Genomic DNA, 230686 nt, shown 5'->3' with positions numbered 1-230686 from the left:
AAGATCCAGCCAGGCCGTCCGCTGTTGCATATAATAAGCATAAAGCTGGCGAATGTCTTCTGGCGTGCGGGGAGGAATAGGACGCGCTTCGCTAACGGCGAACAACCCCGGCCGGATGCCCCAGGCTGGAGGTAAAAGGGGCTCTTCGGCCGGTTGACATCCAACCAGCGCGCGGCGTCCACGCAGCACTTCGGGCAGGAATTTCAGGCGCTGAGCCAGGCGCGTTAATCCTGGTTGGCCCGTCAGGCAGGCCAGTCCTTTCAGGACGGGCCACAGCGCCAGCCCCAGCAACGCCAGACTGAACTCCAACGCACGGCGTCCGGGCAGGCTCCGAAGCGTCGGAAGCGCAGCTTCGGCATCAACAAGCGCGGGAGGCTCCAGCGTTTCAATGTGCGCTTTGCCAATTACGTGCGGCCGCCCTTCCGGCAGGATCTTGAACTGCACTGGCAGGTCGCGTAGCTGCTGGATAAGTTGCAGGACCATCGTGTGCGACAGGCCGGCGGTTGCAAAGATCACCGTGTCTATTTGCTGGAGACGTACCAGGTCGCGCAGATGATGCAGCGCACCCAGACGGGGAGGGACTGCCTGCGCATTTTCATCCAGTTCGGTTGAGACATAGCCGATTAGCTGGAAGGAAGGCCAGGGCGCTGCTTCCAGTAAACGATGCAGGCGCCGGGCTTCGGCAGCAGGTCCTACAAGCAGCGTGCGCTGCAACCGAGCCGCGCGACGGCGCCGTCCTACAAGGCGCCAGCTTGCTAGAGCAATCAGCATGAAAGGAGCGCTGAGCAGCACAACCATGCGCGAAAAGGCTATGTCGGGCACCATGAACGACAGCGTCCCCATGAACAGCAGGCTGATCAGGGTGCCGTAAAAGACCGGACGCAGATGCCAGGTGCGGCCGCGGCGGTATCCCCCCATGAGGGCGATGCCTGCCACTGTACTCAGGGCATAGGCTGGAACGACGGAAAGTAAGAACAGCGGTGCCAGCGCGCGTCCGGCTGCCAGAGACCGCAGCCATCCCCCCAGCATCACGATCAGGGCAGCCAGGGTCCCGTCCATGAGCACTGGCAGCAGTTGACGGGTGCTGCGATGCAGCGCCGACAGACCGGCGCGCAGGGCAATGCCCGCCCGGAGCAGCGTCAGAAACACTGGAGGATAGCGATGGCGGAAGTGTTTTTCGACAAACCGGAGCATGGCGCCGTAGAACAGACGCACGTAGCGCAGCTCTCCTTTTTTCGTGCTTTCTCCCTTATAGTGAATGATTTGCGTACGGGGGGTGTAGACAATTTTCCAGCCAGCTTGCTGGATGCGATAGCACCAGTCTAGGTCTTCGCCGTACATAAAGAACGTCTCGTCGAGCAGACCGGCGCCGCCGTCTGGTTGCAGACCCTCAGGGAGCAGGTGGGCGACCGTGCCCATCCCTTTGCGGCACAGGCGCGCGTAGGCCGTGCGGGAAAAGTAAAGCGCAGCGTGTCGAACAAACATGCAGGAGCCGCTAAGGGCATCGACTTCGGTTTCGATATCCGGCGGCAGGTAGGTCAGGTTATAGCGGCCGAATCGACGGCTGCGTGGAAACAGGTGACTCAACCCCACCATCCGATAGAAGGCAACAGCGGGAGTAGGAAATGAGCGACGGCTTTCGGGAGCGAAAGATCCGTCAGGGTTCAGAATCTTGCAGCCCGCCGCGCCTACGTCGGGGTGGGCATCCAGGAAATCCACCATGGTGCGCAGCGTGTCTTCCTGCACAATGGTGTCGGGGTTGAGCAGCAGCAGATAGCGGCCACGCGCGCGCCGAATAGCCTGATTGTTGGCCCGGCTGAAGCCCACGTTTTCCGTGTTGGTAATGAGCTGCACCTGTGGAAATCGGCTACGGACCATTTCGGCCGAGCCGTCTACCGAGTTGTTGTCCACGACAAAAACTTCTAGCGAAAGCCCTTCGGCTGCTCGAAAGATAGAATGCAGCGCCTGTTCCAGCAGGTCGCGCACGTTATAGTTAACAATAATGACCGATAGGTCACAGGGGACCAGTGCGGCCGGATGATTCGGAATAGAAAGGGATGGATCGACGCGGGGCATAGACCCTCAGGTCGCTGCTGCCGGTATGGCCAGTTCAAAGATAAAACGAAAGGGTGGCGTTGCTGGCGCGAAGGTTTGCAAAAAACAGAGGGTCGGCATACTTTGTGCCTCGCCGGAGACAACGGGCATTAGGGCCTCGAATACGGAAGCTCTGTCAACGATTCCCGAAAATCCTGCAAGGAAATTTTGGGGGCGTTGACTTTTCGAGCTAAGTCCTGTAGTGTTAAAGCTGTTTTTTGCTAAAGAAAGGCTTTTTATCCGAATTTCGCATGAAGGGGCGCCCGCATTTTGCGGGAAGCTTTAGATTTCTGCCTTATAAAACAGGGTAGCTTCAGGTTTGGAACGTTATGCCGCAGATTTTTTCCAGAAAGACTAATCGGTTGCCGGCGCTTTCGCTGGCAGGCTCCGTGTTTGGGGGGGTGCTGGCTGTTTTTCTGGTCTGGTATTACTTTTCGCCGGAATTTTATGAAGTGGGCTATGCGCCAGAGCAGCCGGTGCCCTACAGCCATCGCATTCACGTGGGCAAGTTAGGGCTGGACTGTCGCTACTGTCATGGAGGGGTGGAGATCGCAGATAAGGCGAGCATTCCTTCTACGCAGACCTGCATCAACTGTCATAGTCAGATTTTGACAGATTCGCCCCGGCTGCAGGCGGTGCGGGATAGTTGGGCGACGGACCGGTCTATTGAATGGGTGAAGGTGCACCACCTGCCTGACTACGCGCATTTCAGTCATGCATCGCATGTAAACAACGGGGTGGGCTGTGAGACGTGCCACGGTCGCATTGATCAGATGGACGTGGTGCGTGTGGTCAAGCCGCTTTCGATGGGGTGGTGCCTGGAGTGTCATCGGCAGCCGGAGCTGTATTTGCGACCGCAGCATGAGATTACCACGATGGGGTATCAGCCGCCGGCTGATTACATTGAGCGTAACCTGGAGCGTATTCGGAAAGAGGGGATTCGTCCGCCTACAAACTGCTCGGCTTGCCATTACTGAGTCGGGCGTGGCTATTTGAGGTGAGAAAACTCTGCGTTTGTTGGTTAAGAGCGTCCTATGATTGAACTGCCTGTGGTCAATCCTGACGGTGTTGAAGCGTCTGCGCCGGGCAAGCGGCTCTGGCGCAGCATGGCTGACCTGCAGCGGGATCCGGAATGGACGAAGCTGGCGCAGGATGAATTCATGCCAGGCGTCGCGGAGCCTCCGAGTGGCACGTCGCGGCGCCAGTTTTTGCAGATCATGGGGGCGTCGATGGCGCTGGCCGGACTGACAGCCTGCCGGCGCCCGGTAGAGAAGATCCTGCCCTATGTGCGTCAGCCGGAAGAGATCATTCCGGGCATTCCCCTTTACTATGCCACGGCTATGCCGTTTCGGGGTAGCGTGCGGCCGCTCCTGGTGGAGAGTCATGAGGGGCGTCCGACCAAGATTGAGGGGAACCCGGATCATCCGCTCAGCCGCGGCGCAACCGGTGTCTTTGAGCAGGCTTCGCTGCTGAATCTGTATGATCCGGATCGCTCGCAGCAGGTGCTTCGAAAGGGAGAGCCTGTTGCGTGGGAGAACTTTGTGCAGTTTGCGCAGGCGCTGGCCGCTGAGGCGGCCACGAAGCGGTTGGCGGTGCTCTGTGAACCGAGTAGTTCGCCTACCTTAGCTGCGCTGCGGCGGGAGCTGGGCCGGCGCTATGCGCAGGTTCGATGGGTTACCTATGCGCCGGAAGGCAATGACAACGAAGCGCTGGGGTTGCAGCAGGCTTTCGGCCGCCCGGTTCGGGCGCGCTATCGTTTTGCGGAAGCGCGCGTGATCGTCAGTTTGGACGCGGATTTTCTGGGGCCAACAGATCGCAATTTTGTAGAAAATACCCGTGAATTTGCCGCCAGCCGGCGCTTGGAGCGGCCGGAGGATGAGCTGAGCCGTCTGTACGTGATTGAGAGCACCTATACCGTGACGGGCGGCATGGCCGACCATCGCCTGCGCCTTCGCGCCAGCGATATTCCAGCGTTTGCGGCGGCACTGGCAGCTGAACTGGGGTTGGATGAGCTGCGTGAGGCAGGGGCTCGGTTTGCAGGTCATCCCTATGTTGTGGAGATTGCCCGTGATCTTCGGGAGGCCGGTCAGCGGGGGGTGGTGCTGGCCGGAGAGACGCAGCCGCCAGCCGTGCATGCCCTCTGCGCTGTAATCAATGATCTGCTGGGCAGCCTGGGACGCACGGTTATCCTGCATGCCCTGGAGGAAGAGGTGGTGCCGCAGCACGAGGCGCTGGCTGATCTGGTGCGAGCTATGCAGGCCGGGGAGGTGGATGTGCTGTTGCTCCTGAATGTCAATCCGGTCTACGACGCTCCTGCTGCCCTGGGCTTTGCGGAGGCGCTGGCGCAGGTGCCCGAGGTCATTCATCTGGGGCTACATGTAGACGAGACCGCCCGTCGCAGCACCTGGCATCTGCCTGCTACGCACTATCTGGAGGCGTGGGGAGATGGGCGGGCCTATGATGGCACGCTTTCGGTAATTCAGCCTTTGATTGCACCGCTTTATGAGGCCGCTCATTCGCCGCTGGAGGTGCTTGCTTTGCTGGCTACCGGTCAGGAGCAGAGCGGCTATGACCTGGTCCGGGCGACGTGGCGGCAGTTGCTGGCGGGGCGGGGAGCCTTCGAGCAGGCCTGGCAGCGCGTGCTGCATGATGGTTTTCTGCCGGATTCGGCCTATCCTACGGTTACGTTGCGGCCTCGCCGTCAGGTGCTGCGTGACTGGCCAAAGGCTCCGGAAGGTGGTCTGGAAGTAGTCTTCCGATTGGATCCCACGGTGCTGGATGGTAGCTTTGCCAACAATGCCTGGGCGCAGGAGCTGCCGGATCCCATCACCAAGATTGTCTGGGATAATGTTGCCCTTCTGAGTCCGAAGACGGCGGAGGCGCTGGGCGTCAGGGCCGAATATCGCAAGGGTGTCTATATCGTCGATGTGATTGAACTGTCGCTGGATGGCCAGGCCGTAACCTTGCCGGTATGGGTGCTGCCGGGCCATCCGGACGATTCAATTACGGTTTATCTGGGCTATGGGCGTGAGATCAGTTCGACGCGTCCGGAGCGCAAGACGCCGTTTTTTGATTTAGATGATTACACGGACATTTACGGACAGGGGGCCATTGCTACGGGCGTCGGCGTCAACGTGGCGCCGCTCCGGCGCGCAGAGATGCCCTGGGTAGCTCAGGGGGCTCAGGTTCGCAAAACGGGGCGCACCTATAAAATTGTGACCACCCAGGATCACGGGGCTATGGTCGGGCGGCCCCTGGTGCGGATGGCTACGCTGGAAGAGTTTCGGAAGAAACCGAATTTTGCCCAAGAGGCGGAGCCCCCGCTTAAAGGATTGGAGCCATGGGAGCAGTATCCCACACTGTGGGAGGAGGCCCACCCGAGCAAGCAGCCCGCTTTTCAGGACAGCGATTACTATCGCAACCAGTGGGCCATGGTGATTGATCTGAATGCCTGTACTGGTTGCAATGCCTGTATTGTGGCGTGCGATAGTGAAAATAACGTCCCGATGGTGGGCAAAAACGAGGTGGGTCGTGGGCGGGAAATGCACTGGCTGCGCATTGATCGCTATTTCGTGAGCGATGAGGCCCATGCGGACGATCCGCAACTGGTCGTGCAGCCGGTGCCCTGCATGCAATGCGAAAATGCACCCTGCGAGTCGGTTTGCCCGGTAGCAGCTACGGTGCATTCGCCCGATGGGCTCAATGAAATGGTTTACAACCGCTGCATCGGGACGCGCTATTGCTCGAATAACTGTCCCTATAAAGTGCGGCGGTTTAACTGGTTCAACTGGGTGAAGACGCTGCCTATCCAGGTGCAGATGGCCCAGAATCCGGACGTGACCGTGCGCTTCCGCGGGGTGATGGAGAAGTGCACCTACTGCGTGCAGCGCATTCGGGAAGCGCAGCGGCAGGCTAACATTGAGCGGCGATCGTTGCGAGACGGGGAAGTCAAAACGGCCTGCCAGCAGGCCTGTCCGGCCGAAGCGATCACGTTCGGAGACCTGAACGATCCGAACAGTGCTGTTGTCCGACAGCGGCAAAATGTGCGGCGGTACGAGATGCTGGCAGCGCTTGGCGTCAAGCCGCGCACCTCGTACCTGGCCCGCATTACGAATCCGAATCCCCGGCTACTGGCGCAGGAATCGGTAGCCTGAGCGATCTGCAAGCAGGACGGAAAACGCGATGGCGCACGCAACGAAAGATCTGTCAGCGCTGGCCCGCACCGATCATGAGGTGGAACCACCGCTGGTGCAAGGTGGGCTAAGCTTCCATGACATTACCGAGCTGGTTGCGCAGCACACCGAGAAGAAAACGCCAAAGGCCTGGTGGGCTGCTTTTTCAGTGGCATTTCTAGGCATGCTTACGCTGGTGGCCATGCTGGCCTACCAGGTCTGGAACGGTGTGGGAGTCTGGGGCAACAATATTCCGGTAGGATGGGGCTGGCCCATTGTGAACTTCGTCTTCTGGGTTGGTATTGGTCATGCCGGGACGTTGATCTCCGCTATTCTGTTTCTTTTCCGCCAGCGGTGGCGCACCTCAATCAACCGGGCGGCGGAGGCGATGACCATCTTCGCGGTGATCTGCGCTCTCATCTTTCCAACATTCCACGTGGGACGTGTCTGGGCTATCTACTGGACGCTGCCCATCCCGAATCAAATGGAGATGTGGCCCCAGTTTAAGAGCCCGCTGCTCTGGGACGTGTTCGCAGTGTCCAGCTACTTCATCGTCTCATTGGTATTCTGGTACGTTGGGCTCATTCCGGATCTGGCCACGTTGCGGGATCGGGCAGCGCTGATGGGGCGTCGCCTGCGCGCCAAGATTCTGGGCTTTTTTGCGCTGGGCTGGTGCGGGGCTAATCGTCATTGGCGGAATTACGAAAAGGTCTACATGTTGCTGGCCGGACTGGCCACGCCGCTGGTGCTTTCAGTGCACTCGGTCGTGTCGTTTGACTTTGCTGTCTCGATCATTCCAGGCTGGCACACGACCATCTTCCCTCCCTACTTCGTGGCCGGCGCAATCTTCTCTGGGTTTGCCATGGTGGTGACGCTCATGGTGATTGCCCGTAAGGCCTATGGCCTGGAGAACGTAATCACCGTGGATCACCTGGAGAAGATGAATATCATCATGCTCGTAACCGGCACGATGGTGGGCTTTGCCTACATTACGGAGTTCTTCATTGCCTGGTACTCCGGCGTGCCTTACGAGCAATATGCTTTTATTAACCGGGCGACGGGGCCGTACGCCTGGGCCTACTGGATCATGATGTCCTGCAACCTGATCTTCCCGCAGTTCTTCTGGATTAAAAAGCTGCGGCGGAATATTCCCTTCATGTTTGTAGCGTCGATTGTGGTCAACATTGGCATGTGGTTCGAGCGCTTTGTGATCACCATTACTTCGCTGCACCGGGATTATCTGCCGTCGAGCTGGGACTATTTTGTACCAACCTGGGTGGACGTGCTTACGCTGATCGGTTCGTTCGGGCTGTTTTTCACGCTATTTCTGCTGTTCCTGCGGTTCGTGCCCATGGTGGCCATGGCCGAAGTAAAAGGGGTGCTGCCCGAAGCCGATCCGCACTATTATGAAACGCACGGCGACGGCCACAGCCGTTCGGCCGAAGTCCAGGTAAACCGGGGACGCTCGTCCTGAGCAACGGAGAGACGCCATGTTGAAGGAATTGCTTCGCTCGCTGAAGGCTTCGATGGGCATTTATGAGGCCCGCGACGGGTCGGTCTACGGCCTGCTGGCGGAGTTTTCGGATCCAGCAGCGCTATTGCATGCCGCCCGGCAGGTGCGCAAAGCCGGCTATCGGCATTTTGACGCGCACAGCCCTTTTCCCATCCACGGGATGGATGAAGCAATGGGGCTGGGCAATTCGAAGGTGGGGGTGATTACCTTCTTTACAGGCACTATTGCCGGCTTTGCCCTGGCCTGGTGGATGCAGTGGTGGATGGGGGCTGTTGATTATCCCCTGAACATCAGCGGCAAGCCGTTTTTTGCACTGCCGCCATCGGTGCCTATCATTTTTGAATTGACGATTCTGTTTTCAGCGCTGGCCGGGGTGGCTGCCATGCTGGCGCTCAATGGGTTGCCGCGTCCGTATAACCCTTTGTTTTACTCGAAGAACTTCGCGCGTGCAACCGACGATGGTTTTTTCCTGTTCGTGGCGGCCAGTGATCCCAAGTTTGACCAAGCGGCCACGCGTCAGTTGCTGGAGCAACTGGGTGGCTACAATATTGAGGTGATTGAGGATCGGGGGGAAGAGGAGGGTACGCCCACGCCTGCGCCGGCCGCCGAAGCTGCCGTAACTGCAAGCTAAGCCATAATGCAAGCTAAAACAGCTATGCCGCGCACGATCTGGACGGGACTGCTACTTGGCCTGTTGCTGGCGGGCTGCCGGGGCATGATTTCCAGCAAGCCGCCAGTTCATCCCAACCTGAACATGGATTTCCAGGAAAAATTTGAAGCGCAGGAGCTAAACCCCTTCTTTGCGGATCGTCGGGCAATGCGACCGCCTGTGCCGGGAACAGTGCCTCGCGGACTGCTCAAGGAGGACACCCCCTTCTATTTCGGAAAGACGGCGGATGGCGCTTATGTGGAACGTATTCCGGTAGCCGTCACGCCTGAGCTGGTAGCGCGTGGCCAGGAACGTTACAACATCTACTGCGCCGTCTGCCATGGTAAGGCGGGTGATGGACAGGGAATCATTATGCGCGGCAACTATGGGTACACCCCCGCTCCAACTTTCCACGATGACCGGCTGCGTAACGTGGAGGATGGCTACCTCTTTGAAGTGATCAGCAATGGCGTGCGCAATATGCCGGCGTATGGCCATCAGATTCCGGTAGCCGACCGCTGGGCTATTGTAGCCTATGTGCGGGCATTGCAGCGCAGCCAGTATGCCACGGCAACCGATGTGCCTGAAGAAGTGCGGGCACAGCTTCAAGGTGAATAAGTGACCTTAACCATTGGGTTTGAGATACATTATGGCGGAAGTGAAAGCAAACGGTTTCCTGGGCTGGTTGCTGGACCCATTGCAGTCCACGCGGGAGCAGGCAGAACCCCGTTATCGTCTCCCGGAAGACGTACGCATATGGGCGGTGCCGCTGGCTATCGGGGTAGGACTGCTGATTGTGAGTCTGGTAGGGTGGGTTATCGATGCACATCAGTTCTATTTCTCTTACCTGGTGGGGTGGACGTTCTGTCTGACGCTGGCGCTGGGCGCGCTGTTTTTTGTGATGATTCAACACCTGACGCGGGCGCAATGGGTGGTAGCCGTGCGTCGTCTGCCGGAAGCCCTGTTGTGGACGTTCCCGGCACTAATTGTGCTGTTTATTCCTGTTCTTTTTGGCCTGCACGACCTGTATCACTGGACCCATCCCGAGGTCTATGACCCGGCCAGCCCGGAATATGACCCCATCCTGGCAGGTAAACGGGCTTATTTGAACGTACCCTTCTTCCTGGGACGAATTGCCTTCTACTTCTTCATCTGGACGCTGCTGGCTTACAAGCTATATACCCTGTCGGTGCGTCAGGACGTTGATCCTGATCCGTCGATTCCAGCGCAGCAACGCAAGGTGAGCGCCTGGGGCATGCCGCTCTATGGGGTGACCGTGGCGTTCGCCAGCTATGATTTCCTGATGTCTCTTGATCCGCACTGGTACTCAACGATTTTCGGGGTTTACTTCTTCGCCGGAGCGTTCTTTGTGGCGCTCGGCTTTATCACAACCTGCTACGCTATTCTGGCGCGCCGGGGGCCGCTTACAGGCATCGTGCGAGCACCGCACTTCCAGGACCTGGGCAAGCTCATGTTTGGCTTTACGGCGTTCTGGGCCTATATCGCTTTTAGCCAGTACATGCTGATCTGGTATGGAAATCTGCCAGAAGAGACGCTCTGGTACCGGCATCGGCTGGAGCATGGATGGGAGGTGCTAAGCCAGGTGTTGATCTGGGGGCACTTTGCGCTGCCTTTCCTGATTCTGTTGCCCTGGGCCGCCAAGCGAACTCCACTACTTGTGGGGACTATGGGCGTCTGGTTCGCGATCATTCACTGGGTTGACCTGTTCTGGGTCGCCATGCCCGTGTTGCACGCTGAGCATCTGACGTTCCACTGGTTGGATGTCACCTGCTGGCTGGGACTTTTCGGGATCGTTGTCGGATTGCTCTTTTACCGCCTCAGCCGGCATAGTCTGGTGCCCCAGAACGATCCTTACCTGGCGCGTTCGCTGGCTCTGCACTGAGTGAATTTTTGATAGAAGCAGACAACCCGATACATTATCGTGCGTTCGAATCTCTCGTAATCTGCGGAAGCTATGGCCGAACAGGAAAAACAGACGCAGGTTGCCGCCGCGGAGGCAGCGTCTGGAGAGGCGACGCTGCCAGAGGTGCAGCCGGACGAGGCTAACCTGCAGGCGTCGTACCTCTTCCGGCTCGTGTGGGGGACGGTGGCGCTTATTGTGATTATTGTGTGGATGTTAGTGGTAGCGGCGCAATGGCAGATGCAGAAGCGTGCGGAAGCCGCAGCCGCTTCGCTTCGATATCCTTTGCGGGAGGAAACGGAGGCGCATGCGCGCCAGTTACTGGAAGGCTATGGGGTTGTAGATGCCGAAGAGGGCATCTATCGCATTCCCATTGATCGGGCCATGGAAGAAGTGGTGAAGGCCTATGGTGGAGATTCGGCCTGGACGCTTCCCAGGCCTTCCGGTGTCTCAACCCGTATGTAGTAGCAGACAGAGCAGCAAAATATGCGGTGGTGGGGTAAAGCGTGGTGGTTGGTGTGGAGTCTGAGTGCGTTGGGGGCGCTTTCGGCGTGGGCCCAGCGAAGTGGCCAGCAGTTGGCTGTTTTTGAGGGGGTCGGCATTGAAGAGCAATTGGGCGCGCGCATTCCGCTGGACCTGACGTTTTTTGACGAAGAAGGGCAACCGGTAGCGCTCCGGGAGTTCTTTGATGGTCGGCGTCCGGTGTTGCTGGCGCTGGTGTACCACGACTGCCCGATGCTCTGTAATCTGGTGCTGGACGGGCTGACCAGAACGCTCCAGCAGATGTCGTGGACGCCCGGTGATCAGTTTGAAGTGCTGGCCGTCAGCTTTAACCACCGGGAGACGCCCGAGCAGGCCCGCCGGCAAAAGATCCATTACCTGGAAATGCTCGGTAAGCCAGCCGCAGGTGCGGGATGGCACTTTCTGACAGGCGACTCGACAACGATCCGGGCGCTGACCGACGCAGTGGGGTTTTACTTTCGATGGGTGCCCGAAAAACAGCAGTTTGCGCACCCTGCCGCGTTGATTTTTCTAAGTGGTGAGGGAAAGATTTCGCGCTATCTGTACGGCCTGGAGCATGATCCGGGCGACGTGCGGAAGGCGTTGGTAGAAGCGTCGGAAGGCAGGGTGGGAACAGTCATCGATCAGGTGTTGCTTTACTGCTTCCAGTATGATCCTAACGAGAATTCTTACGTGGCAAATGCCTTTAACATCATGCGGCTGGGAGGAGTTGTAACGATGGTGGTGCTGGGCATCACCCTGTTTTTGTTCTGGCGACGAGAACGTCGGCGCCAGCAGGAGACGCTCCATCCAGCCGGCTAACCAGAAGCGAACCTCGGAAAGATGCAAGCAATGATTCTGTTGCAGAGTACAGCCTGGTTACCGGAAGCCGCTTCTTCCGTAGCGCCGGAAGTCGACAGTCTGTTTCAGTTCTGGGCGCTGGTGAGTACGGTGATTTTTATTGGCGTCGTTGGCGCTATGACGTTTTTTGTCGTGCGTTACCGGCGACGCCGGCGCGATGAAGTGCCAGAGCCCGTTAAGGAAAAGAAGGTGGTTGAACTGGCCTGGATTGTGGTGCCCACGATTCTGGTGCTGATCGTTTTTACGTGGGGATTCCGGGTGTTCATCAAAATGTACACAGCTCCGCCGGATGCCTATGAGATTGTGGTGTACGGTTACCAGTGGTACTGGGAATTTGAATATCCAAACGGGGTTAAAACAACCAACGAGTTGCACGTGCCGGCGGGGCAGCCAGTAAAGCTCCGCATGACCAGTGTGGACGTGATTCACAGCTTCTACGTGCCGGCCTTCCGCGTTAAGCAGGATGTACTGCCTGATCGTTACTCGTCCCTCTGGTTTGAGGCGACCAAGCCCGGGGAGTATACCGTTTTCTGCGCGGAGTACTGCGGCACGCAGCATTCGGGTATGCTGGCTAAAGTGATTGTGCACCCGCGCGAGGAGTTTGAGCAGTGGCTCGAAAGCGCAGGCATTCCGGAAGATATGCCGCTGGCCGAGTTAGGGGCACGGCTTTATCGGGAAAAGGCCTGTTTTAGCTGCCACAGCATTGATGGGTCGCGTCTCGTGGGGCCCACTTTTAAAGGGCTTTTCGGGTCCACGCGGACGTTTGAGGATGGTTCGACAGCAGTTGCTGATGAGAATTATCTTCGAGAAGCGATCCTGCAGCCCGGAGCTCGGGTAGTGCAGGGGTATCCCAATGTTATGCCGGCCAGCTACGCTTCCCTGAGCGAGCGTGAGGTGGCCGCCCTAATCGAATTTATCAAGCAGCAGCAGTAATGCTAAGGAGGGTGCCATGGCTACGCAGACGGTTGCCACCGCGCAAACGGCCCAGCCCGAAATCCACTACCTGAATCATGTTCGTGGCTTAAAGTCCTGGCTGCTCACGCTGGACCATAAGCGGATTGGGCTGCTCTACCTGATCTCTGTCATCTTTTTCTTCATTGTAGGAGGCATCCTGGCCGTCCTGATTCGACTGGAGCTGTTTGAGCCGGGGCAGACGATCATGAGCGCCGAAACCTATAACCACGTTTTTACACTGCACGGCGCTATCATGATCTTCTTGTTCCTGATCCCGGTTGTGCCGGCTGTGCTGGGCAACTTTGCCCTGCCGATCATGATAGGAGCCAAGGACGTGGCATTTCCTCGGCTCAACCTGGCGAGCTGGTACATCTACTGGCTGGGGGCCCTCACGATGCTGGTAGGTATTGTTACCAGCGGCCTGGATACAGGATGGACATTTTATACGCCCTACTCGACGATGACCGGCTCGGGAGTAACCTGGGTAGTGCTGGGAGCCTTCATTTTGGGCTTCTCTTCGATTCTGACAGGTCTGAACTTCATTGTCACGGTGCATAAGATGCGGGCACCCGGCATGACCTGGAGCCGGCTTCCGCTCTTTGTGTGGGGGCTCTATGCAACGAGTATCGTGCAGATCCTGGCTACGCCTGTTCTGGGGATTACGCTGCTGCTGCTGGCGCTGGAGCGTATTCTGCAAATCGGCATCTTTGATCCGGCTCTGGGGGGCGATCCCGTGCTGTTCCAGCACTTCTTCTGGTTCTACTCGCATCCGGCGGTTTACATCATGATTCTGCCGGCCTTTGGCGTTATCTCGGAGTTAATCGGTACGTTTTCGCGCAAAGGCATTTTTGGCTACAAGTTTGTGGCGCTTTCATCAGTGGCGATTGCCTTTCTGGGCTTTCTGGTGTGGGGGCATCACATGTATGTGGCAGGGCAGTCGGCCACGGCTTCGACCGTTTTCTCTCTGCTGACTTTTCTGATCGGCGTGCCCACGGGGGTGAAAGTGCTCAACTGGATCGCCTCGCTTTATCGCGGGTCCATCTGGTTGCGCACCCCGTTGCTCTATGCGCTGGCGTTCCTGTTTGTCTTTCCGATTGGTGGATTTACTGGCATTGCGCTGGGGACGCTGGGGCTGGACGTGCCCCTGCATGACACGTACTTTGTAGTGGCACACTTCCACTATGTGATGGTGAGTGGAGGCCTGCTGGCATTTCTGGGAGGCCTGCACTATTGGTGGCCCAAGATGTTCGGGCGGCTATACAATGAAAAGCTGGCGCAGATTGCTGCGCTGCTGATCTTTCTGGGCTTCAACATGACGTTCTTCCCGCAGTTCATTCTGGGGACGCAGGGCATGCCGCGTCGCTACTTCGACTACTTGCCCGAGTTTACTACGTTGCACCAACTCTCGACGATAGGGTCCTGGGTCCTGACCATCGGGCTATTGCTGGTTGCGGCTTACCTGGTGCACTCCCTCTTCAAAGGTCGGCCGGCGCCAGCTAATCCGTGGGGAGCCGGTACGCTGGAATGGACGCATACAGGACGGATTCCTTCGCCGCATAACTTCGAGCGGACGCCGGTGGTTACCCGCGGACCCTACGACTACCATCTGGCTGAGGAGATTTTTGGCAATGGACACCAGGGCGAGGAGGCAACGGTAGCGCCGGCTCCGGGACAAACGCAACAGCCCGAATCGGCTCGCTGAACTGAGTGTACGACCAACGCAGGAGGTTACGATGGCAGGAGCTTCGGAAGCCGTAACTGGCCAGGCGGAGGCGCACGTGCACCATCCGCCGTATCTGCAACATCACTTTGTTTCGGCCGAGCAGCAGTTCGATGCGGCCAAGCTCGGCATGTGGATCTTTCTGGCCACTGAAATCCTGCTCTTCAGCGGGATGTTTGTGGCCTATGCGATCTACCGAGTCTGGCATCCCGAAGTATTTCAGGCAGCCAGCAAGTTGCTCGACTGGCGATTGGGTGGATTGAACACGCTTGTGCTGCTGGCCTCGTCCTACACCGTCGCGCTGGCTGTGCATTATGCGCAGTTGGGCGATAAAAAACGGCTGGTGAAGAACCTCTGGCTGACGGTTGCCCTGGCAGGGGTGTTCATGGTGGTGAAGTACTTCGAGTACTCCGAAAAATTCCACCACCACATTTTCCCCGGAGGCAACTATGCTTACGAAGGACTGCAAATTCCGTATATCGGACAGTTCTTCAGCATTTACTTCGTGATGACGGGCATTCACGGATTGCACGTGCTGGTAGGAATGGGCGTGTTGGCCTGGATTGCGCTCCGGGCGCAGCGCGGAGATTTTAGCAGCGAATACTACACGCCCGTCGAAATATCGGCGCTGTACTGGCACCTGGTGGATATCATCTGGATTTTCCTGTTTCCGCTACTGTACCTGATTCACTGACGCGGATAGAGACGACATCATGGCGCACGCAACACACCACATTATTCCCCGACCGCTGCTGCTCAAAGTGTTTCTCGCGCTGGTAGCGCTGACCGTCATTACGGCGCTGACCGGCCAGGCAGACCTCGGGGTCTTCAATTTTCTGCACGTACCGCTGGCCATCGGCATAGCCGTGATCAAGGCCTCGCTTGTCGTGCTGTTTTTCATGGGGCTTAAGTATGACCGTCCGGTTAATGCGCTGGCCTTTATTATCGGCCTGCTGATGGTGGGCGTCTTTCTGGCGTTTACGCTCCTTGATATGCTGTATCGGGGCGATATCGGCAACCTGGACCGAGAACCCATTCGAGGGCCGCAGATGGAGCAGGTAGAAACGTCTGCGGTTGGGTCCTGAACAGAACATGCCTGTGGATTACGCAGGGCGTCGACAATCGGACGACGCCCTTTTTTGTGGATCCTGAGGGGATCTCCAGGCGTGTTTACAGAAAACAGGCAGAGCCATGTACTTGCTGCCGGCGCTGGTTTTTGTGCCCATACTGTTTTTCATGCTGGTCTGGGCTGTGGTAACGGCCGGGCGCATTCTCTTTCCGGAGCGTCCCCTCCCCTTTGATCGAGACTTTTCGCTTCGAGGCTGGACGGTGCGTCCTCGCTATCGGGCACCCGTTCATGTAGCAGCCCCTCGGGCAACAGTCCTTCAACAGGTCGCGCAAGCAGCGTATCATTTTGAAGAAGGGCACTCTGATGGCTTGCCCGAAGCCTGGGTGGAAGATCTCTGGCTTCGACGCAATTGAAAGATAAGGCTGCCATGCAGGTTGGGGGTGAACCTGACCGATCGAACGCGGTAGAAGGCGGCGTTTGTAAGGTCCAGTCGCTCTGCCATGAAAGTCATTGAGATTCTGGATCAAGCTACGGGTCCCCTGATTTCTTATGAAATCATTCCACCGCGGCGTGGCGGTTCGCTGGATGAAGTGCTGGCGGTGGTCGAAGAGTTGATGCCGTTTGACCCGCCCTTTATCGATGTTACCAGCCATGCCGCTGAACTGGAGTACGAGCAGTTGCCAGACGGCACCCTGAAACCCCGGGTCAAGCGCAAACGTCCGGGAACAATCGGGATCTGCGCTGCCATCAAAAGCCGTTTTGGCATTGAGACCGTGCCGCACCTGCTCTGCCGGGGCTTTACGCGCGAAGAGACCGAAGATGCGCTCATCGAACTGCACTATCTCGGCATTCAGAACGTCATGGCCCTGCGGGGGGATGCGCCCAACTATCGGAAGCCTATCCCGCCCGACCGAACGGTTAACGAGTACGCCGTGGATCTGGTGCGGCAGATCACCAATATGAATCGGGGTATTTATCTGGAGCCCCTGGAGGATGCTGTCCCCACTGACTTTTGCATTGGCGTAGCCGGTTATCCGGAAAAGCACTGTGAGGCGCCCAATCTGACGTGGGATATTATGCACCTGAAACGTAAGGTCGAAGCGGGCGCTCACTATATCACAACCCAGATGTTCTTCGACAACCGGCATTACTTTCGGTTTGTAGAGCGATGCCGGGAGGTAGGTATTGAGGTGCCCATTATTCCCGGGCTGAAGATCCTGACCAGCAAACGGCATTTGCAGCTTTTACCCAGCCGCTTTCACGTCGAAATTCCAGAAGCATTGGCATCCGAAGTGGAGGCAGCGCGGCCAGAGCATGTCCCCGAGATTGGTATTGCCTGGGCACGACGGCAGGCCGAAGAGTTGCTGGAAGCAGGTGTCCCCTGCATTCACTTCTACATCATGCTACGGGCCGACTATGTGCGCCAGGTGGTGGCCTACCTGCGCAAAATGGCGTAGCGAAGCTAACGCCAAAAGGTCGGCATTCCCTGCGCTTTTCGCGCAATTTTATATGATCGGTTGATTAGAATGGCGCGTCTGTGTAGAATAAGCAAAGATTGACAAGGGTAAAATCGGCGGCTATCTTACTGGTAGCCAGCGACTTGTGCCTGTAGTCCCCGGGCATCTCGGCCATCGAGAGACGGGGAGGCCAAGCTTTTGATGGGAAATATGTTCAGCGTAGACTGAGGGAGGCCTCCCATGGCACCACGTCGTGGCGTTGTCAAGTGGTTTGACGCAAAGAAAGGATATGGCTTCATTGTACACCCGGACGGAGGCGCCGACATTTTTGTCCACTACTCGCAGATCATTAGCGAGCGGCGGTTTAAGACACTGCGCACCGGCCAGGTGGTCGAGTTCGAGCTGCACGAAGGTCCCAAAGGGCTCCATGCGCGCAATGTTGTCCCGCTTGATGAAGTGCAGCGCAAAGCAGCTTCAAGCGCGCATGCATCTGAAACGTCGTCCTCCCGTTCTCATTCCGTCAGTCGTTCCTGAAAATTAAGCAGGCATTGTTTTTCGCCTGGCGTGCGGCTATCTTGCAGCAGTCAGGGGCTGCAAGATAGGGATAAGGTCATGGCGTTCACATTTTCGGACGAAGATATTCAGCGGATTGCTGCTGCGCTGGCAGCAACACCGCAAATTGAGGGCTCCAGTGTTCGGTTTTCGCTGGCTGATCCAGAAAGTGGACGGCGGTTAACGCTTGAGATTCAGCGCGCCTTAGCGCTCCCTTCCGCCTTGCAAAATGTAATGCCTCCCAATCTGATTTCTGTCTACACGCCCAGTTCATTTCTGCAACTTCAAGGATGTACTGGCTATCTGGCCAGTCAGGAATTGGGTGAGGTGATCTTTTTTGGGCGACAGCAGGGCTTTGTCAGCGGTCTGGTCGTCGAACGCGAAGTAGGCTGCTCGCTTTATGCAAACGTGCACGAACGGTTGCTCTCGGCCGACTTCATGCAGCTCCCTCCTGAAATGATCATGAGTAGTGTGGCGCTCTCAATGAGCGAGACCCTTTTCAATGACCTGGATGAGTCGTGAGGAAGGCGCTGGCCGGAAATGGAAGAACTGGAAATTGTTTACGCCCATCCTTCCCGGCGACTGCCCCGCAGGCTAATCCGACGCCTGGTGCAGGCTGTGCTGGAGGGCGAACGGGTGCGTTTGCGCTATTTGAGCCTGGTGCTGGCCGATCATGCGGTCGTGCGTGAACTTAACCGCACGTACCTGGGGCATGACTATAACACGGACGTGCTCTCTTTTCCGCTTACCGAGACCCCGGGCGTCGTAGAAGGCGAAATCTACGTGGATCTGGATACGGCAGCGGAGCGCCACGCTGAATTTGGCGCTACCTTTACGCAGGAGGCGTGTCGCTACGTGGTGCATGGGCTGCTGCATCTTGTGGGCTACAACGATGCCGCCCCTGAAGACCGAAAGCGCATGCACCAGTTGGAAGATCGCTACTTGCAGGCTGTGGGGTTGCTGTAGGTATGCTACGAATCGTTGCGGGAGGGGGCTGACAGCGACTCTTCCATTTCCCGGCGTAGCTCTTCAGGCGTTTTGCGGAAGCTGTCGTCCCCCAGCACTTCCGCTAAGCGATTGCTGAAGGCGGCAGCGGCTTCATAGTCGCCGGCCATCATATAGGTAAAGCGGATAATCTGCACAAACTGAGCCGCCAGATCAGCCTCACGTTGCGAGCGCGCCGTGCGCAGCGTGAACAGCACCAGGGGTTCTGCTTTTTTCCAGATAGCTACAGCTTTTTCTGTAGCACCGACCTGCTGATATGCCTGCGTTAAGAAGTAGTATGAGCGCAAATCAGCCGGAATGGTCTCCAGTGGTACGCGTACCATGAGGGTGTCGAGCAGCGCCTCTCCTTTGGCAGCCAGTCCCTGTTCGGCCAGTTGCACGGCAATGTGGGCAAAGATGCTTCGGTAATTATCCACCATGCGGCGGATGTTTTCATCAAAGTACACGTTCGGATTGTCCAGATTGGTGAACCGGAAGCGTTGGAGCCGCTCCAGGGTAATTGAGGGGACAACGCGACCAAGCGTCACGTTATGCCGGATAGGCACGACGCGGTACGCCTGCCCTTCAAGCTGGAAGAAGTTTTGCAGGTTAAGCTGGCCGTCCGGACTGACCGTAACGGCAAAGTAAATAGGGCGCTCCCAGTTGTTTTCTGCGTTGGAGCGGAGCATGTCGAGCACGGCAATGTCCGCCGCATAAAGCAGACGCAGGTCACGCGCGTAGGGCCGTCCTTCCAGACGCCAGCGCATGGGCCGCATGACGCGACTGCTGTCTTCGGGCGCAATGCCCAGGCGTTCATACTCGGTGGCAGGATTCAGGCGGACGGGGAGTTCGATTTCGCGTGGATTCCAGGGCACCACGCTGAGACGGTCGATCTGCGCATCGCTCAGTGAAATGGGCAGGGGGGCTGACTTGCGGGCCCATTGATGTTTGAGCTGTTTGATGTACCACGAGGTATTCAGCAGTGACAGGTTGGCCACGCGCACGTCCTGGCGCACGCCTTCCACTTCCTGCAGATACCAGAGCGGATAGGTGTCGTTGTCTCCGTTGGTAAAGACAATCGCATTTTCATCGAGGCTCATGAGCAGATTCCACGCGTAGTCGCGGGCTACGTAGCGGCCGGAGCGGTCGTGGTCGTCGTAGTTTTGCAGCAACATGTGCAGAGGGACGGCTGCAAAGATTACGGTAGCCGTGCCCCCGAGCAGAAAGCGTTGAAGCGCAGACGATTGATTTTTTAGCCGGTCACGGACAAGCTCCAACAGACCAGCTGCTCCGATGCCTACCCACAGGCTGAAGGCGAAGAAGCTGCCAACGTAGGAGTAATCCCGCTCGCGGGGTTGCAGGGGCGTCTGGTTCAAGTAAAGAATGATGCCTACGCCCGTTACGAGAAACAGAATGAGTACGCTGAAAGCGCGCCGCCAGTCACGGTTGAAGTGAAATGCCATGCCCAGCAGACCCAGCAGCAAGGGTAGGGCGTAGTAGACGTTACGTGCAGCACGCTCGCTGGGTGTCTGGAAGAAGTACAGATCCTTTTCGCCTGGCAGAAATCCGGTGATGGCCGGAGCATCCTGCACGTCGCTAGCCTTGCCGACAAAATTCCACAAGAAGTAGCGCACGTACATGTGGCCGAGCTGGTAGCGCAGGAAAAAGTCGAGGTCGGAGCTGTACTGAGCGTAAACGCGCAGGTGATTGGGATCTGGTGACCATCGGCGAGGGAAGAGTACCGTGCGGGAGGGATCAATCTGTCCCGTCTGATTATTGTAGGTGGCGCCGCGCAGCAGTGGGGTTTCGCCGTACTGCTCACGTTTCAGGTAAGAGACGAAAGCCTGGGGCGTTTCCGGGTCATTTAGGTCAATGGGCGGATCGACGCTGCTTCGAATGATGATAAGCGCATAGCTTGAGTACCCCAGCAAGATCATGGCCAGGCAGAGCATGGCCAGATTAGCAGCGGGCTTACGTTGCCGGTGGGTGTAGTATACGCCCGCTACTACCAGGGCCAGCACGGTCAGCCCAAACAGCAGTGGGTCGCCGCTCTTGCCCGCCCAGTTCGGTAGTTCCTGAATGATGCCCGGATAAATGGCCAGAAAGATGAGGGCAGAAACTACCAGGGCGCCCAGGATGCGAAGCCCTCGTTGCGTGGGGGTCCATTCCGGTCGCTCAAATTCTGTAAAGAAGACCAGCAGGGCTACGAAAAACAGGGCCAGGAGACTGAGCAGATGTACGCCAATGGCCAGCCCAAACAGATAAGCGATCAGGACCAGATAGCGATTGGCTGCCAGCCCGGAAAGGGTGCCGCCCCGCCGCAACGTAGCGACTTCTAGCGTTGCCTGTTCGCTCCACCGCAGGCCCAGCCATACGACCAGGGCCGTAAAGAGCATGGACAGCGCGTATACTTCGGCTTCAACGGCGTTGAACCAGAACGAGTCGGTTACCGCGAACGTGCAGGCGCCCACCACCCCGCCTGCCAGTGCGATAAAGTCGTCTGTCCACGACCGTTTGTCGGCGGGCGGTTGCCAGTGACGGATCAGGCGCACAATGATCAGGTGCGTCAACAGAACCGTAACGGCACTCGAAAGCGCGGAAACCCAGTTGACGGTCAGGGCCACCAGCTCGCGCGACGGGGCCAGCATTGAAAAGAGCCGCGCTACCAACATGTAGAAGGGGGCGCCTGGTGGATGCATGACCTCCAGGCCAAAGACGCTGGCGATAAACTCGCCCGAGTCCCAGAATGAGACCGTAGGCGCGATGGTCAGGCCGTAGAGAACCAGCGCATATAGAAAAACAGCGGTGGCAACCAGCCGCTCAATCAGGGTGCGTCGCATCGGGGCAGGGGTTAGGATTTCCCGAAAAAACGCCTTTCTAACGCCGGGCCAACGGGCGGGTTGCCCCGAAAGCAGTGCGGTAGAGGTCAAACAGAGGCCAAAAGTGCGTGCAGGACTTGCGCTCAGCGTGTCGCAGGCGGAGCGGCCGCCGGTTGCTGCGCAATCCCTGCGACGGAGAGCTTTTGTCCCTGTCGCTGCACCGAGACGCCCAGCAATTGTTCTACCAGCCAGCAGCTTGAGATCACGTGATCAGTAACCATTGGCAGGTAGTATGTGGAGGTTCCTTGGGCCAGGGCCACGTAGGGAAGAAGCTGGTCGGCCAGGTGGCGGTCGACAGTGGCACCACACCGCAGATCTTCCACGAGCATATGGGCCACGTTGTCGGCGATGACTTCAGAAGGGCGGCCCGGGGCACCAGCCTGATCTGCGCCCAGCAGAGCCCCCGTGTCGGTTTCAACAAAGAGGGCCAGGGCAGCGCCTGGCTGGTAAGCTCTCGTGTCGTTCATGATTTCGATATGAGGGTCGGGCAGTCCGGCTTCCACCAGCCGTTGGCGACAACGGAGCGCCATGCGTTCGGCTACTCGTCGTTGCTTCAGGTGGGAAGCCAGCGCGATGCCGAAGACGCGGATGGGGTGCCCCTGCTGTTCCAGTCGAAGCGGCTGGAGGGGTGCGCGTAAAGGAGTGACTTCCAGAAGCAGCTCGCCGCCACCGCGGGGCACGTACCCTGGCCGTTGCATGGTCAGGCGAGCTTCCAGCCCCATGCGGCTGAGAAGCGGAAGTAACGCATGGTGCAGGTGGAAAAACGTCGGGGCAAAATCCTGGAACAATCCGCCTCGAATGATAGCCCGGGTAGGACTGTCTGCAAAGGCCAGTACGGGTAGAACAGTCTGCACCAGGAGCGTTGCGGAGCCTGCTGTCCCAATGTCCCATCGGTAGACGCCCCCACGCGGTCGGCTGCGAGGAGCAAACGTCAGGCGTTGGCTGCCGACTCTGGCACCTTCCAACCGGGCATTAACTAACTCTGCCACGGCTTCAACGGCCTTCAGGTGCTGGGGGCGCAGCCCCGGTGGTTGGCGTCGTGCTCGTATGTTGTAGAGGTGCAGGGGACGGCCCAGCAGGGCTGCCAGGGCTACTGCCTGGCGCACCAGCGTCCCGCTCCCAGAATGCTGGCTACCATCCAGGGATAGAGGGGCAGGCGTGCTCATGAGCGTGTTTCTGAAACGTATGATGACATAATGAGAGCCTGTTCACGTGGCCAGTCAGGATCGGGACGGTAGGTGGTACCAGCCACAATGAGTACGATCTCACCGCGCACGCGCGGCTGGGCTGCATAGTATGCATGGAGCGTGCGCAGTGTGCCCCGGGCAAACGCTTCAAATGTTTTGGTCAGCTCTCGGGCGACGACAGCCGGTCGTTCGTCGCCCAGCGCCTGCGCCAGATCGCCAAGCGTACGGACCAGCCGATGCGGCGCTTCGTACAGCACCATCGTGCGGGGTTCGGTTGCCAGTTCGGCCAGGCGTTTTTGGCGACCTTTTTTGGTGGGGAGGAAGCCTTCGAATACAAATCGATCGGTGGGAAGGCCACTGGCAGCCAGCGCCGGCACGAACGCAGTGGGACCTGGAAGGGCTATCACGGGAATACGTCGCTGCAGGCAAGCGCGTACTAAACGGAAGCCAGGATCACTGATGCCAGGTGTGCCGGCATCGGTAATCAGAGCGACGCGTGCGCCCGCTTCCATGCGGGCCACCAGTTGTGCGGCTTTGCGGGCTTCATTGTGGGCATGATAGCTGGTGGTGGGGGTGGTGATACCGTAGTGGCGGAGCAGCTTAGCCGAGGTGCGCGTGTCCTCACAGGCTATCAGATCTACTTCACGCAGGATCCGCAAGGCGCGCAGCGTAAGGTCTTCCAGGTTACCGATAGGCGTAGGGACGAGATACAGCATCACGCAATGCGTGCAGTTTTTGGGTTAGCCACACCAGCGGGCGCGTCACGCGCAGGTCAAACGAAACATAGGTGACCAGCACCAACCCGATCAGCCCCATGACCAGATTAGGAAGCCACATGCCAAGCCAGGGAGCCAGGTAGCCGCGATCAGCCAGTTTTTCGCCCTGTACCAGCGTGATCCAGTAAAACAAAAAGATGCCCAGGGCCAGCCCGCCAGCCAGCCCCAGTCCTCCGCGGCGCACGCTCAGACCGAGCGGCATGCCGATAAGTACGAAGATCAGGCAGGCAACTGCGATGGAGAATTTCTTGTGGATCTCGACGCGGTAGCGATCCGCCCGTCGCTTTGTCCACTGAACTGTTCGTTGTAGTTCTTCAATCTGCGTCTGGAGTCGGCGGCTCTGCTGGAGCGCCAGTTCGTAGAGCATACTGCGCCGGGTGTCGGGAAGCCCTTGCAGGACTGGGCGGGAAAGCAGCATGTCATCTGCGGCTGCCTGGAAAGCGGGCGTCTTTGCCGCAGTGCGCTGCGCTGTGGGATGCAGCACGCCCAGTAGAAGCTGGCGAATGCGCTGCCGGTTGCGTTGCACTTCCGCTTCCATGGAGTCGACCAGCGCTAGCATTTGTGGTGTGGGCGTGGTGCGGTCGGTGCGATATCCTTCTTCCTGGCTTCGCGTAAACACAAAGTCCGACAGATCCAGGCGCAGCCGGTAGCGCGCAAACGCCAGACGCTCGTAGCGCTCCTGTCCTTCAAGACGGCGCAACCGGTGAAACTCCCCATCTTCCAGAATGAGATCGATAAAACGGCCGCCAGCGATAGGTTGCAGCAGGCCGCGCCGGGCTTTCAGGACAGCGTGTTCCCCGCTGTAGCGATAGTCATAAATGGTGATATCACGGAGCGAGTCGGTCTCAGGATCGCGGTGCTGGACAAGGATGCTGTAGCCCTCGATTCCGTCATAGAATACGCCGGGTTGTAACTGAAAGCCCGGTTTTTTGCGCTGGATGTCGATCCACAGGTTGCGAGCGCGGTGGTTGGCTTCGGGTAGAATCAGATTGTTGAAGTACATCATGGCGCCGGTCAGCAACGCACCCACGATTAGCAAAGGCCAGGTCAGTTGCAGCAGCGAGATCCCTGCGCTTTTGATAACCTGATAGGCATTCGATTCGGCCAGCCGTCCAAACGTCATGATCATGGCAATCAGCGTGGCCATGGGGACGGCAAGCACGACCATGTAGGCCAGGTTGTAGCTGATGAGCTCCAGAATAATACCCAGCGGCAGTCCTTTGCCCACCAGGTCGGGCAGGTACTTGATGAGGAACTGCATGACGAGCAAAAACATCAGCGTGCCAAACCAGCCCAGGAAGGGGCCGGGCAGCATGCTGAGCGTCATGCGGTGCAGGTGTTTCATGATCGGCGCTCAGGCGCGGTGCAGCGTAAGGAGCGTGATTTCTGGACGAATGCCCAGTCGAAGCGGAGGGCCGACGGTTCCCACACCGCGGTTGACGTACAGGTATTGACGACCTCGAGGGGTAGGAGCCGGTTCCACGTAGAGGCCGGCCCAGCGTTCATAGACCAGGCGCGCCAGTCCCCAGCGTAGCGGACCCAGTTCAATGCCGATCTGGCCTCCGTGCGTGTGGCCACAGAGCATCAGGTCGATGTCAGGATACCCCGGACGCACTTCAAGGTCCCAGAAGGAAGGGTCATGTGCCAGGAGCAACCGGAATTCTTCGCCGTTGGGGTCGGCTTCAAGGCCGGCCAGCGCTCGAGGCAGGTCGGCAAAGCGCTGGCGAAAGCCGGTGTTGTCGGTACCGATCAGATGAAGACGGGCGCCGTCGATGCGGAACGTGTGGTGCGCATTGATTAATAGCCGCAGGGGCGTTTGTTCATGAAGCCGGCGTACTACGTCAGGCGTGTGGGCGTAATGATCGTGGTTGCCCAGACATCCCCAGACCCCTAGTTCGGCCTTCAGCTTCTGAAGCGCCGGCAGGATCAGGGGAAGCTCGTCCGCCTCGTGGTTGACATAGTCGCCTGTAATGACAATCAGGTCGGGTTTGAGCGCCAGCAGCAGGTCGACTGCCTCATGAGCAGGGCGGTCGTCAAAAAAAGAACCGGCGTGCAGGTCCGAGATCTGGCCAATGGTCAGGCCTTCAAGGGCCCGGGGCAGGTCGGGGACCGGTAGGGACACGCGATGTACGGTGAAGTCATAGCGCGTGCGCAGCACGCCGTTTCCGACCGCCAGAAACGGTAAGGCAGCGGCTGACCATCCCAGTTTTTGCAGAAATTCGGCGCGACTCATGCGGCGGGCTGTATTGGTCTGGGTTGTAGAAGACTCCAGGGGGGCTGGACGTGAACGCAGCCGCATCGCCAACCGCACGAGCTGCTGCATGCCGTCTTTGACCAGCAACACCAGCGCGATGGGCACCTTGGGCACGTAGTAGAAAGCCCAGCTCCCGAAAAATAGCGCGCGGGCCAGCTTAGGTTCGACTTCCCACCAGCGGAACAGGAGAAAATAGCCCGGTAGCGCCAGCGGCATGATCCATAGCAGCAGCCGGTAGAGGGTAAGCGTCCAGCGCAATGCCGGTCGGGACTGAGCAAAGCGACGCCAGTGCAGATAGACGTAGCCGTCGATGGCCAGCGTCACCAGTACAAGCCCGACCGAAAATAGCACAAACCGCCCCATACGTACTGCTACAGCTTCTCAGCTTTCCGTTCGGCCGATGGCCTAAGCAGCACGGAAACGTTCTGGAGATGTTCCGCTCAGGTTAGGACAGCCCGTGAAAAACCGGTCAGGTGCTTTTCAAAGCGCGTCGGGCATGATAAGTTTGTGCGAAACGTGAGGGAGCTGTTAGCCATGAAGATTCATCGGTTCACCTTCAATTCCTTTCAGACGAACTGCTATATCTGCCACGATGGAGACGAGGCCGTGCTGGTTGACCCTGCCTGCCACACGCCAGCCGAGCAGCAGGCCGTAGTTGATTACCTGGAGCGTCATGGGTTGCGCTTGCGTCATTTGCTCCTGACGCACGCCCATCTCGACCACATCTTCGGGTGTCGGTTTTTTAGCGAGTATGCCGGTAAGGGGTTCTGGATGCATCGGGCAGATGTCCCCCTGCTTGAGCAGGCCGATGTGCAGGGGCAGTTCTTTGGCGTACCGATCGACCCGCCTCCCGCTCCGGAGGGCTTCTTAGATGAGGGGGATACGATTACGTTTGGCCAGACTACGTGGAAAGTACTGCATACGCCGGGGCATTCGCCGGGGTCTATTAGCTTTTATGATGAGCAGCATCGGCTGGTTATTGTAGGCGACGTACTCTTTCAGGGATCAATTGGCCGGACCGATCTGCCCGGGGGCAGCCTTCCTGTGCTTATGCAGTCGATCTTTCAAAAGTTACTTCCCCTGGGCGACGAGACGCGCGTTTATCCAGGACATGGCCCCGAAACCACCATCGGTCAGGAGCGGCAGCACAATCCATTCCTGACCGGTGCCTTTCCGTGGTAGCTCAGGGTAAGCCCGTAACAGCGCGTAAGTAGAAGGCAACGGAGGCCGGACGGCTGCGCTCAAGGACAATCTGCGTTGAATACCACACCAGCTCGCCCATGGTCAGGCAACGCTCAAAGCGAGCGTCCCCATAGTGTTCGGCCAGTTGCGCACCCAGGCGCCGGACGTTTTCTTCGGGCGCAATCAGATCTTCCTGCATGACTTCCATGAGCGCCTGGAAACGGCCGCGCGAAACGCGCATGCGGTTGGCAATAAGGGCGCGTTCTTCTTTCTGGTACTGAATGATGGTCTCTTCAGGCAGGTATTCGGCAACCAGTTCGACGAAGGGCATATTCTGGTGGAAGCACTCAGGGAGGTAGACTTCTTTGCGCCAGTGATGGCTTTGCTGGTCAAAGTCGATCGGGCGGATGCGGTAGTGCCACTTTTCCAGATCCGGCGTTCCGTCGATCACGAAGTTGCCTGCGTGCATGTCGCCCAGCAGGCGGACGAAGCAGCGTTCATTGAACTTGACAAACTCCTTAGCCAGCCGGACCTGGTCGAAGCGGTTTGTTGGCATGTGATCCTTGATAAAGTCATCGCCTGGGATTCCAATGATGTGCTCTTCGATAATCGTGTCACCCCAGATAAAATAGTTGATGCGGTTGGGAGACAGGATGTGTTCCAGTTCAAGGCCGTAGATACGGTTGGCATCGACGCGTTTGACGTAGAAGTAGTCAAAGTTGTCATTGAGCGCATTGACGATGCGCACGCGGAACGGCGAAGTGTTGCCATAAAGGCACAGGTCAATCCGGTCGATGTAGAGGTGATCGGCGATGGAGAAGTCGCCGTCTGCTTTCAGAAGCGCATAGGTAAGCCGCAGGCGGTCATGAATTTCTTTCTGTTCAAGTTCTGGGTAGAAGACCGTTGACCAGAGCGTATCGCGCCCTTGCTCATCGTAAAACGGAATGGCGTTGTTGTAGCGTAGCAGGTCGTCGTAGCGGATGCCGCCATCGTAGATGCGTCCATAGCGCTCCAGGTAGGAGCGCAGATAATCACTGATAGGGTAGGCTGGTTTTTTGCGGCTGATTAGATGGGCCATTGCCGTCAGACCATCCGGGGTGCGGTCTGTGCTAATACCTGCTCGTAGTAGGCTTCGTAGCGGGGAACGATGCGTTCCGTGTCGAAATGTTCCACGGCCCGCTGGCGGGCTGCCTTACTCATGCGTTCCCAGAGCCCATTGTCGGTTAGAATGCGGCGGGTTCGGTCGGTGAAGGCGTCCAGGTCGCCGAGTGGGCACAGAAAGCCTGTTTCACCGTCCACGATCAGTTCCGGTAGGCCGCCGATATGGCTGGCTACAACGGGCACGCCACATGCCATTGCCTCAAGTGCGGCCAGCCCAAATGTTTCAGAGCCACTGGGCATAAGGAAAACATCCGCAATCGAGAGAATCTCTTCGACCGGGTCCTGTTTGCCCAGGAAACGCACGTCCTCATAGACGCCCAGCTCGCGAGCCAGGTGTTCGGTGGGCACCCGGTCGGGGCCGTCGCCCACCAGCAGCAGCTTGACCGCGACGCCTTCCTGGCGGAGCCGATGAAATACGCGTACGACTTCAGGCACGCGCTTGACAGGACGGAAGTTCGACACATGCACGATCACCTTTTCGCCCTGGGGGCACAGCGCCTGCTTGAAGTGCAGCTTATTCAGCCGACGAAAACGCTGCGTGTTTACGAAGTTGGGGATCACTTCAATAGGACGGGTAACTTCAAAGTGCGTGAGCGTTTCGCAACGCAGGTAGTCGGAGACGGCCGTAACTCCGTCCGATTCATTGATCGAATACGTGACCACCGGACTGAACGATGGGTCCTGACCTACGATCGTAATGTCGGTGCCGTGTAGCGTTGTGATTACCGGCACGTAGATGCCCTGTTTTTCCAGAATCTGGCGGGCCAGCACCGCGCTGGTGGCATGCGGAATGGCGTAATGCACATGCAGCAGATCCAGTTTTTCATACTTGACCACGTCCACCATTTTGCTGGTCAGGGCCAGATCATAGGGAGGATACTCGAAGAGGGGATAGGCGTTGACGTTCACTTCATGAAAGTAGATTCGTTCAGTAATGTGGGAGAGTCGAAACGGCATAGAGTATGCAATAAAGTGGATTTGATGGCCGCGAGCTGCCAGGGCCTTGCCCAGCTCGGTGGCTACCACGCCACTGCCGCCATATACCGGATAGCAAGAGATTCCAATACGCATGGCGATAGCCGGTGAATTTTTACAGGGGCGGCGTGCAGCAGTGAACCCGGCACCGGAGTTCAGGTTGCACAGGCCTCATTGAATGATTGAACAACCAAACCCGGAAAACGATGACCAGGCAGAAAGTTGCGCTGCACATGCTGTATGTAGTTCTTGCGCTGCTCGTGTTACCCTCGGGTGCAGCTCGGGCGCAATTGGGCATGTCGGTAGGACTCAACTTTAACCGGCTCAGCGATATTAAAGTGGGGGACGCGCAGGCTACGTTCGACAATAGCCAGGGATGGCATGTGGCGATCTGGTTTGATTTGCCGCTGGGACCGGTGGCCATTCGGCCGGGGCTGCGTTACATGGATGCAGGGGCGCTGTACCAGGGTTTTCAGGACGACCTGTCGGATCAGCCGGTGCCTGAAGGGTTCGACGTATCGCTTCTGGAGATTCCCATTGACGTGCGCTATCGGATGACGTTGCCATTTCTGACGCCTTATGTGATGGCTGGACCGGTGTTGCGTTTTCCGTCGCAGGCAGACAGAGAAATTGAAGACAATTTGAAGGCGTTCAGTCTGGCAGGAAGCCTGGGAGTAGGGGTGGAGGTCAACTTGCTTGGGCTGCGGCTCTACCCGGAGTTGCAGTACACATTTGGTATTACGGCATTTGCCGACGAGTTCAGTGTGGGGGATGTGGCCTTTGTTCCGGATGCGCGTCAGCATCTGAATGCGGTGATGCTGCGGGTAGGAATTGCGTTGTAAGCTCGGCTGTGGGCGTTGCAGAAGGCCATCCGGAGTTTCGGGTGGCCTTAATTTAGTTAACGGGGAGCCAGTGTAATGACGACGGGAAAGTGGTCGGTAATGGTGCGGGGGTCGTAGGCCTGCACGTAGTGCACTTCGCGCAGGCGGGCGCGGAGTCGAGGAGAGAGTAAGATGTGGTCGATGGCTGATAGTTCGGGCCATTCTACCTGTCCGTCTTCGTCGGCGTCGTAGAAGACGGTAAAACGGTCGTGCTGGGGCACTTCGGCCATTACGTTGTAAAGATCGTCGTCAGGGGAAGGGCCGGCTGCCTTGACAAGAGCCAGGACGCGCGTAATGGGGCGGTTGCCATTCAAGTCGGGCACAGTTTCATCGTAGTCGTTGAAGTCGCCAATTACGGCTACGGCGCGGCCGGCAGCCAGCTCGCGTTCAACCAGTCGGCGGATGACTTCTGCTTGCGCTTCGCGGCGGGGTTTGCGGTGGGGATCGTTGGGACGCGACAGGAAGTGCACGCCAATGATAGTAGCCGGCAGATCGCCCAGGTAGAGGCGTACCCAGATGTTTTTGCTGACGCCGTAGGTGTCGTCGGTGCCTGCCACCGGCACGCGCTCTTCGGTGCGGCCGATTTTTTCAACAGGGAGTCGAGAGAGTACCGCGACGTCCTGACCGGTAAACGTGTCGTGTCCCTGGACAAAGTAGACCTTGTAGTTCAGATCGGGCAAGTCTTCGGCGACCATGCGCTGAAGCACGGCTGCGTTTTCTACCTCTTGAAGAACTACTAGATCTGCGTTGATCATGCGCAGCACCTGTGCAATGCGTGCGCGGTGACGACGGGCAGCTTCGGGGTTTCCTTTGTGGGGAAAGTCTGCCTGGCCTTCGTCGCCATACCCGTCGAAGAGAAAGAATGTGTTGAGGGTGGCGATTCGGATGCCTTCGCTCTGGTATTGAGGGGGAGGTTCGGGGACAAACAGCCCGGTGCGAGGATACTCAACAACTTCAGGTTCCGGCTCGGTCTGTCGGCAGGCAGGCAGGAGTAGGAAAACAATCAGCAGGAGAGACTCCAGGCGGCGTGTCATCATGGCAGGAAGGTTTGATGAAAAAAGGCCTGTACCTTCAGGGTACAGGCCTTTAAGTTACAACAATTGCCTGTTGTGCGTCAGGAGATATCTTCATAAAACCGGAAACGCCGCTCGTCTACCTGATAGCGCATAGGTCGGATAGGATGGACGCCTTCGGCCCAGACAGGCAGCAGGCGGCCTGTCATGGATTGCTCACTATAGAAATGGCGCGTGCGGATAGAAAACGGCCGGTGCGTGGTGTCGGCAAATCGTACGTAATACGCGATGCTGAGCGCCTGCTGCCAGCCAGGCGCTCTAGAGTGCGGCGTCAGACGCAGGTAGTAATGCCGACGCGGATTGTACGGAATAAAGGCGCTGAACTGAAACGGATCGAGCACGACGTCGCGGTAGGTCGCTTTGCCGCGGTACTGCGTCTCGACGCGGTTGCGGACGACCCACGCGACCAGCTCCATCTCTTCAGGCCGCTTGGTTTCTGAATAAATCACGCGGGCCAGCCAGAGCGTTTCTGTATCAATGGCTTCAGGGGGAACCGGGGGCAGCCGACGCGCCCCCAGTCGAATCAGGTGGGCCCGCACGTCCTTCAGGGAATCAAGCTCTATGTACACCTGCGTTGTATCCACTGCCGTCTGGGGAGCTGTGTCCCCCAGCAACCGGTCTGTATGAAAGACCAGGAGTCCGCCCAGAAGGAGCAGCGCCAGCAGGATACCTGCTGTTCGCTTGCTTCTCATGGTTGTACCGGGTTGGTTCATAAAACAAGCCGAGTCGTCAACAGCCAGACAGCCTGCGGTTGCGATTAACCTGCCTGTTGACGACCCGGCAACCTTTGTTTGAACTAATGACACGAGGCGCCGGTAGTTTCACGGCATGCCAAGTGTCTGTGAGCATATAGAGAAAATCCAGTGAATGCTCTGCCGTACCATCGCTCAAAACCCGTGCCTTAATTGGTCAGAAGGGCTTCCTTTTTGAATAAAGTATGATAAAGTTGGTTATAAAATATTGTAAGACAGTTACTTATGTATAAAATGATTAAGTGCGTCGGACAAAATGACGCTATGAGCATCTGGCAGAAAAAAATCGGTATTTCGTGCTGGCTTTAGGCCTATTCCCTTTGTACTTTTAGGGCAATTAAGCGGTGGCCGGACCCATGTGGCTGCATCCCGGGTTGCAGCGTCCCCTGCGCATCGTTGCAGACGAAAATATTCCGCTTGCCCGCGAAGCTTTCCGGGGATTCGGGGTAGTGCGGTCGTTTCCTGCGGATCAGATTACGCCGGCCACGGTGCGTAATTGCGACGTGCTTCTGGTGCGCAGCGTTACCCGAGTCGATGCGACGTTGCTGGACGGCAGCCGCGTTCAGTTTGTGGGGTCTGCCACGAGCGGCGTTGATCATGTTGATCTGGCCTATTTGCAGGCGCGAGGGATTGCTTTTGCCTATGCCCCGGGCGCCAATGCGGATGCGGTCGTTGAGTATGTGCTGGCAGCTTTGCTAGAGCTGGCGGTGCGGCAGCATATTTCGCTGCGAGGACGAGTGGTTGGCATTGTTGGTTGTGGCCATATTGGGGGACGACTGGCCCGGCGACTGCCTGCGCTGGGGGTAGAGGTGCTTTGCTGCGATCCGCCGTTGGCGGAGCAGACGGGACGCACCGACTTCGTGTCGCTCGCTACAATCCTGGAAGAAGCTGACATCGTGTCGTTGCACGTGCCGCTGACGCGCACCGGGCCTCATGCTACCTATCATCTGATCGATGCAAAAGCGCTGGCGCGCATGCGTCCGTCGGCCTGGTTATTGAACACGTCGCGTGGTGCTGTGGTGGACAGCCGGGCTCTCTTAGCGGCCCGGCATCGAGGGTATCCGGGAGGCGTGGTGCTGGACGTCTGGGAAGATGAGCCCACGCCCGACCCCGAACTGGTGGCGCGCGTGGACATTGCCACACCGCACATTGCGGGGCATTCGTATGATGGTAAGGTTCGGGCCACGCTTATGCTGGCCAGCGCGCTGGCGCAGCACCTTGAGCTACCGCTTCAGTCGGACGATAGCGAGCTGTTGCAGCCTCAACCCGGTGATCGGTTAGATTTGATTCCGCCGGATAGCCGATTGCCTGAAACGTTGTGGTTGGCCGAGCTGGTGCGCCAGATGTACGACATTGCTGCTGATGATGCCCGTTTTCGGATTGTGATGCAGGGGGGTACGCCCGCCCAGCGGGCCGAACGCTTCTTAGAGCTGCGCCGCACCTATCCGCGTCGCCGTAGCTTTTCCCTGCATCGGATGGAGCGCGCGTTTGTCCCAGCAGCGCTGCAAGAAGCGGTTACGGTTGGACTGGGCGTACAGCTTATCGAAGCGGAAACCGTGGCTCAGTAGCCATAGGAACGCAAGAGTCGATCACGGTTGCGCCAGTCTTCGCGCACCTTGACGTGCAGTTGCAGATAGATCGGCCGTCCTAGAAACGCTTCGATCTCCTGGCGCGCTGCGGTTCCCAGACGTTTGAGGGCCTGGCCCCCTTTTCCGATCAAAATTGCCTTTTGCGTGGGGCGTTCGACCACGATTTCTGCGTCGATGAAGTCCTTTCCTTCTGGGCGCTCTTTATAGTCCACAATGTTGACCTGGGCTGCATAAGGGATTTCCTCGCGGAATTGCTCAAAGATTTTTTCCCGGATGATTTCGGCCACGAAGAAACGCTCGGGATGCTCGCTGAGCTGATCTTTAGGATAGAAGGGAGGGCCTGGTGGTAGTCGATGGATAATTTCTTTGAGTAAGACGTCTAGGTTGTAGCCAGTCAGGGCCGAGATCGGCACGACGGCTTCAAAAGGATACAGTTTCATGTAGGCATCTACGAGCGGAAGCACCTGCTCCTGGCGCACCAGGTCCATTTTGTTCAGGGCTAAAATTGCCGGTCGATTTCCGAGGTGGTTCAGGCTGATTGTGTCCGGCGCGCGTTGCGTAGCCTCGGCCATAAACAGTACGAGATCGGCGTCAGCGACTGCCCGATCTACGGTGCGCAGCATGTGTTCGTGGAGTTTATAGCGGGTTTTCTTGAGCACGCCTGGCGTGTCCAGAAAGATAATCTGGAAGGTATCGCCGGAAAGGATACCCAGGATGCGATGGCGGGTTGTTTGAGGTTTAGGGGTAACGATCGACAGCTTGTGGCCCAGCAGCGCGTTCATCAGGGTGCTTTTGCCCACGTTGGGTTTTCCCACGATGGCCACGTAACCGCTTCGATGATCGGGCGGCAGTTGGGCTGGATCAATCAGCAGGGAAGGAGTGGATTGCGTTTTTTCTGGTTCCATCATGTCTGCGTTCAGTAACCCTTCACGAGCCGACGCATTTCGCGCACGGCCGTTTCCAGTCCCACCAACACGGCGCGTGCAATGATGGCAAAGCCAATAGACACTTCGTGAATGTGGGGGACGGTTTCTCGGAAGAGGGGATAGTTGTGGTAGTTAAGCCCGTGCCCGGCATGGACCTGCAACCCCAGCGCATGCGCTTTGCGGGCGGCTGCTGCCAGTTTTTCGGCTTCTGCGCGGCGCGCCGCTTCGGTGCGGGCGTTGGCAAAGTTGCCGGTGTGCAGTTCGATCGCGTTGGCGCCTACTTCGCGGGCTGCTTCGATCTGACGTAAATCCGGATCGACAAACAGGGCTACTTCCTCGATGCCGGCCTCGAACAGTCGCGGAATGACCTCCTGGAGGCGCGTTCGGTTAGCGATTACGTCCAGTCCGCCTTCAGTGGTGATCTCTTCGCGCCGTTCCGGCACCAGCGTAGCCAGGTGGGGGCGCACCTGACAGCAGATGGCTACAATTTCTTCGTTGGTCGATAGCTCGAAGTCCAGCTTGCCTTGCACAACCTCCTTTAGGCGGAAAACGTCTCGGTCCGTAATGTGCCGGCGATCTTCCCGAAGGTGAAAGACGATGCCATCGGCGCCAGCCAGCTCGCACAGCACGGCTGCCTGCACCGGATCCGGAAACGCCTCCTGTCGGGCGTTGCGCAGGGTGGCTACGTGGTCGATGTTGACAAGCAGGCGGGTCACCGCAAACGTTCGCTTCGGTTAGATGAACCGGCTCCTTTAACCGGAGCGAGCGCCGGGAGTTGCAAAGCCGTCTAAACAACGTTTCCGGGTGAAAAGAAAGTGGTTGCATTTGGCGGGCGTGTCCTGTATTTTCCGAGCCGACATGGAGATCCATGTCGCTTTTTTCTTTACCGTACTGTTGAACGATTTAGCCATCAGAGGAGCACGCGACGCATGGCTACCCGTGGTCATATTACGCGCCTTATTTTGCAGATCGTGCTGGGTGTGGTGATCGTGGTCCTGGCCTACTATCTGTACCTTTCGATCACCGAGCCCTACGAGGCAGTACGCCGCGAGCAGGAGCTGACGCGCCTGACGCGTGACCGCATGAGTGATATTCGCACGGCGCTTATTCGCTACGAACTGTTGTACGATCATTATCCGCCAACCCTTGACTCCCTGGTGGCGTGGATCCGCCAGGATTCGTTTATGATGGCCAAGGCGGACAGCATCTTTGGGCCAGGCTTTAATCTGGACTCGCTGATCTATTCGCCACGTAACGGGAAGTTTGAGTACGTGGTTAACGACACAGGACGCGTAGAGATTTACTATCTGAAAGATCCGGCGTCGGACGACTATATCGGCTCTCTGGAACCGGATATTACCAAGCTGAACGCGGCCAGTTGGGAATAGGGTCGTCAACAGGCGGCCAGGAGCGCTGGTTATGGAGCCTAGGGCACGGGCGGGGATTGAATTGCACGACGTGGTCCTGCGCTATGCCGAGCTGGAACGTCGTGGCGATCGCTATCAGCTTCTGCGGCTGGGAAGCTGCGACTTTGATTTTAACGTGCTGAGCGAGTTGCAGGCTGCGTCGCCGCGCTACCTGGACGTGGTCGGCGAGGCGTTGCGCGATGTGCTATCCGGACTGGTTGCGGATGAGCTGAACGTGGCGCTGCATCCGTCTCATGGAATGGCAGCATTTGCCAGCCTGCAACCTGAACCCATTGAGGCGGATGAACTGCGCCAGCGCCTGCTGGCCGAAGCTGTCTGGATTACCGGACAGCCTGCGGAAGCGCTGCATCTGCATGCTGAACCCGGCTGGGCCCAGGCGTTAGAGGAGGAGCGCGCTCGCTGGTATCAGGTGCTTGTACTGCCACGTCATGTGCAACAGCATCTGGAGCGCGTGCTGCGGCAGGCGCCCTGCACGCGCTATCGCATTCGACTCAGCACGGCTGGAGCGGCTGCTGCACTGCAGCGCCTGCCTGGCCCGGAACCTGGCATACCTCCTGAAGTCGGGCTGGCCATAGGATGTTACGAGACCCACACGGAGTTTACCCTCTGCCGACGCGGACACTGGTACCTGAGCTACTATACGCGCAGTGCTGAAGACGCAGCCTATTTCTGCATGGTGCTGCTCCACCGGCTTGGACTGAGTGCGGCTATGGTGGAGCAGGTAACGCTCTACGGCACGCAGGTGCCTGCCACGCTTTCGGAGCAGCTCCAACCGCTGTTTGCTGTAGAACCCGCTTTGCTCAATCCTGTGGTGCTCACCACGCTAGATCCAGAAGCGCTGAACCCTTCGGAGGCCGTGGCGTACGTGCCCTGCATTGGAGTTGCGTTAACCTGAGCAGAGCGGAGGCTGCGCTATGCGAATCATTGCCGGACGATTTCGTCGCAAAACGCTGCGCGCGCCTCAAGGACATCTAACCCGTCCAACAACGGACCGCACGCGAGAGTCCCTGTTTCATCTCGTTGAAAGCCGCATGGACCTGGAAGGCGCCGATGTGCTGGATCTGTTTGCAGGCACCGGCGCGCTGGGGCTGGAGGCCATCAGTCGGGGTGCTGCGGCGGTTACGTTTGTTGAGCTCCAGGGGCCTGTCCTGGCCTATGCCCGCGAAAACGCACGCGCGCTGGGGGTAGAAGAGGCCTGTGTGTTTATTCGGGGCGATGCCGTTGCGTATCTGCGCCGCTACAGCGGCCCGCCGTTCGATTTAATCCTGGCTGATCCTCCCTACGATCTCCCTGAGCTGCCGCAGCTTCCCGAGATGGCATTTCCCCATCTGAAGCCACATGGCCTGTTTGTGCTTGAACACGATAAGCGTCACAAGTTTGAGGGACATCCCCATCTGGATACCAGTCGGCGTTATGGCCGCACAATCGTCTCGGTGTTTCGCCCGCAACCTGTCAAGCGCTAATGCCTATGCGAGAACGGCTGGCCCTTTATCCTGGCTCGTTTGATCCGTTTACCTATGGTCATCTCGATATTGTGGAGCGAGCGCTGCGCATCTTTGATCGGGTGGAGGTGACCGTAGCTGTCAACATTGGCAAGGAGCCACTTTTTTCTATTGAGGAACGGTGCGAATTGATTCGACAGTGCACTGCGCACCTGGACCGCGTTGAAGTAGTGGCCTTTGAGGGATTACTTGTCGACCATGCCCGGGCCCGTGGTGCTACCGCGTTGGTCCGAGGACTGCGGCAGGTGAGCGATTTTGAGTATGAGTTTCGCATGGCCTTTGCGAATCGGCGCCTCTACCCCGAGTTGGAGACAGTTTTTCTGATGACTTCGGAGGCATACGCGATGATTAGCTCGTCGATTGTGCGGGAGATTCATCGGTGGGGAGGCGACGTGAGTCTGTTCGTGCCCCCTCCTGTTGTTGAAGCGCTGCGGAAGAAACGTGCTGGCCGTTGAAGCGCGGCCATTTTGCCATTAACTTTCCGCGCAAATCTTTTGACGCAAAGGGATTTGTTCGTCAACTTCAGAGTCGCCCATGTCGGTACAGCTTGATGCGCTGAATCCCCGGGTTATGGCCGTGCAGCCGTCGGCTACGCTGGCCATGACGGCTCGGGCCAGGCAATTGCGCCGCGAAGGCAAGCCGGTTATCGGGCTGAGCGCAGGGGAGCCAGATTTTGATACGCCGGCCCCCATTACGGAAGCTGCTATTCAGGCTATTCGTGAAGGATTTACGCACTACACGGAAAACGCCGGCATGCTTGAGCTCCGGGAGGCCATCTGTCGCAAGTTGGCTGAAGAAAATGGCCTCGAATACACGCCCGATCAGATTCTCTGCACGAACGGAGCCAAGCAGGCCGTAGCGATGGCCATCGAAGTACTCTGCCGTCCTGAAGACGAAGTGCTGATTCCGGCGCCCTACTGGGTTAGCTATCCGGAGATGGTTCGGTTGGCCGGAGCTACACCGGTCATTCTGCCCACTTCGGTCGAAACCGGCTATCGCCTGACGCCCGCGCAACTGGAAGCGGCCATTACGGAGCGCACGCGTCTGCTTATTCTCTGTTCTCCTTCGAATCCGACGGGAACGGTTTATACGCCCGAAGAACTGGAGGCCCTGGCTGAGGTGCTGCGGCGGCATGAGCATGTCTACGTGCTTTCGGATGAAATCTATGAGTACATTCTATTTGATGCCGAGCATCTCTCGTTTGCGCGCCTGCCCGGCATGAAAGCGCGGACCATTACGGTGAACGGCTTCTCAAAAGGCTTTGCTATGACCGGGTGGCGACTGGGGTATCTGGCAGCGGAGCAACCTATTGTCCGGGCAGCGGCCAAGGTGCAAAGCCAGTTTACTTCAGCGCCCTGCAGCATCTCCCAGAAAGCCGGGCTGGCTGCGCTCCAGATGGATAAGGCCCCTATCCAGGAGATGGTCGCAGCTTTCCGGCAACGCCGCGATTTCGTGCTGGAGCGGCTGCAGGCTATAGAAGGCATCACCTGTCCAAAGCCTGAGGGGGCCTTCTATCTGTTTCCTCAGGTGTCTGCCTTCTACGGACGTCGCACCCCTGATGGGCAAACCATTACCGACAGTGAATCGCTTTGCTTGTATCTGTTGGAGCAGTGCCATGTAGCCCTCGTGCCCGGGCAGGCTTTTGGAGACCCGAATGGTCTGCGCATTTCGTACGCAGCCTCGATGGAAGACCTTCGGGAAGCCATGGAACGTATTGAAGCCGGGCTGGCCGCTCTGCAATGAATCGGCGGAAGCTTTTGGGCGGCCAGATCGTATGAGTGGGCCGATGTAGAACAAAGCCGGAGGTACCTTTGGAGCCAATCCCGGGCTTTCGCTTGCGGGAAGCGGTCAACGTTACGCCTCGGCGGCCGCAGCGGGTATGGCTGCATTTGCTGCTGTTCGCCCTGACGCTGGTTTCAACAACTCTGACCTGGCCTGACTGGGCCGGTCGATGGCTACTGTACGAACGCGTCGGGTACAGCGCCCTGTTGGCCGATGGATTACGTTTTAGCCTGCCCTTGCTACTCATTCTGACGGTGCATGAATTCGGGCACTACCTGGCCGCTCGCGCTCATCGCATCGACACCAGCCTGCCCTATTACATTCCCTTTCCGTTCAATGGGATTGGAACTTTTGGAGCCGTCATTCGCATTCGGGAGCCCATTCCCGACACGCGCGCGCTGTTCGATATCGGAGTAGCCGGCCCACTGGCCGGCTTTGTCGTGGCGCTGATTGTGCTGCTTTATGCCCTGCTGACGCTACCACCGCCTACGTATCTGCTGGACGTGCCCGGCCACGAAGCCCTCAAGGCGTACATTCTGGCGCACGGCCGTTTCCCATCGGCTCCCCTTCCAGCCGCCGATCCGAACAGTGTGACGCTCGTGTTAGGCCCCACCCTGCTGTTTGATACCCTGGCTCGCTTTTTTCCGAATGTGCCCCCTATGTACGAGCTGTACCACTATCCTACCCTGTTTGCGGCCTGGCTGGGGTTGTTCTTTACGGCGTTGAACCTGCTGCCAGTAGGGCAGCTTGATGGTGGGCACGTACTATATGCTCTTTTTGGACGCAAATGGCACCGACGGCTAGCCCGCGTCTTTGTGCTCACCCTGCTTGTGTCAGCTACCATTGGCTTTGCCCTGGAAACGTTGCCGCCGCTGTTGCAGGAAGGCATCTGGTGGCTGGAGCCGGCTGCCTGGTTTGGCTTGGCGCTGGTGCTATACCTGTATTTGCATCGACTTTTTGAAGGAGACCATCGCGTCGTGGCGCCGGCGCTGCTGGGGCTTATGGTGCTGGCCGCGTTAGCTCCTCGCCTGGCGGACTGGGTCGGCTGGCTCGGGCATAGCGGCTGGTTTCTCTGGAGTCTGATAATTCTTTACCTTATTCGCGTGGATCACCCTCCCGTAGGATACCGGTTGACGCTTACGCGCAGGCAACGGGTGCTGGGGTGGACCGCTATTGTTATCTTTGTGCTGTGCTTCAGCATGCGCCCGTTGTACCTGATTTGATCCGTACGGCAAGGCGATCGTAATGTATCTTTCGGAAAACGCGCAACGTTTCTCCCGCCCGCGCCTATGAAACATCGGTACGACGTGAGCCGCTGAGCGGATAGCATTTAGCTTACCCATGCGTCATCTTTTTTTCTGGCTGCTGGGATTGGCGGGCGGATTGCTGTGGGGGTGCGACGCCCTGCCAGGCGCACCATCGCTGGAGGGACGTCCTCCAGTGGTATCGGAGCTGTCCTTTACGCCGGATTCGGTCGACTTTAATACCCTGCCGCCTGCTCAGATCCAGGGAGATACAGCGTTTATTCCTCTCTCCATAGCCGTACGCGCGCATGATCCAGACGGTCAGGTCGTCCAGGTGGCTTTTGTGGTGCAGGCTCCGCTAAGTACCCCGGAACCGGTGGCAACCGGTACGCTGGAGGCAATCGGGGGAGATCGGTACGCAGGCCAGACCATCCTGCGGCTTCATCGAGCCCAGGTGGGGCCCTACACGGTTCTGGTCTATGCCGTGGATAATGAACAACGGCTTAGCAATCAGGTGCGCGGTACGCTCTGGTTCTGGGCTACTGGAGGACCTCCCGTTATCGAAGCGGTCCAGGTGCCCGATACGCTCCGACGACCTGCGCCTGGCGAGCCACCCGTCGTCTTTCAGGTCGTGGCCCGCGTGTCAGATCCCGACGGACTGGAGAACATTCTGCGGGTAGAGCTGCGGGTCAACGAAGGAGCGCCCATTCTGCTGTGTGATGACGGAAGCAAAGGCATCTGCGGAGGGATTCCGAACAGCGGTGATGCTGTAGCAGGCGACAGTCTGTTTACCATGACGCTCTCGTTGGCTCATGACAACGTGCCCGGTACCTATACGTTTGCCTTTCAGGCTATTGATCGCACAGGACTCACCAGTGAAGAGGTGCGCCGACATGTGGTTGTGGAGTAAACGGTTGGTCTGGATCGGTCTGCTGCTGGGGCTGTCGCTCGGAGAGGGGCGCAGCCAGTCCAAAGTGGACTGGAGCCGACGCGTGGCCGAGCTGATGCCAGTGGCAGGCATCGCTGAAAACTTTGTGAGTAATCTGGCAGCGCGGGGAGATTCGCTCTGGGTAGGACCGCGGCTGGACCTGACCTTTGACGGGGGACGGACCTGGTATCGAGCCCGCGTCGATTCGATCACTCAGGGACGCGGGCGCGTCTACGCGCTGCTGGTGGTGGGCGACACAATCTGGGCCAGCCTGGGCACGCGCTACCAGGCGGATCTGAACGGCGACGGTGTGGCGGACGATGTGTTTGAAGCGGTTGGCCTGGTTGTCTCTACGGATGGCGGGCAAAGCTGGCGCTTTCGCTTCCCTCCCCTCGACGCTCCTGCAGATACGGTGATTGTCTATGGCATCTCACGGCTTCCCGCAGAGCCCGTTGTCGCTCCTCAGTTGGCCACAACGTTTGATCTGGCCTACGACCGTCGACGGGGACGTCTCTGGGCAGCGAGCTGGTACGGCGGATTGCGCTACTCCGACGACTTTGGGCGCACCTGGCACCGGGCCGTTCTGCCTCCCGACACGCTCGACGGCTTACGGCCCGATCAGCCGTATTCCTTTCGGGTGGCACCACCTACCAGTGTCCTTGATCGCTACAATAATTATTTCGCCTTTGCCGTGCATGTAGATGAGGAAGGAACGGTCTGGGCTGGCACGGCCGGTGGAATTAACCGTTCGCCAGATGGCGGGTTAAGCTGGGATCGTTTCTTCAATGACGGCCGTCCCAACGCGCCTACCGGCAACTGGATTGTAGCGATCGGAGAGCAACGGCGGCCCAACGGGCAACGGGTGCTCTGGTTCGCCACACGACCGGCCGGAGAGATTCCTGGAGAGACCTCCGGGATTACCCGCACCGCTGATGGAGGACGCACGTTTCAACAGGTACTGCGGGGGGAGCGTATCAACGACTTCGCGTTTCGGGGCGACACGGTCTATGCTGCAGGGGACAATGGCCTGTTCATTTCGACAGATCAAGGTCAAACCTGGCAAACGATCCGTGATTTTTACGATGCAGCCTCGGGACGCATGCTCCGTCCTAACGTGCGGGTGCTGGCCGTAGCCGTAACCCGGTCGCATCTGTGGATCGGTACCTCGGATGGACTGCTGCGCAGCGACGACGGGGGCCGCACCTGGCGGCTGTTTCGGGCAGAAGTCCCTCTGCGCCCTGAGCAGCCGTCGCCGGCAATTCCGCGCGTTGATACGTATGCCTATCCGAACCCGTTTTCTCCGGCCCTGGATGCGTTTGTGCGCATTCGCTACGAACTGGATCGAACGGCTTCTGTACGGGTGCATGTGTTTGACTTCAGCCTGCAACGCATGCGTACGCTTTTTGACGGAACGCAGGCCGCTGGGCCGCATGAAGTGATCTGGGATGGACTGGATGCTCGAGGCGTGCGTGTGGCCAATGGCGTCTATTTCTATGCGGTAGAAATAGGAACGGCCACCTACTGGGGCAAAATTCTAGTAATCGAATGAAGCGGATTGTCTTACTGGTTGTGTTGAGCTGGGCTGGGCTGGCTCAGGCGCAGGAAGCCGGTATTTTCGCTCGGATGGGGCTGGATGCTCGGGCGCTGGCGCTCGGGCAGGCCCTGGTGGCCGATGTGGAAGGAGCGGCTGCCTACTACAATCCGGCTCTGGCCGTCTTTACCACGCAACCTGTCCTGGCGCTCAGCAGTGCGTTGATGGCACTGGACCGGGAGTTGCAGAGTGTCCAATTGGCAACGCGCATGCCGCCGCGAGCTGGTATTGCCGTGGTGCTCCGCCATGCCGGCGTGCGTAATATCGACGGACGTGACGCCAGTGGCTACCACACGCAGACCTACCGCACCGATGAATACGCGTTGCTGGTGGCTTTTGGCACCCAGGTAAGCCATCGCCTTACCCTGGGGCTGGGATTGCAATTCTTTCGCGCCGATCTGTTTGAGGGGCTGCGCCCGGTGCAGAGCATAGGACTTGATCTGGGGCTGCTTTACCAGGCGTCTGAATCGTTACATCTGGGGCTGGCAATTGATGACGTGCTGGCCCGCTATACCTGGAACACTGCCGATCTCTACGGACCGCAGCAGGGCAGTACTACCTCGGATCGTTTCCCTATCCGCGTGCGCGTGGGGGCATCGTGGCAGGTGCTGGCCGGACGCCTGCGGTTACTGGGCGAGTACCAGGTGGCGTTCACTTCTGTCGAGGTGCGCAGGCGCCGCGTGCAGCTTGTGGGCGATGCGCCTCGCGAAGGACTGGTTTCGGAGCGACGCTGGGCGCGGAAGGGACAACTCCGGTTAGGCGCTACCTATCGGTTAAGCAAGGCGTTTGCCGTGCTGGGCGGACTGGACCGTATCGGACGTCTTCCCGAAGCGGGCGGCTGGCAGCCGGCCGCAGGCTTTATGCTGGCAACCCATCTGGGCAATTTGCCGCTCACCGCAGGCTACACTGTACAGCTTGAACGTCTGGGATTGCCTCCCCTGCACATGCTTACGCTTGCACTTGTATTCGCCACTTCTCCCCCGTAGGGGATATCTCCAGCGGTTGTAGCTCTGCGCAGGGCATGGGCGAGGCCAGAGCGGCCAGAAAGCTGCGTGTGGTGCCTCCAGCGCAACAGGGAGGGGTTACCAGCCATGGGCGAGGATCTGCCACAGCGTTTGCAGGCCGAGACCATTCAGCCCGGTGCGCAGGCGGAGCGTGCACCAGAAGTCGAGGGCCAGCATCTGCACGAAATGAATCGGGACGGCAATCCAGAAAGTGCGGCAGCGCCACACCAGAGCTCCTAGCAGGAGTCCACCTGGAATGGAAAGGAGTGCTTCAGCAGGTGGCTTGTTAACGTGCAGGGCGGCAAAGGGCAACATCTGCACAAAGATGGCATAGAGGCCCAGGGTGGGTGCTGTCCCGAACAGGACGAACCCACGCCAGAGGTACTCCCAGCCGATCCAGTACATCAGAAAGAGCAATTCGTACAGGACAAAGAGGAGCCAGTCATGGATGGCAGGACGCAGACGCGGGTTGATGGCCTGAAAGGCCGGGTCGGCCGAAAGTACCCAGGTGCCCAGCAGGACGATTGGTACGTAGACCGCCAGCACAGTCAGGCCGAAGCGCAGGTCGCCCGGACCCAGACCGATCTCGGTGAGGCGACGACGAAAGCCGAAACGAAGGAGCAACACCGGAATTACGAAGCCCAGCAGCGCCTGCAAGCCTGTCCACCAGGCCCAGGCGGCCAGAGGCGTTTCTGGAAGCGTCAGTATAGGCACCAGCGTGTCCAGGTAGAACCGGCGCCGTCCAATCAGCAGGTGCAGGTAGGCCAGCAGGGGCGCAGCCAGCAGGACAAGAACTGTCTGGCGGTCAAGACGCTGCAGGGCCTGACGCCAGCGCTGAAGTTCAGCGGCCAGACGGTTGCTCATTCCGAAGCGGAAGGCGTTTCGGCAGGCAGGTAACGCATGAAGAATTCGTAGATGCGGAGAATACGGTCCATGCGCCGCTTTGGATCGCCTGAACGAGACAATTCGTGCCCTTCTTTCGGGTAGCGGACGTACTCGACGGGGCGTCCCAGAATTTTCAGGCTTTTGTAGAGCATTTCACTTTGAATAACACCAGTCCGCAGATCCTGATCGCTGTGCAGGATGAGCAGGGGCGTACGGATCTGGTGTACCCAGGTGATGGGTGAGTTGTACAACAGGACGTCGCGCACCGAGACTGTGTCGCCGTGCAGCAAGGCGGGCGTTTCCTGATCCCAGGGATAGCCGCCGAAGTGCCAGGGGACCAGGCGCCAGGCGTTCCCTTCGCCTAGAAACGTTTGCAGGTCGTAAACGCCCCGCTGAGCCACAGCGGCCCGAAAGCGATGGTCGTGCGCGACGATCCAGGCGGTCAGGTAGCCCGCATAGGAACCTCCGGTTACCACCTGGCGGGTTGGATCAATCCATGGTAGCCGGGCGGCTGCGCTGGCGACAGCCAGCACATCGCCGGCCGGGCCATCGCCCCAGTCCTGGTAGTTGGCGCGTCGGAAGGCTTGCCCGTAGCCTCCGGATCCCCGCGGGTTCGAGAACACGACGGCAAAGCCTTTGCTTGCAAAGAACTGAAACTCGTGCCACATCGTGGCTTCGCCGGGTCCCCACATGGCGGCCGGCCCTCCATGAATTTCCAGGAGCATCGGATAGCGCCGGCCTTCTTCAAAGAAGGCGGGCTTCATCACCCAGTACTGAATTTCCAGCGTGTCGCGGCGGAGCGTAAAGGGTTCGGGTCGGCTCAGGCGTCGGCTGCGCAGCCAGGAAGCGTTGTGTTCGGTAAGGCGACGGGGGCGTTTGAAGGCCAGATCCGCTGCATAGAGCTCGTAAGGATTGGTCGATTCGGTAAGTACGTAGTACACCGTTGCTTCACTCAACGTATAGGCGCGCACCCCTTTTTCGTAATCAAGCAGGCGTTCAATTTCTGGCGTTCGTCGCACAACTTCATCGGCCGTAAAGCGCGCGCGGGAGACCTGCGTTGTGTCGGTTGGGGCGGTTCGGGAGGGACGTGGAGGATGCAGGTCGAAGAACGCAATGCGGTAGAGAGGAAAGCCGCCGTTTGAAGGCGCCACAAAGTAGAGGTAACGCATGTCGGGCGACCATTGCAGGTTGCGCACGGATCGGTCGAAGTGGAGCGTGAGCAGTTCAGGCGGATGGCGCCCATCAAGGCGAAACAGGCCAATTTCGGTCTGGGCGTAGCCTGAGTCGGCCAGGGGAGAGGCCAGAAAGGCAATCCATTGGCCATCGGGCGACGGCACGGGGGAAAAGAGGGCGTAGCCGTCGATATGCAGTAGTAGATGGATACGACTAGTATCCACGTCAATCAGATAGAGATCACTGCCTCGGATGCGGTCGGGGTGGCGCGTGGAGTCGATCCGGGCAGCCGCTACGACCTGCTGGCCATGAGGCAGCCATTCGGCTCCGGTGAACGAAAAGAAACCACGTGTCAGGGCACGGGGTGTGGCGCCCGGGTGAGGTTCCACGACATAGAGGTGCTGGAAGCGCAGTTGCGGCTGAAGCGTCAGTTCTCCCTGAAAGTCCAGCCGGTAAAAAACCCGTGGGTTTTGGCGGGCTTCGTTGCGGGCCAGCCAGGCACGGATTTCCGCGAGCGAGCCGTCTGGGTCGGGGCGGACGCCGGCGGTGTCGGCTGCTGTGCGGGCCGGTCGCTCGTCGGGCCAGGGGGGAGTGCCTGCTGTGCGGCGTACGTCTTCCTCCGAGAGCGTGGCCGTAAAAAGCAGCAGCGAGCCGTCCGGGCTCCAGCGCGGCCGGCTGGCGCCGTACCGGAAGTCGGTGAGCTGGACCGCTTCCCCGCCAAAGAGGGGCATCACAAAGAGCTGAGGTTTGCCTTCGACCGGACGGACAAAGGCGAGCTGATCGCTTTCGGGATGCCATGCGGGCTGACGGGCCGTTCGGTCACCGTGCGTGTAGGCTCTGGGCGGCGCGCTTCCATCGGTGGGGAGCAGGTACAGATGGGTGCGGTAGGCATACTGCACCTCGGGTCTGGTTTCGACCGTATCGATCTGGCGCACGATGTAAGCCAGCCAGCGGCCGTCGGGAGAGACGGTCGGACTTTCAAGCTGGCGGATGCGCAGCAGATCCGTAACCGTGATCGGTTTGTCCCCGTTCTGCGCAGCAGCGGAATGCGTTAGCAGGCCAAAGCTGAGGCTGCCGATCAGCAACAGTCGGATGCCAACACCCGGCATAACACAGTGAGGGTCCGCGGTGGAAGACGTACGGTGCCCCAAAGATACGAAGCGGCTATAAGGCTGGGAAGCCCTTACAGGGCAGCCTGGCCCCGCTCTCCGGTGGAGATGCGCACTGCGTCTTCTACCGGCAGCACGAAAATTTTACCATCTCCACGGAGGCCGGTGTGAGCGGCCTGCTGGATGGTCTGCACCACCTGTTCGGCCAGATCGTCTCGGCAAAAGACCTCCAGCCGCACATGTCGGATAAAGTCAACCACTTCGGCCGGAGAGGCGGGCGGCGTGTCCTGCCGAAACCATCCCCGGCCAAATCCTTCCACGTTGCTAATGCTCAGGCCGGTAAGGCCCCGTACGCGGTGCAGGGCCAGCACAACGGATTGCAACTTATGGGGTTTGATGTAGGCGTAAACCAGCTTCATGATCCCGTGGGCGGTTGGTCGTAGGGCAGACGAATGGCAAACCATTTATACAGCGCCGGCAGAACCAGCAGCGTAAGCACCGTAGAGGTAAACAGACCGCCGACCACGACGGTAGCCAGAGGCCGCTGGACCTCAGCGCCGGTTCCCTGCGAGAATAGCAGGGGAAACAGCCCCAGCGACGTGGTCAGGGCTGTCATGAGTACCGGTCGGAGTCGCAGGAGCGCACCCTGAATGGCGGCTCGGTCGATTGGAAGGCCATCCCGGATGAGCTGGTTGATGTAAGACACCAGGACCAGGCCATTTTCCAGGGCAATTCCGAACAGCGCAATAAAGCCTACCGAAGCAGGCACCGAGAGGTGCTGGCCGGTCAGCCACAGCGCCAGGATGCCCCCGACCAGGGCCAGCGGAATGTTGAGGATGATCAGCGCTGCATTGCGCACCGAGTTAAACGTGCTGTAAAGCAGTACCAGTACAATCAGCAGCGTGATGGGGATCACGAGCATCAGGCGTCGATTGGCCTGCTGCTGCAGCTCGAACTGGCCTCCCCAGGTAATAAAGTAGCCCGGCGGGAGTTCAATGCGCTCCCGAATGGCCCGCTGGGCTTCGGCCACAAAGGAGCCAATGTCGCGTCCTTCTACGTTCAGCTGGATCGTAATGAAGCGTTGCAGGTCCTCGCGCGTGATCTGACGTGGACCAACGACTTCCTCAACCTGGGCCAGTTCAGCCAGCGGCACGTGAATGCCGCCGGGGGCCGGGATCAGTAACTGCCGAATCTGCTCGGGGGTGGCGCGGTAGGGTTCCTGGTAGCGCACGTAGATAGGAAAGCGACGCACCCCCTCGAAAACCAGCCCGGCCTCTACGCCTCCAATAGCTGCCTCGATAGTGCGCTGCACGTCGGCTACATTAATGCCGTAGCGCGCAATGGCTGCGCGGTCCACAACAATTCGGATCTGCGGGGTACCTGTGATCTGATCAGCCTGCACGTCGCGCGCGCCCTCGATGGTCTGCAGCACGGCCACGATCTCATCGGCCTTACGTTTGAGCGTTTCCAGATCATCTCCGAAGAGCTTGACCGCCAGTTCGGCCCGCACGCCCTCGAGCAGTTCATCGACGGTCATCTGGATGGGCTGCGTAAAATTGGTCAGCACGCCAGGCAGCGTGCCCAGCTCCTCGCGGATAAGCCTCAGGAGCTCTTCCTGATTATCTACGCGCCATTCGTCCCGGTCCTTCAGCAGGATATACATCTCTGCCGAGTTGATCGGGTCGCTGTGGGCGCCCACCTCGCCGCGTCCGATTCGGGTAACGACGCCGATGACCTCAGGAATTTGCATCAGGCGACGCTCGACGCGTTGCGTGGTTGCTTTGGCCTCGGTAAGGGAAATGGATGGGGCCATGGTCAGCCGAAGTACGATGGTGCCTTCCTGCAGCGTGGGGGTAAACTCACTTCCCAGGAAGGGGAAAGCGGTGGCGCCCAGCAGCAGCAGACCGCCAGCCAGCCCCAGCGCCCAGCGGCGATGCTGCACAAAGAAGGTGACCAGAGGGCGGTAATACTGCAGCAGGCGCTGGATAATGCGCTCGCCAATGGGCGTCCGGTTGGTCGTGCTCCGGCGCATAAACAGGCTGGAAAGGACGGGAGCTACCACCAGTGCAAAGACCAGCGAGCCAAACATAGCCAGTGCTGTGGTGTAGGCCAGCGGCCGGAACGTTTTGCCTTCGACGCCCTGCAGCGTGAACAGTGGCAGAAAGACGATCACAATGATAGCGATCGCAAACGCGACCGGACGTGCCACCTCCAGGCAGGCACGGGCGACGACATGAAGGCGGGGTTCGTCGGGGGCGGCCTGGCGGAGATGACGGTCCACATTTTCTACCATCACGATGGCGCCATCGACCATCATACCGATTGCGATGGCCAGTCCCCCCAGTGACATCAGGTTGGCGGAGATGTCCAGTTGGCCCATGAACAACGTGGCCAGGAGTACCGAAAACGGAATGGAGAGGGCCACGACCACGCTAGGACGCCAGGAGCCCAGAAACGCTACCAGTACCAGAATGACCAGCAGAATGCCCTGCCAGAGCGCATTGGTTACCGTCGAAACAGCCGCCTCAACGAGCGTTTTCTGTTCGTAATACGGGACGATCCGAATGCCCGGGGGTAGGACGTCCTCAATCTGGGCCAGTTTTTCTTCGACGCGGGCGATCACCGTCGATGCATTGGTTCCGTAAAGCTTGATGACCATGCCCGCCACGACTTCTTCTTCGCCGTTGCGCGTCTGCAGGCCCCGGCGGATGGCCCCCCCGATTTCGACGCGCGCCAGGTCGCGCACGTAAATGGGCGTGCCATCAACGGTTTTCACCACAATGTTTTCAATGTCCGAGATGCCGGTGGCCAGTCCTTCGGAACGAATGACAAACTGCTCGCCGTGCTGCTCAATGAACTGGGCGCCTACGTTCAGGTTGTTGGCTTCAATCGCTTCGACCAGCTCCGTCATCGTCACCCCGTAGCGCAGCAGCGCATTGGGATCGACGTTGACCTGGAACTGGCGTTCAAAACCGCCAATGCCGAGCACTTCAGTGACGCCCGGCACCGATTCGAGCATGGGTTTGACAACCCAGTCCTGAATGGTTCGTAGCTCTTCCAGAGAGTAGCGGCCCGTGGTGTCCTCCAGGTAGTAAAACAGGACCAGGCCCATGCCGGTGGAAATAGGACCCATCTGGGGTTCGCCAAAACCGGGAGGGATCTGTTCCCGGACTTCCTGGAGGCGCTCTCCGACTACCTGTCGGGCGAAATAGATGTCGGTGCCGTCTTCAAAGTAAATGTTGACAACCGACAGCCCGAAGTTGGAGACCGAGCGGATCTGCTTCAGGTTTGGCAGTCCGCTCATGGCCCGTTCAATTGGATAGGTTACGTACTGCTCGACCTCCTGCGGAGCCAGTCCTCGGGTTACGGTGAATACCTGCACCAGCGAGGGCGAAACGTCCGGAAAAGCATCAACGGGCAGGCGCGTGTAAGCGTACCAGCCTGCGCCCATAACCAGCAGGCCCAGCGAAAGCACCAGCAGGCGATTTCGCAGTGCAAAATCTATCAGCTTACGCATGGCTTGTCGGGATCAAAGCTTGGAGAAGAACAACGATCAGTGTGCGTGGCCTTCGCCGATTTCTTCTTTTTCCAGTTCGGCTTTCAGCGTAAAGGCCCCCTGCACTACAAAGGGCTCGCCAGGAGCCAGGCCGTCGGCCAACGCAACCAGACTGTCGGTTTCCGCCGCAAGCTGGACGCGCCGCGGCATAAAACCTTCTGGAGTGGGGACAAAGACAACAGGATGATCGTCCATCGTCTGGATGGCGGCGCGTGGCACAACGACCGCATAGGTCTGCTGTCCGATCATGATCTGGCCGGTCACGAACAGGCCAGGTTTCCAGCGGCCGTGGGGGTTGGGAAGCACTACCCGAGCCAGTCCAGTGCGTCGGTCTTCTTCAACCAGCGGCTGGACATAGGAGATAATCCCTTCTTCCTGATGATCCAGCCCGACAATGGTCACCCGCTGGCCCTCATGGATGCGGGCGAGATCCTGCTGATAGATCGACAGATCCACCCAGACCGTAGACAGGTCCGCTACCGTAAAGACGGTGGTAAAGGCTTCGACCGCTTCTCCCTGGACAATGTGTTTGGCCACGACGGTGCCCCGAATCGGAGCGCGCAACTGATAGACGCGAAGCAGACTGTCGGGCTGGTCGGGCAGGGATTCGATGTAGCGTTGTGAGAAGCCCAGCGCCATTAGTTTCTGCATGGCAGAGCGCAACGCAATCTCAGCTTCGGCCAGGGCCTGACGGGCTTCTAGGTACTCCTGCTCGGAGGACACCTTTTCCCGGTAGAGGCGGGCTTCGCGTTCATACGTGGCCCGGGCCAGCTCCAGCCGGGCCAGGGCATCCAGGTAGTTGGCTTTTAATTCCGCCAGCTCGCGACTTTCGAGGACAGCCATGAGCTGGCCAGCCTCCACATGGTCGCCCAGCGTCACATAGACCGTGCGCACAATGCCCGGCAGGCGAGGCACGACGTGGGCAAATCGATCCTCGTTGACCCGCACCTCACCTGGAAAGGTTTTGGTAAAGGTCAGCGTGCCCGGACCTGCCGTGTCGATGACAATGGCAAAATCTTCAAGATCGACTTGCTCCAGGCGAACGACTTCTACATGGTCGGCTTCAACTTCAGTCGCTGGTGGAGGGTCTGCGTCGCCCGACTGACAGCCAATAGCGGTCAGCAGCAGACCAACGCTCAGGAGCGAAAGTGCATGGGTTCTATAGGACATCCACATGGCGTTTCTCTTCGGCTCGGTTCAGGGGGACTGTGCATTCAGGGGTTGCGCGATCAATGCTTCGACTTCGGCGCGCGCCTGGTGATAATTCTGCAGCGCGTCGAGGTACTGGTTGGTCGTTTCCAGCAGGGTGCGCTGTGCGTCCAGCACTGTTAGCAGGTCGAATTTGCCTTCGCGATACCCTTGTTCGATGACGGAAAAGATTTCTCGGGCGGCGGGCAGGACTTCTTGTTGTAGCTGCTGGACTGCCTGGTAAGAAGTGAGCAGGCGTGCATGGGCAGCAGCCAGGCGTCGAATCAAGGCCTGGCGAACTGCTTCTGCTTCGGTTTCGGTTTGCAGCAAGCGGTACTGTGCTTCCTGGATGCTCCCCTGCTGCCGGTCGAACAGCGGCAGCGGAAGCCGCAACCCCAGGCGAAAAGCCTGGGTGCCTGTGTTGCCATAGCGCACCAGGCCGGCTACCAGGTTGAGGTTAGGAATCCGGCGAGCCCGGGCCAGTTGCAGTTCGGACTGCCGCAGGGCACGTCGGGCTGCAAACTGGGCCAGGGCTGGATGCTGAGCTAGCAGAGGCGTCAGGGAGGCGAACGGAGGCACCGGCTCCACCTCCTGCAGCGTACCGACAACCCGCTTAAAGCGAGGGCCGGTGGGTCCCCAGAGACTCCGCAGTTGGCGCCGGGCGGCCTCCAGCAGTTGAGCTGCTTCGCGCGCTGCCAGTTCGGCGTTGGCCCGGACCACCATTGCTCGCTGGGCTTCAAACGGAGGGGCTTTGCCGGCCGACACGCGTGCCTGCACGGCCTGCTCAAAGCGACGCGCCAGCTGCAGGAGGCTATCGGCCAGGCGCAGCCGCTCCTGGGCCGTCAGTACCTCAACAAAAGCTTGCCGGGTGCGGGCAACCAGCTCCAGCCGCATGGCCTCGTAATTCCAGCCCGCCAGCAGAGCTTCCTGTAGCGCCAGGCGACGTGCAGCTCCGGGGTCGCCGCCCAACGGTAGCTCCTGGCTCAGGATCAGGCTCATTTCTCGGTCCTGGGGATCAAGGCCTGGTGCCGTGGCGCCCGCGCCGTCGATTTCTGATTCGAGTTCCGGGTTGGGCCAGAGGCCGGCTTGCAGGGTGCGGGCTTCTCGGGCCCGCACTTCCCAGGCGGCTGCCTGCAGTTCAGGATTGAGCTGGAGGGTATAGCGAAGCGCCGCTTCGAGCGTGAGCGGTTCTGCGGTGCGGCCGGTGTCGGCTACTGCGTGCAGCACCGGGCGCTTCGGAGGACGATAGGCTGGCCGATCGGCGGCCAGAGGGCGCGGCGGCTGCCAGGCCAGATCACGCGGCGCCGAACAGCCCAGTCCGAGCAGCAACAGGGCGCTACTCCACAGATACAGACGAATCGAAAAAGCCATGGGTATACTCCAGGAACCTTGGTGGAAAAAGCCCGAACCGATTCTCAGGTAGCGGACCGGTTAAGCAGAGCGCACAGCGAGAAGGTCAGGTGCGCCTGGTCCTGGAGCGTATCAGAGGCGCAGGATGACCGTGCGCAGAGGTGCAGTAAAGCGAGGAAAGCGGGAGGATAGATCCGACAGATGGAATAGAGGCGTCTGGTTGGACGCCAGATGCCATGGAATCCACAGCATTCCTGCCGCTACGGCCAGTACGACGGCCTGCCCACGTGCCAGTTGGCCATAGCCGTCTGTGGGGCTGAGCAGGAGCGGCACGTCGATGCAGGGCGCCGTCTCATCTACCCGCTGCCATTGCGTGGCCGAGGTGGCTGCTGCAAGTGGATGAACCGGATGCGCTTCCCACTGGGCCAGCAGGTCTGTTGCCGCGCAGTCGCTATCGGCAACTCCTTCGACATGAACGCGGCCTCCAGCTTCAATGCACAGCAGCAGGCCGGTCAGCGTGTGCGGCCCCAGGGGAAACAGGGCCAGTAGCCCCATCATAATCCGGCCAATTGCCGGGACGATATGTGCACGAACACGTGCCATTGTCGCCTGAGCTTCTCCTCTTTACCGGGAGGAAGAAGCGAAGTTTTGCAAAAAATCGGCTAAGGGTTGCCTTGATTAAGATAGTAGTTCGGATTCAATCCAGTCCCAGCCAGCGACCGCCCTGGTAGACCACCAGCGAAAACAGGTAGGCCAGCGCAAACATGTAGGTCCACATGACGGCTGGCCATTTCCAGCTCCCCAGCTCGCGGCGCGCGATGGCCAGCGTGCTCATGCATTGCAAGGCGAACACGTAAAAGACCATCAGGCTGACGGCCACCAGAGGCGAGAAAGCGGGGTCTGCCTGGAGCGCCTGGCGCAGGATCACTTCATCTTCGCCCGCGTGCGCCACGCCGTAAATCGTAGCCATGGTCCCTACGATCACCTCACGGGCAGGAAAGGAAGAGATAATGCCGGCCGTGATTTTCCAGTCGAAGCCCAGCGGACGCATGAGCGGTTCCAGTGCATGGCCCAGGCGGCCGATGAAGCTCTGGCTGATCTGGCGGGCTGCCTCGGCATCCATGAGGGGAGCCAGGCGGGCGTTGTAGGTCGCTTCCAGCTCGGCGAAAGCTGCGTCCGATGCGCCCAGGGCTTCCAGACTATCTCGGGCCTGACTATACCAGACTTCCAGGGCGGCCCGTTGCGCAGCCAGCTCCGGATCCTGTTCGGCCCGTGGAAAGCTGGCCAGAAACCAGATGACAATGCTCAGCCCAAAAATGATCTTGCCGGCCCGCGTAACAAACGCCTTGGCACGGTCGATCATGCGATAGAGGATCTGCTTGAACTGGGGCGCCCGGTAAGGGGGAAGTTCCATGACGAAGTATGCACTTTCGCCCTTAAAGACGAAAGTCTTCAGCACCCAGGCGGCTGCGAAGGCCATGGTAGTGCCCAGCAGGTACAGGCTGAACATCGCCAGCCCCTGCGCATTGAGCGGGCCAAGTACGGGGAGGTTGGGAATAAAGGCCGCGATAAAAAGCGTGTAGACGGGCAGGCGAGCTGAACAGCTCATGAGTGGCGTGACCATAATGGTAATGATCCGATCGCGCTCATTGTCGAGCGTGCGGGCGGCCATGATTGCCGGTACGGCACAGGCGTATCCGCTGAGCAAAGGGACGACCGAGGCGCCACTCAGGCCTAATCTGCGCATCAAGCGATCCATGATAAAGGCCGTGCGCGCCATGTATCCTGTGTCTTCCATCAGCCCCAGAAAGAAAAACAGAAGCAGAATCTGGGGTAGGAAGACCAGCACATTGCCTACGCCCGTAATGGCGCCATCTACGATCAGGTCTTCCAGAAAGCCATCGGGCAGAACGGTGCGCACCTGCTCGCCGGTCCAGGCAACGGCCGTTTCGATGGCATCCATGAACGGCACAGCCCAGGAAAAAATGGCCTGAAAGATAAGCAGCAAAATGCCCAGAAAGATCAGGGGACCGGCCACGCGATGGGTGAGAACGGCATCGATCCGGTCCGAAAGCGTACGTTCCTGCGCTTCAGGATGACGATGCAGCACCGAGGCGACAAGCGGGCTCAGCCAGCCATAGCGACCGATCATTTCGGCCTGGCGATAGGGTACGTTGCGGGCTTCTAATTCCTGGCGAGCCGCTCGCACCGCTTCGTAGAAGCGCGGAGCGCGATGCTTCCAGGCTTCCAGCAGCGTATCGCTGGTCAAAGCGTTGAGGGCTTCAAAGAAGCGCTGACGGGCAGGTAAGGCAGGGACTTCTTCGCCTAATTGCCGGGCCAGCTCCTCAACAACCGTGGCCACGGCGGGCATAAGCGTCCAGCGCCGTTCGGTTGGAGGAGGCGGAACGCCACGCAAGAGAATTTCTTTCAGGCGGTCGATACCCTCTCCTTTGCGAGCGACAATAGGTACGACCGGAATGCCCAGCCGGCGCGCCAGCCCATCTACGTCCAGTTCCAGTCCGTTCTCGGCCAGCGCATCCATCATGTTGAGCGCTACCACGACCGGTAGTCCCAGATCCATGATCTGGGAGACCAGATAGAGGTTGCGCTCTAGGTTCGTCGCATCGACCACGCACACCACGACGTCGGGGGCCGGCTCTCCGGGCATGCGCCCGACAAGTACATCGTACGCTACCCGTTCATCGATGGAGCGCGGGTTGAGGCTGTAGGTGCCGGGCAGGTCAACGACCTCAATGCTTTCATGCCCTACCAGCCGGCCGCTTTTGCGCTCAACCGTCACGCCCGGATAGTTGGCTACTTTCTGGCGCAGGCCCGTCAGCAGATTGAAGAGCGTGGTTTTGCCTACGTTCGGGTTGCCGGCCAGCGCGACGCGGTGCGCAATGACCGTCGTTTGAGGCGTCTTAACCGCAACCGCCGGTTCGTGGCAGCTTCCGCTCATAGCCGCTCAATGAGGATCAACTCCGCCTCGTGTTTGCGAATGGAGAGATGAAACCCGCGGACCTTCAAATCTAGTGGATCGCCCAGAGGAGCGATGCGGATCAGTTCCACTTCGGTGCCGGGCAACAGACCCATCTCGAAGATGCGAGGAGGAAGCCGGTCGCTGGCATAGCCGGTCACGCGGCCCCGTTCTCCCGGCCGGAGATCACGTAGCGTCGTCATTGCTCAGGCAGGTACGGCGAACAGCCGCATGGCCACTTCGCGTTGCAGGGCTAATCGGCAGGCACCCAGCCCGAGGATGCACTTGTCTGCGTTGAGCATCACGCACGCCCGGCAGCCTTCGCGCACGCCCAGCTCACGCAGCCGCTGCGCCTCCGCCTCGTCGAGAGCCAGCCACTCGATCTGTACGTATTGTCCTTTCTGGAAACAGGTCAGCGGGGCCGCATCACTCCGCATGGCTTCCTACCTCCGGCCGAGATTCTTGCTTAGACATAGTCTAAATGTCTGAACGCAGAAATGCAACGCCTGGGGGGGAGAGGGTTTCCTTTTCAAGAAATTTTATTGACGGATGCTTCTACGCGTTGCAGTTTCAGGTCGCGGAGTCGAAGTTGCAGGCGGGTCTGGCCCTGCCAGGAGTTTTCCTGGAGGGTAAAGGCCAGTGCCAGCGGCTGTCCTGTCCGACGGCTGTGCTGCACCAGGGGAAGCAGGCGTCCCATGCCGAAGCCGATAACTTCGCAGGGTGGATCTTCGGGGTAGGCGCGCTGGCGCACATAGAACTTCAGGTGCTTGCCTTCGCCGCCCACCAGGTGAGGGTCGCCTACGACTTCCAGATCGCGGGCCATAAACAGGGGCTCTTCGTTTTCGGGCCCGTAGGGGCCAAAGCGCTGAAGAAGTCGCCAGAAGCGTTCGTCCAGCGTGTGCAGATCGAGTAACGCGTCAATTTCGAGGCGGGGGATGAGCAGTTCAGGTGTCAGGCGGGCACCTACGGCTTCGTTGAAGCGCTCGCGGAAGGCTTCGAGGTGGGTTTCTTCCAGAGCAAGGCCGGCTGCATACGTATGCCCTCCAAATTGCAGCAGCAGATCTTCGCAATCGTGCAGCGCTTCATAGATGTTGAGACCTGCAATGGAGCGAGCGGATCCTTTGAGAATGGAATCAACAGCACAGAGCAAAATAGTGGGACGGTAGAAGCGTTCGACAATGCGGCTGGCCACGATTCCGATGACCCCGAGGTGCCAGTCAGGGTGATACAGCACCAGGGCATAATGATCGTCCCGGGCAGTGATCTGGCGTTCGGCCTGCGCCATAGCTTCTTCAAGCGTCTGGCGGTCGAGCTGTTGGCGTTCGCGATTGGCCGCATCCAGCTCGGCGGCCAGTGCTTCAGCGCTGGCCATATCGTCGGCTAATAGCAGCCGGACGGCGCGGTTGGCATCGCCCAGCCGGCCAGCCGCATTAATGCGAGGAGCAAGCCCGAACACAATGCCGTGCATCGTCAGTGTCTCCAGCGGCCAGCGGGCTTTAGCGGCCAGTTGCTGCAGGCCTGGACGCGGCGTGCGGCGCAGGTAACGCAGGCCTTCGGCCATAAGGATGCGGTTTTCGCCGGTCAATGGTACGATATCGGCTGCGGTTGAGAGCGCAACCAGGTCAAGGTAGGCGTAGGAAGTCTCGAGGGGCTCGCCCAGCACCTGCAGCGTTGCCTGCACCAGCTTGAAGGCGACGGCGCAGCCTGAGAGTTCGGGAAACGGATAGGGACAGTCGGGACGTTTCGGATCGAGCACGGCCACGGCCTCCGGGAGCGTGGCGCCAGCGGTGTGGTGATCGCAGATGATCAGATCAACGCCCCGGGCGCGGGCATAGGCCGCCTCTTCGGCCGCCGTGATGCCACAGTCCAGAGCGATGAGCAGCCGGGTGCCGGCCTCCAGCGCTTCTTCAAGGGCTTTTTGCGTTAAGCCATAGCCATGCCGAAAACGGTTCGGCACGAAGTATCGAACAGGCACGCCATGCGTTTGCAGGAAGGAAGTCATGAGCGCGGTGGCCGTTGTGCCGTCTACGTCGTAGTCGCCATAGACCAGCACGTGCTCTTGCTGTTCAATCGCCCGGGCCAGGCGGCGGGCCGCCGCTTCCATGTCAGCCATCAGGAAAGGGTCGTGTAATTGAGCAAGGGTTGGCCGAAAAAAAGCGCGAGCAGCTTCCACCGTTGTAATGCCTCGGGCTACCAGCACGCGTGCCAGGGGCTCCGGTAGATAACGGGCGGCTGCCATCAGCGTGGCCACCGCATCTGGATCGGCAAGGGGACGGCGGACCCACCGGTATTTGCGCATGGCAGGCAGTATACTCAAACAGGAGGATACCGTTACGCAACGCCCAAAAATACCGGGAAGCTCCAGCTTGTGCAACTGGCTACGCTGGCCCGGAGTCATCAGGCCTGAAGGAGGCATTTGCTGCGCACAGACTGCTTTTGGCGGTAGTCTGGCCGCTTAAGCTGTCAGTAGAAGCGGAATCTTTTCACCAGAAATAAAAGGGGAGGTAGTTCTTTCTTCCTCCCCTTTTGTGCATTCGCTCTGGGCGTGGTCAGGGCAGGCGCGTTAGCGTTCGCACCTGCACGCCCGAGGGGGTTTCAAGACGGACCAGATAGGTGCCGGCCGCCAGGTGGCTCCCATCAAAGGGAATATGGTAGGTGCCGGCCGGGCGAACGCCTTCAACGAGGCGGGCTACTTCGCGTCCGAGCAGGTCATAAATGGCCAGCCGAACGTGCTGCCGCTGATTCAGCGAAAATGCTACCGTGGCCGTGGAGCGAAAGGGGTTGGGAGAACCAGCATAGAGCATCACCGGGAAGGATGTTTCGGTGGCGTTGCGCTTCAGGCCGGTCAAGATGCCGAGCTGGGCGACTTTGGTCCATCCCTTGATCCAGAGGTCATCGGGGCCGAAGGCACCCAGGTACTCCACGGGTGTGAAGAAGGGGTCCTGGGCGGGATAGGCGGCCCGTGGCCGCGTCAGAGCCGGTGAGTTGGGCGCTGGACGTGGATCCAACCCGCCATTCGATTCCCGGCTGATGCCCCGCAGCATCGGATCTTCAACAAAATTATTGTTAGCCAGCAGGTGTTGCTGCACAAACGCTTGCGGGGCGATATCGGCCAGGTTGTTGCCTGCACCAAAGCTCCACCAGAGGTTGTGGGCCAGCACCAGGTCCCCCTGCTCAAGACGCTGGCGGCTGTCGACTGCAATGCCTTCCAGGTCTTCAACGACGATGCCCAGGTTGCCAAAGTCTGTGAAAATAGAATTGTAGTATTTGCCGCCTGCGTTGTCGCGGAAGACAAAGACATTGTTGTCGGCATTGCCCGAGCTGGCGCCCGATCCGATATAGGTGGCATTGTAAATAAGCGGAATGGCAAAGGGCTGGCCGTCTTCAGGATCGCGCCCGCCGTCGTGTTCGCCTGCTCGGTTGCCTCCGTCGGGAGGCATAATAGCAAACCAGAACTGACCTTTACCGCGGAATCCTTCGTCATAGTCAAAGGCATCGTCGCCGCAGAAGGCGGCTACAAGATACCGGGTGTTAACGGTGCCACCGAAGAATTCAAAGCCATCGTCTTCGTTGGCAAAGACTTCGACGTATTCGATGGTTGTGCCTCGTCCAACGGCGCCCAGCGTCAGTCCGTTGATTTCGTTGTCTGCCCCGATGTTGGAGCCGCCGTGTCGGATGGAGACGTAGCGGAGGACGCCAGAGTTGTCGTTGTCATCGCAGTCGTCGATTGGGGTGGGGGTGTTGTTGCCTGGGACGCAGCCGTAGCGGGCGCGGGTTTCTGTGGAGGGAATGCCTTCGATATTGGCTTCACCGGTGGCGAGGTTCGTAGAGGCGCGACCAAGTATGATCAGTCCGCCCCACTGGCCGCGAATGGACGCATCGAAGCTTCCATCGAGGGGATCTGCTTCGGCCGTGAAGATGATGGGGCGCTCAGGAGTCCCTTCGGCATAGATGCGGGCGCCGCGCGTGATGATGAGGGCAGAGGCGTTTTCACCGGTGCCGGGTTTGCCTTTGATGATGGTGCCGGGTTCGATGGTGAGGGTTGCCCCCTCTTCCACAAAGACAAAGCCGTCGAGCAGGTAGATATTGTCGCTGGTCCAGGTAACCTGATCGCCCGGACCAATGTCGGCATCGGTAATGGTTACCACGTTTTGCGCATGGCTTACCAGGGGCCAGCATAGTAGGAGCAGCATGCTCAGGCGCGTGTTCATGGCAGGATTACGTTGGGTTTATGGTTTGTTAATGAGCGGTCTTTATGCGAAGCGGCGGCCCACAGGCCGCCGCTTCGTTTTGCGTTGGGAGGCATCGGGATCAGTACTGATAGCGGAGTCCGATGGAGAAGGCGCGTCCGCTTCCATAAGCGCGCGTTACGTACTCTCGTCCTTTGTAGGTGTGGGAAACGCGATAGCGAGCGTTCAGAAGGTTCTTGGCCGAAATTTTAAGTGATAAGGTAGCCAGCAGCCGCTGGCTAACGTTCAGGTCCAGCAGGTGGCGAGGCCGCTCATAGGTGTCGGGGGTGCCACCCAACCCTACTTCCTTCAGCCGCGGTCTGAATACGTGATAGTGCAGGCTGACCGTGGTTCCTCGCTGCTCATGCACATAGCTCAGATTCACGTTGAAGAGGTAGGGCGATTGTCCCTGGAGCGGACGCGTAGCCGGCGCGTCGGGGCGCAATGCACGAATCGACCGAAGCTCTTCTGCGGGCACCTGTACGGTTGCATGAACAAGCGTTGCATTGCCGCTGATTTCAAAGTGGCGAAGCGCACCATGCAGAAAGTCCAGTCGCTTTCGCAGCTCTAGCTCGAGTCCATAGAGCACGGCGTCGTCAACGTTGCGGTACTGCACCTCCGGGCTATCGTTAGGAGCGAAGGGCTGATATACCGCCTCGATGGGATTATGGAAGTGTTTCAAGAACACGCTGGTAGCCAGCAGTTCGCCTGGGCGCACGAACCATTCCCACCGCAGGTCAACGTTGTCTATGAGCGTGCGGCGCAGTCCGGGATTGCCGGTAAGCAGGTAGCCTCCCACGTATTCGAAAGTCGAGTAAGGAGCCAGCTCTCGAAAGATCGGTCGGGCCAGCGTGCGGCCATAGGCCAGGCGCAGGTTCATGTTGCCCGCCAACTGGTAAATCAGGGCTACTGCTGGTAGCCAGTCGCCATTTTGTAGTCGTCCGGCCTCTTTGGTGGAGTCGTGGCTGACGACCTCCATATTGGTGGTTTCATACCGGAGACCGGTGATCACGCGTAGTCGGTGCGCGAGAGTCCCGTCGATCATGGCAAAACCAGCCCATACGTCCTGGAGGCCATCGTAGTTGGAGGAGGGTTGGGTATCTTCCTGGAGGTATAATCCAAAAGTGAACAGGTCGGGTATGCCGTCGCCGTTGATGTCGTGCTCTTGAATAAGCCCCAGGTTTTCAGAGGTGAAGAACGTTTCCGGGTTACCGTTGTAGCGGGCACCGCGTTGCTGGCGCAGGACAAACTTGCGCTCTCGGTGAAGGCGTCTCTTGCGTTGCAGGTAGCCGCCCAGTTTCAAGCGAAGCCGGGTTGTGATCGGTATGTCCAGGGCCAGCTTGCCTACCTGATTGGAGGCTTTAAGAGAGCGAAAGTAGCGTTGCGGTGGGGTGGTAGCGCGGATTGTGTAGAGCGTGTCAGCCGAGCCGTCGCTGCTGGTACGGATGCGATAGTGGTTGGTGAAGAAGCGACGGTCGGGTTCGGCCTGCCGGGTGTTTGTGATGGAGAGGTCCCAGCTCAGCGTAGCCGGTTTTTCTTTGTCGGTCAGCGCATGTTTGCCGTGAATCTGATAGGTGCGCAGGTTCCGCTCAATGTAAATCAGCGATCGGGTTTCATAGATGTCGTCCGGCTCCAGGGTGTACAGAAAGCGACCGCGCTGGTAGCGCGCGGTGCTTTCAGCGCTGTGGCTCTGCATGAACCGGACGCTCAGTTCGTGGTGGCGGTGGAGACGCAGGGTCGCATTGATCAGGCTACCCCAGAGGACTTCGTCGGTACCTGAGATGGTGTGCAGGTAATTGTCCTCAGAAAGGACCGTTGCGTTGCGGCTCGTTAGTCGGTAGCGGGCCCATATGCCGTCATCGTAGGCAGTAGCCTGTCGGCGGTAGCTAAAACTGGCCACCACGCCCAGTAGCCGTCCATTGCCCAGATTCAGGCGATTGCCTACCGAGAGGGTGTAGCTTCGGTTGAACGGTGCGCGCCGATAGATGGGCGTTAATGCTGGCGTGAGGGCTTTGGAAAGCTGATCCAGTAGTCGGGCGTTTTGGGCATCTACAATTGCTTCGCTAAGAGACGGAATGTTTTCAAGGCGATAGCGTTGCAGCAGAGCGGGCACGTCGAGCTGGCTGGCCTGGAGGCCCCAGGTGCCCGGATTTGCGTTGGGCACCGCCAGCATCAGGTTGCCAAACCCTACTACCTGCGGGCGATAGGTAATTGAGGTGGTAAAGCTAATCGATAAGGCATCAGGAAAGGCGCGCGTGTTCAGGTTGACGCTGCCCCCGGTAAAATTCCCAGGTTTGTCGGGCGTGAACGTTTTGACAGTAACGATATTATCCAGCAGGGCCGTCGGGAAAAGGTCGAAGGGGACAGCTTTTCGGTCAGGATCAGCGCTGGGTAGGTCGAGTCCATTAAGCTGGGCGTTCATGTAGCGCTCGCCCAGCCCTCGGATGTAGACATATTTGCCATCAAGCACCGATACGCCTGTTACTTTTTCCATGGCGTCGGCTGCGTTGTTGCTGCCAGTGCGCGCCATCATTTCGGCGCTGATTGCCTCACTGAGGGCGGCTGCCTTCTGGCGGACAGCTAACATGGCGGCTTCGGTATTGCGCAGCAGACGTGCTTCGACAACTACAGCCTCCAGTCCTACTTCTTGCGAAGCCAGCTTGATGTTGAGGTGCGTAACGTTGCCTGCCTGTACGGTTACGCCTGCTACAGTCTGGCTGTGGTAGCCCACGTAGGAGAAACGAAGCGTGTAAGTGCCTGGAGCTAAGTTGCCTATTTCGTAGCGTCCTTCCAGATCTGTGGCCGTACCTGTGCTATTCTCTTCGACAAACACATTGACGCCAATAAGCGGTTCGCCGGTATCGGCGTCAACCACAGTGCCGGCAATGCGTCCCGTCTGGGCTTGAGCCGGACAGACCAGCCACATCGCCAGAAACAGCAGAAGCAAACGCTTCATAGGCCCTTGTGCTCGCTTCTAGAACCGTCCCTAAAGTAGGGGGTGGTTGTTATTCAGAGATTATCCGCCTGTTAGCGAGTCGTTAACGATGGGGCTATTTGATGCCTGAGCAGATGGGCAGGGAGTAGGGGTAATCCAGAGAGATGTTTCTGTCGAAACAAAGCGTTAGCGCCGGCGGTTGGGCGCGGAAAACACCGCTGGTCAGGGCATGGCTGCCCAATCTGAACGGCATATCCTCCTGGCGCTCTGGCTGATGGTCTTTTCAGCCAGTAGTCAGGTGATCATCATGGTCCCCATTCTTCCACGCATTGGCGCGACGCTGGGCATTTCTGCTGTAGAACAGGGCAGCTTGATTTCGGTCTATGCGGTTATGCTTAGCCTTATGGCCCTGGTAGCGGGGCCGGTCTCAGATCGGCTGGGGCGTCGTCCTATTCTTCTGGTTGGCAGTGCCGCAATGACGGGGGCGTTGCTGCTCCATGGTATCGCGTACAGCTATGCTGCGCTGCTTGCTGTACGGGCCCTGGCCGGTGCGGCCGGAGGATTGCTCAGTGGGGCGGCCGTCAGCTACGTGGGTGATTACTTTCCCTATGAGCGGCGCGGCTGGGCCAACGGGTGGGTGATGAGCGGCATCGCTTTTGGCCAGATCGTGGGCATTCCGGCGGGGACGTTGCTGGCGGGGTGGGTCGACTTCCGTTGGCCGTTCCTGATGTTCGGACTGACCATGGCGCTGGCCACGCTGCTGATCTGGCGCTACGTGCCGCAGCCCACGGGCGTGCTGGCCGAAGAACCGCTGTCGCTTCAGGGCATGCTGCAGCGGTATGGGGAGCTCCTGCGGCAGCCCGCAACGGCCCCCTCGCCACTGGTCTATTTCCTGATGTTTTTCAGCATCGGCCTGTTTCTGATTTATCTGCCCGCCTGGCTGGAGCGTACGCTCGGGTTTCGCACCGAAGCGATGGCGCTGCTCTTTCTGCTCGGCGGACTGGCCAATGTCGTGGCCGGCCCGTTAGCCGGGCGTCTCTCGGATCGCATGGGCCGCAAGCCCCTCATTGTAAGTGCCACGCTTGGACTGGCTGTGCTGATGGCCGGTGCGCCCTTTCTCATGCGGAGTAGGATTGCGGCGTATGGACTGTTTGCCCTGGCCATGGCCCTGGTGGGCATGCGCATGAGCCCGCTCCAGTCGTTGCTGACGGCGCTGGTGCCGGGAGCGCGGCGCGGTTCGCTCATGAGCCTGTCGATTGCGCTGGGACAGCTCGGCATTGGCATCAGCGGGGTCGTTGCGGGCTGGCTCTTCACGCAATACGGCTACGCAAGCAATGCTTTGCTGGGCGCGCTGGCCCTCCTGGTCATGGCCCTGGTGGTGGGCTACGGCCTTCCTGAACCCACGCTGCAGTCTTCGGTGAAGGAAGGATAGGCTACAGCCAGCCCTGCTGCCGGTACCAGGCGATGGTTTCCTGGATGCCGGTTTCGAGGTCAATCTGCTGGCGGTAGCCAAAGTCGTGGCGGGCTTTGTCGACCGCGCACATTTTGCAGGCGTGGCGGATTTCACGGGCCTTTTCGCGGTTAAGCGGGGGATAGGTGCCGGTCAGCCGTCCGGCCAGCTCAACCAGCGTCCCGATGGGCTCAACCAGGAAGGGGGGGATGTGCAGGGTCAGCGCACGGCGGCCCAGCGCACGCAGGGTTGCGTCGCGAATCTCGCGCCAGGAATAGAACTGCTCGCTGCCGATGAAATAGGTCTGGCCCGTGGTGGCGTCCGATTCGGCGGCGTCTACCATGCCGCGCACCAGGTCGCGCACGTGCACCAGGCTCAGCTCGGGGTGGCGGCCACTTCCCACGATCGGGCACAGCCCCCGGCTGACCGTCCGAAAGAACGTATAGATGTCGGCGTCGCGAGGACCGTAGACGGCAGGCGGACGCACCACTACCAGGGGAAGCACTTCGATGAAGGGCGGACCTTCGGCGCGAGGTGCCTGGAGCGCCTGTTCCATGAGCGCCTTGCTGCGTCCGTAGGCGCTGATCGGACGCAGGGGCGACGTTTCGGTAGCCACGCCGCCCGGGCAGTACCCCACGGCCGCCAGACTGCTGGTGATGAGCACTTTGCGGACGTTGGGGTTGGCTTCCAGTACGGCACCCAGCAGGTTCAGCGTGGCCGTGATGTTGCCCTGCGCAAAGGTCGCCCAGTCACGGGCGCGCGTAACGCCGGCCACGTGAAAGACGACGTCGGCGTCACGCACGGCTTCCCAGAGCACCTCAATTCGGGAAAAGTCGCCGCGTACGGGGACGATGTCGAGCCCTTCTAGCCAGCGCAGCCGATTTCGTACCAGGCAGCGCACTTCGCGGTAGCCCCGGCGCAGCAGCTCTTCTACCAGGTGGCTGCCGATGAAGCCGGTTCCGCCCGTTACGAACGCAATGCCTCGATGCATAGCACTTCAGGATTAACGAGCTCGCAGGGCAATGACGCATTCCACATGATCGGTATGCGGAAACAGATCGACAGGCTGCACCGCCTCGATCTGATAGTGCGCGCGGAGCAGCTTCAGATCACGCGCCTGGGTCTGCGGGTTGCAGCTTACGTAGACCAGCCGTTGTGGACGCAACTGCGCGATGCGACGCACCACCTTTGGATGCATGCCGGCGCGGGGCGGATCAACGATGACCACGTCCGGCTGACCATGCGTGCGCACAAAAGCGGGAGTGAGCACCTGGAGCAGATCCCCTGCTACAAACGTGCAGTTGGTGATGCCGTTAGCGGCTGCGTTGGCCCGGGCGTTTTCGACGGCCGATGCGACCAGTTCCACCCCGACCACATGGCGCACGTGGGGAGCCACAAAGATAGAAATGGTGCCGGTGCCACAGTACAGGTCGTAGACCAGATCGTCCGGGCGCAGGGCAGCCAGCTCGCAAGCGACTTCGTAGAGTCGCTCGGCCTGTTCCGTGTTGGTCTGGAAGAAAGCATCGGGAGCAATTTCAAACCGAAACGGGCCAATGCAGTCGTGGATGACGCCGGGGCCGAAGATCGTGTAGGTGGCTTCGCCGTAGGAGATCTGTGCCGGACGCGAGTTGATGGTGTTGACCAGCGTCGTAACTTCGGGAACGTGCTGCTGCAGAAAAGCGCTCAGCTCGGCCATGCGGGCCTCGTCGTAGCGACTGGTTACGAGGTTGACCATAACTTCACCAGTGCGCGTGCCGGTGCGGATGACCAGGTGGCGCAGGTAGCCTTCATGCCGTCGAATGTCCCAGGGCTCCCAGCCTCTGGCTTTGAAGAACGAGCGGAGCGCATTGAGCAGGTGCACTGTAATAGGGGCAGGCAGGTGACATTCCTCCAGGTCGATCACTTTGTAAAAGTTGCCTGGTACGTGTAGTCCTACGGCAAAGTGGCGATCGAGCGGTTGGCCACTGGCGATTTCTTCAGGGGTCAGCCAGCGGTCGGCGCTGAAGGAAAATTCCATTTTGTTGCGATAGCCGTAAAGGCGAGGAGAAGGCAGGGTAGGGCGCACTTCAACGTCTTCGAAGCCGCCGTGATGGACAAGCGCTTCATAAACGCTCTGGCGCTTGGCTTCGAGCTGGGCTTCATAGCGCACGTGCTGCCATTTGCAGCCCCCGCAGGTGCCAAAATACCGGCAGCGGGGCTTGGTGCGCAGAGGGCTTGGCTCGAGTAGTTCGATGATGCGACTTTCGGCGTAGTTTTTCTTGCGTCTGGTGATGCGCACGCGCACGCGGTCGCCGGGTACGCCCCCTTCAATGAAGAGCACATACCCATCGACGCGGGTAAGGGACTTCCCGCGGTCTGCGAATTTTTCGACGATCAGTTCCAGCTCAGCGCCTTTTTTCAGCACGGTGCTCCGTGTGGGTCAGTGGTCGGGCTCAACAAACCCCGGAGCAGGCGAAAGGGTTCGGCCGTTACCGTTCAGAGAGCAGCGAAGGCAGGCGGTGTTCGGCGCGGCGGCCTGCTTCCTGGAGCCAGATAAGTGCCTGGCGGCGATTGGCGCACTGCTCCAGCAGGCCAACCAGTTCTACCTGGCGAGCGGCCACGTAGCGGGCTACAGCCTGCAGAATGGCAGCACCGGCGGTCGGGTGGCGTCGGAGTAGCAACTTGAGGTCCGGGCGGAAGAAGCCCAGCACCTGCACTTCGGTAGCCGCCTGGGCTGTTTCCAGTCGGCGAAATTCCCCCAGCAATGCCAGATGGCCGCAGGTGTCGTATTCGCTCAGGCGCGTGAGCTCTTCGAGTTGGCCGTGTTCGTTTTCGGTGAGCAGACGTACGGTGCCCCGGGTGATAATGTATAGCCCCAGTCCGGGGTCACCTTCAAAGTAGAGTACTTCGTGGCGGCGATAGGTGCGGGCATGCAGGTAGGGTAGCAGGGTGCGCAAGGTGCGTCGCGGCAGATGTTGAAAGATGGGAACGTGGCGCAGGATGTGCAGCAGCTCGCGGGTGTGAGCGTCCTCCTGCGCCTGAAACAGGCGCTGGTAGGCGTGTTGCAGGGTGTGCCAGAGCGTGTGCATGATTTTCGGATAGTTTAGAAAGCGTGGCCAATGCCAAAGTGGAGTGTTGGGCGGTGCAGGCCGTCAGGCAGAAGACCGGCTGCCGGACGGGCCGGGTCGTGCAGCCGATAGGCCACATCTAATCGAAGAATGAGATATTCCCAGGCCAATCGCAAGCCTATTCCTCCGCCCCACCCCAGCTCTTGAAGAAAGCGGTTAAGGCGAAAATGCCCGGCTTTGGCGCCTGGATTGCGGGGGCCAAACCATACATTTCCTACGTCGGTGAAAAGCGTCCCGATCCAGTCGGCGGCCAGTACGCGTCGCAGCAGTCGGTGGCGCAGTTCCAGGCTGGCTTCCAGTTTGATTTCGCCGCCCAGCAGATTGGCGCCGTCCACGTTTTCCATCAATTGCAGACGGCCCGGTCCCAGTCCTCGTAGGGGCCATCCGCGGACGCTGGTAGCACCGCCGCTGTAGAAGCGTCGGTCGAAAGGAATGACGTCGGGTATACCGACCGGATGAGCGAGGCCAACCTGCAGCTTGCCGGCTACTACGGTGCCTGGACGGAGAGGGCGGTACCGGCGCATATCTACGCTGAGGCGCAGGTACGGGCGGTAGAGCAGTCGGTTGCCTGTTGGACCGCTTCGGAATAGAGGAAGGCCGGGCAGGGTGCCTTCGTGTTGGCCCGGGCTGAATACAAAACGGTCCAGCAGGTCAGACAGCAGGCCGCCTGCTTCGATCGACAGTTCATGGGCGTAGCCGCGTTCGCGGCGCAACGGGTTGAAGCGGGCAGCTTGCAGCGTGTAGCGCACGACGTCGTTGATCTGGGGCACGGTGTAGTCGTCAAGGATCTGGGCGCGCTGCACAGGATCTTCAATGGGGCGCAGCACTTCGTCGAGGAAGGCGGCGCGGAAGCCGGTCAGGGTGTCTGGATTGCTCAAGCTCAGGTCAAGCAGGTCTACGAACGAGGTAAGCGTGGGGGTATGTTGCAATTCGAGACGAAAGCGGGCGGTGCCGCGTCCTCGGATGACCAGGCGAAGTATGTCGCGGCGGGCCGTGAGCAAGCTGAGCGATAGGCGTGTGCGGGCGTCGTAAAGTTGGAGCCAGCGCTCGAGCACGCCGAAAGGACGGATGGCATAAGGATAGACCAGGGAGGCGGTGATTTCGAGCTGGGCTGAAGTCAGCAGGCCTTCTTCAAAGTTGCCAGAGATGGAGCCAGAGGTGCGCAGGCTGAACGTTTCGGCGCGGCCCAGCAGGTTAGCGTTTTCATAGGTGAGGGCTATGCCGGTTCCCAGTTCGTTTTCGCTACCGGTGAGCAGGCCATTACGCTGCAGCATAAAGGTTTCCAGTCGCATGCGGTGGCGGGGCCGAGTGCTTAGCACGAGTCGATGGGGGAGGCGCGGGGCTGTCTCGCCTGTTACGCGGATGGTGTCGCGCCAGCCTGGTTCGATGCGCACGTAGGAAAACAGGCCGGTAGCTTCCAGGCGACGTCGGAAGTTTAGCAGGCGCGAGCGGTTGTACCAGTCGCCTGGTCGAAAGCGCAGCATGCGGGCTAGGAAGGAGGGGCTGAGGTGGCGTTCCTGGCGGCGGGTGACTACGAGCTGGCCGGGCTGCAACGTGTCGGCGGCCGCTTCCAGCCAGAGCGTATCGCGTTGGAAAAAAGCGTCAGGTTCCGGGCCATCGACCTCAGCATGCACGTCGCCAAAGCGAAAGCGGGGGCCGGGATGAATCTGAAAGATCAGGTCAAAGGAGTCGGGGCGTGCGGGAATGACAATGGCCCGGATTGAGTCGCGCGTAACGGCGGCATAGCCTGCGTTCCACAGGAATTCCATGAGCCGCTGGCGCTCTTCGAGCAGGGTGAGTTCCGAGTAGCGCTGATTGCGGGCCTGCAACAGCAGGGCCGAGTCTGCCGGCGGAGTGTGGCGCAGCAGAGCGCCGCGGATCAGGGCTTGTTGCAAGGCGGGAGGGAGTGGCTCGAGTCCTTCATACCGAATGAGTCGCAGGTAGGTCGGGGGGCCTTCGTTGATATGAAAGGTTACGCGCAGGTAGCCGGGGCGCAGGGTGTCCAGCCGGGCTTCTATTCGGGCTTTGGGAAACCCTTCCTGGCGGTAGAACAGCGTAAGCCGTTCTACGTCGGCCTGTACCACTGCCGGCTCGTAATAGGCAGGCGGTTCGCCGCTGGCCATCAGCGCCCGGCTCAGCAGGCCACCCAGCTTGCCGGAAGCGCCCAGTTGATAGAGCCACAGCCACCAGGTAAAGCCAGGAATTCCCAGAAAGCGCCGGTTGGCCGTGGTGTGGAGATAAGGACGAAGGGTTTCGTCAGAGAAAGAACGGTTGCCTTCCAGGCGCACTTCGCGTACCAGCCACGGCGCAGAAAAAAATTGCTGCTGGGTCTGCCCCCGCACCGGAAGCCCACCCAGCAGCCCCCAGCCGATCAACCAGAGTAGCCATCCCTTTAAGAGACGGGGAGTGGCCGGACGGCCGACCAGATCAGATGCTCGGCTTATTCTTCTTCGTAGTAGAAGTCGTCGTCGGCCGTAGGATAGTCCGGCCATATTTCCTCAATGCTCTCGTAGGGCTCCCCGTCGTCCTCCAGTTCCTTGAGGTTTTCGATCACCTCGATCGGCGCACCCGTGCGCTCTGCATAGTCGATCAACTCGTCACGGGTGGCTGGCCAGGGGGCATCCTCCAGGTAGGAGGCCAGCTCGAGTGTCCAGTACCCCATCGTCGGCACACAGGTTTGGTTGACACAATGGCTTTTCGTTCCCCATCATGGGCCGGCACGATAGCACACCGGCCTGAAAAAAGCAAGAGGTTGCTTTCTTTATATCGGCTTTTTTCCCTATCGGCGAAAGGGGATAAGAGTTCCCGTTCGATGGCGAGAGAAAAGAATTTTTAGTCCAGTGAAATCTTGGAGTTTTCGGCGGCTTCCAACAGTTGCTGGTACTGCTGGGGAGTCATGCTGGGGGCGACGAATTGCAGAGGATTGAGCGCACGTCCCCGCGCATCCCGTACTTCGTAGTGAAGATGGGGGCCTGTTGAGCGTCCGGAGTTGCCACTATGAGCGATAAGATCGCCGCGTTTGACTTTCTGCCCGCGCCGCACCAGGATTTTGGACAGGTGGCCGTAGAGTGTGCGGTAACCTGTGGCGGGATGCTCCAGAATGATGTAAAGGCCATAGCCTGCGCTGCGGCCGGTTTTATACACAATGCCATCGCCGGGCGCGTAGACCGGCGATCCATAGGGAAGCAGGATATCAATGCCTTCATGCATTTTGCGCACGCGCAGGATGGGATGCAGGCGCATGCCGAAGCCCGATACGATGACTCCGTCGGCTGGTAGCAAAGCCGGCATCTGGCGGCGCCAGCTCTCTCGGGCTTCTACGAGCTTCACAAGCTCCCGGTAGCTAGCATTCTGCAACGCAATTTTGCGTTCCAGGGCATCAAGTTTCTGCGAGGTCTCTCGCAGAAGGGTAGCGGTTGGTTTGCTGAAGCGGTCAAATTCAGCGTAGGTGTCGGTGCCTCCTACGCCTACCTGCCATATATCCTCTGAGATAGGTTCCGCTTCCAGCAGGGTTCGGTAAAGCGATTGGTCGTGGGCGGCCAGCTCGTTCAGGCGGACGGCAAACTGGTCTAACTTCTGACTCAGGCGACTCAACTGCGCCCGTAGCGCCTCGTTTTCAGCTTCCAGCGCCAGTTCCCGTGGGGTGGCAAGGCGACCCGTAGCGTACCAGAAAAGCAGCGCCCCTGCTCCAAGCAAAAAGACGGCAACGCTCGCAAACAGCAACAAACGCCGCAGTGGATGCGGGCGTACCTCTACAAAGGAGCATGTGGTGTGATCGAAATAGTAGTACCGGTTCTTCGGCATGATACCACCCCTTCCATGCACTCAAATTTCACACGTAGCTTCCTTCTTTAAAAAATCGTGCCTTGCAGCAAAATCTTCAATGCATGCACAAATAAAAATGGTGGGGCCCCTCATCTTGATTAAAAACGCATCAGAAAATACATGGAGACTCAGACTGTGTCAACAGAAAGAAATTGGACTACATGGTAATTCTGGTTTCTTTTTTACGCGCCAACGGCTTATTCGTAATCCTGCTCAAAATATTCGGTGCCTCTTAAGGGAACGGAAGAAGCTTTCTGGCGGATACGCTCGCTCAGGCGCTGCGCAAACACTTCGGCCGGATCGTACCCGTAGTGGCGCAGCAGGTGGTTCATGGCAATGACTTCGCAGAGCACCGTGATGTTTTTGCCGGGCGTGATGGGGACTTTTACCATGGGAAGTTCTACGTCGAGCAGCCGATAGGTCTCTTCAACCATGCCCAGGCGCGTGTACTCTTCCTCCGGGTCCCACAGTTCCATTTTGACCACGACTTCGATGCGTTTCTGGAAGCGAATAGCGCGCACGCCAAACATAGCGCGCACGTCAATCAGCCCTAAGCCGCGCACCTCCATGAAGTGCTGCACCAGGTCGGTCCCGGTGCCCATCAGGACGGTTTCTTCCTTACGCGTGACAATCACCACATCGTCGGCTACCAGGCGATGGCCGCGCTCGACCAGGTCGAGGGCGACTTCGCTTTTGCCAATGCCCGGTTTGCCGATCAAAAGCAGCCCGATCCCGTAGACGTCCACCAGCGAGCCGTGGACGGTCATCTGAGGGGCAAACTGATCGTTTAGAAAGTCGCGCAGCAGGGCCATGAATCGTGTCGAAGGCACCGGCGTGCGGTAGACGGGCACGCCCGCTTCGGTAGCCATCTGGACCAGCTCGGGCTCCAGTTCATTATTGTCGGTCAGAAAGATGCACGGAATGGGAAACTGCAGCAGGTTCTGAAAAGCCTGCCGGCGTTGCGCTGGCGGCAGGTGGCGCAGGTAGCGATTTTCCGTGTTGCCCAGAATCTGGACGCGCTGGTACGTAAATAGCTCGGTGTAGCCGGCCAGAACAAGGCCTGGACGGTTCAGTTCACTTTCAACAACCAGGCGCAGGGTGTCGTCGACCTGGTTAACGCGCTCCACAGGAAGGCCAACCGTCCTCTGGAGCTGCTCGACCATAAAGGCAACTGTGATCGACTCTTTGCGATAAATCCGGTTCGGTTGATAGGGCATGGCTGGGCGTGGCGGTTGCGTTCAGGGTACGGGAATATGGGCGAGCAGCCGCTCTACCAGCATGTCGCTGGTAACCGCTTCGGCTTCGGCTTCATAGCTGAGCACCAGGCGGTGGCGGAGCACGTCGGGGGCTACCGCGCGCACATCGTCGGGCGTTACATAGGGCCGGTGTTCCAGAAACGCGTGGGCCCGTGCGGCGAGGTTCAGGTAAATGGTAGCTCGAGGCGAGGCGCCAAACTCCAGATACGGACGCATGTCATCCAGACCATACGTCTCGGGCATGCGGGTAGCTACAACCAGGTCCACGATGTACTGCTCGATGCGCTCGTCCACATACAGTTCGTTAAGCGCCTGGCGCGCTCGCAGTATATCGGCACCGGTAGCGACGGTGCGCACGGCCGGAAGATTATCCGTGCGGGCCATGCGCCGCATGATGGCTAATTCTTCGTCGCGGGAAGGATAGCCCACGTGGAGCTTAAGCATGAAGCGGTCAAGTTGGGCTTCAGGCAGCGGGTACGTGCCCTCTTGCTCTATGGGATTCTGCGTGGCCAGCACCAGGAACGGTTCAGGTAGCCGAAACGTGGTGTCGCCCAGGGTTACCTGTCGCTCCTGCATGCATTCGAGCAGGGCGCTTTGCACCTTGGCCGGTGCTCGGTTAATTTCATCGGCCAGAATCAAATTCGCGAAAATCGGGCCCTTCCGGATGGAGAAAGTGCCTTCTTTCTGATTGAAGTAAAGCGTGCCCAGCAGATCGGCCGGCAGTAGATCGGGAGTAAACTGGATGCGCTGGAACTGAACGCCCAAAGCGCGGGCCAGGGTGCTAACAGTCAGCGTTTTTGCCAGTCCCGGCACCCCCTCCAACAGGACATGTCCACCACAGAGCAAGCCGATCAGCAGGCGATCGATGAGATAGCGCTGGCCCACAATGACGCGGCCTACCTCCGTGCGCAGCGCATCTAGGAAAGCACTGTCTGCTTCAATGCGGGCATTTACACGCGCCAGATCGAACGAAGGCATGCGTTGAAAGGGTTTTCCTGAGCTTCAGCCCTATCGAAGTCGTGGCAAACGTGCGGGTTCCCGTCAGAGCAGCAGTGCTTCTGGAGCGCGACCGAACTGGGCCTCAAAGGTTTTCTTGAGACGTTCCAGGTAGACAGGTAGCTGAAACGGGCGGCCCGCTACCAGTACAGCGTTCCCGTAGCCGTTCATGCTGGCCCCGAAGATACCCTCCAGACTCATGGTTTCGGCCACTTCAACGATCAGGTCGGCTTCGGCGCAGGAGGCCAGCCAGTCGTGTCGCAGCGCCGCATGTGACATAAGCAGCAGCGAACCGAGTTTTTGCCAGTCTTGCTGCCGGATCGCTACCACCAGGTGGTGCACGCGGTGGTTTTCGGAGACCAGGTAGCGCAGCACTGGATGTAGCCGGCGAGGCAACAGGGCCTGAGCGCGCGGCAGATCATTGTAGGCAAGCTCGCGCAGAGACGTCAGTTCGCGAAATCCACGGCGTTGTAGAATTTCAACAATTTGCTGGGCCAGGGCGCGTTGCCGGCGGTGATGCTCGGGAGGAGGCAGCAGGGTGCATCCCGCATTGATTAACAGCCAGCGTAGTACTTCGGGGGCCGGCCCTTCCAGTTCAAGATGTTCGAGCGTGGCGGTGTCAATGAGCACAAACGTTCGAGGCCGGGCCACCGAAGCCGCCAACAGGTAGGCAACGCTGAACGGGAAGCCGGTGCAGCGTTCGATAACTTCTGCCAGCGCTCGGAGTTTGGCGGACGTTATCTCCGAGGAAGCATTCGGCGATTCCAGTGCCTGCGCCAGCGCGACGGCCAGCGTGGTTAGCTGCACTTCCCGCGCAAACGCAGGCACAGAGCTAAACACAGCTACCTCTACAGCCTGCTCGGGACGAAAATGGCGCAGTACGGAAAACGTTAGCGACACCTCTAAAGGCCAGTCCGGGGGCACCGGCGCTCCGGACGGCAACGTCCAGGGCGTTTCGTCGGAAGGCAGCAGCAGGCGACTGGTGGCATCCGGAGAGGGACGGACGGCCACGGCGGTGCCGTGCGCAATCGCCAGTAGCAGCGCAAAGCCATCGAAATAATGCGTGTGAGCGGCCAGTAAGCCGGGCGTTCCATGAACGAATTGGACCCGCACTGTTTCGGAATCCTCCGGGCCCAGCCGCTGCAGCAGGGACTGGCATTGCGCGCGATGCACCTCGGGGGAAGGGGGCGCTTCTGCTTCTAAACGCGTAAGCACTTCCCGATAGGTGCGAAGCAGCGGGCTGTTAGTGCCATGTGAAGGTGGAAAATCCATAGGTGCGTAGCAGGGTGTCGTTGTCGGGCGGTTTAAGCGCGCCTCTGGCCTTTCTATTCGGATACGTTTGGGGCTGTCTGACGGTTCAGGCGTGTCGCTACCTTCAGCTCAGGCGATCTCCGGGACGGAGCGGATAGCCGCGCAGAAACGCATCGGCTGGCAGCACGCGACGTCCCTCCTGTTGCAGCTCTAAAATTTCTACAGCGCCTTCACCGCAGGCCACTACAAGCCGATTGTCCGCCTCAAGCACAGTGCCCGGAGCGCCTTCGCCCGTTGCCAGGCGCGTGCGGTAGAGTTTGAGCAGGCGATTGCCGTGCATGGTCCAGGCTCCCGGATGGGGAGATAGACCTCGAATGTGGTTGTGCACTGCAAAGGCCGGGCGATGCCAGGGAACGCGGGCTTCCTCGCGCGTCAGCTTGGGCGCAAGGGTTGCCTGGCGGTCATCCTGCGGCCGGGGATGGGCTTCGCCTCGTTCGATAAGACGAACGGTCTCCACTACGGCGTCAGCACCCAGGTGCATGAGCCGGTCATGCAGCTCACCGGCCGTTTCTTCGGGACCAATCGGCGTGCGTTTTTGCAGGATAATTTCACCGGTATCGACTTCAGGACGCAAGAAAAAAGTGGTGACACCTGTTTCCGTTTCGCCGGCCATGATCGCCCGATGGATCGGCGCGGCTCCACGGTAGCGGGGCAGCAGCGAAGCATGCAAATTGAAAGCGCCCAGGCGAGCTTGGGTGTACACTTCAGGTGGTAGGATCTTAAAGGCCACCACTACAATGATGTCGGGGTGCAGCGCTGCAATAGCTTCTGCAAAGGCCGGATCCCGAACGGACGCTGGTTGCAGGATAGGCGCCAGCCCCAGCCGCTCCGCAGCTTTTTTGACCGGAGTCGGTTGCACGCGCTGGCCGCGTCCACGAGGACGGTCGGGGCCGGTTACCACCGCCACCGGGCGATAACCGGCCGCGACCAGCCGTTCCAGGGACGGGACGGCAAATTCGGGAGTGCCCATAAACACAATGCGCAGCGGCGTGGAGACCGCCTGCTTTTGCGCGTCATTCTTCATAGCGTCGGAAGACTACCGTTGCATTATGACCACCAAAGCCGAAACCATTGGAGAGCGCGACGCGCACTTCCCGCTGGCGCGGTTTATGTAACGTGTAGTCCAGATCGCAGGCGGGATCAAGTTCTTCGACATTGATGGTAGGGGGGATGGTCTGGTGCCAGATGGCCAGTACGGTTGCGATTGCTTCAACGGCTCCGGCGGCTCCCAGCAGGTGACCGGTCATGCTCTTGGTTGCCGAGCAACTTAGCCGGTAGGCGTGCTCTCCAAAAAGGCTCTTAATGGCCTCTGATTCAATGGGATCGCCTACGGGTGTGGAAGTAGCGTGCATGTTGATATAATCCACTTCTTCTGGCGCAATGCCAGCATCCTGCAACGCATGCAACATCGACTGCCGGGCCCCCCGGCCGGTTGGCTCTGGTGCGGCAAAATGGTAGGCATCGTCTGACATGCCAAACCCGATTAGCTCGGCATAAATGCGAGCGCCTCGCGCCTGAGCATGTTCGAGCGTCTCCAGCACCAGGGCGCCGGCCCCTTCGCCTACCACAAAACCATCTCGGTTTTTGTCAAAGGGACGACTGGCCGTTTGGGGATCCTCGTTGCGAGTCGATAGCGCCCGCATCGCGTTGAATCCACCGATGCCCAGCGGTGTGATGGGAGCTTCGCTGCCGCCGCAGAGCACCACGTCTGCATGGCCGTGTCGCAAGAGCATGGTAGCATCAATCAGGGCATGATTACCGGTAGCGCAGGCCGATACCACCGAATAGTTTGGGCCGCGCAGGTCGTGCTCAATGGCAATCAGCCCGGCGGCCATGTTTGAAATCATCATCGGAACGAAAAATGGAGACAGGCGCTGCGGACCTTCGTGCAGGTAGCGGGCAGTCTGGTCTTCAAAAAGGCGCAGGCCACCAATGCCGGAGCCAAAGACCACGCCAAAGCGCTCGCGGGCTTCGTCTGACAGCGTACTGGTGTCGATGCCTGCGTCATGGAGGGCCTGCCGGGCGGCCGCCAGCGCATACTGCGCGTAAGGGTCGAGGCGGCGGGCCAGCTTGCGGTCCATGTAATTGAGCGGATCAAATCCTTTCAGCTCGCAGGCAAAGCGCGTGTCGAAGCGCGAAGCGTCGAAGCGAGTAATCGGAGCCGCACCGCTTTCGCCACGCATCATGCCTTCCCAGAATTCCTGCGGCGACAGTCCGATGGGCGTAACAGCGCCCAGGCCGGTAACAACTACCCGTCGGGGAGCAACCATATGGGTCGGCTTCATAGCAATAACCAGGGTTTTCGGTTGGAAAAAGATGGACAGTTGTACGCCAGAAACAGGACAAAAGCCCTGCATTGCTGCCTAAAAAACAAAAAAGTCGCATAAAAGTCAGCGGTTGCGTGAGGCTGCACTTTGGGCGCGCGCGTGTTATCTTTTGCAAAAAACCATCGGCCCCAACCGGAGCGGCTATGCGCGTCGAAAAAGGCAACGTTACCCTTGAGATTGTTCAGGGCGACATTACGAAGCAGCCGGATATGGAGGCCATCGTCAATGCGGCCAACGCCGAGCTTATGCCAGGCGGTGGCGTAGCCGGTGCTATTCATCGGGCGGCCGGACCAGAATTAGCTGAAGCGTGCCGTCCGCTGGCTCCTATTCGTCCCGGCCAGGCGGTCATCACACCAGGGTTTCGATTGCCCAATCGCTATGTGATCCATGTGCTGGGGCCGGTCTATGGACGCGACGTGCCCTCGGATCGCCTGCTGGCCGACGCATATCGGAATGCGCTGAAGGTAGCAGACGCGCATAAAGTGCGATCGGTGGCCTTTCCCGCCATTTCCACCGGTGTATTCGGCTATCCTATGGAGGAGGCAGCGCAGGTTGCGCTAAAGACGGTGCTGGAAGAGGCCTCCCGGCTTCAGCATGTGCGGCACGTGCGCTTTGTACTTTTTGATGAACGTGCCCGCGACATCCACGAAAAGGTGCTGGCTCACCTTGAACCAACGACGTAAATCATGCGACGCATTCCGGCTAAGCTCTATGGATTGATCTGGGGAGTTCTCATGTGGATTCCGCTTTCGCACGCGCCGGCTCAGGTGTTCGGACACGGCGGAGGGGATCGGCTGGTCGGGGCATCCTTTGCTACGCGAAGTCCTGTGCTGGCGCGCCGCGGCATGGCGGCCACCAGTCAGCCGTTGGCCACGCAGGTAGCGTTGGACATCTTGAAGCGGGGCGGTTCGGCGGTCGATGCTGCGATTGCTGCCAATGCCGTGCTGGGACTGATGGAGCCAACTGGATGCGGCATTGGCGGTGATCTATTTGCGATTGTATGGGATCCCGAAACCCGGAAGCTCTATGGCCTGAACGCCAGCGGGCGTTCTCCGCAAGGGCTTTCGTTCGAGACCATGGTAGCCGAAGCCCAGCGTCTGCAACCGCCAGCATCTGGCGAACCGCCCACCATTCCGCTCTGGGGCGTGCTGCCTGTTACGGTACCGGGGGCGGTAGATGGTTGGTTTGCGTTGCACGCCCGTTTTGGGCGCCTGCCTATGCGCGAGGTGCTGGCGCCGGCTATTCGCTACGCGCGCGAGGGGTTTCCGGTCTCGCAGGTGATTGCTTACTACTGGGCGCGCAATCTGGAACGATTCCAGGAAAACCGGCACCTGATCCCTGAATTCGACAACGCCTTGCAGACCTTTTTCCCTGATGGCCGAGCGCCTCGGGAGGGGGAAATCTTTCGCAATCCAGATCTGGCGCGCACCTATGAACTGCTGGCCGAGCAGGGTCGAGATGCGTTCTATCAGGGCCCCATTGCCGAGACCATTGATGCCTATATGCGCCGCATTGGCGGCTACCTGCGCAAAGCGGATCTGGCCGCCCACCGCAGCGAGTGGGTCGAACCCGTTTCGGTAACCTACCGTGGCTATGAGGTTTACGAACTGCCACCGAACGGCCAGGGAATTGCCGTGCTGCAGATGCTCAACATCTTAGAGGGATTTGACCTCAAAGCAATGGGATGGGGCAGTGCCGATTACCTGCATGTCATGGCAGAAGCCAAACGACTCGTCTTCGAAGACCGGGCTCGTTTTTACGCTGATCCGGATTTTTATGATATTCCATTAGAGCGACTCCTTTCTAAGGCATATGCCGCAGAGCGCCGCCGCTTGATCCGCATGGACACGGTGATGGCCACGGTAGGACCGGGGCTGGACGAGCCATTGCCAGACGGCGACACCATTTATCTCACCGTGGCCGATTCCTCGGGCATGATGGTATCGCTCATTCAGAGCAATTATACCGGTATGGGCAGCGGACTGGTGCCTGATGGATCAGGCTTTATGCTACAAAATCGTGGTGCGCTGTTCGCTCTTCTCCCTGACCATCCCAATGCCTATGCGCCTGGTAAGCGGCCTTTTCATACGATCATTCCGGGTTTTGTGATGAAGGACGGTGAGCCTTGGCTGAGTTTTGGGGTGATGGGAGGGGACATGCAGCCGCAAGGGCATGTGCAGGTGCTTACGAATCTGATTGATTTTGGCATGAACGTGCAGGAGGCGGGCGATGCAGCCCGGTGGCGACACATCGGAGGACGCACGCCGCTGGGTACGCGGGAAGGGAGTGGCGTATTGCTGCTGGAAAGTGGTTTTGATCCGGCTGTCGTGCGCGAACTGGAGCGGCGTGGGCATCGCGTTCGCTTTACCCGAGGGGCTTTTGGTGGCTACCAGGCCATTCTGCGCGACTCGTCAGGCGTTTATCACGGAGCTTCGGAGATGCGCAAGGATGGACAGGCCGCAGGCTACTGAGCCCGCGCCGGCCTTTCGGATCGGCCTGATCGGCAGTGGCCGGGCGGTCCACAGCCTACAGACTGCGCTGCGCGCGTTGAAGCCCATGCATGCCGTTGCGCGGCTGTCTGAAAATACCCTGGAGCTACCCGACGAGCGGCTGGCCGCCTGGATGCGAACCCTGGATGTGGTCTTTATCGCGACCCCGCCGGCCGAACGCTTTCGGGTTACCGAAATTGCGCTCCGCGAAGGGGTGCACTGCTTTGTGGCCTGGCCGCCTGCACCAGCCTTGCGCGACCTGGAGCGGTTAAATCGGCTGGCTGAAGAAGCCCGTGTAGAGGTTGGCGTTAGCCGGCCGCTGCGCTTTCATCCCGCCCTGGAGTCTGTCTGGGAGCAAACACCCCCTACGCTCCTGGTCTATCGCCAGCAGGTAGGGGGACAGGGCGTGGTTCCCTGGCATGCTCGGTTGGCCGAGGTGGTCGATCTATGCTGCGCGCTGGCTCACTCCAGCAGCGTGTTGCGCATTGAGGGCGAAGCTGTTCGCGGTGGCCCTACCTGGCTTGAGGCGATAGCTTTTGGTTTACGTTTCCATAGCGGTACGTATGCCCAGGTGCTGATGTGGCGTAATGGGGAAACCTCTACGCCCGAACTGTACCTGGCCCGCACAGGCTGGCACCGTCGGCTTCAGCTTGAAGCTGCCGGTGACGACCTGATTCAGGCAGAAGTCCGGGCTTTTCTGAAAGCCCTTGCTGCTCGGCAACCGGCACCCGTTTCGCTGCTGGAAACCCTTCAGGTGCTTCGGATTGTCGAACGTTTAATGAGCCGCCTGCGTTAAGTATCTCCAACCCGAAATCAGCGTGCGATGACGGTGACGGTTCGGCCCTTACCACTGCATATACAGGAACGGCTGGAGAAACGCCCTTTTGCTTCACTCCTTCGGCGCATTGGCGAGCTAGGACAGCAATGCGACATTCCGGTGTACGCGGTCGGAGGCGTCGTGCGGGATCTGTTCCTGGATCGACCGACCACCGACATTGATTTCGTAACGGTGGGAGCGCGAACGGGTATCCGGTTGGCTCGCCTGGTAGCGCGGGCGCTGGGCGGCCGCACCGTGCACATCTACGAAAACTTCGGTACGGCGGCCATTCGCGTACCTGCGCCAGATCAGAGCGGCGTGATGGTGCTCGAATTCGTGGCAGCTCGTCGCGAAAGCTACCGTAAGGATTCCCGCAAACCCATCGTCGAAGATGGCACGCTGGATGACGATTTGCGCCGCCGCGACTTCACCGTTAACGCAATGGCGATCGACCTGTGGCCTGCGCGCTGGGGCACCCTGATTGATCCCTTTCACGGACGGCGCGATCTGCGACAGCGACTGCTGCGCACGCCTCTCGACCCGCGCCAGACCTTTGAGGACGATCCGCTGCGAATGATTCGGGCTGCGCGATTTGCGGCCCAGCTAGGCTTCCGCGTCGAGCCCGATACGTTTGCTGCCATGCGCGAAAAAGCCCACCGCGTTGAAATCCTCAGCCAGGAACGGATCACCGATGAGCTGCAAAAGATCCTGTGCGCACCGCAGCCGTCCGTCGGCTTCAAAATTCTGGAATCCACCGGCATTCTAGCGCGCATCTTCCCAGAGCTGGTAGCGCTCAAAGGGGTCGAGACCATCGAAGGGTATCGCCACAAGGACAACTTTTACCATACGCTGCAGGTCGTGGACAACGTAGCGCGCATGACGGCCGATCGCCCCTGCGAGGATGACGCCGTCTGGCTACGCTGGGCCGCGCTGCTGCACGACATCGCGAAGCCGGCTACCAAGCGCTTTGTACCGGGAACAGGCTGGACCTTTCACGGCCACGAAGACCTGGGGGCGCGTATGATTCCACGCATCTTTCGCCGGCTCAAGCTGCCCATGGATGAGCGCATGGCCTATGTGCAGAAGCTGGTCCGCCTGCACCATCGCCCCGTTGCGCTGGTGGACGAGCAAGTAACCGACTCGGCTATCCGGCGGTTGCTCTTTGAGGCGGGCAACGAGCTGGAGGATCTAATGCTCCTGGTGCGGGCCGACGTTACGTCCAAAAATCCGAGACGCGTGCGTCGCTACCTGGAGGCTTTCGACCGGCTGGAAGTCCGTATGGCGGAGGTGGAGGAGAAAGACCGCATCCGCAATTTCCAGCCACCTGTTGATGGGGAAGAGATTATGCGGACGTTGGGCATTGGCGAAGGAGTGGCGGTGGGCATCATCAAGGAAGCCATCAAAGAAGCCATTCTGGAAGGACGTATTCCGAACGAGCACGACGCGGCCTTTCAGTATATGATGGCCATTAAAGACGAGGCGATGCGGCGCGCCGCTCTGTTCGACGAAATGGTCGCTGCGCTCAAGGGACCGGAGCGGCGTGCGTTAGGCGCGATTAAGGAAGTTATCTTCAAAGGAGAGTTGCCGGCTGATCGCGAGGAGGCGCTTGCCTACCTGCATCGCGTCAAAGAAGAAGCGCTGGCGCCAGCCAATGAGCCTGCCTGATTTTCGCTCAATTAGGTAAAAAGGCCTGCAGCCGTTCATTGAAGCCTATCAGGTTGAAAGCGCGGAAGTAGTCCATCAGGCGGGCCTTGATGCGCGCGCGCACAAAAGCATCGGCATCGAGCCAGGGAGCGAGCACCTGATACAATTGATGGCGCGCCTGCCGGACAGCCGGGTGCGTCCACACGTAGCGGCTGCCTGTAGCGACCAGCCACCGCTGGCGTTCTGGAGGTAATGCTTCAAAGGGACGTCCTTTCTCTTCAGGGCGCAGCCATTTTTGCCAGCGTCCACTTTCAATGACAGCCTGGCGGATGGTCCGGTCAAAGGTAACGGGCAGCTTGCGGCGGTGCGCTTCGGCCACCAGGGCCTCCAGCGCTTCAAACTCGATAGCAGCCAGGCCAGGCCCCACGTTTGCTCCACCGATACCCGCCTGTGGATATAGATCCAGGCGGTCTACTCCATCGGTGTAGTGCCCCTTGATCAGGGCACCGTAGCGGCGCACCAGGGCATCCAGGCGACGGGCGCGTTCAAAGTCGAAGGTGTGCGTGTCAAGCCGGGTGCCAATGTCACCCACCACAAACACCGGACGGGGTAGCCCTTCCCGATCCAGGACGGTCCAGAGTCGATCCAGAAATTCTGCCATTCGCGCCTCAGCCTGCAGGCCGCCGCCAACCTCCTCCGTGCCTACCTCGTAGGCGACCGGGGGCAGGCGACGCTGTTGGCGATACGTTTCAGCATGTTGTAAAAGCGCTACCGTTCGTTCGACAATACGTGGGATGGGGACGGGTGTGCCGGGCGGCAATTCCAGATCTACCGTCGGGTCCAGATGAAGCAGCCCATAACCTGCGTCGAGGCAGGCCTCAATCGCGCGAAGCACCGCCTGGAGCGTTGCCTCGTACGGAAGACGGTTGCGGACATGCCAATCCTTTTTCCAGGGGCCACCGTGATCCAGACCAAGTACGACAGGGGCGCGAAGGCCCAGGCGGATGCGCTCGTCGGCAACAAAACGAGCCAGCGTGGCCGGGGTCCAGCCGGTATATCCGCCATCCAGGTCGACCTGGTTCAGGGTAGCCGCAAAAAATAGCGGGGCGTTGGCTTCGCGCGCAGCTTCCAGGGCGGCGCGCGTTACGGCTTCGGAATTGGGACATACGGCCAGCAGCGTGTGCCGGTAAGCCAGCGGTCCGCGCAGCAAATCGACCAACCAGCCAACAAATCCGTGCCTGTGGTCTGCTAGCTGCTCGAACGAAGGGGCAAGCAGGACGTGCGCCTGCATCGTAGTCCTTTTCGGAAGGATTCAAGGGAATATACGTGAAAATTAACAAAAAGATCGTTACTCAGGATCGGTACCATAAAAAAGGCGCTCCCTGGAGGAGCGCCTGAGAAAGAAGCGCTTCAGGACGTTTCTTCTGCCTTTGAAGTGGTGGCCGGTCGGATGTCCCACATGAGCATTTGCTCGATAGTGGCGTAGTCCTCCTCGCCGTCGGGTCCGACGAAGGCATAGTCCCCGAGCTCTCGTTGGGAGGCAGGCAGCCGGCGCCAGCGCGTACCTTCCTGGTCGACAAACTCGTCGGGGTAGGGATTTTCCACCCGGTAGGAGGGGTGGTAGGAGCGATAGGTCAGCGCTGCTCGATAGAGCGCGACGCGCCGGGCGCCTGCCTTGGTGCGACTTTCGCCCACCACTTTAAAGGGAGCGATTTCTATGATTGCCCGATAGTAACCGTCCTCCAGTTGCGTGTATTCTGGACGCTTTACCTTAAACTCATCCGGGTGCGGATACGCACTGCGGTCGGTGTCGTACATGGTTAGTCCTGGTTGTTCGTGCCCTATTTAGACAGTGGTGTACTCGTTCAAAGGGTATTCGGTTCAAAGGGGACGGCCGGGGAAATTTTCATATTTCAGAAAGGCCTGGAGCGTCTTGCATTGAGGGGTTTGTTGCGTATTTTTGAAGAGTGGCCGGGCGTTCTGGCCGAATCCCTGTTCACCAAACCGGTAACTTTTCCGACCATGCGTACGGCAGCGTTTGCGCCAGATCGGCTGCCCCTGCAGCCCATCTGGGCCTATGAAGAAGACTTTGAGGATTTTGAGGAAGAAGATTTTGAGTTCGACGAGGAGGACTTTGAGGATTTTGAGGAAGAAGACTTTGAAGATTTTGAAGATGACTTCGAGGAGGAGGATTTTGAAGATTTTGACGAAGAGGATTTTGAATTTGATGACTTTGATGATCTGGATGAGGAAGAGACGTTTTGAAGCGCAGTTGGTCAGCGAGTGGGCATAAAAAGGCGGATGTGTCGCTGTGGGCTCCCGGTCTGAATGACCGGGTTTTTTGTTTGATTTCCGTTATATCTCAGAGAAGTAGTGGAGATGTGAAAAGTGGGGCTGAAAAAAAGGAAAAGATTCTTTTTGATGTATAACGGAAATAAAGATATGCGCTTGCATGAAAGTCTGTTATTCTTGCAAGGATGCCGTTCTTGTGGATAAAATGTGATTAACTCGTCCTTGCATAAACGGGTCTTCAGGTTCTTTATTAGAAAACCGCATCTGTGCCGGTGAACGGCGGGAAAGGTCCTCTTATTGCCGTTATGCAGTCGCCGGTGCTGAGCAGGCTGGTTTAACCATCAAAACGCAATTGGTTTTTTGGAGGCAGCCATGGCAAAGTCCCCCCGCAAGTCGTCCGCAAATGCCCAGGAGCTTCGTCGCGGCCTACGCATTGCGCGCGTGTTTTCTCAGGAAGGCGTCCATCCATTTGATACGGTCCGTTGGGAGCGCCGAACCGCTGCCATCTATAACAGCAAAGGCGAAGCGGTTTTTGAACAAAAAGAGGTAGAATTTCCTACGACGTGGAGTCAGCTTGCCACAAACGTCGTTGCCTCCAAATACTTCTACGGTGACCTGGCAGCCGGCAACGGCGATCCCCGCGAGGGCAAACGGGAGTACAGTCTGAAGCAACTCATTCATCGGGTTACCCGCACGATTGCTGACTGGGGCAAAGCGCAGGGATACTTTGCGACCCCGGAAGACGCTGAGCGCTTCTACGATGAGCTAACCTGGCTCTGCCTGCACCAGTATGGGGCCTTCAACTCGCCGGTCTGGTTTAACGTCGGCCTCTACCATCAGTACGGAGTGCGGGATACAGGAGGCAAAACGATCTTTGGCTGGGACTTTGAAAAGCAGCGGGTCGTGCCCGTTGATCCATACGAGCGGCCCCAGGCCTCGGCCTGCTTCATCATCTCGGTAGAGGACTCGATTGACGATATCTGGCAGCTCATGGCTGAGAGCGCTCGCCTGTTCAAGTTTGGCTCTGGCGTGGGCGCCGACTGGTCCAGGCTGCGCTCAACCAAAGAGAAGCTTTCCGGAGGAGGACGGCCTTCCGGCCCGGTGTCGTTCATGCGCGTGCAGGATGCCACGGGCGCTACAATCAAGTCGGGGGGCAAGACCCGCCGGGCGGCCATCATGCAGACGCTGAAGGTCTGGCACCCCGACATCATGGAGTTTGTGACGGCCAAGGCCAAAGAGGAAAAGAAGGCCTGGGCGCTGATCGAACAGGGCTACGACGGCTCGTTCAATGGCGAGGCGTACAGCTCGGTCGCCTTTCAGAATGTGAACCAGTCCGTGCGCGTCACGGATGAATTCATGGAGGCCGTGCTGGCCCGCAAAAAATACCCCCTCCGGGCTGTAACAACAGGCGAAGTTATTGAGGAGATTGATGCCTATGAGTTGCTCTATAAGGTAGCGGAAGGCACGTGGATCTGCGGCGACCCGGGGTTGCAGTACGAGGACACGATCCAGAAGTGGCACACCTGCAAGCGTAGCGGGCCGATCAACTCGAGCAACCCGTGTGTGACAGGCGATACGCTGGTGGCCACCGAGGACGGGCTACGCCGCATCGACAGTCTGGTGGGGGAAACGCCACGCGTAGTGGGACTGGACGGCCGCCTGCACCGCACAACCCGGGTGATCGAAACGGGGATCAAGCCGGTCTACCGGCTGCGTACCCGGTGCGGCTACGAGGTGAAGCTGACGGCCGATCACCGGGTGTGGACAGAAAACCGGGGCGACGTGCCGGCCGCTGAGTTGACCCGTGACGACGTCGTGCGCCTGGTGCCACCGCGGTTTGGCCGGAAGCATCTGGATCCGGAGGTGGCCGAATACATCGGGCTGATGGTGGGGGACGGATGCCTTTCGCATGAAGTGGCCATTCTGACGCTGGATCGACGGGAAAGGGCTGTGGCCGAAAAAATGGCCCAGGTGGTCAATCAGTTTGACCGGCAGACGCATCGTAAAGGCGTGCAGGTCGCCGAGCGGCCTGCCAGTGTCGCCGTTGCTACCGGTGCCCGGACGGTGCAGGAGGTGTTGAAGCAGTTTGCCGTACTGGACCAGGGGGCCGCAGCCAAACGGTTCACCGAAGAGGTTTTCCAGCTGGATCGACAGAGCGTTGCTGCGCTGCTGCGCGGCCTGTTCACCGCTGATGGTACGGTCGCCAACTACGGCAGTAAGAGCCAGTACATCAGTCTGGATTCGAGTTCTCAGGAATTACTGAAGCAGGTTCAGCTGTTGCTGCTGGGGTTTGGCATCAAGAGCAAATTGTATGAAAATCGGCGGCTGACCGATCGCGCGCTGCTGCCGGACGGCAAAGGGGGAGTGCAGGAGTATCGCGTGCAGCCCATGTATAGTCTGCGTATCAGTCGGTCGAGTCGGGTGCGCTTTGAGCGCGAGATCGGGTTCCTTCCAGAGAGTCCAAAGGCGGCAGCATTGCGCGCGCTGAACGCTACGGTCTCGGCCTACGAAGATCCGCTGGTTGATCAGGTTGTCTCGCTTGAGCTTCTGGGCGAAGAGCCTGTCTACGATTTGACGGAGCCGGTTACGGACCACTTCGTGGCGAACGGGATCGCCGTCCACAACTGCTCCGAGTACATGTTTCTCGACAACTCGGCGTGCAACCTGGCCTCGCTGAACCTGCGCAAGTTTCAGCGAGCGGACGGATCGTTCGACGTCGAGCGCTTCCGGGCAGCCGTGCGGATCTTTATCACGGCCATGGAAATCCTGGTCGATAATGCCGGCTATCCCTCGGAAAAGATCGCGCAGAACAGCCACGACTACCGGCCACTCGGGCTGGGCTTCGCCAACCTGGGCGCGCTGCTGATGGCGATGGGCCTGCCGTACGACAGCGACGAAGGACGGGCCGTGGCCGGCGCCATTACGGCCATCATGCATGCAGAGGCCTATGCCCGGAGCGCGGAAATTGCAGCCATTGAGGGCATCGGGCCCTTCCCGGGCTTTGAGAAGAACCGGGAGTCTATGCTGGAGGTGATGCGCCTGCACCAGGCCGCCGTCGAGGATATCCATCCGAGCTGTCCGGCTTACCTGAAGGAGGCGGCCCGCGAAAGCATGGCGCGCATGGTTGCGCTGGGAGAACGCTACGGCTACCGCAATGCCCAGGCCACGGTACTGGCCCCGACCGGGACCATTTCGTTCCTGATGGACTGCGATACGACGGGCATTGAGCCGGACATTGCCCTCGTGAAGTACAAGCTGCTGGCGGGCAAGGGCGATGGCATGTTCAAGATTGTCAACAACACGGTCCCTATCGCCCTGCGTCGCCTGGGCTATTCGGAAGCGCAGATTAAAGATATCCTGGCCTATATTGAGGAGAACGACACGATTGAGGGGGCGCCGCACCTGAAGGAGGAACACCTGCCGGTCTTCGACTGCGCGTTCAAACCCTACAAAGGCCAGCGCTTCATTCATTACATGGGGCATATCAAAATGATGGCGGCCTGCCAGCCGTTCATCAGTGGCGCGATTTCCAAGACCGTCAACATGCCGGAGCATGTGACGGTCGAGGAGATCATGGACGCCTACATTCAGGGCTGGAAGCTGGGGCTCAAGGCGCTGGCCATCTACCGGGAAAACTCGAAGCGGAGCCAGCCGCTTTCGACGCGCAAAGAGGACAAGAAGGCCGAGGCGGCAGGCGATGGGGTGGCCGCCGGCGAGCCGCAGGTGGTCGAAAAGATTGTGGAAAAGGTCGTCTATAAGCCGGTGCGCAAGCGACTGCCCGACGAGCGGCCTTCGATTACGCACAAGTTTTCCGTGGCCGGGCACGAAGGCTATCTGCACATTGGCCTCTACCCGGATACCGGCATGCCGGGCGAGATCTTTATCACGATGGCCAAGCAGGGATCGACAATCTCGGGCCTGATGGACGCCTTTGCCACGGCCATCTCGATTGCGCTCCAGTATGGCGTGCCGCTCGAAGATCTATGCAACAAGTTCAGCCACATGCGCTTTGAGCCGGCGGGCTTTACGAACAACCCGCAGATTCCGATTGCCAAGTCCATCATGGACTACATTTTCCGCTACCTGTCGCTCAAATTCCTGGGACGGCCGCAGGAGGAAAAGAGTGAAGACCCGCAGGAGGGAGTGGCCGCCGAGGTGAAGCGGAGCGGTCCAGCCCGTGATGAGCGGCAATTGGAGTTGAGCTTTGAGACGCAACCGACCGGTAGCGTGACACCGCTGGTAGGACAGACGATCGAAACCTTCCTACAAACGCAGCAGAGAAGCGCGGTGGCTGCTGCAGCCGAAGCAGCTACCGTGGCCTCAGCCGCCTTCCAGAATCAGGAAGACGCGCCGGCTTGCTCAAATTGCGGCTCGATCACTGTGCGCTCAGGAGCCTGCTACGTCTGTCCGAACTGCGGTAGCTCGAGCGGCTGCGGCTGATCACTGGTTTGCTGCGCGGGACAGAGCGCCCGGCTCCACCGTTCGGACCGGGCGCTTTTTTTATGACGCCGACGCGAAAGCTCCGAGCCATACAGGCCGGCGGCGGGGACCCCACCCGCCAGGCCGGGCTTCAAAGACGCCGGCGCAGGGCGTCTGGCAGCGCGGGCAGCGTCCCTGTGCGTCCAGATGCCAGGCCGTAAGCTGATAGCCCACGCGCCCGATGAGCAACTCGCCACAGGCGTGGCAATAGGTGCTCTGGCCTTCTGGATCCAGCATGTTGCCCGTGTATACGTAGCGCAGGCCGTTTTTCAAGGCAATCGTGCGGGCGCGGCGCAGCGTTTCGGGGGGCGTAGGCGGGTGATCCTGCATCTTCCAGTCGGGATGGAATGCCGTAAAGTGCAGCGGCACGTCCGGCCCCAGCTGGGTGACGATCCATTCGGTGAGCGCATGCAGCTCGGCATCGCTGTCGTTTTCGCCAGGGATGAGCAGGGTCGTGATTTCAAGCCACGTGCTGGTTTCGTGGTAGATGTAGCGTAGCGTGTCGAGCACGGGCCCTAACTCGCCTGCGCAGATTTTGCGGTAAAAGCGTTCCGAAAAGGCTTTCAGATCCACGTTGGCTGCATCCATGTGGGCATAGAATTCGGCGCGGGGTTCCGCGCAGACGTAGCCGGCCGTGACGGCCACCGTCCGGATGCCACGCGCATGGCAGGCGCGGGCGACCTCGATGGCGTATTCGTGGAAGATGACCGGATCGTTATAGGTGAAGGCGACGCTCCGGCAGCCCAGTGCTTCGGCAGCCCGGGCAATCGTTTCGGGCGTGGCCTCGTCGGCCAGCGTGTCCATTTCGTGCGATTTGCTGATGTCCCAGTTCTGGCAGAACCGGCATCCCAGGTTGCAGCCGGCCGTCCCGAACGAGAGCACAGCCGTGCCCGGCAGGAAGTGGTTCAGGGGCTTCTTCTCAATCGGGTCGATGCAGAACCCACTGGAACGGCCATAGGTGGTCAGCACGATCTGGCCGTCCCGGTTCATCCGGACAAAACAGAAGCCGCGCTGGCCTTCCTGGCGCCGGCAATGCCGCGGGCACAGATCGCACTGCACCCGTCCGTCTGCCAGCCGGTGCCAGTATTTTGTGGGATAGTACATTGCCATACATACCTACCGAACGTCCCACCGACGCTTTTTAAATTTACCACGGATTTTAAGTGCCGATCGGTGAAAACGTTCACGCCATGGTAAAGGGACGCGCGTTTACCGTCGCGCTGGGTCTGCTGCTGGCCGGAAGCGTCTGCACGGGGTACGGTCAGCCGGCTGCCTGGTGGGGCATGCAGGCCAAAGCCGTGGGTGGGGTGGGTGTGATGGCGGAAGGGCCGCTGGGCGGTGGTCTGCACGGGACGCTCGGCGCGGGATGGCTGCTGCTGATTGCGGACGGATTTGCTGGCGTGACCGTGCGCATGGACGGTCGGGTTGACCTGCTGGGGCGCCTGCATCTGATGTACATGGCGGGCTTCTGGGATGGAGCGGCAACGGTCGTATTCGGACTGGAGCTTGGCGTGCGGGTGTGGCTCCCCGGCCGGCGATGGGCTATAGAGGGGGGTATGATCGGCGTGCCCCGGTGGAAGGAGCGGCTGTCCGGAGGGCCCGGACGCGACGAATTCACCCGTCGGCGCGTGCTGCAATGGGACCTGCTCCCGAACATGGGACTGGTGGTGCGACTGGGAGGGCGCTGAGGCTTCTGCTATCCGACGCATCCGCTAACGCCGATGCTGGGAGCGAAAGTTTTTCGAGGAACGGGAGGTGGGCAGGCCGGCGGATTGCCTGTGAAGGTGGGTAAGATGCATCGACATTTCGTTGCCAGACGCTGGGTCCGATCCTCGACCGGGCTGTCTCGCAGATTGTCATCTTTAACGGAAATTTCAAAATTGAATACTTGACGAAGGAGAGAGAGAGAGAAATTTCAAAAAAGTTTCATATCCATTGTTCAACCAATCAAAACAGGAGGCGCCATGAAGAAGGCATTGATCCTGCTGGTCTGCTCGGTAGCGTTTTTAGGTGGAGCTGTTCTATGGCCTGAGACGCCAAGTGTAGCATTGTACTGTGAAGATGATGAGTGTGAAGGAGGGCAATGTGTTGAGAACCCAGACGGTTATACACTCTGCGATGTTGTCGGTAGCGGATGTAAAACATTGGGGTGTGGGATTCAGAGGCAGTAGAGAAGGAATGAGCTGGATGGGGGTGGGCTATTGCCTACCCCCATCCAGTTATCAGTAAAAAATTCTTACTGCAATGTATGCATCGTTTCGAAAATGGTGTATTGTTAGTGCAGTGCTTGTAGCGATAGCTGCCTGTCGCTCGAAAGAGCAGGCTGGAACAGTTCGTCAACATCCGGACAGAGCACGCTTTACGTTTTCTGAAATTTCTACGTGGCAGCAAGTTCAGGAAAACGAGAAAATCAATCGATTGATTGGGCGTCTTAAAACGGCAAAACGTCGATGGCATGTCGGTGGGTGGGGGGAATCAGATCCGTGGACCCTGTTTGGTGAGATAGGAGATGTAGCGCAGGATCGAAAAGGACGTATTTTTGTTCTGGATAAAGAAAATACTGTGGTACGTGTATTCAGTTCAGATGGAAGCTATCTTTTTTCTATAGGAGGAAAAGGAGAGGGTCCTGGAGAGTTTCTGTATCCAGAGTGGTTAGAACTTGATGATTATGACACCCTGTATGTAACGGATAGGCGTCGAAAAATTGAAGTTTTTGTGCCCGCAGAGACGGGATATGCTTACTATCGAACAATCTTACTCCCTATTACTCCGAGTGGAGGGTTATGCGTCAATGATTCATCGCTTTTTATCTCACAACATACTTCTTGGAGAGATTCCCTGATTTACCACCTGAACAAGCAGGGAGATTTAATAGGTAAATTTGGAAATATTGATTACATGACAGAGAATAGACTTGTGCGTATGTTTATTACCAGGAACTATATAGTCTGCGATTTTAAGAAGCAACGAATCTTTCTTGTGTATAGAAATGCTCCGCTGATTCAGATATATAAAACAGATGGTAATCTGATAGACCAGATATGGATTGAAAACTTACCTTTGACGGGATTTGAGGAGCAAAGTGATGGTGGAATATTTGTTGCCTCAGATGGAATTAGGTTGGCTAATATTCATTTTTTAAATGATAAACTGATCAGTACATATATGACTTTAAAATCATGGAAAATACAGAAGCTTTTTGGCTATATTTTTGATTTGGATACAAAACAATACCATCTTATTGATTCTATAGGTGTGTCAAGAATAAGGTATATTGATGACCATATCATGATAGCTGAGGATTATGATGAAGTCCCCAACATCTCATATTACACGTATTAGCCTCTATCTCCCCAGCTTTGTGCTGTTTGCGTGGGGTGGGTATCTATGGTACCAGAAGCTGTTTGCTGCTCCGGGGGCGCCTGTCGATACCTCTGCGTCGTTCAATACCCGGCTGGTGGCCGTCTACATTGGCTCGCCCACCTGTGGGCCTTCCAACCACCCGGACCTTCCGGCGCTGTTGCGGACGATTCGGACGCACCTGAGGGCGTATGCTGAAACGCATCGGCAGGGCGTGCACTTCGTCGGGGTGGCCATCAGTCGCTCGCCTGCAGATGGCCTGAAACACCTGGAGCGGATGGGACCCTTTCACGAGGTGGCGGCCGGGGGACGCTGGAACAGCCTGGCCTTTCGTGGGCTGCGGGCAATGCATGGAGGCGCAGCCGCCACGCCGCAACTGGTGCTCTACCTGGACGCGGAAAGTCATCCCCGGCTGTTGCTTCGGCTGGTCGGGGTCGACCGGATCCGCCAGTGGGTGCAGGCCGGGATGCCGCTGGCCGAGCCGGACATGGTCCTTTCGCCATAGGGTACCGGTCGGTGTCGTCAGGATCGCAGGATGCAGGCGTGTGGCGCTGGCCCGAGATTGCGTTGCCGGAGCCGGGTAGTGCCGTCGATCGGTGCGATGCCGGCCGGTAAGATCGGCCCGAAGGTCGGACATGCAGAAGGCTTGCGCTTCAGAAATATACCCGTCCGCGCAGAAAAAGCACGTCGGGCAACAGGCCGTATTCGCTGAGCCGATCCCCTTCGCCCAGCCAGCCGCCCAGCACGAGATCGACGGCCTGGGTGGCCAGCCAGGTGAGCTGGAAGCCGGTATAGAAGCTCTGGTCGTTGAGGTTGCGCAGGTGCAGCGCCTGGAGCCGGACCAGGGGGTGTAGCTCGTACTGCAACATCAGCGCCAGCTCGTCGCGGCCTACCTGCACGGCTTCGCCACGGGCCAGGGCCAGCCAGTCATAGGCTTCGGGACGGGCCGCGCCCCGACCGTTCCGGTAATACTCGACCAGTCCGTACCAGCGGGGTGCGAACTGATGGTCGAGGCCCAGCACCAGACTGATCGCTCGGCCCTGCTCCCAGAGCAGTTCGGCGCGGGCACCGGCCATGCCCAGGTTGCCGGCCGCCGTCAGCCCCACCGTAGCCCGGCGGCGCAGGATCGCGCCCACAAACGCCAGGTCGTAGGTTCCTGCATGGGTGCGCCACCGGAAGGCCACATTGTGCCAGCGGCCGTGGTGCTCCGGATTGTACACCAGTTCTAGGTCGCTGAGCAGGCCCAGATAGTAGCGGAGCGAGAAGGCGTCGGCGCCGTTTTTTTCGACGCGGGCAAATTCGAAAGGAGCCAGCGGGTTGAAAAAGTCCACGGGGTTCCAGAGGCGGCCAACGCCCCAGGCGATGCGCTGGCGTCCCAGTTCAAGGCGGCCCCACGTAAAAGAGCGCCGCAGCGAAAGCCGGTCGAGGTAGTGCGTGACGCGGACATGGCGGTCGTGGTAAAGGCGGGCGCTTAGCTTGATCATCTGGCGCGGACGCATGGGATCGGCCGGGGCAGACAGCAGATTCGGGGTCGAGGCATAGAGCAGGTTTACCTCATAGGCGAGCTGAAGCCGCAGGCTGCCCGGCAGGCGCACGGTGGGCATCAGCCGCGTGCGAAGCAGTTCCAGGCGCAGCGTCCGCGGGCCTCCAAAAAGGAGCGTACCGGCCGGCGCGAAGCGTTCCCAGGCGTGTAGGGCCAGGACGTATCCGCGCAGGCGCACAGGTTGTGCCTGCATCGAGCCGGCAATTGCCAGCACCAAGAGGATCAGCAGACGGTTCACCGCGTTTCGTCGCGCTTAATCTGTCCGTCGTGGAGCCAGATCAGGCGCCGGCCGCGCTCAATGACCTGAGGGTCATGCGAGGAGAAGACGAACGTCACGCCCTGCTCGCGGTTGAGCTGCTCCATCAGGTCGAGCAGGCGGGCGCCGGTGGCCGAGTCGAGGTTGGCAGTGGGTTCGTCGGCCAGCACCAGGCGTGGCTGGCTGACCACAGCGCGGGCCACCGCGACCCGTTGCTGCTGGCCACCGCTCATTTCGTGAGGGCGTTTGTGGGCCAGATCGGCGATGCCGAGTTGCTCCAGCACCTCCAGAGCCCGTTGGCGCCGCTCTCGCTCCGGCACGCCCTGAAGCAACAGCACGAACGCCACGTTTTCCAGGGCTGTCAGTACCGGAATCAGGTTGTAGGCCTGAAACACAAAGCCGATCTTGTAGAGTCGGAGCCGGGCCCGCTCGCGTCGAGAGAGTTTGCTCAGGTCCTGTCCTTCAAAAAACACCCGTCCGGTGGTGGGCACGTCGAGCGCGCCCAGCAAGTTGAGCAGGGTCGTCTTGCCAGAGCCGGAGGGACCGGCAATGACTGTGAATGCGCCTGGCTCGATGGTGAGGGTGACGCCGCGTAGTGCCTGGACAGGCACGGCGCCTTCGTCGTAGACCTTGGTTACCTGTTCGACCCGAACTATAGCGTTCGACTTCATACAGCCCGCATGGCTTCTACGGGTTCAACATGTATGGCCCGCCAGGCCGGGTAGAGGGCCCCCAGCCAGGCTACCAGCGGAATGATTACCCAGGCATTCCAGACTACCCGAAACGTCAGGCGGGGATAGATCACCGAACCGATCCCAAAGGCGGCCAGCGCTTCCGAAAAAATGGCCAGGTCCAGGCCATGCCGGGCCAGATAGGCATACACCGGCAGGCTGAGCATCCAGCCCAGGGCCGTTCCCAGCAGTCCGATCAGCAGCGATTCAAGCGACACGAGCAGGAACAGCCGGCCCTCACTCATGCCCAGAGCGCGCAGCACGCCAAACTCCGGCAGTCGCTCTAACACGGCCATGAGCATGGCATTGATGATCCCGAAAATGAGGGCAAACCCGATGATCAGGTAAACCAGATACATCATCTCGGTATACAGCTCGCGCTGCATGACCAGTAGCGGTACCACTTCCCGGTAGGTCAGCACCTCGAACGTTTCCGGCAGCAGGGCCTGCAGGCGCGCTTTGAGCGCGTCGGCCTGTTGGGCTTTCTGCAGGAGCAAGGTTAATTCATGGGCAGCGTCGGCTGGCAGACCCAGCATCGCACGTGCCTGCGTGATGGGAATGAAGGCCATGGTCCGATCAAAGTCGGCGCTGACGGTGCGAAACAGACCGACCACGCGGAACACTTCGGAGCCGATCTGGCCGTCCGGGCGGGCAGCCATCGCGACGACCCGGTCGCCAGGACGCACCTCAAGCTTGCGGGCCAGCCGCTCACCGAGGAGAATTTCGCGGCCTTCCCCCCGCAGGTAGCGACCGACGATGACCTGACGGGCAATGTAGGTTAGCAGGGATTCTGCTCGGGGCTCGATGCCCACGAGTTGCACGCCACCGTTGTTGTAGGCGCTTGAAAGCAGCCCGTGGGCCAGCACGCGCGGCGCAACCGCCCGCACCGATGGGAAAGTACGCACCTGCTGCTGCACGGCCCGGGCGTTCGGAAAGAAATGCGCCACGGCCGGGTTGGCGTGGTAGCCCTGGCGGTGGATCTGGACATGTCCGATGTGCAGGCGAAGATGGTTGTCGAGTATCTGCTCCACCATGCCCAGGTTGAGCGTGTCAAAGAGGACCAGCACAAACACGCCCACCACCACACTGCTGAGCACAATCAGCGTGCGGCGTCGGTTGCGCCAGAGGTTGCGCCAGGCCACGCGGGCCAATCCGGTGATGTCCTGGAAAACCATCAGGTGTAGCGGATGCCTTTCAGGGGTTCCAGCCGGAGCACATGCCAGAGCGGGTACAGAATGGCGAGCCCTGCAATCGTCAACACCCGAAGGGCTGTGCGCGCAAAAATTTCCGGAGCCACGGAGGACGTCAGCACTGGCAGAAAACCATAGTACTCATACAGTTGGGCCAGTTCTCCGCCCAGCGTGATCGGATGGCGAATCAGGTAGGCGTTGACGGCAAAACCGGCCGCGCTTCCCAGGATCAACCCCAGCAGGACGACCAGCACGGCTTCAAGGAACACCACGCGCAGCAGCCGTTCGTTGGGCATGCCCAGGGCCAGCAACATGCCAAATTCGCGCGAGCGTTCCAGCACGCTCATCAGCACGGTGTTGAGCACGCCAAAGGCCACAACGATCAGCAGCATGAAGAGAAAGAGCAGGCCACTGATGTTATCCAGTTCGATTGCCTGGCGCAGCTCGGGCATCAGTTCTTCCCAGGTGCGCACGACGAGTGGGCGGCTCAGCCAGGCCTGCAGGCGGTCGCGCACGACAGGTACGTCGGCGTTGCGCCGGACGGCCATGGCGACGGCCGTTACGCGGTTGCCGGTTTCGAGCAGGTCTTGCAGGGCCTGCAGTGGCATCAGCACGAGCGAACGATCGTGCACTTCGTAACCGATGCGTAGCGCGCCCACTACCACGGCAAAGCGACTGGTGAGAAAGCCCTGATAGGTTTCGGCCAGCAACACCAGCGTATCGCCGACCGAAGCGTTCAGGTTTTCGAGCAGGCGGTAGCCTGCGACGATCTCCAGGTGGTCGTTGGGCGCCGGCATCCGTCCCGCGATGAGCCGGGCGGGAAAATCGGTGACTTCTGGCTCATAGGTGGGATCAATCCCCAGGAGGCGCACGCCATAAGAAGTTGCGCGATTGCTGATCAGGCCGCCACTTTCCAGGCGGGGGGCTGCCCCTGTAATGCCCGGCGTGGTGCGAATGCGGACAAAGAGCGTGTCAGGAAGCCGGAAGCTTTGGCGCAGCGATTGTCGGTCCAGATAGTCTGCGTGCTGGATCTGGAGGTAGCCGGTCGAAAGCCGGGTGCTCTGACGGATGAAGAAATCGTAGGTGCCGAGCTGCAGCCCGCGCAGGAGCACCATCAGAAACGTGGCAAAAAAGACAGCCGCTACGGTGAGTAACGTGCGTCGGCGATTGCGCCCCAGATTGCGCCAGGCGAGCCGTCCGGTCATGGCTATTGCTCCAGCGCTCGAAAACTAAAGATCGCTTCCGGTATAGGCATATCGAAGGCTACCTCCAGGAGGCGGATTTCCGTGTAGCGCCCCGGTTCACGGTCGTTGTGCATTATCCATCGGGTAGGGAGGCGGCGTCCCCCCATCCGCTGCACGTTATGGAACGAAAGTGTCCGTACTCGCTCGCCCTGCTCGCTGTAGTATTCGATGCGGGCGGGCAGCCGGTCGGTCTGGCGAATCCAGTAATGCAGCTTGCCCCAGACGACGGGTGCTTCCGGTTTAGGCAACAACTCCAGCACGTAGCAGGGCACCCCTTCCAGCGTGTCGGTCCCGACCTGCCGGATATGATAGTCGCGCACCAGGTTCGATTCGCGCACCAGATCGTCGTAGGTGAAGTCGGATCCCATCCATGACTGAAGCATCATGGAGGGGGGAATCTTAATGGTGGTTTCGGTTTCCTGCAGGTACATCCACAGCTCGCTGCCGCGTTTGAGCGTGCGGTTGCCTGCTTCACGAGGAGGCGCAAGCGTGACGATCAGCGCTTTTTCGTTCCCTTTCCACCAGGCTTCCAGCTTTCGGGTGCGGCGATAGTCGGGTGTAACGACGGTCATTTCCAGCACGGCATGGCTGGTTTTGCCTTTGATCGCCTCCTCGGCTGCCCGTACCAGGGCGACGGGATCGACCGTCTGGGCGGCTGGGCCACGTACGCCGATCCCAAGCAGGAGCCACAAAAAAAGCCACGGGCGACTGGCGCCGTGGCGTTGAGAGATGGCTGCGCGTTGCAGTTGTTTACTGTTCATGGTTCGCTTCAACGAAGTATATCGTTAAGGTTACGCAGCCTGCCTGCTTGGCGCAAGCGCTTAGAAGCGTAGCAGCGCGCCCATAGGGGCATGCTGCGCCATGAACGTGCGGGCAGCGTCGCTGCGCACCAGCTCAATGGTCGCGTCCTGAGCCAGGGCCATTTCAAGGGCCCGGTCAACGAGGTCGGCTTCGGCTTCCACAGTCTGGCCGCAGACCGGGCACGGCTTCGAGGCGTCCAGCACCAGCAGGTCGCAGTGCGGGCAGTAGCCGCCGGCTATCTGGAGGGCGTCGTCAACCGCTACCGTCATAACCCGCCGCTGGTTGATCGCGTCGATGACCGCTTCGATACCCCAGACGCCTCGTTCTGGCAGGCTTTCCTGAATGCGCTCCAGCGTACGCATTTCTTCGCGGGCTTCAACGGCCCGTTGGACCGGCTCAATGGCGGTCGCCACCTGCGCTACCGGTGCATGCACCTCCACTGAGAACACGCCTCCTACCTGCGCTCGGATGGCCTTGGGGAGATGCTCCAGGAAGCTCGCCTTAAGTTTTTCAGGAGCCGAGAACAGCAGATAGCGGGCCTCAAATTGCTGGAAGATGAGGGCCGCAATGGTGGCCAGGGCTTTGCCTTCCTGATGGGTAAGCTGCCGCTCCAGGTCGTCACGCTGGTTCCAGTCGATCCAGTCGGTGACCATGCCCCGGAGCCTGGGACCGGTCAGGGTGAGCACTTCTTCGACGTAGCCGATCTGACTGATGAAGAAGCGACTGTGCTCTCGGGAAAGCAGGGCTACCACGAAGCGGTCGTGCTCGTCGCGCGTGCGCACCAGGGGACGCGTGTAGGGCGTCGAAGCCAGTTCCAGCCGGTCGGGCAGCGGGATCGGGAGGGCAATCTGTCGCCACAGTCCCAGCGATTCGCACACGAAAAAGGCTACGCCGCGGCCCAGCGCAGGAAGCCCTTCCTGCAGGGCCAGCTCAATACGTTCCAGTTCGCCGGCGATCTGCTCCCGCAGCCGTCGATCTTCCAGGCGTTCCAGTTTGGCCCGTACCAGGTCTTTGAAAGCCACGTGCCAGGCGTCTTTCAGCCGGCGTTCTGGCGTCAGCTCCAGGTACAGACTGACGATAGGATCACGCGTCGACTGGATTGTGCCCAGTTGCCGAAGGGTCGAAGGCGTCAGCAGGCGATAAGCAGGCTCGGTGCGCTCCTGTTCGAGCCGGGCCAGGATGCGATCGCGCAGCTCGGGCGAGAGCGTCTGCGTCAGGTGCATCGTCTGTTTTTCCATAGGAGTCTTCTCGCTGGTTTGGATTTGGGGTACAACCCGGGTGGGTTCAGGTGCGTGCGGCCGTTACGCGCTGACGCGCGCGCTGCAGGATTTCAGCCGTTTCACGCACCGACCGCTGCACGACGATAGCAACTTCCTGAATGGGTAAAGCGTGCGTGTCGTGCAGCAGCAACACCTGGCGCTCGATTGGCTCCAGCGGTTCCAGTGCTTCTGGCGGCACTTCTTCTACAATGAGCCGTTCTTCGGAAAGCGAGCTGGGATCTGGAAGGACGTCTTCCCAGCGTTCGATGTCGTCGGGTTGATACCATTCCCAGAACGATTCTTCATCGTCATAAATGGGCTCGGAAGGCACCGGTGCCTCCAGCGAGAGCTCCCAGAGCTGGCGAAAGAGCCGTTCGCGCTGCACGTAACGCTGGAGCACGCGGTGCAACAGACCCAGTAGCCAGGCCCGGAGGCTCAGCCGGCGCGGCTTGCGATGGCGCTGGCGCCAGGCAGTGATCAGCGTCTCGCCCACCAGTTCTTCGGCGGTCAGGTCTTCCGGACGCAGTTCTTTGAGCCGCCGATAATGCTCCAGTTCGCGGTGGGCGGCGCGGAGCAGTTCGTCCACATACGGCTCGACCAGTCGCCGGAAGGCGCGCCGGTCGCCTTTTAAGACAGTTTTCCACGAAGGGGTGAGGGTTTCGGTAGCCAAGGTTCCTTCCTGTTTTTATGGCTAAATCCACGCACCAGAGAAAGCGCAGAAAAACAGAGCAGAGTTCCAGCAAAAACGTACCGTTTCTGCAACAAAAAGCTCTACACCTTTAGAGATAGCAGAAGCAGGGGAGGTATAAAAAAATCCAAAGGGTCTAGGAAGGTGCGATGATCGGGGCAATGGCGACTTTGTTTTCGTCTAGGGGGACGGATGCGGTGGTTTTTTGTCGATGGACCGTACGAAGATGCTACCGGCGCCGACCTTGCCGGCGCGCGCTGCTTGCGCGGAGTAGGTCAGGTGACGTAATCGAGGGCTCCTGCGCTGTGCATGATGCGTGCGTCCATTTATTCTGCCGACAGGGCCGCCTTCAGACAAAGCGCCAGCGTCCGCGTTGCTTATCCCGCTCGGGTCATGGCGTGTCCGGCCGGTTGTCGGCCAGCGTGGTGAGCACGTTGGGATAACGCTTCAGGTAGACATCATCGCCTTCGCGCTCCAGCGTGTAGATGCCATCAGCATCCACCGCCAGTGCCAGAGGCATCCGCGCCAGATCGTAGGTGGCCACGTAACGCCCGTCTCCGGTAGCGTAGATGTCGAGGTAGGAGAGCGGCTTCCGGTTCTCATCGTGAATCGGCACTGCCAGCAGGTATGCATCATAGACCTCGATCGTGGCGGTAGAGAAAAGAACCCAGGGCGAGTAGCCCATCGCCATGCTTTCGCCACCGGCCTCGAACTGCACGTAGTTGCCCTCGCTGGGCAGGTTATCAATCGTGGCCACGGAGAAAAGTTGCCGGCCCTCGAGCGTATATTTCTTGAGAAACGACTCAGATTCGCCCGCATAGTACAAGTATTTCCCATCAAAAGCCAGATCGCCGCTGTAGCGAAGGGGCGTTACCTTTCCCAGGTTAGTGCGGACGAAACCGCGAATGATCTTTCCCTCCAGGTCCAGGATGTTGAAGAGATAGTCGGAGCTGGTAGGGGACAAAATCAGTATCCTGTGCTCATCGAGGGCCTCGCCACGGTACGCCTCCACTGCCATCTGTTTATCCAGAACGAGCGTGTCTGCGATCGACCACACCACAAGGCGCGTTCCCGAAAAGAGATAGATCCGGTCGTGGTGCACATCCATATCCGTAATTCCTGTAAGCTCCCCCGGTCCCTCGCCTTTTCCTTTTCCGATAAAGAAAGGCCGCGCCTGCAAATCCCTGTCAAATACCGCTACCTTGCCTATATTTCTTTCGAAAGTAAAAAAGATACGGACCTGACTTACAAAGTTGAGCAGGTTCATATAGCTCAAACGCAGAAAGATTCAGGCTATCGACCGCATGGAGGCGGGCCTGGATGCGTCGCTGAGGCAGGGGTTGTTCCGTTTGGGCAAAGAAATCCGGTGGGGAAGCCGGTTCGGTTCTGCAGCCGGCCAGTCCGGCCCACAGAAAGATCAGAATCGTTGCCCCGCGCATGCGTAAGCCCTTGATAGATTAATCAGGCCCCGGTCTGAAGGGCACCAGATCAAACTTAAGGTAAAAACCAACAAATCGCTTACTCTAGACAGAAGAAACAGGGGCGATAGCAGCGTACGTAGCCGGACTGCTCACTGTAGATCATCCCACAATAATACCGGTCTATCTCTTTGCAACACGTTTCTCCGAAGCAGGTGCTGCACCCTGTACAGGCGGCAAGCGCCTCCTGCACGGAAAAGCCAATCTCCCGTTCTTCCCAGGAGATCTCGACGCTCAGTACCAGCAGCAAAGCCGCAACCAGAGAGGCAACGATGGTTTTCATGGCGACCGCTCCACGTGATTGGGTTTATTGATTCTGTGGTTAAATAGATGTGGGTCAACCCATATGTTGCCGTTCGCCCAAGCGGCGGGTGCATGGTTCAGAGGCCATCGCAGCAGGCCATCGACGAAAAGCGAGCGGATAGATCGACAGAAAAAAAGCGTTGCTGCTCCGAGCAGCAACGCTTTTGTATTCGGGTGGGCGCACCGGAGGATGTCCGGCGGCGCCGTTGTTACTTTTTCTTTTTCAGAAAGATCTGAGGACCGACAATCCACATGCCTGCCATGACCACAAAGGAAAGAGCGCCAAGCACAACGTCCATAAGACTACCTCCGTTTTTAGGTTTGCGGATTCAGGATTTACAAGGGCATTTGGGCGTCCTCAAGCCCCGACCGTTTTGCCTGTTTTTTCGGTCTGCGTGTTGTCGAAAGTGTAGGCCGGCATACCGTGCTCGGTCAGGTCGAGGCCAGCCAGTTCATGTTCGCGGCTGATGCGCAGGCCCATTGTCTTGTCCAGCAGGGTAAAGAGCAACCAGCCGGTGATGCTTGTCCACAGGACCAGGGCCACGATGCTGATGAGCTGGACCACGAGCTGGTGCGTGTCGCCCACGATCAGACCGCTGACGCCGTAGGTGCCGTCGGCGAAGATACCAACCGCAAGCACGCCGAACAGACCGGCGGCGCCGTGCACAGCGAAAGCGCCGATAGGATCATCGATTTTCAGCGTGTGCTCCACAAAGTGGGCGGCCCAGAGCATGATCAGTCCACCCAGGGCTCCGATAACGACCGCTGCCCAGGGGGCAACGTAGGCGCAGGGTGCCGTGATGGCCACCAGGCCAGCGAGGATGCCGTTGCCTGTGGCCAGCAGATCCACGCGGCCTGTGCGGATCATGGTCAGGTACATGGCGGCCACCCCGCCGGCCACGGCCGCCAGCGCTGTATTGGTGGCGATCACCGAAATGCGCAGTTCGGTGGCCGCTACCGTGCTACCTGCGTTGAACCCGAACCAGCCGAAAAAGAGAATGAACACACCCAGGGTGGCCAGGGCCAGGTTATGGCCCGGAATGGGGCGTGGACGTCCCTGCTCGTCGTACTTGCCGATGCGCGGCCCCAGCTTCCAGGCGCCGATCAGGCCGAGAATGCCCCCCACGGCATGCACCACGCCCGAGCCCGCAAAGTCGACCGCACCCATTTCGCCGAGCCAGCCACCGCCCCAGACCCAGTGACCGTAGATCGGGTAAATGGTAGCACTTACCAGAAAAGAGTAGGCCAGGTAGGCCGTTACCTTGGTCCGCTCGGCCATGGCCCCGGAGACGATCGTAGCGGCCGTAGCGGCAAAAACCATCTGGAACAGCCAGTACAGGATGGTGCTAACGTCGTAGGCCTCTCCGCTCAAGAAGAAGCCAGAGTAGCCAATGTACGGGTTGCCCTTGTCCAGTCCGGGGGCCATGCCCGAGCCGCCAAACATCAGCGCATAGCCAAAGGCCCAGAAGGCCAGCGCTGCCATGCAGAAGTCCAGCACGTTCTTTGTGAGAATGTTTACCGTGTTTTTGGCGCGGGTCAGGCCGGCCTCCAGCAGGGCAAAGCCTGGCTGCATGAAGAAGACCAGGAAGGCTGCTAGCAGTACCCAGACAAAATTGGCCGGCGCAGCCGGATCGGCCTCCAGCGTTGCCTGGCCAGAAGGATCGGACGCCAGCACTGGCGAGGCCAGCAGAAGGCTCAGGGTGGTCAGCAAAAGCCCGTACGCGTAGCGTCGCGAGGTCTTCATGCTTCGTCTCCTTACTTTTTTAAGAGTATCTCGACTGGTTCGGCAAAATATTTAGAAAAATAATTTTTGTATGTCAATAATCAAAGGTTAAGGATTTTGAGAAGTTAATTTTTAGAAAGCGATTCCAGGGTGGCGACTAAAAAACCCTGATGGTTGGTCGAGCGGTAAACTTGTTGCATAAAGCCCGCCTAGACCTGTCCCTTTGATGCTATGAAAGAAGGGGTGCAGGTACCCTTTTGCGTGAGGAAAGAACGTCTATAACCGTTTGGAGCAGACAAGAGGAGGGTTCGGGGGAGCGCACGTCGGGCGATCATCGACCGGCCCGAAAAAGTACCGGTGGAGCGCTGAGCCCGTTACGAGAGGATTATGTGCCGGTCTGGCGTCCAGTGAGGAATTGGACGGTGTCTCTACGGATTATGTTACGGAGCAGGGCCAGTTGCTTAAAACGGCTCACTTCTCGGAGTCGCCGGTTCAGAAGCGCAGTCCATTTCCGCGCGCTGCGTCGTTCGTTTTGAGGCCTCTCATAGACCTACATCGCCGGAGGCGTAACGGGCTGGATGCCGTCGGGGCCGATTTCCCATCCTACGCGAAACACGTCGTCCGGAGGCGCATTGCGCCAGATCAGGCTTACGTGTGTTACGTCGAAGGTAAGGGGCTGCCACTGAGCTTGCAGCGTGCGTTGCAGTGCGACGCAGGTGGCGGCATTCGGTGCCTGCCCGATGCTCAGGTGCGGGGTAAAACCGCCTCGGAAGCGCCGCACGTCGTCACAATCAGGAACAACTGCCAGGAGCGCCTGCTGGAGGACGTCAAGGGTTTCGCGAGGTTCAGGCGCCAGCCATAGCGTGCACCGGCCGCTTCGATGGCGAAAGTACCGGATTTCGGACAGACGCACCGTAAAGGGTAGCAGGGGCCGAATACGTTCGGCAATGGGCTCCAGCAGCGCCGGCCAGGCTTCCGGGGGGCGAAACGGATACAACAGATTAATATGAGGCATCCAGCGCCGCACCTGGCGATCGTAGCGTTTACGAATGGCCTGAATCGGAGGCCAGGTGGACGGTGGAGGAATAAGAACAACGGCCGTATGGTGCGTTTTGCGGGGAGACATCCAGGGTTGCCGTATCTTTCCGGTGAAAAAAGTTATAGCTTCTCGTAGATTCACCCGGAAAGGTCTGGCGAGATCCAGGCATGACGCAAACGCGACCCTGACCGTCATGGCTGATCCTTTACGCTACCCGATTGGACCGTTTCGGTGGCCAGAAGCGCCGCTGACCACAGAGCAACGCGAGGGGTTGATTGCGCAACTGGCAGAGTTGCCGGTGCAGGTGCGTCAGGCGGTGGCGCAGCTCACCGAGGAACAACTGGACCAGTCGTACCGGCCCGGGGGATGGACAGCCCGGCAGGTGGTGCATCATCTGGCCGACAGTCACGTGAACGGCTACGTGCGTTTTCGACTGGCCCTGACCGAAGAGCAACCCCAGATCAGAACATATGATCAGCAGCGATGGGCTGAACTCCCTGATGCGCGTCTGGCGCCCGTTTCAGCTTCTATAGCGTTACTGGAAGGGTTGCATGCCCGCTGGGTCGCGTTGCTTCGTAGCCTCCAACCGGAAGACTTCCAGCGGACGTTTCGCCATCCAGAGCACGGATTGCTAACGCTGGATCAGGCCCTGGCACTTTACGCCTGGCATGGCCGCCACCACGTGGCCCATCTGTCGCTGGTGCGTCTGCAGGCAGAAGGGCGCGGCGCTGAAGCCCAACTACCGGGTTCATGAAGGGACCAACGGTTGTCATCATTGGAGGAGGGATTGTCGGGCTGGCCACGGCCTATCGGCTCATGGAAAGCCTGCCCGAAGTGCAGATTACCGTACTGGAAAAAGAGGACCGGGTGGCAGCCCATCAGACGGGACGCAATTCCGGAGTGATTCATTCGGGCTTGTATTACCGTCCTGGTTCCCTGAAGGCCATCTGTTGCCGACAGGGCAGGGCAGCCCTGATACGTTTCTGTGAGGCGGAAGCCATCCCCTATGAACCGTGTGGGAAAGTGATCGTGGCCGTTGAGGAAGCAGAGCGTTCGCGCCTGCAGGCACTTTACGAACGCGGCCAGCAAAACGGGGTGGCATGTACGCTGATCCCCCCGGAACGACTCCGCGAACTGGAACCACATGCGCAGGGCGTGGCCGCCCTGCACGTGCCGGAAGCAGGTATTGTCAGCTATCGCGCAGTAGCTGAACGGTTGCAGGAAAAACTGGTAGCAGCCGGTCATCGCGTGGTGTTTCAGGCTCCTGTGCAGCGCATCGTGCCGGACGGCCGGGGCGTGGTGCTCGAAACGCCGGTTGGCACCTTTCGGGCCGACGTGGCCGTCAACTGTGCAGGCCTCTACGCCGATCGAATCGCTCAGATGGACGGCCTGGAGCCTGGCGTGCGCATTGTGCCCTTTCGCGGGGAATACTATGAGCTGCGGCCCGAGCGGCGATACCTGTGTCGCCATCTGATTTATCCAGTCCCAGATCCTGCCTATCCGTTTCTGGGCGTGCATTTTACGCGCCTGATCGATGGCCGCGTTGTCTGCGGCCCCAGTGCGGTGCTGGCTTTTGCCCGCGAAGGGTATCGGCTAACGGACGTAAGCCTGTCCGAACTGCTCGAAATGCTGGCCTATCCGGGGTGTCGTCGGCTGGTCCGTCGGCACTGGCGCAAAGGCTTTCAAGAGCTCCTCCAATCGCTCAGCAAGCGGTATTACCTGCGCCAGGCCCGACGGCTTATCCCAGAAGTGGCGTCCGAAGACTTTCTGCCGGCACCCTCCGGCGTGCGGGCGCAGGCGGTTGATCGCGAGGGGCGGCTGGTAGACGATTTCCTGGTGCTGGAGTCGCCGCGCATGGTACATGTGGTCAATGCACCTTCGCCGGCTGCTACGTCGGCCTTCAGCATTGGGGTGCTGGTGGCCCGGCAGGTGCAGGCCCGCTTCGACTAGTGCGCGTTGCGGCGATTCCGATTTACCTTCAGCAGCGTTTGCTTGAGGGAGCCTGTCAGGACGTTTCTCGTTGGCGGAGCGCCTGACGCTTGCGTTCGTGAGGATCGAGATAACGTTTACGCAGCCGAATCGCTCGGGGCGTAACTTCGATCAATTCGTCCTCCCGAATAAATTCGATAGCCTCTTCGAGCGAGAGTTTGCGAGGGGGAACGAGCTTTTCAAATCCTTCGGCCGTGGCAGCCCGCATGTTGGTGAGCCTCTTTTCCCGGGTGATGTTCACTTCCAGATCGCCTTCCCGGCAGTGTTCCCCGACGATCATGCCCGCGTACACTTCGTCACCAGGCTCTACAAACAGCTCGCCGCGTTCTTGCAGATGCAGCATGGCGTAGGCTGTTACGCGTCCGGGACGGTCGGCTACCAGCGCGCCTGTAGCCCGATGCGTGATGGGACCGGCCCATGGTCGGTAGCCGTCAAAGAGATGATGCAGCAAACCGGTCCCCTTCGTGTCGGTCAGAAATTCGCTGCGGTAGCCGATCAGTCCACGAGCGGGCATCTCAAACTCAAGGCGGACGCGTCCTGTGCCATGGTTGATCATTTTTGTGAGCACCCCGCGACGCATGCCCAGCTTCTGGACCACGACCCCCATATATGCCTCAGGCACGTCGATGAGCACGCGCTCAAAGGGTTCGTGAAGCTGGCCGTCGATCTGACGCGTAAGTACACGCGGCTGGCCCACCGTGAATTCGTAGCCTTCCCGGCGCAACTGCTCAATGAGAATGGCAAGCTGCAGTTCGCCTCGACCATAGACAAGAAACACATCGGGAGAGTCGGTCGCTTCAACGCGCAGGGCGAGGTTATTGGCCGCTTCTTTGAAGAGGCGCTCGCGCAGGTGACGTGAGGTTACGTACTGCCCTTCGCGTCCGGCAAAGGGGCCGTCGTTGACGCGGAACTCCATGGAGAGCGTCGGCTCGTCGATATGGAGAGGCGGTAGCGGCTGGGGATGGTCGGCGTCGGTAATGGACTCCCCCAGGCCAATGCCCTGCATGCCGGCTACTGCCACAATGGCGCCCGGACCGGCCTGTTCGGTTTCGACGCGCTGCAATCCTTCAAATTCAAACAGAGCTGTTACTGAGGCGGCTGTGCGGCGGCCGTCTCGGTGGCAGCACAGCACCTGCTGACGGTTGCGAAGCGTGCCCTGCACGATGCGGCCAATAGCGAGCGGGCCGCGATAGGGATCTGGTTGCACGTGTGTGACCAGCATCTGGAGGGGAGCGTTCGGGTCACCCTGCGGCGGCGGAATGTGGGCCAGAATAGCTTCGAAGAGGGGGCGCAGGTCGGTCAGGGGGGCATCGGGGTCGTGCGTGCAGCGGCCTTCCTTGGCCACGGTATAGAGCACCGGGAAGTCGAGCTGGTCTTCGGTAGCATCCAGATCGATAAACAGGTCATAGATTTCGTCGAGTACCTGACGGGGACGGGCATCCTTGCGGTCGATTTTATTGATCACAACAATAGCGGGCAGCTTCAGGGCCAGGGCCTTTGAAAGCACAAAGCGCGTCTGGGGTAGCGGACCTTCGGCCGCGTCAACCAGGAGCATGATGCCGTCCACCATGCGCAGCGTACGCTCCACTTCGCCGCCAAAGTCGGCGTGGCCCGGCGTGTCTACGATGTTGATTTTGACATCTCGGTACCATATGGCCGTGTTTTTCGCCATGATCGTGATGCCCTTTTCCCGCTCCAGGTCGAGCGAGTCGAGCACCCGCTCCTGCACGTCCTGATTGGCCCGAAAGATGCCGCTCTGCCAGAGCATCGCATCGACCAGGGTCGTCTTGCCGTGGTCGACGTGGGCTACAATGGCAATATTGCGGAGAGGATAGCTCATAGTGCTTCTGCGTCTGGCGGTAGATGCCTGCTTGTTGCAAGGCGGCTGTCTTTCGCGCAGCGCGGGGAAAGGTTCCGGCTTGTCGCGTTGCGAGACAGGTGCCTGATCTATGGCGCAGCGCTGTGCGCGTCGCCGGGGCGATGCATTTAACTCTACGTCCCCTTCTGTGTAAGGGAGGGGTCGCCCGTAAGGGTGTTGGCAGAATATGTAAGGTTAGGTTTTCCCGTCCTCCCAGGTTCTGGTCCCCCGATACAGAAAGAAAGTGTTGGGGAACCCTCTCTCAAAGACTCAAAGAGATTGTTGAGGGAGTGGTTAGCCACTTCAAAATAATTGTGCAAGAAGCTGATAAAGCCCACACATTAGAAGACAAGTCTTTACACGTTCTAACGTAAATTCTATCGAGCATAATAACTTATTAGAAGCGCGTTTTCGGAAGGGGGAGCTTTAGGGTAGTAAGTTATGGTCGCATGTTATTGCGTGGGTATACATTTACAACAGGAGCTTCCGCACCTTCCGGCGGACAGGGTTGGAGCGATCCGAACTTACGTATGTGGAGAGGGCTCTGGCAGGGGCTTCTCGCAGGAAGGGGACCGCTCATCCCTTGTTGAGGCAGGAATCTATCAGGCCTGTCCGGTTCAGTTGGCGCTGTTTTTGCCGATACCGGCGGGGGAGTTCAGGCGAAGACCATGACAGACGCAACGCTCGGTCTGTTACTTTTGCTGGCCCGGCAGGGAACCGTCGGGGTGCTCGACGACGCCGAACTGGCCCGCCGCATCCGTGCAGGGGATCAGCAGGCTTTTCGGCTTTTTTTTGAACGATACTACGCCTTTTTGCTGCACTACCTGGAACGAATGGGCGTTCCGTCGGCCGTCGCGGAGGATCTGGTGCAGCAGGCCTTTTTGGCTGTCTGGGAGCGGCGAGCGCAGATTGACCCGAACCGCTCTCTGCGGGCGTTTCTGTTTCGCATCGGGCATAACCGCGCGCTGAATCACTTTCGCGACACGCGCCGGCTGAGCCAGCAGGCTGAGCTTCCGGAGCTTTCAGATCCTGCTCCTGGAGCAGATCGCCAGACCGATGCCGGGTTTTTGCAGGCGCGATTGCAGGAAGCTATTGCACGACTTCCGGAGCGTCGCCGGGCTGTTTTCGAGCTCTGCTTTCTTCAGGAGCTGACCTATCGCGAAGCGGCGGAAGTGCTGGGGATCAGTCCAAAAACCGTAGAGAACCAGATGGCACAGGCGCTCCGGCAGCTTCGGGCCGCGCTGTCCGATTTTCGGTAGCAGAAATTGGGGCGATTCGGATGGGGGAAGGAGCCGCTTGCCGTGTATAGGAAGTAGCCAGCCAACGAGCGGCTGGCCTGTTGTACCATCCGAATCAACCAAACGACAGGAGGTGTGCGATGAAGCGGCTTTATCAAAGTGGACTGGCGCTGTTGCTGATGGCATCGCTGGCAGCCTGTGATGCATTGCAAAATGCACAGGAAGAACAGGAGCTTAACGAGGAGGTCGCCCGTGAAGTAGCTGAAGTGGTGGCGCAGTCACTGGCCGACCAGAGCGACGGCATGATGACCGATCTCTACGATGCGACGGCCACATTTGACCAGCGCGGTATGTATTACCTGACCGGTAGCGTCGTCTCGAAAAACGGCGACGAGGTGCAGAACCCGCGTTACTGGCGGGGCATGCGCCGGGGCTTCCGAGTAGATTACGACTCAACAACCGGGACGTTTACCATTCATTTCGTTCATGAGGTTACGCGTCCCAATTTCCGCAAGTCTATTGAGGCGCTGTTAAAGTACATTTTCAAGGACAAAAATGGCCAGTTTATTGCACGTCCCCGCGCAGAGCGTAATCGGATTGCTTCCATTGATTTTGAAGGGTATCGCAAAGGATCTGTGGCGCATCGGACGCCTTCGGGCAACGAACGGAGCGCTTCGTTCGAGCGTCGGGCTACCTGGCATGTAGAAGGCCTGGAGGCAGAAAGCGATACGATTACCTTTGAAGGAGAGCAGGAAATGGAGGGAGCCCGGCATTTTGTGAACCGAGAAGGGCAGGAGGTGGAGCAGGAATTCCGGGCCCGGTTGGTTACCGATGGACCGATTGTCATTCTGAAGCCTTCAGCTACCGATTCGCTGGAGCATCTGACCTACGGTACGCTGGCCTATGAAGTACGGATGGTCAAGCGCACAGGGGACAAGGAGGTGGTGCATGAGGTAGAAGGGACCATTGAAATGAATGGGGATGGTTCGGCGCTTGTGCGCTTCTATGGCGTGCCGCAGACGTACCGTATTTTCCTGAGCACCGGTGAGGTTAAGCGAGAGTCGTAAGCCACGGGGTAAGCGGGGCGCCCCACGGGCGCCCCGCCCTTACGTTTCTTGAGGTATGATGCAGCAACCATCCCATAGCGACCGTGACGAAACGCTCGCCCGGCGGATCGGGCAGCTTCGGGAGGCGGGACAACCGCTACATACGGATCCGGAGCTGAGGAATGATCCGCTGGGGCGGGCGTTGCTGGCGCTGGCCGATGAAGTGGCTCCAGTCGATCAACCAGCGCGGCGCGAGCGCATCTGGCAGCAGATTGCTATGCGGATGCATCGGCAGGCAGCCGATCGTATGCCGCAGCGCCCCGCTCTGAAGCGCCGTCCGCGCTGGCGTCGCGCGCTGGCTGTGGCTATCGTGTTACTGGCTGCTGGCCTGGGATGGTGGCTGCATCTACTTCGAGAAGCAGCTCCCGTGCTGGTGGCCTCGGCCACTACAACCCGTCAGGTATACACGGCGCCGGACGGATCGCACATTACTCTTCGTCCCCATTCGCGCCTTTATCTATTGACACACGCCGACAAAGTCTTACGGTATCGGCTAGAAGGAGAAGCTTTCTTCGAGGTAGTGCATCGGCCCACGCGACAGTTTCAAGTAGAGGCTGGACCGGTGCGCGTTACCGTGCTGGGCACGCGATTCGACGTGCGCACCTGGAGCGGTGTAGAAGTATTTCTGGAGGAAGGACGAGTGCAGTTAGAAGGACCGGCAGGGCAGCGCCAGGTGCTCACAGCGGGTCAGCGTAGCCGCCTCACCGCTGACGGACATCTGACGTCCCCGGAGCCTGCCTCGGCCGAAGACTACCTGGATTGGATGCAGGGACGGCTGGCTTTTACGCAGGAGCCAGCCAGCCAGGTGGCTGCCGAACTGGCGCATCACTTTGGCGTGCAGATTACGCTGCCCGAACCCTATGCCTCGCAGACGCTCAGTGGTACGCTTCTGCTGGATAGCCTGGAGCAGACGCTGGAAGATCTGAGCCGGGCCTTAGGCGGTCGTTTTATCAGAATCGCTCCCGGGCACTACCGATTTGAGGCCCATGCGGTGCGATAGGATCGTGCGTTGGCTGATGGGGGTGGGACTTGGCCTGCTGGGCCTGACGGCAACGGTTCAGGCCCAGTCGGTGGTCTATCACGACACGCCGCTTCGCCAGGTGCTGGACGATGTTGCCCGGCGCACAGGCTATCAGGTCCTCTATCGCGATGCGCTGGTTAGCGGCCGCACCGTTACGCTGGCAACTTCTACCTCCGAGCTGCTCAAGGCACTTACCCGCGAACTGAGCCGTCAGGGGCTGGTGCTGGAAGCCGACACCGTGCGACGGCAACTTATTCTACGGGAAGCCCCTTCGCGAAGCGTCTCAATAGAAGGCCAGGTGCGTGACAGAACAACAGGGATGCCGCTGCCGTACGCGACGGTTTCCTGGTGGGCAGGCGACCAGCTTTTAGGCACCATGGCCGATGCAGACGGGCATTTTTCTCTCACGCTGCAACGGGCGGCTGCGCAGGATACGCTCGCTCTGACTGCTTCCTACGTGGGGTACCGGCCACAAACCGTGCGGCTAGCGGTCCGCGACAAACAGGAGTCCCTGACGATTTTCCTGCAACACCAGGACAAAAAACTGCCCACCGTCCTGATTGTCGGAAGCGCTGCGTGGCTGGATGGAATCGATACAACCTGGCAGCGCCTGGTGCAGCCTGAACGCTTTGCGCCGTTTGGAGAACGGGGCGTGCTGCGGGCGCTTCAGGCTCTGCCAGCCGTTGGATTGGCTGTTGGACTGGAAGGGTTGACCGTGCGAGGAAGCCAGACGGACGGATTTCAGGTATTGCTCGATGGCGTGCCCGTCTACCATCCCTCTCATTTGTTTGGGTTGTTCGATGCCTTTAACCCGGATGCATTGCAGGCGGTGGGCTTTTTCTATGATGTAGCACCGGCTACCTATGCTGCCCCACCGGGCGGCACCCTTGCCTTCGTGACCCGCAGCGGGGCTTATCAGCGGCTGGGGGGCGTTGCCGGTCTGAGTAACGTGGCGGGTCGTCTCTTACTGGAAGGCCCTCTGGGGCGCTCGGGAAGCTGGTTGCTGGCAGGCCGCCGGTCATTGCTGGACGTGCTTGCCTGGCCGGGTAATGATCGGCTGGTCGCCTTCGGCCTGGATGTGGCCCGCCCAACCGGACCGCTGCCGCCCAATGTGGCCGACCTGGAGGCGCGTCTGTTAGAACTGGGCCCTTCCACAGCAACGTTTTATGACGTGCATGGCAAGCTGCGCCTGGAAAGCAGACGTGTCCGCCTAACCGTAAGCGGCTATCTGGGCAGCGACGACGCACGTCAACAGGCCCAGCGCCTGATGCCGCGCTGGAACGCCCGTGGTAGGATTATCGGCTTTGAATGGCAACCGGTGACCACCTGGCAGCGCTGGACCAACCGTACAGCAAGCATTCAACTGACCTATCAGATGGCGGCGGGCTTTCATCTTCGGACGTTGCTGGCCACCACTGCCTATGCAAGTCGCTACGCCAAAGATGATTTTCTGTATGCTTTTGCCGGCGGCGGGCTGCAAAAACTGTTTCGACGATTGGCCCCTTTTGCCTACGCGAATGCGTTGCGTGAATGGCGCTGGGAGCAAACGTTACAAATCGTTCAGGGCACCGGTTACTGGACGCTAGGCTATGCGCTGCAGCAGCTAACCCTTACGTACGAAGAGCATTCGGCCGTCCGAGCGCGTCCGTTTCAGGAAAAGCAACAGGCCGTGCAGACCGACGCCTTCTTGCAGTATGAAGGACGGCCTGACCCGCTGCTGAACGTACTGGCAGGGCTGCGACTCCATGCATTTTCAACGGGACCCTATTTCCGACTTTCGCCGCGACTGCAGCTTACGGTGCATCCTGACGGACGCTGGTCGGCAGGGGTGGGCTTCAGCCGAAACTATCAGTTCCGGCACCACCTGGCCTTCGAGAATATGAACAGCACAGGGGTGTGGTTGCTCACAGGGCGCGACCAGCCTCCGACCGTCGTTGATAACGTGAGCGTAGGGGTACAATTGCGGCCAGGACATACGCGGATCCAGCTTGACGCCTACGTCCGGCGTTTTGCGAACGTGTGGCAACATGAAGTGGTAGCCCCTTTCTTTCTGATTGCCCGCGATCCGGAAACAACCACGCCCTGGCTTACCGGCGCGCGAAGCCGAGCCTATGGGCTGGAAATGTTGCTGGACCAGCCGCTTGGCCCATTTCGGGCCACGCTGGCCTATGCACTGGCCCGCGTTGAGCTGGCCCATGATGCCCTGAATGGCGGCGCGTGGTATCCAGCTCCCTGGGATCGTCGGCATCAATTCCGGGCTTATCTGGACGTGCCCCTCTGGTCGGCCGCAGCGCTCACGCTCGCCTGGTTTTCAGCTTCTGGACCACCCAACACGGAACGTTATACGGAGCAGACGCAGCCTGAACGGTTAGGACCCTACCACCGCATGGACCTGACGCTGACGAGTCGCTATCGCCTGGCTTTCGCAACAGCAGAAATGCGGCTGGGGGTGTTCAATCTGTTTAACCGGGCTAACCCCTGGTACCGCGAGCCCGTGCTGGTACTGGTAGGCGAGCGGCTGCCGCGCCGTTTTGCTTTTGCACCCGTTGATGTGTATGATCTGGGCCGGCAGGCCTCTTTCGAGTTAGTGCTGCACTTCTGAACATCTAGCCTCTACGCTATACAAAAGATTATACAGAACTTGTAAGAAATTTAACCAGGCGCACTTCCTGTCGATACCCAGAAAGAAAGCGCATTCTGGGAACGTCTAGCCTCACCTGAACATGCGTATGAGGCATGGCAGGCGCCTACCAAGCGCGCTGCCTGCACCGGCAACGGGACCTGTCGAAGTCTGGGACCGGTCGGACAATCCCGTGCAACGGCACTGGCGATTGTTCAGGGAGGGAGCGCCCGATCCTGATGCAGGGGATCGGAGGAAAGACCGACCGGATCCCGGGGAGGCCGGGAAAACGCACCGGGGAAGTTTCGAGATGATCTGGACGCTGCCCCGGGACGCCTGCGTGTGGGAGGTAAACCGGGAGACAGAAGCACCAACCTCTCGGGAGACGGGGCACGATTTCCAGATAGCAGTTGACCTGGACGCCTACGTGCAATTCCTGTGCTCAGAAAGGGACCTGGGCGGGACGGCTAATTGACTGCCAGGGGAAGTGCATGAAATCGCTGCGGCAGAAACGCATGGATAACGAACGCAGGGACGGCAATGAAGACCATGAAATACAGATTGCTCTGGTGTTTTCTGCTGCTTCTGCCGGGAAATGCAACGGGTGCAGAAAGCGGGTTGATTCAGACGATACCTGTAGAGCGGACGCGCATTTACCGCACTAAGGCGACGTTCCTATACCATTTTGCGCAGTTCAGCCTCTGGCCTGATAAGGCTTTTGAAGGTGCCGAAACGCCCCTTCGACTGTGCCTCCTGGGAAAGAATCCTTTTGGAGAGGCGCTGGAACAGCTCAAAGGGAAGACTGTGCACAACCGACCGCTGGAGATTCGCCATTTACCTGCTGGTGCGTCGGCCCAAGGTTGCCATATCGTGTTCATAGGGGCGATGCCGACCCAGATGCTGCAGGCAGCGCTGGCGCAGTTGCGACATCAGCCCGTGCTGACGATTGGCGAAGGCGAGGATTTTCTGAGACAAGGGGGGATTGTACGCCTGGTGGAAGAGGGGAATCGCGTGCATTTTGAAATTAATGTCACGGCGGCTCGCCGGGCAGGGCTTCAGTTGAGTGCGCGTCTGCTCCGGCTGGCCCGAATCTACGAGGAAAAAAGATGAGGCTCGTAGATCGCTGCTCGCTTAAAACGCAGATGATTCTGATCGTGCTGTGGACCAGCACGGTCATTCTGCTACTGACGGGCGTACTGTTTGCCCTGTACGATCTGGCGCAGTTTCGGCGCGAGAAGGCGCGCGAGCTGGAAGTGCTGGGCCGATTACTGGCTGAGCATAGCGTGGCCCCCCTGGTTTTTCAGGATGCTCCGGCAGCCACGGAGGTGCTGGAAGGCGTGCGCAGCATTCCATCGGTGCAGATCGCAGCGCTGTATACCCCGGATGGAAGGCCGTTTGCCTGGTACCTCAATGGCGTGGAAGCCACCGAATTGCCGGAGCGTCTGCCGGCTGTCGAGAAGGGACGCACCTTTCTGCATCACGTAGAAACCGTGCGGTGGGAGGGGCAAACGCAGGGCTATGTTTATCTGCGAGCAAGTCTGCTGGGCTGGCGAGAGCGCATGATACACTATGCGTCCGTAGGCGGTAATGTCATTTTGCTGGCCCTGGGCATCAGCATGATACTGGTAGCGTTGCTGCAGCGGGGCCTTGTGCGCCCGCTGGAACGTTTGCGTCAGGTAGTGCGCTCAGTCGCCGAAACCCATGACTACTCGATTCGGGTGCCGGTCGAAGGTCCCGTTGAACTGCGCGAGCTGGCTGCCACGTTCAATGAAATGCTGACCCGCGTCCAGGAACACCAGGCCGTGCTGGTGGCTGCCAAAGAAGCCGCTGAAGAAATGGCACGTCTGAAAAGCACGTTCCTGGCCAACATGAACCATGAAATCCGCACGCCGCTGGCCGGTATTCTGGGCTACGCGCAGATTCTGGAAGAAGAGCTGCAAGATCCGATGCAACGCGAAATGGCACAGGTTATCAAACAGAGTGGGCAACGGCTGCTCGATACGCTGGATTCCCTGCTCTACATGTCTTGCCTGGAGGCCGGTACGGTGTGCGTGCATCATCGAGAGCTGGATGTGGTAGCTGCCACGCGGGCCGTGATCAACGAATTAGAGCCGCTAGCCCGCAGCAAAAAACTGGAGCTCACGCTGCAAAGCAGCGAAGCTGCCCTGACCGCCTGCATCGATGAAGGGCTCTGGGAGCGATTGGTCAAAAATCTGGTGCATAATGCAATTAAATTTACCGAAAAAGGTGGCGTGACCGTGCTCCTGGAGGGAGACGCCGAAACCATCCAGTTGCAGGTCGCTGACACGGGCATTGGTATTCCGGAAGAGCTACAGTCGGTCATCTTTGAGGAATTTAAGCAAGCATCCAGTGGGCTTTCCCGCGATTATGAGGGCAGTGGGCTTGGCCTGACCATCGTGCAGCGCATTGTACGGCTACTGGATGGACAGATTTATGTAGAAAGTCAACCAGGGATTGGCAGCATCTTCACGGTGATTATTCCTCGCCGCCGCGAACAGTCAGCAGACAGCCGCGTGGCGACAAACGGAACGTCCTGCGCGCAGGCTTAGCTACCATGCTCACGGAGGGCCAGCCGGATGAGCTCTTCTGCCGACTGAAGTCCTGGATGTTGCCGAAGCACTTTGCGCAGACTGCGTTCGGCCGCCGCACGGGGCAGGCCCAGCGCTTCCAGCGCTGCCAGAGCATCGGCTCGCGCCTGCGCGCGCACGTCGTCCACACCTGCCGGCGCAAGTTCGGCCAGATCCAGCAGTGCCAGACGATCCCGCAGCTCTACAATTAATCGTTCGGCCAGGCGCTGGCCTACTCCAGGTATGCGCTTCAGCGCCTGTGCATTTCCGGTCGTTACAGCGTCCCGGAGCTGACCCGGAGAGAGGGTAGAGAGGGCAGCCAGCGCCAGACGAGGCCCTACACCGGCTACCCCGATGAGCAGCTCAAACAGCGCGCGCTCGGCCTCCGTTGCAAATCCGAACAGCAGCACTGCGTCTTCCCGCACATAGTAATGGGTAAATAGATGGACGGGCGCACCGACCTCGGGCAACACTTCATAAGTGGACGTGGGGATCAGCAGCCGGTAGCCCAGGCCGTGCACGTCCACAATCACTTCGGTCAGCTTTTTAGCCGCAAGTTTTCCGGAGACGTAGGCGATCATGCAGAGCGTTCTGACTGGGTTTGCAGGGCTGCGGTGTGGTTCCGGCGCACCTCTTCAAGCACCGTCCGGTTCCAGCGCATGACAATGGGCAGGCGACGTCCAATGCCAAACGCCTTGCCCGTTACCCGCAGGCCCGGAGGCGTCTGCCGGCGTTTGTACTCGTTGCGGTCCACGCGCCCCAGGATGTCCGCCACCAGGGCGCGATCGAACCCCGTGGCCGCAACAATTTCGTCCACTTCTTCCCGGTGTTCAATGTAGTGTTGCAGGATTACATCCAATACTTCATAGGGGGGTAAGGTGTCGGTGTCTTTTTGCCCGGGGCGCAGCTCGGCTGAGGGAGGTTTGGTCAGGATGCGTTCGGGGATGACGTAACGGCCGGCTCGGGCATTGATGTAGCGGGCCAGGCGATAGACCTGCGTCTTGTAGACGTCGGCCAGCACGGCCAATCCTCCGTTCGTGTCGCCGTAGAGCGTTACGTACCCGACGGCCATTTCGCTCTTGTTGCCCGTTGAAAGCAACAGGTAGCGAAACTTGTTCGACAGCGCCATGAGCGTGACCCCCCGCGCACGCGCCTGGATGTTTTCTTCCGTGACATCTTCCGGCAGGTCGTCAAAGACCGGTGCCAGCATCTCACGAAAGGCCTCAACGGCTGGCATAATGGGAATCACATGGAACGTAATGCCCAGGTTTTCGGCTAGCTGGCGGGCATCTTCCACCGACTCCGGCGAAGAGTACTTCGAAGGCATGGCTACGCCAACGACGCGCTCCGGCCCCAGTGCCGCTACAGCCAGCGCGCAGGTGACGGCCGAGTCGATGCCTCCGGAGAGCCCAAGCACAACCTTTTCAAATGCACCCGTTTTGTAGAAATAGTCTCGAATGCCCAGCACCAGCGCATCATGCAGATCCTCAATGTCAGTGCGCTGGTGCACATACGGGGCATAGGATGCGTCGGTATCCCAGAGGAGCAGGGCTTCCTGAAAGGAGGGAGCGCACAGCAGAATCGAGCCGTCCGGGGCATGAACCCGGCTGTCGCCATCGAAGATCAGCTCGGTATTAGCGCCTACCTGGTTGACGTAAACGAAGGGGACGCTGTGCTCGCGGCAGATCCCTTCGATAATTCGGCTCCGTTCGTCGTGTTTGCCCAGCGAGAAGGGAGAAGCGCTGATGTTGACAAACAGATCGAGCCCCTGCGTGGCCAGCTCGTCGATGGGGTTTTCGTCGTAGAGGTGGTAGGGGGCCCAGTCCTCGTTGTTCCACATGTCCTCGCAGATATGCAGGCCTATCCGGAGGCCGCGCCAGTGTACGACCGGCTGGGGAGGGCCAGGCTCGAAGTAGCGGTATTCGTCAAACACGTCGTAGGTGGGCAGCAGGCGCTTTGTGACCCGGGCGACGACACGTCCGCCTTCCAGTAAGAGGGCTGCGTTGAAAAGCCGCTTGCCGACCGGATTTTCGTTGCGAATGGGAGCGCCCAGAATCACGCCGAGGTCCGGAGGAACTTCTAATGCAATGGTTTCAACCGTGTGCGCAATCGCTTCGATGAAAGCCGGCATGTCGAGCAGGTCCTGGGGCGGATAGCCTGCCACGCACATTTCCGGAAAGATGACCAGTTCGGCCCCCTGACGATAGGCCTGGTGTGCATAGTCGACAATCTTGCGGCGATTACCCTGCAGGTCGCCAACGATCGGGTTGAGCTGCACCAGCGCGATTTTCATAGGCACCTGGCACATTAGACAGCGAATGCGACGCCGCAGAACACGCCGCAGGGGACCAGTGCGTTCCCTTCAGCCGGCTCGGAGCCAGCCCAGATAGGCGGCTTCCAGAGTATCGGCCTCGGGTAGATGATTGCAAAAGTCAGCAATCGGACCAGCAAAACGCACGCGTCCCCGGTGCAGCACCACCAGGTAGTCGCACAGGCGCTCAAGCTTGTCCAGCCGGTGGGAACTGATCAGCAGCGTGGCGCCCTCACGATTATGCGCATGTAGCAGGTCGATGGCGGCCTCGATCGCCTGTGCGTCCATGGCTTCGAAGGGTTCGTCCAGCACGATCAGGCGTGGCCGGTGCAGCAGCGCCAGCAGGAAAGCCAATTGGCGTCGCATGCCGTTTGAATAGGTTTCGATCCAGCGATCGAGCGCTGTGGCTACTTCAAAGGGACGGGTCAGCGATTCGATCCGGGCAGCGGCCTGGTCAGGGGGAAGACCGTAAAGCTGCGCCGCCAGTTCGAGCTGCTCGCGGCCCGTAAGGCGTTCCATCAGCGCCAGGTCTTCCAGCATGAAGCCCACCTGGCGTTTGTAGGCATGACGACCCCAGCGTAGGGGGTGCCCCAGCACCGTAATCTGGCCAGCGTCGGGCCTGAGCAGGTTGGCCAGGATGCGAATCAGCGTGCTTTTCCCGGCTCCGTTGGGGCCGAGCAGGCCGCAGCGCGCACCTTCAGGCACCTGAAAGGTCACGTCCTGCAGGGCCTGCGCGGTGCCTTTTCGACTGCGAAAGCGCTTGGAGCAACGGTAAACGTCCAGCGCTGTTGCGTTCATGCGCGTCTTACCGACAGTTCCAGGGAGTCCAACTGGCGCGCTGTCCGGGAAAACAGCGGGCGGCTGAAGCGCCACAGAACAAAAAGTAGCAGGGGCACCAGAAGCGGCAGCAGGTAACCCAGCAGGACGATACCCAGCGTGAGCAATTGTGTCCCGCCCCCGATAAACCCGGCTACAACAGGGGCTTCGGGCCACCAGCGGCGCACGGCCGGATAAACGGCCAGTCCGGCGACAGAGCCGCCGCTCAGGGCGGTGAGGCTCAGAGCCGTCAGCGGCAGCAGATCCTGGCGCCAGGTGGCCGGATGCAGGGCGATCCAGCATGCCAGCATGGCCAGCGCCACCAACCCCTGCTGATGCAGCAATACCTGACGTTTACGGCGGAGCAATTCGGCCAGATCAACGCCCCAGAGGCGGTAGCAGCACCATTCGTGGTCGTTGACGAACCATTCGAAAAACGGCGCAATCAATGCCATGCTGCTACCGATAGCATACAAGAGCCGGAGCGTATCGTGCGCTTCCGGGGCATACTGCCCCAGCTTCCAGAGCAGCAGCGCCATCAGTCCCACGACCAGGAAGGCGGCCCCCCTGGATCGAGAGCGACCGTGCAGGCGCAACAGCAGGCAGTGCACCGAACGCATGGCTCATCCCCGGCTGGCCCACCCGGCAATCAGCAGCGCCGCGGCCGTATGCCCCAGCAGCCATAATATCGGCGTCAGCACGGGCGCACCGCTCAGCATGGCCGCCATGGCTTCCCCATAAGACCCTGCCAGCGGCACGTAGCGCGACAGCGAAAGCAACCAGGCGACGAACGCCCGAACAGCCGGGAGCCAGTTGGCCGCTATATTCGGCAGAATAAGAAGCCACCCGCCTATCAGTACGAGCTGGAGCAATTCGTGACGCCCCTGAAGCCGACCGCCCCAGCGACACCACGCAGCAAACAGCAGCGCAAACAGACCGACCAGGACAAGCAGCGTCAGCCCGATGGCCGCCAGGGCCTGCCCCACCGGGAAGAAGGCGGCGAACCCGACAGCTAGCCCCAGCAAGTAAAAACCAGCGAGCATCAGCAGGCCGGGCTCTAGCACAAAAAATGCCAGCGCATACCTCGGCATGTGGGAGAAGCGAACAAGCACCCCCCGGTGCCAGTCGGTCCGTCGGACAAGTCGAAAAACCAGGTAGCATAATACCAGGTAGCTATACAGCAGAAGGGTAACGGTATAGGTGGCCGCATTGCCGGCGTTCCGGGGATACATGCTCTGAAACAGGGGTAGAATAAAGCCCAGCGTAAAAATGCCGATCCCACTCAGGGCGACCAATGCCCAGAATTCCAGCAACGACCACCCCCGGCCGATCAGGCGGTAGTTAAGCCGAAGCCAGGGGCGAAATGGACTTACTGCAAACATTCCGTTACGAGCCCTGTGCCCACTGCGGTTGGGCCAAGAATGGCATTGCTTAAATATAGCGTCCATCCTACTGCTCCTGCAGGGGGCACGGCAAAAAGCCCGATAAAGAACACGATTGTACCTGCAATGGCAAGGCCACACTGCAACGCATCCAGAAAACCACGTTCCGGTTCGTGCTGAGCCCGGGCCACGAGCGAACCGGCAACGGGATGCAGCATGACGTAGCCCAGCGTGATGCGGAGAAGCCTGCGTATCCAGTGGATCATAGCGAACCAGTAGCTTGGATGGGTGATGAGTTGGCGTTAAAAGGTAACACACACAAAAAGGTAACACACACAAGTCAAGTGTAACCGTGCGATAACCTGAACTCGGACCACTTCTAAATTTTGCAATTTCAGCATCCTGAGGCGCGTTGGGGCGTTGGTGAAACCGTTACACCAGAGCCAACCTGTATGTTTGCATGGAATCTCAAATAAAAGCCTGTGCGGAACTGGTCGAACAATCGGCTGCCGGGGCGGATGGACTGGTGCAGGTGGAGGTAGATCCGGCCTCGGGACGCCTGACGCTTACCTATGATCGCCAGCGGCTTTCGGCAGCGGAGGCCGAGCGGCTGGCCCGGGAGCTGGCGGCTGCTCTGGAAGAGCGGCCGGCCCATTGCACCCTGCATGTGCAGGAGCAGGGCGGCCGCAGTTGCGAGACCTGTGCGCTGGCGCTGGAGCGACGGTTGCAGACGCTGCCGGGTGTGCGGCAGGCGCACGTGTCGTTTCGGGGCGGTGTGCTGCATGTTGCCTACGATGCGGCGCAGACCTCGCCGGAGGAGCTGGCCCGCGTGGTCGAGCGCTTCGGCGTGCGAACGTTGCCGTCTGAGCCAGCGCAATCCTGGCGTCTCTGGCTTCAGGGAACGCGCCGAGAGGCGCTCTTCGTGGCCCTGACGCTGGGTGGACTGGTTGTGGGGTGGCTGGCCGGACGGCTGGGAGCGCCGTCGCTTGTGAGCGCTCTGGCCTATGGGATTGCCTATGTCTTCGGGGGGTGGGACGGGCTGCGTAATGGCATTGAAGCGCTGCGGCATCGCACGGTCGATATCGACCTACTGATGGTGCTGGCGGCGTTAGGTGCGCTGGTCGTCGGGGCGCCGGCTGAGGGGGCCATGCTGCTGTTTCTGTTTTCGCTGTCCAATCTGCTGCAGCATTATGCCATCGGACGCTCGCGGCGAGCTATTCAGGCCCTTATGGAGCTTCGACCTGACCGGGCACGGGTGATCCGGGAGGGGCGAGAAGTGGAGCTGCCCGTGGAAGCGGTGCAGGTTGGAGAGGTGTTCGTGCTGCGTCCGGGAGACCGCGTGCCGCTTGATGGCGTGATTGTTCGGGGCGAAAGTGCGCTAGACGAATCGTCCATCACGGGTGAGTCGATGCCGGTGGATAAGGGGCCCGGGCAGGAGGTGTTTGCCGGCACGATCAACACGACGGGAAGCCTGGAGGTGCGCGTGACCCGACCAGCCTCGGCTTCGACGCTGGCTCGCATGATTGAGCTGGTTGAACAGGCGCAGAGCGAAAAGGCCGTAACCCAGCGGTTGATTGATCGTCTGGAGCAACCCTATGCGCTGGGAGTGCTGGGGCTGACAGCGCTGGCGATTGTGGTGCCGGTCGTTTTCTGGGGAGAACCTTTTGGAGAGGCTTTTTACCGGGCCATGACGCTTATGGTAGCCGCCTCGCCCTGTGCCGTCGTAATTTCGACGCCGGCTGCTGTGCTGTCGGCCATTGCGGCCGGGGCGCGGCGGGGCGTGCTGTTCAAGGGGGGCGTCTATGTCGAGGCGCTGGCGCGCGTGCGGGCCGTTGCGTTTGACAAGACCGGTACGCTTACCGAAGGTCGGACCCGCCTGGTGCAGATCGGGGTGCGTGCAGAGGCAGGACTCTCCGAAGCGGAACTGCTGCGGCTGGCTGCTGCGGTGCAGCAGCGCTCAGAGCATCATCTGGCGCGGGCTACTGTTGAGGCGGCTCGTGCGCGGGGCGTGCAGGTGCCGGCGGTCGAAGGTTTTCAGGCAGTAGTGGGCAAGGGCGTGCGGGCTAAGGTAGGCGAGGCCACGGTGCACGTGGGTAATCTGCGCTACTTCGAGGCAGCGTGGCAGGAGGCCGAAGGGTTTACCGAAGGAAAGGAAGCCGTTGAGGCGCTGGCCCGTCAGGGCAAGACGGCCGTACTGGTAGCGTGGGAGCGTGCCGGCCGCAAGGAGGTGCTGGGCTGGCTGGCCTTTGCGGATCGATTGCGACCCGGCGCCGCCGCAGTGATGCAGCGGCTCCGAAAGCTGGGGATTGCCCGAATCATGTTGCTGACAGGCGACAACCGCTACGTGGCCGAGGCTATTGGCCGGGAGGCAGGTGTCGATGTCGTGGCTGCCGAATTACTGCCTGCTCAGAAAGTTGCCCAGGTGAAAGCCCTGGTCGATCGCTACGAAGCGGCCGCGATGGTGGGAGACGGGGTGAACGATGCGCCGGCACTGGCAGCGGCCACGGTGGGGATCGCCATGGGAGGTGCCGGCACAGACGTGGCACTGGAGACCGCCGACGTGGTGCTCATGCGCGACGACCTGCACCAACTACCCTATGCATTGGCGCTCAGCCGCGCAACACGCCGCACGTTGCTGGTAAACTTCGCGATTGCGTTTGGCGTGATGGGGCTGATGATCGGTGCGATTCTGCTGCAGGGGATGTCGCTGCCTCTGGCAGTGGTGGGGCATGAAGGGTCCACGGTTCTGGTTTCGCTGAATGGCTTGCGATTATTAGGCTTTCGGGAATCGTAGCATACTACTGGTAGCCAATCTCCGAGCTCAGCAAGATCTTGCTGGGCATGAACGTGCCACTGCCGCGTCCGATCAGCCGGTTGCGCTCGTCGTAGAGTTCTCCTTCGGCGACGAGCAGACGAGGCGCATGATGCACCAGTCGGCCTCTGGCTTTCAGAACACCTGACGTAACCGGGCGCAAAAAGTAAAGGGTAAAGCTTACGGTTACGATAAAGAAGCGGGTTTCGACAGACTGCGCGGCAAAGAAGGTTACGTCATCCAGCGCCTTAAAGTAGACCGCGCCGTGCACGGCACTGGCCGCATGGAAGAATTCTGGACGGATCGGGATTGTCAACGTAGCCTGTCGTTCCGACACGTGCAGTTGCGGCTGAAAGTAGGCGTTAATCGGCGCCTGCTGGTACATACGCTCCAGTTTTCGGAAATGGGCTTCCGGATCCATCGCTGGATATCAGACTGCTCCATGAGATAGAGGACGGCAGTAAAGAAAGTGCGCTTGCCTGTCATTTGCAATGGCGTGAGGGGGGTATGCAGCCAGCTCAGGGAGAAACGGAATGAGGCAGGGCGATGGCATACAGGTACCAGGCTGCGTGGGGCAACCATTGTTCGGTCCAGCGCCAGTCGGTGTCCTGTCCGGTGACGGCATAGCCCAGGTTGTAGGCAATGCCGCCTGGTCCTTTCAGCCCGCCAGTGATGCCGTTACTGATGCCGCCCGGAGCGTTCGTGTACGCATAGCTATTGAAGAACAGATACTCCGGGTTGTTACGTCCTACTCCTTTCAGCATGCACACGTCGTACGGATTGCGGCCGAGGATCCAGTGGAGCTGGTCCCAGGCAAACTGGTGCAACTCCCGATAGAAGGTCGTGTCGGTGGCAAAGAAAGGAGCGGCCATGCGAGCAGCCGCTGCAAGGGAAGCCAGCCGGGCATTTTCGCCTTGCCACCAGGGAGCTGCTTCGGTGTTGTGGGGAAAGAAGAAGGCGCTGTAGCGACGGCCAGTGGTATCCTGAACAAGCTGCCGGGCATACCCGAAAGGATTGGGGACCTCGCGCGTGATCGTCAGTTCAAAGCGCAGGGCTCGCCGCACGACGTCCAGCACCGCCGCGCGACGCGCCGAATCGGCTATGGACAGGTAGTTCAGGAGACTGACCACGGGCAGTCCCGCATCGGAGGGATGGAAGAACGGCCGGTCGGTATCGTCGGCCCGCCAGTAATCTCGATAGGGACCCCACGTGGCAAGACGCGCCATCAGGCGACGGGCCCGCCGATAGGCGGCTTCACGGTAGGCCGTCTTGCCGGTTGCGCGATACAGTTCGGTGGCTGCCATTAAGGCGCTGTAGTCGTCCAGGATGTTTTCGCGGCCATCGTTGGTAAGCTGACGGTTGTACCGTTCCAGAAAGGCAAAAGCGGCCTCAGCAGTCCGCAGGTAGGTGGTCTGATCGAAATCGCCATGCACGGGCAGCGTGCTGGCTCGGGCCAGGGCCGCAATGGCCAGTCCTCCGCCTGCCCGGTAGCTGACGTCGTACAATGCGATGGAGTCGTTAACGGCCAGCACTTGCTCCTGCTTGGTCCGCGTGGCTGGATCGGCCAGGGCATAAGCAGCCCGCGTGGCTGCGATTACACGGTCTTCCGGGCGCTTTGCCGGACCGGGGGCAGCCACCGACCGAAAAAACGAGCCGTAGGGGTCGCGCATGCGCACAAGAAAGTCGGCTCCGTAGAGGGCTTCGTCGAGCGCTCGAATCCGATACTGGTGAACGTCGGGGTCGTCTCGCTCGGAAAGCAATCGGTACGCTTCCAGCAGTACCCAGACGACCAGGGGCGTTTGCTGGGGATTGAAATACGTAGAAAAGGATAAATGCGACAGGTGTTTGCCATAGTCGCCGGTAGCATCGTACCAGCCGCCGCGCACGTCCACGCATCCTGTGCGGAAGCCTCCCTCGAAGGGGCGGCAGCGGTCGGCACGGTCGTAGCGTCCTGAACTTCGCTGGCTCTTGAAATAGAACAGCACGTCCGAAAGCGTTCGGCGCACCAGCAGATTGTTCTGCAGTTCAAAAGGAAAAGAAGTCACCGGGCCCTGATTTGTCTCGCAGCGCAGCCAGTAGAAACCCGCTTCGGTCACGGAGGAAAAATCCAGGCGCCAGAAGTGCCAGGCTGGCCAGTCTTTGACGCGTCCGAGGGGTTCCGGGAAGATGCGCAAGATCATGTTTCGGGTGTCTGCTTTATAGAGGAAGCAGCCGGTCGGCTGCAGGGTAGCGGATCCCTGAAGGAGCGCTTGCTTCGGACCTCGGGCTTCATAGCCTATATGATTGGTCAGAATGCGTGGCGTGAACGTGGTGTCGAAGAGGACGCCAACGAGCAAAAACAGGAAACGCAGCATAGTCTGCGGTAAGTAGCTTTTGAATCCCCCAGAGAATAAGGGGAGCTCGAGGCTCGTGCAACCGGCACAACGGCTGGGAGCGGTCTCAATTTGCAGGTTCCGGAAGCACCGAGCTATAGCGGTGGGTCAGTGCCATGAAGTGCCGGCATTGCTCCTGCACCCAGGTCGCATCGCGGCCTAGCTCGGCAGCAATGCGTTGCGCTACAGCCGGGGCGGCCTGGCATGCAGCCTCTGCATCGAGAAACAGCGCGCGCGTGCGCCGCGCCAGCACGTCTTCAAGGGTGCGTGCCATTTCGTAGCGGACCGCCCAGACCACTTCGACCATGCGGTACGGAAGGCGAGGATGCAGCGGGGTGGCCAGTTCGGGATCGGTTTTCATAAGCTGGCGGATCCGGCCCGCATCGCTTCCATAGACATGCCAGGGATCTGATAGGTCGATCTGCCAGGTACTGCCGTGCAGGCGTAGCGTGGCCGTAGGCGAAGGGCGATGGGGAAGACCGGCAACCTGGAGCGCCCGATCGACCGTCTCCGCGGCCATGAGGCGGTAGGTGGTCCACTTGCCTCCTGTGATGGTGACCAGTCCCCGACGAGAGACGACAATCACATGTTCGCGAGACAGGTGGGCGGTGTCTTCTTTAAGCGGGCTGCGTTGCACCAGCGGTCGAAGCCCGGCAAAGACAGCGCGGATGTCGGCATTTGTGGGTGCAGGCTGCAGGTACCGAGCGGCATGAGCCAGCAGGTAGGCGATTTCCTCTGAGGTAGGAAGCGGCTCAAGGGCAGGGGTAGGTACGGGCGCGTCGGTGGTCCCCAGAAGCACATGGCCGTGCCAGGGAATGACAAATAGCACGCGGCCGTCGTCGGTGCGCGGAACGAGCAATGCTGCTTCGCCTGGCAAAAAGCGCCGGGGCAGTACAAGGTGCACGCCCTGGCTTGGTATGATTAACGGAGCTGCTTCAGGGTTGTCCATGCGGCGCACCGCATCTGCAAAAACACCGGTGGCGTTAACCACCACGCGGCCCCGCACTTCGAATTGTTCACCCGATTCCAGGTCACGTGCAATGACGCCCTCCAGGCGCGTTCGCGTGCGGAGCAATGCCTCGACAGGCATGTAATTCAACACCACCGCGCCATGCTCTGCGGCCGTCCAGGCCAGATGTACCAGGAACCGCGCGTCGTCAAACTGGCCGTCGGTGTAGGCCAGACCGCCTCGCAGGTGATCAGTCTGAAGCGTGGGCAGGAGAGCGCGCGTCTCAGTAGCATCAAGCCAACACATGGGACCCATCCGGGCAGGGCCAGCCAGGCGGTCATAGATCCAGAGGCCCAGCCCATAGAAAGGCCGTTCCCACCATCGATAGCATGGCACCACAAACAGGCGGGGCCAGACGAGGTGGGGCGCGTTGTGTCGCAGCAGGCCGCGTTCGCGAAGCGCTTCGCGCACCAGGCTGATGTCTCCTTCTCGCAGGTAGCGCACGCCTCCATGAATGAGCTTAGTGCTCCGGCTTGAAGTCCCCTTGCCAAAGTCATGCTGCTCGAAGAGCACCGTGCGAAAACCTCGGGCGGCTGCATCCAGGGCAATGCCCAGTCCGGTAGCCCCGCCACCAATCACGATTACATCCCAGATCTCCTCTTGCCGCAGGCGTTCCAGAAAAGCATCGCGGTGTAGATGAGCCTGCATGCACCTGGTTGATTCTACCCGGTTGGCGATAATCGAAGGATTTCCACCGAGGGGAATCGGGTACGGTTCCGAAAGGATTCCAGAGAGCAGGGCTGGTTGCCAGAATCACTGGCCCTGCAGTATCCCCACCTGATTGACCAATCCGGGCGATAGAAAATAAGGTCGCACTGCCCTGAGAGCTCGCACTCTCCTATGCTGCGGCCGGCGCCTGCCGTTGCAGCAGAGGTTGTTACAAACCTGTAACGCCCCAAAAAGCAGAGCCGATCTCTTGACCAGGAGCCGAGAAATTTTTAATTAAGCTGTGGTGAAGAGGCGATGAAGAGATGAAGGAAATAATCTGGACAAAGCGCTTCTCTTTAAACCAAGGGGGCATTATGCGGCACACGATTCAGGTTACGGTCAACGGACAGACGCACCGGGTGGAGGTCGAGCCCCGCCTGTTACTGGTTGAGCTCATTCGCGATGTGTTGGGGCTCACGGGCACGCATGTGGGCTGCGATACGAGCCAGTGCGGTGCCTGCACGGTGCATGTGAATGGCGAGGCCGTTAAGTCGTGCACCATGTTCGCGGTGCAGGCTGACGGTTGCGAGATTACAACCATTGAAGGGTTGGCTCAGGACGGCCAGTTGCATCCCCTCCAGGAAGGGTTCTGGCAGGAGCATGGGCTGCAGTGCGGCTTCTGCACTCCGGGGGTTATCATGGCCGCCGCCGACCTGCTGAAGCGCAATCCGGATCCGTCGGAAGAAGAAATTCGGCGGGCATTAGAGGGGAATTTCTGTCGGTGCACAGGCTATCACAACATCGTGCGGGCGATTCAGCACGCGGCTGCTCGCATGCGGGGCGAGGAGGTGGTGCCGCGAGGAGAGCCCGCACCTACGGGCGCTTCTTGATCGGAGCGCATCACGGAACAGGCAAAAAACCTGTCTGAAGCCATGGAAGCCAGAACCTACATTGGAGCCCCTGTTCGCCGGGTTGAAGACCGGCGCTTTGTGACAGGACGGGGACGTTACACCGATGATATAGTGTTGCCGGGCATGCTTTATGCCTGGATTGTACGCAGTCCCCATGCGCATGCCCGCATTCGGGCCATCCATACGGAAAAGGCGCGCCAGCATCCGGGGGTTGTCGCCGTCTTCACGGGCAAAGACATGCTGGACGACGGCGTGGGTTCACTGCCGACAGGCTGGCAGATTGGCGCCGACATGAAGGAGCCCCCCCATTATGCCCTGGCCGTTGACAAGGTGCGCTATGTGGGCGATGGGGTGGCCGTGGTTATCGCCGAAACGAAAGCCGCTGCCCGCGATGCTGCCGAACTGGTGGAGGTGGACTACGAGGAACTCCCGGCGGTTGTGGATGCTGCCGAAGCCCTTAAAGAAGGCGCTCCCCTGGTGCATGACGAGGCGCCGGGCAACCTGTGCTACGTCTGGGAGCTGGGCGACCGCGAGGCAACCGACCGGGCCCTGGCTACCGCGCATCACGTCACCAGACTCGAATTTGTCAACCAACGGCTTATCCCGAATGCCATAGAACCCCGTGCCGCTATTGGACACTACGACCCGGGACGGGATGAACTGACGCTCTACACGTCCTCCCAGAACCCCCATCTGATTCGGCTTTTGCTGTGCGCCTTTGTGCTCAACCTGCCTGAGCATAAAGTGCGCGTGATCTCGCCGGACGTGGGCGGAGGCTTTGGGTCGAAGATCTTCCATTATCCGGAAGAGGTTATCTGTGCCTGGAGCAGCCGCAAGCTGGGACGGCCCGTGAAGTGGACGGCAGTGCGGAGCGAAAGCTTTGTGAGCGATGCCCATGGCCGCGATCACATCACAACAGCCGAAATGGGCTTTGACCGCGACGGTCGCATTGTGGGGCTCCGCGTGCGAACCATTGCAAACCTGGGCGCTTACCTTTCCACGTTTGCGCCGGGCGTACCCACCTGGCTGTACGGCACGTTGCTGGCCGGTCAGTACAAAACGCCACACATTCACGTCGAAGTAAAGGGCGTTTTCACCAATACAACGCCCGTAGATGCCTACCGAGGCGCCGGGCGTCCTGAAGCGACCTACGTGGTCGAGCGCCTGGTGGACCTGGCCGCCCATGAAATGGGAATAGATCCGGCTGAACTCCGGCGCCGGAATTTTATTCAGCCAGACGAATTCCCCTATCAGACGCCCGTTGTGCTCCAGTACGACAGCGGCAACTACGAGGGAGCCCTCAACAAGGTGCTGGAAATGGCGGACTATGAACAACTTCGTGAAGAGCAGAAGCGAGCGAGGGAGCAAGGGCGGCTCCTTGGCATCGGGCTTTCCTGTTACATCGAAGCATGTGGGCTGGCTCCCTCCAAGGTTGCAGGAGCCATAGGTGTACGAGCCGGTCTGTATGAAAGTGCTGCCATCCGAGTATTGCCGACCGGTAAGGTGCAGGTTTTTACCGGTACGCACTCGCATGGCCAGGGCCACGAGACCACCTTTGCGCAGATTGTGGCGCATGAGTTGGGCATTCCGCTGGAAGACGTGGAAGTTATCCACGGGGACACAGCGGAAATTCCTTTTGGGATGGGTACCTATGGCTCGCGCAGCCTGGCCACAGGCGGTAGTGCTATCTACCGGGCGCTTGAAAAAATCAAGGCCAAAGCGCGAAAAATCGCCGCGCATAAGCTTGAGGTAGCAGAAGAAGATCTGGAGTTCCGCAACGGCCAGTTCATTGTGAAAGGCACCGACCGGGCTATTGGATTTGGTGACGTTGCGTTGACAGCATACGTGCCCCACGATTATCCAGAGGACCTGGAGCCTGGCCTGGAGGAGAATGCCTTTTATGATCCGGCTAACTTTACCTTCCCCTTTGGCGCGCACCTGTCGGTTGTCGAAGTCGATCCCGAGACAGGCAAGGTGAAGCTGCTGCGCTACCTGGCGGTCGATGATGTGGGGCGCATTATCAATCCGATGATTGTGGAAGGACAGATTCACGGAGGCGTCGCCCAGGGGGTGGGGCAGGCATTGCTCGAAGGAGCGGCTTATGATCGCGAAAACGGGCAGTTGCTAACAGGATCGCTGTTAGATTACGCACTGCCGCGCGCTGACGATCTGCCCTCGTTTGAGATCGGGCATCAGGAGACGCCCTGTCCGCACAATCCCCTGGGAGCTAAGGGAGCCGGAGAGGCGGGGACGATTGCTGCCACGGCCTGCGTGGTCAACGCCGTGATTGATGCGCTCTATCACCTGGGCGTGCGGGATATCCCCATGCCCCTGACCCCTGAACGCGTCTGGCGGGCTATGAAGGGGCTGCCCACCGACGGACACGCTTCCTGAACCATCTAACCGAGCAAGACGGCCATGATTCCGCAGACGTTCGAATACAAGAAGGCGCATTCCATTGACGAAGCGCTCGCCCTGCTTCGGGAACATGGCGACGAAGCAAAGCTGCTGGCAGGCGGGCACAGTCTGATACCGCTCATGAAACTCCGGCTGAGCACGCCGGAGATGCTTATTGACATTGGCGGCATCCGGGAACTCACAGAAATACGCGAACTAGACGGCCGCATTGAGCTAGGGGCACTTGTTACCCACCGGATGATTGAGTTTTCTCCCCTGTTGCAGCAGAAGTGTCCTGTGTTGCCGGAAGCGGCTGCCCTGATTGGCGATCCGCAGGTGCGAAACAAAGGAACCATTGGGGGCAGCCTGGCACATGCCGACCCAGCAGCCGACTATCCTGCGGTCATGCTGGCGCTGGATGCGGAGATTGAAGCAGCCGGGCCAGACGGTAGCCGCACGATTCCCGCGCGCGCATTTTTCCAGGGACTGTTCACCACCGCGCTTCAGGCCGGTGAAATGCTCACGCGGGTGCGCGTGCCCGTGATGCCACCGCGCAGCGGGGCCGCCTACCTCAAGTTCCCGAACCCTGCCTCCCGCTACGCCGTGGTGGGCGTGGCCGCCTTCGTTAAACTGGCACCCGATGACACATGCGCCGAAGTACGTATCGGCATTACCGGGGCGGCCGCGGCGCCCTTCCGCGCGACCAGTGCAGAAGAGCGGCTTGTGGGGAAACCCATTGATGATCGGACCCTGGTGGCCGCGCTTGAAGACCTGGTCGATGCCGACGATCTGCTGAGCGATCTGGCCGCAACGGCCGAATACCGAGCGCACCTGTGCCACGTGCTTACGCGCCGCGCACTTCAACAGGCCTTCGAACGCGCCCAGCGCTGAAGCTGCTGCTACATTGCAACGCGCTCTGGTCGAAGGTGCACACGGATGCCGGCCGGATCCTGCAGCACTGAGGGTAGCGTGTGGGCTACGCCCGCAGGAACCGCCAACGTGTAGGCCAGCAGGCCGGTAGCATGGACTGGTGCGCGGCGCCCTCGGGCCCAGATATTGGTGCCAATATGATGATGATAGCCATCGTAGGCAAAAAAGCGGGCCCCCGGATAGGTGCGCTGGGTGACGGTCATGCGGAGCTGACCCGCAAAAAACTGCTCGGCTTCGTCCAGGTCGGGCACATGCAAATGCAGGTGGCCCAGGCGCACCTCAGGCGGAAGCGGAGCAGGTCGGCTGGTCCGCAAGAGTGCTGCCAGGTCTAACGGTCTGGTTACCATGAGCGCCCCCTGACGTGGCCAGGTATCGGGGGGACGATCCGCACACAACTCCAGTCCATTTCCTTCTGGATCCCGAAAGTACAGAGCTTCAGAAACAGCGTGATCAGCCGCGCCTTCGAAAAAGACATTGTGCTCCAGCAACCGACGGGCCGTTGCAGCCAGGTGCGACCGATCCGGTAACAACAGGGCAAAGTGATACAGCCCGATTGAAGGCCAGGGACGCAGGGGAGCCGATGGATCAGCCACCAGCTCTAAGGTGAAGGCAGCGCTTTCCGGGCCCAGCACCAGTCGGTCGGAGGTGGCCTCAAGCACCGACAGCCCCAGCACGTTGTGATAGAAGGCATGCTGCACATGCAGCGCGCGCACGCGCAACCTCAGCGCGCGGATGCGTAGCGGAAACGTTGCAGACATACTGGCTCTTCTCGTATGTTCCTAACCTCCAGGACAATCCACTAAACCCGCCTTGCATACCTGCCGATACTTTTCTCCGAGACACCTCGGTTTGCGGGTGGCTCGGAGGCGGTGGTGTCGTGAACCGTAAATGGAAGATTGTTATGAGACGTCCGACCTTGATCTGGCTGGCTACTCTGTGCTTTGCATGGGGGATAGGAATGAGGGGCCAGGCCCAGTCGTTCACGTGGGTAGATCTGCAGGAGCTTACCGTACATCGGTTGACGGGAGTTTCGGCCAATGGAGGCGTGGTGGTTGGTGTGGTTCGGGACGAGCAAGGTCGGAGTCGCGCGTTTCGCTGGACCGTGTGGGAAGGACAGCAGGAGCTGGGGACGCTGGGAGGACTTCGAAGCCAGGCGCTGGCGGTGTCGGCCGATGGACGCGTGGTAGTGGGCATGGCGGAAAATGGCTATGGCCACACGCGTGCGTTTCGGTGGACAGCCGAAACAGGCATGGAAGACCTCGGCACCCTGGGAGGGCTGGAGAGCGAAGCCCTGGCCGTAGCCGCCAACGGTCAGGTTGTTGTCGGTACGGCTGAAGATGCCTACGGACGATTCCGTGCGTTTCGGTGGACGGTCAACCAGGGGATGACAGACCTGGGGACGCTGGGTGGGTCGGAAAGTGAAGCGCTGGCGGTGTCGGCTGATGGACGTGTGGTAGTGGGGATGGCCGAGGATGCCCGCGGTCGCCGCCGCGCGTTTCGGTGGACGGCCGAGACAGGCATGGAAGACCTCGGCACCTTGGGAGGCGACTGGAGCCAGGCGCTGGCGGTGTCGGCTGATGGACGTGTGGTAGTGGGGATGGCCGAGGATGCCCGCGGTCGCCGCCGCGCGTTTCGGTGGACGGCCGAGACAGGCATGGAAGACCTCGGCACCCTGGGAGGCTGGGACAGCAAAGCCGTCTGGGTCTCCGAAGATGGATCGGTGATTGTCGGGGTTGCCCAGGACAAAGAGGGCGTCTGGCGTACGTTCCACTGGCAGACCGGCAAAATGCGCGTGTTGCGCAAGGTCTATAACGGATTGTTGTCGCGCGGATCGATGTTCTGGGGGGCGCCTGTTGTCTCGTATAACGGGCGCTATATGGCCGGAACGGGATACAACGCTGCACACGACCGCGTTGAAGTCTTTTTGCTGGACGCTGCCGGTTTGCTTATGGCAATGAACTAGACCAGTCTGCCGGCTTTTGCATTTGAAGCGGCAGGCTCGGTGGCTACAGCGCTACTCCGGTGCTGTTGCCGGGGTTAGAAACACGCCCTGCTGCCAGATCAGCGCGGAGCCCGGGCAGAGCCAGACCGACCGGAAGCCGTCCGCTCCAGCCAGTAGCTCACAGCTCGCATGCCACACGTCTCGCTCAGGTCGATCATCGAAGTTTAGCCGCTCACGTAAGTCCCTTCGGAGCGGAACAGGCGTGCAAAAAGCTGCTCAGCCAACCCTCCTTGTTTGCTCTCATCCTTGGCGCGTGCCCTGCCGACGGGCTCACCTGACGCATCGCAGGCCGACAACTGAACCTTCGTCCTCCGCCCCTAGGGTTGATTCCCGCAAAAGCATTGGATGGAAAGCCTTTAACTCCAGAAGTAGAGCAGGAGCAGGACTGCTCCCAGAAGACCTATGTTCTTGAGGAAGTTCACTTGCTCCCCCATGCGCTGCATAGGATCCTGCACCGTCCAGAAGTTGTGCATCCAGGGAGTTACCAACACCAGGAAAAGGACCAGCAGCCAGAGACCGATGCGTACATACAGGCCAGTGAGTACGGCCAGTCCCCCGGCAAGCAATAGCAAACCAGTGGCGATAACTGCTACCCGGGGGGCCGGTACCTTCTTGGAAGCCGCATACGGTGCCAGTTGGTTCACTTTAAGCAGGTGATTGAGGCCATTTATAGCAAAGAATCCTCCGAACAGAATGCGGCCCAGCCAGAATACGATCTCCATAGGGCATCGCTAGGTTGGTTTTACTTGTTTAAACAAATAATAGTTGTTGCTTGGGAAAATCAAGTGCTTTAGCTTGTAAAGTGTAACGAAGTGTTAACGAAGGAGCGAGGATGAACAGAGAGGAGTCATTTTGCCCGGTTTATGCAGCGATTGAGTTGTTGCAGGAGAAGTGGACGTTGCACATTATTCGGGCGTTGTTAGAAGCTCCACGGGGGTTTAATGAGCTGGCGCGAGCCATTGGGGGATGCAATTCGGCCACGCTGGCGCAGCGGCTGGATCGGTTGACGAAGCTGGGGGTGATTGAAAAAGAGATTGCATCCCACATGCCACCTCGTACGCGCTACAGTTTGACTGAAGCCGGGCGGGCGCTGGAAACCGTGGTGCAGGCCATTGAAGCGTGGGGGCGGCGCTATCTTCGGGAGCGCAGCTAGCGGGAAACGTTCACGCAGCACCTGCGTGCCACCTCTTCGTTAAGTAACGTAGAAAGCGAGATATCGGCCATGGCGTTTCCACAGTCTATTGAAGCAGTGCAGCAGGCACTGGCCGCGCACGACTACGTAGCCGAGCGGAGCCTGGCCACGACCATTTATCTGGCGTTGCGGATGCGACGGCCTCTTTTTCTGGAGGGAGAGCCGGGAGTTGGCAAGACGGAAGTAGCCAAGGTGCTGGCCCGGATGCTCCAGGTCCCTCTTATTCGACTGCAGTGTTACGAGGGGCTTGATGTGCATACGGCCGTTTATGAGTGGAACTATGCGCGGCAGATGTTGCAGATTCGGCTGGCTGAGGCAAGCGGACGGGTTGATCGCGACAGGCTGGTGGCTGAAATTTTTAGTGCAGACTTTCTGATTGCGCGGCCGTTGTTGCAGGCGGTGCAGCAAAGCCGTGATGGACAGGCACCGGTGCTCCTGATTGACGAACTGGACCGTAGTGATGAAGAGTTTGAGGCCTTTCTGCTAGAGCTGCTGTCGGATTTTCAGATTTCTATCCCTGAGCTGGGCACCATCCGGGCAGAAGTGCCGCCGATTGTGGTGATCACGTCGAACCGTACGCGGGAGATCCATGATGCCCTCAAACGTCGGTGCCTTTACTACTGGGTTGCGTATCCTTCCTTTGAGAAAGAGCTGGCGATTGTGCAGCGCCGCGTGCCCGGGCTGGTTGAGCAATTGGCTCGCCAGGTGGTAGCCTTTGTGCAGGCGTTGCGTCAGGAAGATCTGTATAAGCCGCCAGGTGTGGCCGAAACGCTTGACTGGGCAGAAGCGCTTGTGGCGCTGAATCGCTCGGAATTGGACGAAGCCGCAGTCGCGGAAACGCTGGGCGCGTTGCTCAAATATCGAGATGACGTAGAACTGGTGCAGCGGCCGGAAGTGCAGGCGCGGTTGCTGGAAGCAGCGCGTGCTCAGGGAAGCTGAGGCATGGATGCTCCGGGAAATATTCCAGCGCGCATTGTAGCCTTTGCGCAGGCGCTACGTCGAGCCGGTCTGGTCATTGGTACCGATCAGGTGCTGGATGCGCTGCGTGCTGTCGAGCTGGTTGGCATAAGGCGGCGGGAGGATGTGCGGCAGGCCCTTTTCAGCGTATTCGTACGGCATCAGAGCGAGGCGGTGCTGTTCGACCAGGTCTTTCAGCTATTCTGGCGGGAACATTCCGTACTGCCTGAGGAGCTGGCCGCATTGCTACCCAAAGCGCCTGCGTCGTCAGCATGGCCGCCCGGGATGGCGCGGGCCCTGGAAGCACTGCAACCCAGACGCGTCCATTCCAGGGAGGCAGACGCTGAGGAGCAAGACGTAAGGTGGATGCTGACCTACAGCGCCGACGAGGTGCTGCGCCACAAGGACTTCGCCCAGATGACCCTTGAGGAAGAAGCGGCGGTGCGGGCGTTTTTACGCACGCTGCGCTGGCCATTGCCGCCGCGCCGCACGCGCCGCTGGCAGCCAGGCGGACGGCAGGGGCGTCCCGATTGGCGCCGAACGCTCCGCCTGGCGCTGCGTCGCCAGGGCGAGGTGTTGCATCTGGCCATGCGTCTGCCTCGCTACAAACCACGTCCCCTGGTGGTGCTCTGTGATATCAGCGGCTCCATGGAGCGGTATAGTCGGCTCTTGTTGCATTTTTTGCATGCGATCACGGGTGGTCTGCGCCGCGTGGAGAGCTTTGTGTTTGGCACGCGTCTGACGCGCATCACGCGCCAGCTTCGCCTGCGGGATGTCGATGTTGCCCTGGCGGAAGTGGGGCGGGCCGTGCAGGACTGGTCGGGCGGCACGCGCATTGGAGAAGCCTTGCGGACGTTTAACTATCGATGGCTTCGACGCGTACTGCCCGCCAGCGGCGTCGTGCTGATCATCAGTGACGGCCTGGACCGCGGGGATCCTGCGTTGCTAACCCGTGAAATGGCGCGGCTATCGCGCAGTTGCTATCGGCTTATCTGGCTGAATCCACTGCTGCGCTACGAGCACTACCAACCGCTCACGCAGGGAATGCGTGCAGCGCTCCCATATGTTGATCATTTTCTACCAGTGCACAACCTGGCTTCGCTGGAGCAACTGGGCAACTTGCTGGCTTCACTGGATCGGCGAACATCCGGCACCGTTGTTGCCCCATAAAACATAAAATGCATAGCGCTCCCAGATGCATGATTGGTGCAACGCAAAGCATGCTAACTGTCTATGAGTCCGATCATCTCTGTGCTGCTCTGGCGACGCATGCGGCCACTGGGTCTGGTTCTATTGATGGCAACAGGGCCGGTCCAGGCGCAGGTGCAGCAAGGCACACTACAGATCTTGCACTGGCCGGCTTCGGAAGAGGAGCTGAGGCAGGTAATGGGAGAAGAAGGGGGGCCCTGGTTGCGCGTTGAGGTGCTGCCGTTTCTGGATTCGCTGGTGCTGGGCTACCGCTATGAGGTGGTGGGCGATACGGTGCATGCTACCTTTACACTGGCCTGGTATCCGGCCACCTGGGGGCTTTATCGAGGGCGCCGCGTGCTCTGGGATCAGATGCCTGGCGAGGTGCAGCTGCAGGCCATGCATGTGCGGATTCGTTTTGCAGTTCAGGGACGTCCCGTGGCAGCATGGCCACTGCGTTTCGATAGTCTGGCGCTGGGTCCGTGGCCGGAGGTATTTGCATCGGACACCTATTCTTTTCCGGCGCAAGAAGTTTTTGGATGGGTGCCTTCCGATTCGCTTGCGGCCTGGCTGGCGGCGGGCATGGCACCAGATAGCCTCATGCTTGAGTGGATAGCCTTTACGGGCCAGGAGGCGGGAGGGGTACAGGCACAGTCGATGGTGCGGGTCTATCCGGAGCCCCCTTTCATTGAGGTGATCTTGGATTCAGAGATGGTCATGAGACAGGGGGCAAGCAAACGAGCGACTGTCGAAGGCCGGCCCCGGCAGACTGGACGTTCGGCTGAGCGTTCGCGGGTGAGGCGGGAAGGAGGCGGCCGGAGTAGCGGGCGAGGATGGTTTCGAGGGAAAGCCGATGACGCGGAAGAAGAGGAAGAAGAACACGAAACGCTGCTGCCAGCCGCGCTGGTCGGGGTAGCTGTGGTAGCAATGGTAGCGGTAGCTGGGGGCGGGTTGGGCTATGCAGGAAATCTGAAGCGCACGCCTATTGGAGTAACCGGTGGCGTGCTGCGTACGGGCTGGGGGATGTTGTGGCAGGTAAGCATGAATAAAGCGGTATTGGACCGTTCGCGCACCAGACCCGAAGAACTGGCAGTGCGCTTGCTGGGTTTTGCCGGATGGCTGGCACCGCGCGTGCAACCCGCGCTGGCTGTAGGGATGCGCTGGCAGGAGCACCGAGGCAACCGCAGAGCCTTTCCGGTAGTCGTTGCAGGACTGGTATGGCGCGCTGATCCTGTTGTACTGATGGGAGGAACTGATCTGGTAGGAGGGGGACTGGAGGTAAGCGTTGTGCTTAATCTGCGCCAGCTATTGAGATACTGAAACGGCAACAAAGGTCTCTGGCAGCGCAGGCGTTGCGGCGTCTCCGGCCCGCTGCGCGTTGCCGGGTTTTGTATCTTGTCTTGGAAGCAGCCGATCCCCAAACCAGTCGGAGGAAGTCCGAACCATGTCCTGGACGCTCTGCGTTTTTGAAGATCAGGAAGCGGCTCATCTGGCGCCGCTGGTGCACACGCGACCCGTTTACGATTTGCGCTTAGGACTCCCTACCCTGCTGGAGCGTGTGCTAGGGGCGTTGCAGCCGCCGGCTGTCTGCTTGCATGCCCGCGCTATGGTAGCGCCCATGGCTGCGCGGCTCTACCAGCTCCCGGTAAATCCAGCGCAGGTTGCAGGAGGCGTGTTGCTGTGGAACGGTCGAGCGCTTGGTGATCCCGGCGAAGTGCTGGCGCGCATTCGGCGAGCAGCTACGGATGGGGAGTCTGCCCGCCGATTTGTGCAGGGAGAAACGGTGGTTGCTGCCTGGTTTCCGAAGGGGCTTTCCCGGCCGCTTCCTGCAACGCTCCTTTCAGGAGACTTCTTTGCCGATCTGCCCGAGGAGCGGGTAGAGGGCGTACGTCTGGTGGGGCGACTCTGGCACCTGATCGACTGGATGGAGCAGGCTTTTGCGACCGATGGAGCCACCTGGGATCGGCCAACGGCTGCCGACAGCCAGGCGCTGGTGCAGCCAGGCGCCGTGCTGGTAGGCCGCGAACAGATTCGGTTGGCTCCTGGCGCGACCGTTCGGGCCGGCGCTATTCTGAATGCTACCGACGGACCGATTTATGTCGGACCCGGAGCCGTGGTTTCGGAGGGAGCGGTGCTGGTAGGACCTGTGGCGGTGGGCGAGCGGGCGGAAGTGCGCGTGGGAGCACAACTGCGCAACTGCGTGGTAGGCCCCGGGGTCAAACTGGGTGGGGAGGTGCATACCACGATCGTGCATAGCTACTCCAACAAGGCGCATGATGGTTTTCTAGGCCACGCGTACATCGGACGCTGGTGCAACCTGGGAGCCGGCACAACCTGTTCAAACCTGCGCAATGATTATGGGCCGGTAACGCTGTACAACGAAACGCTGGGCACCTTTGAAGCCACCGGCCGCCAGTTTCTGGGGCTCTTCATGGGGGACCATACGAAGACCAGCATCGGCACAACCTTTAATACAGGCACCGTGGTAGGGGTAAGCTGTAACCTGTATGGGCCGGGTTTCCATGCGCGCTACGTGCCTTCATTCTCCTGGGGATCGCCTGCGGAAGGCTACGTGCCCTTCCGATTGGAGAAAGCATTGCGGGTAGCGGAAGCAGTTATGGCGCGCCGCCAGCATACGCTAGACGAAGCCGAACGGGCGGTGCTTACGGCGCTGTTTGAGCAGGTGCACGCGACGTCGTCCGAGTAACCTGCCTGCTGGCATCGAACCGCTTCAGGTTGCCGGCAGCCTGGCCGCAGACGGCAGCAAACCGGGGACCACAGGAACATGGTGCAGCTTAAAGCACTGGCATTCGATGCATTCGGGACGCTTTTCGATGTGCACGCGATAGATGAGCTCTGCGCCTCGTTTTTTCCAGACGTAGGCGTAGCGCTCAGCCGGCGCTGGCGACAGAAGCAGCTAGAATACACTTGGCTGCGAAGCTTGATGGGACAGTACGTCAGCTTCGAACAGGTAACCGACGAAGCGTTGCGCTACGCCGCTGCCTCGTTCGGATTGGTGCTGACGCCAACGGTTCACAACCACCTGCTGCAGGCGTACCAGACGCTGCGTTCGTTTCCGGAAGTGCCCAGCGTGCTTCAAAAACTGGCTCGGCGCTATGCGCTCGTGGTGCTTTCCAACGGCACGGCGGCTCAATTGCAAACGTTGCTTCAGCGGAGCAACCTGGAAAGTTACTTTGCCGCTGTGTTAAGTGCCGAGCAGGTGCAGGTTTTTAAGCCGCATCCCCGCGTATACGCCCTGGCAGAAGCGGCCTTACAGTTGCCGCGAGGAGAGATAGGGTTTGTTTCGGCCAATGGATGGGATGTTGCAGGCGCTGCCGCTTACGGATACTGGACCTTCTGGGTCAATCGTTACGGAAGGCCTGACGAAACGCTAGGCTTCTCTGCGGCGGCGGTCGGACAGTCGCTGGTTGACTTAGAGCAGGCGCTTCAAACCTAAGCCGTCTTCAGGCGTATGCTCCCGGCGCTATCCTCCTGACAGACGTCGGAAAAGCTTAATGCCGGAGCAGGACACCACACGGCCGGATGGGCGGTTGTTGCCGCTGGGGCGATTCTGGACCATTCCTAATGGATTGAGCCTGCTGCGGCTGGTGCTGGCCTTTCCGCTGGCCTACTTGGTGCTCACGCACGGACCGTTGCGGTGGGTGCTGGCGCTGGCCCTGCTGGCCATCGTAACGGATTGGTTCGATGGGCGGGTAGCCCGATGGTCGCATACAGTTTCAGACTGGGGCAAGGTGCTTGATCCGTTGGCCGACAAGGTGACAGCCGGGCTGGTATCCATGGCGCTGGTAGTGCGGGGAGATCTTCCGCTCTGGTTCTTTGTGTTTGTGGTGTTGCGCGATGCCCTGATCGTGCTGGGAGGGGCACTGCTGGCCCATCGCACGCGCCGCGTGTACATGAGTTTATGGTCGGGGAAGGTGGCAGTGACCGTGCTGGCCCTGACGATTCTGGCGGCGCTGTTAGAGGCCGACCCTCCAGTCCTCCAAGGGTTGCTCTGGGTCTCCGTCGTGCTGCTAAGCTATTCGTTTCTGCGTTACGTAATACGCTTTGTGCGGGCCTGGCGCGTGCAGCCTGAACCTCCGCTCTTTTCCGGACAGACGGTTACGTCTTCAACCTGACAGGAAAACGAAGTCGTAAGCAATGGGATTCTGGGATCGCTTTCGGAAAAAAGATCAAGAGCGTCTGGAAGAAGGGCTCGAAAAAACACGCACGAGCCTGCTGAGCAAACTCGACCGTCTGATCCGTGGCAAGGATCGGGTAGACGATGAGGTGCTGGATCAGCTTGAGGAGTTGCTGATTACCAGTGATGTGGGGGTAAAGACCACACTGGAAATCATCCGGCGCGTTGAGGAGCGGGTGGCCCGTGACAAGTATGTTTCGACAAGGGAACTCAATGCGATTATCCGCGACGAAATCGCGCAGCTCCTGTTGGATCATGCGCCGGAGCGGCCTGCCAGTTTTGATGCCCCTCTTCCTCATAAGCCCTATGTAATTATGGTGGTAGGCGTTAATGGCGTGGGAAAGACAACCACCATTGGCAAGCTGGCCTATCGCTACCGAGAAGCCGGTAAAAGTGTGCTGCTGGGAGCCGCCGACACGTTTCGAGCGGCGGCCATTGAGCAGCTTGAAATCTGGGCCGAACGGGCAGGTGTGCCACTCATTAAACAACATCCGGGCGCCGATCCTGCTGCTGTGGCTTTTGACACGCTGGCGGCGGCTAAAAGCCGGGGCATTGAAGTGGTGATCATCGATACGGCGGGTCGCTTGCATACCAAGGGAGGGCTCATGGAAGAACTGGCCAAGATTCGGCGGGTCATGGGGCGGCAGGTAGCAGGAGCTCCCCATGAAGTGCTGCTTGTGCTGGATGCCTCTACCGGGCAGAATGCAATTCGTCAGGCGGAAGAGTTTACAAAAAGCGTCGAAGTTACGGGACTGGTACTGACGAAGCTCGACGGCACGGCGAAAGGCGGAATAGTAATCGGCATTTCCAATGAGTTCCAGATTCCTGTCAAATACATCGGCGTAGGCGAAAAAATTGATGACCTGCAAATTTTTGACCGGCGGGCTTTTGTCAGAGCCCTGTTTGGGGAGGCTCTGGTTTAAAGAAAATACTGCGTTATTTTTCCGTTCAGGGGCGCTTTTTTGCGGTTGACCCTCCCTTCCTGCCCGTTGAGACAACTTTCTTTAGAGGAAAGCGCTTAGGTGACGATAATTGAAACAATAGAAGACATTATTGCATCGTTTACTACACCACAGGCTAACGCGTTGTAAGAAGTATCTTCCTCGGGAATGGTTTGTAGGGCGCTGCAGTGGATTCGATGGAAATTATTGATTGGAGCTATTTTGCTGGTAGGTCCGGTTTATGCCCAACCCGAGGTGCCCTTTCATCTCCAGGTAATTAATGTGCCGGCTGCTGCTCCACCAGGACAGACGCGGATAGACCTGTACGTAGCAGTGCCTTTCCGAATGTTGCAATTCTTGCAAGTCAGCCAGGGATTTGAGGCAACCTACAGTTTATTGGTGGAAGTCTATCGGTTAGAAGGGGCAGATCAGCGACGGTTTATTCGGCGCGCAAGCTGGCAGCGGCAGGTAAGGGTGGCCGATTTTGAGGCAACGCATAGCGCTGTTGCAGAAGATCTTTCTCGCTACACATTTAACTTGGCGCCCGGGCGGTACGAGTTTACGGTGCAGCTCGAAGATCAAGCGACGCGACGCTTGATCAGCCGGACGCTGGAAGCGCGGGTGCGTAGCCTGGATGGACCTGTCGCACTGGGCGATCTGATGCTCCTGGAGCGGTATGATTCGGCCCGGCAAACTATGAAGCCCCAGGTGGGAACGACAGTGCCCACCAGCCGCTCCACCTTACAACTGTTCTACGAGCTGGCCGCGCGATGGCCTCAACAGGTGCAATTAGTATACGAGCTCGTCCGCCCTGAAAAGCGGGGCGGTTGGCCCCTGGTAGGACGGCTGTTGGGCATTGGGCGCGGCGAAACATACCGGGTAATCTATCGACGCGCTTTCTGGAAGAGCCTGACAGCTGGCCGAACAGCCCAGGTGCATACCATTTCGCTGGCAGAAGAGCTGGAGGCCGGACCATACCTGCTACGCGTTCGCGTGCTGGACACAGAAGGAAACGAATTGGCCGCTGTGGAGAAACACTTCACGGCCGTCTGGAGCGACTTGCTGGCCCATGTGCAAGACCTGGATGAAGCCATTGAGCAGCTTCGCTACATCGCCAAACGAAAGGATATCGAATACATCCGGGCCGGAAAGACTCCAGAAGAGCGGTGGCGGCGATTCCTGGCCTTCTGGAAAAAACGGGATCCTACGCCCGGTACCCCACGCAACGAGCAGATGGAAGCCTTCTACTACCGCGTCGCGCTGGCTAACCGAAAATTCAGCGGCCGCCGGCCAGGCTGGCAGACAGACCGGGGGCACATCGTGGTGCTGTTTGGCGAGCCGGACTTTATTGAGCGCCGCCAGGGAGCGCAGCCGTTTGAGATCTGGTACTACCATCGGCTCGGCCGCCGCTTCATCTTTGTTGACCGTACCGGCCGCGGCGACTATGAACTCTTAGAACCCGTCTGGGAAGGCACTTTCCGAATCCGCTAAGCCTTTTTTGGAATCCTTCTTGCCCACGCATCGTTCGACCTCCGGCTGTGGCCGGATTCAGAAAGCAATCCATTCGATAGGACCGTGAGCACGCTGGGCTTTAACACCGGATACGTCGAAGAACTCTACCGCCAATACCTGGAAAATCCAGAAAGTGTTAGTGAGAGCTGGCGGGAATTTTTTGCCGATTACAAACCAAGTGAATCGTTTGTTGCCGCACGGGAGACCGGCCCTGGTCCCCGCGACGTTTCGGAAACAGTAGGGCAACCCGGAGGGGATGGCGCTGCGCCGGAAGAAGCCGCGGTGGAGTTGCCGCCAGAAGAGGTGGAGGAGCATCCGTTGCGCGGACCAGCCGCCCGGATTGTGGAAAACATGGAGGCCAGCCTGAAGGTGCCGACGGCTACGTCGGTGCGGACGGTGTCAGTGCGGCTGCTGGCTGAAAACCGGGCGCTCATCAATGATTATCAGCGGCATATCGGAGGCGAAAAAGTTTCCTTTACCCATCTCATTGCCTGGGCGGTAGTGCAGGCGCTCAAGGCATTTCCAAACATGAACGCTACGTTTCGCCGGGAAGATGGCACGCCGATCCATGTGCAGCCCAAGACTATCAACCTGGGCATAGCCATCGACCTGGAGCGACGTGGCAAGCGCATGCTCCTGGTGCCCAATATCAAGCACGCCGATCGTATGAACTTTGCCCAGTTCCTGGGAGCCTACAATGATATTGTAGCCCGGGCGCGGGAAGGGCGGCTCGACGTGTCGGACTTTCAGGGCACGACGGCTACGATCACGAATCCAGGCATGATTGGAACCGTGATGAGCGTGCCGCGCCTGATGGCCGGCCAGGGCGTGATCGTGGGCGTCGGGGCGATTGGCTATCCGCCGGAGTACGCAGCGCTGCCCTCCGAAATGCTCAGCCGTCTGGGGCTTTCCCAGGTCATGACCATCACCTCAACGTATGACCATCGCGTCATTCAAGGGGCCGAAAGTGGAGCATTTCTGGCCTATATCGATGCATTGCTGCAGGGGCAGCATGCGTTTTATGAGCGCGTCTTTGCGGATCTGGGCGTTCCCTACCAGCCCTACCGGTTGACCAAAGATACGACACCCCTGCTGGGCGGGCTGGAAAACGGCGAAGAGCTGACCATGATTCAGAAGCAGGCGGCCGTACTGCAGCTCATCCGGGCCTACCGGGTGCGCGGCCACCTGCAGGCTGATATCAATCCGCTTGGCTACGAATGGAAATATCACCCTGAGCTGGATCCGGCCACCTACGGACTGACGATCTGGGATCTGGATCGAGAATTCGTCACCGGTGGGCTGGGCGGCAAAGACATCGCCCCCCTGCGCGAAATTCTCGATATTCTGCGCCAGACGTACACGCGCAAGGTCGGCATCGAATACATGCATATCTCCGATCCGACCGAACGCCGCTGGCTCCAGGAGCGCATTGAACCCGTGCGCGCTGCCGAGCCCATCTCGCCCGAAATGCGCCGGCGCATCCTGCAAAAGCTCAACGCGGCTGAAGCCTTCGAACGCTTCCTGCACACCAAGTACATCGGCCACAAACGCTTTTCACTGGAAGGAGCTGAGTCGCTGATTCCTATTCTGGATGCAATTCTCTCGGACGCTGCCGATCAGGAAGTCGAAGAAGTGGTGATCGGCATGGCCCATCGCGGCCGGCTCAACGTCCTGGCCAACATCCTCGGAAAACCCTATGAGGTGATCTTTTCTGAGTTTGAAGGGAATATCGATCCGAACACGACGCAGGGATCGGGCGACGTAAAGTATCACCTGGGCGCCAAAGGGGTGCACCGATCACCCAGCGGCAATGAGGTCAAGATTACGCTGGCCTCTAATCCGAGCCATCTGGAAGCGGTCGATCCGGTGGTGGAAGGCATGGTGCGGGCCAAGCAGGATCAGCTTCGGTGGCAACGGGCCGATGCGCCGGGAGGCGATTACTATGATGCCGTCATCCCGATTCTCATTCATGGCGACGCTGCTTTCGCCGGACAGGGCGTTGTGGCGGAAACGCTCAATTTGAGCCAGCTCCGAGGCTACAAGACAGGGGGGACCATCCATATCGTGGTCAATAACCAGATCGGTTTTACGACCGCTCCGGCCGATGCGCGCAGCTCTACCTATGCAACCGACATCGCCCGTATGATTCAGGCGCCGATCTTCCACGTCAACGGCGACGACCCAGAGGCCTGCGTGCGCGTGGCGCGGCTGGCGCTCGACTACCGGCAGGTATTCAACAAAGACGTGGTGATCGACCTGGTCTGCTACCGCGTTCACGGCCACAACGAGGCCGATGAACCGACCTATACGCAGCCGCTGCTCTACAAAAAAATCGCGCAAAAGCGCTCAGTGCGAAAGCTCTACACCGAAATGCTGCTGCGCCGGGGCGACATGAAGCCTGAAGAAGCAGAGCAAATGCTCGACGACTATCAGGCGCGGCTGCAAGAAGCTTTTGCGCGCACCAAACATCTGAAAGAACGCGATCCACGCGAAGTCGTCGAGCAGCTCCACAAAAAAGCTGAGGACGATACCCCGCTTCCAGCTGTAGAGACCGCGGCGCGGCAGGAAGATCTGGAAGCTGTGGTGCAGGCGCTGGTTAATTTGCCCCAGGACTTTCATGTGCACCCCAAACTGGAACGGCAGTTCAAGCGGCGCGAAAGCCTCTTCTTCAAAGAAAAGAAAATTGACTGGGCCTTTGCAGAAGCACTGGCCTTTGGAACGTTGCTCCTGGAAGGCACGCCAGTGCGTTTGAGTGGCCAGGACTCCCGGCGCGGCACGTTCAGTCAGCGACACGCCGTGCTGTATGACCAGGAAACGGGCGAAGAATACATTCCGCTTAACCATATCCGCGACGGACAGGCCGAGCTGCTGATCTACGACAGCCTGCTATCCGAATATGCCGTATGCGGCTTTGAGTATGGCTACTCGGTGGCTTCACCTGAGACGCTGGTGCTCTGGGAGGCGCAGTTCGGCGACTTTGCAAACGGGGCGCAGATCGTCTTCGACCAGTTTATTTCAGCGGCCGAAGAAAAATGGGGGCAGCAGGCTGGCCTGGTCTGTCTGCTACCGCACGGCTACGAAGGACAGGGGCCCGAACATTCATCGGCGCGCCTGGAACGCTTCCTGCAGCTCTGTGCGCAGCAAAACATGATTGTGGGTAACCTGACCACACCGGCCAATTACTTCCATGTGCTGCGGCGACAGGCGCGCCTGCCGGTTAAAAAGCCGCTCATTCTTATGACTCCAAAGAGTCTGCTGCGGCATCCGCTAGCCCTTTCAACTCCTGAAGAACTCTGGAGCGGCCGCTTCTACGAGGTCTATCCGGCCGAAACCGATCCGGCCGAGACGCGCCGGCTCATCTTCTGCAGTGGTAAGATCTATTACGATCTGCTGACGGTGCTACTCAAGGATGAAACCCGCCGCCGGCAGATCGGACTGGTGCGCGTCGAGCAGTTTTACCCGTTTCCCCGGGCTGCCATTCAGGCTGAACTGGAGCGGTACCGTAATGTGACGGATGTGGTCTGGGTGCAGGAAGAACCTGCTAACATGGGCGCCTGGTTCTACATGCAACCGCGGCTGGATGCCATGCTGGAAGCTCTGCACGGCGACTGTCGCCGGCGCGTACGCTACGTCGGCCGTCCTGCCAGCGCCAGTCCCGCCACGGGAAGCGCCAAGGTACACCAGGTAGAACAGGAAATGATCATCCAGCAGGCGCTGACGCTTTAACAATCGGCCAGTGGCCAGAAAGCGTTGGCGTGTTGTAAATAGAGCTAACGTCGCTTCCAGCGACGCGGCCTCCAGGATCGCCAGGTTCGCTGAAGAGGCCGGGTCGGCTTCTGAAGAGGAAGGGACTGCTGACTACCTCTAGCTGGCGTCACAGGAGAGGCATCATCCTATGCAGCCGGTCGAATAGGAGGTCAATGGCCTGGATTGAAATCATTCCTGAAGAAACGGCTACCGGCGAGCTGAAGGCACACTACGAAGAAATCCGGCAGCGCCGGGGTAAAATTTCAAATATTCTGGCCGTGCATAGCCTTCACCCGGGGGCCTTACGGGCGCATCTTGAACTGTATCTGCAGGTAATGTTTGCCCGCTCAGGGCTTTCCAGGGCCGAGCGCGAACTGATTGCTGTTGTGGTATCGGCTGCCAACCAATGCACGTATTGCGTGCAGCACCATGCCGAAGCGCTGAAGGCCTACTGGAAGGATGCAGCGCGTGTCGCTCAGGCTGTTGAGGATTATCGAAAGCTGGAATTGCCGGAACGCACCCGTGCCCTGCTGGATCATGCGGTCAAGCTAACACGCGCGCCTGATCGGGTGGAAGAAGCCGATCTGCAGCGACTGCGAGCTCTGGGATGGACCGATCGAGATCTATTAGACCTGACCTTGATCGTGGCATACTTCAACTTTGTCAATCGCATTGCACTGGGCCTGGGCGTTCAACCAGCGCCGGAAGAGGTGCAAGGGTATCGATACTAAGGGGCAGCGCTCTGGCTCTGCCGGAGGAAACCCACAGCCAGTCCCCGCCCGGGGTTCTGGTGAATCAGTGGAATTTTTATTCGGAAGCGCTTTCTAAACCGAGGTAGCACATTTTATATTCTGAAACCCTTTATGAAACGCATGAGAACCGCCATGCAACTGACAGACGCAACGGCAGAAGCCCAGACGTATTCTTTCTGGGAGCAGGTCAATCGCGTGTTCGACCGGGCAGCCGCGTATACCGATCATCCCAAAGGCTTGCTGGATCAGATTAAAGCCTGCAACAGCGTTTACCGGATGGAATTTCCCATCAAGCGGGACGATGGGTCCATCGAAGTCATTCGTGCTTATCGGGCCGAGCACAGCCATCATAAACTGCCTACCAAGGGCGGCATCCGGTACGCAGAAAATGTTACGGAAGATGAGGTGATGGCGCTGGCCGCTCTGATGACGTACAAATGCGCCATTGTAGACGTGCCGTTTGGAGGGGCCAAGGGAGGGGTTAAGATTGATCGGCGGAAGTACAGTGAAACCGAGCTGGAGCGCATCACGCGTCGGTATACGTTCGAGCTGCTGCGCAAGAATTTCATTGGTCCCGGGATAGATGTCCCGGCGCCGGATTACGGGACGGGTCCTCGCGAGATGGCCTGGATGCTGGATACCTACAATTCCTTCTCTTCGAATCCGCTGGAAGCGCTGGCCTGCGTGACCGGTAAGCCGGTGGGACAGGGGGGCGTGCGCGGCCGTAAAGAAGCTACAGGACGAGGAGTGTTTTTTGGCGTGCGGGAGGCCTGTAGTGTGGTAGAGGATATGGAAGCGCTGGGGTTACAGCCCGGGCTTTCCGGAAAGCGTGTGGTTGTGCAGGGACTGGGAAATGTCGGCTACCATGCGGCCAAGTTTCTTGCCGAAGGGGGGGCTGTCCTGGTGGGCCTGGCTGAAATCGAAGGGGCTATCTACAATCCGGACGGCCTTGATCTGGAGGCGGTGATGGAGCATCGGCGGCGCACCGGCTCGATCCTGAATTTTCCCGGGGCAAAGAACCTTGAGCGCTCACAGGATGCCCTGGAGCTTCCCTGCGATATTCTGGTTCCGGCTGCCCTGGAAAATCAGATTACTGTAGAGAATGCCCCGCGCATTCAGGCTAAAATCATAGCGGAAGCAGCCAACGGGCCGGTTACGATTGAAGCGGAGGAGATTCTGCTAAAGAAAGGCGTCCTGATCATTCCGGATATTTACCTGAACGCAGGGGGCGTAACGGTCTCCTATTTCGAATGGCTGCGCAATCTGTACCACGTACGGTTTGGGCGCCTGAGCAAACGCTTTGAGGAGCGCACGTTCAGCCGTATTCTGGAAGTTATTGAGGATCTGACCGGCAAAAGGGTCCCTGTGGAGCTTGTGCAGGAAGTGGCGCATGGCGCCGATGAGGAGGATCTGGTCAATTCCGGTCTGGAAGAAACCATGATTAATGCCTACCAGGAGATTCTGGCGATTCGTCGTAAGCATAGCGTAGACCTGCGCACGGCTGCCTTTATCGACGCCATTGACAAGGTAGCCCGGTCATACCTGGAACTGGGCATCTTTCCGTAATCGGGATGGGCGCGTGCAAATAAGGGCCGGAGGAACCTCCGGCCCTTATTTTTTAACGGATGGACACATCAGGCCACATGCGGGCCAGCGGGGTGCCATGGAGTTGCCGAAGCATTTCGAGGGTAGGCCGGTGCGCTGCCAGCCAGCGGGTCGTTGGGGATCCAGTCAGGTGTAGCCAGGCCTGCCGAACCCTGGCTTCCAACTGTTCGGCCAATTGCTCCGCAAAGGTTTTGGGGCGCGGCAGCACGCGGATGCGATACGTACCTGGTGCTAACCCGGCCTTTTCTGCCGCAATGGCAATAGCCCGGTCCAGTCCACCCAGCACGTCTACCAGCCCGATACGATGAGCGGTCTCACCAATCCAGACGCGCCCGCCTCCCACCGCATCGACCGAATCGACTGGTAGTCCGCGCGCCTGGGCTACCCGATCAAGGAAGGCGCGGTAGGTAGCCATAATGGTCTGTTGCAGGCGTTCCACTTCATAAGGTTCCGGGGGCACCAGACCTGAAAACATATCGGCGTAGGGACTGGTGCGTAGCAGGTCGAACGTAATGCCGAGTTTGTTTTCCAGGAGACCACCGGCATTGAAGAAGATGCCGATCACGCCGATGGAGCCGGTGATGGTTAGCGGATCGGCAACAATGGTATCGGCGGCTGTGCTGATCCAGTACCCACCGGAAGCCGCCACATCGCCCATAGAGACAATAACTGGTTTTTCGTCGGCAGTGCGCCGGATTGCCTGCCACATGGCCTCCGAAGCCGCCGCCGAGCCTCCGGGCGAGTTGATGCGGAGCACGACAGCTTTTACGCGATCGCTCTGGCGCGCCTCCTCCAGCGCTGCGATCAGCGTTTCACTCCCCAGAAGCTGATTGCCAAACAGGGGAAGCGGAACCGGTTGCTGCTGGCTTTTGCCCGGAATGATGGTGCCTACCGCATAGATAACGGCGATCTCGCCCTCGTTACCGACAGGTAATCCGGCCGCGCGATCGGGCACGCGCACGTACTGGCGCAAAGAGATGCGGCGCAGCGTTTCGTCTGGTTCATAGCCCAGGTGCGCTTTCAACATCTGCTGGATCTGTCCGGCGTCGCGCAGCCCGTCGAGCAACCCGGCCTGCACCGCTTCCTCGGCAGTAAGCAACACCTGCTCCGTCGCCAGGCGGTCCAGCGCCTCTATGGAAAGCCCCCGGGCCTGGGCCACGGTTTCCAGAAAGCGACGGTTGTAGGTGTTGAGTAAGGCCTGCAACTGCAGCCGGTTTTCTTCAGAGAGATGCTCTCGAACGAACGGCTCGCCAGCGCTTTTGAACGCGCCAGCGCGCACAACCTGCGCTTCGACGTCCAGCCAGTCAAGCAAACGCTTATAGAAAGTGGCGGTAAGATAAAAGCCATTGAATTCGAAAAATGATTCAGGTCCGGCGAACACGCTGTCGGCGGCGCTGGCAAGGAAGTAGGTTGCCTCGTCCATGCCAAAGTCTTCGCACGAGGCAATCAGCAGCTTGCCGCTGGACTTGAAATCGACCAGGGCAGCGCGAATCTCTTCCAGCGTGGCCCAGGAGAGCTGTGGGCTCTGGAGTCGAAGCCAGACCGCTTCGATGCGTTGATCGGCAGCCGCTTTTTTCAGCGCGTGGGTCAGGTCACGGAGTCCGTAGGGAGGTTCTTCCAGAAGCAGACGGTTGAGGGGGTCGTGCGAGACCACTTCCGGGATCGACCCGCTTAACCTGATTACCAGTACCGAGCCTGACCGGACCGTCGGCGGTTGCTCTACAAGCGAAGCAAGCCCTGCCAGAAACAGGAACGTGAACAGAAAGAGCAATCCAATGGCAATTAGGGTACCGAGTATGCTGGCCAGCAGCGTGGAAAGAAAACGCATGGCAGATTTTGGACTGTTGGTTGCAGTGCAACCTGAAGATACGATGGCTATCCTTACGACAGACAAGATCGAGAAGTTACGGAATAGTTGGAAGAGCACGCAGAAAGAAGACGTGGGAAACCGCCTTTGCTAAAAGGCGGTTGGAAATACGGCCATTTACGTCGAATCAGCGATCAACTTCCGTGGAACATCGTATGCGTGTACCGGTGCGGTCTGGACAGGTGCGGCGACGGAAACCACCCTATCGGGTGGCCCGGAAGGATGATCCGGCAGCGCCGCTGAACGAGCGGGAGCGGCAAATTTTGCGGTTGGTAGTTGAGAGCTTTATTGACACCGCAGGTCCGGTCGGTTCGCACTTTCTGGCCCGGCGGTATTCGATCGGCCTGAGCCCGGCTTCCATTCGCAATACGATGAGTGACCTGGAAGAGATGGGCTACCTGGACCATCCCTATACGTCGGCTGGTCGGGTACCTACGGACCTGGGCTACCGGACCTTTGTGGATGCATTGATGGACGTGCCCGAACTGGCACCGGACGAGCGCCGGTTGCTCCAGCAAAGGGTGCGGGAGATCGGCAACGATCCAGAAGAGCTGTGGCGGGAAAGTACGCGGTTGCTTGGACAGCTTTCTCGCCTGTTAGGCGTAGTGCTAACGCCCCGGCTCTCGACCGGTGTGCTTGAGCGACTCGAAGTGGTGCCGCTTTCGTCGACGCGGGCTATGTTCGTGCTCAGCGTGCGGGGCGGTCTGGTGCGCACCATTCTTGTGGAACTGGCCTCGGGATTGAGCCGGCGAGATCTTGAGCTGGTGGTCGCGTTGCTCAATGAGCGCCTGGCCGGATTGACTCTGGCGGCAATCCGGCAGAGCTGTCACTGGCGTCTGAGGGATCTAGAAGACCGTACAGGCCTGGTCCAACTGGTGCTGGATGAAGCGCCCACGCTGTTCAGTGAGCCTAATGAAGGGCGCGTGCGCTTTGGAGGCACCCAGTATATCATGGGCCAGCCCGAATTTCAGCAACCGGAAGAATTGCGCAATCTGTTTCTTCTCCTGGAAGATGAGGAGGAGCTGGTGCGGCTATTGGAGGGAACGGAAGGGCCTGAAGACGTTGAAGTAGGCCGCGCCCAGGTTTCGATTGGGCGCGAGAATTGCGACGAAAAAGTGGAAAGATTTTCGATTGTTACGGCCCGTTATCGGCTGGGAGATGCCGTGGGAACCATCGGCGTGATCGGGCCTACCCGTATGGATTACCGGCGCGTGCTGGCGCTGGTGCAAGAGATGGCCTTGCTGCTGAGCCGTCCTATCGATGAAACGGTAAACTGAAGGGGAACGCAGGGAAGCCATGACGCACATGTCGGAGGAAATGAAACCCGCAGCCGATGCGGAACAGGTAAACGAAACGGAAAATGCACCGGCGACGCCCGAAGCGGAAACTGCCGCTTCGGAGATGTCGCTGGAGGAGAATGACCTGGTGGCTCGCATTGAACAACTGGAGGCAGAGTTGGCGCAGGTGCAGGATAAGTTCCTGCGCACAGCGGCCGAATTGCAAAACTATCGCCGGCGCGTTGAGCAGGAAAAGCGGCAACTGCTGGAAATGGGTAAGGCGCTGGCAATCCGTCCCCTCCTGGAAGTGCTGGATGATCTGGAACGCTCCCTGGAAGCTGCGCGTCAGGCGGAAGAGCAAGATCCAGGTGCTGCCTATCATAAATTGCGTGAAGGCGTTGAACTGGTGCATCAGAAGTTTCTGGATGAACTGGCCCGGCTGGGCGTGCAACCCATTGAGGCCGTTGGGCAGCCCTTTGATCCAACCGTGCACGAAGCCATGATGCAGCAACCGGCGCCGGAAGGGGTGACGCCCGGTACGGTGCTGCAGGAAATGCAGAAAGGGTACCGTATGGGTGAGCGCATCCTCCGGCACAGCCGGGTTGTGGTAGCTGCCCCGCCAAACGGAGATAGCCAGGCCTGAGGCCGTTGTCTATGCGCGACTATTACGAAGTGCTCGGGGTGGACCGGAACGCCACGCAGGAGGAGATCAAGCGCGCGTATCGTAAGCTCGCCCTGCAGTACCACCCCGACCGCAATCCCAACGATAAGGAAGCAGAGGCCCGTTTCAAGGAAATCGCTGAAGCGTACGAAGTCCTTTCGGACCCTGAAAAACGGCGGCGCTATGACCGCTACGGGCATGCGGGCGTGCGCGGCAATGGCATGCCCGAAGGAGGGCCTTTTGAGGACTTAAATGATATCTTCAGTGCCTTTCATGACATTTTCGGGGCCTCGGGCTCCGTCTTCGAAGAGGTATTTGGGGGCGGACGCCGGCGCGCGCGTCGGGAAGCGCACGGTCGCGCCGGCGGCGACATCCATGTCAAAGTCCAGTTGACCCTGGAGGAGATTGCGGAGGGCGTCGAAAAAGAGGTTACCGTTCGCAAATATGTGCCCTGCAAGAGTTGCAAGGGCACCGGTGCAGAAGGAGGCACGGCAGGGTACACCACCTGTCCTACCTGCCGAGGAGCGGGCGAGCTGCGGCAGGTTTCGCGCTCCATTTTTGGACAGTTTATCAACATCCAGACGTGTCCGCACTGCGGAGGTACCGGTCGAATTTTGCGTAACCGTTGCCCGGATTGTGGCGGAAGCGGACGCCACATGGCCGAGGAGATCATTCGCATAACGATTCCGCCCGGAGCACTTGAAGGCCATTACCTGACTATTCGGGGAGCCGGACATGCAGGCGTTAAGGGGGGACCACCTGGCGACCTGATTGTCGAAATCGAAGAGCTGCCGCACGAACACTTCGTGCGCGAGGGGTTGGATATTTACTACGATTTGATCATCTCTTTTCCGGAGGCAGCGCTGGGCACGGAAGTCGAAGTGCCTACGCTACGTGGGCGCGCTCGGCTCCAGATTGATCCAGGTATTCAGTCTGGAAAAATACTGCGCATGCGAGGACGGGGACTACCCGAGCTGAACGGGCCTGGACGGGGCGATCAATTCATCCGGGTCCACGTATGGACGCCCACAGAATTGACGGACGAAGAACGGCAAATCCTGGAACGCCTCCGCACCTCCCCTTCGTTCCAACCACGCCTGGAAGAGGGTCGCCGGTCTTTCTTCAGTCGCTTCAAGGATGCTTTCCGTTAAGGAGCCGTTGCCGGATAGCATGACCACACATGCCCTGGGAGAAGTGCTGCGACAGGTAATGCGGCGGGTGCCGTCGCCGGTTACGGTGGTGACAGCAGCTGCCGATGGTGAAATGCGGGGCATCACCATTGGCTCCTTTACGAGCGTCTCGTTGGAGCCGCCGCTTATTTCTTTCAATGTAGCTCGACGGGCTCGCATGCATCCGCTGCTGCTGCAGGCTCGCTATTTTGCCGTGCATATCCTGGGAGCCGAGCAAGTGGCATTGAGCCAGCGCTTTGCTGAGCCCGGCTTGAGCGGGCAGGAGCAGTTTGAGGGATTGGCTTATCAGCTGCACGCCGAAGGCACTCCTGTGCTGGAAGGCGTGCTGGCCGTGTTGCACTGCCGACCGTATCGCAGGCTCGAGGCAGGTGATCACACGATCTTTGTGGGCGAGGTGATGGAAATTGAGGTGCGGGAGGAGGGGCCACCTTTGCTTTACTACAATCGGACCTACCGTGCGGTCGGTGAAACGCTGGTACCCTCGTTACTGTTAAGCAGCGCTGCGCCAAAAAGCGCAAAGTCGTAACGCACCGGATCCTCTGGGCAAAGCTGTCGGCAGATCGCGGTGAGTTCTTGAACAGCCTTCCAGTCGTTGGCGTTGCGGCGCAGCAACCCCCAGGCCCGTGCCTGCCGTCCCACGTGCACGTCCAGCGGTATTACCAGTTGGGCGGGCCGTACCGTTTGCCACAGTCCCAGATCGACAGGGCCTGAACGTACCATCCAGCGAAAGTAAAGCGCCAGTCGTTTACAGGCGCTACCCGCAGAGGGGCGGGGTAGATGTTTGCGCAGGCGCTGAGGCGTTTCCGGTAGGAGGCAGAGCGCCCGGCTCAGGGCTTCGATAGCGGGACCAATGTCCGGGGCATCAGAGGAGAGATGGGCAGCCACGAAGCGTTCGATTGTCTCATACCGGGTTAGCAGAACCTGGAGGTTGCGGGTAAGCCAGAAAGCATCTTCCGGTTGGAAGGTCCGGTGCCGAAAAGTGCGCAGCCGGTCTGCGTCGCGTTCCGGCGCAAAGAAGCGCACAAAGTGGTAGGGGCGATAGTCCATGCGCGCGCACAGCTCCTCCAGTTTGCGCAGAATGAGCGAGCGGCGTCCCCAGGCCAGCAGCGCCGCATACAAACCGATTACTTCCTGATCGCGCGGGTCATCGAAGGCGTGGGGAATGGCAATCGGATCGGTGGCAATAAAATCCGGTTGTTCATAGCGGCTAACCAGCGCATCCAGCATCTGGCGGTCAATTTCCATCATACGCTTGGTGGTAACGCTGGGAGTTGGTCGAGACGCGCAAAGAGCTCGGCCGCGCGACGTAAATCTACGTTTCCTCCGCTGAGAATGAGCCCGACCCGCTGTCCGGCAACAGCGACGCGATTTTCGAGGAGGGCGGCCAGGGGCAGGGCGCCGGTTGGCTCGATCACCAGCTTGAGCCGCTCCCAGAGTACGTACATGGCCTGCAGAATGGCCTTTTCCGAAACGGTTACCATGTCGTCCACATACTGCCGCACGAGCGGAAACGTGAGGTGGCCCAGCGAAGGCGTGCGGGCACCGTCGGCGATGGTGTCTGGATTGTGCACGCGGTGCAGCCGGCCGGTTCGGAACGAACGCGTAGCATCGTCGGCCTGCGCCGGCTCAACCCCCACGACACGGCACCGGGGCGCCAGTGCGCGAGCGCTGAGGGCTGAACCGGAAAGCAACCCACCGCCCCCGCAGGGCACCAGCAGCACGTCCAGCGGTCCTACCTCCTCCAGTAGTTCACGAGCGGCTGTGCCCTGGCCTGCTATGATGTGCGGATGATCGTAGGGAGGAATGATCGCCAGGCCTCGCTCAGCCGCCAGTTGCTGGCCGAGCGCCTCGCGCGTGGTTTGCTCGGGATCGTAAAACACCAGCTCGGCGCCATAGCTGGCGGTAGCTCTGCGTTTGACCTCCGGCGCGTTCTGCGGCATGACCACCGTAACCGGTACGCCCAGCAGGCGTCCGGCCAGGGCTAACGCCTGGGCATGATTGCCCGAGGAGTAGGTGAGCACGCCCCGGCGGCGTTCGGCTTCAGACAGAGTTGCCATTGCATTATAGGCTCCGCGGAATTTAAAGGAGCCTGTTCGCTGAAAATTCTCACACTTGAAGAACAAGCTGGCCTGCGTCAGGCGGTTCAGCGTGCGGCTGCGCATCACCGGCGTGCGATGCGCGATGCCCTCCAGCCGTCGGGCGGCGGCTTGGACGTCAGTGTAGGTGGGAAGAGAGATAATCATAAATATTTATAATAGAAAGCGCTTTTTCATAAAAAAGTATATTGATAGTATTTGTTTACCTTAATAAGTTGTATAAGGTAGGTGTAACAACTAATAAAACTTGTCGTGTTATGCGGAGGGTACATTTCTGCTTGCTGTTTAAAACCCTTTTGCTCGTCTCTGTGGTCCAGGCTCAGGAGATTCATCTGGGAGCCGATGTGGTAAGCCGGTATGTCTGGCGTGGAATGGACTTTGGCGAATCCATGAGCGTGCAGCCCGGTTTGAGCCTCTCCGTGGGCGCGTTGACCGTAGGCACGTGGGCCTCCTATGCGCTTACAGCCTCTGGAGCCGGGGCCAACGAGCACGACCTGTATCTCAGTCTTGATCTGGGGGCCCTGTCGGTGGGGGTAACCGATTATTACTTCCCAGCGCCGAATGGGGCGAAGTTTTTCGACTTTGACGATGATGGTCAGGGCGCGCATTATCTGGAGCCATTTATCCAGATCAGAGGTCCCGAGACAGCTCCTTTTACCCTGCACGCCAGCATTTTTGCCTACAACGACCCAGACAATACGATTTACCTGGAGGGACAGTATCCGTTTACGGTAGGCGACGTGGAAATGCGGTTGACTGTGGGGGTAGTAGCGGGGCAGAGTGCGCTCTACAACACGGGCGATGTAACGCTGGTTAATCTAGGACTTGCTGCTTCGCGCACCATCCAGATTACCGAAGCGTTCAGCCTGCCTGTGTTTGTGCACTACATTCTGAATCCTAATCCGCGCGTGGAGCGCTCGTACCTGGTGTTTGGGTTCAGTCTCTGAGTTGTGCTGCGGGGGGAAGTGCAAGGGGCGTCCCGGTGCATGACTACCGGGACGCCCCTTTGTGGTTCAGGCGTTTGCGTCGCCGTTCGGGGGCTGTTGCTCGGCTGGCGGAAGCTCTTGCGGAGGCGCGGGGCGACGCTCAATGATCACGTCTACGTCACTCACCAGGGCGGCAATCGCGCCAACAGCAGCCAGCGTTGGGGCAAACAGCACCGCCGCTGCAGCGCCGCCTACGCCAACAGAAAGCGGAAACTCGAGTAAGACGCGATTATCTTTCTTCAGAATTACCCGCCGAGCGTTTCCTTCTTCAATAATTTCCCGAATGCGATCCAGCAGTTGGCCGCCCCGAACTTTGAAGGTTTCAAAGTGGTGCCTGGGATCCGTCATGGCTCCTCCCTGAGATCGACGAAGTGAAACGGCGTTCGTCGATCCTTACGGCAAGGACGCACCTTCGGTTGCAGGACAACCGGAAAAGATTTGCAACGTCTCAGTTAATGGTGGTATGCAGGCGAAATTCAAACCAGAGCAGCATCGCTGCGTCTGTTTCGCCAAAAGGACAGCCCACCTTACGATAAGCCGCCCATACCCGATGATACAACGCCAGGATGTAGCGCTGAAGTACCGGCGGCAGCTCGGCAACGGCTTCGGGATCAAACGTAAATGACATCGGACGATCAGGCACCTCTTTCATGGCAATACATCCGGACAGTGGTCGGCCTACGGGGGGAATCGACCGAAACCGCGCCGAGTTAAGCTCGGGTCGAGGATTGCGCCTTTTTTTGCTAACAGATTGCGCCAAAAGTTGGCTGGCGGAAAGGGCTCTTCGCTACACTACTTCGCGTGCTTTGGAAGTACTACAACATCAAAACCGCAGCATAAATTAAAGACACCGCAGTCTTCAAATCAACCAGCGTAATTTTATGCGACCACTCTCTGCCCTGTGCTCGGAGCCGGTCTCACTCGTGGTGGACCGTGAGGGCGTTATTCGCTCGGTAAGTCCTGGCCATATGGGGTGGCTGCGCGCTGGACGCCATCGGCTACTCGGGCATCCCTGGTGGGAGTTAATTCATCCCAACGACCGCCAACAGGTCGTGCAGCGTGTGCGAAGCATGCAACGCGGCCAGGAAAAGCCGGAAGGATGGCGGGTGCGCGTGCGTAGTGGGTCCGGTACGTGGCGTTGGATCCAGATGACCGCCAAGCGACAACCCGGCGGATTTATCCGTTTGTCGTTAAACCAGATGAATGTAGCCGGTTAAAGTAGCCATGCGGTGCAGTCTGGGGTATGTATGGGCCCTGGTGAGTACTCTGGGCGTGCTGGGGGCGGGCATGGGACGGGCGCAGCCAGTCTCCTGCGCCTCGCGCACAGGCCAGAATGCTACCCTGTTACTTCCGGCCGAAGCGTTTCAGGGACTTGATATTCGGCCGGGCGACTTTTTGCTCGCCTACACGCCGGAGGGGCGCTGCGCTGGAAAAGTCCGCTGGGAAGGACATAATGCGGTGCTGACGCTCTGGGCGGATGATCCCATGACACCGGACAAAGAAGGATTTGCGATAGGCGATCGCTTGCGCCTGGTGCGCTGGCGTCCCGGAGAGCGACCGCTTTCCCTGCACCTTATTCTGGCAACAGAACGCGCTTACTGGATTTCTGTGGATCGCTACGTGCCAGACGGCATCTATCGAGTGCGGCATGTGGTACCGGACTCCTAAAGGAAACCTCCTCCTTTTCTGAAGAATACCACCGCACATCCCTGTGCAACAGCCCGGCTCCAAACCAATGAAATCGCTGGATCCAGCCGTTTGTACCGTCTGGCGTATTAAATGGATGCTCTGGACCCTGGCCGGGCTGCTGCTTGCGCTTTTTTATGAGCTAACGCATCTGTTCGAGCCAGAGCGAGGAACTCCCCCGGGCTTCTGGGTACTCCTGGTTCTTCTGGTTGGGGGCGGGCTGAGCTGGTGGCTGCCAGCGCTGCGCTACCGGTACTGGCGATATGCGTTGAAGCCAGAGGAGCTTGTGCTGGAACGCGGGGTGCTGGTGCGGGTGCGGACAATTGTGCCGCTGCGACGCGTGCAACATCTAGACATTGCCCAGGATCTGATCGAACGAGAATTTGGGCTGGCGCGCGTCGTGTTGCATACGGCAGGCACGCGGCATGGTGCCGTTGTGTTGCCCGGCCTGCGCCTGGAGCAGGCTGAGGCGTTGCGGGATGAGATCAAGCGATATTTGCTGGAGGAGACTCTCTAATGGAGCGCCCGTCTGAGGCATCCATCGAAACGCCGCAGTTTCGCCGGCTTCACCCGCTGACGCTCCTGGTGCGCTTGTTAATGAGCCTGCCGGCCTTCCTTGTATTGCTGTTTCCAGCGCTTCAGGGGCAGACGGTGGACCGCTGGACGCTTTTTATGATGATGCTGTATGGTCTGCTGGCCCTTCCTCTGATTCTAGCGCACTATCTTCGCTTTCGGTATGCCCTTACGCCGCGCGAGCTGATTATTGAAAGTGGAGTGCTGACGCACCGCCGGCGAAGCATTCCGATTGATCGAATTCAAAATGTACAAATCGAACGCACGCTGCTTGCCCGCATGCTGGGACTGGCCCGGGTGCGCATTGAAACGGCCGGTAGCACGGAAACCGAGGGAGAGATTGCCTTTGTCAGCCTGCCGGAAGCGCAACGCCTCAAGGAGCAGGTGCATGCTTTCCGAAGGGGAGCGATAGCTGAACAGGAACTGGAGCCAACGCGCGCGCTGCTTTTTTCCATGACGCTCGGCCAGCTACTTCACTCCGGCGCCTTTCGTTTTTCGCTGGTATATCTGGCCGGTATGTTTTCCGTCATGGAGTACCTGAAGTTGACGCCTGAAGAGCTGATCGACTGGATCGTACGCGGGCAGCTTCACTGGGTGCAAGAAGCGTTTGAGCAAACGCCGCTACTGGCCGCTGCCGCTACCCTGCTGCTGGCAGCCCTTTTAGGATGGGGAGCGGGAATCGTGGTGCACGTGGTTCGCTTTTATGGCTTTCAACTATGGAAAGAAGGTGAGCGGTTTTACCGACGCAGTGGCCTGTTTACGGTAGCGGAGAGCGTCGTGCCCAAGCGTCGGATTCAGGCGCTGGTCATCCGAACCAATCCGCTTATGCAGCGCTTCGGGTGGTACGTGCTGGAAGCTCAGTTGATGGGGCTGGACCGTGAAGCCCAAAAAATGCAGACGCTGGTGCCTTTTGGACGCGCGGACACCATTCAGCAAATCGCGGCGCATGTGTGGCCGCTGCATTTGCCCTCGGCGTGGCATCGGGTCTCGCCCCGCATGATCCAGCGCGTCGCGGTGCGCTATCTGTTGGTCGGGACCGGGCTGCTGCTGGGGATAGGGTGGATCTGGCCGGAAGTGCGCTGGCTGCTGATCGGATTGCCCGTGGGGGCTCCACTGATGGCCTGGTTGCAGTATCGCCGCCATGGATATGCCCTGCAGGGCGCATACTTGTTCGTGCGGCAGGGCGTTTTCCGACACCGCATCTGGTGTCTGCCCTACCAGAAAATGCAGGTCTTTTCGCTGACGCGCTCGTTGTTTCAGCGTCGGTGGGGATTGGCCAGTTTACAGATTGATATGGCTGGAGCGCCAGCTATAGGCGGTCCACAACTTCGTGATTTGCCCGAGGCTACAGCCACCGAGCTGTTACAGCTTATCTATGAGCGCTTCCAGGCGCATTGCCGAACGCAACCTTCGGCGTTGTAGAGGCTTGCTGCGGGCACGTTCAGAAAGGCATTTTTCGGGGGGGCAGAGGAGCGGCGCAGCCAGTCCCGAATGGTCGGGTTGATGGGCGCCGAGAAACGCTACGGCTTTTCTTCCAGCGAAAGAAAGCTAAGCGGGGGCAAAACAGAAGGTGCTGCGTACAAATTCATCAAAGCAAAAAATATGCATATGCATCCCCTGTCGTTGCCAGGTACGGTATGGCTGGACACGGCGCTGCCCGACGACGAAAACCGGCGGAGCTTGTTATTTGTGCGGCCAGTCCGGGTATTGCAGGCAGATACGCCGGAGCAGGTTTTGCCGCTGTTGCGTGCGCTGGATGGAGCGGTAGCGGCTGGCTACTATGTGGCTGGCTACATAAGCTACGAGGCAGGGTATGCCCTCGCGCCGGTGCCGCTGCAGGTACCAGACGAGGCAGGACCGCTTGCCTGGTTTGGCGTCTATGAAATGCCACATGTGCTTCCGCCGGCCAGCACGGCGGTGGTAGCAGGAGAGGTAGGATCCTATGCACTGCAAGATCTGCACCTGGCGCTTTCGCGGGAAGCATATCGCGAACGGGTGCAGCATATTCGGAGATTAATCCGCGAAGGCGAGGTCTACCAGATCAATTTTACAATGCCGCTGCGTTTTCGCCTGGAAGGCGATCCGCTGGCCTTTTATCTGGCGTTGCGGCGGCAGCAGCCGGTAGCGTATGCTGCGTTTATCAACACGGGCGAACGCCTGGTACTGAGCCTCTCACCTGAGCTATTTTTTCGGCGGGAAGGATTGCGGATCTACACGCGGCCTATGAAGGGGACGGCGCGGCGATCCGCACTTCCGGAAGAAGATGCACGGTTGGCTGAAGCATTGCGCACCGACGAAAAGAATCGGGCCGAAAACTTGATGATCGTTGATCTATTGCGCAACGACCTGTCGGTCTGCTGCGAGCCTGGGTCGGTGGTAGTGTCCGACCTGTTTCGCGTGGAGGCTTATCCGACCGTCTGGCAGATGACCTCGACGGTGGAAGGCCAGTTGCGGCCGACGGTTTCGTACGCCGACCTGTTCCGCGCCTTGTTTCCGTCAGGGTCGGTGACGGGAGCGCCCAAGCCGCGTGCGATGCAACACATTACGCGCCTGGAGCCCGCACCGCGTGGCGTCTATTGTGGGGCCATCGGTTATGCGGCACCGGGCGGCGAGGCTGTCTTTAACGTGGCCATTCGCACGCTGGAGCTAACGGGGGAAGAAGGACGCATGGGCGTGGGCAGTGGCATTGTATGGGATTCAGATCCAGAGGCAGAGTACGAAGAATGCTGGTTGAAAGGGCAGTTTCTGCGAGCAGCGGCTGAGCCGTTTGCGCTCATTGAAACCATGCGCTGCGAGCAGGGACGCATTCCGCTGCTGGAAATGCATCTGGAGCGACTGCGGCGGTCTGCTGCGCACTTTGGCTTTGCCCTGGATGAAGCGCAGTTGCGGGCACAACTGGCCCAGGTGCAGCAGGCCCTGCCTTCCGAAAAGATATGGCGTTTGCGTTTGACGCTGGACGTAACGGGACGGATAACGTTGACCAGCGCCGAGCTGGAGCCAGCGCCGGATCGTCCCTGGCGACTCTGCATAGCACATGAGCGGTTGGATCCTTCCGATCCGCTGCGCTATCATAAGACAACCCGTCGGGCTCATTACGAAGCAGCGTATCTGCAGGCGCGCGCAGCGGGCTACGATGAGGTGCTGTTTTTGAACACGCGCGGTGAAGTCTGTGAAGGCTCGCGTACCAACCTGTTTGTGCAGATAGGGGGACGGCTCTACACGCCGCCGGTTTCGTGTGGTCTGCTGCCTGGCGTTTACCGGCAGTACGTGCTGCGCACCCGCAAGGATGTAGCAGAGCGGGTGTTGACGCTGGCTGACCTGCGCCGCGCCGAGGCGCTCTACGTGTGTAATGCCGTGCGCGGGTGGCAGGCAGCCACTCTGGAGGTGCCCGAACCGGTGCTTTCCCTCATGTAGAAGGTTCCATGGCCGGCGAAACAGTTAGTCTGGAGCATCTGGAGACGCTGCTGGACGAAACGCCCCCGTTTAATGTGCTCTCCGGGGCGGAGCGACGACAGCTCTTTGAAGAGGCGTTGTTGGCTTTCTACGAGCCGGGCATGGAAATTCTGGCGCAGGGGGTCGTGCCGGCCCATCCTCGCTATTTGTACCTGGTGGTAGCCGGTGCGGTGCAACTAACAGACGAAAGGGGCCAACTAATCGATCGTTGCGAAGAAGGGGACGTATTCGGCCATTACGCATTACTCCGGGAAGGGCCGTTTCCCTATGAGGCGCGGGCTATTGAACCCACGCAGTGCGTGCTGATTCCAGAGTCTGCCTTTTTCCGGGTGTATCGATCCAATCAGGCGTTTGCCGCTTTTTTTGAGAGCGACCTGGCGGCGTTCATGTCGCGCCTGCACCGAGCGCATGTCGATGCAGTAGGCGCGCAGCTTTTGCTCAACACACCGCTCCGGATGCTGGTGCGCCGACCGCCGGTCGGGTGTGCTCCTGAAACGCCGGTGCAGATTGGCGCCCAGATCATGCGGGATGAGCGGGTGGGGTCCATTCTCGTAATGGACAACAATCGATGCCCCGTAGGCATTCTGACCAATAGCGACCTGCGCGATAAGGTGGTGGCGGAAGGACGGCTGCCCGACATGCCAGTGCAGGCTTTAATGAGTGCACCGCCGATCACGATAGCCGCCGATGCGCCGCTCCTGGAAGGGCTGGTACTGATGGCGCGTCATGGGCTGCACCATCTTGTACTTACCGAAGATGGCACGGCAGCCAGCCCGGTGGTTGGGGTCGTTTCCGGCCAGGATATTGCCCATGCGCGCGGGCATGATCCCGTGGCCACGATTAAACGCATCGAACAGGCCGATACATTGGAGGCGCTGGCTGCGTTGCGCAGGGAAGCGTTCGTATTGCTGCGTCAACTGCGGCAGCAGGGCATGCCAGCCATTGGTCTGCTGCGCATCAGCACGGAGCTGAATGACCGGGTGGTGATCCGTGCGCTGGAGCTTGTAGAGGCCAAACTTCGGGAAGAGCAGCCTGATCAGATTCCGGACCTTCCGTGGGTCTGGATGGCGCTGGGCAGCGAGGGGCGTCGGGAGATGAGCTTCAAGACCGATCAGGATAATGCCCTCATGTATGCCGATCCCTGCGAGGAAAGGCGAGCCCGCCGGGCAGAGCAATGGTTGGGAGAACTGGCGCAGCGCGCCAATAGCGCGTTGGAGCAGGTAGGATTCCCGCGATGTCCGGCCGATATGATGGCGGCCAACCCTCGCTGGCGACAGGCACTGAGCGGATGGAAGCGTACGTTTCGGCGCTGGATCTTTGAGCCGGACGAGAAAGCGCTGTTGCACGCTTCCATCTTTTTCGATTTGCGCGCCCTCTATGGGGCCGGTGAACTGGTCGAGCAGCTTAAAGAGGATCTCCAGCAAGCCCTGCAGGTGGAGCGAGGGTTTCTGGCGTTCATGATGCGCAATGCGCTACGGAATCGCCCTCCCCTTTCCTTTTTCCGAAGGTTCGTGCTGGACCGTTCCGGCGAGCAACGTCCGGGTTTTGACATCAAACTGCGCGGGCTGATGCCGATCACCGATCTGGCTCGCATTCTGGCTTTAGAGGCCGGCTTCCTGCGCACAACCGGGACGCTTGATCGGCTGCAGGCGGCTGCCGACCGAATACCTGAAGTGCGGCAGACCTGCCAGAACCTGCAGGAAGCCTATCGTTTCTTGACAGAACTGCGTCTGGATCATCAGATCCGCCAGATTGAGGAAGGACAGATGCCCGACAATCATATCGCACCGGAGCAACTCAACGCCGTGCAGCGCAAGGTGCTCAAAATTGTGTTCGCTATGATTCAGGAAGCGCAGGAAGCACTGGCTATGCGCTACGGGGCACATATGATGCGCCTGTGAGCGCTTGATTTTTTGTCCGCAAAACCGGTTATTGGCGCCGTCGTGGTTTGATTGCTCAGCAGAGGACATAACGCGGCTCGACACGTATGGCGACACCGGGTACAGATCGGGGCCAGTGGGGCTCTCGGATCGGGTTTATTCTGGCAGCGGCCGGTTCGGCTGTTGGACTTGGCAACATCTGGCGTTTTCCCTACATTACCGGGCAGAGTGGAGGGGCGGCATTTGTGGTGATCTACCTCATCTGTGTGGCGCTAATCTGCGTGCCCTATCTGTTTGCAGAGCTGGTGCTGGGGCGGCACACGCAGAAAAATCCTGTTGGTGCAATACGTGCGCTTCGGCCAGGTTCGCCCTGGGTGTGGGTTGGAGGGCTCTGCGTGATAACCGGCGTGTTCATTTTGAGTTACTATGCAGTGATTGCGGGGTGGACGTTTGGCTACATCTTCAAGAATTTGCTGTTTGCCCACTTAGACTTCGGGCACTTCATTGCCAGCCCCTGGATTGTGATGCCACTTTTTGCACTTTTTCTGGGGCTGACCATGCTGGTGGTATTTGGCGGTGTGGAAGAAGGCATTGAGCGCTGGTCAAAGGTGCTCATGCCGTTACTGATTCTGTTGATGGTGGTGCTCATTGTACGGGCAGTAACGCTGCCAGGCGCTGAAAAGGGACTGGCTTTTTATCTGAAACCAGATTTCTCCAAGGTAACGGGCGAGGTCATTGTGGCCGCACTGGGACAGGCCTTCTTTTCGCTCAGCCTTGGAATGGGCGCCATGATTACGTACGGCTCCTACCTGTCGCGTCGTGAGAATGTGGTCGTGGCCGGTTCTTACGTGGCCCTTTTCGATACGCTTATCGCATTGATGGCGGGCTTTATGATTTTTCCTGCGGTTTTTGCTGCCGGCCACGACCCGGCCAGCGGTCCGGCGCTGGTCTTTATTGTGCTGCCAGAAATTTTTCAGGCATTGCCGCTGGGCAATCTGATTGGCGCCTTGTTTTTCCTGCTACTGTCCATTGCCGCGTTAACCTCTACGGTGTCGCTGCTGGAGGTGGTCGTGGCCTATTTTGTCGATGAGCGACGCTGGAGTCGAAAGAAGTCCGTATGGACCGTAGGCGCCCTGACATTTGTGATCGGGTTGCCTTCAGCGCTTTCGCAGGGGACGGTAGCCGGACTGAGCAACATGGACTGGCTGTTCGGTCCCGACGGACTGCTAGGGCAGCACGATTTCCTGAGCATCATGGATGCGATCTGGGGAAATCTGGCCCTGGCCCTGGGAGCGCTGCTGATCAGCATTTTTGTGGGCTGGGTCTGGGGAGTTGAGCGGGCAGCAGAAGAGTTGCGGCTGGGAAGTCGGGTATCTCCTGGCCTGGTGCGGCTGTGGCAGTTCTTTGTGCGTTACATCTGTCCGGTGGTCATCTTTATTATTCTGATGAATGTCTTCCGGGGCTACCTGGGATAAGGCGGCATGGTGCTTGTTGCCAGAGGGGTAGCAGGGAAGAGGAACCCGGAGGCCGGACCGTCGTCAATCCCTTGCAATCGGGGTTTTTTGTGGTAAATTGTAAAGAAATTGTGTGTTGAACCAACCGGGGCCCGATGCCCCTACGGCCTTGGAAGCTGACGCACCGCCATCTCGCGTTGTTTTTTACGGGTTAGCGTTACCTTTTGTGCTGGACGCGGAGCCGGCAGCGCTTATCACGGCGGGTGTGCTCTTTGTGCTGTTGCTGCTGGTTTCTGCGTTGCTGTCAGGTTCGGAGGCCGCCCTGATGTCGTTACGAATGGGCCAGCTTCCGACCGGTGAAGCGGCAGATCCGACTGCGCGTCGTCTGCAGGAGCTACTGGCTCGTCCGCGCCATCTGGTGATTACGCTCCAACTGCTCAACACGCTCGCCAACATAGGGGCAGCGCTGATGGCAGTGCTTTTGGCAGCGCATCTGGCGTGGAAAGCGCAATGGTCTCCCGGACTGGCGCTGCTGGTGGAGTTGCTGGTGGTGGCCCTTGTGCTCCTGGTGGTAGGTGAGATTACGCCGCGTTTGCTGGCCGGCCGGTTTGCCGAATCCTTCGCGCGGTGGATAGCTGTGCCTGTGTGGGTGCTGCAACGCGTGTTGTATCCGGTGACCGAAGTACTGGTCCGGCTGACGGCTTTCTTGCAGCGACGGTTGCGGGTGTCGGAGCGTCCGCTTTCCGCAGAAGAGCTGAAAGCCCTGGAGGTGGTGCGCGATGGTAGTGTGCTGGGCGAAGACGAGCGGGAGCTGCTGGCAGCAATCCTGGAGTTCGGGGAGACGACTGTTCGCGAAATCATGGTGAGCCGGCTCGACATTGTTGCGATCCCGGAGACGGCCACCTTCGGAGAAGTGCTTGAATGCATTCGTACCAGTGGCCATTCTCGCCTGCCCCTGTATGCCGAGCATCTGGACAATATTCAGGGAATCGTCTATGCCAAAGATCTGTTGCCGTACCTGGGACGGGCTAAACTGGACCGGCCATTAAACTGGCGACAAATAGCTCGTCCTGCGATGTTTGTGCCCCTCAGTAAGCGACTTGACGACCTGCTGCGAGATTTCCAGCGTCGTAAAACGCACATGGCTATTGTGGTGGATGAATATGGCGGCACAGCGGGCCTGGTAACCCTGGAAGACGTGCTGGAAGAAATTGTGGGCGATATCCGGGACGAGCATGACGAAAGCGAACCTGTTCTGTATGAGCAGATCGATGCGCACACCTATCGGGTGGATGCCCGCATGAATCTGGATGACCTGGCGGAGCTGTTAGGGGTTGATCTGAACACGGAGGCGTTTGACTTTGAAACGCTGGGCGGGTTGATTTTCCACCTGCTTGGGGTGATCCCCGAGCCAGGCGATGCGGTGCAATACGGCCCGTTGCATTTGCGCGTGGAAACGGTGGACAACCACCGGATCGGCCAGGTGCTGGTGCGGGTTGAACCTACGCCGGTGACCGTCCGAAAAAATGGAAACGGACAGGGAAAATGACATGGCTTCTGGTGGTTGTCGGACTGGGGTGCTGCACGCGGGCTGCTGAGATTCCGGCGCAGGGGAGCAAGGAAGTGCGCTGGCAGGTTCTGCGGAGCCCGGAAGCAAAAAAAGAGCCGCAAGCTGACGCATGGCTTGCCTACGATAAGGTGCAGCACCTGACCTTTTCCTTTCTCTGGACGCTCAGTAGCCAGTATGCGCTGGAGCAGAAGGCGGGATGGGCAACAGGACGGGCATTGCCGCTGGCCGCCGGCACCTCAGCAGCCATTGGACTTGCCAAGGAACTGTACGACTGGAAAGTGGGTCCAAGACGGCGCTTCAGCTATCGCGATCTGGTGGCAGATGGGGTGGGGATTGTCCTGGCTATTGGCTTTATTATGTGGTAACCCTACCCGCTGGTAAACAAGGCAGAAAGGCCGCCTAAACCATGGACGAAATTAAAGAATATTGTGGCATTTTTGGTGTCTATAACGCCCCTAATGCCGCGCGTCTGATCTACTATGGATTGCATGCCCTCCAGCATCGGGGTCAGGAATCAGCAGGTATCGTAACGTCTACCTACGATGAGGTGCGCCAGCGTCCTGTGATGCCTGTGCACAAAGATTTCGGGCTGGTACTCGACGTGTTTGACGACCCTTCCCTCTTTGAAACCAAGCTGCTGGGGCGAGCGGGCATCGGACACAACCGATACTCAACAAGCGGCTCGGCTACCAACCCGGCCAACATCCAACCGTTTGTGGTGCATTACCGAGGGGGTAACATTGCGCTGGCGCACAATGGCAACTTGTCCAATGCCCGGGAGCTGCGCCAGGCTTTTAGCGAGCGCGGCACCCTGTTTCAGACAACCAGCGATAGTGAGCTGATCCTGCACCTGATTGCCCAGAGCCGTCGCCAGCGTCAGATCGATCAAATCATTGATGCCCTGACGCAACTCGAAGGGGCTTTTTCGCTGCTAATCCTGACGGATACCAGCTTGATCGCCGTACGGGATCCTAATGGCTTTCGTCCACTGGCGCTGGGACGGTTGCGCAATGAAGAGGGCTCGTGGGCCTACTGCGTGGCCAGTGAAACGTGCGCGTTCGACATGATCGGCGCCGAGTATGTGCGCGACATTGCCCCCGGCGAAATTCTCGTTATTGATCAAAAAGGATGTGAAACGGGCGAGTTTGATCACTACTTCCTGCCCTGCCGCTACCGGGTGAGCCAGTGCATTTTTGAGTACGTCTATTTTGCCCGGCCCGACTCCAAGGTGTTCGGCGAAATGGTGGATAAAGTGCGACGCAAGCTGGGCAAGCAACTGGCACACGAAGCACCCGTCCCGATGGTTGAGGCAGATGAAAAACCGCCGATCGTGATTTCGGTCCCGGACTCTTCCAACACCATTGCTTTAGGATACACCACCGAGTGCCAGAAGTTAGGGTACCGCTGCCGCTATGAAATTGGCCTGATCCGTAACCACTATGTAGGGCGCACCTTCATTGCGCCGGGCCAGGATCGCCGGGAAATGCGCGTGCGGTGCAAGTTTAACACGGTCGAAGGGGTATTGCGCGACCGCATTGTGGTGGTGGTAGACGACTCAATCGTGCGCGGCACTACCTCGCGCTTTTTGGTCAACATGATCCGTCAGGCCGGAGCGCGGGAGGTGCACCTTCGCATTGCCTCACCGCCGGTCATTAGTCCCTGTTTCTACGGAATGGATTTCCCCAGCGCCGAAGAATTGCTGGCCAACAAATTTGCCAGCATTGAAGAAATGCGACAGTGGTTGGGGGTCGATTCGCTGGCTTACTTATCGGTGGAAGGATTAATGGCTGCGGTCCGGGCAGCCCATCCCGACGGGCTGGACTACTGCAACGCCTGTTTTACGGCCGACTACCCGGTGCCGGTCGAGATGGGCGTAACCAAGGAAGAAAACGAATGGTAAGTTCAATAACCTGCGGCCCCTCCTTCACCTCGGGGATCTACACCAGCCAGGTAAACCCGAGTTATTCCGGGTAGCGGAGCCAGCTCGTCCGGTCCATAGACTACCTGGATAGCGTGTGCCCGACCGCTGGTACCACGTCGCTCGACCACCTTCCAGCCACGCATCCGCAAATTCGCTATAACGTCGGCTGCCAGCCCGCGTCGCTCATAGTAGAGCACATCAGGCAACCACTGGTGATGAACGCGGGGGGCCAGAACGGCCTGCTGGATGTTCATGCCGTGGTCGATGACGTTCAAAATAAGCTGAAAAACGGTTGTAATAATGGTCGAGCCACCAGGCGTGCCCAGTATGAGGAAGAGCCGACCCTCCGGGTCTTCAACAATGGTAGGAGTCATGGACGAGAGCATACGTTTGCCCGGCGCGATTGCATTCGCCTCGGAGCCTACCAGTCCGTACATGTTGGGCACGCCAGGAGCGGCGCTGAAATCGTCCATTTCGTTGTTCAAAAAGAAGCCAGCTCCATCGACGACCACAAGCGAGCCGTAGGGGCCGTTAATCGTGGTGGTTACGCTGACGGCGTTGCCTTCATTGTCTACCACGGAGTAATGCGTGGTTTCCTGTGATTCAAAAGCCCAGGGGTCTCCGTGCGTAACATGCTGGCTGGTATCGGCGCGGTACGGATTGAAATCGGCCATGCGCTGGCGCATGTACTCCTTGCGAAGCAGGCCTTGCACCGGGATTTCTACAAAATCCGGATCCCCCAACCAGTGCGCGCGGTCTGCATAGACGCGGCGCATGGCTTCAGCCATCAGATGAACGGTGGCGCTGCTCCCGAATCCCATCTGAGCGATGTCAAAGGGCTCGACGGCATTAAGCAACTGAATCAGGCCTATGCCCCCGGAGGAAGGGGGACCCATCGAAATGATGCGATACCCCCGGTATGTGCCTGTAACCGGTGGCCGTTCGATGGCCCGATAGGCGGCCAGGTCTTCATGCGTGATCAGGCCACCGCCGCGTTGCATTTCGGCTACGATTAGATCGGCCGTCTTGCCCCGGTAGAAGTCCTCGGCGCCGTACTGCTGAATGCGCCGGAGCGTACGGGCCAGGTCTTTTTGCACAAACAGCTCACCCTCTCGGAAAGGAGTGTCTTTTGTGAAATATTTACGCGTAGAAGGGTAGCGAGAGAAAGCCTCCCGAAAGGAATTGAAGCGCGCAGCCTGCGCGCGCGTAAGGCGAAAGCCTTCTTCGGCAAGCCGGATGGCCGGTGCCAGCACTTCGGCGCGTGAAAGCCGGCCGTATTTTTCATGAGCCAGCAGCAGGCCGGCGACAGAACCCGGTACGCCCACGGCCAGGTAGCCTTGCTGGCTGCGTTCCGGTACGAACTGGCCCTGCTCGTCAAGGAACATGTCGCGGGTAGCTGCCTGCGGGGCCGTTTCCCGGAAGTCAATTGTGGTGGTGCGGCCGTCTGCAAAACGGATGACCATAAAGCCGCCTCCGCCCAGGTTGCCTGCGACGGGGTGCACGACAGCCAGCGCGAAGCCGGTGGCGACGGCTGCGTCTATCGCATTACCTCCCCGCCGGAGCATCTCCAGGCCTGCTTCAGAGGCTTCGGGGCGGGCCGAGACAACCAATCCGTGATAGGCCCGATAGGGGCGCGGCACCTCGCCAACCTGGGCCCACGCCCCGTGGATCAGCAGGAGCAGACCAGAAAGCCAGTGCAACCAAGTTTTCTTTGCACAAAAAGCACGGGTAATTTGGGATCTAATGTTACCCCTGACTGAGTCAAAACGTAACAAATGCGTCAAAAGCGCAAAATAAAAGCGCCTTTGTTCCCTGTTGAAACGATGATTTTTCATGGCGCATCCCGGTATATTCCTTGCCCCGCGTTGCTCTGCCATGTGTGACGAAAAAACAAGGAGTTATGCGGTACCGTATTGATCAGGCCATCCGGTTTCTTACGATCAGTGCCGGGCTGGTGGGCCTGTTGGTGTATGCGGTCTTTCACCTGCTGTGAGTGCAGTTGCACGTCACCTGCTGGGGGTGAGGTTAATTGTTGGTCAGTGGGTCGTCGGATGGAGTTCGAGACCCGGATGGCGGTGCAGAAATTCCTGGTAGAGGCGCAGTTGCCGGTTGTCCATTGGAATCAGATACCCATCGATAAACACGTATCGCACCTGCGTTCTGGGTTCAAACGGATCGCCATCGGTTACAAACAGGTTGGCTTTTTTCCCCACTTCCAGTGAACCGATCAGGTCATCTACACCGAAGATTTCGGCTGGATTGATGGTAACTGCTCGGAGGGCAGCTTCGCGGCCCAGCCCATACGTAGCCGCAAAACCCGCATGGTAGGGTAAGTTGCGTACGTTTTCGGATTCGCCGGTACGGATGGCGATTTTGACGCCTGCTGCATGGAGCAGCCCTGCATTTGCATAGGCTTTGTCGTAGCGGTCGGATTCTCGCGTAGGCAGTGAGAGCACAGGGCCTACCAGACAGGGAATGCCGGCTTCAGCGATCTTGTCGGCGACGCGCCATCCTTCTGCTACCCCACTGAAGATAACCCGTTTGAGCCCCCGCTTTTTGACCCATTGAATGGCTTCGAGAATGTCCGGAGCCAGGTCTACCTTGATCATCAGCGGCATTTCGCCCCGGATAACCGGTAGCAGGGCTTGCATTTCCGGTACGTAGAGGGGTTTAGGGTTTTGCTCTGGATTGGCCCGATAAGCCGAGTCGATGCGGGCGTACAGTTCGGCGCGGTCCCATACTTCATTGAGTTTGTCCATGGCCTGCCGGAAGGCCTTTTCGATCTCTTCTGGCTTGCGCCGATCCCAGCGTCCCCGTCGTCCTTTGGAGGGAAAGTCGAGCACCATGAGGCGCACGCCGCCGACATGCATTTGCTCGGGGGTGTACCCGAACAGATTAATCAGAGCGGCTTTTCCGGGGAGCAACCCGCCTTCTGGCTCGGTAATCACGGTGGTGACCCCGTTGACACGGGTTACAGGAATGAGCACGGAGTTCGGGTTGACGGCCGTTAGCGCGTCTACCTGAGGGGTAAGATCACCCAGTTCGCGGAAGTCCCGCGTTTCCGGAAGGGAACCGATTTCGATCAGTCCCAGGTGGGTACCGCTGTCAATAAAGCCGGGATAGATCTCCAGTCCCGTGCAGTCAATGACCTCGGCATCAGGCGGAATTTCGACGTTCTGGCCAATGGCGACAATGCGGTCCTCTCGGATAATCAGGGTGCCGCGCTCGATGATGCCCTGCGTAACAGTGACGATGCGGGCGTTGGTGAGGGCAAAGACGCCTCGGCGTGCTTTCGGTACATCGGTAGCCTGCGCGGCTGGCAGGTGCAGAAGCCAGCCGACGATCCAGAACAAGAGCAAGCGTTTCATTGCCACGCTGACTGCAGGGTTTGGGTGAGAAATTCAATCAGGTCGATGCCTTCCAGGCAGCGCTGGTGGTGCTGATGGTCGCCCCATCGGATGGCCAGTTCTACGGGGCGTTCGGGGTCAACGCGGAGTCGCATATCGTCAGGGTCGCGATCGGCGTCGAACCGCACGATGCCGTCGACAATGGTTTTTTTGCAGACGGCGTAGATGGAGAGCGGATGGGCGCTGAAGATTGCCAGGTCAGCATCTTTGCCGACTTCAATGGAGCCGACGCGGTCTTCAATGCCCAGTTGGCGGGCTGGATTGATCGTGATGAGCGCCAGGGCTTCGTCTTCGGTCAGTCCCCCGTATTTCATTGCTTTGGCGGCCTCGTGGTACAGATGCCGGTTGAGTTCGGGCGAGTCTGAATTGATAGAGGTGATTACCCCGTTGCGGGTCAGGATGGCCGCATTATAGGCGGTAGAATAGTAGACTTCAAACTTATAGGCCCACCAATCAGCAAAGACCGAAGCCATCGCTCCAAAGGCGGCCAGTTCGGGCGCTACCTTGAAGGCTTCGTTGGCATGCTGGAAGACCACACGCTGGATGCCAAAGTCTTTCAGCACGCGCAGCAGCATGAGAATCTCGTCGGCGCGATACGAGTGGCAGTGAATGAGAATTTCGCCCCGCAGGATATCGGCCAGTACTTCCAGGCGCTCATCGTATGGAGGGGGGACTGCCCGCGGGTTTCGTTTGCGTTCCTGCTCGTAGCGCTCCCAGGCTTCCATGTAGCGCTGCGCTTTATGGAACGCGTCCCGAATGACAAACTCGACGCCCATGCGTGAGAGGGGCGGGATGTTGCGACCGCGTCCGTGCACGCGGGTAGGGTTTTCGCCGAGCGCAAATTTGATGGTGCGGGGAGCTCCTTCCATGCGGAGGGCTTCCGGATCGGTTTCGCCGTAGCGATGCTTGATGGTTTCATTCTGGCCGCCGATCACGTTAGCCGAACCATGCATCACGTGCGAGATGGTCACGCCCCCGGCCAGAGCACGGTAAATGCGGATGTCATACGGATTGAGCACATCTCCGACGCTTACTTCGGCCGTCACGGGATTGGTTGCCTCGTTTACGTTGGAGATGGCAATGTGCGCATGTGCATCGATAATGCCGGGCATGACATACAGGCCGGTGGCGTCGATAACCTCAATGCCATCAGGCACTTTGAGGTTTTGCCCGATGGCCACAATTTTGCCATCGCGAATCAGAATATCCGTGTTTTCCAGGGTGCCGTTGGTGACGGTCAGTACCGTTCCATTGCGAATAAACAGATCACCTCGGGGCTGGGCCTGCATGGTGCCCAGCCAGCCAAGCAGGAGACAGCAGATAAATAGATACGTGCGAAACATAGCCTCAGGCAGGTTAACGGTCAGGTCCAGAGGTACGCGTGCAGCGGATGGGCAGCACGCCGATACCGGGCACATCAAGCGTGCCTTCCGCTGCATCACCGCTTAGCGTCAGGCGTGCTTCAATGCGTCCGTACGCATTGGTCGTTACGCTGAAAGAGAGCTGGTTGCCATCCAGCGTCAGGTTCTCCAGAGGGTGTTCCTGGGGGACCGCGCTGCTGGAGAGCGTGCCCGATTGCCCGGCAACGCGCAGCGTGGCGTCGACCGAGCCTTCGGGGGAATCTACAGTGCAGGACCAGGTGCCGTCTGCACGGACCGGGGTGTCGGCCTCTGGCTGAGCACGCGGCCGCCGCTCCGGCTCTTTTATTTCAAACAGCTCGCCTGCTACGAAGACATACCGAATGCGCGTTTTTTCTTCAAAAAGCGGCCCGGTCGTTACGACCAGATTGGCAAGCTTGCCGGTCTCTATGGTACCGGTGGCCTGGTCAATCCCAAGGAGGCGAGCTGCGTCGATGGTCAACGCAGCCAGCGCTGCTTCTTCGGGCAGCCCGTACTTGATCATAGTGCGCAGGTTGCGCAGAATTTTGTCGGGTTTGACATCGCGCGTGCTGAAGCCAAAACGCAGACCGGCTGCATGCAGCCGTGCAGCCGTTGCGTAGTATTTAATACGTTCTTTTGCCTGGCGTGCTTTTAAGTTCTCAATTTCGGCTGACACATCCTGGTAGCTGGATACGTGTAAATACGTATTGTGCCGAGCTGCCAGCGAATCATCGGAGAGCGTGCGCGTTGCCTTGCTTGTATCCTTTGGAGCTTCGGGTAAATCTAAGGTTAGAAACAGAGGGATATTTGCATCTTTTAGTTTTTCCAGGACGTCAAAGCTCCCCGAAAGGCCGGCCAGTTTTAGCGGAAAATTGAGCTGCTGGTGCAATGCCAGCACCCGATGAATGTCGAGGGCATCCTGGGTATAGAAGAAGACGGGTTGACGTTTTTCCAGCACCGGGAAAAAGGCGGCGTGAACCGGGTCGTAGGGAGGAGGTTCGAGCCCGCGGGGATTGCTGGCATACAGGGTGGCATGTTGCCGGCGGCGGGCTGCCTCTCGGTAGAGTTGCCGAAAGCGGGCCAGCACGGCCATATCAGTGGCCGGGTAGACGCCCTGGGCAGGTTCAAGTTGCGCAAAGAGTGAGACCTCTCCCTGGTAGACCATGTCTGTCGGGGTTTGTCCGCGGAGCAAGATCAGAGCGCCCTGGCCAGGCAGCATGCGTCCGCGGGGCACCACATGGGCCATGGTAAAACCAACGCGCCGCAGTTTCTCAATGGAAGGGTCATTGGCTTTCAGGAGCGTGCGCACGTCCCGATAGGGAGTTAGACCCGCCTGCTCAGGAGGGGGATTGCCCGGATTTTCTACGCGGCGCCGCTGGGACTCGGTGCGATTTTCTTCACGGCGTGGCGCAGGGATGCCTACGTGGGAGAGACCGTCAATAAAACCAGCATAGACTACCAGTGAGTCGCCCGGGAGAATCCAGGCGTCGGTCGGTACCGAAACGTCCTGTCCAACAGCTTCGATCAGGCCGTTGCGAAGGACGACGGTACCCTGCGGGATTTCCCGGCCCGGAGCCACGACAATGCGTGCATTGGTGATGGCATACGTGCGGGTAACGGTTGGAATATCGCGCAGGTTGGCAGCGGGTTGCTGCGCACGCCGCTGCGCTTCAGCGCCCCTGGGAAGCGCTACCAGAAGTAGGCCGATCAAAAAGAGACGTCCTGGTTGCATAGGGCTTGCTTTTCTGTAGGCATGGTTGGTCCCAATATAGCATCCCTTTTTCTTTTTGTCCATAACCATGAAGTAGTGAGCTTGTCTATAAGGAGTCGTGTGGTATGATTAGGGAAGAAAATATGGTGGCCTATTTTTTTCGTTGTGAAAAATAGATAGGCTATTCTGGTGTATGAACTCCTATAATTTGATACGAAACTTCTGAATGCTCAGCTCGTTAGCCTTGCGTCTTTAAGCTTTTAAACAACCAGGAGGATGCCATGTATAGCACAAAAGGAATTGAAGCAGTTGCCACAATCACAGAATTGCGTTCAAAGACGTCGGAATTGGTTGAACATGCTAAAAATATTGAACGGGGTATTTTAATTCAGAAGAACAATGAGCCGTATGCGGTGCTCATTAGCTACGATCTGTACCTGAAGCTGTTAGGCGAGCAGGCAGCACCTGTGCAGACGACGCGTCGCCGCCGGAGCCGGAAGAAGGAGGCGGCCAATGGCAGCGAAGGGCAGCAGTAAGGGGAGGCGTTCAACGCGTTTGCAAAAGCCGCTTGAGCGTTTCTACGCGCGCGACCATGGCTTCCCGATCCATATGGCGGAGGGATTCGGGGAGAAGGGCGCGGCTGGTACATTCCAGCGCTGCAACGAGCGTCTGCAGTTCAATTTCCAGGGGGTAGGTGGGCGGCAGAAAGTCGTCCACCACCTCCTGGAGTAAGTGCGGGCTGACGTGGGTTTCGCCGCGTGCGGCGGCGCGAAACTTGGCCCGGGTGAGCAAAGCTTCTAGCTCGGCGCCGCTGAAAGGACGCTCGCCGGTACGCAGGGCAGCAGGCACTTCGTCCAACGACAGCTCAATGCCGGTCCGTCGCAGCATTACCTGGAGCAACTCGTCTCGCTCCTCCTGGGTGCTGGGGTAAAACAGGGCAATGTGCTCTTCGGCACGTCCCTGTCGCTTCAGATCGACAGGCATCAGATCCGGGCGAGCGGTCAGCAAAAAGAACAGAATGCGTCCGCGATGGGCTGGATTGCTCATGAAGGCGGCAATCTGGGCAAACACGCGTTTGGAGACGCCCGAGTCGCCTTCTGCCTCTCGGTGGCCTAAAGCGGCATCGGCTTCGTCGATCATAACCGCTACGGGTGTCATCGCCTCCAGCAGGTTCAGAATTTTCTCCAGGTTGCCTTCGGTGACCCCCTGCCACTGCGAGCGGAAGTTTTTGAGGCGGACCATAGGAATACCAATTTCGCCGGCAAAGCAGGTAATGAGAAACGTCTTGCCCGTACCAACCGGGCCGGTTACCAGATAGCCCATGGGTAACACGTCGTAGCGTCCTTGCCGCAGCGCTTCGGCAGCCGCTCGAAGCAAAGCTTTGGCCTGCCGATGCCCCGCTACCATGTCCAGATTGTAGTTGGTTTCAATGAACTCCAACAGTCCGTAGGCTTCGGCTTCAATAAAAGCTTTCTTGGTGGCTACCAGGTGTTCAAATGTGAGGCGGGTGTGGTTTTCCAGCACGTCGGCCAGAATCGTCTGGAGTTGTACCAAGTTGAGGCCAGCCGTATGGTGCGCCAGGACAGCCGGCGACATCTCGGATCGGGCGCAAAAGGCATCTACTTGGCTACCCAGATAGGTTTCGGTGAAGCGGCGCCGTTCGGTTTCGTCGGGCAGGGGAATCCGGATCGGGGCGGTGTACGGATTCTGGACCAGTTGGCGGTGCAGGTCGGTCAGGTTTTCGGTGATCAGACAGATAGTAAAGTCACTGTTCAGAAAAAGCGGGTCATGGGACCATTTGAGCAGAAATACCAGCGCGTCGCGGTCTTCGCTGCTGTACAAGGCGCCTTCGGCCATAGGGACGATTGTTTCGGCGTAATCAATCACGCAGGCAATGCGTCGTCCCTCGGCCAGTCGGAGCCGAAAGTACCGTTCGAGCAGGCCGAAAACGCGCACCGGATCGCGAGGCAGCTGGTGGGCATAGCGGGTGCCCTGCACGTGATCGAATCCTTCCAGGGCCCGGTAGAAGTCCTGGCGCATCTCCGGACGTGCAAATTGCAGTCCGGCCGAACGATCGTAGAAGAGCACCAGATCGCGAGGCGCAAACAGGTCGTCCCGCAGAAAGTCGCGGAGGGGTACGTAGCGCACCTGTCCGCTGTCCTCTAGCGGAACCAGATCCCGCACATTGCCATGCAGAATGAACTGGTTGACGGTTTTGGTAAAATAACGGCGGGCCAGTTCGCGTACCCAGTTCGGGTAGATGGTCGACGCATCGGTTGCCGGGGGCACGTACGCCATCGGTGGACAGGCTTGCGTTTTTTGGAGATTGGTACGCTGCTTTCTTGCAGAGGATGCAAAAAAGCGGCCCGGCGCTGCAGCGCCGGGCCGCTGGCAACGTGCTGATGCTGCGTCTCAGGCAACCGTCACTTCTGGATTCAGGTACACATCCTGGATGGCATGCAGGAGTTCAACGCCTTCTTTCATGGGACGCTGGAACGCCTTGCGGCCTGAGATCAGGCCCATGCCACCCGCTCGTTTGTTGATGACCGCCGTGCGCACCGCTTCGCGCAGGTCATCTTTGCCCTTGGAAGCGCCCCCCGAGTTGATCAGACCACACCGTCCCATGTAGCAGTTGGCGACCTGGTAGCGCGTTAGGTCAATCGGGTGGTCGGTGGTCAGCTCGGTGTACATGCGCTCGTGGAATTTGCCGTAGCTGCCGTTGGTATTGAGCGCTTTGTAGCCGCCATTGTGGGTGGGCAGCTTCTGCTTGATGATATCCGCTTCGAGCGTGACGCCCAGATGATTGGCCTGGCCGGTCAGATCGGCTGCGGTTTCATGGTTGACGCCATCCACCTTGAACGCTTTGTTGCGCAGGTAGCACCACAGGATCGTGACCATGCCCAGCTCATGGGCATAGGAGAACGCTTCGCTGATCTCCTGAAGCTGGCGCCGCGACTCCGGCGAGCCCCAGTAGATGGTGGCGCCCACCCCGACGCACCCCATGTTCCAGGCGTCTTTGACGCGAGCGAACAGGACCTGGTCGTATGTGTTGGGATAAGAAAGTAGTTCGTTATGGTTGAGCTTGAGAATGAATGGAATTTTGTGGGCATATTTACGAGCTACGGCTCCCAGGACGCCAAAGGTTGTGGCAACGGCATTGCAACCGCCTTCGATGGCCAACTTGACAATGTTTTCCGGATCAAAATAGATCGGATTCGGGGCGAAGCTTGCGCCTCCACTGTGCTCAATTCCCTGATCAACAGGAAGGATTGAGAGGTAGCCTGTACCTGCCAGCCGACCGGTATTGAACAAGGTCTGCATGGCCCGCAACACCCGGGGATTTCGATCAGAATCCTTCCAGACGCGGTCGACAAAATCCGGCCCCGGCAGATGCAACATCTCTTTGGGAATCGTAGTGCACTTATGTTCCAGCAAATATTCAGCTTCCTCGCCCAGCAGGTCGGCGATGCGCGAAATGGTAACCTCTGCCATGGTCGCCTCCTCTTTTTTAGTTCCGCTGTTTTCAAGGATGGGCATAAACATAATACGTAAGATAACCTAAAAACGATTCCTCGGAAGCGCTTTTTTACAAATCCGTTATGAAGGACGCTTCCGGAAGCAGCCTTACAGACGCACCGCCGCAGGCAGCCGTTCTGGCTCCCGAAGCGCTTCAGGAAGCCAGGAAGCCAGCAACGGGGCATAGAGCAACCCCCGAGAGCCCAGCCCGGAAAAAAGCCAGAGCCGCTGGCGTCCCGGTAACGGACTCAGCACAGGCAATGGACGACGCGGACGAATTACCCGCACGCCGGTCAGGGCGGCTACGACGGTCCCCTGCATCACTTCAGGTACCCAGCGCGTTGCTTCTTGCCACAGCCGGTGCGTCTGGGCATCCGAAGGAGCCAGGTCGGTAAACGCTGGCTCATAGCTACTCCCCACAAAAAGAAGGCCATCGGAAGGTACCAGGTGCACCGTGGCCAGTACCAGCGGAAGCGTCGCTAAAGACGCCGGGCCCGCGAGGCTAATCACTTGCCCTTTGACGGCCTGGAACGGCAGCCGAGCCAGCTCCGGATGGAGCCGGTAGCCATATCCCGGGGCCAGAATGACGTAGTCAAACGCGTGCGTGTCGCCCCGGTCTGTGTGCAGCAACACCTGCCGGGATGTTTCTTCCCAGTCTACGACCCGAACCGGCCGGTGCACGGGCACGCCGCTTCGGGCCAGCAGAACGTCAATGAGCCGGTTGGCCGAAAGGGCGCCGCCCTGCGAAATCCAGAGGGCGCCGTAAGGCGCTCGAACCTGAGGGAAGCGTTCGCGTACAGCTTCCGGCGAAAGCCACTGCACCCAGTGCGGGTAAGCACAGGCGGCTTCGCGAAAGTCTGCGGCCTGCCGCTCATCGAAGGCCACGCGCAATAGCCCTCGCCGCACCGGTACCTGGTCGCCTACCTCGGCCAGTAGCTGTTCCAGAGCGGTCAGGGCGGCTTCATGCTGCCAGTTGGGGCGCGCCCGACGGGTCATCAGCGGATGAAACAGCCCGCCTGTCGCCCGAAAAGCCTGGTTCGTCGCATCGGTTGCCTCGAAGACTTCCACGTGGGCCTGGCGATGAAGCGCAAAAGCAGCGCAGGCACCGGCCAGACCAGCCCCTACGATACCAATACTGGGTGAAGGTTGCATGATTTTCTTAAGGTTGCCGAACCCTTCTCCAGGGGGACGTTTTAGCTTTAAAACGTCCTCAATCCGTAAAACCTTCCCCTAACGCTATGAGCACACGGCCGGTTTGCATTGTCGGGGGGGGCGTGATCGGACTGGCACTGGGCTGGGAGCTGGCGCGTGCCGGCAAGCAGGTGGTGTTGCTTGAACGCAATCGGATCGGACGCGCAGCTTCGTGGGTGTCGGCCGGGATGCTGGCACCAGACGCTGAAATTCAGTTCGAAGAGCCCGAGCTTTACCAGTTCAGTAAAGAAAGCCTGCGCCGTTGGCCTGCCTATGCCCGGGCGCTTGAGGCTGCAAGCGGCCTTTCGGTAGACCTGCGTACTGAAGGGGCACTCATGGTGGCGCCGGATCGCGACAGTGCGGAAGCCTACCGGCGCATTTACCGCTTTGCAAAAGCCCAGGGCCTGAACCTCGCATGGCTGACCGGGGACGAAGCGCTGGAACTGGAGCCCTTTTTAGCGCCGCGGCTGGTGGGAGCCATTCACGCCCCCGAGACCTACCAGGTGGACAATCGGCGACTGATTGAGGCGTTACGGGTAGCGTTCGAAAAAGCGGGGGGGACAATTCGGGAGCAGGTGGCTGTTGTGGCTGTTGAGCCCGATGCCGCGCATCCGGCTGCGCGCACGGCTGAAGGCGAACGCATTGAGGCCGAGGTTGTGATCATTGCAGCCGGCGCCTGGTCCGGACAGATTGAAGGGTTGGGCTGGAAGCCGCCCATGCGCCCTATCAAGGGACAGGTTATTCTGCTGACCATGGAGCCGCCGTTTGGCTTGCGCTACGTGGTGCGTGGTCCCGACGCTTATCTGGTTCCCAAGAGCGACGGACGCCTGATTGTCGGGGCGACCATGGAGGAAATGGGATTCGACACGCGGGTAACGGCCGGCGGACTCTACCGACTGCTGGAAGGGGCCCGAGAAATCGTGCCCGGTATAGACGAGCTACCGGTCCAGGAAATTGGGGCAGGGCTGCGCCCGGGCACCCGCGACAACCGCCCTATCCTGGGATATGGCGCCCCCGGGGTTGTGCTGGCCACCGGACACTATCGCCATGGCATTCTACTGACGCCCATTACGGCCCAGGAAGTCGCGCGGTTGATTCTTACGGGAGAAACTTCCAGGTGGCTGGTCCCGTTTTCACCCGAGCGGTTCCTGACCACTTCGACTCCTTCCTGACGCTATGGCCGAAACAACCCAGACGCTGGCCATTGTGCTGAACGGGGAACCCTACGAAGTACCGGTAGGCACCACGGTCGCCGAATTGCTACGCCAGTTGGACATCGATCCCGAGGCGGCGCGGGGGATAGCCGTTGCCGTAAACGAGGAAGTTGTGCGTCGCACGCAGTGGGCTGAGGTGCGCCTGCAACCGGGCGATCGGGTGGAGGTGGTAACGGCCCGACAGGGAGGATAACCGTGGTAAACAAACGGCCATGAAAGGGCACGGAATTGATACCAGCCAGTGGCAGGTTGAGGTGGAAGATGCGCCCCTGCGCATCGGTCCCTTAGAACTGCACACGCGCCTGCTCATGGGGTCGAGTGGCTATCCAAACGTGCAGACCATGCTGGATGCGCTGGAAGCAGCCGGTGCGGAGCTGGTGACGGTAGCGATCCGGCGCATCAATCTGCGAGACCGTTCCGAAGAAAGCCTGCTGGCCCTGCTGGAGCGGCATGGCTATCAGATCTTGCCGAACACGGCAGGCTGCTACACCGCCCGCGAAGCGGTTCTGGTAGCCCAACTGGCCCGTGAGGCGCTGGAGACCAACCTGATCAAGCTGGAGGTCATTGGGGACGATGAGACGCTGCTGCCCGACGTAGAGCAACTGCTCAAAGCTGCTCGAGAGCTGATTAACGACGGCTTTGTGGTTTTGGCCTACGCGAATGACGACCCCATCACCTGTCGCAAATTGGCCGATCTGGGATGCGCAGCAGTTATGCCGCTGGCTTCGCCGATTGGTAGCGGCATGGGCCTGGTCAATCCCTACAACCTCCACTTGATTCGGGAGATGATCGACGAAGTGCCGCTCATTGTGGATGCGGGCATTGGAACGGCCAGCGATGCGGCCATGGCCATGGAACTGGGCTACGACGGCGTTCTGGTCAACTCGGCCATTTCGCAGGCAGAGCACCCGGTTTTAATGGCGCGTGCAGTGCGCCACGCCGTAGAGGCAGGTCGGCTGGCGTTCAAGGCAGGCCGCATGCCGCGTCGTTTCTATGCGCGGCCGTCTTCGCCAATGGAAGGACGGGTGGGGCACTGAAGCAGGTAATGAAACCGCCACTTCCTCGTCTGTTGCTAATTGCGGATCGCTTTACCGATCCGCGCCGGGCTGATGTCGCGCGTCGTGCTGTAGCCGCCGGCGTTCCCTGGGTACAGCTTCGAGATCACGAGGTCGATGCCGGCACATTTGCTCGCGCCGCTGAAGCGCTGGTCCCCGTCCTGCAGGCGGAAAATCCTGCCCTGCTGCTTTCAATTAATACGCACCTGGAGGTAGCCCGGCGGCTGGGCCTCGGGTTGCATGTGGGCTGGCGTGGACCAGGCGTAGCCGAGGCGCGGCAACAGCTCGGACCGGACGCGCTGCTGGGCTATTCGGCGCACAATCCCGCAGCAGCCCAACAGGCGGCTATGCAGGGCGCCGACTATGTGCTCTTTAGCCCGGTCTTTGCGCCCATCAGCAAACCAGCAGTGCCGGCTGCCGGTCTGGCGGCACTGGCGGCTGTCTGCCAGACGGTTACGATTCCTGTCCTGGCGCTGGGCGGCATAACGCCCGGGCGCGTACCAGCCTGCTTGAACCAGGGGGCCTATGGCGTAGCTGTCGTGTCGGCTATCCTGGAGGCCTCGGATCCGGAACGGACGGTTCAGCAGTTCTTACACAGCCTGTCTCTTCAGGAGCAACCACAACGCAACAGCCATGACGCAGCGTGAACATCGCATACCGCCCGTAGCCTTGACCATCGCCGGAAGCGATTCGGGCGGAGGAGCCGGCATTCAGGCCGACATCAAAGCCATGCAGGCCAACGGCGTCTTTGCCGCTTCAGTGATTACGGCCGTAACCGCGCAAAACACGCAGGCCGTTACCGCTGCTTTCGAGTTACCGCTGGAGCTGATTGAAGCGCAGATTGATGCCGTCTGGGAAGATCTCCCTGTGGCGGCTACCAAAACAGGCATGCTGTCGTCTGCGACCATTATTGAACTGGTGGCCCGCAAAGTCAGGCAGTGGCGGATGCAGCCGCTCGTAGTGGATCCGGTGATGATTTCCAAAAGCGGGTATCCCCTCCTAAAACCTGATGCTATCGCTACCCTGCGGGAGCAACTGCTACCGCTCGCTACCCTGGTGACCCCCAATGCCCATGAAGCCGCGCACCTGACCGGGCTCCCCATAGAGACGGTCGAAGATCTGTATGAGGCGGCTCGTCGAATAAAAGCCATGGGACCCCAGGCGGTGCTGGTGAAAGGAGGGCACCTGAGCCGTGAGGCAGAAGCAGTCGATGTGCTCTACGACGGAAAGCGCTTTGAAGAATTCCGCGCACCCCGGATCGATACCCCGCATACACATGGAACCGGCTGCACCTATGCTTCGGCCATTGCGGCCAATCTGGCCCGAGGCTTTTCCCTCTCGGAATCCGTGCGCCGCGCCAAACGCTACGTAACCGAAGCCATCCGATACGCATTGCCGATTGGCCACGGTCATGGCCCCACCCATCATTTTTATTTTCTGAAAGACTTCAACGGCTTCCCTGTAGGAGAAGCAGAACCGGCCGCATCCGATCGCGTATAAGGAGGCGACTTTTCATGGGTCGGTGCTTGATCACCTGATCATTTTCCTGTAATTTGACCGACCCAGACAATGTGTGCCCGTAGCTCAGCTGGATAGAGCGTCTGACTACGGATCAGAAGGTCGGGGGTTCGAATCCTCCCGGGCACACCAGCGAGCCCGCCTCTTTCCCAAGAGGCGGGCTTTTTCGTAATGAAGGAGGCTGCGCTATCTGGGGGGCTGGCGACGTGCGGCTTCAAGCAGGGCGATCACTTCTTCGTCGCTGACGGGACGGAAATCGTCGTACCACTGGCCGACGGCCACAAAGTCGTCTGGCATCGCGACGCACACCAGATCATCTACTTCGGGTTCCAGGGTTTCGGCCGTCTCAGGGGCACATACGCCGGCTGCCAGTACAATGCGTCGGGGTTGCTGCTGGCGAAGCGCTCGGACGGCTGCCAGGGCTGTGGCGCCTGTGGCCAGGCCATCGTCCACAACGATGACCGTGCGTCCTTGCACGTCGGGCATCGGTTGGTCGCCGCGGTAGCGGCGAATGCGTCGTTCCAGCTCTTGCTGCTCGCGTTTGGCTAGCTGCCGGGCAAGTTCGGGCGAGATGCCCAGGGCGCGCAGGGCGTACGGGTAAAAGAACACCACGCCTCCGGGGGCTACAGCCCCAATGGCCAGTTCGGGTTGCTGAGGGGCGCCGATTTTGCGGGCTACGATTACGTCAAGGGGCGCCTCTAGCGCGCGAGCGATCTCGTAGGCAACCACGACGCCACCGCGGGGCAAGCCCAGCACCAGCGGGCGTTCGACCCGGTAAGGCTTCAGCAGGTGGGCCAGTTGGCGGCCGGCGTCGCGCCGGTCGCGAAAGCGAACAAATGCCGTCATAACCGGCGTATGAAAGCGGCAGCTTCAGCAGGCAATGTACAACGATCTGACTATGGAACAAAGCAGGCCATCGTGGTTCCGCGAGCTTGATCACACAGCCGATACCGGCATTGAAGTCTGGGCACAGTCGCTGCCTGAGCTTTTCGAGCGGGCTGCCTGGGGGCTTTTTGCTATTCTTACGGATCCGGAGACGGTAACCCCCCAACAAGAAGTATCCTTCAACCTGGAAGCGTCTGATGTACAGGCTCTGTTGGTACGCTGGCTGTCGGAGCTAAACTACTACCACATCACCCGACGATGGGTTTTTTCGCGGTTTGAGGTTCAGCGGTTCGATGAGCAGCGTCTGCACGCACAGGCCTGGGGTGAGCCAATTGATCCGGCGCGCCATACCATCTACACCGAGGTCAAAGCGATCACGTACCACGGCCTGACGCTCAGGCGCCAGGACGGGCAGTGGTATGCCCGCATCATCTTCGATCTTTAGAGGAACCTGAGAGATGCCTGCAAATTTCGGCGCAGACAGCAGCGCACGGGACCTATGGACGTAAAGATTTTTACCACCGGCGGTACCATCGACAAGGTATACTTTGATGCAAAGAGTACCTACGAGGTAGGGGATCCGCAGATTGTGGATATACTTCGGGAGGCAAATGTTACCATCAACTGGGAACTGGAGACGCTCTTCCGCAAGGATAGTCTGGAGCTGACCGAAGCGGACCGAGCGGTTATTGCAGAAAAGGTGCAGCAAGCGTCATGTCCACGCATTCTCATTACGCATGGCACCGACACCATGATCGAGACGGCAAAGGCGCTACAGGGCATTCCAGGAAAAACGATTGTGCTGGTCGGGTCGCTCAGTCCGGCTCGCTTTAAGAGTAGCGATGCAGCGTTTAACATAGGATTTGCGCTGGCGGCGGTGCAGACGCTACCCCCGGGCGTGTACATTGCGATGAACGGCCGTATCTTTCATCCAGATCGGGTCCGGAAGAATCGAGAGGCAAACCGCTTTGAGCCGATCTGACGGGCGCGGGCCCTCAGACGGCAACGCTCAGGAGGCAGTGCAATGGCCCGTGCGCCGGACATTTCTACGCAACTGGTAGCCCGGGCCCGGCAGGGCGAAGCCGAGGCCCAGAACCTGCTGTTGCGCCGACTAGAGCCGGTGCTGCGGGCTTTCTTTCTGAAACGACTGGGGGATGTTCCGGAGATTGATGATCTGGTTCAGAACACGTTACTCCGGGTGCATACCGGATTGACCGATCTAAAAGACAATGCCCGACTCAAGGCGTTTGCCATGAAGGCTGCCCTCTTTGAGTTGCAAGACTTCTACCGAGGGCGGTATCACGGGCGAGAGCAGTTATACGATCCAGAGCAGCCTCCCTCCGTTGGGCACGAAGCAGGAGGCGACGATCCACGATTGGATCTGGAGCAGGCGCTGCAAGTGCTTACGCCCCACGCACGCCGCATCTTAGAGCTGCGGGCCTACGGCTATCGCTATCAAGAAATTGCCCGTCTGCTGGGCACCACCGAGGCAGCGGTCAAGATGCAGGTCAAGCGCGCCTTTGAAAAAATGCGCCGACTGCTATTGACGGGCGGGTGGTGGATGTTTTAAAAAAAAGAAAGGCTAATCGTTGTTACCTGCAAAACGCGCGGAGCGGCTGTATAGAAGGATACCCGAGGTTTTTAGACGGTTAGTGGCAACGGACATGACCGCCGATTTTGCATCGCTGCCTTTCTGGGAAGCGCTAACGCCATCGGAGCGAGAAGCGCTCCAGGCGCTGCTGGCGCAGGAGCCAACGCTGGCGCGGGCGCTGGGGTGCTGGGAGGCGTTGCAGGTACACCTGCGGGAGCGGCTGGAGAAGGCTGTGCCGGATCGGCGGTTACTGGTGCTCTACGCACTGGCACGTAGTGGACGGGAGGCGCTGCTGACGCCAGAAGAACGGGCAGAGCTTGAAGCAGCGCGGCCTGCCCTGGAGCAGGCGCTGAAGCTGCTCTCCGGCCTGGAGATCATCGTAGAAGACATTGCATCTGCCTGCGCAGACTTTGAAGAGGCCTGGGCCGGACACTTCGCAGGCAAGCAGCCATTACGTCCAGCTTCTGAACGGCGGCCGCGGCTGGCACAGCGCCGGCTAGCCTATCGCTGGGTGGTGCGGGTGGCGTTGAGTAGTGTCGTGTTGGCCCTGATCGGGGTGCTCTGGTGGCACCAGACAGCGAAACGGGTCGTGTGGACAGTAGCAGAAGGGGCTGTTGCGGTGCGCACGCTCGCCGATGGCTCTTCGGTTCGGCTGGTAGGGCCGGCAGTATTGCGCTATGCTGAACGCTTTGATCGACGATTGCAGCTTGAGGGGCAGGCGTTTCTAGAGGTGCAACCTGGGAATCAACCCTTTGTAGTGGAGACGCCAGAGGCTGTCGTAACAGTGCTGGGCACGCGGTTTGGCGTGCGCAGTGCAGCCGGGCAAACGGAAGTAGTGCTGGTAGAGGGGCGGGTAGCGCTAAGGGGACGGGGGCGCACCGAAGCGCCCGTGATCCTGACGCCGGGACAGCGTAGTCGCGTGATAGCCGGGCAGGCTCCAGAACCACCGACGACGGTTCAGGTCTCCAAAGCATTGCTATGGACCGGCCTGCACATCTTCGATGGCATGTCGATGCGAGAAATCGCCTCTTATCTCTCAGGGCTCTACGGAGTTACGATCCATGTAGACCCCTCCCTGGCGGCTGAACCGATTGTCGGAACGTTTACGCAAGATCAACCGCTGCCAGAGATCCTGCAGGCGTTGGCGGCTACGCTGGGGGCTCGTCTGGAACAGATGCCAGAAGGATATCGTCTGCTTCCGCTCAGGTGAGGCACAAAGACAACTCTCGGGCGCTCCGGGCGTAAGATAGGCGCGTTCCCCCACGACGCCGTCAAGGTTCTGCGCATGTCCCTACGGGCTTGGAAACAGCGCCTTTCACGGTGGCAGAAGTGCGGCCTGCTGGGGTTGCTGCTCACGGTAGGCATTGGACTGCCCGCCCGTGCCCAGAGCGCTCTGGTAACAATTGACGTGCAGAACGTCCCGTTGGCTGAAGCGCTTCGGCAACTGGAGGCGCAAACAGGCATCCGGCTGGTTTATGCCCAGCGGCTGATTGCGCATCAACGCAGCTCTTGCCGGTATCAGGGTGACCGAATAGAGGAAGCGCTGGCCTGCCTGCTGCAGGGCACAAGTCTTCGGGCGCGACGCATCCGCGCAGGACAGTATGTGCTGGTGGCAACACGGGCATCTCGGCGAAGCTGGGGACCGGCAACAGGGTTGCTCTCAGGCTTTGTGCTGGATGCCCAGACAGGGGAGGTGCTGCCCGGTGCGCATGTATATCTGCCGGATCTGCGGCGAGGCGCTATCACCAATGCGGCGGGCTATTTTGCGCTGCCAACCCTTGCCCGCGCGTTTTATCGCGTGCGCGTCTCTTACCTGGGATATGCCGCTCTCGACACCATACTCTGGGCTGGAGGAGAGCCGCAGACGCTGTGGCTTCAGCCGGTTACGCTGGGCATCGGGGTGGTGCGCATTGATGCCAGCCGGTTGCCGTTGGAAGAGCAAGCCGCGACAACCGGAACGTTCACGTTGCCCGTTCCCTACCTGGAACGCTTACCGTCATTTCCCGGAGAACAGGATCTTTTTCAGGTGTTGCAGTGGCTGCCAGGCGTGCAGCGTTCGGGTGAAGTCAGCGGGGGGCTGCTGGTTCAGGGAGGGACGCCGGATCAGAATCTCTACCTGTTGGATGGGGCACCGATCTACCATCCCTGGCATGCGTTCAGTCTGATCTCGACCTTCCAGACCGAGACCTTCAAGGGCATCCGTTTGTACCAGGGGGCTTTCCCGGCCAGCCATGGGGGACGGCTAAGTGCTGTGCTGGAAGCCGAAATGCGGGATGGTAACCGGGAACAGCCTCGGACGTTGCTGGGACTTAGTCCGCTCAGCGCCCGCTTTATCATCGAAAGCCCGATCACGCAGGGCAGCTCGTTTATGATGGCCGGGCGACGCTCTTATCTGGATCAACTCATCGGACGCGAGCATCCCGTTGAGGATGAAAATGGCCGGCGCGATACGCTGCGCACCGGCTACTATTTCTATGATGTCAGCGCCAAGCTGGCCTATCGTCCTGGCGTGCGCCACCGGCTTTCGCTCAGCTACTATGAGGGAGGAGACGACCTGGACCTGCGCCTGCCCTTTGATTTCTCCCTGGATTTTTCGTCGTGGCTGCGACCGGCCGATCTGTTTTTTGAGGTGGATCAACGCTGGGGGAATCGACTGATCAGCTTTCGCTACCAGTATCTACCCACACGGCGTTTTTTTGTAAGCACAGTGGCTTATCTGTCCGGTTATCGCGCACGCGAAGCCTTTTTCGTAAAGCCTACCGGAAGTGCAGCTGTAGCCTCGCGTTACACCGTGCATCTGGAAGATGTAGGCGTTCGAGTAGAAGCCAACCATTATGCGACGCTAACCCATGAGACCCAACTGGGCGTGCAACTGGTGCGCCGCACATTTCGCAGCACCCTGAACGCGCGGGTGCAACGAGCGCCCCGCGCCGTCGATACCCTGGTGCAGCGGAGTCGGCAGCAGGCCCTGGAGGCAACGCTGTACGCGCAGCACGTGTGGCGTCCTACAACGCGCTGGGAAGGACAGGTGGGCTTGCGGCTCAGCCGATTTGAGGCGTTAGCGGTAGAATGGGAGCCCCGGCTGTCGATGCGGTACAGTCTGAGTCCCGATCAGGTGGTGCTGCGCATAAGCATTGGACGCTACGTGCAGTATCTACACCAGTTGCGGGATCGGTTTTCCTACGTGTATGATGTGGTCTCAACGCGCTGGATACCGGCCGGAGCTGGCGTGCGACCGGCTGTTGCCTGGCAGGGAGCAACCGAACTGGAAGCCCGACCGCATCCCTGGCTGACGCTGCGCACGCAGCTTTACTACCGACGACAGCGCTATACGCTCTTGCCTCAGGATGTGTATCAGACCAAAGATGGCCTGGAAGGCCCCGGGATTGAGACTGGCGTATTGCTCGGGCAGTACACGCCCGCGCAAGCTCGTGCCTTTGGCATTGAAGCGTTGGTACGGATCGATCGTGATCCCTGGCAGCTCTGGGTAAGCTATCGCGGCGGGCGCTCGCTGAACCGCGCGCCAGCGCTGGGTGAGCAGCGCGATCGACCCGCCCGTTTCGACGTGCCCAAAGCCCTGAACGCCTTCATACGCTACACGCGCTCTCGCTGGGAAGTAATGCTGGCTGGCGAGCTGCGCAGCGGCTATCCGACCACCGTACCGGTAGCCCGCTATGAGCTGAGCGACCCGCTCGAGCCAGACCCCATCAGCTATCTCTATCGCCCGGACATTAACAATGGGCGGTTGCCCCCCTACTGGCGCGTCGATGCGCGGGTAGCGTACCGCTTTGGATGGCTGGGCGCGCGTTGGGAGGTGGAGTTGTACGTGTACAATCTGTTTAACCACCGCAATGTAATTGACCGACGCTATGAACCAACGCCCACAGGCGTGCGCGTTATCGACCGACGGGGCCTCCCGCTGCTTCCACTGCTGGAACTTCAGATGGAGTTATGAAGGGACGAATCGGGTTGCTTCTCCTAATAGGATGGGCAGTAGGCTGTGATACGGTAGTGCCAGGCGCCGAGCCGGTGCTGGTCGTAGAAGCTTTTCTGGAGACAGGAGCCCCTCCCCCGGCCATTCGGCTGCGCCAGACCGGTCCGTTGACAGGCCCCTACGATCCCGACGGAGCTCAGGCCGTAACAGATGCCCGGGTAACCCTGGCGCTCGATACGTTGTATATCTCGTACCGTCCTGATCCTGCAGCGCCTGGCTATTACCGGCCCGAACGCCTGGATTTAATTTTGCCGCCGCAGATGTCCTTTGTTCTGGAGATCCAGTGGCGCGGCCTGCGGATCTATGCGCGCGATGCCCTTCCTCCGCCAATCCAGATCGACAGCGTGCAGGTATCCTTTCCTGACGTACCGGTGCCTGCTGTATTACTTGATTCGCTGGTCTTAAACGACTCGCTGGCTATCGGTGCCCGTAAGGGCTATCTGTATCCCGTCGAGGTAACGCTCTGGTGGCACGCGCCTGACGCGCCAGACAGCAGCTACTGGGTTCGGCCTCACCTGCAGCCGGCCGTACCTTTTTCGTCCGTCGTGGTGGATTTATTTCTGCGAACTGAACAGGTGCTGTTGGAGCAGCAGAGTGCTCGGGAGCCCGATGGACGCCGGCGCTGGACTGGTGTCTATGCTGTGCCGGTCGATTCGGCGCAGGCGCCTTTGCCAGCGCACACGTTGCGGGTAGCGCTGCTGCGGAGCGGGCAGGCCTACGCCCGATTTGCAGCCACCCGCGAATCTCCGGAACGTAGAGAGCCCGTTTCCAACGTAGTAGGAGGGCTGGGGATTGTAGCAGGAATTGCACTGGACTCGCTTCGATTGACGGTGGCCCCATGAGCACGCATGCCTTACAACCAGCAGACCCCCCGGTTTTTCGAGAGGGCGTTGTGACCCGCCTGCAAGCGCAAGCGCACAATCCGGAGCGCATATCTATCTTTCTTGACGGAATGTTCTGGATGGGGGTGCATCGCGACGTGCTGCACCATCATGCTGTGTGCGAAGGGCAGGTACTACCGGTTACGGTGCAGCGGGCGATTTACCAGTCCGAGCTGGCGCGGCAGGCCCGGAGTATAGCGCTCCGCTACCTGGAACGTCGGCAGCGAACCGTTCAGGAAGTGCGCCGACGGTTGGAACGAGCAGGCTTTTCAGAGGAGATCGTCGAGCAGGTAATAGCCGAACTGAAAGCGCAGCGCTATCTGGACGATCTGCGCTATGCCCAGGCTTATGTAGAAGAACGGCTGGCCGGGAAGGGGTACGGCCCCCGCTGGCTCCGGCACGAGCTGTATCGCCGCGGCGTGCCGTCCGCCGTGGTGGAAACCGCGCTGGCGTCCGTGCTGGCCAGGACCAGTCCCCTGGAAGTGGCTCGTCCGCTGGCGCAACGCCGATGGCAACTGCTGCGCCGGCAAGAGCCCGACCGAAAGAAGCGTCAGCAAAAGCTCGTTGCTTTTTTGCTTCGAAGAGGATTTTCGTCCGAAATTGCTTATATGCTGCTACGCGAGCTGAACTGAGCCATGCACCAGGGAGAATCAGATGCTCCGATTGAGCAGGCAGCTCCTGTCTCGGCCTGGCAATATCTGACGCGTCACTGGCTGGGACGGCTGGTAATGGGGCTGGTATTGCTGGGGGTAGCGGTCTGGATGGTCAGTTACTTTACCAATCTGATTGTCTATCTAACGGTCGGATTGGTACTGGCTTATTTATTGCGTCCCATTGTGGACCTATTGCAGCGGGTGGGGCTGGGGCGGGTACCTGCCATTTTGTTGACGCTCCTGCTGGTGACGGGCCTTCTCAGTCTGGCGTTCACGTCGCTGGTACCTTTTCTGGCTCGTCAGCTTGCTGAGCTTTCGCAGCTCATCTCGCTGGCCTCGCTGCAGGGAGCGATTACGCAGTTTGAGCAGTGGTTGGCGCGCTTTTTCCCCATACAGCCGGGCACGTTGATGAATGCATTGCAGCAGGGCTTTGAAACCCTGATTCGCGAGCGCCAATTAGCCAGCACCATCGGTTCTGTGCTTGATCTGTTTACCAATCTGTTCTATGCCGTGCTTGTCATTCCTTTTGTGACGTTCTTTGCGCTTAAGGATGGCACGCGGCTGCGGCGCTCTCTGCTCAGGCTTGTCCCGAACCGCTACTTTGAGTTGACCCTGGCCGTGCTGGATAAGCTGGGTGCCAATGTAGGCCGTTACTTTCGGGCGTTGCTCTTGCAGAGTCTTTCTGTAGCGACACTGGCCAGTGTGTTGCTTTCGCTAGTCGGACTGCGGTTTGCAGTAGCGGTTGGGCTTTTCACGGGCATTGCCAACACCATTCCCTATTTTGGACCCCTCATGGGCTTTTTAGCCGGCACCCTGGTAGGCATTGCCCAGACCGGCGATTTTTCTCTGGTACCCGAAATACTTGTGGCCATGGGGCTGACGCAGATTGCAGACAACGTGTTGTTTCAGCCACTGATTTTCTCGCGGGCTGCGCGGGCCCACCCTCTGATTATCCTGTTTGCGGTGCTGGTAGGGGCGCAACTCGCTGGCATTATTGGTATGCTCCTGGCTATTCCGCTTCTGACCATCCTGCGCGTGACGGCAGAGCAAATCCGGTGGAGCGTACGTAACTATCGCATTCTAAACGCATCAGCCCGATGACGCAGCAGGGCCTGGAGAAAGCAGATTGGAGGCTGGCGCTGGCCGGGCTGATCGGGCTGGTGCTGGGGGTGTGGCTGCTGCCGCGCCAGCATCCCGACAGCGTCCTCGGGCGCGTACTGTCGGCCGAGGACGCCCGGCACCAGGCGATTCAATTTCTGCAACGCCGAGGATATCGGGCCGACACAACACAAGCGGTGGCAACGCTTCGACGCGCAACCGATCTGTTGCACCGCTGGCAGGAGCGATGGGGACGGCCAGCACTGGTGCAGCAGCTCAATGCCATGCCCTGGCTGCCCGCTTACCGGTGGGTGGTATATCGTCCAGCTCATGAAGCAGACGGCCAGTCCTGGCAGGTCGTGCTGGCCGGAGATGGAACGATCTGGGCATTCCGAGGGCCCGAGGAAGCTTCAGGAGCAGACCCGGATGCCCTCTCCGCAGCCGGTATTGAAGCCACGGCGTTTGATCCGTCGGCTTTCAAGGAGGCAGGTTGGTCTGATACATCCTCGTCTGAGATGCCAGCGCAGCCCGGACCGGCAGCGGCTGTCGCGCTGGCCCGCTATCACCTGCACCATACGATAGGGGCTGCGCTGGCGCTGCAGCCTGACTCGGTTGGATTGCTAGCAACAGCAGGACCATCCCGCCAGGCCCTGGTACGATTCCGGGGGCAGGCGCCTACAGGCGATACCGTGACCGTGGAAGTTGTTGTGTCGGTAACCGGTCAGTTGCGGTCGCTGGAGGTGCAGTGGGCGGGACTACGGATGCCTGAGGCTGTGCCGTTTGGCGAAGGCACCTCGCCGCGAAGCGACGCGGGGTTTACCGTGCATGAGATTCAGGAGCTGCTGACGGTGCTGACCTATGTGCTGCTTGGCATCTGGTTGCTCGTCGTGTTTTTACGGCGATTGCACCGCCGCCTGCTGGACACGCAGGGACCGTTGCGCGATGCAGTCGTGGGAGGACTGGCTTTTGCCATGGCTACGCTGGCGGCTGCGTTACCTGGACTGATGCAGATCCCCAACCCCTGGGTGCGGGGGATGATTCTGCTGTTTTCAGCCTTGATTGTGGGCGTGTTCAGTGCGGTTACCGTGTTTCTGGCAGGCAGCACGTCCGATGCGTTGGCCCGGGATCGCTGGCCGGAAAAACTGGCTGCGTTGACGCTGCTGCGGCGAGGGCAAATCCGAAACATGGTGGTTGGAGCAGCCCTGCTGCGCGGTATTGCACTGGGCGGCATGCTGCTGGGGATAACGGCTGTGTTGCTCTGGCTCTGGCCTCGGGCTGCGTTGCGCCTGGAAGCGAATGCGTGGACCATGCCATGGCCCGGAGGGCAGGCGGTCGTATGGCTGGGGTCTTCTGTGTGGCTGGGGATGCTCTTGACCTATGTAATATTAGCCGTTGGGTCGTGGCTGCCCTGGCGTGATTTTGTCCGAAGCGTGGGCATGCTGACGCTTTTGCTCCTGCTGGTGAGCGTCAGCACGGTCGAGTTGGAGCAAATGGCGCTAGAGCTAGGGCTGCATGCGTTGTGGGGCGTAGTGCTGGGGTGGGCGTTCTGGCGCTACGAACCTGTCTGCTGTGGCGTAGGAGTGGTCACCGCCTGGCTGTTGTGGCAGAGTGCGTCCGGGTGGATGGGATGGGGAGGACCGTTTATGGGAGATGCCTGGCTGGTCTGGGGCGTGCTGGGATTCGGCGCTGCCCTCGGGTTGGTTGGACTCCGCAGCCAGCGCTCTGAGAAAGAGCTGCCGCGCTACATTCCTGCCTATTTGAAAGAGCTGGCCCGTCAGGAACGGCTGGAGCGGGAGCTAGAGATCGCACGGCAGGCGCAGGCGTCGTTGCTGCCTCGGGCATTGCCAGAGGTGCCGGGCGTTACGATGGCAGCGCTCTGCCAGCCAGCCTATGAAGTGGGAGGGGACTACTACGACGTGTTCGCATTGCCGGACGGACGCCTGGCTGTTGTGGTGGGAGATGTCAGCGGCAAAGGCATTCAGGCCGCTTTCTTTATGACCCTTATCAAGGGACATGTGCGGGCGCTCAGTCTTTCTGTACGGGATCCAGTTCGTATTCTTGCCCACCTGAATCAACTTTTTCGCGAACAGGCGCCTCGAGGAGTATTCGTGACGATGATTTATGGGGTGCTGGATCCCCGGGCTCGCACGTTTACCATGGCGCGGGCCGGACATCCACCGGTGTTGCACTATCAGGCCCTGAAAGATCGGGTGCAGTGCCATCGGCCTCCTGGTATGGGGATCGGGCTGGCCAGCACCTCATGGTTTCAGGCAACCATAGAAGGCTGCACGCTGCACCTGGAGCCAGGAGACCGGATATTGCTATACACAGATGGGCTTCCAGAAATAGCCGGCGCTCCTGCAGAGCGTTGGGGCACCGAACGCCTGCAACAATGGCTGATTCAGAGCAGCCGTCAGCAACAGACGCCAGAGCAGGCTCTGGCTTCCTTACACAGCCAGCTCCAACAGTTCGCCCAGACCAGGGAACTGGCAGACGACCTGACAGCTATCCTGCTGGAGATAAACGCAAACCCATGATGGCGCATTCCGAAGTATCGCTGCAGGCGGCGCTGGACTGGCTGAAACCGCGGCTGCGGGAAACCCCTGAGGTCGCGCTGATTCTGGGATCCGGTCTGGGCGCGTTGGCTGAATCGGTAAGCGCGGCGATTGAGGTGCCGGTGCAGGAGATTCCGGGATATCCGACGCCAACCGTATCCGGACATGCGGGTCGACTGGTGTTTGGGCGACTGGAAGGATGCCGGGTCGTCGTGCTACAGGGCCGGTTGCATTGCTATGAGGGCTATCCTCCTCAGACAGTTACGCTGCCGGTTCGTCTGGTGCACGCGCTCGGCGCTCGATCTCTCATTGTGACCAACGCCGCCGGCGGGTTAAATCCACATTTTCGGCCCGGCATGCTCATGCTGATTGCTGATCATATCAATGCTGCTTTTCGCAATCCGCTGGTAGGCCAGCTTGATGACTCGTGTTTGCACATGCGTGGTGCGCCCGACATGGCCCAACCCTATGATCTATCCTGGCTTGCAATCGCCGAAGCGGTCGCCTTACGCCTGGGCATACCCATCCGGCGCGGTGTTTATCTGTGGACCTTAGGTCCGAGCTATGAGACAAAAGCAGAGATCCGCATGTATCGGCGGATGGGAGCCGATGCAGTAGGGATGAGTACGGTGCCCGAAGTGCTTCAGGCCCGCAAGCTTGGCATGAAGGTGCTGGGCATCTCTACAATCACCAACATGGCAGCCGGCCTGCATTCAGGTCCGCTTACGCATGAAGAAGTACTGCAGGTAGGACTGCAAGTGCGCAATCAACTGGAACGATTGATTCGAGGCATCTTGTATCAACAATCTGCAAAGAAATTTTAGAATTGCCCTGTGCTTAAACAAAAAATCAGGTAGGGCATTGAGTTTTTGAGGATTTCTTTGCATATTTAGGGCCGATCGGTTCTTCCCTCAGGGGGAAGGGCCGAAATGGAGGAAGTATGTATGTCTGTGAAGCAGCGAAGGGACGTTCATGAGCTACGAACAACACACTTACCAGGGAGCGGCTTCGGACGAATACAACGCCATGCGGGATCAACGTGCGCCGCAGGAGGGCCGGCATTATCGTGAAGAGGTGTATTCCAAGCGGGTGCCGGCCGGTAAGCGTACCTACTTTTTTGACGTGAAGCCCACGCGCTCCGGTGACGATTACTTTATCACCATTACCGAGAGCAAGCGCATCGACGATCACCGTTACGAGAAGCACAAAATCTTCCTGTACAAGGAGGATTTCGGCAAGTTCATCGCTGCCATTCACGAGGTGGTGCAGCATATTCGCGAGGAATATCTGCCAGATTACGACTTCAAAGATTTACCTGAACTGCCGCTGGCACCGCGGCGCTCCCAGGATAACGAGAAAGCCGGTTAAGGTAGAAAACCTGCGTGCATCATAGACAAAAAGCCGGCATTGCCGGCTTTTTGTTTTGTAGCAAGTTGCTGGAGGCTATGGAGCTGCTTCCCATTGTTTCTTATGAAAAGCGGGAGGAGCGTCTTGCTGCGCTCTGGAGACGTGGTAGTCTGTTCGATCCGGAAATTGAGTCAGCAGTGCAGGAAATCCTGCACCAGGTGCAGCAACGGGGCGATGCTGCGCTGCTGGAGCTGACAGAGCAGTTTGATGGCGTGCGGCCTGCGGCACTGCGAGTGTCGGAGGAGGAGCTGGCAGCCGCCTTTGCAGCCATGGATGCGGACCTCAAAGCTATCATGGCCGAGGCCGCCGATAACATTCGCCGTTTCCATGAACGGCAACGCCGCACCTCGTGGTTTGTCGAAGAGGAGGACGGGGTGGTGCTGGGGCAGCGCATCGTGCCGCTGGAGCGGGTAGGACTCTATGTGCCCGGTGGGCGCGCCTGCTACCCGTCCAGCTTGTTGATGAATGCCATTCCGGCGCAGGTAGCCGGCGTGCCTGAGCTCCACCTGGTGTCGCCGCCAGGCCCTTCCGGACGCCCCCATCCCCTTGTGCTCGCTACGGCCTATTTCCTGGGCATTCGTCACGTATATGCCGTGGGAGGAGCCCAGGCGATTGCAGCCCTGGCTTTCGGGACTGAGACAATCCCGTCGGTCGATAAAATCGTTGGACCGGGAAATGTATACGTCGCATTGGCCAAAAAAATGGTTTTCGGCCGCGTAGACATTGATGCCGTGGCCGGTCCCAGTGAGATTGTTGTGCTGGCAGATGATACGGCTGATCCGGAGTTTGTCGCCGCTGATCTGCTTTCGCAGGCCGAGCATGATGAGCGGGCCTCGGCTGTACTGGTTACGCCTCATACGCTCCTGGCCGAAGCGGTTCGCGCACAGGTGCAGCGCATGGTGGCCACGGCCCCTCGCCGAGCCATCCTGGAGGCCTCGCTGGCGCGCTATGGCGCCTGCATCGTAACGCCCTCAATGCGCGAAGCATATGCCGTGGTGAACGAGCTGGCCCCGGAGCATCTGGAACTGATGGTGCGTGATCCCTGGGCAGCGCTGCCGCACATTCGCCATGCTGGCGCTATTTTCCTGGGGCCTTTCTCCACCGAACCGGTAGGCGACTACTTTGCGGGCCCCAATCACGTGTTGCCTACTGGAGGCACGGCCCGCTACGCTTCAGCGCTGAGCGTTGACGACTTCGTGCGCAGCCAGTCGATCATTGCCTATACGGCAGAGCGGCTGCAGCAGACCGGCCCACGCATCATGCGCTTTGCCGAGGCCGAAGAACTGCCCGCTCATGCCCAGGCTGTAGCCGTTCGACTGGCGCGTCTGGTGGAACAAGAACTAGGTTCCATGGTGCGTTCCTCTGAGTAAAACCGAAAGGCTGTGGATGATTTCGGTAGCTGACGCTCTGGAACAGGCCCTGGCCGCTATCCGACCGGCTGTGCGCCAGGGTAAACCGTACGTGGTCGGTACGCCGCCTGAGGCCCCCATCAAACTGAATCAGAACGAAAGCCCCTGGGATTTGCCGGAGCCGCTCAAACGGGAGCTACTGGAAGCGTTCTTTGCGTTGCCGTTCAACCGGTACCCCGCGGAGCACCCAGAACGCCTCCGCCGAGCGCTTGCCGAGTACATAGATTGGCCTCCGGAAGGCATTATCGTAGGCAATGGCTCAAACGAGCTGGCCTTTACGGTGGGGCTTGCCGTCATTGACGACGGAACGCCGGTGGTAATGCCCCGGCCTATGTTTTCACTCTATGAAATGATAGTGCGGCTGCACGGCGGACGCATTCACGCAGTGGCGCCGGGCCCGGACCTGCAGTTTGACGTTGCCGGACTGCTGCAGGCTATTGCGCAACACCGACCGGCTCTGGTCATCCTGACCTCGCCCAATAATCCAACCGGACTTGCTATGGATCCCCGGGACATAGAGGCGGTGGTAGCGGCCGCGCCGGGACTGGTGCTGATCGATGAAGCTTATGTGGAATTTGCCGACGGCGTAGGCGCCCGCCCTTTGCTGGATCGCTACCCGAGGGTTCTGCTGCTGCGCACTTTTTCTAAAGCATTTGGGCTGGCTGGACTACGGTTGGGCTATCTGGTCGGCCATCCGGCTGTTGTGCAGGAGCTCTATAAAGCCCGTATTCCTTTCATGGTAGATAGACTCGCTGAAACGGTAGCATTGACCCTGCTCCGCCATCCTGAACTGGTGCAAGCGCGCATTGCTGAAATTAAAGCAGGCGTGCAATGGCTCTATCGGGAACTGGCCGCGCTGCCAGACGTCGAGCCCAGACCATCACAGGCGAACTTTGTAATCTTTCGGACGCCGTTGGAACCCGATGTGCTCCTTGCTCGTCTGGCGAAAAAAGGAATCTTGATTCGTAACATGAGCGGCTACCCCGAGCTGCGCGGGTATGTGCGGGTAAACGCAGGACGGGCAGAGGAGAACCGGGCTTTTGTGGTCGCGTTGAAGAAGGCGCTTGCCGGTGACGAGACCCCGTAGGTGCAGGTCGCGCAGCCGGAGGCCCTTGGGAAGCAGGTTGTTCGACACCTAACCGTTTGCGCGTGCGCGATGGAATTGATCCAGGTTGATATTGTCGGGCTCTCAACCAGTCCTACGAGTGGAGGCGCGTATGCGCTGGTCTTAGGCGAAATCGAAGGCAATCGCCGGCTGCCCATCATCATCGGTGCCTTCGAGGCCCAGGCCATCGCGCTGGAACTTGAAAAGATTCAGCCACCGCGTCCCATGACGCACGACCTGTTGCGCGACCTGTTTGAGGCCGTTGGCGCCGAAGTGCTCAGTGTGGTGATTGATGAGCTGCGTGATGGGACGTTCTACGCCAAGATTCGCTTCGTGCATAACGGTCGGGAGCGGCAACTGGATGCGCGCCCGAGCGATGCGGTGGCACTGGCCGTGCGGGTAGATGCGCCCATCTTCGTGGCACCGGCTGTCATGGAGGAAGCGGGCATTCCTACCGAAGAAGGAACGGGCTTCCCGTTAAGCAGTGAGTCGGTGGAAGAAGAACCGCAGGAAGCCTCGATGTCACGCCTGGAACGCCTGCAACGCATGCTGGAAAAGGCTATTGAGGAGGAGGATTACGAACGCGCTGCCCAGTTGCGCGACGAGATCGCCCGCCTGAAAAAAGAACAGGGGCAGAACTGATACGCCCGCACGTGTTTAGGGGGTGCACAGGAGCGAAGCTTTCCGGTCGGCTGCCGTAAAGCTTCGCTTTTTTCTTTGACAGAGAACCACTACCTATGGAGACCAATCTTCAAGCTTTGCAAAGCGAGCGGGTCCCTCTAAAGGCTCTCCGAAGCCTTACGTCACTGTTCATCACGTATGCTACAGAATACGAATCGCTGGCGACGTTTTATAGCGGCGACTACCGCGATCCTGCAAGGCACCGCCAGCTAGCAGAGCGCGTTGCAAACCATCCGCGGGATAGAAGCACCCTGGTACAGGTATTACAGGAGCAGAATGCCCGGTGGGGACTGGACGAGGCCACGCAGCAGCACATTGACGCATTACGTGAGCCGAACAGTGTAGCGGTCGTTGCCGGGCAGCAAGTAGGTCTGCTGGGAGGACCGCTCTTTACGCTGTACAAAGCATTGACGCTGGGAAAGCTGGCCCGCAGGCTGACCAGTGAGCTGGGGCGTCCTGTGGTACCTGTCTTCTGGTTGGCCGGAGAAGATCATGACTATGAAGAAGTGGCAGCTCTCACGGTGCTCAAGGGGAGCGAGCCCGTCACGCTTCGGCTGGAGCGGCCGGATGCATCCTATGCAGGACCTGTAGGCCGTCTTTTACTACCTGAGACAATCCAAACGCTGCTGGACACACTGGCTGAGCTATTGCCGCCTACTACCTATCAGGCGCCCCTTCTGCAACTGCTTCGCGAAACCTACCGGCCAGGCGTTTCTTTGCTCGATGCTTTTGCGCGCCTGTTGAAACAATGGGTACCGCAAGACCTCGGGCTGGTGTTTATTGACCCGGACGATCCCCGCCTGAAGGCATTGGCACAACCACTCTTCGAAAAGGAGCTGACCGACTGGGAAAGCGCCTATGCGCAGCTTGAATCGGTAAGCCAGAAGCTGGCCGCTTCCTATCACGTGCAGGTGCAGGCGCGACCTGTTCAGTTGTTTCTTCTAGACGATCATCGCCGCATCCCACTTGACGCTACACCCGACGGGTTCCGGCTGCGCGGAGAAGGACGGGGCCTTTCCCGCACCGAGGCCCTGCAACTGCTTGCCAGAGCGCCGGAGCGTTTCAGTCCGGGGGTATTGTTGCGTCCGCTTTACCAGGACTGGCTGTTACCCACGCTCGCTTACGTGGCAGGTCCGGCCGAAATCGCGTACTGGGCCCAGCTCAAACCGCTGTACGAGTGGGCTGGATTGCCAATGCCGCTTGTGTATCCACGCGCCCTGCTGTTGCTAGTAGAACCCCGCATTGCCCGATGGCTCCAGCGCTACCACATGCGCCCGGAAGCTCTGCAGGAGGATCCGGACCGGCTCTTTCACCAGTTGGTGCGGGCTCAGCTTGATGGGGAGCTGGAAGCAGCCTTTAAGGAAGCCCGGCAACAGCTTCGAGCAATGGGCGCGCGCCTTCGGCCACTTGTTGAGCGGGTAGATCCATCACTTGGACCGGCCACGGAAGCCTGGACAACAGGCCTGGAGCATGAATTGGATCGATTCTGGGCGCGCGTGCTAAAGGCAGAAAAACGCCGAGAAGCGACGCTTCGGAATCAACTGGAACGCGCGCGAAACAGCCTCTTTCCTAATGGAATGCTCCAGGAGCGCGTGCTTGCCCCTGTGTACTTTTTAAACAAATACGGACCCGCACTGGTACCGCGTTTGCTCCAGGTACTTTCGCTGGATACTTCGGCCTTGCAGGTGGTCTATCTGTAGGCATGGCAGACAAAAGCGTCGACCGCGTATTGTTCAGCCCCCTGGTAGAGCAGGCTATTGAATTGGCCGCACGCTGGCATGATGGCACCTACCGAAAAAGCCAGTGGCGGCCACCGCTTATGCCTGCACCTGACCCAGAGGATCTGGTACCCGTGCCGGTTATGGCGCATCTGACTGCCGTTGCGCTGCTGGTGGACCGGGCAGGATGGGACGATGTAACGGTAGCTGCTGCCTTCCTGCACGATGCCCTGGAAGACGCAAACCGATATGGCCAGCAACTCCGCTATGACGTGCTGCGGGAGCGTATGGGGGAGGCCGTAGCGCGCCTGGTGCGTGATGTGACCGAGCAAAAGTTTGATGCCCAGGGCCGCTTGCGAAGCTGGGAAGCCCGCAAGGCTGACTATCTGGCCCACCTGCGAACGGCAACGCCGGCCGCTGTCGCTATCAGTCTGGCCGATAAACTACATAACCTGTGGACTATCAACCAGAGCCTGCAGGCCGGCATGGACGTGTTCACCGAAGGACCCGGCCGGCGTGCACTCAGCGCCGGACCGGAAGCCCAACTGCGCTTCCACCAGGCCCTGCTTGAGCTGGCTCAGCAGCATGACGAACCGCGCCTGGTTCCGCTGAAGCAACGTTTGGCGCAAGAAATTGCCCGCTTTGCGCAGTGGATGGCGGCACGCGCTGCATTTTAACAATTCCGTTAAAACCTCTCGGAAACGCTTCCAATCGCTTGGTCGATCAATCCGGCGATTATTCAGTGCTTCACCAACCCTGGTGCAGCCATGCGGAACCGTCTATGGATGCTGAGCCTGTGGATGGCCTTCGTTGGGATCCCCTCCCTTTACGCGCAGCCTGCGCCGACCGTTGGATTCGCAGCCGGGTGGGTGCAGGCCACCTTTTCCGGGAAAGACCTGGGCCGTGCTGCTTATCGAGCAGGTTTTTCGGCCGGTGTGTTTCTGAGCTACCCGCTGGCGAACTGGCTGGCGATTCGGCCTGAGTTCTGGTATGAAATGAAAGGTGGTAAGCAATTAGCCGGTGCCCCGTTCGCTCCCGATGGAGCCAGCGTCCGCATTACCTATACCAGCCTGCCCCTCCTGCTGCAGGTGGCTCCTGGAACCGGTCGGGTTCGCCTGCTTCTGGGACCGCAGTTTTCGGTGCGCCTCAACACCGAAGTGGAAGGGGAAGATGCCGACATGTTCTTTCAGGCGTTTGATGTGGGTGGCGTAGGTGGTCTGGAGGTAGGGCTTCCGGTGCAGCGCGGGCTCATGCAGGAAGTGTTTATCGCCGGACGTTACTATCTGGGACTTACAAAGATTGACCACAGCGGTCCACGGGCTGATGATGTAAAGAACCGGAGCTTTTCCCTGACGCTGGGCGTAGCCTTCCGGTAAAAGACAGCGCGGTGCATCATAGCGCAGACAATCACGCAGAAGGCCCCGGACGGGGCCTTTTTTGTGCGTTTTCCTTACAAACAATCTCTCGATTCATGGCGTATTATTGCCCCTACTTCAAAAAGCGCAAGTGAGCATAGGCCATGGCCGGATACCCTTTTCGCGCCATAGAAAAGAAGTGGCAGCGCTACTGGGACGAGCACAAGACATTTCGGACGCCGGGACCGGGTGAACCTGGCTTTGATCCGAGCAAGCCTAAGTACTACGTGCTCGACATGTTTCCCTACCCCAGTGGGGCAGGATTGCACGTAGGGCATCCCGAAGGCTACACGGCCACCGATATCATGGCCCGCTACCGGCGCATGAAAGGCTACAACGTGCTTCACCCGATGGGATGGGATGCCTTCGGGTTGCCGGCCGAGCAGTACGCGATTGAAACCAATACGCATCCGCGCATAACGACCGAACGCAACATCGCGCGCTTTCGCGCCCAGCTTAAAAGCCTGGGTTTTTCGTACGATTGGGATCGCGAAATCAATACGACCGATCCTCGCTATTACAAGTGGACCCAGTGGATTTTTCTGCAGCTTTACAAAAAGGGGCTGGCCTACGAGGCAGAGGTACCGGTCAACTGGTGCCCGGCGCTTGGCACGGTGCTGGCCAATGAAGAGGTGATCGATGGCAGATCGGAGCGAGGGGGGCATCCTGTATATCGCCGGCCCATGCGCCAGTGGATGCTGCGCATCACCGCCTATGCAGATCGGCTCCTGGAAGATCTGAAGCTGCTCGACTGGCCCGAGAGCATTAAAGAAATGCAGCGCAACTGGATCGGGCGGTCGGAAGGAGCGGAGATTGAGTTTCCGGTGGTAGGGCTGGAGGCCCGCATTCGCGTCTTTACCACGCGGCCCGATACGCTCTTTGGGGCTACCTACATGGTGCTGGCCCCTGAGCATCCGCTGGTGGATCAGATAACAACGGAGGCGCATCGGGCCGAAGTGGAAGCTTACCGGCAGCAAGCGCAGCAGAAGTCGGATCTGGAACGCACAGAGCTGGCCCGCGAAAAAACTGGGGTGTTCACCGGAGGGTATGCCATCAATCCCGCCACAGGGCAGCGAATTCCGATCTGGATTGCCGATTACGTACTGGGGCATTATGGCACCGGCGCTATTATGGCCGTGCCTGGCCATGACCAGCGCGACTGGGAGTTCGCCCGCAAGTACAAGTTGCCTATCGTGGAGGTTGTGCAGGGGGGCAACCTGGAAGAAGGGGCATTTGAAGGTGATGGTCCCCACGTCAACTCCGCTAATGAGGAGGTATCGCTCAACGGACTTGACAATGAAGCAGCCAAGCGCGTCATCGTTGAATGGTTAGAACGTAAAGGGTGGGGGAAGCGCTCCGTGCAGTACCGGCTGCGCGACTGGCTCTTCAGCCGCCAACGCTACTGGGGTGAACCCTTCCCGATCGTGCACGAAGTAGATGAAGAAGGCCGTCGAACGGGTCGTACCTATCCCCTGGACGAGTCCGAGTTGCCCGTTGAACTGCCGGATCTGGAGGACTTCCGGCCACAGCCAGCACCAGATCCGGAAGCAGAACCCCAGCCGCCCCTGGCCCGCGCTGTCGACTGGGTGCGCGTCCAGGGCTGGGTAACGCCTGAAGGAACCGTGCGGCTCCTTAAGCCCGGGGTGGAGCCTCCGCCCGGTGTGGAAATCAAGCGGTTCCATCGAGAGACGAATACCATGCCCCAGTGGGCAGGCTCCTGCTGGTACTACCTGCGCTATATTGATCCGCACAACGACGAGCGCTTTGTGGATCCGGAAAAAGAACGCTACTGGATGCCCGTCGATCTTTATGTGGGCGGGGCCGAGCATGCCGTGTTGCATCTGCTCTATGCGCGTTTCTGGCACAAAGTGCTGTACGACCTGGGATTGGTTTCCACCCCCGAGCCCTTTATGAAGCTGGTCAATCAGGGGCTCATCCTGGGCGAGATGGAATACACGGCCTTCCGGGACGCCCAGGGGCGCTGGGTATCAGCCGAGCATGTGGAGGATGGCGTAGACGTACGCACCGGTGCGAAGCTGGAAGCTGTCCGGCTAAAAGAGGATGAAGTTGAAAAGCAGGGTGAATTTTTCGTGCTCAAGACGCATCCTGAAGTTCGCCTGGAGGCTCGGGCCTACAAGATGAGCAAGAGTCGGGGCAATGTGGTCAACCCCGACGAGGTGATTGAACGGTACGGCGCGGATTCCCTTCGACTCTATGAGATGTTCATGGGGCCGTTAGAACAGGTCAAACCGTGGAGTACGCGGGGGGTAGAAGGGGTTCACCGGTTCCTGAACCGGGTCTGGCGCCTGTATGTGAACGAGACGGATGGTTCGCTGCGCGTGGTTGAAGCCGAACCCACGCGCGAGCAGCTTCGCGCACTTCATCAGACCCTTCGCAAGGTGACTGACGATATTGAGGCGATGCGCTTCAACACGGCCATCGCGGCCATGATGGAATTTGTCAACGAAGCCAACCGCTGGGATACGTTTCCGCGCGCTGTGGCTGAACCCTTCGTGCTAATGCTCAGCCCGTTTGCTCCGCACATTGCAGAAGAGCTCTGGGAGCGGCTGGGCCATACGCAGTCGCTGGCCTATGAGCCATGGCCAGAAGTAAACGAGGCGTATCTGAAAGTGGAGGAGATAGAGATTGCCGTGCAGGTGAATGGCAAGGTGCGGGCAACGGTTCGAATTCCCGCGGAAGCTGATAAGGAGACCGCTCTGGCCATCGCTCGCCAGCATGCAAACGTTGCCCGCCACCTTGACGGAAAGACCATTCGGCGGGCCATCTACGTGCCGGGGCGTATTATCAACTTTGTTGTGGGCTAACCGGCCTGAGACGCCCATGGAAGAGCGACGAGTAGTGCTTATCGAGGACGCGGAGCCCGGTCGGCCGCTCGATGTGCTGGCACTGGCCGCTCATCCCGACGACGTAGAGCTGTGCGCAGGCGGCACTATGTGTTTGCTGGCCCGTCAGGGCTACCGGGTAGGTATTGTGGATTTCACGCGCGGTGAGTTGGGGTCGCGCGGCACGCCAGAAGGCCGGCTGAAGGAAGCTGCAGAGGCGGGGCGCATTATCGGCCTGTCCGTGCGCGAAAACTTAGGCCTGCCTGATGGACGTCTGGAAGATACCTGGATGCAGCGACTGGCCGTTGTACAGGTGATTCGACGCTACCGGCCCCACCTCGTGTTGCTCAACGCGCCGGAATGTCGCCATCCCGATCATGGGGCGGCGGCCCGGCTGGCTGCGTCTGCCTTATTTCTGGCAGGGCTGCGCCGCATCGAAACCTTTGAGCCCGACGGAACGCCTCAAGAACCCTGGCGCCCGCACCACGTGCTCCACTACATGCAAGCGGTGCCTTTTGAACCTACGTTTGTAGTAGACGTAACCGAGGTGTGGTCCCAACGCATCGAGGCGCTCCGCGCGTTTCGCTCCCAGTTTTATCATCCCGAATATGAACCTGCGGAAGACGAGCCAGAAACGTTCGTGTCCAATCCTGCTTTCTTCCAGTGGATTGAAGCGCGCGCCCGTACTTATGGCTACCAGGTCGGTGCTACGTACGGTGAGCCGTTCCTGTATCGACATGGTCCGGTAGGGGTCAAAGATTTGATGGCAGTGCTCCGCCATGAGAAACCATACCGGTGAGCAGGAAAAGGCGATAGTTTGCGTGAAATATCCATGATTCGGGAGACGAAGTCCTGCCTTAACGGTTTGCTCCGCGGTGGCTGGTAGCTTGATTGACACCAGTGTAACCGGCTGCCTATATTGATTTCGCCAGGTGACGTCTTGCAGATGGGTAACTGAAACCTGCTACACCGATGGCCGATACGAGCGATTTCCGAAATGGACTGGTGATCGTCTGGAAGGGCGATCTGTGGCAAATTGTAGAATTTTTGCATGTCAAACCCGGCAAGGGTGGAGCGTTTGTGCGCACGAAGCTGAAGAACGTGCGTACCGGTCAGGTGGTGGACAATACGTTCCGGGCAGGTGAGCGCGTTGAAACGGCTCGCATCGAACGGCGCCCGCACCAGTTCCTCTATGAGGATGAACTGGGCCTTCACTTCATGAATCTGGAAACCTACGAACAGATTACGGTCTCCCCTGAGTTGGTCCCGCGCCGGGAGTTTCTGAAAGAAGGGGCTGAGGCCGATGTGCTGGTGCACGCGGAAACAGAAACGCCCGTTACGGTCGAAGTCCCCAAGCATGTAGAACTGCGCGTGGCCGAGACCGATCCCGGTCTTCGAGGCGACACGGCTACCGGCGGATCCAAGCCGGCTAAGCTGGAAAGCGGTGCCGTCATTCAAGTGCCGCTCTTCATCAACGAAGGCGACGTTGTGCGCGTGAATACCGAAACCGGTGAGTACATCACGCGCGTGGCCACCGCCGAGACCGGATAACGCTTCCCCCCGAGAACTATCCCAGCCCTACCATGGATCTGGAACGCATTCGCGAGCTGCTGAAGATTGTTGCAGAAAGTGACGTGGCCGAGGTAGAGATTGAGGAAGAGGATTTCAAGCTGGTCGTTCGCAAAAGTACTCCCACGATTTTTATGCAGCCGGCGTCGATGCCGGCCTACGCCCTGCCCTACGGGGCACCGCAAATGATGCCGGCCCCAACGCCGGTGCCAGCCGCTCAGCCCGCGGCCGCACCGGCCGGTGCAGGATCCAGTCCGGGCGCAACGTCTGAGGTGCCGACGGCCGCAGCGGATCAACGCGCCGATGGAGCACCGGCCGCCGTGCAGGAAAAAGAAAAAACACATGTCGTGCGGGCGCCCATTGTGGGCACCTTCTACCGCGCGCCGGCTCCTGATGCGGATCCCTTTGTCGAAGTCGGGGATCGGGTAAAACCGGGAGATGTGCTTTGCATTATCGAGGCCATGAAGTTGATGAATGAGATCGAAAGCGAAGTAGCCGGCGTCGTTAAAGAGATCCTGGTCGAAAACGCACAGCCGGTTGAGTACGACCAGCCCCTCTTTGTCATTGCCCTCGACTGAGCCAGCCGTGATCCGCAAGGTTCTGATTGCCAACCGAGGAGAAATTGCGCTGCGGGTGATTCGCACCTGCCGCGAACTGGGTATCAAGACGGTCGTGGTCTATTCGACGGCCGACCGCGACTCGCTCCCCGTGCGCTTTGCAGATGAAGCGGTCTGCATTGGACCGCCGCCTTCTGCGGAAAGCTATCTGCGCATTGACCGCATCATTGCGGCGGCCGAAGTTACCGGCGCTGACGCCATTCATCCGGGCTATGGCTTTCTGTCTGAAAACGCCGATTTCAGTGCTATTTGCGCCGATAACGGCCTGAAGTTTATTGGCCCCTCGCCCGAAGCCATCCGGCTCATGGGCGACAAAAGCCTGGCCAAGGAAACCATGCGCAAGGCCGGAGTGCCGGTGGTGCCCGGATCGGACGGCGTCATTGAAGATGTCCGGGAAGGCCTCCGGGTCGCCGCTGAAATCGGCTATCCGGTTATGATCAAAGCAGCAGCCGGTGGGGGCGGGCGCGGCATGCGGGTGGTGTTGCGAGAAGAGGACTTTGAGCGTCAGTTTAATGCCGCCCGCACCGAGGCTGAAGCAGCGTTTGGTCGGCCTGATGTTTACCTGGAAAAGTTTATTGTTCAGCCACGTCACATCGAAATCCAGGTGCTGGGCGACGGTAAAGGGAACGTTATTCATCTCGGCGAGCGCGAGTGTTCGATTCAGCGGCGCCATCAAAAGCTATTGGAAGAGGCCCCCTCTCCCATCGTAGATGAAGAGCTGCGGCGGCGCATGGGAGAAGCCGCCGTGCGAGGTGCGCAGGCGGTTAACTATGAAGGGGCAGGCACCATTGAGTTTCTGGTGGATGCCGACCGCAATTTCTACTTCATGGAAATGAATACGCGCATTCAGGTCGAGCATCCCGTAACCGAAGAGGTGACAGGGTTTGATCTGATAGAGCAGCAACTGCGCATTGCGATGGGAGAGCCGCTGCCGCCTCAGGAGGCCGTCCGGATAGAAGGGCACGCCATTGAATGCCGAATTAACGCGGAGGACCCGTTCAGGAACTTCAGTCCGTCTCCGGGCAAGATCACGGTATTTCATCCCCCCGGTGGACCTGGCGTGCGCCTTGATACGCATGTGTATGCTGGTTATATGATTCCACCGCACTACGATTCGATGATTGCCAAGCTGATCGTGCGGGCTCCCTCGCGCCAGTTGGCTATTCGTCGCATGCAGCGCGCGCTGGATGAGTTCATTATTGAAGGCGTGCGCACAACGATCCCGTTCCACCGCCAGCTTCTGGAACACCCGGATTTTCAGGAAGGACGGTTCGATACCCGGTTTCTGGAATCGTTTCGCCTGGAGCCTGAACCGACAGCATCCTGATGAAGCACAGCCCCTAAAGCATAAAAGCCAAACCGGAAAGTACCATGGAATTCCCCGGCGACCTGCGCTACACGAAAGAGCATGAATGGCTGCGGCTCGACGCCAATGGTAAGGAAGCGACGGTTGGCATTACCGACTTCGCCCAACGAGAACTGGGCGATATTGTCTACGTGGAGCTGCAGCCCGTCGGGACAGAGCTAACAAAAGACGAAGTGTTCGGAACCGTGGAAGCGGTCAAGACTGTTTCCGAGCTGTACATGCCGGTCTCTGGTACAATCATCGCTGTTAACGAAGCGCTTCAAGATCGGCCAGAGCTGGTCAACCAGTCGCCTTATGGAGACGGCTGGATGATTCGCATCGCGCTGAAGGATCCTTCCGAAGTGGAGGCGCTGCTAACGGCCGACGACTACGCGGCCATGGTGGGGTAGCAGGAAGGTAGGCAGGCAACCATGCACGAAAAGATCGTTATCCTGGACTTTGGCTCTCAGTACACCCAGTTAATTGCCCGGCGCGTGCGGGAGGCAGGGGTCTTCTCGGAGATTTATCCGTGCACCCTGTCGCCGGCAGAAGTGGCTGCCCTGCGTCCAAAAGGGTTGATTCTCTCGGGAGGCCCCTGTTCGGTCTATGATCCGGGCGCTCCGCAACTGCCCCGTGAGATGCTGGCGCTGCGCCGAGATGATGGTTCGCCCCTGCCGGTTCTGGGCATTTGCTATGGATTGCAGGCTATGGCGCAAACGCTGGGAGGGGCGGTTGAACGAGCCGAGCGTCGAGAATTTGGCCGCGCGCATCTTCAGATAGACGACGATTCCGACCTGTTTGCCGGCGTGCCTTCTGGCACCACCGTCTGGATGAGTCATGGCGACCACCTGACGCGTCTGCCGGAAGGATTTGAAGTGATCGCCCATACTGAAAATGCTCCCATAGCCGCCGTACGAGCAGTCGATCGCCCCCTCTATGGCGTACAATTCCATCCGGAGGTGGTTCATACCGACTACGGTCGCCAGATTCTGCAAAACTTTGCCCTGAAAATCTGCGGCTGTAAGGGAGACTGGACGCCGGCTTCGTTTATTGAAGAGAAAATTGCGGAAGTGCGGGCGCGCGTGGGAAATGAGCATGTGATCCTGGGCCTCTCCGGCGGCGTTGATTCATCGGTAGCGGCTGTACTGCTGCACCGGGCGTTAGGCGGTCAACTTACGTGCATTTTTGTCGATAATGGCCTGCTGCGTAAGGGAGAGGCGGCCCAGGTGATCACGACCTTCCGGGATCATTTTCACATTCGCCTGAAAGCCATCGATGCCAGCCAGTTGTTTCTAACGCGCCTCAGAGATGTAGTTGACCCCGAACAAAAACGCAAAATTATCGGGGCCACTTTTATTGAGGTGTTCGAGCAGGCTACCGAAGAGCTGACCCGTGAACTCGGACGTCGACCGCGCTTTCTGGCGCAGGGTACGCTCTATCCGGACGTGATCGAAAGCGTCTCCTTCCGCGGACCTTCGGCCACTATTAAAACCCACCACAATGTCGGCGGCTTACCGGAAAAACTGCAATTTGAAATCATTGAGCCGTTCCGTGAGCTGTTCAAAGACGAGGTGCGGGCCATTGGCCGACTCCTTCAGGTTCCCGAGGTTATTCTGCACCGCCATCCGTTCCCGGGGCCAGGGCTGGCCGTTCGAGTAATTGGGCCTGTAACCAGAGAACGTCTGGATCTGCTGCGAGAAGCTGATGCCATCTTTATCGAAGAGCTGCAACGGCACGGCCTCTACGACCAGGTGTGGCAGGCTTTTGCAGTGCTACTGCCTGTGCAAACGGTGGGCGTCATGGGAGATGAACGCACCTACGAATATGTGTGTGCATTGCGGGCGGTTACAAGCGTTGATGGCATGACGGCCGACTGGGCCCGGCTTCCCCATGATTTTCTGGCGCACGTGTCCAACCGGATTGTCAATGAAGTGCGCGGAATCAACCGGGCGGTCTACGATATCAGCTCGAAACCTCCGGCAACCATCGAATGGGAATGAGCCGGCGCGCCCTACAGATGCTGCTGGTGGTGCTGGGCCTGTGGGCCTGCAAAGGACTGGCACAGCCCGTCTCCATACCCCGCATTGAGGCAGCAGAGACTGAGTTTGCTCAGGCATTACAGGCGTTTGAGCGGGGAGATTATGGACTGGCTTATCGACAGTTTCGACGCGTCATTGATGCCTACCCGCCCCATCGCCGGACGACGGCCGCCTGGATTATGGCCGCCAAGACGCTCTATCGCCTGGGCGAGTACGACCATGTGATTGCGTGGACTGAAACGTTTGCTGTTCGGTATCCGACCAGCCGGTACCAGCGCGAAGCACGTCGGTTGCGCCAACTGGCTGAGGCAGCGTTGCACCGACGGCAGCAGCAAGCCCGTATGATCACACTGGGCATTTTGCTGCCCATGGATCCAGACAACGCGCCGCTGACGCAGGCGCTGTTCGACGGTATTCGGCTGGCCGTTGAGGCGCGCAATGCCGATAGCCTGGCTGCACCGGTGCGTATGGTGTTTCGAGACGCCGGCACCACACCAGACCAGGTGCAGGAAGCCCTGCAGCAACTGATTAATGAACAACAGGCCGATCTGGTCATTGGCCCCCTTTACAGCGAGCAAGCGCGCGCAGCCGCGGAGGTAGCGGAGCAGCAGGGCATTGTACTGGTCGCTCCCCTGGCAACGGACGAAGCGGTTTCGGCCGGACGCTCCTTCGTATTTCAGGCCAATCCGACGCTGGCGGTGCGAGGGCAGCTCATGGCGCGCATGGCCGTCTACGGACTGCGCCTGGACAGTATCGGCATTGTGGCGCAGGCCGACGATCTAACCGCACAGCGCATGGCCGAGGCGTTCCAGATGGAAGTGCTTCGACTGAAGGCGGCTGTCCTGTTCTATAAGCGGCTTCCCAGTCCGCAGGCCTGGGCGCAGCTAACGCGCTACATTGGACGCGATACGCTGGCACAGGTGCAAGCGCTCTATCTGCCTCTCTCCGGCAGCAATGCCCCGATGCTGGCCCGGGCGGCGCTAAGCAGCCTGGACCGCGCCGGCCTGACGCCGCGCGTTCTGGGCAATGCGGTATGGCGCGACGTGCAGGCCGCGCTGCAGGCAAGCCGATACCGGGTAACGTTCAGTAACGATTTCTACGTCGATACCAGTCGAGCCGACGTAAAAGTCTTCATGCACCGCTATCACTCCCTGGGCCGTTCCGAAACACCGGATCGACTGGTCTATACAGGCTATGATGTGACCCGCTTTCTGCTGAAGCAACTGCCGGATCGGTCGGCGCTGAACAAATTGGCCGACCGCATTCGATCGGCTCCTCTGTATCAGGGGCTGAGCATACGGCTGCACTTCGACGGCGGCCAGGTCAACCGCGCGCTTTATGTGCACCGCTATCGCGACGGGCGTCTCGAACTGCTGCGATAACTCTGGAACAGGGCCCCAGACGCTTCGTACCAGTCGCGGCCTTCTAAAATAAGCAGATATGCGGCAGCGCACGCAACAGATTGTAGGTAGGGGACTGCTGGTTGTCGGGTTGCTGGTGGCCGGCTGTGCCGGCAGTGGACGACTGCAGCACAGCTCTCCTCAGGAGGCCTTTGAACGGGCCATGGCCTTCTATAATCAGGGTAAGTATGACCGGGCCATTGCCTACTTCAAAGCTGTATTTACCTACGGCAGTATGCACGAATGGGCAGCCGATGCCCAGTTCTACCTGGCGCGCGCCTACTACCACAACAAAGAGTATCTGCTGGCCGCCAGCGAGTATGAACGCTTCATCCAGATCTATCAAATCGATCCGCGGGTGCCGGAGGCCGAATACGAACGGGCCATGTGCTATTACAAGCTATCGCCTCCTTACGAGCTCGATCAGACCGATACGCGCAAAGCCATTGAGGCCTTTCAGCTTTTCATTGATCGCTACCCCAACCACGAACTGGTTGACGACGCAACCCAGAAGATTCGCGAACTGCGCGCGAAGCTAGCCCGAAAGCAGTATGAAGCGGGCCGGCTCTATGAGCGGCGCGAGCTGTACGAGGCTGCAGCCGTTACCTATGAAGCGGTTTTCGACACGTATCCCGACACGCCGTGGGCGGATGATGCGCTGCTCGGGGCCATGCGCGCTTACGCAGCCTACGCCCGGCAGAGCATCCGCGCGCGCCAACCTGAACGCTACCGGAAGGTAATCGAACTTTATGAACGAATGCTGCAGATCTTCCCGGATAGTCCGTTGCTCCGAACGGCAGAAGCACTTTACGCACAGGCGCGGCAGCAGCTAGAAAAGCTGGAAGCCAACACCTCACTTGCTCGCGGGCAGCTCCAGAACTGAAACATGGCACGCCGACGCGTTGGCCTTTTCGGTGGCTCCTTCAATCCGCCCCACCTGGCTCATTTAATCATCGCAGAACTGGTATGCGAACAGGCCCACCTGGACCAGGTCCTCTGGATCCCTTGCTACAGTCCACCGCACAAAGATGAACGAGAACTGGCCGCGCCGCATCATCGGTTGGCCATGGTCCGGTTGGCAATCGAAGGGAACCCATTCTTTGCGGTCTCTGACGTAGAGATTCGTCGAGGAGGGCGTTCGTACACCATTGATACAATCCGCGAGCTGCAAGCGCAACATCCCGACTGGGAGTTTCTGCTCATCCTAGGAGAGGATAGTCTGCGCACTTTCCACACGTGGCGGGCCCCGGAAGAAATTGTGCAGCGCGTGCCTCTCCTTGTCTATCGTCGGCCTGGCGTGTCTGCTTATCCTGTGGCCCCACGCTTTCTGGCGCGCACAACCTTTGTAGAGGCCCCGCTGTTGGAGATCTCGGCTACCGAGGTGCGGCAGCGCTGTCGCCAGGGGCGTTCGATCCGCTATCTCGTGCCGGAGGCTGTCCGGCAATACATTCTCGAAAACCATCTCTATGGCGCCCTGGTGCGCTAAAGACGTACGCCTGGATGCGCCAAAAGCGATACCGACCGAAGGGGGGCCGCTATTAATTGGGCGCGTGCGCGCGAATCGTTCAGAACTGAACGAAGGAGGGGTTCGGCATGGTCATCCCAGCGAGAACACGGACGTCGTATGCCGAACGCTTACTCCGGCTCCACTGAGCAGTTGCTGCGACGCGCTCTGGAACTTGGACTTATTGACTACTATGAACGACGGGGCGAAGATCGCTTTTACATTGAAATCGCTTCTCTCCAAATTGAGCTGACCGAGCAGCAGACGCGCCGATGGATTGAAGCGGCCCTGAATGCTTTTCTACGCATGCACAAAGGACAGAGAAAAAGTAGCCCTTCAAATGGACGGCGCAGCTCTGTGGAGTAGAGAGTGCTGAAAGGACTCTCAGAAGGTCAGGAGACTGTTGGAGAGGGCAGCCCGGAGAGCTTCGCAAATCGAACGCACCAGCGGTGGCTGTTTTGCATTGAGCAGGTTGTGCCCCTATTTTTCCTGAGACGAGCTGATCCATTACTGGAATACCAGGCGTAAGGGGTTAAGCCCTCCTACGTCTGAATAAGGACTAAAGCACAAAGCTCAATGAAAGGGGCGTTACGGATTGGCCGGGTAGCCGGCATTGACATCTATCTGCACTGGACCTTCGGGTTGCTCATCGCAGGCATTTTTGCCTTTCACCTGCTGCATGGTGTGGACGTGCAAGCGGCGCTTGGCGGTGTGCTGCTGGTGCTGGTGGTGTTCGGATGTGTGGTGCTGCATGAACTGGGGCACGCGCTTATGGCGCGGCGTTTTGGCGTCCCCACACGCGATATTACGCTTTATCCAATTGGCGGTGTAGCTCGCCTGCAGCGCATTCCTGAAGAGCCCATCCAGGAGTTCTGGATTGCTGTTGCCGGTCCGGCTGTCAATCTGTTTATTGCCACGGCTCTGGCATTGGTTCTCTGGGGCATTGGAGGCACCTTTGATCCGAATGCGCTGGTGCAGCCGCGGCTGCACTTTCTGACTTCGCTGATGTGGATTAATCTGTTGCTGGTCGGCTTTAACATGCTGCCCGCCTTCCCCATGGATGGGGGCCGCGTGCTTCGGGCCCTGTTGGCCTTGCGGATGAACTACGTGCGCGCCACCCAGATCGCGGCCAGCATTGGGCAGGGGATGGCGGTGCTGTTTGGCCTTTTTGGACTGATTAGTTTCAATCCGATTCTGCTGTTCATTGCGCTGTTTGTGTACGTGGGGGCGCAGCAGGAAGCGCAGCAGGCTATGTTCCGGTCCCTTACGCAGGGCATCCCCGTGCGGCAGGCCATGATGACACGCTTTCAGGTATTGCATCCGGACGACAGTCTGGGGCGGGCTGTTGAAGCCCTGCTGGCCGGTGCCGAGCACGACTTCCCCGTAGTTGCGAACGGTCAGGTGGTGGGTGTGCTGACGCGTAAGGCACTGCTGCACGCACTGGCGCGAGAAGGACAGGCGGGCAAGGTGCGGGATGCCATGCGTCCGAGTTGTCAGCCGATTGAAGATACGGTCATGCTTGAAGAGGCCTTTTTGCGCATGCAAGAGTCTGGGTGTGAAGCCCTGCCCGTGGTGCATAACGGGCAGCTCGTCGGGTTATTGACCCTGGAAAACGTGGGCGAGCTGATGATGATCGCTTCAGCGCTTCGGCAGGCCGAGGCGGCTCGAATGCACGTGCCGCAGCCCTGAATCTCAGGGAATGGAAGTAACCGAAAAGCTGCCGTTGACGCGGCTTCGTTTGAAGCCAGGGCGCGCTGCGTAGTAGCTTCCCGGATTCATAGATTACCAGGCAAAGCTGCGCCGGAAATGAACCTATGAGACGTCGAACCAAAATCGTCTGTACGCTTGGACCAGCTTCGTCGGATCGGGAAACCATTCGACAGCTCATTAAAGCGGGCATGGACGTAGCCCGCTTAAATTTCTCCCATGGTAGCCATGAGGATCATCGGCGTCGTATCGAGATCGTACGGGAGGAAGCGCGCCGGCTGGGGCGCGACGTGGCCATTTTGCAGGATTTACAGGGACCGAAAATCCGCATTGGCGAGGTAGCCGAAGGGGGTATTCTGATCCATGAAGGCCAGCAGCTCATTTTAACCGTGAATCCAGCACGCGCCGATGGCCGAACGCGCATTTTCATTAACTATCCAACGCTGGGGCAAGATGTAGAACCCGGCGGACGCATTCTGCTCGATGATGGGCTGCTGGAGCTGAAAATTGTGGATGTCGCCGGGGAAGATGTGATCACAGAGGTGGTGGTGGGAGGCCCGCTGCGCTCTCGCAAAGGCGTTAACCTGCCCCATCTGCGCAATTCTACGCCTTCCCTTACCGACAAGGATTTGCGTGATCTGGAGTTCGGGTTGCATATGGAAGTGGATCTGATCGCCCTTTCCTTTGTGCGCAGCGAAACAGACGTTGCGGACCTGATGCGCCGGGTGCGAGACTCCGGCAAAGAGGTACGGGTGATTGCTAAAATTGAGAAGCCGGAAGCAGTTGCCAAGATCGATCAGATTCTGGCGCAGGCGGATGGCATCATGGTGGCCCGAGGCGACTTGGGCATCGAAATGCCCATGGCCGAGGTGCCGGCCGTGCAAAAGCGGATCATTCGCAAGTGTCTGGCGGCGGCCAAACCCGTCATTACCGCCACCCAGATGCTTGAAAGCATGATCGAAAACCCACGGCCTACGCGCGCGGAAGCCAGCGACGTAGCCAATGCAGTGCTGGACGGCAGCGATGCTCTGATGCTTTCTGGAGAGACAGCCACCGGTAAGTATCCCGTACGGGTCGTGCAGGTCATGGACGAAATTATCCGAGAGGCTGAGCGCTTTCGCCGAGAGATTCATGAAAGCGGAGGGCATTGGCTGCGTCAGGCGCACGTGGGCGATGAAACCGAGGCAGTAACAGAAGCAATTGGATACACCGCCTGCCAACTTGCAGAGCAGGTAGGCGCGGTGGCCATTGCCTGTCTGACGGCCACCGGCAGTACAGCCCGTATGATTGCCCGGCATCGCCCACCGGTTCCGGTGTACGCCTTTACCGACAATCCCCGGGTTGTCCCTCAGCTCAGTTTGCTCTGGGGAACGCGGGCCTTTGCCATTCCCTTTCAACGAGATACGGACCGAGGCGTCCAGTTAGTTCACCAGGTGCTCAAGGAGCAGCATCTGGTCCAACCCGGCGATCTGGTAGTTATAACGGCCGGAATGCCTCTGCCCGCCAAAGGGCATACGAACATGGTGCATGTTAGCCGGATCGGGTGAGCTGTCGGGCCTGGCGAGCGCGCCAGCCGAGTAAAAAGCTGCTCCACACCAGATAGGGACCGAGAAATACATGAGGGAGCCGAGTAGCCTGACCCAGCAGCAGGAACAGAGCGGCAACGGCCAGTTGCACGCCTAATCCCAGCGTGGACAGGGCCGTCATAAAGGCCGGAGCAGGTAAGGGGGGCGTTGCGGTGCCGGTTAGCCAACGGTCCAGCCAGGCAACGAGCCGATCTTGCCATCCGTACAGACCCAGGTAGAGCTGTTGCAGCACGCGCGTTAAGCGGGGCGGATCCCAGGGATACGGATGCGCCTGGCGTTCGTCCAGAAGACTGGTGCGCTCGCCGGCGTGGTGATGGCGATACTGCACGTAGTAGAAGTTGTAAAGCGATCCCTGAAGCAATTGCGCAAGAAGACCGGCGGCTGCTAGGCCCCAGTCGCGCACGCGTCCCCCTCGCCGGCAGGCTACCGCCGCAAATAGCGCGGCATTCACAGCAAAATCCGAAATAGAATCGAGATACCGGCCCAGTCGAGAGGGGCGCTGCAGGCGGGCCAGCGCGCCGTCGAGTCCGTCGAGCAAATGCTTGCCCACTAATAGCGCGGCGGCCAGGCAATCGGTGCGGCGCCGTTTGCGGCGAATCAGCCAGGCTGCCAGGAGTCCGTTCAGCAGAAAAAGCCAGGTGATATGGACCGGACGTATTCGGGTGGGCGCCAGGCGACGCGCCACCCGATGCATTATGCCCAGCCCAAACGCACTGAGGTCCCGAAAAAGCGGGTCAGATAATTTAGTCGGCGTTGCCATTGGTGCCTGCAGGGTAGGTGGGCCGCTGAACGTTTCCTGAGCTGCGCACGTTCCGTAGCTGAACCATTGCCGCAGGCAGGCGTTCGCTTTCTGCTGCCGGCCAGATTTCAAGAGCGCGACCAGCCTGTACCCGCCATGCACCGCGCAGGGCAAAGCCCGGGCATACCTGCCCCGCACCTTTTGCTTGCCCTTCTGATGGGAGGAGGCCTTCTGGCTGGCTGCAGCTCCAGCTCATTTCTGGGACGGCAATTCGAGAACTTTCGGGCTTACTATAACACCTTTTACAATGCACAAAAAGCATTTAACGAAGGCGTTCGCAGCCTGAAGGCTCAGCAGGCCCAACCAGTTGATTTGACTACCTACTTGACCCTGTTTGGCCCTCCGCAGCGCACGGCGAACGCAGCCTCCTTTAACAAGGCGATTGAAAAAAGCGCTGAAGTTGTGCGGCGGCATCCTCAGTCGAAGTGGGCCGACGACGCGCTGATGTTGATTGGGAAGTCCTATTATTATCTGGGCAATTATGCAGGAGCTGCCCAGAAATTTCGCGAAGTAATCGCGCTGGGAGGGACGCAGGCGTTAGCAGCTCGTTTCTGGCTGGCTCGCGCGCTGGTAGCGGCCCGCTCCTATGACGAAGCGCACCGCGTATTGCAGGAAACGCTGGCCAGCGACCAGGTGCCTGATGATTGGCGGTCGCGTTTCTGGCTTTTGCAGGCGGACCTCTACGTGCAACAGGCGCGCTGGGAGTTGGCGCGTGAAGCGTTGGAGGCCGGGTTGCGTCGCGTGCCCGACCGCTCCCTGGGGGCGCGGGGATACTTTCTGCTTGGGCAGGTGTGCGAGACGCTTCAAGACTACGCGTGCGCCTATGCAGCCTTTGCGCGCGTGCAACGTTACCGGCCCGATTATGAGCTGGCGTATGCTGCTGCCTGGCAGGCCATTCGGATTCAGGGACTTTATCTTGATCCTGAGGCGGCGCTGGTGCAACTGCGCCGCATGGAGCGCGATGACAAGCACTTTGCTCGGCGCGCCGAGCTGGCCTATCTGCGCGCGCGCATTTATCAGGCGATGGGAGCGGTCCGAGAAGCCCGCGCTCTCTACTACCAACTGCTTTACGAAAGCGAGGCCAACCCGGGCCGGATCCGCGCGCGCGCCCACTATGCGCTGGGACAGCTTTACCGCGATGCCTTTCAGGATTACCTGTCGGCGGCCGCCCACTTCGATACAGCCGCTGCTGTGCTGCGGAGCCGTCAGGCCCGCGCAGGCACCGAAGCTCCGGCAACCCCGCTGGCGCTGATCGATGTGCAGGAGCAGGCCCGTGTGTTCAAGCAATTTGCTCAAATTCGCCAGGAAATTCAGCGGCTGGACTCATTGCTCTACCTGGGATCGCTGGACGACAAGGCATTTGCTGCCTTTGTCCTGGAGCTGCGGCGTCAGCGGGCGCGCGAGCTGCAAGCGCAGCGCCGACGCGCCGGGCAGCGAGCAGCAGAGCGACAATTTCTGCAAAATCGTTTGAGCCAGTCTGCGCGTGCGGGTGCAGCCGAAGCGGCCTTTGAAGGAGGCGAGGCCGGATTTCTGTTTCACCGCGATCCAGTCCGCGTTCAGGAAAACCGGGCGCGCTTCTTTGAACGCTGGGGACGGCGGCCTCTGGTTCCGAACTGGCGCCGACGGGCAGCCATTCAGGGGACTGCCGTAACCGCCCGCACGCAAACCGGAGCCCCGTTCGAAGGGTTGCCGGACAGAGACGACGAAGAAACGTTGCCACCCGTCGATGTCTCGGAGGTGCCGCGGGATTCCCTGCGGCAGGCCCAGATGCGGGCGGAACGGGCACGCCTGCGCTATGAGCTGGGCAACGTGCTGTTTCTGTCCATGCAGCAGCCCGACTCGGCTGCCTATTGGTACCGCCTGGTAATTCTGGAGGATGCCGACCAGCCGGTGGCGCCGAGGGCCTACTATGCGTTGGCTGAGGTGCAGCGTGCCCTGGGAGATACGCTGGCCGCGCAGGCCCTGCTTGAAGCGTTGCTGTCGCGCTATCCCGATACCCCCCTGGCCAGTCGAATCCGGGGATTGCTGGGAATGCCATCGCAGCCGCAACCAACCGCTTCGGATACCCTGGCCCGGGCGGAAGCCGCTTATGCCGCCGCCGTTAAAGCCTGGCAACAGGGAGCCTATCAGAAAGGACTTCAGCAACTGCTGGAGATCGCAGCCCGTTATCCCGAAACGCCCGTAGCTCCGCGCGCGTTGCTGGCCGTTGGCTATCTGTGGCGTGATATGCTGGATCGCGGTTTGCTGGCCGACAGTGCCCGCCTACCTCCCGTGATCATGCCAGAATCACTACGCCGGGCCCTGCTTTCACAAACGTCCGCTGAGATCGATACCAGCGGAGAGGCCAACGCGGTAGCGGCTCGCGCCGGGCAAGCAATGGGACCTGACACGTTGCGTGCAGAAAAATCTTTGCTTGATACGCTGCTAACGCTGGAGGTTCTTTATACCTATCTGGTCAATCGTTATCCTCAGGCGCCTGAAGCCCGGCGCGCTCGGCAGTTGCTGACGGCGCTGCAAGCCGCTGTCAGCGACACGGGAGATAAGGAAGCAACGAGAGGTGCGGCACGCGCCTTGCCCCAGCGTCGGCCAGATGGTCCGGGGCCGTTGCGCGAGCCAGAGCCGATGCGCGCGGTATGGACCATTCTCCTGCTAGAGACAGATAAGGAAGAGGAAATCGGACAGGTGTTGCCGCAATACCGCGCGCTTGCGCAGGGACGCGTGATTGATGTGCGACCTGTTCGCGTGGGAGAGCGGCTGCATTACCGATTAATTCTGGGACGTTACCGAAGTGAGGAAGAAACGCGGGCTGCCATTGAACAACTGCATCCCGTGTTGCAGGGCGGGGCGCGCCCTTTGCTGCTAGAGCCCACAGGCCAGGAAAACAGGAACTAAAGCAATTTCTTGACGGTTTGGCCTTTGAACCCAGCGGGGGGATTCCCCGTCTGAAAGGTATGATTCCGTAGACGATCGTGTAGCGGAAAACTATGTCGCAAAACGAGCGCGACAGCTTGGAGCTGGAGCGGAAAGAGATGCCGTCAGGGGGCCCGCGTTTGCCCGAACGACGGCCGCGTTTCTCTGTCTGGATTTACCTGGCCATTTTTATGGCCTTGCTGGTGCACTTTTTCTTGTTCTGGAGCAGCACCGATACGCGAACGATTGAATACAGCCAGTTTCTGGAATATGTAGAAAAGGGCTACGTAGAGCGGGTTGAGATTGTCAATGACACGCGGGTGCAGGGGCGCTTTACCGAGGCGGCGGTGCGGGAAGGGGTTGTGCCAGTGCCGATGCGCCGCACCGATTTGCTGCGGGGGCCGCAGACCCCTGAGCTATTGCGTCGTTTTACCACGACCAAGCCGGCCGATCATGACCTGACGAGCTTTCTTCTGGCGTACAACGACCGAGCGCGGGCTGAAGGGCGGCCGACGGTACAATTTACAGCGCGCATTGAAGAAAACTGGTTTGGGGGGCTGCTCACCTGGATTTTCCCGCTCCTTCTTATCATCGCGCTCTGGGTGTTTTTGCTGCGTCGCATGAGTCCCAGCTCTCAGGTGCTCAACATAGGGAAGAATCGCGCCATTCTGTACGATGCGATGGGGAATCAGCGGGTCACGTTTAAGGACGTGGCCGGGTTGGATGAGGCCAAGGAGGAGGTGGCTGAAATTGTAGAGTTTCTGAAAAACCCGAAGAAATTCACGCGGCTGGGTGGCAAGCTGCCGAAGGGCGTTTTGCTGGTAGGCCCGCCGGGGACAGGAAAGACCTTGCTGGCAAAAGCGGTAGCTGGCGAGGCGGGCGTTCCGTTCTTCTCGATTTCAGGTAGTGACTTTGTCGAGATGTTTGTGGGAGTAGGCGCTGCGCGCGTGCGTGACCTGTTCCGGCAGGCCAAAGAGAAAGCACCCTGTATCATTTTTATTGATGAGATTGACGCCATTGGACGCTCGCGGGGCCGCGGCATTATGATGGGCGCCAACGACGAGCGGGAAAACACATTGAACCAGTTGCTCGTCGAGATGGACGGCTTTAACACCGATAAGGGCGTCATCATCATGGCGGCCACGAACCGTCCGGACGTGCTGGATCCAGCGTTGCTACGGCCTGGCCGTTTTGACCGGCAGATTCTCATTGACAAGCCGGATCGCCGTGAGCGGTTAGAAATCTTCAAGGTGCATACACGCGACCTGATTCTGGCTGACGATGTGGATCTGGAGGTGCTGGCAGGGCAGACGCCTGGCTTTGCCGGCGCCGAAATTGCCAACGTCTGCAATGAGGCTGCTTTGCTGGCGGCCCGAAAGGGCAAGGAAGCCGTTGAGATGGAAGATTTCGAGCAGGCGATTGATCGCGTAATTGCCGGTCTGGAAAAGAAAAACAAAATCATTTCGCCGGAAGAGCGGGAGATTGTTGCCTATCATGAGGCTGGCCACGCGATTGTGGGATGGTTCCTGCGCTATACGGATCCAGTGGTTAAGGTCTCCATTGTGCCGCGTGGACTGGCTGCGCTGGGGTATGCGCAGTACCTGCCCGAAGAGCGCTATCTCTATACCAAGGAAGCGTTGCTTGATCAGATGACCATGGCGATTGGCGGGCGGGTGGCCGAAGAGCTGGTTTTTGGGCGCATCTCAACGGGCGCGCAGAACGATCTGGAGCGCATCACCCGCATGGCCTATGCCATGGTGGTGGATTATGGCATGAGCGAGCGCGTGGGGTACGTCAGCTTCAACCTATCTGGGCAGTACGGCGAGCAGCAGGCCTTCTTTGACAAGCCGTATTCGGAAGAGACGGCGCGGCTGATTGATGAAGAGGTGCGTCGGATCATTAACGACGTGCGAAAGCGAGCCCGGCAGATCCTGGAGGAGAAGCGAGATAAACTGGAGGCGCTGGCTCGCCGGCTGCTTGAGAAAGAAGTGCTGGGGCCCCGTGATTTAGTAGAAATTTTAGGACCTCGTCCTTATGGAGATTATCCCTCGCCCAATGGTAAAGAGTCGGCGGAGTTGAAAGATTTGCAAAAAGGCGACCCCACCTTGCCATCTGCCGTTGAAGGGTCCGCTCCGCCGGCAGAGCGGCCAGAACACCCCTCTGCGACATAAAGGGCGGGGAGATGTTCGGAGAGGGAATAGGAGGGTAATTGTATAATCGATCATCTGATATAGATCACTATACCAGTGTAGACCTCTTCAAAGGGGGAACATCGGTGTAAAAACAGCAAAGAATCGAGGGAATGAGGGGAATAGTTTGGGAGTAGGGATTGTAGTGTTTTAAATTAAAAGACTGTGATTGTTGTAAATGATTGTGAAAGTGCCCAACCAGACGAGATAGAGAAGCCGTGCCTACGATTCAGCAGTTGATTCGGTTTGGGCGGAAGCCCAAAGTGAAAAAGAGCAAGTCGGTGGCGCTGCATGGTTGTCCGCAGCGCCGTGGGGTGTGCACGCGCGTGTATACCACGACGCCGAAGAAGCCAAATTCGGCGTTGCGTAAGGTGGCCAAGGTGCGTCTGACAAATGGAGAGGAGGTGATTGCATACATTCCGGGCGAGGGACATAACCTGCAGGAGCACTCCATTGTGCTGGTGCGTGGTGGCCGCGTGAAGGACCTGCCCGGAGTGAAGTATCATATTGTGCGCGGGGCGTTGGACGCAGCGGGTGTGGCGGACCGGCGCAAGTCGCGCTCCAAGTACGGTACCAAGCGACCGAAACAGTAACGGAAGCGTTGCCACGGGGCACCGCAGTGTGAAGCTGTTGGCTGACAACCATGCGTAGAAAACGAGCAGAAAGACGACCCGTAGCGCCTGATCCGGTTTACAACGACGAACTGGTGGCGCGCTTTATCAACTACGTGATGCGCGATGGGAAGAAGAGCATCGCGCAAAAAATTGTGTACGAGGCCTTCCGGATTATTGAGGAGCGCACGGGCGAGCCAGGGATTGATGTGTTCAAGCGGGCGGTAAACAATGCCGCGCCGCTGTTGGAGGTGCGTAGCCGCCGCGTGGGCGGTGCTACCTACCAGGTTCCTATGGAAGTGCGGCCGGAGCGCCGCATGTCGCTTGCCTTTCGCTGGATTATCCAGAGTGCCCGTGCGCGGAAGGACAAAAGCATGGCCATCCGGCTGGCCAACGAGCTAATGGCGGCCGCGCAGGGTGAAGGGGGTGCCATCAAAAAGAAAGATGACATGCATCGCATGGCGGAGGCGAACCGGGCATTTGCCCACTTCCGCTTCTAATGGAGATGTGGTGTGGGGTTGAGCTAAACGAATAGGCGTACAATGGAAGTCAAGTATCACGACATACCGCTAGAGCGGATCCGCAACATCGGCATCATGGCCCACATTGATGCCGGTAAGACGACGACCACGGAGCGGATCCTGTTTTACACAGGCCGGGTGCACCGGATGGGCGAGGTGCACGAAGGAGCGGCCACGATGGACTGGATGGAGCAGGAAAAGGAGCGGGGGATTACGATTACCGCAGCAGCGACCACCTGCTTCTGGTCCGGTTCTAAGAAAGACCGTCCGGTGCATCGGATCAACATTATTGACACGCCGGGTCACGTAGACTTCACCGTAGAGGTAGAGCGTTCGCTGCGCGTGCTTGACGGGGCGGTGGCTCTTTTCTGCGCAGTGGGGGGCGTAGAGCCACAGTCCGAAACGGTGTGGCGTCAGGCCAACAAATACCGGGTGCCCCGCATTGCCTTTATTAATAAAATGGACCGCACCGGGGCCAATTTTGAGGGGACCATTGAACAAATGAAGCAGCGTCTGAAGGCTCATCCGGTCCCCGTACAGATCCCGATTGGCACCGGAGAGATGTTTCGGGGGGTCATCGACCTGGTGCTTAACAAAGCCATTATCTGGCACGACGAAACGCAGGGGGCTACCTGGGATGAAATTGACATTCCAGATGATCTGAAAAAAGAGGCGCGCCACTGGCGCATTCTGATGCTTGAATCCATTGCCGAGCATAACGATGAGCTCCTCATGAAATATCTGGAAGGGGAGCCCATCACGCCTGAAGAAATTCGGGCGACAATCCGTAAGGCAACGCTGAGTCTCGACATTACGCCGGTCTTCTGCGGCAGTGCGTTTAAGAACAAGGGCATTCAGCGCTTGCTGGACGGAATTCTCGACTATCTTCCGTCTCCGGTCGATATTCCGGCGATTAAAGGCCATCATCCGGACACGCACGAAGAGCTGGAGCGTCATCCAAGTCCAGATGAGCCGTTTAGTGCGCTGGCCTTCAAGATCATGACTGATCCCTATGTCGGGAAGCTGACCTTCTTCCGGGTCTACAGTGGGCGGTTGAAGAAGGGCCAGCAGGTGCTCAATACGACGACCGGCAAGAAGGAGCGCATTGGCCGTCTGCTCTTTATGCATGCCAATCATCGGGAGGATGTGGACGAGGTGATGGCGGGTGATATTGCGGCGGCCGTGGGGCTCAAAGAGGTGCGCACAGGCGACACGCTCTGCGATCCGGCACATCCTATTCAGCTCGAAAAAATGGACTTTCCGGAGCCGGTGATCCGGATTGCTATTGAGCCGAAGACAAAAGCGGACAGCGACAAGCTGGCCACCGGGTTGCAAAAGCTGGCCGAAGAGGACCCCACGTTTCAGGTGTCCATTGATCCGGAGACCGGTCAGACGATCATTGCCGGGATGGGGGAGCTGCACCTGGAGATCATCGTGGACCGGCTGCGCCGTGAGTTTAAGGTGGAGGCGAACGTAGGGCGGCCGCAGGTGGCCTACCGCGAAGCCATTCGGGCAACGGTTGATGAGCACTACGTGCACAAGAAGCAGACCGGTGGTCGCGGTCAATTTGCAGAAGTGTACATTGAATTCGGCCCGAATGAGTCGGGTACAGGCCTGGAGTTTATCAACGATATCCACGGCGGCGTTATTCCACGCGAGTTTATCCCGGCGGTAGAGAAAGGGATCCGGGATGCCATGAACCGCGGGCCGCTGGCGGGCTATCCGGTTGAAGGCGTTCGGGCGCGGCTCTACGATGGAAAGACACACCCGGTTGACTCCGATTCCATTTCCTTTGAAATTGCGGGACGCATGGCCTTCCGCAATGCGGCGCGCCGGGCAAATCCGGTGCTTATGGAGCCCATTATGCGCGTAGAAGTGATCACCCCGGAGGAATATCTGGGCGATGTGATCGGTGACCTGAACAGCCGGCGCGGTCGCATTCTGAGCATGGAGCAGCGACAGGAGGCCCAGGTGGTGCGGGCGCTGGTTCCGCTGGCTGAAATGTTTGGGTACTCGACCGACCTGCGCTCGCTAACGCAGGGCCGCGCTATTTATACGATGCAGTTTGAAACCTATGAGGAGGTGCCCAAGAGCATTGCCGATGAGATTATCGCAACGGCAACGGGTGCCACGACTGCCTGAATGATTGGAAACGAACCATCACGCAAGACCCTATAGAGCCATGGCGAAGGAGGTATTTCAGCGGACGAAGCCGCATGTGAACATAGGGACGATAGGTCATGTGGATCATGGGAAGACGACGTTGACGGCGGCCATTACGCAGGTGTTGTCGAAGCGGGTGTCGGATCCGGTGAATCAGCCGCGGACGTTTGATTCGATAGACAATGCGCCGGAGGAGCGGGAGCGAGGGATTACGATAGCGACGGCGCATGTGGAGTATGCGACGGAGAAGCGGCACTATGCGCATGTGGATTGTCCGGGTCATGCGGATTATGTGAAGAACATGATTACGGGAGCGGCCCAGATGGACGGGGCGATTTTGGTGGTGGCGGCGACGGATGGTCCGATGCCTCAGACGCGGGAGCACATTTTGTTGGCGCGTCAGGTTGGGGTTCCGTACATTGTGGTGTTTTTGAACAAGGTGGATTTGGTGGATGATGAGGAGTTGTTGGAGTTGGTGGAGATGGAGGTACGGGAGTTGTTGAGTCAGTATGAGTTTCCTGGGGATGAGGTGCCGGTGATTCGGGGGAGTGCGTTGTTGGCGTTGCAGGGGGAGCCGGAGTGGGAGGATCGGATTATGGAGTTGATGGAGGCGGTGGATGAGTACATTCCGACGCCGGTACGGGAGAAGGACAAGCCGTTTTTGATGCCGATAGAGGATGTGTTTTCGATTACGGGTCGTGGGACGGTGGTGACGGGTCGGATTGAGCGGGGTGTGGTGAAGGTGGGGGATTCGGTGGAGATTATTGGGTTGCGGGAGGACAAGTTGACGTCGGTGGTGACGGGGGTGGAGATGTTTCGGAAGCAGTTGGATCAGGGGGAGGCGGGTGACAATGTGGGGTTGTTGTTGCGGGGTATTGGGAAGGATGATGTGGAGCGAGGGATGGTGGTGTGTGCGCCGGGTAGTGTGACGCCGCATCGGGAGTTTGAGTGTGAGGTGTACGTGTTGTCGAAGGAGGAGGGGGGTCGTCACACGCCGTTTTTCAACGGGTATCGGCCGCAGTTTTATTTTCGGACGACGGATGTGACGGGGGATATTAGTTTGCCGGAGGGGGTGGAGATGGTGATGCCGGGGGACAATGCGCGGTTTCGGGTGAAGTTGATTTATCCGGTGGCGATGGAGGAGGGGTTGCGTTTTGCGATTCGCGAGGGGGGGCGGACGGTCGGTGCCGGCGTCGTCACGAAAATCCTCGACT

Annotated in this window: 198 protein-coding genes and 1 tRNA gene (1 of these 199 cut by a window edge); 123 read left to right on the top strand and 76 right to left on the bottom strand. The window is 59.3% G+C overall.

Annotated elements, in window-relative coordinates; genetic code table 11:
* Positions 1 to 2076, bottom strand: the 5' portion of a protein-coding gene (locus tag BUA15_RS07525; RefSeq protein WP_072715374.1) for a glycosyltransferase. 45 nt of this gene lie to the left of the window's left edge; 2076 of the gene's 2121 nt are visible here — the first part of the coding sequence; the start codon lies at positions 2074 to 2076; the stop codon falls past the left edge of the window.
* Positions 2077 to 2423: 347 nt separating this feature from the next.
* Between BUA15_RS07525 and BUA15_RS07520 the strand changes: the two genes are divergently transcribed.
* The 17 genes from BUA15_RS07520 to ybeY all read left to right on the top strand — a co-directional run bounded on the left by BUA15_RS07520 (position 2424) and on the right by ybeY (position 18429).
* Positions 2424 to 3071: a cytochrome c3 family protein gene (locus tag BUA15_RS07520; RefSeq protein ID WP_072715373.1), complete on the top strand. Its 648-nt coding sequence runs from the start codon at positions 2424 to 2426 to the stop codon at positions 3069 to 3071.
* Positions 3072 to 3128: 57 nt separating this feature from the next.
* Positions 3129 to 6248: a TAT-variant-translocated molybdopterin oxidoreductase gene (locus BUA15_RS07515; RefSeq protein ID WP_072715372.1), complete on the top strand. Its 3120-nt coding sequence runs from the start codon at positions 3129 to 3131 to the stop codon at positions 6246 to 6248.
* A gap of 28 nt (positions 6249 to 6276) precedes the next feature.
* Positions 6277 to 7740: an NrfD/PsrC family molybdoenzyme membrane anchor subunit gene (gene nrfD / locus BUA15_RS07510; protein WP_072715371.1), complete on the top strand. Its 1464-nt coding sequence runs from the start codon at positions 6277 to 6279 to the stop codon at positions 7738 to 7740.
* Between the two features lie 16 nt (positions 7741 to 7756).
* Entirely contained in the window at positions 7757 to 8410 is a 654-nt protein-coding gene (locus BUA15_RS07505) for a DUF3341 domain-containing protein (RefSeq protein WP_072715370.1), read from the top strand.
* 24 nt (positions 8411 to 8434) lie between these two features.
* On the top strand, positions 8435 to 9046 hold the full coding sequence (locus tag BUA15_RS07500; protein ID WP_245771964.1) for a c-type cytochrome: 612 nt from the start codon (positions 8435 to 8437) through the stop codon (positions 9044 to 9046).
* A gap of 31 nt (positions 9047 to 9077) precedes the next feature.
* The gene (locus BUA15_RS07495) at positions 9078 to 10331 is read left to right on the top strand and encodes a hypothetical protein (protein ID WP_072715368.1); all 1254 of its coding nucleotides are present in this window, start codon (positions 9078 to 9080) and stop codon (positions 10329 to 10331) included.
* 72 nt (positions 10332 to 10403) lie between these two features.
* Positions 10404 to 10814: a hypothetical protein gene (locus BUA15_RS07490; protein WP_072715367.1), complete on the top strand. Its 411-nt coding sequence runs from the start codon at positions 10404 to 10406 to the stop codon at positions 10812 to 10814.
* A 21-nt stretch (positions 10815 to 10835) separates the two neighbouring features.
* The gene (locus BUA15_RS07485) at positions 10836 to 11672 is read left to right on the top strand and encodes an SCO family protein (RefSeq protein ID WP_072715366.1); all 837 of its coding nucleotides are present in this window, start codon (positions 10836 to 10838) and stop codon (positions 11670 to 11672) included.
* A 21-nt stretch (positions 11673 to 11693) separates the two neighbouring features.
* The gene (gene coxB, locus BUA15_RS07480; protein ID WP_072715365.1) at positions 11694 to 12644 is read left to right on the top strand and encodes a cytochrome c oxidase subunit II; all 951 of its coding nucleotides are present in this window, start codon (positions 11694 to 11696) and stop codon (positions 12642 to 12644) included.
* Between the two features lie 16 nt (positions 12645 to 12660).
* Positions 12661 to 14367: a cytochrome c oxidase subunit I gene (gene ctaD / locus BUA15_RS07475; protein WP_072715364.1), complete on the top strand. Its 1707-nt coding sequence runs from the start codon at positions 12661 to 12663 to the stop codon at positions 14365 to 14367.
* A gap of 31 nt (positions 14368 to 14398) precedes the next feature.
* Positions 14399 to 15079: a cytochrome c oxidase subunit 3 family protein gene (locus tag BUA15_RS07470; protein ID WP_072715363.1), complete on the top strand. Its 681-nt coding sequence runs from the start codon at positions 14399 to 14401 to the stop codon at positions 15077 to 15079.
* A 19-nt stretch (positions 15080 to 15098) separates the two neighbouring features.
* The gene (locus BUA15_RS07465) at positions 15099 to 15470 is read left to right on the top strand and encodes a cytochrome C oxidase subunit IV family protein (RefSeq protein ID WP_072715362.1); all 372 of its coding nucleotides are present in this window, start codon (positions 15099 to 15101) and stop codon (positions 15468 to 15470) included.
* A 106-nt stretch (positions 15471 to 15576) separates the two neighbouring features.
* On the top strand, positions 15577 to 15867 hold the full coding sequence (locus BUA15_RS07460) for a hypothetical protein (protein WP_072715361.1): 291 nt from the start codon (positions 15577 to 15579) through the stop codon (positions 15865 to 15867).
* An 87-nt stretch (positions 15868 to 15954) separates the two neighbouring features.
* Positions 15955 to 16911: a methylenetetrahydrofolate reductase [NAD(P)H] gene (gene metF, locus BUA15_RS07455; RefSeq protein ID WP_072715360.1), complete on the top strand. Its 957-nt coding sequence runs from the start codon at positions 15955 to 15957 to the stop codon at positions 16909 to 16911.
* 240 nt (positions 16912 to 17151) lie between these two features.
* Positions 17152 to 17445, top strand: coding sequence for a cold shock domain-containing protein (locus BUA15_RS07450; protein ID WP_072715359.1), 294 nt, complete (start codon positions 17152 to 17154; stop codon positions 17443 to 17445).
* A gap of 78 nt (positions 17446 to 17523) precedes the next feature.
* Positions 17524 to 17985 carry a hypothetical protein gene (locus tag BUA15_RS07445; RefSeq protein WP_072715358.1) on the top strand — a complete coding sequence of 154 codons (462 nt, stop codon included), beginning with the start codon at positions 17524 to 17526 and terminating at the stop codon, positions 17983 to 17985.
* 18 nt (positions 17986 to 18003) lie between these two features.
* Positions 18004 to 18429 carry an rRNA maturation RNase YbeY gene (ybeY, locus tag BUA15_RS07440; RefSeq protein ID WP_072715357.1) on the top strand — a complete coding sequence of 142 codons (426 nt, stop codon included), beginning with the start codon at positions 18004 to 18006 and terminating at the stop codon, positions 18427 to 18429.
* A 5-nt stretch (positions 18430 to 18434) separates the two neighbouring features.
* On the opposite strand, the gene BUA15_RS07435 is transcribed toward ybeY, so the two are convergent.
* From BUA15_RS07435 to BUA15_RS07415, 5 genes are all read right to left on the bottom strand, one after another.
* The gene (locus BUA15_RS07435; protein ID WP_072715356.1) at positions 18435 to 21287 is read right to left on the bottom strand and encodes a glycosyltransferase family 117 protein; all 2853 of its coding nucleotides are present in this window, start codon (positions 21285 to 21287) and stop codon (positions 18435 to 18437) included.
* Positions 21288 to 21409: 122 nt separating this feature from the next.
* A complete protein-coding gene (rtcA, locus tag BUA15_RS07430; RefSeq protein ID WP_072715355.1) occupies positions 21410 to 22492 on the bottom strand; it encodes an RNA 3'-terminal phosphate cyclase in 1083 nt (360 codons plus the stop codon).
* Positions 22489 to 23229 (bottom strand): 16S rRNA (cytidine(1402)-2'-O)-methyltransferase, encoded by a 741-nt coding sequence (gene rsmI, locus BUA15_RS07425; protein WP_072715354.1) that lies wholly within the window; start codon positions 23227 to 23229, stop codon positions 22489 to 22491. Before rsmI ends, rtcA begins: the two co-directional genes overlap by 4 nt.
* On the bottom strand, positions 23198 to 24634 hold the full coding sequence (locus tag BUA15_RS07420) for an LptF/LptG family permease (protein WP_072715353.1): 1437 nt from the start codon (positions 24632 to 24634) through the stop codon (positions 23198 to 23200). The genes rsmI and BUA15_RS07420 overlap by 32 nt, the downstream gene beginning before the upstream one ends.
* 9 nt (positions 24635 to 24643) lie before the next feature.
* A complete protein-coding gene (locus BUA15_RS07415; protein ID WP_072715352.1) occupies positions 24644 to 25906 on the bottom strand; it encodes a metallophosphoesterase in 1263 nt (420 codons plus the stop codon).
* A 171-nt stretch (positions 25907 to 26077) separates the two neighbouring features.
* Between BUA15_RS07415 and BUA15_RS07410 the strand changes: the two genes are divergently transcribed.
* The gene (locus BUA15_RS07410) at positions 26078 to 26725 is read left to right on the top strand and encodes an MBL fold metallo-hydrolase (RefSeq protein WP_072715351.1); all 648 of its coding nucleotides are present in this window, start codon (positions 26078 to 26080) and stop codon (positions 26723 to 26725) included.
* A gap of 1 nt (position 26726) precedes the next feature.
* On the opposite strand, the gene BUA15_RS07405 is transcribed toward BUA15_RS07410, so the two are convergent.
* Positions 26727 to 27803 (bottom strand): hypothetical protein, encoded by a 1077-nt coding sequence (locus tag BUA15_RS07405; RefSeq protein ID WP_072715350.1) that lies wholly within the window; start codon positions 27801 to 27803, stop codon positions 26727 to 26729.
* 5 nt (positions 27804 to 27808) lie between these two features.
* On the bottom strand, positions 27809 to 28957 hold the full coding sequence (gene bshA / locus BUA15_RS07400) for an N-acetyl-alpha-D-glucosaminyl L-malate synthase BshA (RefSeq protein ID WP_072715349.1): 1149 nt from the start codon (positions 28955 to 28957) through the stop codon (positions 27809 to 27811).
* A 110-nt stretch (positions 28958 to 29067) separates the two neighbouring features.
* Here bshA and BUA15_RS07395 point away from each other — a divergent pair, with 110 nt between their 5' ends.
* The gene (locus BUA15_RS07395) at positions 29068 to 29703 is read left to right on the top strand and encodes an outer membrane beta-barrel protein (protein WP_072715348.1); all 636 of its coding nucleotides are present in this window, start codon (positions 29068 to 29070) and stop codon (positions 29701 to 29703) included.
* A gap of 56 nt (positions 29704 to 29759) precedes the next feature.
* Here BUA15_RS07395 and BUA15_RS07390 read toward each other — a convergent pair whose 3' ends face one another.
* Positions 29760 to 30779, bottom strand: a complete 1020-nt coding sequence (locus BUA15_RS07390) for an endonuclease/exonuclease/phosphatase family protein (RefSeq protein WP_245771963.1) — start codon at positions 30777 to 30779, stop codon at positions 29760 to 29762.
* A gap of 77 nt (positions 30780 to 30856) precedes the next feature.
* Complete coding sequence (locus BUA15_RS07385; protein WP_072715346.1) at positions 30857 to 31507, bottom strand: cell wall hydrolase; 651 nt, start codon at positions 31505 to 31507, stop codon at positions 30857 to 30859.
* Positions 31508 to 31923: 416 nt separating this feature from the next.
* On the opposite strand from BUA15_RS07385, the gene BUA15_RS07380 reads away from it, so the two are divergent.
* Complete coding sequence (locus tag BUA15_RS07380) at positions 31924 to 33135, top strand: 4-phosphoerythronate dehydrogenase (RefSeq protein ID WP_072715345.1); 1212 nt, start codon at positions 31924 to 31926, stop codon at positions 33133 to 33135.
* On the opposite strand, the gene era is transcribed toward BUA15_RS07380, so the two are convergent.
* Together era and BUA15_RS07370 are read right to left on the bottom strand one after the other, a co-directional pair.
* Entirely contained in the window at positions 33129 to 34061 is a 933-nt protein-coding gene (gene era, locus BUA15_RS07375; protein WP_072715472.1) for a GTPase Era, read from the bottom strand. The genes BUA15_RS07380 and era overlap by 7 nt on opposite strands.
* Before the next feature lie 11 nt (positions 34062 to 34072).
* The gene (locus BUA15_RS07370; protein ID WP_072715344.1) at positions 34073 to 34798 is read right to left on the bottom strand and encodes a pyridoxine 5'-phosphate synthase; all 726 of its coding nucleotides are present in this window, start codon (positions 34796 to 34798) and stop codon (positions 34073 to 34075) included.
* 213 nt (positions 34799 to 35011) lie between these two features.
* Between BUA15_RS07370 and BUA15_RS07365 the strand changes: the two genes are divergently transcribed.
* The 9 genes from BUA15_RS07365 to BUA15_RS07325 all read left to right on the top strand — a co-directional run bounded on the left by BUA15_RS07365 (position 35012) and on the right by BUA15_RS07325 (position 43542).
* Positions 35012 to 35470 carry a hypothetical protein gene (locus BUA15_RS07365; RefSeq protein WP_072715343.1) on the top strand — a complete coding sequence of 153 codons (459 nt, stop codon included), beginning with the start codon at positions 35012 to 35014 and terminating at the stop codon, positions 35468 to 35470.
* Between the two features lie 31 nt (positions 35471 to 35501).
* A complete protein-coding gene (locus BUA15_RS07360; protein ID WP_072715342.1) occupies positions 35502 to 36404 on the top strand; it encodes a type IV pilus biogenesis protein PilM in 903 nt (300 codons plus the stop codon).
* 19 nt (positions 36405 to 36423) lie between these two features.
* Positions 36424 to 36972 (top strand): RsmD family RNA methyltransferase, encoded by a 549-nt coding sequence (locus BUA15_RS07355; protein WP_072715341.1) that lies wholly within the window; start codon positions 36424 to 36426, stop codon positions 36970 to 36972.
* 5 nt (positions 36973 to 36977) lie between these two features.
* On the top strand, positions 36978 to 37466 hold the full coding sequence (gene coaD, locus BUA15_RS07350; protein ID WP_072715471.1) for a pantetheine-phosphate adenylyltransferase: 489 nt from the start codon (positions 36978 to 36980) through the stop codon (positions 37464 to 37466).
* Between the two features lie 79 nt (positions 37467 to 37545).
* The gene (locus tag BUA15_RS07345; RefSeq protein ID WP_072715340.1) at positions 37546 to 38754 is read left to right on the top strand and encodes a pyridoxal phosphate-dependent aminotransferase; all 1209 of its coding nucleotides are present in this window, start codon (positions 37546 to 37548) and stop codon (positions 38752 to 38754) included.
* Positions 38755 to 38822: 68 nt separating this feature from the next.
* A complete protein-coding gene (locus BUA15_RS07340; protein WP_072715339.1) occupies positions 38823 to 40016 on the top strand; it encodes a site-2 protease family protein in 1194 nt (397 codons plus the stop codon).
* Between the two features lie 118 nt (positions 40017 to 40134).
* A complete protein-coding gene (locus tag BUA15_RS07335; protein WP_072715338.1) occupies positions 40135 to 40947 on the top strand; it encodes a hypothetical protein in 813 nt (270 codons plus the stop codon).
* Positions 40931 to 42514: a FlgD immunoglobulin-like domain containing protein gene (locus BUA15_RS07330; RefSeq protein ID WP_072715337.1), complete on the top strand. Its 1584-nt coding sequence runs from the start codon at positions 40931 to 40933 to the stop codon at positions 42512 to 42514. The genes BUA15_RS07335 and BUA15_RS07330 overlap by 17 nt, the downstream gene beginning before the upstream one ends.
* Positions 42511 to 43542, top strand: a complete 1032-nt coding sequence (locus BUA15_RS07325) for a PorV/PorQ family protein (protein WP_072715336.1) — start codon at positions 42511 to 42513, stop codon at positions 43540 to 43542. Before BUA15_RS07330 ends, BUA15_RS07325 begins: the two co-directional genes overlap by 4 nt.
* A 96-nt stretch (positions 43543 to 43638) precedes the next feature.
* Here BUA15_RS07325 and BUA15_RS07320 read toward each other — a convergent pair whose 3' ends face one another.
* From BUA15_RS07320 to BUA15_RS07260, 13 genes are all read right to left on the bottom strand, one after another.
* Positions 43639 to 44424 (bottom strand): CPBP family intramembrane glutamic endopeptidase, encoded by a 786-nt coding sequence (locus tag BUA15_RS07320; protein ID WP_072715335.1) that lies wholly within the window; start codon positions 44422 to 44424, stop codon positions 43639 to 43641.
* Positions 44421 to 46727 carry a S9 family peptidase gene (locus BUA15_RS07315; protein ID WP_072715334.1) on the bottom strand — a complete coding sequence of 769 codons (2307 nt, stop codon included), beginning with the start codon at positions 46725 to 46727 and terminating at the stop codon, positions 44421 to 44423. The genes BUA15_RS07320 and BUA15_RS07315 overlap by 4 nt, the downstream gene beginning before the upstream one ends.
* Positions 46728 to 46801: 74 nt before the next feature.
* Positions 46802 to 47146, bottom strand: coding sequence for a P-II family nitrogen regulator (locus BUA15_RS07310; RefSeq protein WP_072715333.1), 345 nt, complete (start codon positions 47144 to 47146; stop codon positions 46802 to 46804).
* Positions 47143 to 50244 carry an efflux RND transporter permease subunit gene (locus BUA15_RS07305; RefSeq protein ID WP_072715332.1) on the bottom strand — a complete coding sequence of 1034 codons (3102 nt, stop codon included), beginning with the start codon at positions 50242 to 50244 and terminating at the stop codon, positions 47143 to 47145. Before BUA15_RS07305 ends, BUA15_RS07310 begins: the two co-directional genes overlap by 4 nt.
* A gap of 36 nt (positions 50245 to 50280) precedes the next feature.
* Positions 50281 to 51459, bottom strand: a complete 1179-nt coding sequence (locus BUA15_RS07300; RefSeq protein ID WP_084660542.1) for an efflux RND transporter periplasmic adaptor subunit — start codon at positions 51457 to 51459, stop codon at positions 50281 to 50283.
* Positions 51460 to 51480: 21 nt separating this feature from the next.
* Entirely contained in the window at positions 51481 to 52842 is a 1362-nt protein-coding gene (locus tag BUA15_RS07295; RefSeq protein WP_072715331.1) for a TolC family protein, read from the bottom strand.
* A 111-nt stretch (positions 52843 to 52953) separates the two neighbouring features.
* Entirely contained in the window at positions 52954 to 53424 is a 471-nt protein-coding gene (locus BUA15_RS07290) for a hypothetical protein (protein WP_072715330.1), read from the bottom strand.
* A 94-nt stretch (positions 53425 to 53518) separates the two neighbouring features.
* Positions 53519 to 55780: a ferrous iron transport protein B gene (gene feoB / locus BUA15_RS07285; RefSeq protein WP_072715329.1), complete on the bottom strand. Its 2262-nt coding sequence runs from the start codon at positions 55778 to 55780 to the stop codon at positions 53519 to 53521.
* A complete protein-coding gene (locus BUA15_RS07280; RefSeq protein WP_072715328.1) occupies positions 55777 to 56001 on the bottom strand; it encodes a FeoA family protein in 225 nt (74 codons plus the stop codon). The genes feoB and BUA15_RS07280 overlap by 4 nt, the downstream gene beginning before the upstream one ends.
* A gap of 3 nt (positions 56002 to 56004) precedes the next feature.
* Positions 56005 to 56235 carry a FeoA family protein gene (locus BUA15_RS07275; protein ID WP_072715327.1) on the bottom strand — a complete coding sequence of 77 codons (231 nt, stop codon included), beginning with the start codon at positions 56233 to 56235 and terminating at the stop codon, positions 56005 to 56007.
* A 92-nt stretch (positions 56236 to 56327) separates the two neighbouring features.
* Positions 56328 to 58097 carry a single-stranded-DNA-specific exonuclease RecJ gene (recJ, locus tag BUA15_RS07270; RefSeq protein ID WP_072715326.1) on the bottom strand — a complete coding sequence of 590 codons (1770 nt, stop codon included), beginning with the start codon at positions 58095 to 58097 and terminating at the stop codon, positions 56328 to 56330.
* Positions 58098 to 58347: 250 nt separating this feature from the next.
* Entirely contained in the window at positions 58348 to 60009 is a 1662-nt protein-coding gene (locus BUA15_RS07265; RefSeq protein WP_072715325.1) for a T9SS type A sorting domain-containing protein, read from the bottom strand.
* A gap of 100 nt (positions 60010 to 60109) precedes the next feature.
* Positions 60110 to 62983: a TonB-dependent receptor gene (locus BUA15_RS07260; protein WP_072715324.1), complete on the bottom strand. Its 2874-nt coding sequence runs from the start codon at positions 62981 to 62983 to the stop codon at positions 60110 to 60112.
* A 208-nt stretch (positions 62984 to 63191) separates the two neighbouring features.
* Between BUA15_RS07260 and BUA15_RS07255 the strand changes: the two genes are divergently transcribed.
* On the top strand, positions 63192 to 64394 hold the full coding sequence (locus BUA15_RS07255) for an MFS transporter (RefSeq protein WP_072715323.1): 1203 nt from the start codon (positions 63192 to 63194) through the stop codon (positions 64392 to 64394).
* A gap of 1 nt (position 64395) precedes the next feature.
* Here BUA15_RS07255 and BUA15_RS07250 read toward each other — a convergent pair whose 3' ends face one another.
* The 11 genes from BUA15_RS07250 to fabF all read right to left on the bottom strand — a co-directional run bounded on the left by BUA15_RS07250 (position 64396) and on the right by fabF (position 77192).
* Entirely contained in the window at positions 64396 to 65403 is a 1008-nt protein-coding gene (locus tag BUA15_RS07250) for an NAD-dependent epimerase/dehydratase family protein (protein WP_072715322.1), read from the bottom strand.
* Positions 65404 to 65415: 12 nt separating this feature from the next.
* Positions 65416 to 66816, bottom strand: a complete 1401-nt coding sequence (gene rlmD, locus BUA15_RS07245) for a 23S rRNA (uracil(1939)-C(5))-methyltransferase RlmD (RefSeq protein WP_072715321.1) — start codon at positions 66814 to 66816, stop codon at positions 65416 to 65418.
* Positions 66817 to 66880: 64 nt separating this feature from the next.
* Complete coding sequence (locus BUA15_RS07240) at positions 66881 to 67480, bottom strand: cyclic nucleotide-binding domain-containing protein (protein WP_072715320.1); 600 nt, start codon at positions 67478 to 67480, stop codon at positions 66881 to 66883.
* 14 nt (positions 67481 to 67494) lie between these two features.
* Positions 67495 to 70011, bottom strand: a complete 2517-nt coding sequence (locus BUA15_RS07235; RefSeq protein ID WP_084660541.1) for a BamA/TamA family outer membrane protein — start codon at positions 70009 to 70011, stop codon at positions 67495 to 67497.
* On the bottom strand, positions 69960 to 70181 hold the full coding sequence (locus BUA15_RS07230) for a DUF2795 domain-containing protein (protein WP_014068011.1): 222 nt from the start codon (positions 70179 to 70181) through the stop codon (positions 69960 to 69962). The genes BUA15_RS07235 and BUA15_RS07230 overlap by 52 nt, the downstream gene beginning before the upstream one ends.
* Before the next feature lie 170 nt (positions 70182 to 70351).
* Entirely contained in the window at positions 70352 to 71323 is a 972-nt protein-coding gene (locus BUA15_RS07225; RefSeq protein ID WP_072715319.1) for a M23 family metallopeptidase, read from the bottom strand.
* Positions 71324 to 71541: 218 nt separating this feature from the next.
* Positions 71542 to 72561, bottom strand: coding sequence for an HPr(Ser) kinase/phosphatase (gene hprK / locus BUA15_RS07220; protein WP_072715318.1), 1020 nt, complete (start codon positions 72559 to 72561; stop codon positions 71542 to 71544).
* 21 nt (positions 72562 to 72582) lie between these two features.
* A complete protein-coding gene (locus BUA15_RS07215) occupies positions 72583 to 73578 on the bottom strand; it encodes an AAA family ATPase (RefSeq protein ID WP_072715317.1) in 996 nt (331 codons plus the stop codon).
* A 63-nt stretch (positions 73579 to 73641) separates the two neighbouring features.
* Positions 73642 to 74868 (bottom strand): galactokinase, encoded by a 1227-nt coding sequence (locus BUA15_RS07210; protein WP_072715316.1) that lies wholly within the window; start codon positions 74866 to 74868, stop codon positions 73642 to 73644.
* A gap of 103 nt (positions 74869 to 74971) precedes the next feature.
* A complete protein-coding gene (gene fmt, locus BUA15_RS07205; protein ID WP_072715315.1) occupies positions 74972 to 75931 on the bottom strand; it encodes a methionyl-tRNA formyltransferase in 960 nt (319 codons plus the stop codon).
* On the bottom strand, positions 75921 to 77192 hold the full coding sequence (fabF, locus tag BUA15_RS07200) for a beta-ketoacyl-ACP synthase II (protein WP_072715314.1): 1272 nt from the start codon (positions 77190 to 77192) through the stop codon (positions 75921 to 75923). The genes fmt and fabF overlap by 11 nt, the downstream gene beginning before the upstream one ends.
* Before the next feature lie 185 nt (positions 77193 to 77377).
* Between fabF and BUA15_RS07195 the strand changes: the two genes are divergently transcribed.
* Genes BUA15_RS07195 through BUA15_RS07180 form a run of 4 tightly spaced genes read left to right on the top strand, consistent with a single transcriptional unit; the run spans position 77378 to position 82205 of the window.
* Positions 77378 to 77917, top strand: a complete 540-nt coding sequence (locus BUA15_RS07195) for an O-acetyl-ADP-ribose deacetylase (protein ID WP_072715313.1) — start codon at positions 77378 to 77380, stop codon at positions 77915 to 77917.
* Between the two features lie 3 nt (positions 77918 to 77920).
* Entirely contained in the window at positions 77921 to 79705 is a 1785-nt protein-coding gene (gene ggt, locus BUA15_RS07190; RefSeq protein WP_072715312.1) for a gamma-glutamyltransferase, read from the top strand.
* Positions 79683 to 80519: a Gfo/Idh/MocA family oxidoreductase gene (locus BUA15_RS07185; protein WP_072715311.1), complete on the top strand. Its 837-nt coding sequence runs from the start codon at positions 79683 to 79685 to the stop codon at positions 80517 to 80519. The genes ggt (BUA15_RS07190) and BUA15_RS07185 overlap by 23 nt, the downstream gene beginning before the upstream one ends.
* A gap of 27 nt (positions 80520 to 80546) precedes the next feature.
* On the top strand, positions 80547 to 82205 hold the full coding sequence (locus BUA15_RS07180) for a CCA tRNA nucleotidyltransferase (protein ID WP_072715310.1): 1659 nt from the start codon (positions 80547 to 80549) through the stop codon (positions 82203 to 82205).
* A 7-nt stretch (positions 82206 to 82212) separates the two neighbouring features.
* Here the strand turns inward: BUA15_RS07180 and BUA15_RS07175 are convergent, their stop codons facing one another.
* Positions 82213 to 83475: a class II D-tagatose-bisphosphate aldolase non-catalytic subunit gene (locus BUA15_RS07175; RefSeq protein ID WP_072715309.1), complete on the bottom strand. Its 1263-nt coding sequence runs from the start codon at positions 83473 to 83475 to the stop codon at positions 82213 to 82215.
* A 119-nt stretch (positions 83476 to 83594) separates the two neighbouring features.
* Complete coding sequence (locus tag BUA15_RS07170) at positions 83595 to 84002, bottom strand: hypothetical protein (protein ID WP_072715308.1); 408 nt, start codon at positions 84000 to 84002, stop codon at positions 83595 to 83597.
* Between the two features lie 204 nt (positions 84003 to 84206).
* Between BUA15_RS07170 and BUA15_RS07165 the strand changes: the two genes are divergently transcribed.
* Together BUA15_RS07165 and BUA15_RS07160 are read left to right on the top strand one after the other, a co-directional pair.
* Positions 84207 to 84449: a hypothetical protein gene (locus tag BUA15_RS07165; protein WP_072715468.1), complete on the top strand. Its 243-nt coding sequence runs from the start codon at positions 84207 to 84209 to the stop codon at positions 84447 to 84449.
* A gap of 399 nt (positions 84450 to 84848) precedes the next feature.
* Positions 84849 to 88916 carry an LAGLIDADG family homing endonuclease gene (locus BUA15_RS07160; protein ID WP_072715307.1) on the top strand — a complete coding sequence of 1356 codons (4068 nt, stop codon included), beginning with the start codon at positions 84849 to 84851 and terminating at the stop codon, positions 88914 to 88916.
* A gap of 60 nt (positions 88917 to 88976) precedes the next feature.
* On the opposite strand, the gene amrS is transcribed toward BUA15_RS07160, so the two are convergent.
* Positions 88977 to 90065, bottom strand: a complete 1089-nt coding sequence (gene amrS, locus BUA15_RS07155) for an AmmeMemoRadiSam system radical SAM enzyme (protein ID WP_072715306.1) — start codon at positions 90063 to 90065, stop codon at positions 88977 to 88979.
* Positions 90066 to 90145: 80 nt separating this feature from the next.
* On the opposite strand from amrS, the gene BUA15_RS07150 reads away from it, so the two are divergent.
* The 3 genes from BUA15_RS07150 (at position 90146) to BUA15_RS07140 (ending at position 92820) form a co-directional block, all read left to right on the top strand.
* Positions 90146 to 90643: a hypothetical protein gene (locus BUA15_RS07150; RefSeq protein WP_072715305.1), complete on the top strand. Its 498-nt coding sequence runs from the start codon at positions 90146 to 90148 to the stop codon at positions 90641 to 90643.
* Positions 90644 to 91199: 556 nt separating this feature from the next.
* Positions 91200 to 92297 carry a 6-bladed beta-propeller gene (locus BUA15_RS07145; RefSeq protein WP_072715304.1) on the top strand — a complete coding sequence of 366 codons (1098 nt, stop codon included), beginning with the start codon at positions 91200 to 91202 and terminating at the stop codon, positions 92295 to 92297.
* Entirely contained in the window at positions 92260 to 92820 is a 561-nt protein-coding gene (locus tag BUA15_RS07140) for a hypothetical protein (RefSeq protein ID WP_143149584.1), read from the top strand. The genes BUA15_RS07145 and BUA15_RS07140 overlap by 38 nt, the downstream gene beginning before the upstream one ends.
* A 148-nt stretch (positions 92821 to 92968) precedes the next feature.
* Here BUA15_RS07140 and BUA15_RS07135 read toward each other — a convergent pair whose 3' ends face one another.
* The 11 genes from BUA15_RS07135 to BUA15_RS07085 form a co-directional block, all read right to left on the bottom strand.
* Complete coding sequence (locus BUA15_RS07135) at positions 92969 to 94096, bottom strand: hypothetical protein (protein WP_072715302.1); 1128 nt, start codon at positions 94094 to 94096, stop codon at positions 92969 to 92971.
* Positions 94093 to 94785: an ABC transporter ATP-binding protein gene (locus tag BUA15_RS07130; protein ID WP_072715301.1), complete on the bottom strand. Its 693-nt coding sequence runs from the start codon at positions 94783 to 94785 to the stop codon at positions 94093 to 94095. The genes BUA15_RS07135 and BUA15_RS07130 overlap by 4 nt, the downstream gene beginning before the upstream one ends.
* The gene (locus tag BUA15_RS07125) at positions 94782 to 96020 is read right to left on the bottom strand and encodes an ABC transporter permease (protein WP_072715300.1); all 1239 of its coding nucleotides are present in this window, start codon (positions 96018 to 96020) and stop codon (positions 94782 to 94784) included. The genes BUA15_RS07130 and BUA15_RS07125 overlap by 4 nt, the downstream gene beginning before the upstream one ends.
* Positions 96020 to 97240 carry an ABC transporter permease gene (locus BUA15_RS07120; protein ID WP_072715299.1) on the bottom strand — a complete coding sequence of 407 codons (1221 nt, stop codon included), beginning with the start codon at positions 97238 to 97240 and terminating at the stop codon, positions 96020 to 96022. Before BUA15_RS07120 ends, BUA15_RS07125 begins: the two co-directional genes overlap by 1 nt.
* Positions 97241 to 97242: 2 nt before the next feature.
* Positions 97243 to 98040, bottom strand: a complete 798-nt coding sequence (locus BUA15_RS07115; protein WP_072715298.1) for an outer membrane lipoprotein-sorting protein — start codon at positions 98038 to 98040, stop codon at positions 97243 to 97245.
* 60 nt (positions 98041 to 98100) lie between these two features.
* Positions 98101 to 99318: a baeRF10 domain-containing protein gene (locus BUA15_RS07110; RefSeq protein WP_072715297.1), complete on the bottom strand. Its 1218-nt coding sequence runs from the start codon at positions 99316 to 99318 to the stop codon at positions 98101 to 98103.
* 46 nt (positions 99319 to 99364) lie between these two features.
* Positions 99365 to 100009 carry an RNA polymerase sigma factor gene (locus tag BUA15_RS07105; protein WP_072715296.1) on the bottom strand — a complete coding sequence of 215 codons (645 nt, stop codon included), beginning with the start codon at positions 100007 to 100009 and terminating at the stop codon, positions 99365 to 99367.
* A gap of 409 nt (positions 100010 to 100418) precedes the next feature.
* Entirely contained in the window at positions 100419 to 101294 is an 876-nt protein-coding gene (locus tag BUA15_RS07100) for a hypothetical protein (RefSeq protein WP_072715295.1), read from the bottom strand.
* 251 nt (positions 101295 to 101545) lie between these two features.
* Positions 101546 to 101788: a hypothetical protein gene (locus BUA15_RS07095; RefSeq protein WP_072715294.1), complete on the bottom strand. Its 243-nt coding sequence runs from the start codon at positions 101786 to 101788 to the stop codon at positions 101546 to 101548.
* 378 nt (positions 101789 to 102166) lie between these two features.
* Positions 102167 to 103552 carry an ammonium transporter gene (locus BUA15_RS07090; protein WP_072715293.1) on the bottom strand — a complete coding sequence of 462 codons (1386 nt, stop codon included), beginning with the start codon at positions 103550 to 103552 and terminating at the stop codon, positions 102167 to 102169.
* Positions 103553 to 104081: 529 nt separating this feature from the next.
* A complete protein-coding gene (locus BUA15_RS07085) occupies positions 104082 to 104657 on the bottom strand; it encodes a 2'-5' RNA ligase family protein (RefSeq protein ID WP_072715292.1) in 576 nt (191 codons plus the stop codon).
* Between the two features lie 106 nt (positions 104658 to 104763).
* Between BUA15_RS07085 and BUA15_RS07080 the strand changes: the two genes are divergently transcribed.
* On the top strand, positions 104764 to 105324 hold the full coding sequence (locus BUA15_RS07080; protein WP_072715291.1) for a YfiT family bacillithiol transferase: 561 nt from the start codon (positions 104764 to 104766) through the stop codon (positions 105322 to 105324).
* Positions 105321 to 106520: an L-2-hydroxyglutarate oxidase gene (gene lhgO / locus BUA15_RS07075; protein WP_072715290.1), complete on the top strand. Its 1200-nt coding sequence runs from the start codon at positions 105321 to 105323 to the stop codon at positions 106518 to 106520. The genes BUA15_RS07080 and lhgO overlap by 4 nt, the downstream gene beginning before the upstream one ends.
* Before the next feature lie 55 nt (positions 106521 to 106575).
* Here lhgO and typA read toward each other — a convergent pair whose 3' ends face one another.
* Complete coding sequence (gene typA, locus BUA15_RS07070) at positions 106576 to 108399, bottom strand: translational GTPase TypA (protein WP_072715289.1); 1824 nt, start codon at positions 108397 to 108399, stop codon at positions 106576 to 106578.
* Between the two features lie 686 nt (positions 108400 to 109085).
* On the opposite strand from typA, the gene BUA15_RS07065 reads away from it, so the two are divergent.
* From BUA15_RS07065 to BUA15_RS07040, 7 genes are all read left to right on the top strand, one after another.
* The gene (locus tag BUA15_RS07065; RefSeq protein WP_072715288.1) at positions 109086 to 109676 is read left to right on the top strand and encodes an RNA polymerase sigma factor; all 591 of its coding nucleotides are present in this window, start codon (positions 109086 to 109088) and stop codon (positions 109674 to 109676) included.
* 119 nt (positions 109677 to 109795) lie between these two features.
* Positions 109796 to 110722 carry a hypothetical protein gene (locus tag BUA15_RS07060; RefSeq protein ID WP_072715287.1) on the top strand — a complete coding sequence of 309 codons (927 nt, stop codon included), beginning with the start codon at positions 109796 to 109798 and terminating at the stop codon, positions 110720 to 110722.
* A gap of 55 nt (positions 110723 to 110777) precedes the next feature.
* On the top strand, positions 110778 to 111761 hold the full coding sequence (locus BUA15_RS07055) for a FecR domain-containing protein (protein ID WP_072715286.1): 984 nt from the start codon (positions 110778 to 110780) through the stop codon (positions 111759 to 111761).
* The gene (locus BUA15_RS07050) at positions 111748 to 114384 is read left to right on the top strand and encodes a TonB-dependent receptor (protein WP_084660540.1); all 2637 of its coding nucleotides are present in this window, start codon (positions 111748 to 111750) and stop codon (positions 114382 to 114384) included. The genes BUA15_RS07055 and BUA15_RS07050 overlap by 14 nt, the downstream gene beginning before the upstream one ends.
* 121 nt (positions 114385 to 114505) lie before the next feature.
* Complete coding sequence (locus tag BUA15_RS13605; RefSeq protein ID WP_143149583.1) at positions 114506 to 114877, top strand: hypothetical protein; 372 nt, start codon at positions 114506 to 114508, stop codon at positions 114875 to 114877.
* A gap of 74 nt (positions 114878 to 114951) precedes the next feature.
* Entirely contained in the window at positions 114952 to 115512 is a 561-nt protein-coding gene (locus tag BUA15_RS07045; protein WP_245771960.1) for a TOL_0243 family YfiR-like periplasmic protein, read from the top strand.
* On the top strand, positions 115509 to 116972 hold the full coding sequence (locus BUA15_RS07040) for an ATP-binding protein (RefSeq protein WP_072715283.1): 1464 nt from the start codon (positions 115509 to 115511) through the stop codon (positions 116970 to 116972). Before BUA15_RS07045 ends, BUA15_RS07040 begins: the two co-directional genes overlap by 4 nt.
* On the opposite strand, the gene ruvA is transcribed toward BUA15_RS07040, so the two are convergent.
* The 6 genes from ruvA to BUA15_RS07010 all read right to left on the bottom strand — a co-directional run bounded on the left by ruvA (position 116969) and on the right by BUA15_RS07010 (position 121765).
* Positions 116969 to 117571: a Holliday junction branch migration protein RuvA gene (ruvA, locus tag BUA15_RS07035; RefSeq protein WP_072715282.1), complete on the bottom strand. Its 603-nt coding sequence runs from the start codon at positions 117569 to 117571 to the stop codon at positions 116969 to 116971. The genes BUA15_RS07040 and ruvA overlap by 4 nt on opposite strands.
* On the bottom strand, positions 117568 to 119283 hold the full coding sequence (locus BUA15_RS07030; protein ID WP_072715281.1) for an NAD+ synthase: 1716 nt from the start codon (positions 119281 to 119283) through the stop codon (positions 117568 to 117570). Before BUA15_RS07030 ends, ruvA begins: the two co-directional genes overlap by 4 nt.
* Positions 119284 to 119352: 69 nt before the next feature.
* Positions 119353 to 120099, bottom strand: coding sequence for an ABC transporter ATP-binding protein (locus BUA15_RS07025; RefSeq protein ID WP_072715280.1), 747 nt, complete (start codon positions 120097 to 120099; stop codon positions 119353 to 119355).
* Positions 120096 to 120737 (bottom strand): hypothetical protein, encoded by a 642-nt coding sequence (locus BUA15_RS07020; RefSeq protein WP_072715279.1) that lies wholly within the window; start codon positions 120735 to 120737, stop codon positions 120096 to 120098. The genes BUA15_RS07025 and BUA15_RS07020 overlap by 4 nt, the downstream gene beginning before the upstream one ends.
* Positions 120738 to 120740: 3 nt before the next feature.
* Positions 120741 to 121499 (bottom strand): hypothetical protein, encoded by a 759-nt coding sequence (locus BUA15_RS07015; protein WP_072715278.1) that lies wholly within the window; start codon positions 121497 to 121499, stop codon positions 120741 to 120743.
* Positions 121487 to 121765, bottom strand: coding sequence for a hypothetical protein (locus BUA15_RS07010; protein WP_072715277.1), 279 nt, complete (start codon positions 121763 to 121765; stop codon positions 121487 to 121489). Before BUA15_RS07010 ends, BUA15_RS07015 begins: the two co-directional genes overlap by 13 nt.
* A 194-nt stretch (positions 121766 to 121959) precedes the next feature.
* Here BUA15_RS07010 and BUA15_RS07005 point away from each other — a divergent pair, with 194 nt between their 5' ends.
* Positions 121960 to 124293 (top strand): heavy metal translocating P-type ATPase, encoded by a 2334-nt coding sequence (locus BUA15_RS07005; protein WP_218587569.1) that lies wholly within the window; start codon positions 121960 to 121962, stop codon positions 124291 to 124293.
* Between the two features lie 4 nt (positions 124294 to 124297).
* Here the strand turns inward: BUA15_RS07005 and BUA15_RS07000 are convergent, their stop codons facing one another.
* The 3 genes from BUA15_RS07000 to BUA15_RS06990 form a co-directional block, all read right to left on the bottom strand.
* Complete coding sequence (locus BUA15_RS07000; protein WP_072715276.1) at positions 124298 to 124732, bottom strand: PaaI family thioesterase; 435 nt, start codon at positions 124730 to 124732, stop codon at positions 124298 to 124300.
* 97 nt (positions 124733 to 124829) lie between these two features.
* Positions 124830 to 126665, bottom strand: coding sequence for a glycoside hydrolase family 9 protein (locus BUA15_RS06995; protein ID WP_072715275.1), 1836 nt, complete (start codon positions 126663 to 126665; stop codon positions 124830 to 124832).
* Positions 126666 to 126750: 85 nt separating this feature from the next.
* On the bottom strand, positions 126751 to 128340 hold the full coding sequence (locus tag BUA15_RS06990) for a glycerol-3-phosphate dehydrogenase/oxidase (protein ID WP_072715274.1): 1590 nt from the start codon (positions 128338 to 128340) through the stop codon (positions 126751 to 126753).
* 374 nt (positions 128341 to 128714) lie between these two features.
* Here BUA15_RS06990 and BUA15_RS06985 point away from each other — a divergent pair, with 374 nt between their 5' ends.
* The 3 genes from BUA15_RS06985 to BUA15_RS06975 are packed head-to-tail and all read left to right on the top strand — an operon-like array spanning position 128715 to position 132539.
* Entirely contained in the window at positions 128715 to 129230 is a 516-nt protein-coding gene (locus BUA15_RS06985; protein ID WP_072715273.1) for a (2Fe-2S)-binding protein, read from the top strand.
* A gap of 42 nt (positions 129231 to 129272) precedes the next feature.
* A complete protein-coding gene (locus BUA15_RS06980; RefSeq protein WP_072715272.1) occupies positions 129273 to 131645 on the top strand; it encodes a xanthine dehydrogenase family protein molybdopterin-binding subunit in 2373 nt (790 codons plus the stop codon).
* A 24-nt stretch (positions 131646 to 131669) separates the two neighbouring features.
* Positions 131670 to 132539: an FAD binding domain-containing protein gene (locus BUA15_RS06975; RefSeq protein WP_072715271.1), complete on the top strand. Its 870-nt coding sequence runs from the start codon at positions 131670 to 131672 to the stop codon at positions 132537 to 132539.
* A gap of 8 nt (positions 132540 to 132547) precedes the next feature.
* Here the strand turns inward: BUA15_RS06975 and BUA15_RS06970 are convergent, their stop codons facing one another.
* Complete coding sequence (locus BUA15_RS06970; RefSeq protein WP_072715270.1) at positions 132548 to 133336, bottom strand: VOC family protein; 789 nt, start codon at positions 133334 to 133336, stop codon at positions 132548 to 132550.
* 143 nt (positions 133337 to 133479) lie between these two features.
* Between BUA15_RS06970 and BUA15_RS06965 the strand changes: the two genes are divergently transcribed.
* Positions 133480 to 134541 carry an HAF repeat-containing protein gene (locus BUA15_RS06965; protein ID WP_072715269.1) on the top strand — a complete coding sequence of 354 codons (1062 nt, stop codon included), beginning with the start codon at positions 133480 to 133482 and terminating at the stop codon, positions 134539 to 134541.
* 395 nt (positions 134542 to 134936) lie between these two features.
* On the opposite strand, the gene BUA15_RS06960 is transcribed toward BUA15_RS06965, so the two are convergent.
* Entirely contained in the window at positions 134937 to 135302 is a 366-nt protein-coding gene (locus BUA15_RS06960) for a DoxX family membrane protein (protein ID WP_072715268.1), read from the bottom strand.
* Between the two features lie 110 nt (positions 135303 to 135412).
* Between BUA15_RS06960 and BUA15_RS06955 the strand changes: the two genes are divergently transcribed.
* The 12 genes from BUA15_RS06955 to BUA15_RS06900 all read left to right on the top strand — a co-directional run bounded on the left by BUA15_RS06955 (position 135413) and on the right by BUA15_RS06900 (position 150633).
* On the top strand, positions 135413 to 135733 hold the full coding sequence (locus BUA15_RS06955) for a winged helix-turn-helix transcriptional regulator (protein ID WP_072715267.1): 321 nt from the start codon (positions 135413 to 135415) through the stop codon (positions 135731 to 135733).
* Positions 135734 to 135802: 69 nt separating this feature from the next.
* Complete coding sequence (locus BUA15_RS06950; protein WP_072715266.1) at positions 135803 to 136711, top strand: AAA family ATPase; 909 nt, start codon at positions 135803 to 135805, stop codon at positions 136709 to 136711.
* 3 nt (positions 136712 to 136714) lie between these two features.
* Positions 136715 to 137899 carry a vWA domain-containing protein gene (locus BUA15_RS06945; protein WP_072715265.1) on the top strand — a complete coding sequence of 395 codons (1185 nt, stop codon included), beginning with the start codon at positions 136715 to 136717 and terminating at the stop codon, positions 137897 to 137899.
* A gap of 63 nt (positions 137900 to 137962) precedes the next feature.
* Positions 137963 to 139237, top strand: a complete 1275-nt coding sequence (locus BUA15_RS06940) for a hypothetical protein (RefSeq protein WP_072715264.1) — start codon at positions 137963 to 137965, stop codon at positions 139235 to 139237.
* Between the two features lie 124 nt (positions 139238 to 139361).
* Positions 139362 to 140624, top strand: a complete 1263-nt coding sequence (locus BUA15_RS06935; protein WP_072715263.1) for a putative sugar nucleotidyl transferase — start codon at positions 139362 to 139364, stop codon at positions 140622 to 140624.
* A 78-nt stretch (positions 140625 to 140702) separates the two neighbouring features.
* Positions 140703 to 141374 carry a haloacid dehalogenase type II gene (locus tag BUA15_RS06930; protein ID WP_072715262.1) on the top strand — a complete coding sequence of 224 codons (672 nt, stop codon included), beginning with the start codon at positions 140703 to 140705 and terminating at the stop codon, positions 141372 to 141374.
* Between the two features lie 58 nt (positions 141375 to 141432).
* Complete coding sequence (locus tag BUA15_RS06925; protein WP_072715261.1) at positions 141433 to 142053, top strand: CDP-alcohol phosphatidyltransferase family protein; 621 nt, start codon at positions 141433 to 141435, stop codon at positions 142051 to 142053.
* A 22-nt stretch (positions 142054 to 142075) separates the two neighbouring features.
* Complete coding sequence (ftsY, locus tag BUA15_RS06920; RefSeq protein WP_072715260.1) at positions 142076 to 143038, top strand: signal recognition particle-docking protein FtsY; 963 nt, start codon at positions 142076 to 142078, stop codon at positions 143036 to 143038.
* Between the two features lie 186 nt (positions 143039 to 143224).
* Positions 143225 to 144547: a GWxTD domain-containing protein gene (locus BUA15_RS06915; protein ID WP_072715259.1), complete on the top strand. Its 1323-nt coding sequence runs from the start codon at positions 143225 to 143227 to the stop codon at positions 144545 to 144547.
* An 84-nt stretch (positions 144548 to 144631) separates the two neighbouring features.
* Complete coding sequence (locus BUA15_RS06910) at positions 144632 to 148294, top strand: multifunctional oxoglutarate decarboxylase/oxoglutarate dehydrogenase thiamine pyrophosphate-binding subunit/dihydrolipoyllysine-residue succinyltransferase subunit (protein ID WP_072715258.1); 3663 nt, start codon at positions 144632 to 144634, stop codon at positions 148292 to 148294.
* A gap of 194 nt (positions 148295 to 148488) precedes the next feature.
* Complete coding sequence (locus tag BUA15_RS06905) at positions 148489 to 149046, top strand: peroxidase-related enzyme (protein ID WP_072715257.1); 558 nt, start codon at positions 148489 to 148491, stop codon at positions 149044 to 149046.
* Between the two features lie 153 nt (positions 149047 to 149199).
* Positions 149200 to 150633 carry a Glu/Leu/Phe/Val family dehydrogenase gene (locus tag BUA15_RS06900; protein WP_072715256.1) on the top strand — a complete coding sequence of 478 codons (1434 nt, stop codon included), beginning with the start codon at positions 149200 to 149202 and terminating at the stop codon, positions 150631 to 150633.
* Positions 150634 to 150685: 52 nt separating this feature from the next.
* On the opposite strand, the gene sppA is transcribed toward BUA15_RS06900, so the two are convergent.
* Positions 150686 to 152500: a signal peptide peptidase SppA gene (gene sppA / locus BUA15_RS06895; RefSeq protein ID WP_072715255.1), complete on the bottom strand. Its 1815-nt coding sequence runs from the start codon at positions 152498 to 152500 to the stop codon at positions 150686 to 150688.
* 194 nt (positions 152501 to 152694) lie between these two features.
* On the opposite strand from sppA, the gene hrcA reads away from it, so the two are divergent.
* From hrcA to BUA15_RS06875, 4 genes are read left to right on the top strand one after another with little or no spacing between them, the layout of a single operon-like run.
* Positions 152695 to 153816, top strand: a complete 1122-nt coding sequence (gene hrcA / locus BUA15_RS06890; RefSeq protein WP_072715254.1) for a heat-inducible transcriptional repressor HrcA — start codon at positions 152695 to 152697, stop codon at positions 153814 to 153816.
* Positions 153817 to 153835: 19 nt separating this feature from the next.
* Entirely contained in the window at positions 153836 to 154459 is a 624-nt protein-coding gene (locus BUA15_RS06885; protein WP_245771959.1) for a nucleotide exchange factor GrpE, read from the top strand.
* A gap of 11 nt (positions 154460 to 154470) precedes the next feature.
* Positions 154471 to 155628, top strand: coding sequence for a molecular chaperone DnaJ (gene dnaJ / locus BUA15_RS06880; RefSeq protein WP_072715253.1), 1158 nt, complete (start codon positions 154471 to 154473; stop codon positions 155626 to 155628).
* Positions 155629 to 155647: 19 nt separating this feature from the next.
* Positions 155648 to 156193 carry a flavin reductase family protein gene (locus BUA15_RS06875; RefSeq protein ID WP_072715252.1) on the top strand — a complete coding sequence of 182 codons (546 nt, stop codon included), beginning with the start codon at positions 155648 to 155650 and terminating at the stop codon, positions 156191 to 156193.
* Here the strand turns inward: BUA15_RS06875 and BUA15_RS06870 are convergent.
* A complete protein-coding gene (locus BUA15_RS06870) occupies positions 156118 to 156915 on the bottom strand; it encodes a TIGR02757 family protein (protein ID WP_245771958.1) in 798 nt (265 codons plus the stop codon). The two genes, BUA15_RS06875 and BUA15_RS06870, sit on opposite strands and share 76 nt — an antisense overlap.
* Positions 156912 to 157910 (bottom strand): threo-3-hydroxy-L-aspartate ammonia-lyase, encoded by a 999-nt coding sequence (locus BUA15_RS06865; protein ID WP_072715250.1) that lies wholly within the window; start codon positions 157908 to 157910, stop codon positions 156912 to 156914. The genes BUA15_RS06870 and BUA15_RS06865 overlap by 4 nt, the downstream gene beginning before the upstream one ends.
* Before the next feature lie 110 nt (positions 157911 to 158020).
* Between BUA15_RS06865 and BUA15_RS06860 the strand changes: the two genes are divergently transcribed.
* Positions 158021 to 158710: a TorF family putative porin gene (locus tag BUA15_RS06860; RefSeq protein WP_072715249.1), complete on the top strand. Its 690-nt coding sequence runs from the start codon at positions 158021 to 158023 to the stop codon at positions 158708 to 158710.
* A gap of 66 nt (positions 158711 to 158776) precedes the next feature.
* Here the strand turns inward: BUA15_RS06860 and BUA15_RS06855 are convergent, their stop codons facing one another.
* Together BUA15_RS06855 and BUA15_RS06850 are read right to left on the bottom strand one after the other, a co-directional pair.
* A complete protein-coding gene (locus BUA15_RS06855; protein WP_072715248.1) occupies positions 158777 to 159097 on the bottom strand; it encodes a DUF4342 domain-containing protein in 321 nt (106 codons plus the stop codon).
* Between the two features lie 100 nt (positions 159098 to 159197).
* Positions 159198 to 159401 carry a hypothetical protein gene (locus BUA15_RS06850; protein WP_072715247.1) on the bottom strand — a complete coding sequence of 68 codons (204 nt, stop codon included), beginning with the start codon at positions 159399 to 159401 and terminating at the stop codon, positions 159198 to 159200.
* A 229-nt stretch (positions 159402 to 159630) separates the two neighbouring features.
* On the opposite strand from BUA15_RS06850, the gene BUA15_RS06845 reads away from it, so the two are divergent.
* From BUA15_RS06845 to purF, 10 genes are all read left to right on the top strand, one after another.
* Positions 159631 to 159966 (top strand): PAS domain-containing protein, encoded by a 336-nt coding sequence (locus tag BUA15_RS06845; protein ID WP_072715246.1) that lies wholly within the window; start codon positions 159631 to 159633, stop codon positions 159964 to 159966.
* Between the two features lie 7 nt (positions 159967 to 159973).
* Positions 159974 to 160417, top strand: coding sequence for a hypothetical protein (locus tag BUA15_RS06840; protein ID WP_072715245.1), 444 nt, complete (start codon positions 159974 to 159976; stop codon positions 160415 to 160417).
* Between the two features lie 67 nt (positions 160418 to 160484).
* Positions 160485 to 160952, top strand: coding sequence for a PH domain-containing protein (locus BUA15_RS06835; protein WP_072715244.1), 468 nt, complete (start codon positions 160485 to 160487; stop codon positions 160950 to 160952).
* Positions 160952 to 162430: a PH domain-containing protein gene (locus tag BUA15_RS06830; protein WP_072715243.1), complete on the top strand. Its 1479-nt coding sequence runs from the start codon at positions 160952 to 160954 to the stop codon at positions 162428 to 162430. Before BUA15_RS06835 ends, BUA15_RS06830 begins: the two co-directional genes overlap by 1 nt.
* A gap of 180 nt (positions 162431 to 162610) precedes the next feature.
* Positions 162611 to 164422, top strand: a complete 1812-nt coding sequence (gene pabB, locus BUA15_RS06825) for an aminodeoxychorismate synthase component I (RefSeq protein ID WP_245771957.1) — start codon at positions 162611 to 162613, stop codon at positions 164420 to 164422.
* Positions 164423 to 164430: 8 nt separating this feature from the next.
* Positions 164431 to 166362, top strand: a complete 1932-nt coding sequence (locus BUA15_RS06820) for a putative nucleotidyltransferase substrate binding domain-containing protein (RefSeq protein WP_072715242.1) — start codon at positions 164431 to 164433, stop codon at positions 166360 to 166362.
* A gap of 86 nt (positions 166363 to 166448) precedes the next feature.
* Entirely contained in the window at positions 166449 to 167816 is a 1368-nt protein-coding gene (locus BUA15_RS06815) for a sodium-dependent transporter (protein WP_072715241.1), read from the top strand.
* A gap of 148 nt (positions 167817 to 167964) precedes the next feature.
* On the top strand, positions 167965 to 169344 hold the full coding sequence (locus BUA15_RS06810) for a hemolysin family protein (protein ID WP_245771956.1): 1380 nt from the start codon (positions 167965 to 167967) through the stop codon (positions 169342 to 169344).
* Positions 169341 to 169730, top strand: a complete 390-nt coding sequence (locus BUA15_RS06805; protein WP_072715240.1) for a YfiM family lipoprotein — start codon at positions 169341 to 169343, stop codon at positions 169728 to 169730. Before BUA15_RS06810 ends, BUA15_RS06805 begins: the two co-directional genes overlap by 4 nt.
* Before the next feature lie 41 nt (positions 169731 to 169771).
* Positions 169772 to 171265, top strand: coding sequence for an amidophosphoribosyltransferase (purF, locus tag BUA15_RS06800; RefSeq protein WP_072715239.1), 1494 nt, complete (start codon positions 169772 to 169774; stop codon positions 171263 to 171265).
* 2 nt (positions 171266 to 171267) lie between these two features.
* Here the strand turns inward: purF and ggt (BUA15_RS06795) are convergent, their stop codons facing one another.
* The 4 genes from ggt (BUA15_RS06795) to BUA15_RS06780 form a co-directional block, all read right to left on the bottom strand.
* The gene (ggt, locus tag BUA15_RS06795) at positions 171268 to 172986 is read right to left on the bottom strand and encodes a gamma-glutamyltransferase (RefSeq protein WP_245771955.1); all 1719 of its coding nucleotides are present in this window, start codon (positions 172984 to 172986) and stop codon (positions 171268 to 171270) included.
* Positions 172987 to 173322: 336 nt separating this feature from the next.
* A complete protein-coding gene (locus tag BUA15_RS06790; RefSeq protein WP_072715237.1) occupies positions 173323 to 174654 on the bottom strand; it encodes an amidohydrolase family protein in 1332 nt (443 codons plus the stop codon).
* On the bottom strand, positions 174651 to 176036 hold the full coding sequence (locus BUA15_RS06785; RefSeq protein ID WP_072715236.1) for an amidohydrolase: 1386 nt from the start codon (positions 176034 to 176036) through the stop codon (positions 174651 to 174653). Before BUA15_RS06785 ends, BUA15_RS06790 begins: the two co-directional genes overlap by 4 nt.
* A gap of 13 nt (positions 176037 to 176049) precedes the next feature.
* Positions 176050 to 177804, bottom strand: coding sequence for an amidohydrolase family protein (locus BUA15_RS06780; protein ID WP_072715235.1), 1755 nt, complete (start codon positions 177802 to 177804; stop codon positions 176050 to 176052).
* A gap of 260 nt (positions 177805 to 178064) precedes the next feature.
* On the opposite strand from BUA15_RS06780, the gene BUA15_RS06775 reads away from it, so the two are divergent.
* Positions 178065 to 178319, top strand: a complete 255-nt coding sequence (locus BUA15_RS06775; RefSeq protein WP_072715234.1) for a type II toxin-antitoxin system Phd/YefM family antitoxin — start codon at positions 178065 to 178067, stop codon at positions 178317 to 178319.
* Positions 178320 to 178329: 10 nt separating this feature from the next.
* Here the strand turns inward: BUA15_RS06775 and BUA15_RS06770 are convergent, their stop codons facing one another.
* The 3 genes from BUA15_RS06770 to BUA15_RS06760 form a co-directional block, all read right to left on the bottom strand.
* A complete protein-coding gene (locus tag BUA15_RS06770) occupies positions 178330 to 180081 on the bottom strand; it encodes an ATP-binding protein (RefSeq protein ID WP_072715233.1) in 1752 nt (583 codons plus the stop codon).
* A 114-nt stretch (positions 180082 to 180195) separates the two neighbouring features.
* A complete protein-coding gene (locus tag BUA15_RS06765; RefSeq protein WP_072715463.1) occupies positions 180196 to 181275 on the bottom strand; it encodes a class I fructose-bisphosphate aldolase in 1080 nt (359 codons plus the stop codon).
* A 132-nt stretch (positions 181276 to 181407) separates the two neighbouring features.
* On the bottom strand, positions 181408 to 182451 hold the full coding sequence (locus tag BUA15_RS06760; RefSeq protein WP_072715232.1) for an NAD(P)/FAD-dependent oxidoreductase: 1044 nt from the start codon (positions 182449 to 182451) through the stop codon (positions 181408 to 181410).
* Between the two features lie 86 nt (positions 182452 to 182537).
* On the opposite strand from BUA15_RS06760, the gene thiO reads away from it, so the two are divergent.
* The 6 genes from thiO (at position 182538) to BUA15_RS06730 (ending at position 186409) form a co-directional block, all read left to right on the top strand.
* Complete coding sequence (gene thiO / locus BUA15_RS06755; protein WP_072715231.1) at positions 182538 to 183662, top strand: glycine oxidase ThiO; 1125 nt, start codon at positions 182538 to 182540, stop codon at positions 183660 to 183662.
* 4 nt (positions 183663 to 183666) lie between these two features.
* Positions 183667 to 183897: a sulfur carrier protein ThiS gene (thiS, locus tag BUA15_RS06750; protein WP_072715230.1), complete on the top strand. Its 231-nt coding sequence runs from the start codon at positions 183667 to 183669 to the stop codon at positions 183895 to 183897.
* 19 nt (positions 183898 to 183916) lie between these two features.
* On the top strand, positions 183917 to 184741 hold the full coding sequence (gene thiG, locus BUA15_RS06745) for a thiazole synthase (RefSeq protein WP_072715229.1): 825 nt from the start codon (positions 183917 to 183919) through the stop codon (positions 184739 to 184741).
* Positions 184742 to 184749: 8 nt separating this feature from the next.
* Complete coding sequence (locus tag BUA15_RS06740; RefSeq protein WP_072715228.1) at positions 184750 to 185406, top strand: thiamine phosphate synthase; 657 nt, start codon at positions 184750 to 184752, stop codon at positions 185404 to 185406.
* On the top strand, positions 185393 to 186259 hold the full coding sequence (thiD, locus tag BUA15_RS06735) for a bifunctional hydroxymethylpyrimidine kinase/phosphomethylpyrimidine kinase (RefSeq protein WP_072715227.1): 867 nt from the start codon (positions 185393 to 185395) through the stop codon (positions 186257 to 186259). Before BUA15_RS06740 ends, thiD begins: the two co-directional genes overlap by 14 nt.
* A 73-nt stretch (positions 186260 to 186332) precedes the next feature.
* A tRNA-Arg gene (locus BUA15_RS06730) sits at positions 186333 to 186409 on the top strand.
* Between the two features lie 54 nt (positions 186410 to 186463).
* Here the strand turns inward: BUA15_RS06730 and BUA15_RS06725 are convergent.
* Positions 186464 to 187123 (bottom strand): phosphoribosyltransferase, encoded by a 660-nt coding sequence (locus BUA15_RS06725; protein ID WP_072715226.1) that lies wholly within the window; start codon positions 187121 to 187123, stop codon positions 186464 to 186466.
* A 52-nt stretch (positions 187124 to 187175) separates the two neighbouring features.
* On the opposite strand from BUA15_RS06725, the gene BUA15_RS06720 reads away from it, so the two are divergent.
* The 30 genes from BUA15_RS06720 (at position 187176) to pyk (ending at position 220240) form a co-directional block, all read left to right on the top strand.
* Positions 187176 to 187607 carry an archease gene (locus tag BUA15_RS06720; protein ID WP_072715462.1) on the top strand — a complete coding sequence of 144 codons (432 nt, stop codon included), beginning with the start codon at positions 187176 to 187178 and terminating at the stop codon, positions 187605 to 187607.
* A 54-nt stretch (positions 187608 to 187661) separates the two neighbouring features.
* The gene (locus BUA15_RS06715) at positions 187662 to 188144 is read left to right on the top strand and encodes an asparaginase domain-containing protein (RefSeq protein ID WP_072715225.1); all 483 of its coding nucleotides are present in this window, start codon (positions 187662 to 187664) and stop codon (positions 188142 to 188144) included.
* A 42-nt stretch (positions 188145 to 188186) separates the two neighbouring features.
* Positions 188187 to 188732: an RNA polymerase sigma factor gene (locus BUA15_RS06710; RefSeq protein WP_072715224.1), complete on the top strand. Its 546-nt coding sequence runs from the start codon at positions 188187 to 188189 to the stop codon at positions 188730 to 188732.
* A 94-nt stretch (positions 188733 to 188826) separates the two neighbouring features.
* Positions 188827 to 189963, top strand: coding sequence for a FecR family protein (locus tag BUA15_RS06705; RefSeq protein ID WP_072715223.1), 1137 nt, complete (start codon positions 188827 to 188829; stop codon positions 189961 to 189963).
* Between the two features lie 75 nt (positions 189964 to 190038).
* Positions 190039 to 192708, top strand: a complete 2670-nt coding sequence (locus BUA15_RS06700) for a TonB-dependent receptor (RefSeq protein WP_072715222.1) — start codon at positions 190039 to 190041, stop codon at positions 192706 to 192708.
* Positions 192705 to 193589, top strand: a complete 885-nt coding sequence (locus BUA15_RS06695) for a DUF4249 family protein (RefSeq protein WP_072715221.1) — start codon at positions 192705 to 192707, stop codon at positions 193587 to 193589. Before BUA15_RS06700 ends, BUA15_RS06695 begins: the two co-directional genes overlap by 4 nt.
* Positions 193586 to 194260: a regulatory protein RecX gene (locus tag BUA15_RS06690; RefSeq protein WP_072715220.1), complete on the top strand. Its 675-nt coding sequence runs from the start codon at positions 193586 to 193588 to the stop codon at positions 194258 to 194260. Before BUA15_RS06695 ends, BUA15_RS06690 begins: the two co-directional genes overlap by 4 nt.
* 3 nt (positions 194261 to 194263) lie before the next feature.
* A complete protein-coding gene (locus tag BUA15_RS06685) occupies positions 194264 to 195382 on the top strand; it encodes an AI-2E family transporter (RefSeq protein ID WP_072715219.1) in 1119 nt (372 codons plus the stop codon).
* Positions 195379 to 197916 carry a PP2C family protein-serine/threonine phosphatase gene (locus tag BUA15_RS06680; protein WP_072715218.1) on the top strand — a complete coding sequence of 846 codons (2538 nt, stop codon included), beginning with the start codon at positions 195379 to 195381 and terminating at the stop codon, positions 197914 to 197916. The genes BUA15_RS06685 and BUA15_RS06680 overlap by 4 nt, the downstream gene beginning before the upstream one ends.
* On the top strand, positions 197913 to 198758 hold the full coding sequence (locus tag BUA15_RS06675; RefSeq protein WP_245771954.1) for a purine-nucleoside phosphorylase: 846 nt from the start codon (positions 197913 to 197915) through the stop codon (positions 198756 to 198758). Before BUA15_RS06680 ends, BUA15_RS06675 begins: the two co-directional genes overlap by 4 nt.
* A gap of 148 nt (positions 198759 to 198906) precedes the next feature.
* Positions 198907 to 199302: a DUF3276 family protein gene (locus BUA15_RS06670; RefSeq protein ID WP_072715217.1), complete on the top strand. Its 396-nt coding sequence runs from the start codon at positions 198907 to 198909 to the stop codon at positions 199300 to 199302.
* Positions 199303 to 199379: 77 nt separating this feature from the next.
* The gene (hisD, locus tag BUA15_RS06665; RefSeq protein ID WP_072715460.1) at positions 199380 to 200711 is read left to right on the top strand and encodes a histidinol dehydrogenase; all 1332 of its coding nucleotides are present in this window, start codon (positions 199380 to 199382) and stop codon (positions 200709 to 200711) included.
* Between the two features lie 16 nt (positions 200712 to 200727).
* Positions 200728 to 201837, top strand: coding sequence for a histidinol-phosphate transaminase (hisC, locus tag BUA15_RS06660; RefSeq protein ID WP_072715216.1), 1110 nt, complete (start codon positions 200728 to 200730; stop codon positions 201835 to 201837).
* A gap of 69 nt (positions 201838 to 201906) precedes the next feature.
* Positions 201907 to 202497, top strand: coding sequence for a bifunctional nuclease family protein (locus BUA15_RS06655; protein ID WP_072715215.1), 591 nt, complete (start codon positions 201907 to 201909; stop codon positions 202495 to 202497).
* Between the two features lie 95 nt (positions 202498 to 202592).
* Positions 202593 to 204236, top strand: coding sequence for a bacillithiol biosynthesis cysteine-adding enzyme BshC (gene bshC, locus BUA15_RS06650; protein WP_072715214.1), 1644 nt, complete (start codon positions 202593 to 202595; stop codon positions 204234 to 204236).
* A 2-nt stretch (positions 204237 to 204238) separates the two neighbouring features.
* Positions 204239 to 204931 (top strand): HD domain-containing protein, encoded by a 693-nt coding sequence (locus BUA15_RS06645; RefSeq protein ID WP_072715213.1) that lies wholly within the window; start codon positions 204239 to 204241, stop codon positions 204929 to 204931.
* A gap of 90 nt (positions 204932 to 205021) precedes the next feature.
* Positions 205022 to 205630 (top strand): porin family protein, encoded by a 609-nt coding sequence (locus BUA15_RS06640; RefSeq protein ID WP_084660537.1) that lies wholly within the window; start codon positions 205022 to 205024, stop codon positions 205628 to 205630.
* A gap of 143 nt (positions 205631 to 205773) precedes the next feature.
* The gene (leuS, locus tag BUA15_RS06635; RefSeq protein ID WP_072715211.1) at positions 205774 to 208494 is read left to right on the top strand and encodes a leucine--tRNA ligase; all 2721 of its coding nucleotides are present in this window, start codon (positions 205774 to 205776) and stop codon (positions 208492 to 208494) included.
* Between the two features lie 16 nt (positions 208495 to 208510).
* Positions 208511 to 209311 (top strand): bacillithiol biosynthesis deacetylase BshB1, encoded by an 801-nt coding sequence (gene bshB1, locus BUA15_RS06630; protein WP_072715210.1) that lies wholly within the window; start codon positions 208511 to 208513, stop codon positions 209309 to 209311.
* 173 nt (positions 209312 to 209484) lie between these two features.
* The gene (efp, locus tag BUA15_RS06625; protein ID WP_072715209.1) at positions 209485 to 210063 is read left to right on the top strand and encodes an elongation factor P; all 579 of its coding nucleotides are present in this window, start codon (positions 209485 to 209487) and stop codon (positions 210061 to 210063) included.
* Between the two features lie 32 nt (positions 210064 to 210095).
* Positions 210096 to 210659 carry an acetyl-CoA carboxylase biotin carboxyl carrier protein gene (accB, locus tag BUA15_RS06620; protein WP_072715208.1) on the top strand — a complete coding sequence of 188 codons (564 nt, stop codon included), beginning with the start codon at positions 210096 to 210098 and terminating at the stop codon, positions 210657 to 210659.
* 7 nt (positions 210660 to 210666) lie between these two features.
* Entirely contained in the window at positions 210667 to 212025 is a 1359-nt protein-coding gene (gene accC, locus BUA15_RS06615) for an acetyl-CoA carboxylase biotin carboxylase subunit (protein ID WP_072715207.1), read from the top strand.
* 44 nt (positions 212026 to 212069) lie between these two features.
* On the top strand, positions 212070 to 212453 hold the full coding sequence (gene gcvH / locus BUA15_RS06610; protein ID WP_072715206.1) for a glycine cleavage system protein GcvH: 384 nt from the start codon (positions 212070 to 212072) through the stop codon (positions 212451 to 212453).
* A gap of 21 nt (positions 212454 to 212474) precedes the next feature.
* Positions 212475 to 214043, top strand: a complete 1569-nt coding sequence (gene guaA, locus BUA15_RS06605; RefSeq protein ID WP_072715205.1) for a glutamine-hydrolyzing GMP synthase — start codon at positions 212475 to 212477, stop codon at positions 214041 to 214043.
* Positions 214040 to 215464, top strand: a complete 1425-nt coding sequence (locus tag BUA15_RS06600; RefSeq protein WP_072715204.1) for an ABC transporter substrate-binding protein — start codon at positions 214040 to 214042, stop codon at positions 215462 to 215464. The genes guaA and BUA15_RS06600 overlap by 4 nt, the downstream gene beginning before the upstream one ends.
* 58 nt (positions 215465 to 215522) lie before the next feature.
* Positions 215523 to 216365, top strand: a complete 843-nt coding sequence (locus tag BUA15_RS06595) for an outer membrane protein assembly factor BamD (protein WP_072715203.1) — start codon at positions 215523 to 215525, stop codon at positions 216363 to 216365.
* A 3-nt stretch (positions 216366 to 216368) separates the two neighbouring features.
* On the top strand, positions 216369 to 216968 hold the full coding sequence (gene nadD, locus BUA15_RS06590) for a nicotinate (nicotinamide) nucleotide adenylyltransferase (RefSeq protein WP_072715202.1): 600 nt from the start codon (positions 216369 to 216371) through the stop codon (positions 216966 to 216968).
* A 138-nt stretch (positions 216969 to 217106) separates the two neighbouring features.
* Entirely contained in the window at positions 217107 to 217352 is a 246-nt protein-coding gene (locus BUA15_RS06585) for a hypothetical protein (RefSeq protein WP_072715201.1), read from the top strand.
* A gap of 210 nt (positions 217353 to 217562) precedes the next feature.
* Positions 217563 to 218675: a site-2 protease family protein gene (locus BUA15_RS06580; RefSeq protein WP_072715200.1), complete on the top strand. Its 1113-nt coding sequence runs from the start codon at positions 217563 to 217565 to the stop codon at positions 218673 to 218675.
* A gap of 125 nt (positions 218676 to 218800) precedes the next feature.
* A complete protein-coding gene (gene pyk, locus BUA15_RS06575) occupies positions 218801 to 220240 on the top strand; it encodes a pyruvate kinase (RefSeq protein WP_072715199.1) in 1440 nt (479 codons plus the stop codon).
* Here pyk and BUA15_RS06570 read toward each other — a convergent pair.
* A complete protein-coding gene (locus BUA15_RS06570) occupies positions 220224 to 221039 on the bottom strand; it encodes a CDP-alcohol phosphatidyltransferase family protein (RefSeq protein ID WP_072715198.1) in 816 nt (271 codons plus the stop codon). The genes pyk and BUA15_RS06570 overlap by 17 nt on opposite strands.
* A 135-nt stretch (positions 221040 to 221174) precedes the next feature.
* Here BUA15_RS06570 and porW point away from each other — a divergent pair, with 135 nt between their 5' ends.
* The 6 genes from porW to tuf all read left to right on the top strand — a co-directional run.
* Positions 221175 to 223970, top strand: a complete 2796-nt coding sequence (gene porW, locus BUA15_RS06565) for a type IX secretion system periplasmic lipoprotein PorW/SprE (protein ID WP_072715459.1) — start codon at positions 221175 to 221177, stop codon at positions 223968 to 223970.
* Between the two features lie 92 nt (positions 223971 to 224062).
* Positions 224063 to 226159 (top strand): ATP-dependent zinc metalloprotease FtsH, encoded by a 2097-nt coding sequence (gene ftsH, locus BUA15_RS06560; RefSeq protein WP_072715197.1) that lies wholly within the window; start codon positions 224063 to 224065, stop codon positions 226157 to 226159.
* 236 nt (positions 226160 to 226395) lie between these two features.
* Positions 226396 to 226770: a 30S ribosomal protein S12 gene (gene rpsL, locus BUA15_RS06555; RefSeq protein ID WP_072715196.1), complete on the top strand. Its 375-nt coding sequence runs from the start codon at positions 226396 to 226398 to the stop codon at positions 226768 to 226770.
* Between the two features lie 50 nt (positions 226771 to 226820).
* Positions 226821 to 227288 carry a 30S ribosomal protein S7 gene (rpsG, locus tag BUA15_RS06550; RefSeq protein WP_072715195.1) on the top strand — a complete coding sequence of 156 codons (468 nt, stop codon included), beginning with the start codon at positions 226821 to 226823 and terminating at the stop codon, positions 227286 to 227288.
* A 42-nt stretch (positions 227289 to 227330) separates the two neighbouring features.
* Positions 227331 to 229451: an elongation factor G gene (fusA, locus tag BUA15_RS06545; RefSeq protein ID WP_072715194.1), complete on the top strand. Its 2121-nt coding sequence runs from the start codon at positions 227331 to 227333 to the stop codon at positions 229449 to 229451.
* 40 nt (positions 229452 to 229491) lie between these two features.
* Positions 229492 to 230686, top strand: a 1195-nt coding sequence (tuf, locus tag BUA15_RS06540) for an elongation factor Tu (protein ID WP_072715193.1), incomplete at its 3' end; no start/stop codon positions are given.

The sequence above is a fragment of the Rhodothermus profundi genome (genome assembly GCF_900142415.1).
In the GTDB taxonomy this organism is placed as follows: domain Bacteria; phylum Bacteroidota; class Rhodothermia; order Rhodothermales; family Rhodothermaceae; genus Rhodothermus; species Rhodothermus profundi.
This window is presented reverse-complemented; position numbering and strand designations above follow the sequence as displayed.

What these genes read in the sequence shown, in the direction of transcription:
- BUA15_RS07520 (WP_072715373.1), top strand. Translation starts at nt 2,424, where the DNA reads ATGCCGCAGATTTTTTCCAGAAAGACTAATCGGTTGCCGGCGCTTTCG.
- BUA15_RS07515 (WP_072715372.1), top strand. Translation starts at nt 3,129, where the DNA reads ATGATTGAACTGCCTGTGGTCAATCCTGACGGTGTTGAAGCGTCTGCG.
- nrfD (WP_072715371.1), top strand. Translation starts at nt 6,277, where the DNA reads ATGGCGCACGCAACGAAAGATCTGTCAGCGCTGGCCCGCACCGATCAT.
- BUA15_RS07505 (WP_072715370.1), top strand. Translation starts at nt 7,757, where the DNA reads ATGTTGAAGGAATTGCTTCGCTCGCTGAAGGCTTCGATGGGCATTTAT.
- BUA15_RS07500 (WP_245771964.1), top strand. Translation starts at nt 8,435, where the DNA reads ATGCCGCGCACGATCTGGACGGGACTGCTACTTGGCCTGTTGCTGGCG.
- BUA15_RS07495 (WP_072715368.1), top strand. Translation starts at nt 9,078, where the DNA reads ATGGCGGAAGTGAAAGCAAACGGTTTCCTGGGCTGGTTGCTGGACCCA.
- BUA15_RS07490 (WP_072715367.1), top strand. Translation starts at nt 10,404, where the DNA reads ATGGCCGAACAGGAAAAACAGACGCAGGTTGCCGCCGCGGAGGCAGCG.
- BUA15_RS07485 (WP_072715366.1), top strand. Translation starts at nt 10,836, where the DNA reads ATGCGGTGGTGGGGTAAAGCGTGGTGGTTGGTGTGGAGTCTGAGTGCG.
- coxB (WP_072715365.1), top strand. Translation starts at nt 11,694, where the DNA reads ATGCAAGCAATGATTCTGTTGCAGAGTACAGCCTGGTTACCGGAAGCC.
- ctaD (WP_072715364.1), top strand. Translation starts at nt 12,661, where the DNA reads ATGGCTACGCAGACGGTTGCCACCGCGCAAACGGCCCAGCCCGAAATC.
- BUA15_RS07470 (WP_072715363.1), top strand. Translation starts at nt 14,399, where the DNA reads ATGGCAGGAGCTTCGGAAGCCGTAACTGGCCAGGCGGAGGCGCACGTG.
- BUA15_RS07465 (WP_072715362.1), top strand. Translation starts at nt 15,099, where the DNA reads ATGGCGCACGCAACACACCACATTATTCCCCGACCGCTGCTGCTCAAA.
- BUA15_RS07460 (WP_072715361.1), top strand. Translation starts at nt 15,577, where the DNA reads ATGTACTTGCTGCCGGCGCTGGTTTTTGTGCCCATACTGTTTTTCATG.
- metF (WP_072715360.1), top strand. Translation starts at nt 15,955, where the DNA reads ATGAAAGTCATTGAGATTCTGGATCAAGCTACGGGTCCCCTGATTTCT.
- BUA15_RS07450 (WP_072715359.1), top strand. Translation starts at nt 17,152, where the DNA reads ATGGCACCACGTCGTGGCGTTGTCAAGTGGTTTGACGCAAAGAAAGGA.
- BUA15_RS07445 (WP_072715358.1), top strand. Translation starts at nt 17,524, where the DNA reads ATGGCGTTCACATTTTCGGACGAAGATATTCAGCGGATTGCTGCTGCG.
- ybeY (WP_072715357.1), top strand. Translation starts at nt 18,004, where the DNA reads ATGGAAGAACTGGAAATTGTTTACGCCCATCCTTCCCGGCGACTGCCC.
- BUA15_RS07435 (WP_072715356.1), bottom strand. Translation starts at nt 21,287, where the DNA reads ATGCGACGCACCCTGATTGAGCGGCTGGTTGCCACCGCTGTTTTTCTA.
- rtcA (WP_072715355.1), bottom strand. Translation starts at nt 22,492, where the DNA reads ATGAGCACGCCTGCCCCTCTATCCCTGGATGGTAGCCAGCATTCTGGG.
- rsmI (WP_072715354.1), bottom strand. Translation starts at nt 23,229, where the DNA reads ATGCTGTATCTCGTCCCTACGCCTATCGGTAACCTGGAAGACCTTACG.
- BUA15_RS07420 (WP_072715353.1), bottom strand. Translation starts at nt 24,634, where the DNA reads ATGAAACACCTGCACCGCATGACGCTCAGCATGCTGCCCGGCCCCTTC.
- BUA15_RS07415 (WP_072715352.1), bottom strand. Translation starts at nt 25,906, where the DNA reads ATGGGGCGGTTTGTGCTATTTTCGGTCGGGCTTGTACTGGTGACGCTG.
- BUA15_RS07410 (WP_072715351.1), top strand. Translation starts at nt 26,078, where the DNA reads ATGAAGATTCATCGGTTCACCTTCAATTCCTTTCAGACGAACTGCTAT.
- BUA15_RS07405 (WP_072715350.1), bottom strand. Translation starts at nt 27,803, where the DNA reads ATGGCCCATCTAATCAGCCGCAAAAAACCAGCCTACCCTATCAGTGAT.
- bshA (WP_072715349.1), bottom strand. Translation starts at nt 28,957, where the DNA reads ATGCGTATTGGAATCTCTTGCTATCCGGTATATGGCGGCAGTGGCGTG.
- BUA15_RS07395 (WP_072715348.1), top strand. Translation starts at nt 29,068, where the DNA reads ATGACCAGGCAGAAAGTTGCGCTGCACATGCTGTATGTAGTTCTTGCG.
- BUA15_RS07390 (WP_245771963.1), bottom strand. Translation starts at nt 30,779, where the DNA reads ATGATGACACGCCGCCTGGAGTCTCTCCTGCTGATTGTTTTCCTACTC.
- BUA15_RS07385 (WP_072715346.1), bottom strand. Translation starts at nt 31,507, where the DNA reads ATGAGAAGCAAGCGAACAGCAGGTATCCTGCTGGCGCTGCTCCTTCTG.
- BUA15_RS07380 (WP_072715345.1), top strand. Translation starts at nt 31,924, where the DNA reads ATGTGGCTGCATCCCGGGTTGCAGCGTCCCCTGCGCATCGTTGCAGAC.
- era (WP_072715472.1), bottom strand. Translation starts at nt 34,061, where the DNA reads ATGGAACCAGAAAAAACGCAATCCACTCCTTCCCTGCTGATTGATCCA.
- BUA15_RS07365 (WP_072715343.1), top strand. Translation starts at nt 35,012, where the DNA reads ATGGCTACCCGTGGTCATATTACGCGCCTTATTTTGCAGATCGTGCTG.
- BUA15_RS07360 (WP_072715342.1), top strand. Translation starts at nt 35,502, where the DNA reads ATGGAGCCTAGGGCACGGGCGGGGATTGAATTGCACGACGTGGTCCTG.
- BUA15_RS07355 (WP_072715341.1), top strand. Translation starts at nt 36,424, where the DNA reads ATGCGAATCATTGCCGGACGATTTCGTCGCAAAACGCTGCGCGCGCCT.
- coaD (WP_072715471.1), top strand. Translation starts at nt 36,978, where the DNA reads ATGCGAGAACGGCTGGCCCTTTATCCTGGCTCGTTTGATCCGTTTACC.
- BUA15_RS07345 (WP_072715340.1), top strand. Translation starts at nt 37,546, where the DNA reads ATGTCGGTACAGCTTGATGCGCTGAATCCCCGGGTTATGGCCGTGCAG.
- BUA15_RS07335 (WP_072715338.1), top strand. Translation starts at nt 40,135, where the DNA reads ATGCGTCATCTTTTTTTCTGGCTGCTGGGATTGGCGGGCGGATTGCTG.
- BUA15_RS07330 (WP_072715337.1), top strand. Translation starts at nt 40,931, where the DNA reads ATGTGGTTGTGGAGTAAACGGTTGGTCTGGATCGGTCTGCTGCTGGGG.
- BUA15_RS07325 (WP_072715336.1), top strand. Translation starts at nt 42,511, where the DNA reads ATGAAGCGGATTGTCTTACTGGTTGTGTTGAGCTGGGCTGGGCTGGCT.
- BUA15_RS07320 (WP_072715335.1), bottom strand. Translation starts at nt 44,424, where the DNA reads ATGAGCAACCGTCTGGCCGCTGAACTTCAGCGCTGGCGTCAGGCCCTG.
- BUA15_RS07315 (WP_072715334.1), bottom strand. Translation starts at nt 46,727, where the DNA reads ATGCCGGGTGTTGGCATCCGACTGTTGCTGATCGGCAGCCTCAGCTTT.
- BUA15_RS07310 (WP_072715333.1), bottom strand. Translation starts at nt 47,146, where the DNA reads ATGAAGCTGGTTTACGCCTACATCAAACCCCATAAGTTGCAATCCGTT.
- BUA15_RS07305 (WP_072715332.1), bottom strand. Translation starts at nt 50,244, where the DNA reads ATGCGTAAGCTGATAGATTTTGCACTGCGAAATCGCCTGCTGGTGCTT.
- BUA15_RS07300 (WP_084660542.1), bottom strand. Translation starts at nt 51,459, where the DNA reads ATGTGGATGTCCTATAGAACCCATGCACTTTCGCTCCTGAGCGTTGGT.
- BUA15_RS07295 (WP_072715331.1), bottom strand. Translation starts at nt 52,842, where the DNA reads ATGGCTTTTTCGATTCGTCTGTATCTGTGGAGTAGCGCCCTGTTGCTG.
- BUA15_RS07290 (WP_072715330.1), bottom strand. Translation starts at nt 53,424, where the DNA reads ATGGCACGTGTTCGTGCACATATCGTCCCGGCAATTGGCCGGATTATG.
- feoB (WP_072715329.1), bottom strand. Translation starts at nt 55,780, where the DNA reads ATGAGCGGAAGCTGCCACGAACCGGCGGTTGCGGTTAAGACGCCTCAA.
- BUA15_RS07280 (WP_072715328.1), bottom strand. Translation starts at nt 56,001, where the DNA reads ATGACGACGCTACGTGATCTCCGGCCGGGAGAACGGGGCCGCGTGACC.
- BUA15_RS07275 (WP_072715327.1), bottom strand. Translation starts at nt 56,235, where the DNA reads ATGCGGAGTGATGCGGCCCCGCTGACCTGTTTCCAGAAAGGACAATAC.
- recJ (WP_072715326.1), bottom strand. Translation starts at nt 58,097, where the DNA reads ATGCGCAAATACCGGTGGGTCCGCCGTCCCCTTGCCGATCCAGATGCG.
- BUA15_RS07265 (WP_072715325.1), bottom strand. Translation starts at nt 60,009, where the DNA reads ATGAACACGCGCCTGAGCATGCTGCTCCTACTATGCTGGCCCCTGGTA.
- BUA15_RS07260 (WP_072715324.1), bottom strand. Translation starts at nt 62,983, where the DNA reads ATGAAGCGTTTGCTTCTGCTGTTTCTGGCGATGTGGCTGGTCTGTCCG.
- BUA15_RS07255 (WP_072715323.1), top strand. Translation starts at nt 63,192, where the DNA reads ATGGCTGCCCAATCTGAACGGCATATCCTCCTGGCGCTCTGGCTGATG.
- BUA15_RS07250 (WP_072715322.1), bottom strand. Translation starts at nt 65,403, where the DNA reads ATGCATCGAGGCATTGCGTTCGTAACGGGCGGAACCGGCTTCATCGGC.
- BUA15_RS07240 (WP_072715320.1), bottom strand. Translation starts at nt 67,480, where the DNA reads ATGCACACGCTCTGGCACACCCTGCAACACGCCTACCAGCGCCTGTTT.
- BUA15_RS07235 (WP_084660541.1), bottom strand. Translation starts at nt 70,011, where the DNA reads ATGGCCGGACTATCCTACGGCCGACGACGACTTCTACTACGAAGAAGA.
- BUA15_RS07230 (WP_014068011.1), bottom strand. Translation starts at nt 70,181, where the DNA reads ATGGGGTACTGGACACTCGAGCTGGCCTCCTACCTGGAGGATGCCCCC.
- BUA15_RS07225 (WP_072715319.1), bottom strand. Translation starts at nt 71,323, where the DNA reads ATGCCGAAGAACCGGTACTACTATTTCGATCACACCACATGCTCCTTT.
- hprK (WP_072715318.1), bottom strand. Translation starts at nt 72,561, where the DNA reads ATGCCCTATCAACCGAACCGGATTTATCGCAAAGAGTCGATCACAGTT.
- BUA15_RS07215 (WP_072715317.1), bottom strand. Translation starts at nt 73,578, where the DNA reads ATGCCTTCGTTCGATCTGGCGCGTGTAAATGCCCGCATTGAAGCAGAC.
- BUA15_RS07210 (WP_072715316.1), bottom strand. Translation starts at nt 74,868, where the DNA reads ATGGATTTTCCACCTTCACATGGCACTAACAGCCCGCTGCTTCGCACC.
- fmt (WP_072715315.1), bottom strand. Translation starts at nt 75,931, where the DNA reads ATGAAGAATGACGCGCAAAAGCAGGCGGTCTCCACGCCGCTGCGCATT.
- fabF (WP_072715314.1), bottom strand. Translation starts at nt 77,192, where the DNA reads ATGAAGCCGACCCATATGGTTGCTCCCCGACGGGTAGTTGTTACCGGC.
- BUA15_RS07195 (WP_072715313.1), top strand. Translation starts at nt 77,378, where the DNA reads ATGCGCGTCGAAAAAGGCAACGTTACCCTTGAGATTGTTCAGGGCGAC.
- ggt (WP_072715312.1), top strand. Translation starts at nt 77,921, where the DNA reads ATGCGACGCATTCCGGCTAAGCTCTATGGATTGATCTGGGGAGTTCTC.
- BUA15_RS07185 (WP_072715311.1), top strand. Translation starts at nt 79,683, where the DNA reads ATGGACAGGCCGCAGGCTACTGAGCCCGCGCCGGCCTTTCGGATCGGC.
- BUA15_RS07180 (WP_072715310.1), top strand. Translation starts at nt 80,547, where the DNA reads ATGACGGTGACGGTTCGGCCCTTACCACTGCATATACAGGAACGGCTG.
- BUA15_RS07175 (WP_072715309.1), bottom strand. Translation starts at nt 83,475, where the DNA reads ATGCAGGCGCACGTCCTGCTTGCCCCTTCGTTCGAGCAGCTAGCAGAC.
- BUA15_RS07170 (WP_072715308.1), bottom strand. Translation starts at nt 84,002, where the DNA reads ATGTACGACACCGACCGCAGTGCGTATCCGCACCCGGATGAGTTTAAG.
- BUA15_RS07165 (WP_072715468.1), top strand. Translation starts at nt 84,207, where the DNA reads ATGCGTACGGCAGCGTTTGCGCCAGATCGGCTGCCCCTGCAGCCCATC.
- BUA15_RS07160 (WP_072715307.1), top strand. Translation starts at nt 84,849, where the DNA reads ATGGCAAAGTCCCCCCGCAAGTCGTCCGCAAATGCCCAGGAGCTTCGT.
- amrS (WP_072715306.1), bottom strand. Translation starts at nt 90,065, where the DNA reads ATGGCAATGTACTATCCCACAAAATACTGGCACCGGCTGGCAGACGGA.
- BUA15_RS07150 (WP_072715305.1), top strand. Translation starts at nt 90,146, where the DNA reads ATGGTAAAGGGACGCGCGTTTACCGTCGCGCTGGGTCTGCTGCTGGCC.
- BUA15_RS07145 (WP_072715304.1), top strand. Translation starts at nt 91,200, where the DNA reads ATGTATGCATCGTTTCGAAAATGGTGTATTGTTAGTGCAGTGCTTGTA.
- BUA15_RS07140 (WP_143149584.1), top strand. Translation starts at nt 92,260, where the DNA reads ATGATGAAGTCCCCAACATCTCATATTACACGTATTAGCCTCTATCTC.
- BUA15_RS07130 (WP_072715301.1), bottom strand. Translation starts at nt 94,785, where the DNA reads ATGAAGTCGAACGCTATAGTTCGGGTCGAACAGGTAACCAAGGTCTAC.
- BUA15_RS07125 (WP_072715300.1), bottom strand. Translation starts at nt 96,020, where the DNA reads ATGGTTTTCCAGGACATCACCGGATTGGCCCGCGTGGCCTGGCGCAAC.
- BUA15_RS07120 (WP_072715299.1), bottom strand. Translation starts at nt 97,240, where the DNA reads ATGACCGGACGGCTCGCCTGGCGCAATCTGGGGCGCAATCGCCGACGC.
- BUA15_RS07115 (WP_072715298.1), bottom strand. Translation starts at nt 98,040, where the DNA reads ATGAACAGTAAACAACTGCAACGCGCAGCCATCTCTCAACGCCACGGC.
- BUA15_RS07110 (WP_072715297.1), bottom strand. Translation starts at nt 99,318, where the DNA reads ATGGAAAAACAGACGATGCACCTGACGCAGACGCTCTCGCCCGAGCTG.
- BUA15_RS07100 (WP_072715295.1), bottom strand. Translation starts at nt 101,294, where the DNA reads ATGAACCTGCTCAACTTTGTAAGTCAGGTCCGTATCTTTTTTACTTTC.
- BUA15_RS07095 (WP_072715294.1), bottom strand. Translation starts at nt 101,788, where the DNA reads ATGAAAACCATCGTTGCCTCTCTGGTTGCGGCTTTGCTGCTGGTACTG.
- BUA15_RS07090 (WP_072715293.1), bottom strand. Translation starts at nt 103,552, where the DNA reads ATGAAGACCTCGCGACGCTACGCGTACGGGCTTTTGCTGACCACCCTG.
- BUA15_RS07085 (WP_072715292.1), bottom strand. Translation starts at nt 104,657, where the DNA reads ATGTCTCCCCGCAAAACGCACCATACGGCCGTTGTTCTTATTCCTCCA.
- BUA15_RS07080 (WP_072715291.1), top strand. Translation starts at nt 104,764, where the DNA reads ATGGCTGATCCTTTACGCTACCCGATTGGACCGTTTCGGTGGCCAGAA.
- lhgO (WP_072715290.1), top strand. Translation starts at nt 105,321, where the DNA reads ATGAAGGGACCAACGGTTGTCATCATTGGAGGAGGGATTGTCGGGCTG.
- typA (WP_072715289.1), bottom strand. Translation starts at nt 108,399, where the DNA reads ATGAGCTATCCTCTCCGCAATATTGCCATTGTAGCCCACGTCGACCAC.
- BUA15_RS07065 (WP_072715288.1), top strand. Translation starts at nt 109,086, where the DNA reads ATGACAGACGCAACGCTCGGTCTGTTACTTTTGCTGGCCCGGCAGGGA.
- BUA15_RS07060 (WP_072715287.1), top strand. Translation starts at nt 109,796, where the DNA reads ATGAAGCGGCTTTATCAAAGTGGACTGGCGCTGTTGCTGATGGCATCG.
- BUA15_RS07055 (WP_072715286.1), top strand. Translation starts at nt 110,778, where the DNA reads ATGATGCAGCAACCATCCCATAGCGACCGTGACGAAACGCTCGCCCGG.
- BUA15_RS07050 (WP_084660540.1), top strand. Translation starts at nt 111,748, where the DNA reads ATGCGGTGCGATAGGATCGTGCGTTGGCTGATGGGGGTGGGACTTGGC.
- BUA15_RS13605 (WP_143149583.1), top strand. Translation starts at nt 114,506, where the DNA reads ATGCGTATGAGGCATGGCAGGCGCCTACCAAGCGCGCTGCCTGCACCG.
- BUA15_RS07045 (WP_245771960.1), top strand. Translation starts at nt 114,952, where the DNA reads ATGAAATACAGATTGCTCTGGTGTTTTCTGCTGCTTCTGCCGGGAAAT.
- BUA15_RS07040 (WP_072715283.1), top strand. Translation starts at nt 115,509, where the DNA reads ATGAGGCTCGTAGATCGCTGCTCGCTTAAAACGCAGATGATTCTGATC.
- ruvA (WP_072715282.1), bottom strand. Translation starts at nt 117,571, where the DNA reads ATGATCGCCTACGTCTCCGGAAAACTTGCGGCTAAAAAGCTGACCGAA.
- BUA15_RS07030 (WP_072715281.1), bottom strand. Translation starts at nt 119,283, where the DNA reads ATGAAAATCGCGCTGGTGCAGCTCAACCCGATCGTTGGCGACCTGCAG.
- BUA15_RS07025 (WP_072715280.1), bottom strand. Translation starts at nt 120,099, where the DNA reads ATGAACGCAACAGCGCTGGACGTTTACCGTTGCTCCAAGCGCTTTCGC.
- BUA15_RS07020 (WP_072715279.1), bottom strand. Translation starts at nt 120,737, where the DNA reads ATGCGTTCGGTGCACTGCCTGCTGTTGCGCCTGCACGGTCGCTCTCGA.
- BUA15_RS07015 (WP_072715278.1), bottom strand. Translation starts at nt 121,499, where the DNA reads ATGTTTGCAGTAAGTCCATTTCGCCCCTGGCTTCGGCTTAACTACCGC.
- BUA15_RS07010 (WP_072715277.1), bottom strand. Translation starts at nt 121,765, where the DNA reads ATGATCCACTGGATACGCAGGCTTCTCCGCATCACGCTGGGCTACGTC.
- BUA15_RS07005 (WP_218587569.1), top strand. Translation starts at nt 121,960, where the DNA reads ATGGAATCTCAAATAAAAGCCTGTGCGGAACTGGTCGAACAATCGGCT.
- BUA15_RS07000 (WP_072715276.1), bottom strand. Translation starts at nt 124,732, where the DNA reads ATGGATCCGGAAGCCCATTTCCGAAAACTGGAGCGTATGTACCAGCAG.
- BUA15_RS06995 (WP_072715275.1), bottom strand. Translation starts at nt 126,665, where the DNA reads ATGCTGCGTTTCCTGTTTTTGCTCGTTGGCGTCCTCTTCGACACCACG.
- BUA15_RS06990 (WP_072715274.1), bottom strand. Translation starts at nt 128,340, where the DNA reads ATGCAGGCTCATCTACACCGCGATGCTTTTCTGGAACGCCTGCGGCAA.
- BUA15_RS06985 (WP_072715273.1), top strand. Translation starts at nt 128,715, where the DNA reads ATGCGGCACACGATTCAGGTTACGGTCAACGGACAGACGCACCGGGTG.
- BUA15_RS06980 (WP_072715272.1), top strand. Translation starts at nt 129,273, where the DNA reads ATGGAAGCCAGAACCTACATTGGAGCCCCTGTTCGCCGGGTTGAAGAC.
- BUA15_RS06975 (WP_072715271.1), top strand. Translation starts at nt 131,670, where the DNA reads ATGATTCCGCAGACGTTCGAATACAAGAAGGCGCATTCCATTGACGAA.
- BUA15_RS06970 (WP_072715270.1), bottom strand. Translation starts at nt 133,336, where the DNA reads ATGTCTGCAACGTTTCCGCTACGCATCCGCGCGCTGAGGTTGCGCGTG.
- BUA15_RS06965 (WP_072715269.1), top strand. Translation starts at nt 133,480, where the DNA reads ATGAGACGTCCGACCTTGATCTGGCTGGCTACTCTGTGCTTTGCATGG.
- BUA15_RS06960 (WP_072715268.1), bottom strand. Translation starts at nt 135,302, where the DNA reads ATGGAGATCGTATTCTGGCTGGGCCGCATTCTGTTCGGAGGATTCTTT.
- BUA15_RS06955 (WP_072715267.1), top strand. Translation starts at nt 135,413, where the DNA reads ATGAACAGAGAGGAGTCATTTTGCCCGGTTTATGCAGCGATTGAGTTG.
- BUA15_RS06950 (WP_072715266.1), top strand. Translation starts at nt 135,803, where the DNA reads ATGGCGTTTCCACAGTCTATTGAAGCAGTGCAGCAGGCACTGGCCGCG.
- BUA15_RS06945 (WP_072715265.1), top strand. Translation starts at nt 136,715, where the DNA reads ATGGATGCTCCGGGAAATATTCCAGCGCGCATTGTAGCCTTTGCGCAG.
- BUA15_RS06940 (WP_072715264.1), top strand. Translation starts at nt 137,963, where the DNA reads ATGAGTCCGATCATCTCTGTGCTGCTCTGGCGACGCATGCGGCCACTG.
- BUA15_RS06935 (WP_072715263.1), top strand. Translation starts at nt 139,362, where the DNA reads ATGTCCTGGACGCTCTGCGTTTTTGAAGATCAGGAAGCGGCTCATCTG.
- BUA15_RS06930 (WP_072715262.1), top strand. Translation starts at nt 140,703, where the DNA reads ATGGTGCAGCTTAAAGCACTGGCATTCGATGCATTCGGGACGCTTTTC.
- BUA15_RS06925 (WP_072715261.1), top strand. Translation starts at nt 141,433, where the DNA reads ATGCCGGAGCAGGACACCACACGGCCGGATGGGCGGTTGTTGCCGCTG.
- ftsY (WP_072715260.1), top strand. Translation starts at nt 142,076, where the DNA reads ATGGGATTCTGGGATCGCTTTCGGAAAAAAGATCAAGAGCGTCTGGAA.
- BUA15_RS06915 (WP_072715259.1), top strand. Translation starts at nt 143,225, where the DNA reads ATGGTTTGTAGGGCGCTGCAGTGGATTCGATGGAAATTATTGATTGGA.
- BUA15_RS06905 (WP_072715257.1), top strand. Translation starts at nt 148,489, where the DNA reads ATGGCCTGGATTGAAATCATTCCTGAAGAAACGGCTACCGGCGAGCTG.
- BUA15_RS06900 (WP_072715256.1), top strand. Translation starts at nt 149,200, where the DNA reads ATGCAACTGACAGACGCAACGGCAGAAGCCCAGACGTATTCTTTCTGG.
- sppA (WP_072715255.1), bottom strand. Translation starts at nt 152,500, where the DNA reads ATGCGTTTTCTTTCCACGCTGCTGGCCAGCATACTCGGTACCCTAATT.
- hrcA (WP_072715254.1), top strand. Translation starts at nt 152,695, where the DNA reads ATGCGTGTACCGGTGCGGTCTGGACAGGTGCGGCGACGGAAACCACCC.
- BUA15_RS06885 (WP_245771959.1), top strand. Translation starts at nt 153,836, where the DNA reads ATGACGCACATGTCGGAGGAAATGAAACCCGCAGCCGATGCGGAACAG.
- dnaJ (WP_072715253.1), top strand. Translation starts at nt 154,471, where the DNA reads ATGCGCGACTATTACGAAGTGCTCGGGGTGGACCGGAACGCCACGCAG.
- BUA15_RS06875 (WP_072715252.1), top strand. Translation starts at nt 155,648, where the DNA reads ATGACCACACATGCCCTGGGAGAAGTGCTGCGACAGGTAATGCGGCGG.
- BUA15_RS06870 (WP_245771958.1), bottom strand. Translation starts at nt 156,915, where the DNA reads ATGATGGAAATTGACCGCCAGATGCTGGATGCGCTGGTTAGCCGCTAT.
- BUA15_RS06865 (WP_072715250.1), bottom strand. Translation starts at nt 157,910, where the DNA reads ATGATTATCTCTCTTCCCACCTACACTGACGTCCAAGCCGCCGCCCGA.
- BUA15_RS06860 (WP_072715249.1), top strand. Translation starts at nt 158,021, where the DNA reads ATGCGGAGGGTACATTTCTGCTTGCTGTTTAAAACCCTTTTGCTCGTC.
- BUA15_RS06855 (WP_072715248.1), bottom strand. Translation starts at nt 159,097, where the DNA reads ATGACGGATCCCAGGCACCACTTTGAAACCTTCAAAGTTCGGGGCGGC.
- BUA15_RS06850 (WP_072715247.1), bottom strand. Translation starts at nt 159,401, where the DNA reads ATGAAAGAGGTGCCTGATCGTCCGATGTCATTTACGTTTGATCCCGAA.
- BUA15_RS06845 (WP_072715246.1), top strand. Translation starts at nt 159,631, where the DNA reads ATGCGACCACTCTCTGCCCTGTGCTCGGAGCCGGTCTCACTCGTGGTG.
- BUA15_RS06840 (WP_072715245.1), top strand. Translation starts at nt 159,974, where the DNA reads ATGCGGTGCAGTCTGGGGTATGTATGGGCCCTGGTGAGTACTCTGGGC.
- BUA15_RS06835 (WP_072715244.1), top strand. Translation starts at nt 160,485, where the DNA reads ATGAAATCGCTGGATCCAGCCGTTTGTACCGTCTGGCGTATTAAATGG.
- BUA15_RS06830 (WP_072715243.1), top strand. Translation starts at nt 160,952, where the DNA reads ATGGAGCGCCCGTCTGAGGCATCCATCGAAACGCCGCAGTTTCGCCGG.
- pabB (WP_245771957.1), top strand. Translation starts at nt 162,611, where the DNA reads ATGCATATGCATCCCCTGTCGTTGCCAGGTACGGTATGGCTGGACACG.
- BUA15_RS06820 (WP_072715242.1), top strand. Translation starts at nt 164,431, where the DNA reads ATGGCCGGCGAAACAGTTAGTCTGGAGCATCTGGAGACGCTGCTGGAC.
- BUA15_RS06815 (WP_072715241.1), top strand. Translation starts at nt 166,449, where the DNA reads ATGGCGACACCGGGTACAGATCGGGGCCAGTGGGGCTCTCGGATCGGG.
- BUA15_RS06805 (WP_072715240.1), top strand. Translation starts at nt 169,341, where the DNA reads ATGACATGGCTTCTGGTGGTTGTCGGACTGGGGTGCTGCACGCGGGCT.
- purF (WP_072715239.1), top strand. Translation starts at nt 169,772, where the DNA reads ATGGACGAAATTAAAGAATATTGTGGCATTTTTGGTGTCTATAACGCC.
- BUA15_RS06790 (WP_072715237.1), bottom strand. Translation starts at nt 174,654, where the DNA reads ATGAAACGCTTGCTCTTGTTCTGGATCGTCGGCTGGCTTCTGCACCTG.
- BUA15_RS06785 (WP_072715236.1), bottom strand. Translation starts at nt 176,036, where the DNA reads ATGTTTCGCACGTATCTATTTATCTGCTGTCTCCTGCTTGGCTGGCTG.
- BUA15_RS06780 (WP_072715235.1), bottom strand. Translation starts at nt 177,804, where the DNA reads ATGCAACCAGGACGTCTCTTTTTGATCGGCCTACTTCTGGTAGCGCTT.
- BUA15_RS06775 (WP_072715234.1), top strand. Translation starts at nt 178,065, where the DNA reads ATGTATAGCACAAAAGGAATTGAAGCAGTTGCCACAATCACAGAATTG.
- BUA15_RS06770 (WP_072715233.1), bottom strand. Translation starts at nt 180,081, where the DNA reads ATGGCGTACGTGCCCCCGGCAACCGATGCGTCGACCATCTACCCGAAC.
- BUA15_RS06765 (WP_072715463.1), bottom strand. Translation starts at nt 181,275, where the DNA reads ATGGCAGAGGTTACCATTTCGCGCATCGCCGACCTGCTGGGCGAGGAA.
- BUA15_RS06760 (WP_072715232.1), bottom strand. Translation starts at nt 182,451, where the DNA reads ATGCAACCTTCACCCAGTATTGGTATCGTAGGGGCTGGTCTGGCCGGT.
- thiO (WP_072715231.1), top strand. Translation starts at nt 182,538, where the DNA reads ATGAGCACACGGCCGGTTTGCATTGTCGGGGGGGGCGTGATCGGACTG.
- thiS (WP_072715230.1), top strand. Translation starts at nt 183,667, where the DNA reads ATGGCCGAAACAACCCAGACGCTGGCCATTGTGCTGAACGGGGAACCC.
- thiG (WP_072715229.1), top strand. Translation starts at nt 183,917, where the DNA reads ATGAAAGGGCACGGAATTGATACCAGCCAGTGGCAGGTTGAGGTGGAA.
- BUA15_RS06740 (WP_072715228.1), top strand. Translation starts at nt 184,750, where the DNA reads ATGAAACCGCCACTTCCTCGTCTGTTGCTAATTGCGGATCGCTTTACC.
- thiD (WP_072715227.1), top strand. Translation starts at nt 185,393, where the DNA reads ATGACGCAGCGTGAACATCGCATACCGCCCGTAGCCTTGACCATCGCC.
- BUA15_RS06725 (WP_072715226.1), bottom strand. Translation starts at nt 187,123, where the DNA reads ATGACGGCATTTGTTCGCTTTCGCGACCGGCGCGACGCCGGCCGCCAA.
- BUA15_RS06720 (WP_072715462.1), top strand. Translation starts at nt 187,176, where the DNA reads ATGGAACAAAGCAGGCCATCGTGGTTCCGCGAGCTTGATCACACAGCC.
- BUA15_RS06715 (WP_072715225.1), top strand. Translation starts at nt 187,662, where the DNA reads ATGGACGTAAAGATTTTTACCACCGGCGGTACCATCGACAAGGTATAC.
- BUA15_RS06710 (WP_072715224.1), top strand. Translation starts at nt 188,187, where the DNA reads ATGGCCCGTGCGCCGGACATTTCTACGCAACTGGTAGCCCGGGCCCGG.
- BUA15_RS06705 (WP_072715223.1), top strand. Translation starts at nt 188,827, where the DNA reads ATGACCGCCGATTTTGCATCGCTGCCTTTCTGGGAAGCGCTAACGCCA.
- BUA15_RS06700 (WP_072715222.1), top strand. Translation starts at nt 190,039, where the DNA reads ATGTCCCTACGGGCTTGGAAACAGCGCCTTTCACGGTGGCAGAAGTGC.
- BUA15_RS06695 (WP_072715221.1), top strand. Translation starts at nt 192,705, where the DNA reads ATGAAGGGACGAATCGGGTTGCTTCTCCTAATAGGATGGGCAGTAGGC.
- BUA15_RS06690 (WP_072715220.1), top strand. Translation starts at nt 193,586, where the DNA reads ATGAGCACGCATGCCTTACAACCAGCAGACCCCCCGGTTTTTCGAGAG.
- BUA15_RS06685 (WP_072715219.1), top strand. Translation starts at nt 194,264, where the DNA reads ATGCACCAGGGAGAATCAGATGCTCCGATTGAGCAGGCAGCTCCTGTC.
- BUA15_RS06680 (WP_072715218.1), top strand. Translation starts at nt 195,379, where the DNA reads ATGACGCAGCAGGGCCTGGAGAAAGCAGATTGGAGGCTGGCGCTGGCC.
- BUA15_RS06675 (WP_245771954.1), top strand. Translation starts at nt 197,913, where the DNA reads ATGATGGCGCATTCCGAAGTATCGCTGCAGGCGGCGCTGGACTGGCTG.
- BUA15_RS06670 (WP_072715217.1), top strand. Translation starts at nt 198,907, where the DNA reads ATGAGCTACGAACAACACACTTACCAGGGAGCGGCTTCGGACGAATAC.
- hisD (WP_072715460.1), top strand. Translation starts at nt 199,380, where the DNA reads ATGGAGCTGCTTCCCATTGTTTCTTATGAAAAGCGGGAGGAGCGTCTT.
- hisC (WP_072715216.1), top strand. Translation starts at nt 200,728, where the DNA reads ATGATTTCGGTAGCTGACGCTCTGGAACAGGCCCTGGCCGCTATCCGA.
- BUA15_RS06655 (WP_072715215.1), top strand. Translation starts at nt 201,907, where the DNA reads ATGGAATTGATCCAGGTTGATATTGTCGGGCTCTCAACCAGTCCTACG.
- bshC (WP_072715214.1), top strand. Translation starts at nt 202,593, where the DNA reads ATGGAGACCAATCTTCAAGCTTTGCAAAGCGAGCGGGTCCCTCTAAAG.
- BUA15_RS06645 (WP_072715213.1), top strand. Translation starts at nt 204,239, where the DNA reads ATGGCAGACAAAAGCGTCGACCGCGTATTGTTCAGCCCCCTGGTAGAG.
- BUA15_RS06640 (WP_084660537.1), top strand. Translation starts at nt 205,022, where the DNA reads ATGCGGAACCGTCTATGGATGCTGAGCCTGTGGATGGCCTTCGTTGGG.
- leuS (WP_072715211.1), top strand. Translation starts at nt 205,774, where the DNA reads ATGGCCGGATACCCTTTTCGCGCCATAGAAAAGAAGTGGCAGCGCTAC.
- bshB1 (WP_072715210.1), top strand. Translation starts at nt 208,511, where the DNA reads ATGGAAGAGCGACGAGTAGTGCTTATCGAGGACGCGGAGCCCGGTCGG.
- efp (WP_072715209.1), top strand. Translation starts at nt 209,485, where the DNA reads ATGGCCGATACGAGCGATTTCCGAAATGGACTGGTGATCGTCTGGAAG.
- accB (WP_072715208.1), top strand. Translation starts at nt 210,096, where the DNA reads ATGGATCTGGAACGCATTCGCGAGCTGCTGAAGATTGTTGCAGAAAGT.
- gcvH (WP_072715206.1), top strand. Translation starts at nt 212,070, where the DNA reads ATGGAATTCCCCGGCGACCTGCGCTACACGAAAGAGCATGAATGGCTG.
- guaA (WP_072715205.1), top strand. Translation starts at nt 212,475, where the DNA reads ATGCACGAAAAGATCGTTATCCTGGACTTTGGCTCTCAGTACACCCAG.
- BUA15_RS06600 (WP_072715204.1), top strand. Translation starts at nt 214,040, where the DNA reads ATGAGCCGGCGCGCCCTACAGATGCTGCTGGTGGTGCTGGGCCTGTGG.
- BUA15_RS06595 (WP_072715203.1), top strand. Translation starts at nt 215,523, where the DNA reads ATGCGGCAGCGCACGCAACAGATTGTAGGTAGGGGACTGCTGGTTGTC.
- nadD (WP_072715202.1), top strand. Translation starts at nt 216,369, where the DNA reads ATGGCACGCCGACGCGTTGGCCTTTTCGGTGGCTCCTTCAATCCGCCC.
- BUA15_RS06585 (WP_072715201.1), top strand. Translation starts at nt 217,107, where the DNA reads ATGCCGAACGCTTACTCCGGCTCCACTGAGCAGTTGCTGCGACGCGCT.
- BUA15_RS06580 (WP_072715200.1), top strand. Translation starts at nt 217,563, where the DNA reads ATGAAAGGGGCGTTACGGATTGGCCGGGTAGCCGGCATTGACATCTAT.
- pyk (WP_072715199.1), top strand. Translation starts at nt 218,801, where the DNA reads ATGAGACGTCGAACCAAAATCGTCTGTACGCTTGGACCAGCTTCGTCG.
- BUA15_RS06570 (WP_072715198.1), bottom strand. Translation starts at nt 221,039, where the DNA reads ATGGCAACGCCGACTAAATTATCTGACCCGCTTTTTCGGGACCTCAGT.
- porW (WP_072715459.1), top strand. Translation starts at nt 221,175, where the DNA reads ATGCACCGCGCAGGGCAAAGCCCGGGCATACCTGCCCCGCACCTTTTG.
- ftsH (WP_072715197.1), top strand. Translation starts at nt 224,063, where the DNA reads ATGTCGCAAAACGAGCGCGACAGCTTGGAGCTGGAGCGGAAAGAGATG.
- rpsG (WP_072715195.1), top strand. Translation starts at nt 226,821, where the DNA reads ATGCGTAGAAAACGAGCAGAAAGACGACCCGTAGCGCCTGATCCGGTT.
- fusA (WP_072715194.1), top strand. Translation starts at nt 227,331, where the DNA reads ATGGAAGTCAAGTATCACGACATACCGCTAGAGCGGATCCGCAACATC.